The sequence below is a fragment of the Pseudomonas brassicacearum subsp. neoaurantiaca genome (assembly GCF_013608025.1).
In the GTDB taxonomy this organism is placed as follows: Bacteria; Pseudomonadota; Gammaproteobacteria; order Pseudomonadales; family Pseudomonadaceae; genus Aquipseudomonas.
In genome coordinates this window covers 241-176,678 of record NZ_VDLV01000011.1, presented here as the reverse complement: position 1 = coordinate 176,678, position 176,438 = coordinate 241, and the positions used below count along the sequence as shown (strand labels likewise).

At 61.4% G+C, this 176,438-nt stretch carries 169 protein-coding genes, 1 tRNA gene and 1 pseudogene; 84 read left to right on the top strand and 87 right to left on the bottom strand.

Going from position 1 to position 176,438, the window contains the following annotated elements; all coding sequences use genetic code 11:
* Positions 1 to 605: 605 nt before the first annotated feature.
* The 3 genes from FHK92_RS09635 to xthA all read right to left on the bottom strand — a co-directional run bounded on the left by FHK92_RS09635 (position 606) and on the right by xthA (position 3,822).
* Positions 606 to 944: a DUF6124 family protein gene (locus FHK92_RS09635; RefSeq protein ID WP_181287841.1), complete on the bottom strand. Its 339-nt coding sequence runs from the start codon at positions 942 to 944 to the stop codon at positions 606 to 608.
* 507 nt (positions 945 to 1,451) lie between these two features.
* On the bottom strand, positions 1,452 to 2,786 hold the full coding sequence (locus FHK92_RS09630; RefSeq protein ID WP_181287840.1) for a substrate-binding domain-containing protein: 1,335 nt from the start codon (positions 2,784 to 2,786) through the stop codon (positions 1,452 to 1,454).
* A 223-nt stretch (positions 2,787 to 3,009) separates the two neighbouring features.
* Positions 3,010 to 3,822 (bottom strand): exodeoxyribonuclease III, encoded by an 813-nt coding sequence (xthA, locus tag FHK92_RS09625; RefSeq protein ID WP_181287839.1) that lies wholly within the window; start codon positions 3,820 to 3,822, stop codon positions 3,010 to 3,012.
* Between the two features lie 174 nt (positions 3,823 to 3,996).
* Between xthA and FHK92_RS09620 the strand changes: the two genes are divergently transcribed.
* The 7 genes from FHK92_RS09620 (at position 3,997) to FHK92_RS09590 (ending at position 15,289) form a co-directional block, all read left to right on the top strand.
* Positions 3,997 to 4,641, top strand: a complete 645-nt coding sequence (locus FHK92_RS09620) for a GNAT family N-acetyltransferase (RefSeq protein ID WP_181287838.1) — start codon at positions 3,997 to 3,999, stop codon at positions 4,639 to 4,641.
* 65 nt (positions 4,642 to 4,706) lie between these two features.
* Positions 4,707 to 6,434 carry an autotransporter assembly complex protein TamA gene (locus FHK92_RS09615; RefSeq protein ID WP_181287837.1) on the top strand — a complete coding sequence of 576 codons (1,728 nt, stop codon included), beginning with the start codon at positions 4,707 to 4,709 and terminating at the stop codon, positions 6,432 to 6,434.
* Positions 6,431 to 10,117 (top strand): translocation/assembly module TamB domain-containing protein, encoded by a 3,687-nt coding sequence (locus tag FHK92_RS09610; RefSeq protein WP_181287836.1) that lies wholly within the window; start codon positions 6,431 to 6,433, stop codon positions 10,115 to 10,117. Before FHK92_RS09615 ends, FHK92_RS09610 begins: the two co-directional genes overlap by 4 nt.
* Before the next feature lie 256 nt (positions 10,118 to 10,373).
* Positions 10,374 to 10,847 (top strand): MarR family winged helix-turn-helix transcriptional regulator, encoded by a 474-nt coding sequence (locus FHK92_RS09605; RefSeq protein ID WP_181287835.1) that lies wholly within the window; start codon positions 10,374 to 10,376, stop codon positions 10,845 to 10,847.
* Positions 10,844 to 12,313 (top strand): efflux transporter outer membrane subunit, encoded by a 1,470-nt coding sequence (locus FHK92_RS09600; protein ID WP_181287834.1) that lies wholly within the window; start codon positions 10,844 to 10,846, stop codon positions 12,311 to 12,313. The genes FHK92_RS09605 and FHK92_RS09600 overlap by 4 nt, the downstream gene beginning before the upstream one ends.
* Before the next feature lie 15 nt (positions 12,314 to 12,328).
* Positions 12,329 to 13,525, top strand: coding sequence for an efflux RND transporter periplasmic adaptor subunit (locus FHK92_RS09595; RefSeq protein WP_181287833.1), 1,197 nt, complete (start codon positions 12,329 to 12,331; stop codon positions 13,523 to 13,525).
* 234 nt (positions 13,526 to 13,759) lie between these two features.
* Positions 13,760 to 15,289: a DHA2 family efflux MFS transporter permease subunit gene (locus FHK92_RS09590; protein WP_181287832.1), complete on the top strand. Its 1,530-nt coding sequence runs from the start codon at positions 13,760 to 13,762 to the stop codon at positions 15,287 to 15,289.
* 114 nt (positions 15,290 to 15,403) lie between these two features.
* Here the strand turns inward: FHK92_RS09590 and FHK92_RS09585 are convergent, their stop codons facing one another.
* A complete protein-coding gene (locus FHK92_RS09585; protein ID WP_181287831.1) occupies positions 15,404 to 16,171 on the bottom strand; it encodes a UDP-2,3-diacylglucosamine diphosphatase in 768 nt (255 codons plus the stop codon).
* On the bottom strand, positions 16,168 to 16,671 hold the full coding sequence (locus FHK92_RS09580; RefSeq protein WP_181287830.1) for a peptidylprolyl isomerase: 504 nt from the start codon (positions 16,669 to 16,671) through the stop codon (positions 16,168 to 16,170). The genes FHK92_RS09585 and FHK92_RS09580 overlap by 4 nt, the downstream gene beginning before the upstream one ends.
* A gap of 248 nt (positions 16,672 to 16,919) precedes the next feature.
* Here FHK92_RS09580 and FHK92_RS09575 point away from each other — a divergent pair, with 248 nt between their 5' ends.
* From FHK92_RS09575 to FHK92_RS09565, 3 genes are all read left to right on the top strand, one after another.
* Positions 16,920 to 18,617, top strand: coding sequence for a glutamine--tRNA ligase/YqeY domain fusion protein (locus tag FHK92_RS09575; protein WP_181287829.1), 1,698 nt, complete (start codon positions 16,920 to 16,922; stop codon positions 18,615 to 18,617).
* Between the two features lie 21 nt (positions 18,618 to 18,638).
* On the top strand, positions 18,639 to 20,021 hold the full coding sequence (cysS, locus tag FHK92_RS09570) for a cysteine--tRNA ligase (RefSeq protein ID WP_181287828.1): 1,383 nt from the start codon (positions 18,639 to 18,641) through the stop codon (positions 20,019 to 20,021).
* 196 nt (positions 20,022 to 20,217) lie between these two features.
* Positions 20,218 to 20,673 carry a DUF2214 family protein gene (locus FHK92_RS09565; RefSeq protein ID WP_181287827.1) on the top strand — a complete coding sequence of 152 codons (456 nt, stop codon included), beginning with the start codon at positions 20,218 to 20,220 and terminating at the stop codon, positions 20,671 to 20,673.
* A 192-nt stretch (positions 20,674 to 20,865) separates the two neighbouring features.
* Here FHK92_RS09565 and csrA read toward each other — a convergent pair whose 3' ends face one another.
* Positions 20,866 to 21,060: a carbon storage regulator CsrA gene (gene csrA, locus FHK92_RS09560; RefSeq protein ID WP_003179932.1), complete on the bottom strand. Its 195-nt coding sequence runs from the start codon at positions 21,058 to 21,060 to the stop codon at positions 20,866 to 20,868.
* A gap of 247 nt (positions 21,061 to 21,307) precedes the next feature.
* Between csrA and FHK92_RS09555 the strand changes: the two genes are divergently transcribed.
* Positions 21,308 to 21,673 (top strand): SPOR domain-containing protein, encoded by a 366-nt coding sequence (locus tag FHK92_RS09555; RefSeq protein ID WP_181287826.1) that lies wholly within the window; start codon positions 21,308 to 21,310, stop codon positions 21,671 to 21,673.
* A 136-nt stretch (positions 21,674 to 21,809) separates the two neighbouring features.
* Here FHK92_RS09555 and FHK92_RS09550 read toward each other — a convergent pair whose 3' ends face one another.
* Together FHK92_RS09550 and FHK92_RS09545 are read right to left on the bottom strand one after the other, a co-directional pair.
* On the bottom strand, positions 21,810 to 22,499 hold the full coding sequence (locus FHK92_RS09550; protein WP_181287825.1) for an endonuclease: 690 nt from the start codon (positions 22,497 to 22,499) through the stop codon (positions 21,810 to 21,812).
* Positions 22,500 to 22,504: 5 nt separating this feature from the next.
* Positions 22,505 to 22,804, bottom strand: a complete 300-nt coding sequence (locus FHK92_RS09545) for a DUF1654 domain-containing protein (RefSeq protein WP_176689649.1) — start codon at positions 22,802 to 22,804, stop codon at positions 22,505 to 22,507.
* Positions 22,805 to 22,983: 179 nt separating this feature from the next.
* Between FHK92_RS09545 and FHK92_RS09540 the strand changes: the two genes are divergently transcribed.
* The 8 genes from FHK92_RS09540 to FHK92_RS09505 all read left to right on the top strand — a co-directional run bounded on the left by FHK92_RS09540 (position 22,984) and on the right by FHK92_RS09505 (position 30,527).
* Positions 22,984 to 23,430 carry a hypothetical protein gene (locus FHK92_RS09540; RefSeq protein WP_181287824.1) on the top strand — a complete coding sequence of 149 codons (447 nt, stop codon included), beginning with the start codon at positions 22,984 to 22,986 and terminating at the stop codon, positions 23,428 to 23,430.
* A 133-nt stretch (positions 23,431 to 23,563) separates the two neighbouring features.
* Positions 23,564 to 24,520, top strand: coding sequence for a sugar ABC transporter substrate-binding protein (locus FHK92_RS09535; protein ID WP_181287823.1), 957 nt, complete (start codon positions 23,564 to 23,566; stop codon positions 24,518 to 24,520).
* A gap of 58 nt (positions 24,521 to 24,578) precedes the next feature.
* Positions 24,579 to 26,132 (top strand): sugar ABC transporter ATP-binding protein, encoded by a 1,554-nt coding sequence (locus tag FHK92_RS09530; RefSeq protein WP_181287822.1) that lies wholly within the window; start codon positions 24,579 to 24,581, stop codon positions 26,130 to 26,132.
* On the top strand, positions 26,129 to 27,106 hold the full coding sequence (locus tag FHK92_RS09525) for an ABC transporter permease (protein WP_030142123.1): 978 nt from the start codon (positions 26,129 to 26,131) through the stop codon (positions 27,104 to 27,106). Before FHK92_RS09530 ends, FHK92_RS09525 begins: the two co-directional genes overlap by 4 nt.
* A 3-nt stretch (positions 27,107 to 27,109) precedes the next feature.
* Positions 27,110 to 28,129, top strand: a complete 1,020-nt coding sequence (locus FHK92_RS09520) for a LacI family DNA-binding transcriptional regulator (RefSeq protein ID WP_030142124.1) — start codon at positions 27,110 to 27,112, stop codon at positions 28,127 to 28,129.
* Between the two features lie 24 nt (positions 28,130 to 28,153).
* Positions 28,154 to 29,068 (top strand): ribokinase, encoded by a 915-nt coding sequence (gene rbsK, locus FHK92_RS09515; RefSeq protein ID WP_181287821.1) that lies wholly within the window; start codon positions 28,154 to 28,156, stop codon positions 29,066 to 29,068.
* The gene (gene rbsD / locus FHK92_RS09510) at positions 29,065 to 29,469 is read left to right on the top strand and encodes a D-ribose pyranase (protein ID WP_181287820.1); all 405 of its coding nucleotides are present in this window, start codon (positions 29,065 to 29,067) and stop codon (positions 29,467 to 29,469) included. The genes rbsK and rbsD overlap by 4 nt, the downstream gene beginning before the upstream one ends.
* Before the next feature lie 29 nt (positions 29,470 to 29,498).
* Positions 29,499 to 30,527, top strand: coding sequence for a nucleoside hydrolase (locus FHK92_RS09505; protein ID WP_181287819.1), 1,029 nt, complete (start codon positions 29,499 to 29,501; stop codon positions 30,525 to 30,527).
* Between the two features lie 47 nt (positions 30,528 to 30,574).
* Here the strand turns inward: FHK92_RS09505 and FHK92_RS09500 are convergent, their stop codons facing one another.
* Positions 30,575 to 30,772 carry a hypothetical protein gene (locus FHK92_RS09500; protein ID WP_181287818.1) on the bottom strand — a complete coding sequence of 66 codons (198 nt, stop codon included), beginning with the start codon at positions 30,770 to 30,772 and terminating at the stop codon, positions 30,575 to 30,577.
* 129 nt (positions 30,773 to 30,901) lie between these two features.
* Between FHK92_RS09500 and FHK92_RS09495 the strand changes: the two genes are divergently transcribed.
* Together FHK92_RS09495 and FHK92_RS09490 are read left to right on the top strand one after the other, a co-directional pair.
* The gene (locus FHK92_RS09495) at positions 30,902 to 31,207 is read left to right on the top strand and encodes a hypothetical protein (protein WP_181287817.1); all 306 of its coding nucleotides are present in this window, start codon (positions 30,902 to 30,904) and stop codon (positions 31,205 to 31,207) included.
* A gap of 154 nt (positions 31,208 to 31,361) precedes the next feature.
* Positions 31,362 to 31,676, top strand: a complete 315-nt coding sequence (locus FHK92_RS09490; protein ID WP_181287816.1) for an I78 family peptidase inhibitor — start codon at positions 31,362 to 31,364, stop codon at positions 31,674 to 31,676.
* 66 nt (positions 31,677 to 31,742) lie between these two features.
* Here FHK92_RS09490 and FHK92_RS09485 read toward each other — a convergent pair whose 3' ends face one another.
* Entirely contained in the window at positions 31,743 to 31,955 is a 213-nt protein-coding gene (locus FHK92_RS09485; protein WP_047229330.1) for a cold-shock protein, read from the bottom strand.
* Between the two features lie 289 nt (positions 31,956 to 32,244).
* A complete protein-coding gene (locus FHK92_RS09480; RefSeq protein ID WP_030142131.1) occupies positions 32,245 to 32,547 on the bottom strand; it encodes a hypothetical protein in 303 nt (100 codons plus the stop codon).
* A gap of 375 nt (positions 32,548 to 32,922) precedes the next feature.
* Here FHK92_RS09480 and thrS point away from each other — a divergent pair, with 375 nt between their 5' ends.
* From thrS to FHK92_RS09430, 10 genes are all read left to right on the top strand, one after another.
* A complete protein-coding gene (gene thrS, locus FHK92_RS09475; protein ID WP_181287815.1) occupies positions 32,923 to 34,845 on the top strand; it encodes a threonine--tRNA ligase in 1,923 nt (640 codons plus the stop codon).
* Entirely contained in the window at positions 34,845 to 35,396 is a 552-nt protein-coding gene (gene infC / locus FHK92_RS09470; protein WP_169432615.1) for a translation initiation factor IF-3, read from the top strand. The genes thrS and infC overlap by 1 nt, the downstream gene beginning before the upstream one ends.
* Before the next feature lie 60 nt (positions 35,397 to 35,456).
* The gene (gene rpmI / locus FHK92_RS09465) at positions 35,457 to 35,651 is read left to right on the top strand and encodes a 50S ribosomal protein L35 (protein ID WP_002553160.1); all 195 of its coding nucleotides are present in this window, start codon (positions 35,457 to 35,459) and stop codon (positions 35,649 to 35,651) included.
* A gap of 30 nt (positions 35,652 to 35,681) precedes the next feature.
* Positions 35,682 to 36,038, top strand: coding sequence for a 50S ribosomal protein L20 (gene rplT / locus FHK92_RS09460; RefSeq protein WP_002553161.1), 357 nt, complete (start codon positions 35,682 to 35,684; stop codon positions 36,036 to 36,038).
* Positions 36,039 to 36,147: 109 nt separating this feature from the next.
* A complete protein-coding gene (gene pheS, locus FHK92_RS09455) occupies positions 36,148 to 37,164 on the top strand; it encodes a phenylalanine--tRNA ligase subunit alpha (protein WP_030142134.1) in 1,017 nt (338 codons plus the stop codon).
* A 26-nt stretch (positions 37,165 to 37,190) separates the two neighbouring features.
* On the top strand, positions 37,191 to 39,569 hold the full coding sequence (pheT, locus tag FHK92_RS09450) for a phenylalanine--tRNA ligase subunit beta (RefSeq protein ID WP_181287814.1): 2,379 nt from the start codon (positions 37,191 to 37,193) through the stop codon (positions 39,567 to 39,569).
* A gap of 3 nt (positions 39,570 to 39,572) precedes the next feature.
* A complete protein-coding gene (ihfA, locus tag FHK92_RS09445; protein ID WP_002553164.1) occupies positions 39,573 to 39,875 on the top strand; it encodes an integration host factor subunit alpha in 303 nt (100 codons plus the stop codon).
* Positions 39,856 to 40,212 carry a MerR family transcriptional regulator gene (locus FHK92_RS09440; protein WP_003179985.1) on the top strand — a complete coding sequence of 119 codons (357 nt, stop codon included), beginning with the start codon at positions 39,856 to 39,858 and terminating at the stop codon, positions 40,210 to 40,212. Before ihfA ends, FHK92_RS09440 begins: the two co-directional genes overlap by 20 nt.
* Before the next feature lie 90 nt (positions 40,213 to 40,302).
* A tRNA-Pro gene (locus FHK92_RS09435) sits at positions 40,303 to 40,379 on the top strand.
* 157 nt (positions 40,380 to 40,536) lie between these two features.
* Positions 40,537 to 40,776 carry a YceK/YidQ family lipoprotein gene (locus FHK92_RS09430; protein WP_030142156.1) on the top strand — a complete coding sequence of 80 codons (240 nt, stop codon included), beginning with the start codon at positions 40,537 to 40,539 and terminating at the stop codon, positions 40,774 to 40,776.
* Here the strand turns inward: FHK92_RS09430 and FHK92_RS09425 are convergent.
* Positions 40,773 to 42,794, bottom strand: coding sequence for a DKNYY domain-containing protein (locus FHK92_RS09425; protein ID WP_181287813.1), 2,022 nt, complete (start codon positions 42,792 to 42,794; stop codon positions 40,773 to 40,775). The genes FHK92_RS09430 and FHK92_RS09425 overlap by 4 nt on opposite strands.
* A 122-nt stretch (positions 42,795 to 42,916) precedes the next feature.
* On the opposite strand from FHK92_RS09425, the gene FHK92_RS09420 reads away from it, so the two are divergent.
* Positions 42,917 to 43,315, top strand: coding sequence for a hypothetical protein (locus FHK92_RS09420; RefSeq protein ID WP_181287812.1), 399 nt, complete (start codon positions 42,917 to 42,919; stop codon positions 43,313 to 43,315).
* A 58-nt stretch (positions 43,316 to 43,373) separates the two neighbouring features.
* Here FHK92_RS09420 and FHK92_RS09415 read toward each other — a convergent pair whose 3' ends face one another.
* Both FHK92_RS09415 and FHK92_RS09410 read right to left on the bottom strand, forming a co-directional pair.
* Complete coding sequence (locus tag FHK92_RS09415) at positions 43,374 to 44,162, bottom strand: SDR family NAD(P)-dependent oxidoreductase (RefSeq protein ID WP_181287811.1); 789 nt, start codon at positions 44,160 to 44,162, stop codon at positions 43,374 to 43,376.
* Positions 44,163 to 44,215: 53 nt separating this feature from the next.
* The gene (locus FHK92_RS09410; protein WP_181287810.1) at positions 44,216 to 45,310 is read right to left on the bottom strand and encodes an alkene reductase; all 1,095 of its coding nucleotides are present in this window, start codon (positions 45,308 to 45,310) and stop codon (positions 44,216 to 44,218) included.
* A 145-nt stretch (positions 45,311 to 45,455) separates the two neighbouring features.
* Between FHK92_RS09410 and FHK92_RS09405 the strand changes: the two genes are divergently transcribed.
* Positions 45,456 to 46,022, top strand: coding sequence for a TetR/AcrR family transcriptional regulator (locus tag FHK92_RS09405; RefSeq protein ID WP_181287809.1), 567 nt, complete (start codon positions 45,456 to 45,458; stop codon positions 46,020 to 46,022).
* Between the two features lie 39 nt (positions 46,023 to 46,061).
* On the opposite strand, the gene FHK92_RS28255 is transcribed toward FHK92_RS09405, so the two are convergent.
* The 7 genes from FHK92_RS28255 to choW all read right to left on the bottom strand — a co-directional run bounded on the left by FHK92_RS28255 (position 46,062) and on the right by choW (position 52,145).
* Positions 46,062 to 46,148 carry a hypothetical protein gene (locus FHK92_RS28255; protein ID WP_442087941.1) on the bottom strand — a complete coding sequence of 29 codons (87 nt, stop codon included), beginning with the start codon at positions 46,146 to 46,148 and terminating at the stop codon, positions 46,062 to 46,064.
* Positions 46,149 to 46,244: 96 nt separating this feature from the next.
* Positions 46,245 to 46,508 carry a hypothetical protein gene (locus tag FHK92_RS09400; RefSeq protein WP_181287808.1) on the bottom strand — a complete coding sequence of 88 codons (264 nt, stop codon included), beginning with the start codon at positions 46,506 to 46,508 and terminating at the stop codon, positions 46,245 to 46,247.
* Positions 46,509 to 46,620: 112 nt separating this feature from the next.
* Positions 46,621 to 47,535 carry a LysR substrate-binding domain-containing protein gene (locus tag FHK92_RS09395; RefSeq protein ID WP_181287807.1) on the bottom strand — a complete coding sequence of 305 codons (915 nt, stop codon included), beginning with the start codon at positions 47,533 to 47,535 and terminating at the stop codon, positions 46,621 to 46,623.
* Positions 47,536 to 47,622: 87 nt separating this feature from the next.
* Positions 47,623 to 48,741, bottom strand: coding sequence for a hybrid-cluster NAD(P)-dependent oxidoreductase (locus FHK92_RS09390; RefSeq protein ID WP_181287806.1), 1,119 nt, complete (start codon positions 48,739 to 48,741; stop codon positions 47,623 to 47,625).
* 9 nt (positions 48,742 to 48,750) lie between these two features.
* Positions 48,751 to 50,004, bottom strand: coding sequence for an aromatic ring-hydroxylating oxygenase subunit alpha (locus FHK92_RS09385; RefSeq protein WP_181287805.1), 1,254 nt, complete (start codon positions 50,002 to 50,004; stop codon positions 48,751 to 48,753).
* A 72-nt stretch (positions 50,005 to 50,076) separates the two neighbouring features.
* Positions 50,077 to 51,300, bottom strand: a complete 1,224-nt coding sequence (gene choV, locus FHK92_RS09380; protein WP_181287804.1) for a choline ABC transporter ATP-binding protein — start codon at positions 51,298 to 51,300, stop codon at positions 50,077 to 50,079.
* On the bottom strand, positions 51,297 to 52,145 hold the full coding sequence (gene choW / locus FHK92_RS09375) for a choline ABC transporter permease subunit (protein ID WP_181287803.1): 849 nt from the start codon (positions 52,143 to 52,145) through the stop codon (positions 51,297 to 51,299). Before choW ends, choV begins: the two co-directional genes overlap by 4 nt.
* 224 nt (positions 52,146 to 52,369) lie before the next feature.
* Between choW and FHK92_RS09370 the strand changes: the two genes are divergently transcribed.
* Positions 52,370 to 53,071, top strand: coding sequence for a TetR/AcrR family transcriptional regulator (locus FHK92_RS09370; RefSeq protein ID WP_181287802.1), 702 nt, complete (start codon positions 52,370 to 52,372; stop codon positions 53,069 to 53,071).
* A complete protein-coding gene (locus FHK92_RS09365) occupies positions 53,068 to 53,853 on the top strand; it encodes a pyrroline-5-carboxylate reductase family protein (RefSeq protein ID WP_181287801.1) in 786 nt (261 codons plus the stop codon). The genes FHK92_RS09370 and FHK92_RS09365 overlap by 4 nt, the downstream gene beginning before the upstream one ends.
* 380 nt (positions 53,854 to 54,233) lie before the next feature.
* Here the strand turns inward: FHK92_RS09365 and FHK92_RS09360 are convergent, their stop codons facing one another.
* Positions 54,234 to 54,617, bottom strand: a complete 384-nt coding sequence (locus tag FHK92_RS09360; RefSeq protein ID WP_181287800.1) for a VOC family protein — start codon at positions 54,615 to 54,617, stop codon at positions 54,234 to 54,236.
* A 193-nt stretch (positions 54,618 to 54,810) separates the two neighbouring features.
* A complete protein-coding gene (locus FHK92_RS09355; protein WP_181287799.1) occupies positions 54,811 to 56,847 on the bottom strand; it encodes an NADH:flavin oxidoreductase in 2,037 nt (678 codons plus the stop codon).
* A 207-nt stretch (positions 56,848 to 57,054) separates the two neighbouring features.
* Here FHK92_RS09355 and FHK92_RS09350 point away from each other — a divergent pair, with 207 nt between their 5' ends.
* The 5 genes from FHK92_RS09350 to FHK92_RS09330 all read left to right on the top strand — a co-directional run bounded on the left by FHK92_RS09350 (position 57,055) and on the right by FHK92_RS09330 (position 61,056).
* Entirely contained in the window at positions 57,055 to 57,804 is a 750-nt protein-coding gene (locus FHK92_RS09350; protein WP_181287798.1) for an electron transfer flavoprotein subunit beta/FixA family protein, read from the top strand.
* Positions 57,804 to 58,739 (top strand): electron transfer flavoprotein subunit alpha/FixB family protein, encoded by a 936-nt coding sequence (locus FHK92_RS09345; RefSeq protein WP_181287797.1) that lies wholly within the window; start codon positions 57,804 to 57,806, stop codon positions 58,737 to 58,739. The genes FHK92_RS09350 and FHK92_RS09345 overlap by 1 nt, the downstream gene beginning before the upstream one ends.
* Positions 58,740 to 58,912: 173 nt before the next feature.
* Positions 58,913 to 59,812 carry a glycine betaine ABC transporter substrate-binding protein gene (locus FHK92_RS09340; protein WP_181287796.1) on the top strand — a complete coding sequence of 300 codons (900 nt, stop codon included), beginning with the start codon at positions 58,913 to 58,915 and terminating at the stop codon, positions 59,810 to 59,812.
* Positions 59,813 to 59,933: 121 nt separating this feature from the next.
* A complete protein-coding gene (locus tag FHK92_RS09335) occupies positions 59,934 to 60,200 on the top strand; it encodes a ribbon-helix-helix protein, CopG family (protein WP_181287795.1) in 267 nt (88 codons plus the stop codon).
* Positions 60,184 to 61,056, top strand: coding sequence for a DMT family transporter (locus FHK92_RS09330; protein WP_309109601.1), 873 nt, complete (start codon positions 60,184 to 60,186; stop codon positions 61,054 to 61,056). Before FHK92_RS09335 ends, FHK92_RS09330 begins: the two co-directional genes overlap by 17 nt.
* Before the next feature lie 360 nt (positions 61,057 to 61,416).
* Here FHK92_RS09330 and FHK92_RS28135 read toward each other — a convergent pair whose 3' ends face one another.
* Together FHK92_RS28135 and FHK92_RS28130 are read right to left on the bottom strand one after the other, a co-directional pair.
* Positions 61,417 to 62,184, bottom strand: a complete 768-nt coding sequence (locus FHK92_RS28135; protein WP_375154606.1) for a methyl-accepting chemotaxis protein — start codon at positions 62,182 to 62,184, stop codon at positions 61,417 to 61,419.
* Positions 62,185 to 62,277: 93 nt separating this feature from the next.
* Positions 62,278 to 63,360, bottom strand: a pseudogene (locus tag FHK92_RS28130) (cache domain-containing protein); the annotation flags it as partial.
* 268 nt (positions 63,361 to 63,628) lie between these two features.
* Between FHK92_RS28130 and FHK92_RS09320 the strand changes: the two are divergent.
* Entirely contained in the window at positions 63,629 to 64,672 is a 1,044-nt protein-coding gene (locus FHK92_RS09320) for a GlxA family transcriptional regulator (protein WP_181287793.1), read from the top strand.
* 6 nt (positions 64,673 to 64,678) lie between these two features.
* Here FHK92_RS09320 and FHK92_RS09315 read toward each other — a convergent pair whose 3' ends face one another.
* From FHK92_RS09315 to FHK92_RS09305, 3 genes are all read right to left on the bottom strand, one after another.
* Complete coding sequence (locus tag FHK92_RS09315; protein WP_181287792.1) at positions 64,679 to 64,885, bottom strand: hypothetical protein; 207 nt, start codon at positions 64,883 to 64,885, stop codon at positions 64,679 to 64,681.
* A gap of 221 nt (positions 64,886 to 65,106) precedes the next feature.
* On the bottom strand, positions 65,107 to 65,508 hold the full coding sequence (locus FHK92_RS09310) for a hypothetical protein (RefSeq protein WP_181287791.1): 402 nt from the start codon (positions 65,506 to 65,508) through the stop codon (positions 65,107 to 65,109).
* Between the two features lie 139 nt (positions 65,509 to 65,647).
* Positions 65,648 to 66,850, bottom strand: a complete 1,203-nt coding sequence (locus FHK92_RS09305; protein WP_181287790.1) for a YbfB/YjiJ family MFS transporter — start codon at positions 66,848 to 66,850, stop codon at positions 65,648 to 65,650.
* 110 nt (positions 66,851 to 66,960) lie between these two features.
* Between FHK92_RS09305 and FHK92_RS09300 the strand changes: the two genes are divergently transcribed.
* On the top strand, positions 66,961 to 67,836 hold the full coding sequence (locus FHK92_RS09300) for a LysR family transcriptional regulator (protein WP_181287789.1): 876 nt from the start codon (positions 66,961 to 66,963) through the stop codon (positions 67,834 to 67,836).
* 192 nt (positions 67,837 to 68,028) lie between these two features.
* On the opposite strand, the gene FHK92_RS09295 is transcribed toward FHK92_RS09300, so the two are convergent.
* On the bottom strand, positions 68,029 to 68,751 hold the full coding sequence (locus FHK92_RS09295) for a pirin family protein (RefSeq protein ID WP_181287788.1): 723 nt from the start codon (positions 68,749 to 68,751) through the stop codon (positions 68,029 to 68,031).
* Between the two features lie 298 nt (positions 68,752 to 69,049).
* On the opposite strand from FHK92_RS09295, the gene FHK92_RS09290 reads away from it, so the two are divergent.
* Positions 69,050 to 70,000, top strand: a complete 951-nt coding sequence (locus tag FHK92_RS09290) for a GlxA family transcriptional regulator (RefSeq protein WP_181287787.1) — start codon at positions 69,050 to 69,052, stop codon at positions 69,998 to 70,000.
* A gap of 184 nt (positions 70,001 to 70,184) precedes the next feature.
* A complete protein-coding gene (locus FHK92_RS09285) occupies positions 70,185 to 71,675 on the top strand; it encodes an ATP-binding protein (RefSeq protein WP_181287786.1) in 1,491 nt (496 codons plus the stop codon).
* Here the strand turns inward: FHK92_RS09285 and FHK92_RS09280 are convergent.
* Positions 71,622 to 74,432 carry an ATP-binding protein gene (locus tag FHK92_RS09280; protein ID WP_181287785.1) on the bottom strand — a complete coding sequence of 937 codons (2,811 nt, stop codon included), beginning with the start codon at positions 74,430 to 74,432 and terminating at the stop codon, positions 71,622 to 71,624. The genes FHK92_RS09285 and FHK92_RS09280 overlap by 54 nt on opposite strands.
* A gap of 345 nt (positions 74,433 to 74,777) precedes the next feature.
* Here FHK92_RS09280 and FHK92_RS09275 point away from each other — a divergent pair, with 345 nt between their 5' ends.
* The 7 genes from FHK92_RS09275 (at position 74,778) to FHK92_RS09245 (ending at position 81,571) form a co-directional block, all read left to right on the top strand.
* On the top strand, positions 74,778 to 75,599 hold the full coding sequence (locus FHK92_RS09275) for an alpha/beta fold hydrolase (RefSeq protein WP_181287784.1): 822 nt from the start codon (positions 74,778 to 74,780) through the stop codon (positions 75,597 to 75,599).
* Positions 75,600 to 75,731: 132 nt separating this feature from the next.
* Positions 75,732 to 76,685 carry a LysR family transcriptional regulator gene (locus FHK92_RS09270; RefSeq protein ID WP_181287783.1) on the top strand — a complete coding sequence of 318 codons (954 nt, stop codon included), beginning with the start codon at positions 75,732 to 75,734 and terminating at the stop codon, positions 76,683 to 76,685.
* Positions 76,682 to 77,095, top strand: coding sequence for a DoxX family protein (locus FHK92_RS09265; protein ID WP_181287782.1), 414 nt, complete (start codon positions 76,682 to 76,684; stop codon positions 77,093 to 77,095). Before FHK92_RS09270 ends, FHK92_RS09265 begins: the two co-directional genes overlap by 4 nt.
* Entirely contained in the window at positions 77,088 to 77,726 is a 639-nt protein-coding gene (locus tag FHK92_RS09260) for an antibiotic biosynthesis monooxygenase (protein WP_181287781.1), read from the top strand. The genes FHK92_RS09265 and FHK92_RS09260 overlap by 8 nt, the downstream gene beginning before the upstream one ends.
* Positions 77,727 to 77,844: 118 nt before the next feature.
* Positions 77,845 to 79,683, top strand: a complete 1,839-nt coding sequence (locus FHK92_RS09255; RefSeq protein WP_181287848.1) for an amidohydrolase — start codon at positions 77,845 to 77,847, stop codon at positions 79,681 to 79,683.
* Between the two features lie 144 nt (positions 79,684 to 79,827).
* Positions 79,828 to 80,457 carry an isochorismate family cysteine hydrolase YcaC gene (ycaC, locus tag FHK92_RS09250; RefSeq protein WP_181287780.1) on the top strand — a complete coding sequence of 210 codons (630 nt, stop codon included), beginning with the start codon at positions 79,828 to 79,830 and terminating at the stop codon, positions 80,455 to 80,457.
* A 235-nt stretch (positions 80,458 to 80,692) separates the two neighbouring features.
* On the top strand, positions 80,693 to 81,571 hold the full coding sequence (locus FHK92_RS09245; protein WP_181287779.1) for a LysR family transcriptional regulator: 879 nt from the start codon (positions 80,693 to 80,695) through the stop codon (positions 81,569 to 81,571).
* A gap of 52 nt (positions 81,572 to 81,623) precedes the next feature.
* On the opposite strand, the gene FHK92_RS09240 is transcribed toward FHK92_RS09245, so the two are convergent.
* The 26 genes from FHK92_RS09240 to FHK92_RS09115 all read right to left on the bottom strand — a co-directional run bounded on the left by FHK92_RS09240 (position 81,624) and on the right by FHK92_RS09115 (position 111,069).
* A complete protein-coding gene (locus tag FHK92_RS09240; RefSeq protein WP_181287778.1) occupies positions 81,624 to 82,100 on the bottom strand; it encodes a hemerythrin domain-containing protein in 477 nt (158 codons plus the stop codon).
* Positions 82,101 to 82,302: 202 nt separating this feature from the next.
* Positions 82,303 to 83,412: an NAD(P)/FAD-dependent oxidoreductase gene (locus FHK92_RS09235; RefSeq protein ID WP_181287777.1), complete on the bottom strand. Its 1,110-nt coding sequence runs from the start codon at positions 83,410 to 83,412 to the stop codon at positions 82,303 to 82,305.
* A gap of 63 nt (positions 83,413 to 83,475) precedes the next feature.
* On the bottom strand, positions 83,476 to 83,751 hold the full coding sequence (locus FHK92_RS09230; protein ID WP_181287776.1) for a type II toxin-antitoxin system RelE/ParE family toxin: 276 nt from the start codon (positions 83,749 to 83,751) through the stop codon (positions 83,476 to 83,478).
* A complete protein-coding gene (locus FHK92_RS09225) occupies positions 83,751 to 84,023 on the bottom strand; it encodes a CopG family ribbon-helix-helix protein (RefSeq protein WP_030141313.1) in 273 nt (90 codons plus the stop codon). Before FHK92_RS09225 ends, FHK92_RS09230 begins: the two co-directional genes overlap by 1 nt.
* A gap of 254 nt (positions 84,024 to 84,277) precedes the next feature.
* Positions 84,278 to 85,741, bottom strand: a complete 1,464-nt coding sequence (nuoN, locus tag FHK92_RS09220) for an NADH-quinone oxidoreductase subunit NuoN (protein ID WP_181287775.1) — start codon at positions 85,739 to 85,741, stop codon at positions 84,278 to 84,280.
* A 7-nt stretch (positions 85,742 to 85,748) separates the two neighbouring features.
* Positions 85,749 to 87,281, bottom strand: a complete 1,533-nt coding sequence (gene nuoM, locus FHK92_RS09215) for an NADH-quinone oxidoreductase subunit M (RefSeq protein ID WP_181287774.1) — start codon at positions 87,279 to 87,281, stop codon at positions 85,749 to 85,751.
* Between the two features lie 39 nt (positions 87,282 to 87,320).
* The gene (gene nuoL, locus FHK92_RS09210) at positions 87,321 to 89,174 is read right to left on the bottom strand and encodes an NADH-quinone oxidoreductase subunit L (RefSeq protein ID WP_181287773.1); all 1,854 of its coding nucleotides are present in this window, start codon (positions 89,172 to 89,174) and stop codon (positions 87,321 to 87,323) included.
* A complete protein-coding gene (nuoK, locus tag FHK92_RS09205) occupies positions 89,171 to 89,479 on the bottom strand; it encodes an NADH-quinone oxidoreductase subunit NuoK (protein ID WP_003180046.1) in 309 nt (102 codons plus the stop codon). Before nuoK ends, nuoL begins: the two co-directional genes overlap by 4 nt.
* Before the next feature lie 4 nt (positions 89,480 to 89,483).
* Positions 89,484 to 89,984 carry an NADH-quinone oxidoreductase subunit J gene (gene nuoJ / locus FHK92_RS09200; RefSeq protein ID WP_030141317.1) on the bottom strand — a complete coding sequence of 167 codons (501 nt, stop codon included), beginning with the start codon at positions 89,982 to 89,984 and terminating at the stop codon, positions 89,484 to 89,486.
* A 9-nt stretch (positions 89,985 to 89,993) separates the two neighbouring features.
* Entirely contained in the window at positions 89,994 to 90,542 is a 549-nt protein-coding gene (gene nuoI, locus FHK92_RS09195; RefSeq protein WP_003180051.1) for an NADH-quinone oxidoreductase subunit NuoI, read from the bottom strand.
* An 11-nt stretch (positions 90,543 to 90,553) separates the two neighbouring features.
* Positions 90,554 to 91,561 (bottom strand): NADH-quinone oxidoreductase subunit NuoH, encoded by a 1,008-nt coding sequence (nuoH, locus tag FHK92_RS09190; RefSeq protein ID WP_030141318.1) that lies wholly within the window; start codon positions 91,559 to 91,561, stop codon positions 90,554 to 90,556.
* Positions 91,558 to 94,272, bottom strand: a complete 2,715-nt coding sequence (gene nuoG / locus FHK92_RS09185) for an NADH-quinone oxidoreductase subunit NuoG (protein ID WP_181287772.1) — start codon at positions 94,270 to 94,272, stop codon at positions 91,558 to 91,560. The genes nuoH and nuoG overlap by 4 nt, the downstream gene beginning before the upstream one ends.
* 142 nt (positions 94,273 to 94,414) lie before the next feature.
* Positions 94,415 to 95,773, bottom strand: coding sequence for an NADH-quinone oxidoreductase subunit NuoF (nuoF, locus tag FHK92_RS09180; RefSeq protein ID WP_181287771.1), 1,359 nt, complete (start codon positions 95,771 to 95,773; stop codon positions 94,415 to 94,417).
* Entirely contained in the window at positions 95,770 to 96,267 is a 498-nt protein-coding gene (nuoE, locus tag FHK92_RS09175) for an NADH-quinone oxidoreductase subunit NuoE (RefSeq protein ID WP_092196990.1), read from the bottom strand. The genes nuoF and nuoE overlap by 4 nt, the downstream gene beginning before the upstream one ends.
* A gap of 2 nt (positions 96,268 to 96,269) precedes the next feature.
* A complete protein-coding gene (gene nuoC, locus FHK92_RS09170; RefSeq protein WP_030141321.1) occupies positions 96,270 to 98,054 on the bottom strand; it encodes an NADH-quinone oxidoreductase subunit C/D in 1,785 nt (594 codons plus the stop codon).
* 73 nt (positions 98,055 to 98,127) lie between these two features.
* Complete coding sequence (locus tag FHK92_RS09165; RefSeq protein ID WP_030141322.1) at positions 98,128 to 98,802, bottom strand: NuoB/complex I 20 kDa subunit family protein; 675 nt, start codon at positions 98,800 to 98,802, stop codon at positions 98,128 to 98,130.
* Between the two features lie 10 nt (positions 98,803 to 98,812).
* Positions 98,813 to 99,226, bottom strand: coding sequence for an NADH-quinone oxidoreductase subunit A (locus FHK92_RS09160; RefSeq protein WP_030141323.1), 414 nt, complete (start codon positions 99,224 to 99,226; stop codon positions 98,813 to 98,815).
* Between the two features lie 590 nt (positions 99,227 to 99,816).
* Positions 99,817 to 101,142 (bottom strand): isocitrate lyase, encoded by a 1,326-nt coding sequence (gene aceA / locus FHK92_RS09155; RefSeq protein ID WP_030141325.1) that lies wholly within the window; start codon positions 101,140 to 101,142, stop codon positions 99,817 to 99,819.
* A 505-nt stretch (positions 101,143 to 101,647) separates the two neighbouring features.
* Positions 101,648 to 102,409 carry a secretin N-terminal domain-containing protein gene (locus tag FHK92_RS09150; protein WP_181287770.1) on the bottom strand — a complete coding sequence of 254 codons (762 nt, stop codon included), beginning with the start codon at positions 102,407 to 102,409 and terminating at the stop codon, positions 101,648 to 101,650.
* Positions 102,410 to 102,659: 250 nt separating this feature from the next.
* Positions 102,660 to 103,085: a GNAT family N-acetyltransferase gene (locus FHK92_RS09145; RefSeq protein ID WP_181287769.1), complete on the bottom strand. Its 426-nt coding sequence runs from the start codon at positions 103,083 to 103,085 to the stop codon at positions 102,660 to 102,662.
* Complete coding sequence (locus tag FHK92_RS09140; RefSeq protein ID WP_181287768.1) at positions 103,078 to 104,244, bottom strand: ribosomal protein uL16 3-hydroxylase; 1,167 nt, start codon at positions 104,242 to 104,244, stop codon at positions 103,078 to 103,080. The genes FHK92_RS09145 and FHK92_RS09140 overlap by 8 nt, the downstream gene beginning before the upstream one ends.
* A gap of 82 nt (positions 104,245 to 104,326) precedes the next feature.
* Complete coding sequence (gene purB / locus FHK92_RS09135; RefSeq protein ID WP_030141329.1) at positions 104,327 to 105,697, bottom strand: adenylosuccinate lyase; 1,371 nt, start codon at positions 105,695 to 105,697, stop codon at positions 104,327 to 104,329.
* 273 nt (positions 105,698 to 105,970) lie between these two features.
* The gene (hflD, locus tag FHK92_RS09130) at positions 105,971 to 106,594 is read right to left on the bottom strand and encodes a high frequency lysogenization protein HflD (RefSeq protein WP_030141330.1); all 624 of its coding nucleotides are present in this window, start codon (positions 106,592 to 106,594) and stop codon (positions 105,971 to 105,973) included.
* Complete coding sequence (gene mnmA, locus FHK92_RS09125) at positions 106,591 to 107,715, bottom strand: tRNA 2-thiouridine(34) synthase MnmA (protein WP_181287767.1); 1,125 nt, start codon at positions 107,713 to 107,715, stop codon at positions 106,591 to 106,593. Before mnmA ends, hflD begins: the two co-directional genes overlap by 4 nt.
* A 59-nt stretch (positions 107,716 to 107,774) precedes the next feature.
* Positions 107,775 to 108,221, bottom strand: a complete 447-nt coding sequence (locus FHK92_RS09120) for an NUDIX hydrolase (protein WP_181287766.1) — start codon at positions 108,219 to 108,221, stop codon at positions 107,775 to 107,777.
* A 622-nt stretch (positions 108,222 to 108,843) separates the two neighbouring features.
* Positions 108,844 to 111,069: an NADP-dependent isocitrate dehydrogenase gene (locus tag FHK92_RS09115; RefSeq protein ID WP_181287765.1), complete on the bottom strand. Its 2,226-nt coding sequence runs from the start codon at positions 111,067 to 111,069 to the stop codon at positions 108,844 to 108,846.
* Between the two features lie 484 nt (positions 111,070 to 111,553).
* Between FHK92_RS09115 and icd the strand changes: the two genes are divergently transcribed.
* A complete protein-coding gene (gene icd, locus FHK92_RS09110; protein ID WP_181287764.1) occupies positions 111,554 to 112,810 on the top strand; it encodes an NADP-dependent isocitrate dehydrogenase in 1,257 nt (418 codons plus the stop codon).
* Between the two features lie 69 nt (positions 112,811 to 112,879).
* Here the strand turns inward: icd and cspD are convergent, their stop codons facing one another.
* Positions 112,880 to 113,170, bottom strand: coding sequence for a cold shock domain-containing protein CspD (cspD, locus tag FHK92_RS09105; protein ID WP_181287847.1), 291 nt, complete (start codon positions 113,168 to 113,170; stop codon positions 112,880 to 112,882).
* A 243-nt stretch (positions 113,171 to 113,413) separates the two neighbouring features.
* Between cspD and clpS the strand changes: the two genes are divergently transcribed.
* Both clpS and clpA read left to right on the top strand, forming a co-directional pair.
* A complete protein-coding gene (gene clpS / locus FHK92_RS09100) occupies positions 113,414 to 113,776 on the top strand; it encodes an ATP-dependent Clp protease adapter ClpS (RefSeq protein ID WP_030141336.1) in 363 nt (120 codons plus the stop codon).
* Positions 113,777 to 113,804: 28 nt separating this feature from the next.
* Entirely contained in the window at positions 113,805 to 116,075 is a 2,271-nt protein-coding gene (gene clpA, locus FHK92_RS09095; protein ID WP_030141337.1) for an ATP-dependent Clp protease ATP-binding subunit ClpA, read from the top strand.
* 242 nt (positions 116,076 to 116,317) lie between these two features.
* Here clpA and infA read toward each other — a convergent pair whose 3' ends face one another.
* From infA to trxB, 4 genes are all read right to left on the bottom strand, one after another.
* Positions 116,318 to 116,536 (bottom strand): translation initiation factor IF-1, encoded by a 219-nt coding sequence (gene infA, locus FHK92_RS09090; RefSeq protein WP_002553999.1) that lies wholly within the window; start codon positions 116,534 to 116,536, stop codon positions 116,318 to 116,320.
* Between the two features lie 301 nt (positions 116,537 to 116,837).
* Positions 116,838 to 117,545: an arginyltransferase gene (locus tag FHK92_RS09085; protein ID WP_181287763.1), complete on the bottom strand. Its 708-nt coding sequence runs from the start codon at positions 117,543 to 117,545 to the stop codon at positions 116,838 to 116,840.
* Positions 117,546 to 117,602: 57 nt separating this feature from the next.
* Entirely contained in the window at positions 117,603 to 118,283 is a 681-nt protein-coding gene (gene aat / locus FHK92_RS09080) for a leucyl/phenylalanyl-tRNA--protein transferase (RefSeq protein ID WP_181287762.1), read from the bottom strand.
* Between the two features lie 69 nt (positions 118,284 to 118,352).
* A complete protein-coding gene (gene trxB, locus FHK92_RS09075) occupies positions 118,353 to 119,312 on the bottom strand; it encodes a thioredoxin-disulfide reductase (RefSeq protein WP_181287761.1) in 960 nt (319 codons plus the stop codon).
* A 318-nt stretch (positions 119,313 to 119,630) separates the two neighbouring features.
* On the opposite strand from trxB, the gene FHK92_RS09070 reads away from it, so the two are divergent.
* From FHK92_RS09070 to cysG, 6 genes are all read left to right on the top strand, one after another.
* Positions 119,631 to 122,039 carry a DNA translocase FtsK gene (locus FHK92_RS09070; protein WP_030141341.1) on the top strand — a complete coding sequence of 803 codons (2,409 nt, stop codon included), beginning with the start codon at positions 119,631 to 119,633 and terminating at the stop codon, positions 122,037 to 122,039.
* 58 nt (positions 122,040 to 122,097) lie between these two features.
* Positions 122,098 to 122,721 carry an outer membrane lipoprotein chaperone LolA gene (gene lolA, locus FHK92_RS09065; protein ID WP_030141342.1) on the top strand — a complete coding sequence of 208 codons (624 nt, stop codon included), beginning with the start codon at positions 122,098 to 122,100 and terminating at the stop codon, positions 122,719 to 122,721.
* Positions 122,722 to 122,888: 167 nt separating this feature from the next.
* A complete protein-coding gene (locus FHK92_RS09060) occupies positions 122,889 to 124,214 on the top strand; it encodes a replication-associated recombination protein A (protein WP_181287760.1) in 1,326 nt (441 codons plus the stop codon).
* On the top strand, positions 124,211 to 124,585 hold the full coding sequence (gene crcB / locus FHK92_RS09055; protein ID WP_030141344.1) for a fluoride efflux transporter CrcB: 375 nt from the start codon (positions 124,211 to 124,213) through the stop codon (positions 124,583 to 124,585). The genes FHK92_RS09060 and crcB overlap by 4 nt, the downstream gene beginning before the upstream one ends.
* Positions 124,586 to 124,600: 15 nt before the next feature.
* Positions 124,601 to 125,881 (top strand): serine--tRNA ligase, encoded by a 1,281-nt coding sequence (gene serS, locus FHK92_RS09050; RefSeq protein ID WP_181287759.1) that lies wholly within the window; start codon positions 124,601 to 124,603, stop codon positions 125,879 to 125,881.
* The gene (gene cysG / locus FHK92_RS09045; RefSeq protein WP_181287758.1) at positions 125,882 to 127,276 is read left to right on the top strand and encodes a siroheme synthase CysG; all 1,395 of its coding nucleotides are present in this window, start codon (positions 125,882 to 125,884) and stop codon (positions 127,274 to 127,276) included.
* A 138-nt stretch (positions 127,277 to 127,414) separates the two neighbouring features.
* Here cysG and FHK92_RS09040 read toward each other — a convergent pair whose 3' ends face one another.
* The 7 genes from FHK92_RS09040 to FHK92_RS09010 all read right to left on the bottom strand — a co-directional run bounded on the left by FHK92_RS09040 (position 127,415) and on the right by FHK92_RS09010 (position 131,417).
* Complete coding sequence (locus FHK92_RS09040) at positions 127,415 to 128,401, bottom strand: glutathione S-transferase family protein (RefSeq protein ID WP_181287757.1); 987 nt, start codon at positions 128,399 to 128,401, stop codon at positions 127,415 to 127,417.
* Between the two features lie 88 nt (positions 128,402 to 128,489).
* Positions 128,490 to 129,491, bottom strand: a complete 1,002-nt coding sequence (locus FHK92_RS09035) for a glycosyl transferase family protein (RefSeq protein WP_181287756.1) — start codon at positions 129,489 to 129,491, stop codon at positions 128,490 to 128,492.
* The gene (locus tag FHK92_RS09030) at positions 129,488 to 129,823 is read right to left on the bottom strand and encodes a TusE/DsrC/DsvC family sulfur relay protein (protein WP_181287755.1); all 336 of its coding nucleotides are present in this window, start codon (positions 129,821 to 129,823) and stop codon (positions 129,488 to 129,490) included. Before FHK92_RS09030 ends, FHK92_RS09035 begins: the two co-directional genes overlap by 4 nt.
* Positions 129,820 to 130,113 (bottom strand): sulfurtransferase complex subunit TusB, encoded by a 294-nt coding sequence (gene tusB / locus FHK92_RS09025; protein WP_181287754.1) that lies wholly within the window; start codon positions 130,111 to 130,113, stop codon positions 129,820 to 129,822. Before tusB ends, FHK92_RS09030 begins: the two co-directional genes overlap by 4 nt.
* A complete protein-coding gene (gene tusC / locus FHK92_RS09020) occupies positions 130,113 to 130,475 on the bottom strand; it encodes a sulfurtransferase complex subunit TusC (protein WP_181287753.1) in 363 nt (120 codons plus the stop codon). The genes tusB and tusC overlap by 1 nt, the downstream gene beginning before the upstream one ends.
* Positions 130,475 to 130,867: a sulfurtransferase complex subunit TusD gene (gene tusD, locus FHK92_RS09015; protein ID WP_181287846.1), complete on the bottom strand. Its 393-nt coding sequence runs from the start codon at positions 130,865 to 130,867 to the stop codon at positions 130,475 to 130,477. Before tusD ends, tusC begins: the two co-directional genes overlap by 1 nt.
* A gap of 220 nt (positions 130,868 to 131,087) precedes the next feature.
* Positions 131,088 to 131,417 (bottom strand): DUF6388 family protein, encoded by a 330-nt coding sequence (locus FHK92_RS09010; protein ID WP_181287752.1) that lies wholly within the window; start codon positions 131,415 to 131,417, stop codon positions 131,088 to 131,090.
* Positions 131,418 to 131,549: 132 nt separating this feature from the next.
* Here FHK92_RS09010 and FHK92_RS09005 point away from each other — a divergent pair, with 132 nt between their 5' ends.
* A complete protein-coding gene (locus tag FHK92_RS09005; RefSeq protein WP_181287751.1) occupies positions 131,550 to 131,900 on the top strand; it encodes a hypothetical protein in 351 nt (116 codons plus the stop codon).
* 110 nt (positions 131,901 to 132,010) lie between these two features.
* On the opposite strand, the gene FHK92_RS09000 is transcribed toward FHK92_RS09005, so the two are convergent.
* The gene (locus FHK92_RS09000; RefSeq protein ID WP_181287750.1) at positions 132,011 to 132,442 is read right to left on the bottom strand and encodes a GNAT family N-acetyltransferase; all 432 of its coding nucleotides are present in this window, start codon (positions 132,440 to 132,442) and stop codon (positions 132,011 to 132,013) included.
* A gap of 165 nt (positions 132,443 to 132,607) precedes the next feature.
* Here FHK92_RS09000 and ggt point away from each other — a divergent pair, with 165 nt between their 5' ends.
* From ggt to FHK92_RS08980, 4 genes are all read left to right on the top strand, one after another.
* Complete coding sequence (gene ggt / locus FHK92_RS08995; protein WP_181287749.1) at positions 132,608 to 134,335, top strand: gamma-glutamyltransferase; 1,728 nt, start codon at positions 132,608 to 132,610, stop codon at positions 134,333 to 134,335.
* 18 nt (positions 134,336 to 134,353) lie between these two features.
* Entirely contained in the window at positions 134,354 to 134,887 is a 534-nt protein-coding gene (locus FHK92_RS08990) for a cysteine hydrolase family protein (protein WP_181287748.1), read from the top strand.
* Positions 134,888 to 135,082: 195 nt separating this feature from the next.
* Positions 135,083 to 136,303 (top strand): helix-turn-helix domain-containing protein, encoded by a 1,221-nt coding sequence (locus FHK92_RS08985; protein ID WP_181287747.1) that lies wholly within the window; start codon positions 135,083 to 135,085, stop codon positions 136,301 to 136,303.
* Positions 136,304 to 136,337: 34 nt separating this feature from the next.
* A complete protein-coding gene (locus FHK92_RS08980) occupies positions 136,338 to 136,970 on the top strand; it encodes a Vgb family protein (protein ID WP_181287746.1) in 633 nt (210 codons plus the stop codon).
* A gap of 192 nt (positions 136,971 to 137,162) precedes the next feature.
* Here the strand turns inward: FHK92_RS08980 and FHK92_RS08975 are convergent, their stop codons facing one another.
* Together FHK92_RS08975 and FHK92_RS08970 are read right to left on the bottom strand one after the other, a co-directional pair.
* A complete protein-coding gene (locus FHK92_RS08975) occupies positions 137,163 to 138,026 on the bottom strand; it encodes a CAP domain-containing protein (protein WP_181287745.1) in 864 nt (287 codons plus the stop codon).
* A 250-nt stretch (positions 138,027 to 138,276) separates the two neighbouring features.
* Positions 138,277 to 139,239, bottom strand: a complete 963-nt coding sequence (locus FHK92_RS08970; protein WP_181287744.1) for an EamA family transporter — start codon at positions 139,237 to 139,239, stop codon at positions 138,277 to 138,279.
* Between the two features lie 394 nt (positions 139,240 to 139,633).
* Here FHK92_RS08970 and FHK92_RS08965 point away from each other — a divergent pair, with 394 nt between their 5' ends.
* Entirely contained in the window at positions 139,634 to 140,722 is a 1,089-nt protein-coding gene (locus FHK92_RS08965) for an SMP-30/gluconolactonase/LRE family protein (protein WP_181287743.1), read from the top strand.
* A gap of 222 nt (positions 140,723 to 140,944) precedes the next feature.
* Here FHK92_RS08965 and FHK92_RS08960 read toward each other — a convergent pair whose 3' ends face one another.
* Positions 140,945 to 141,385 carry a hotdog fold domain-containing protein gene (locus FHK92_RS08960; protein ID WP_181287742.1) on the bottom strand — a complete coding sequence of 147 codons (441 nt, stop codon included), beginning with the start codon at positions 141,383 to 141,385 and terminating at the stop codon, positions 140,945 to 140,947.
* Between the two features lie 163 nt (positions 141,386 to 141,548).
* Between FHK92_RS08960 and FHK92_RS08955 the strand changes: the two genes are divergently transcribed.
* Positions 141,549 to 142,166 carry a TetR/AcrR family transcriptional regulator gene (locus tag FHK92_RS08955; RefSeq protein WP_181287741.1) on the top strand — a complete coding sequence of 206 codons (618 nt, stop codon included), beginning with the start codon at positions 141,549 to 141,551 and terminating at the stop codon, positions 142,164 to 142,166.
* 3 nt (positions 142,167 to 142,169) lie between these two features.
* Here the strand turns inward: FHK92_RS08955 and FHK92_RS08950 are convergent, their stop codons facing one another.
* The 4 genes from FHK92_RS08950 to FHK92_RS08935 all read right to left on the bottom strand — a co-directional run bounded on the left by FHK92_RS08950 (position 142,170) and on the right by FHK92_RS08935 (position 146,884).
* Positions 142,170 to 142,553, bottom strand: a complete 384-nt coding sequence (locus tag FHK92_RS08950) for a DUF1850 domain-containing protein (RefSeq protein ID WP_181287740.1) — start codon at positions 142,551 to 142,553, stop codon at positions 142,170 to 142,172.
* Positions 142,550 to 144,577: a TRAP transporter permease gene (locus FHK92_RS08945; protein WP_181287739.1), complete on the bottom strand. Its 2,028-nt coding sequence runs from the start codon at positions 144,575 to 144,577 to the stop codon at positions 142,550 to 142,552. Before FHK92_RS08945 ends, FHK92_RS08950 begins: the two co-directional genes overlap by 4 nt.
* Positions 144,578 to 144,655: 78 nt before the next feature.
* Complete coding sequence (locus FHK92_RS08940) at positions 144,656 to 145,606, bottom strand: TAXI family TRAP transporter solute-binding subunit (RefSeq protein WP_181287738.1); 951 nt, start codon at positions 145,604 to 145,606, stop codon at positions 144,656 to 144,658.
* A gap of 255 nt (positions 145,607 to 145,861) precedes the next feature.
* Positions 145,862 to 146,884, bottom strand: coding sequence for a LacI family DNA-binding transcriptional regulator (locus tag FHK92_RS08935; RefSeq protein WP_181287737.1), 1,023 nt, complete (start codon positions 146,882 to 146,884; stop codon positions 145,862 to 145,864).
* 174 nt (positions 146,885 to 147,058) lie between these two features.
* Between FHK92_RS08935 and FHK92_RS08930 the strand changes: the two genes are divergently transcribed.
* The 3 genes from FHK92_RS08930 (at position 147,059) to FHK92_RS08920 (ending at position 150,775) form a co-directional block, all read left to right on the top strand.
* Positions 147,059 to 148,234: a Gfo/Idh/MocA family protein gene (locus FHK92_RS08930; RefSeq protein WP_181287736.1), complete on the top strand. Its 1,176-nt coding sequence runs from the start codon at positions 147,059 to 147,061 to the stop codon at positions 148,232 to 148,234.
* A 59-nt stretch (positions 148,235 to 148,293) separates the two neighbouring features.
* Positions 148,294 to 149,310 carry a sugar phosphate isomerase/epimerase family protein gene (locus FHK92_RS08925; protein WP_258232626.1) on the top strand — a complete coding sequence of 339 codons (1,017 nt, stop codon included), beginning with the start codon at positions 148,294 to 148,296 and terminating at the stop codon, positions 149,308 to 149,310.
* A gap of 232 nt (positions 149,311 to 149,542) precedes the next feature.
* On the top strand, positions 149,543 to 150,775 hold the full coding sequence (locus FHK92_RS08920; protein ID WP_181287735.1) for a nucleoside permease: 1,233 nt from the start codon (positions 149,543 to 149,545) through the stop codon (positions 150,773 to 150,775).
* An 18-nt stretch (positions 150,776 to 150,793) separates the two neighbouring features.
* Here the strand turns inward: FHK92_RS08920 and FHK92_RS08915 are convergent, their stop codons facing one another.
* Positions 150,794 to 151,450 (bottom strand): polysaccharide lyase family 7 protein, encoded by a 657-nt coding sequence (locus FHK92_RS08915; RefSeq protein ID WP_181287734.1) that lies wholly within the window; start codon positions 151,448 to 151,450, stop codon positions 150,794 to 150,796.
* A 247-nt stretch (positions 151,451 to 151,697) separates the two neighbouring features.
* On the opposite strand from FHK92_RS08915, the gene FHK92_RS08910 reads away from it, so the two are divergent.
* Positions 151,698 to 152,033: a hypothetical protein gene (locus FHK92_RS08910; protein ID WP_181287733.1), complete on the top strand. Its 336-nt coding sequence runs from the start codon at positions 151,698 to 151,700 to the stop codon at positions 152,031 to 152,033.
* A 152-nt stretch (positions 152,034 to 152,185) separates the two neighbouring features.
* Here the strand turns inward: FHK92_RS08910 and FHK92_RS08905 are convergent, their stop codons facing one another.
* From FHK92_RS08905 to FHK92_RS08890, 4 genes are all read right to left on the bottom strand, one after another.
* Positions 152,186 to 153,949, bottom strand: coding sequence for an L-lactate permease (locus tag FHK92_RS08905; RefSeq protein ID WP_181287732.1), 1,764 nt, complete (start codon positions 153,947 to 153,949; stop codon positions 152,186 to 152,188).
* Between the two features lie 230 nt (positions 153,950 to 154,179).
* Positions 154,180 to 154,515, bottom strand: coding sequence for a DUF6124 family protein (locus tag FHK92_RS08900; protein WP_181287731.1), 336 nt, complete (start codon positions 154,513 to 154,515; stop codon positions 154,180 to 154,182).
* 518 nt (positions 154,516 to 155,033) lie between these two features.
* A complete protein-coding gene (locus FHK92_RS08895) occupies positions 155,034 to 155,414 on the bottom strand; it encodes a RidA family protein (RefSeq protein ID WP_181287730.1) in 381 nt (126 codons plus the stop codon).
* Between the two features lie 110 nt (positions 155,415 to 155,524).
* Positions 155,525 to 156,211: an SOS response-associated peptidase family protein gene (locus FHK92_RS08890; protein WP_181287729.1), complete on the bottom strand. Its 687-nt coding sequence runs from the start codon at positions 156,209 to 156,211 to the stop codon at positions 155,525 to 155,527.
* 295 nt (positions 156,212 to 156,506) lie between these two features.
* Between FHK92_RS08890 and FHK92_RS08885 the strand changes: the two genes are divergently transcribed.
* From FHK92_RS08885 to FHK92_RS08875, 3 genes are all read left to right on the top strand, one after another.
* Entirely contained in the window at positions 156,507 to 157,682 is a 1,176-nt protein-coding gene (locus FHK92_RS08885) for a hypothetical protein (protein WP_181287728.1), read from the top strand.
* Complete coding sequence (locus tag FHK92_RS08880; RefSeq protein WP_181287727.1) at positions 157,679 to 158,404, top strand: ferritin-like domain-containing protein; 726 nt, start codon at positions 157,679 to 157,681, stop codon at positions 158,402 to 158,404. The genes FHK92_RS08885 and FHK92_RS08880 overlap by 4 nt, the downstream gene beginning before the upstream one ends.
* Positions 158,405 to 158,481: 77 nt before the next feature.
* Entirely contained in the window at positions 158,482 to 158,748 is a 267-nt protein-coding gene (locus FHK92_RS08875; RefSeq protein ID WP_181287726.1) for a hypothetical protein, read from the top strand.
* A gap of 179 nt (positions 158,749 to 158,927) precedes the next feature.
* Here the strand turns inward: FHK92_RS08875 and galE are convergent, their stop codons facing one another.
* Positions 158,928 to 159,974 (bottom strand): UDP-glucose 4-epimerase GalE, encoded by a 1,047-nt coding sequence (gene galE, locus FHK92_RS08870; RefSeq protein ID WP_181287725.1) that lies wholly within the window; start codon positions 159,972 to 159,974, stop codon positions 158,928 to 158,930.
* 330 nt (positions 159,975 to 160,304) lie between these two features.
* Here galE and FHK92_RS08865 point away from each other — a divergent pair, with 330 nt between their 5' ends.
* From FHK92_RS08865 to FHK92_RS08845, 5 genes are all read left to right on the top strand, one after another.
* Positions 160,305 to 161,459 carry a glycosyltransferase family 1 protein gene (locus FHK92_RS08865; RefSeq protein WP_181287724.1) on the top strand — a complete coding sequence of 385 codons (1,155 nt, stop codon included), beginning with the start codon at positions 160,305 to 160,307 and terminating at the stop codon, positions 161,457 to 161,459.
* A complete protein-coding gene (glf, locus tag FHK92_RS08860; protein ID WP_181287723.1) occupies positions 161,447 to 162,622 on the top strand; it encodes a UDP-galactopyranose mutase in 1,176 nt (391 codons plus the stop codon). The genes FHK92_RS08865 and glf overlap by 13 nt, the downstream gene beginning before the upstream one ends.
* Positions 162,623 to 162,689: 67 nt before the next feature.
* Positions 162,690 to 163,796: a beta-glucosidase gene (locus FHK92_RS08855; protein WP_181287844.1), complete on the top strand. Its 1,107-nt coding sequence runs from the start codon at positions 162,690 to 162,692 to the stop codon at positions 163,794 to 163,796.
* Positions 163,793 to 165,559 (top strand): ABC transporter ATP-binding protein, encoded by a 1,767-nt coding sequence (locus FHK92_RS08850; protein WP_181287722.1) that lies wholly within the window; start codon positions 163,793 to 163,795, stop codon positions 165,557 to 165,559. The genes FHK92_RS08855 and FHK92_RS08850 overlap by 4 nt, the downstream gene beginning before the upstream one ends.
* A 229-nt stretch (positions 165,560 to 165,788) precedes the next feature.
* The gene (locus tag FHK92_RS08845) at positions 165,789 to 166,607 is read left to right on the top strand and encodes an aminoglycoside adenylyltransferase family protein (protein ID WP_181287843.1); all 819 of its coding nucleotides are present in this window, start codon (positions 165,789 to 165,791) and stop codon (positions 166,605 to 166,607) included.
* On the opposite strand, the gene FHK92_RS08840 is transcribed toward FHK92_RS08845, so the two are convergent.
* Positions 166,589 to 167,494 (bottom strand): LysR family transcriptional regulator, encoded by a 906-nt coding sequence (locus FHK92_RS08840; protein WP_181287721.1) that lies wholly within the window; start codon positions 167,492 to 167,494, stop codon positions 166,589 to 166,591. The genes FHK92_RS08845 and FHK92_RS08840 overlap by 19 nt on opposite strands.
* 101 nt (positions 167,495 to 167,595) lie before the next feature.
* On the opposite strand from FHK92_RS08840, the gene FHK92_RS08835 reads away from it, so the two are divergent.
* Positions 167,596 to 168,465: an aldo/keto reductase family oxidoreductase gene (locus FHK92_RS08835; RefSeq protein ID WP_181287720.1), complete on the top strand. Its 870-nt coding sequence runs from the start codon at positions 167,596 to 167,598 to the stop codon at positions 168,463 to 168,465.
* Positions 168,466 to 168,598: 133 nt separating this feature from the next.
* Here the strand turns inward: FHK92_RS08835 and kefC are convergent, their stop codons facing one another.
* The 4 genes from kefC to FHK92_RS08815 form a co-directional block, all read right to left on the bottom strand.
* A complete protein-coding gene (kefC, locus tag FHK92_RS08830) occupies positions 168,599 to 170,425 on the bottom strand; it encodes a glutathione-regulated potassium-efflux system protein KefC (protein ID WP_181287719.1) in 1,827 nt (608 codons plus the stop codon).
* Between the two features lies 1 nt (position 170,426).
* Positions 170,427 to 170,948: a glutathione-regulated potassium-efflux system oxidoreductase KefF gene (kefF, locus tag FHK92_RS08825; RefSeq protein ID WP_181287718.1), complete on the bottom strand. Its 522-nt coding sequence runs from the start codon at positions 170,946 to 170,948 to the stop codon at positions 170,427 to 170,429.
* Positions 170,949 to 171,048: 100 nt separating this feature from the next.
* On the bottom strand, positions 171,049 to 172,398 hold the full coding sequence (locus FHK92_RS08820) for a sensor histidine kinase (RefSeq protein WP_181287717.1): 1,350 nt from the start codon (positions 172,396 to 172,398) through the stop codon (positions 171,049 to 171,051).
* The gene (locus FHK92_RS08815) at positions 172,395 to 173,105 is read right to left on the bottom strand and encodes a response regulator (protein WP_181287716.1); all 711 of its coding nucleotides are present in this window, start codon (positions 173,103 to 173,105) and stop codon (positions 172,395 to 172,397) included. The genes FHK92_RS08820 and FHK92_RS08815 overlap by 4 nt, the downstream gene beginning before the upstream one ends.
* A gap of 341 nt (positions 173,106 to 173,446) precedes the next feature.
* On the opposite strand from FHK92_RS08815, the gene FHK92_RS08810 reads away from it, so the two are divergent.
* From FHK92_RS08810 to FHK92_RS08795, 4 genes are all read left to right on the top strand, one after another.
* Positions 173,447 to 174,232: an MlaA family lipoprotein gene (locus FHK92_RS08810; protein ID WP_181287715.1), complete on the top strand. Its 786-nt coding sequence runs from the start codon at positions 173,447 to 173,449 to the stop codon at positions 174,230 to 174,232.
* The gene (locus FHK92_RS08805; RefSeq protein ID WP_181287714.1) at positions 174,225 to 174,464 is read left to right on the top strand and encodes a hypothetical protein; all 240 of its coding nucleotides are present in this window, start codon (positions 174,225 to 174,227) and stop codon (positions 174,462 to 174,464) included. The genes FHK92_RS08810 and FHK92_RS08805 overlap by 8 nt, the downstream gene beginning before the upstream one ends.
* Before the next feature lie 147 nt (positions 174,465 to 174,611).
* The gene (locus FHK92_RS08800) at positions 174,612 to 175,913 is read left to right on the top strand and encodes an Nramp family divalent metal transporter (RefSeq protein WP_181287713.1); all 1,302 of its coding nucleotides are present in this window, start codon (positions 174,612 to 174,614) and stop codon (positions 175,911 to 175,913) included.
* Between the two features lie 67 nt (positions 175,914 to 175,980).
* Positions 175,981 to 176,438 (top strand): VOC family protein (locus FHK92_RS08795; protein WP_181287842.1); only part of this gene is annotated, 458 nt, incomplete at its 3' end.

Genomic DNA, 176,438 nt, shown 5'->3' with positions numbered 1-176,438 from the left:
AGCGTGAAGAGCTGGCCTGGGTCGGTTTTCGGTTTGCTGGATTTGGGTTTGAGGTAGTAATCGAGGGCGCGGTCTGCCGCTGCTTTGTCGAGCGCTTGCGAGTCGGCTGGATCGTTTTCCGGCGGGTTTGGGGTTGCTTTGAACATGATGAAACTCCTTGGTAATGGGAGTCACAACCCTTTGCTACCAAACATTGGGTGGCGACTATACGCAGGTTGGTAGACCGGGTACCAAGGCAAACCCAGCGCGCCAAGAGGCGCCCCACGCACAGCCGCCATAATAAATATGCCGGAGCTGTGCGCCTTAGTTTTACCCGGGCTACCAAACCCGATCGCTGATTTTCAACGACCGAGCAACAGTAAAGCCCGCCCTCAAGGCGCACAAGTCGGCGGATTCTGGCGTAGTTGTAGGCAATGGCGCAAGGCGCGAGCGCCCGTTCCTACGCCAAGGTTATCCAGATAAACATCAGGGCTTCTGTGGCGAGGGAGCTTGCTCCCGCTGGACTGCATAGCAGGCCCAAGTTTTTGGATTCATTCAGAATCTTGGGAGCCGCTTCGCCACCCAGCGGGAGCAAGCTCCCTCGCCACAGGGATGTGTTGCTTCGGCTAGCGCGGGTCGACGTTATTCAGCGCGCGATTGGCCAGCAGTCCGCTCAGTTCGATCAGTTGCAGGATGCCCAGGGCGACGTGCCGGCGTGAGCCGTCCAGGTCGAAGGCAAGGTCATTGATCATGGCGTTGGCCGAGGCCAGGGTTTCGCTGAGGTTGGCGAGGAGGGCTTCGGTGTCGATGCCGTTGATGAGCGTGAAGAGCTGGCCTGGGTCGGTTTTCGGTTTGCTGGATTTGGGTTTGAGGTAGTAATCAAGGGCGCGGTCTGCCGCTGCTTTGTCGAGCGCTTGCGAGTCGGCTGGATCGTTTTCCGGCGGATTTGGGGTTGCTTTGAACATGATGAAACTCCGATGCATTTGAAAGGAGCCATTACCCTCACGCTACCAAACGAAGGGTGGTGGCCATACGAAGGTTGGTAGACCGGGCATCGGAGCCGGCGTCTCCGAAGAGACCCTGCGCAGGGCCACCATAAAGCGAAGCGCATTTCTGCACTTGCGAGAGGTGACGCTATGCACCGAAAGCCCGGGCTACCAAACCCGATCGCTGATTTTCAACGACCGAGCAACAGTAAAGCCCGCCCTCAAGGCGCACAAGTCGGCGGATTCTGGCGTAGTTGCAGGCAATGGCGCAAGGCGCGAGCGCCCGTTCCTACGCCAAGGTTATCCAGATAAACATCAAGGCTTTTGTGGCGAGGGAGCTTGCTCCCGCTGGGTGGCGCAGCCGCCCCAAAAGTGGCTGGAGTGGTCATCCAGGACCCCCGCGTCGGCCGTTCTACGACCGCTGCGCAGCCGAACGGGAGCAAGCTCCCTCGCCACAAAAGCGAGTTCGTCTTTTGATTGTGGCGTTTAGTAAACCCAAACCTCCACCCGCCGATTGCGAACCCGTCCTTCATCCTCACTGTTGGCCGCCACCGGCATCAAAGCGCCGAACCCGCGTATTTCGCGCAACGCCACGCCGAATTTGACCAATTCACGCCGCACCGCCATCGCCCGCAGTTTGGACAGCAGGTCGGCGCGCGCCGGATCGTCCTTGGCGTCACCAAAACCCACCAGGGTCACGCGCCGGTCGGCCTTGCCATGCTGCTTGATGTAGTCGAGCACGCGACCGAGGTCCTGATGGGCCTTGTTATCGAGGCTGGCACTGCCTTCTTCGAAACGAAAATTCACCGTCAAGCGCTGGGCATGGCGGCTGAGGGCCTGATAACCCTCGGGCATCAAGGCGTTGGGCGTGACGGACATGGCCTGGACGGTCTGGGCGATGAAACCGTTGGCCGCGACGATGGCCTGGCCCTGTTCGCTTTGGGCGAAGTCCACGAGCGCTTCAGCCCACGGATTGGTCTGCAAGGGCGGTAGATAAAAGAACAAACGCCGGGACAGGGGATAGTCCTCGGTGGCAATCAGGTTGCTCAGTGGCAACATGGGTTGGGAATCGCCGTCGACGATCGCCAGAGGTTTCGCCTGGCGCACGTAGGGCAGACCGATGAAACCGATGCCTTGCGGGTCCTGGCTGACAGCATCCGACAGTTGATCACTGGATTCGAAGCGTCTGGCCGTAGGATCCAGCTTTTTCCCCTGTCGGTTGAGTACCAATTCCTTGAAAGTGTCATAAGTGCCGGACTGCTCGTCCCGGGCATACACATGAATCGGCCCGCCGGCGCCACCCACCGCTTCCCAGGTTTTTGCCTCGCCGCTGAAAATGCGCGCCAATTGCACGGTATCGAGCTGCCGCAATGGGTTTTGTGGGTGAAGAATAATCGCCAGGCCGTCGATGGCAATGATCTGTTCGGATGTAGGGCTTTTCAGATCGCCAAGGGCTGCCAGGTCCTTCAGTTCGCTTTCCTTGATCGGCCGGGAAGACGCGGCGAGGTCGGCGTTGGCTTGCTTGAGGGCAGTGAATCCGGTGCTGGAGCCGTGGGCGGCGATGTCGACTGTGACTCGCTGGCCTTCGGCGGTCTGCCCGACGATGCGTTGCTCGTTGTCGCGGCCGGTGATTTCGGTGCTGACCTTGAGCAACCCCTGTTCTTCCATAAGCCCGCGGACCAGCGCCGGCGCCAACGCCGCGCCGATGGTGTTGGAGCCCTGGAGACGCAGGGCAGGGCCGTGTTCGGGAATGGGCAAACGGCCGGCCCATGCCACGCATGGCAGCCAGAGGCCGAGGAAAAACACAACGCACAGCCGCATGCCGGCACCTTGGAAACCAGGGAAGTGCCGGAAGATTAAGTCAGTCGGGTTACTGAAAGATGACAGGGTTGCGACGCCGGCGAATGGCCGGCGCAGCAACTGTGGGAGCGAGCTTGCTCGCGATGACGGCAGCACAGTCAGTATTGATGTGGCAGATAAACCGCTATCGCGAGCAAGCTCGCTCCCACAGGGGATCTCTTACAGAGAACCTGAAGGTTTGGATTCAGCTCAATTCCAACCAGATCGGCGCATGATCCGACGGCTTTTCCATGCCCCGCAGTTCGTAGTCCACGCCAGCATCCTTGACCCGTGGCAGTAGGCCGTGGGACGCCAGGATCACGTCGATGCGCAGGCCGCGCTTGGGTTCGTCTTCAAAACCGCGGCTGCGGTAATCGAACCAGCTGAAGCGGTCGGTCACGTCCGGGTTCAAATGGCGGAAGCTGTCCACCAGGCCCCAATTCTTCAGGCGGGCCATCCACTCGCGCTCTTCCGGCAGGAAGCTGCATTTACCGGTTTTCAGCCAGCGCTTCATGTTGTCCGGGCCGATGCCGATGTCACAGTCCTCCGGGGAAATATTGACGTCGCCCATCACCACGACCGGTTGGTCGTTGCTGAAGCGGGTTTCCAATAGTTGCTGCAGATCGCTGTAGAAGCGCTCTTTGGCCGGGAATTTGGTGGGGTGATCGCGGCTTTCACCTTGTGGGAAATAACCGTTCATGATGGTCACCGGCACACCGTTGGCATCGGCAAACGTACCCCAGATGAAACGCCGCTGGGCATCTTCGTCGTCAGTCTCGAAGCCTTTGTGCAAGGTCAACGGCGCTTGGCGTGAGAGGAGGGCAACGCCGTAGTGGCCTTTCTGCCCGTGGTAATGCACGTGATAACCCAGGGCTTGCACTTCGGCCAGCGGGAACTGTTCGTCGTGGACCTTGGTTTCCTGCAACCCGATCACGTCCGGCTGGTGCTTGTCGATCAGTGCCGCCAACTGATGGGGACGGGCTCGCAGGCCGTTGATGTTGAAGGAGACGATCTTCATGGTCGGCTGTCCTGGCAAAACTGCGATGCTAGCTGACATGTGGGAACGGGGCTAGCGTGGCAGTAGGACAAATGCACTGCTAATGTCCTTGGCATGTAGGAACGATCGCAGCCCTATCGGGTTCGTAGTCAATAAGAGGAGGCCTCACCGAGCCTGCCCAGGAGACGCAACGCCATGCCTGAAACCGCCACTGCTGATATCCATATGCTCGACAGCGGCTATTCCCGCGAAGCCCGTTCGTTGCTCTACCAGGCCTATCGCCACGAGCCGACTTTCAGCTACCTGTTCGAGTCCGAGCGTCCCGGCTATGAACAGCGGGTACGGGCGACCGTGCGTGAACTGGTCAAACAGCATTTCCTCCAGGACCTGCCGGCGATCGGCCTGCTGGTCAACGACCGCCTGATCGGCATCGCCCTGATCGCCCCGCCGCAGCGGCGCCTGGGCATCACGGAGAGTTGGGCCTGGCGCCTGCGCATGGTCTTGAGCACCGGATTCCGCTGTACCCGACGGTACCTGGAATACCACGCCGCCGTGCTGGCCTGCCTGCCTTCGGACGCGGTGCATGTATTGCCGTTGCTGGGCGTTCATCCGCAATTCCAGGGCAAACACTACGGCGAACAGTTGCTCGAGGCGGTGCACAACTGGTGTGCCGTGGACGAGCATTCCCAAGGCGTGGTGCTGGACACCGGAAATCCCCGTTATCTGGAATTTTATAAACGCCAGGGTTATGAGGAAATTGGCGAAATTGCGGTAGGACCGATCCGCGAGCATGTTTTCTTTCATGCGAACCCGCAGGTTCTGCAGAGCGCGACGGCTTAGTCAGACGAACTTTTGGGAAGCGTCTGGCTCTATCAGGCTCCCAACCTCGTGATAGCATCCGCGCCATGAATTTCCCAGGACGAATGACCGGTGGCGCGCTTTTGCTGTCCCTCAGCTGCGTGGCGCTGGCACAAAGTGAATTGGATGTGCGGGTCAAACCCTCCAATGACGAACTCAAGGCCAACGTAGAAGGCTACATCGGTGGTGTGGGCGATCGTGACGAAGAGGCGTTGCTGCGCTTCAGTCGCGGCGCCGAGGAGCAGGCGCGCAAAGCGGCCCAGGCGTTGGGCTATTACCAGCCGCAGATCGACAGCGAGGTCACGACGGGCAAGGCGCCGCGCCTGATCTTGACCATCGACCCCGGCGAGCCGGTGCACTTGCGCAATGTCACGATCCGCATCGAAGGCCCAGCGGCGTCGCTCAAGGGTTTCCGCGTGCCAGACAATGCGGGCCTCAAGTCAGGCGCGGTGCTCAACCATGGTCGCTATGAAGATGCCAAGCGAACGATCCTGAACCAGGCCTCGCGCTATGGTTTTTTCAGTGGGCGATTCGTTAGCCAAGCGTTGCGCGTGGACCCGCAGGCCGGCGTTGCCGACATCGAGTTGATCTACGACAGCGGTCCGCGCTACGCCCTGGGCCCGGTCAGTTTCGAAGGCGACACGCCCTTCGACGAGGACTTGCTGCGCCGCATGGTGCCATTCAAGGCCGGCGCGCCCTACGACTCCGAGCTCATGGCCGAACTCAACCAGGCCTTGCAATCGAGCGGCTATTTCGAGGGCGTTCGGGTCGATGCGGCGCCCACGGCAGCCACCGACAATGTCATTCCGGTCGCGGTCAAGCTCGACACCCGCAAGCCACGCACCATGGGCCTGGGGCTGGGTTTCTCCACCGACGTCGGGCCACGGGCAAAGGCCAACTGGACGCGTCACTGGGTCAATCCGCAAGGGCACAGCTACGGTTGGGAAACGGAAGTTTCGGCGCCCCGGCAAAACGTCGGCCTCTGGTACGACGTGCCGCTGGACCCGCCGTTGACCGACAAGCTGCGCTACGCCGGTGGTTATCAATATGAAGAGCTGGCCGGTACCGACACCCTCAGCAAGCTGTTGACCGTGGGGCCGGAATGGCACAGCAAGTTGCCCAGTGGCTGGCAGCGGGTGGTGTCGCTCAAATGGCAGCGCGAGGAATACCGTCTCGGCGACGACTCCGGCCTGAGCACGTTGCTGATGCCGGGCGTCAGCTATTCGTACCTGCGCAGCGACAACCGTATCGACCCACACAATGGCTATCGCCTGCAGTTCGACACCAAGGTCGCCAAGGAAGGGCTGGGCTCGGACAACAACCTTTTATACGGCACCGCCATGGTCAAGGGCCTGACCACGGTATTCGACAAGCATCGTTTCCTGGCGCGGGCCCAGGTCGGCGGCAGTGCCACTAACGGCTACAAATCGGTTCCGCCATCCCTGCGGTTTTTTGCTGGCGGCGACCAGAGCGTGCGCGGCTACGACTACCAGAGCCTGTCGCCGGAGAACTCGGAAGGTGATCGCATCGGCGGACGCTACATGGTGGCCGGCAGCCTCGAATATCAATATTCGGTCGCGGAAAAGTGGCGGGTGGCGACCTTCGTTGACCAGGGCAACTCTTTCAACAGTCTCGACCTGCCGAGCCTCAAGACCGGCGTGGGCATCGGTGTGCGCTGGGTGTCGCCGGTCGGCCCGATCCGCCTCGACCTGGCCCATGCGCTGGATGACGAGGGCGGCATTCGATTGCACTTTTCCATGGGGCCTGAGTTGTGAATCGCGGTTTGAAAGTAATTTTGCTGGCGCTCGGCGGACTGCTGGTGACCGTCGCGTTGGTCTTGAGCATCGTGTTGGGCACGGCGTTTGGCAGCCGCTGGACCCTCGGGTTGGTGCCGGGACTGACCGTGGAGAATTTCCAGGGTCGGTTGGGTGGCCAATGGAGCGCCGACCGGGTGCTGTGGCAGCAGGACGCTAGCCGGGTAGAACTCGATCAGCCAATCTTCGCCTGGTCGCCGTCGTGCCTGTTGCGAATGACCCTGTGCATCGATCAGCTCAAGGCCGACAACATCGCCTTGCAACTGCCGGCCTCTTCCGATGAGCCGAGCAGCGGTCCGATCAGCCTGCCGGACCTGGACTTGCCATTGGCGATCGAGCTGGGCGACGTCCAGGTCGGCAGTCTGTCGTTCAACGGCACGGAACAGCTCAAGGGTTTGCAATTGGCGGCGCACTGGACCGCCGAGGGGTTGCAGATCGACTCGGTGCAGCTGCAGCGCGACGAACTGAGCCTGAAGCTGTCCGGCCTATTACAGCCACGCGGCGACTGGCCGCTGAGTGCTGCGGGCCAGCTGACGCTGCCGGCACCGGGTGCGACGCCATGGGCGCTGGATCTGAAAGTCGACGGCGAGTTGCTCAAGACTCTCAACCTGACCGCCGACAGCAGCGGGTATCTGCCAGGCCGCCTGACCGGCGAGCTGCAACCCCTGGCGGACAACCTGCCGGCCAAGGTGCGCATCACTGCCGACGGCTTCAAGGCCAGCGCCGATTTGCCAGACACACTGCAGCTTAATCAGTTGGAGCTGACCGGCGAAGGTGACCTGAAAAACGGCTATCAACTGCTCGGCAAGGCGACCCTTCCCGCCGAAAAAGGGCCGGTGGCGTTGCTGCTGCAAGGCAAGGTGGACGCCAACGGTGCGCAGATCGCTGGCCTCGATCTGGATGCGGGTAACCAGCAAAGCCTCAAGCTCACCGGGCAGCTGGATTGGCGCGAGGGCCTGAGCGCCGAAGCGAAAATCGCCTGGCTGGATTTCCCCTGGCATCGCCTCTACCCGCTGATCGACGAACCGCAAGTCACGCTGCGCAGCTTCAATGGCGAAGTCTCCTATACCGATGGCAAATACCTCGGCAACTTCCAGGCGGCGTTGGACGGTCCGGCCGGGGCGTTCAGCCTGGACAGCCCGTTCAGCGGCGACCTGACGCAGATCCATTTGCCACAGCTCAAGCTCGCCGCGGGGCAGGGCAAGGCCGAAGGGCACTTGAGCCTGCAATTTGCCGACGGCATTGCCTGGGATACGGCGCTGCAATTGTCAGCCATCAACCCGGCGTATTGGCTCGGCGAGCTGCCCGGCACCCTGGCCGGGCCGTTGCGCAGCAAGGGGTCGATGAAAAACGAACGCATGGAGCTCGACGCGGACTTGGATCTCAAGGGCAAGCTGCGCGGCCAACCGGCGCTGTTCCAGGCCAAGGCCAGCGGCGCCGGCGAACAATGGAACCTCGGCGCGCTGGATATTCGTCTGGGCGACAATCGCATCAACGGCACGGGCAGCCTGCAGCAGAAACTGGGCGGCCAGATCGACATCAAGCTGTCACGGCTGGCCCAACTCTGGCCGCAATTGCGCGGCCAAGTCACCGGTCGCGTCGACCTGGCGGGCACGCTCAAGGCGCCCCAAGGCAAGCTCGCTTTGCAAGGCACGCAACTGGCCTTCCAGGACAACCGCCTGCAAAGCCTGAACCTGGACGCGACGCTCGACAGTGCGCAGCGCGGCAAGGTCGACCTGAAGGCGAGCAGCATCCGGGCCGGCGAAACATCGCTGGGCGTGTTGACGGTCAGCGGTCAGGGCGACATCAAGCAACAGAAACTCAATCTCGGCCTGCAAGGGCCCCAGTTGGAAACCACCTTGGCCTTCGACGGTTCGCTCGATCAAGGCAACTGGCGCGGACGCCTCGCCAGCGGCGATGTGCAGGTCGGCGGGCAGACCTGGCGCTTGCAGGCGCCGGCGAAGCTGGAACGCTTGGCCAACGGGACGCTGAACTTTGGCGCGCACTGTTGGCGATCCGGCCAGGCCAGCCTCTGCGGGGAAGATCAGCGCCTGATGCCGGAGCCGAAGCTGCGCTATCACCTCAAGCAGTTTCCCATCGAAAGCCTGGCCCAGTGGATGCCCAAGGATTTTGGCTGGCGAGGCGAGCTCAATGCCGACCTGCAACTGGACCTGCCGGCCAGCGGCCCGAACGGTCGGGTGTCGGTGGATGCCAGCGGCGGTACGCTACGGATTCGCGATAAAGAGCAGGGCAAGGGGCAATGGCTGGATTTCCCTTACCAGACCCTGACGCTCAGCAGCCGCCTGACGCCCACGCGCATCGATACGGACGTCAACTTCGTCGGCGCGAGGCTGGGTGAGCTGACGCTCCAGGCGCGGATCAACCCGCTGCCGGCCAGCAAGCCTTTGAGCGGATCCTTCCGACTGAATGGTCTGGACCTGTCGGTGGCCCGGCCGTTCGTGCCGATGGTGGAAACCCTGACCGGTCATTTGAATGGCAGCGGCACGCTGTCCGGTGGCTTGCTTGCGCCCCAGGTCAACGGCAACCTGATGCTCAGCGACGGCGAGGTTTCCGGTCCGGAGCTGCCGATCAGCCTCGAAGCCCTGCAACTGCGGGCCATGATCGCCGGTGATACGGTCAAGCTCGATGGCGCGTGGAAAAGTGGCAAGAGCGGGCAGGGTAGCCTGACCGGAAGCATCGGCTGGGGCGAGGCCCTGACGATGGACCTGGCGCTCAAGGGCTCGCAACTGCCGGTCACTGTCGAACCTTACGCAGTGCTGGACGTGGCGCCGGACCTGAACATCACGATGCAGGGCGAGCGGCTTTCGATTGCCGGCAAGGTCCTCGTGCCCAAGGGCGAGATCACCATCCGCGAGCTGCCGCCGTCCACGGTCAAGGTGTCGGATGACACCGTGATCGTCGGCCACCAGACCGAAGAGGGCAAGGCACCGATTGCGATGGCGATGGACATCGATGTCATCGTCGGCCAGGAAAAACTCGCCTTCTCGGGTTTCGGCCTGACCGCCAACGTGCAAGGCCAGGTACACATCGGCGACAACATGGACACGCGCGGCGAGCTCTGGCTCAACGACGGAAAATACCGGGCCTACGGACAACGGCTGACGGTACGCCGGGCGCGATTGTTGTTCGCTGGGCCGATCGACCAGCCGTACCTGGACATCGAGGCGATCCGCCAGACCGACGATGTGATTGCCGGTATTCGTTTGAGCGGCAGCGCCGAGCAACCGACCACGCAGATCTTCTCGGAGCCGGCGATGAGCCAGGAGCAGGCGTTGTCCTACTTGGTGCTGGGGCGCCCGTTGAGCACCACCGGCGAGGACAACAACATGCTCGCCCAGGCCGCGCTTGGCCTGGGCTTGATGGGCAGCGCCGGCGTGACCACCAGCCTCGCCAATAACCTGGGGATCAAAGATTTCCAGCTCGACACCCAAGGCAGTGGCAACGACACCAGCGTGGTCGCCAGTGGCAACCTGTCGGAAAAACTCAGCCTGCGCTATGGCGTGGGCGTGTTCGAGCCGGCCAATACCATCGCGTTGCGCTACAAGCTCAGCAAGAAGGTCTACCTCGAAGCCGCCAGCGGCGTCGCCAGCTCGCTGGATATCTTCTACAAGCGCGATTTCTGATCCCTTCCCAAAAAACAAAATCCCCTTGTGGGAGCGAGCTTGCTCGCGATAGCGCCGTCAGATTCAGCATCTTCGTTGACTGATACACCGCTATCGCGAGCAAGCTCGCTCCCACATGGGGTCGCCGACTTCTTCCAGCTTGTGTGTTCATACGTAGCTAACTATCTATTTGTTTGACATTTGCTGCCTAAGCAGTAATATCTCGACATACATTCACTGCCTAGGCAGCAAACCGTCTTCCGACAACGGTATTCAGATGAAGCATTTCACTCCAGGCGACTTTCACAATTGCCATCTCGGCATGCTGCTCGGCCGTGCCGCGCTGCTCAAGGATCGGATCATCGACACCCACATGGAGCCCGTCGGCATCACCGCGGCGCAGTTCAAGGTGTTGATTATCATGGCCCAGCACGGTATCGACACCCCGGTCGAGCTGTGCCGGTACCTGTCCCTGGACAGCGGCTCGATGACACGAATGCTCGATCGCCTGGAGCAGAAAGGCTTCCTCGCTCGCCAACGCTCGGCGGAGGACCGGCGCCAGGTGCAATTGGTGCTGACCGAAGCCGGCCAGGCCCTCGCCGATCGCCTGCCGTTCATCGGTGCCGACGCGATGAATCAACTGGCCAATGCCATCAGCCGCGAGGAGCTGCAAACCCTCGAAGACATCCTCAAGAAAATACTGCTCGCCGCCGGTGACCCCATCACCGTCTTGCGATTGGGGGACAAATGAAGCGTCAAACCTTGCGTACCCGCTTGAGCCTGGTGCTGCTGGCCATGAGCCTCGCCGGTTGTGCCAGCTACAGCGGCCTGAAGACCGAAGGGGTCAGCCTCGAAGCCAAGAGCCTCCAGGCGGGACAGTCCCTGACCGGCGTCAAGCTGTCACCGGCCTCGTGGCCGAAAAGCGACTGGTGGAAAAGCCTCGGCGACCCACAACTCGATAGCCTGATCCGCGAAGCGCTGCGCGACAGCCCGGACATGCAGATCGCCAGCGCCCGGGTTCACCAGGCCAGTGCCGCCGCCTATGCCGCCAACGCCGCACGCCTGCCGACCCTGGATGCCAGCGGCAGCGTCAGCCGTTCGCGCCTGGCCCGTGACCAGGACCCGCAAGGGCAGGGCGGTGCCTACAGCACGTTGCGGTCGCTGAGCGTGGATTTCAATTACAACTTCGACCTCTGGGGTGGCCAGCGCGCCGCCTGGGAAGCCGCCCTCGGCCAGGCCCGCGCCGCCGAGATCGACCGCCAGGCCGCGCAACTGACCTTGGCTGCCGACGTGGCCCGGGCCTACAGCGACCTGGGCCAGGCCCACATCATTTATGACTTGGCCAACGAAGACCTCAAGCGCACGCGGCAAATGCTCGACCTGGGCAAGCGTCGCCTCAGTGCCGGGATCGACAGCCAATATCAGTTCCAGCAGACCGAAAGCCTGGAAGCGAGCGCCGATGCAACGCTGATCGATGCGGAAAAACGTTTGCAAAGCGCCAAGATCGCCTTGGCGGTGCTGCTGGGCAAAGGGCCGGATCGTGGCAACGAAATCGCCCGGCCCAACGTGCTGCAGGCCAGCGCCGTCGCCTTGCCGTCGAACCTGCCGGCCGAATTGCTGGGCCGCCGTCCGGACCTGGTCGCGGCGCGGTGGCGGGTCGAGGCGGCAAGCAAGAACATCGAAGCCGGCAAGACCAATTTCTACCCCAACCTCAACTTGAGCGCGGCGGCGGGAGTCCAATCGCTGTTGGGCGACGCGATGTTCGGCTCGGCCAGCCGTTTCTTCAACGTGGCGCCGACGGTGTCGCTGCCGATTTTCGACGGCGGACGCCTGCGGGCGGACCTCGATGCCCGGGACGCCGACTACGACCTGGCGGTGGCGCAATACAACAAGAGCCTGGTTGCGGCCCTTGGCGATGTCAGCGACACCATTAACCAGTTGCGCGACATCGGTCGGCAGATCGGCGCCCAGCAACATGCCGTGGATATTGCACAAAGCTCTTATGACACCGTGGTCCAGCGCTATGGCTCCGGCATCGGCAACTACCTGGACGTGCTGAGCATCGAGCAGCAATTGCTCCAGGCCCAACGCCAACTGGCGACCCTCAATGCCGAGCAGATCGACCTTTCGATCCAACTGATGCAGGCCCTGGGCGGTGGTTTCGAGACTCAAACCGTGGCTTCGGCCACACCGGCCGCCACCGCGCCGACTCACTGATTCGAGGTATTTGTCATGGCAACTGCCGAAACAACTCAACAAGCTCCACAGGACGGCAGCAATCCGCGCAAGCGCAAGGTGATGCTGCTGGCCCTGGCACTGATCGTCATTCTCGCCGGCGTGGGTGTCTGGGCCTGGCACGAACTGTATGGTCGCTGGAACGAAAGCACCGACGACGCCTACGTCAACGGCAACGTGGTGGAAATCACCCCGCAAGTCACCGGCACGGTGGTGAGCATTGGTGCCGATGACGGTGACCTGGTGCGCGAAGGCCAGGTGCTGGTGCAATTCGACCCGAACGATGCCGAAGTCGGGCTGCAAAGTGCCCAGGCCAACCTGGCCCGCACGGTGCGCCAGGTGCGCGGCTTGTACAGCAATGTCGATGGCATGAAGGCGCAGGTGCATGCGCAAGAAGCCGAAGTGCAGAAGGCCCAGGAAAACTACACCCGACGCAAGAACCTGGCCGCCGGCGGGGCGATCTCCCAAGAGGAACTGTCCCACGCCCGGGACGACCTGACCTCGGCGCAGAACGCCTTGGCCAATGCCCGCCAACAGCTCAAGACCACCAGCGCGTTGGTGGATGACACGGTGGTGTCGTCCCATCCCGACGTGCAAGCGGCGGCCGCGCAACTGCGCCAGGCCTATCTGACCAACGCCCGCAGCACCTTGATCGCGCCGGTGACCGGTTATGTCGCCAAGCGCACCGTACAACTGGGGCAGCGAGTGCAGCCGGGCACTGCGCTGATGGCGGTCATTCCGCTGGATCAGTTGTGGATCGACGCCAATTTCAAGGAAACCCAGCTGCGCGACATGCGCATCGGCCAGCCGGTGGACATCGAGACTGACCTGTATGGCAGCGACGTGAAATACAGCGGTACGGTCGACAGCCTGGGCGCCGGGACCGGCAGCGCATTTGCCTTGCTGCCCGCGCAGAACGCCACCGGCAACTGGATCAAGATCGTCCAGCGGGTGCCAGTGCGCATCCATATCAATGCCGAGGAGTTGAACAAACATCCGCTGCGGGTCGGCCTGTCGACTCAGGTCAACGTCAACCTGCACGACCAGAGCGGCCCAGTACTGGCCCAGCAGCCACCGCAAAAAGCCTCGTTCAGCACCCAGGTCTATGACCGCCAACTGGCCGATGCCGACGCGATGATCAGCCGTTTGATCCATGAGAACAGCGCGGCGACGAGCAATACCGCGCAGCGCTAAGCAGCGGTGCCGAACCTGTGGCGAGGGAGCTTGCTCCCGCTCGGCTGCGAAGCAGTCGTGAACCGGCGGGTGCGGTGTGTCTGATGCTGCGCGTTCGACAGGTTTTGGGGCCGCTTCGCGGCCCAGCGGGAGCAAGCTCCCTCGCCACGTGTTTGTCGGAGACCTTAAGAACGCCATCACGGTCCTGGCGGGCTTGCTTCGACTTCACCAACTCCGCTTCATAGGATTCTCGCAATGAGCAATAACGCGTCCTTCACGCCGCCCAGCCTGTTGCTCAGCACCATTGGCTTGTCGCTGGCGACGTTCATGCAGGTGCTCGACACCACCATCGCCAACGTTGCCTTGCCGACCATTTCCGGCAACCTCGGCGTCAGTTCGGAGCAGGGCACCTGGGTCATTACTTCGTTTGCCGTGAGCAACGCCATTGCGTTGCCGCTGACGGGGTGGCTGAGTCGTCGCTTTGGCGAAGTGAAGCTGTTTTTGTGGGCGACGATGCTGTTCGTCCTGGCTTCGTTCCTGTGCGGGATATCCACTTCCATGCCGGAGCTGATCGGCTTCCGCGTACTCCAGGGGCTGGTCGCCGGGCCGTTGTACCCGATGACCCAGACCCTGCTGATTGCCGTGTACCCCCCGGCCAGGCGCGGCATGGCCCTGGCGTTGCTGGCGATGGTCACGGTGGTGGCGCCGATTGCCGGGCCGATCCTCGGCGGCTGGATCACCGACAGCTATAGCTGGCCGTGGATTTTCTTCATCAACGTGCCCATCGGTATTTTTGCGGTGATGGTCGTGCGCCAGCAGCTCAAGGCGCGGCCCGTGGTCACCAGTCGCCAACCGATGGACTATGTCGGCTTGATCACGCTGATCATCGGTGTCGGTGCGTTGCAGGTGATCCTCGACAAGGGCAACGACCTGGACTGGTTCGAATCGAACTTCATCATTATTGGCGCGCTGATTTCAGTCGTTGCCTTGGCGGTATTCGTGATCTGGGAATTGACCGACGGACATCCGGTGGTCAACCTGCGGCTGTTTGCCTATCGCAACTTTCGCATCGGGACCATCGTGCTGGTAGGCGGTTACGCCGGATTCTTCGGCATCAACCTGATCCTGCCGCAATGGTTGCAGACCCAGATGGGCTACACGGCCACTTGGGCCGGCCTGGCGGTGGCGCCGATCGGTATCCTGCCGGTGTTGATGTCGCCCTTCGTCGGCAAATACGCCCACAAATTCGACCTGCGCCTGTTGGCCGGGCTGGCGTTCCTGGCGATTGGCCTGAGTTGTTTCATGCGCGCCGGCTTCACCAATGAGGTGGATTTCCAGCACATCGCCCTGGTGCAGTTATTCATGGGGATCGGCGTGGCGCTGTTCTTCATGCCGACCCTGAGCATCCTGATGTCGGATTTGCCGCCGCACCAGATCGCCGATGGCGCGGGGCTGGCGACGTTCCTGCGGACCCTGGGCGGCAGTTTCGCCGCCTCCTTGACCACTTGGATCTGGATCCGCCGCGCCGACCAGCACCATGCGTACCTGAGCGAAAGCATCAGCACCTTCGAGCCGGCCACCCGCGAGACGATCAATCAGCTCGGCGGCGCGAGCACACCGGTCTATGCCCAGCTCGACCAGATCCTCACCAGCCAGGCGTACATGCTCTCCACCGTGGATTACTTCACGTTGCTGGGCTGGGCGTTCATGGGGTTGATCCTGCTGGTATGGCTGGCGAAACCGCCGTTCGCGGCGAAGGCGGGGCCTGCTGCCGGCGGTCATTGAAGCAACCATGAACTCCTGTGGGAGCGAGCTTGCTCGCGATGGCGGATTCACGTTCAACATCACTGTTGACTGATCCACCGCTATCGCGAGCAAGCTCGCTCCCACAAGGGAAAGCTATGTGTGACTGGGGGGTGTATCGGGTGCCGGCAGTTGTGGCGGCGGGGCAAACCCGAACGGCGCCAACGCAAACCCCTGTTCATCCACCTGCAACGCCCAGCCTTGCTTGTCCCAATCCCCCAGCACGATACGTCTCGCTGCGTGCTCGCCCAGTTGCAGCTTGTGGATGGCGGGACGGTGGGTGTGGCCGTGGACCAGGGTCTTCACACCGTATTGCTGCATGATCCGCGGGATCTCTTCGGGCGTGACATCGACGATGTCGTTGGCTTTCATCCGCGTCTGGCTGCGGCTTTCGCTGCGCAGCTTGCGCGCCAGTTTCTGGCGACTGCCCAGCGGCAGGTGACGCAGGATGAACAGCGTGACCGGGTTGCGCAGCCAGCGGCGTAACTTCATGTAGCCGACATCCCGCGTGCAAAGGCTGTCGCCGTGCATCAGCAGTACCGGTTCGCCGTTGAACTGCACGACACTCGGATCCTTGAGCAAGGTGCAGCCAGCCGCTTTGCAGAAAGCCTGCCCGAGCATGAAGTCGCGATTGCCGTGCATGAGGAAAATGGCCGTGCCGCTGTCGCTCAATTCGCGCAGGGCCTGGCAGATGGAACGCTGGAACGGCGTCATGGCATCGTCGCCGATCCAGGCTTCGAAAAAGTCGCCCAGGATGTACAACGCTTGCGCCGAGCGGGCGCGTGTGGCGAGTAAATCCAGAAACGCCCGGGTGATGTCCGGGCGCTCCTCTTCCAGATGCAAATCTGAAATCAGCAGTATCACTCAATGATCTCGGCGTTCTCGATGATCACGTCTTCTGCCGGGACGTCCTGGTGGCCAGCCTTGGAGGTGGTGGACACGCCTTTGATCTTGTCGACCACGTCGGTGCCGGCGGTGACTTTACCGAATACTGCGTAGCCCCAGCCCTGGACGTTCTTGCCGCTGTGGTTCAGGAAGGTGTTGTCGGCAACGTTGATGAAGAACTGCGCGGAGGCCGAATGCGGCTCCATGGTACGGGCCATGGCGACGGTGTACTTGTCGTTGGAGAGACCGTTGTCGGCTTCGTTCTGGATGCTTGGACGCTTGTCTTTCTTTTCCTTCATGCCTGGCTCGAAACCACCGCCCTGGATCATGAAGTTGCCGATGACACGGTGGAACACGGTGTTGGTGTAATGCCCGGCCTTGACGTATTCAACGAAGTTGGCAACGGTAATCGGTGCCTTTTCGGCATTCAGTTCCAGGACGATGTCGCCATGGTTGGTGGTCAGTTTGACTTGGGTCATGATCACTACTCTTTCAAGGAATTCGTGGGTTTCGGGGCGCGAACGCCCGCAACCGTCTGGCTGTAATGGGCCAGGCTGGGCAGTTTAGCGTGCCGGGCACGAATTTCGAGGCTGTTTTTTATCAGGCTGTCGATTAAATTCAATCGTTTGCCGGCTCGGCCTGTCAGGTGCTTGACAGCATCGGCTATGATACGGGCTTTGATTTATCAGGCCGCACCCGGCCGCGCACTTGTATGTTCAAGGATCCTATGAGCAAGCCCACTGTCGACCCTACCTCGAATTCCAAGACCGGCCCGGCCGTGCCGGTCAATTTCCTGCGCCCGATCGTCCAGGCGGACCTGGATTCGGGTAAGCACACGCAGATCGTCACCCGCTTCCCGCCGGAGCCCAACGGTTACCTGCACATCGGTCACGCCAAATCCATCTGCGTGAACTTCGGCCTGGCCGAGGAGTTCGGTGGCGTCACGCACTTGCGTTTCGATGACACCAACCCGGCCAAGGAAGACCAGGAATACATCGACGCGATCAAGAGCGACGTCAAGTGGCTGGGTTTCGAATGGGCCGGCGAAGTGCGCTACGCCTCGCAGTATTTCGACCAGTTGCATGATTGGGCGGTCGAGCTGATCAAGTCCGGCAACGCCTACGTGTGCGACCTGACGCCGGAGCAGGCCAAGGAATACCGTGGCAGCCTCACCGAGCCGGGCCGCAACAGCCCGTTCCGCGATCGCAGCGTGGAAGAGAACCTGGACCTGTTCGCCCGCATGCGCGCCGGTGAGTTCCCGGACGGCGCCCGTGTGCTGCGCGCCAAGATCGACATGGCCTCGCCGAACATGAACCTGCGCGACCCGATCATGTACCGCATCCGTCATGCCCATCACCACCAGACGGGCGACAAGTGGTGCATCTACCCGAACTATGACTTCACCCACGGCCAGTCGGACGCCATCGAAGGCATCACGCATTCGATCTGCACCCTGGAATTCGAAAGCCACCGTCCGCTGTACGAATGGTTCCTGGAACACCTGCCGGTGCCGGCCAATCCGCGCCAGTATGAATTCAGCCGCCTGAACCTGAACTACACCATCACCAGCAAGCGCAAGCTCAAGCAACTGGTGGACGAGAAGCACGTCAGCGGCTGGGACGACCCACGCATGTCGACGCTGTCGGGTTTCCGCCGTCGTGGCTACACGCCGAAGTCGATCCGTAATTTCTGCGAGATGATCGGCACCAACCGTTCCGACGGCGTGGTGGATTTCGGCATGCTGGAATTCAGCATCCGCGACGACCTCGACCACAGTGCGCCGCGCGCCATGTGCGTGTTGCGTCCGCTGAAAGTCATCATCACCAATTACCCGGAAGGCAAGGTCGAGAACCTCGAACTGCCGTGCCACCCGAAGGAAGACATGGGCGTGCGCGTCCTGCCGTTCGCCCGGGAAATCTACATCGACCGTGAAGACTTCATGGAAGAGCCGCCGAAAGGCTACAAGCGCTTGGAGCCTGCCGGCGAAGTGCGCCTGCGCGGCAGCTACGTGATCCGCGCCGACGAGGCCATCAAGGATGCCGACGGCAACATCGTCGAGCTGCGTTGCTCCTATGACCCCGACACACTGGGCAAGAACCCGGAAGGTCGCAAGGTCAAGGGCGTGATCCACTGGGTGCCGGCCGCCGCCAGCGTCGAGTGCGAAGTGCGCCTGTACGATCGCCTGTTCCGTTCGCCGAACCCGGAGAAGGCCGAAGACAGCGCCAGCTTCCTGGACAACATCAACCCTGATTCCCTGCAAGTACTCACTGGTTGTCGTGCCGAGCCATCGCTGGGCAACGCACAGCCGGAAGACCGTTTCCAGTTCGAGCGCGAAGGCTACTTCTGCGCGGATATCAAGGACTCGAAACCTGGTGCTCCGGTGTTCAACCGTACCGTGACCTTGCGCGATTCCTGGGGTCAGTGATCAAGTCTTAAGGGAAACCCTGTGCTTACGATCTACAACACGCTCACCAAGAGCAAAGAAGTCTTCAAGCCGCTGGATGGCAACAAGGTCCGCATGTACGTCTGCGGCATGACCGTGTACGACTATTGCCACCTGGGCCACGGCCGCAGCATGGTCGCCTTCGACCTGGTGACTCGCTGGTTGCGTTTCAGTGGCTACGACCTGACCTACGTGCGCAACATCACCGACATCGACGACAAGATCATCAATCGCGCCAATGAGAATGGTGAAGCGTTCGATGCGCTGACCGAGCGCATGATCAAGGCCATGCACGAGGACGAGGCGCGCCTCAATATCCTCAAGCCGGACCTGGAGCCCCGTGCCACGGACCACATCCCAGGCATGCTGGCGATGATCCAGACCTTGATCGACAAAGGTTATGCCTACGCACCGGGCAATGGCGACGTGTACTACCGTGTCGCCAAGTTCATGGGCTACGGCAAGCTGTCGCGCAAGAAGATCGAAGACCTGCGCATCGGCGCGCGCATCGAAGTCGACGAGTCGAAGGAAGACCCGCTGGACTTCGTGCTGTGGAAAGGCGCCAAGCCGGGTGAGCCGAGCTGGGATTCGCCGTGGGGCGCCGGGCGTCCGGGCTGGCATATCGAGTGCTCGGTGATGTCCACCTGCTGCCTGGGCGAGACCTTCGACATTCATGGCGGTGGCAGCGACCTGGAATTCCCGCACCACGAAAACGAAATCGCCCAGAGTGAAGCGGCCACCGGCAAGACCTACGCCAACGCGTGGATGCATTGCGGCATGATTCGCATCAATGGCGAGAAGATGTCCAAGTCCTTGAATAACTTCTTCACCATCCGCGACGTGCTCGACAAGTATCACCCGGAAGTCGTGCGTTACCTTTTGGTGTCGAGCCACTACCGCAGCGCCATCAACTACTCGGAAGACAACCTCAAGGACGCCAAGGGTGCCCTGGAGCGTTTCTACCACGCGTTGAAGGGCCTGCCGAGCGTGCCGCCTGCCGGTGGCGAAGCGTTTGTGGCGCGCTTCACCGAAGTGATGAACGACGACTTCGGCACGCCCGAAGCGTGCGCGGTGCTGTTCGAGATGGTGCGTGAGATCAACCGCCTGCGCGAGAGCGATCTTGATGCGGCGGCGGGCCTGGCGGCACGCTTGAAGGAGCTGGCCAGTGTGCTGGGTGTGTTGCAGCTTGAGGCCGATGACTTCCTCCAGGCCGGCGCCGAAGGTCGCGTGGACGCCGCCGAGGTCGAGGCGTTGATCCAGGCGCGCCTGGCTGCGCGAGCCAACAAGGACTGGGCCGAATCCGACCGCATCCGCGACCAGCTCACCGCCATGGGCGTGGTGCTGGAAGACGGGAAGGGCGGGACGACCTGGCGATTGGCGGACTAAGCCCTTACGCACTACCAATGTGGGAGCGAGCTTGCTCGCGATAGCGGCGTGTCAGGCAACATGTTTGTCGACTGATACACCGCCATCGCGAGCAAGCTCGCTCCCACAGTTTTTTGCATGCCTACCCTGGCAATTGCCCCTTTCTGAGCTAGTACTGTCAGGTCGCTTCGACATTCCCTCTGACCGGAGTCCTCCCATGCTTGCTCACTGGTCTCTCGCGGCCATCCATCTCGTGGCGTTCGCCCTTGGGTTCTGGGCGGTGCTGACCCGCGGCACGGCGCTGCGACGCCTCGCGGGTGGCGCGGACGCAGTTCGCAATGTCCTGGTTGCGGACAATGTATGGGGACTTTCAGCGCTGGTGTTGCTGGTAACGGGTGGGATGCGCGCTTTCGCCGGGTACGAAAAAGGCGCTGACTATTACCTGCATCAGCCGCTGTTTCACCTGAAGATGACGCTGTTCGTGGCGATTCTGTTGCTTGAAATCGCACCGATGATCGCCCTGATCAAATGGCGGATAGCCCTCGGCAAAGGGGGCGCGATCGATCCATCGAGGGCGGGGCGCTTTGCACGGATCAGCCATTTGGAAGCGTTGCTGTTGATCCTGATGGTGATCGCCGCCACGGGGATGGCTCGCGGCGTAAGCTTGGGTTGACCGGCCACGAACGCCTGCTTCATCGCCATTAAAACGAAACGTCTGACAGCCATGCTACGAAGCAAGCCATTAATATCGGTTTCACGGCTGGACGAGGTCAAGGCGGATGGGGCAGGGCGAGGCGCGGTCGATATGCATCTTTAGCCAGCCTTGCGGTAATGCAAACGGGCTGGCTGCGGATTGCGGCAGGGCTCAGGGCGTTTGAGGCTTGTCCGGGGCGGTAAGGCCGGCCTGGATACGCTGATAAATCTCTTCACGGTGCACCGCAACATTTTTCGGGGCGTTGATGCCGATCCGGACTTGTTGGCCGCTTACGCCCAGAATGGTGATCGTGATGTCGTCACCAATATTTATGCTTTCACCGACTTTGCGGGTGAGTATCAGCATGGTGTTCTCCTTGATTGCTTTATAGGGCACCTGATTCAGACAGTGCAGATGTCGGTACTGCTTATAGATTAGTGCTAAGTGTCACAATGTGGGTGCCTCTTTCTGACGTGCAGATGCTGCATTAATTCCCAGGGTGCGACTATACAGAGACGCCGGGCAGGATTCTCGTGTTTTGCGCACTGTTTGGGGCGTTCTTGGCGAGAGTGGATGCTAAAATCCCCGCTTCATGTCTTGCGAGGGAATCGTTGTGCGTAAATTGGCTTGGGTTATCGCGGTATTGGCGCTGGCGGGATGCGGAGAGGGGCGCGACGTCGAGGCACCCAAGCCGAAAGCAGCGGCGAGCGCCACGCCGGCGGCCGCTACCGCACCGCAATGGGCGGTCGAGGTTCGCGGTGAGACACCCCAGGCCGTCAGCGATCTCACCGGATGGCTGATCGAGCACAGCTTCATGTCCACTGTCGTCCGGGAGGGTGGCAAGGATCGGGTTCTGGTCGGGCCGTTGAGCTCCGAGGCCGAGGCTCAAGCAAAGCAGGAGCAGATCACCGCTGCCCTGGTCCGCGCCAAGAAGCGCAACATCGAGACTCAGGTCGTGGATTACCCTACGGCCAAGTAATCGGGCCGAACAAAACCTGTGGGAGCGAGCTTGCTCGCGATAGGGGAATGCCAGTCAACATCACTGTTGGTGGATCCGCCGCTATCGCGAGCAAGCTCGCTCCCACAGTTGGTTTGTGCCGCTCACAAATGCCAGTTCAGCCGCAGGCCTTCAGGTCCACCGGGCCGACGAATTCGTTTCCACGGCCCATCACACACGCAACGCTCTGGTTGCGCTGGCGCTCCCAGGCCTGCACGGGATAGGTCTTGTCCCAGGCTTCGTACAGGCTCCGGTCCTGTTTCGAAAGGCGCAGGCCGTACTGTTTGCTCATGTAGAAATACGTCCTGGCGATCATTCCTCGGATGGAAGGGCGGGGCATGACTTTCTTGGCCTTGAAGTCCACCTGGGTCAGGCATGAGCCGTACTGGCCCTTCTGCACCGGCAGCCAACCAAAGCTGAAATTGCTGCGATCGCCATTGACCTCGCCAATGCTGGGCACCAGGTTGTGAAGGTCAGCCTCGGCCCGTTGATAGACCGGGTCATAGCGCGTGCAATTCTTTCGACCGCCTTGTTGCCAACATTGGCGCTGATGACCAATCTGCCAGGCTGGCACGATGTGCTCCCACTCGATGCGCGCGGCGCGGCTGGCATTCTTGCGCGGCACGTAACCGCAGGCCGCCAGGTTCACCCGATTGCCGGTGTACTTGCAGCCACAGTAGAACTCAGTGGATTGCGGGGCGTAGAGTTTCCAGGCGACTTTCTTGGCTTCGTTGAAGGTGCGGGGAGCAGCGGCTTGCGCGCCCAGGGCGACGAAAACGAGCGATAAAGCTAAACAGCGAACAATCATCAGGCTCAATCTTCCTTCGGCACAACCCAGAAAACCTGCACGCCGCCATCGTCGCGATAAGCGAGGGTGACGTTGTCGTTCTCGTCGATTTCTTCCAGCAGCCGTTCCCATTCATCCACCGGTTCATCAGGAAGACGGAAGATCAGCGCGGCCTTGGCTTTTTGTGCGGTGGGGGAGTTGATGATTTTCGAGACCCGAAGACCGAGTCGTGTATAGGAATCTAAGGGGGTAGTTGCAGCGGAGGGCGTGGCCACAGGATTATCCTTATTAAGCTGTACGTGCATACAGTATTTAACTGTAGGCATTTACGCAACTGCTTAAAAATCAAGAAAATCGTCTGACAGCGCTTTTTGCGTTTTGATGTAGGAAGGAGGATTTTTTTATTGAGAAGATTTTCCGTTTGCCAGAAGAACTCGGCAAACAGCTAAAGAAAATGCGCCAACGGGCGATCTTGCTTGTAGGAAATTCTTTCACGGAGCGAGACATGTCCATTTCAATCGGCTCTCCAAATGCCGCCGCCGTCACCATTGGCGGAAAATCCGCGGCCACGCTGAACGCCTTGAGCGAGGCGAGCGCCGACGCTGCCGATGAGGCCCTTGGCGAAACGCAAGAGCCCGGCAAGGTCCGTGCGAACCTGGCGACCGAAGCCGAGAGCAAGACCGAAAAAAGCGACAGCAGCCAAAGCATCGCCACAAAAATATTGCTCAAGCGCATGCAGGAGCTTCAACAGCAACTGCGTGAGCAGCAACAGCAACTCGCTGCTGCACAGGCCCGTCCTTATCCGACGCCGGATGCCAAGACGACTGCTATCCTGTCGATCCAGGGTCAGATCGCCGACACCACCGGCGCGCTGCAACAGGTAACGGGCAGTCTGATCAAGGAGCTGGCGAAAGATTCCAGCTCGGGTTCGCTGGTCAACACCACGGCTTGATCGGTAACGTTCCTGATGAAATCGGGACGTTGACAAAACGCCGATGCTTTACCATAGTTCATTCCACGCAAACGTTTGCGCGGTTGCCGCGGGACGATTTTGCTCACAATAATCATAAAATCGGAGTGAACCCATGAAGCTGCCATTCGCTGGACGCCTTCTCGCCGTCGCCATGCTCGCGGCCGCATCCGCAGCGCTGCCTTTCTCCTCGGCGCTCGCCCAGACCACGGAAAAACCCAAGGTCGCGCTGGTCATGAAGTCCCTCGCCAATGAATTCTTCCTGACCATGGAAGATGGCGCCAAGGCGTATCAAAAGGAACACTCCGCCGATTTCGACCTGATCTCCAACGGGATCAAGGATGAAACCGACACCGCCAATCAGATTCGCATCGTCGAGCAAATGATCGTATCCAAAGTCGATGCGCTGATTATCGCGCCGGCCGACTCCAAGGCCATGGTCCCGGTGATCAAGAAAGCCGTCGACGCCGGCATCACCGTGATCAACATCGACAACCAGCTCGACCCGGCCGTGGTCAAGAGCAAGAACATCAACGTGCCGTTCGTAGGCCCGGACAACCGCAAGGGCGCTCGCCTGGTGGGTGAGTACCTGGCCAAGCAGCTCAAGGCTGGTGATGAAGTCGGCATTATCGAAGGTGTGTCGACCACCACCAACGCCCAGGCGCGCACCGCAGGCTTCAAGGATGCGATGGAAGCTGCGCAGGTCAAGGTCGTTTCCCTGCAATCGGGTGACTGGGAAATCAACAAGGGCAACCAGGTTGCCTCGTCGATGCTCAGCGAATACCCGAACATCAAGGCGCTGCTGGCCGGCAACGACAGCATGGCGGTAGGCGCGGTCTCGGCCGTGCGCGCTGCGGGCAAGGCGGGCAAGGTGCAAGTGGTCGGCTACGACAACATCAATGCCATCAAGCCGATGCTCAAGGACGGTCGTGTCCTGGCGACGGCGGACCAGTTCGCTGCCAAGCAGGCTGTGTTCGGCATCGAGACCGCGCTGAAGATCCTCAAGGGCGAAAAAGTCGACAGCGGCGCCAACGGCGTCATCGAAACTCCGGTCGAGCTGGTGACCAAGTAGTTATCCTGGCGACACAACGGCGCTCGCCCGTCCGGGCGGGCGCATTGGAGAGTTTGTTATGTCCCTTCGCGACCCGAACGCTGTCCTGTGCGTCAGCGGTATCGGCAAGACCTATGCCCAGCCGGTACTGAGCGATATCAACCTGACGTTGATGCGCGGTGAAGTGCTGGCGCTGACCGGCGAAAATGGCGCCGGCAAAAGTACCCTGTCCAAGATTATCGGTGGCCTGGTCACGCCAACGACCGGGCAGATGCAATTCCAAGGGCAGGATTACCGCCCCGGCAGCCGCACCCAGGCGGAATCGCTGGGTGTGCGCATGGTCATGCAGGAACTCAACCTGCTGCCGACCCTTTCCGTGGCTGAGAACCTGTTCCTAGACAACTTGCCCAGCCATGGCGGCTGGATCAGCCGCAAGCAACTGCGCAAGGCGGCGGTCGAAGCCATGGCCCAGGTGGGGCTCGATGCAATCGATCCCGACACGCTGGTCGGAGAGTTGGGGATCGGCCATCAGCAGATGGTCGAGATCGCCCGCAACCTGATCGGCGATTGCCACGTACTGATTCTCGATGAGCCGACCGCGATGCTGACGGCCCGGGAAGTCGAAATGCTCTTTGAGCAGATCACCCGCTTGCAGGCACGCGGCGTGTCGATCATCTACATTTCCCATCGCCTCGAAGAGTTGGCGCGGGTCGCCCAGCGCATTGCGGTGCTGCGCGACGGCAATCTGGTCTGTGTCGAGCCGATGGCCAACTACAACAGCGAGCAATTGGTCACGCTGATGGTCGGCCGCGAGTTGGGCGAGCACATCGACCTGGGCCCGCGGCAGATCGGCGCTCCGGCGCTGACGGTCAAAGGCCTGACCCGGTCCGACAAGGTCCGCGACGTGTCCTTTGAAGTGCGCAGCGGTGAAATCTTCGGCATCTCCGGCCTGATCGGGGCAGGGCGCACCGAGTTGTTGCGGTTGATCTTCGGCGCCGATGCGGCCGACAGCGGCACCGTGGCGTTGGGATCGCCGGCCAGCGTCGTCAGCATCCGGTCGCCGGCCGATGCGGTGGCCCATGGCATCGCCTTGATCACCGAGGATCGCAAGGGCGAAGGCTTGCTGTTGACCCAATCCATCGCGGCGAATATCGCCTTGGGGAACATGCCGGAGATTTCCAGCGGCGGCCTGGTCAATGGCAGCGCTGAGGTGGCGTTGGCGCAGCGGCAGATCGATGCGATGCGCATCCGCAGCTCGAGTCCGACGCAGTTGGTGTCCGAACTGTCCGGCGGCAATCAGCAGAAAGTCGTGATCGGTCGCTGGCTCGAACGCGACTGCTCGGTGCTGCTGTTCGACGAGCCGACCCGTGGCATCGACGTCGGTGCCAAATTCGACATTTATGCACTGCTCGGTGAGTTGACTCGCCAGGGCAAGGCGCTGGTCGTGGTCTCTAGTGACCTGCGGGAATTGATGCTGATTTGTGATCGCATCGGCGTATTGTCCGCCGGGCGCCTGATCGATACCTTCGAGCGCGACAGCTGGACCCAGGATGACTTGCTTGCCGCCGCGTTCGCCGGCTACCAGAAACGTGATGCGCTGCTCAACGAAGCAGCGCCTAGGGAACTCTCATGAAAACCGCACCTGCCGCTGGCAAATCCACTGGCAATTTCTATGGCCTCGGCACCTACCTGGGCCTGGCCGGCGCCTTGCTGGCCATGGTCGCGCTGTTCTCGGTCCTGAGCAGCCACTTTCTGTCCTATGACACCTTCAGCACCCTGGCCAACCAGATTCCGGACCTGATGGTTTTGGCAGTCGGCATGACCTTTATCCTGATCATCGGCGGCATCGACCTGTCGGTGGGATCGGTGTTGGCGCTCGCCGCTTCGACAGTCAGCGTCGCGGTGCTCGGTTGGGGCTGGAGCGTCTGGCCGTCGGCCTTGCTCGGCATGGCGGTGGCGGCGTTGGCGGGGACGGTCACCGGTTCGATTACCGTCGCCTGGCGTATCCCATCGTTCATTGTCTCGCTGGGCGTGCTGGAAATGGCCCGGGGCCTGGCGTACCAGATGACCGGTTCGCGGACCGCCTACATCGGCGACTCGTTCGCCTGGCTGTCCAACCCGATCGCCTTTGGCATCTCGCCTTCATTCATTATCGCCTTGCTGGTGATCTTCATTGCCCAGGCGGTGCTGACCCGCACCGTGTTCGGCCGCTACCTGATCGGCATCGGCACCAACGAAGAAGCCGTGCGCCTGGCCGGTATCAACCCGAAACCCTACAAGATTCTGGTGTTCAGCCTGATGGGCTTGCTGGCCGGCGTTGCGGCGCTGTTCCAGATTTCGCGCCTGGAAGCGGCGGATCCGAACGCCGGTTCTGGGCTAGAACTGCAAGTCATCGCCGCCGTGGTGATCGGCGGCACCAGCCTGATGGGCGGGCGTGGCTCGGTGATCAGCACCTTCTTCGGCGTGCTGATCATTTCGGTGCTGGCGGCGGGCCTGGCCCAAATCGGCGCCACCGAACCGACCAAGCGCATCATTACCGGCGCAGTGATCGTGGTGGCGGTGGTGCTCGATACGTACCGCAGCCAGCGCGCCAGTCGGCGGGCTTGAACCATGGCGACGATCAAGGATGTGGCGGCGCTTGCAGGCATTTCCTACACGACCGTGTCCCACGTCGTGAACAAGACGCGGCCGGTCAGTGACGAGGTGCGACGCAAGGTCGAGGCCGCCATCGAGCGATTGGACTACGTGCCCAGCGCAGTGGCGCGCTCGCTCAAGGCCAAGACCACGGCAACCATCGGCCTGCTGGTGCCCAATAGCCTCAACCCGTACTTCGCCGAGTTGGCCCGGGGAATCGAGGATTACTGTGAGCGCAATGGTTACTGCGTGATCCTGTGCAACTCCGATGACAACCCGGACAAGCAGCGCAGCTATCTGCGAGTGTTGCTGGAAAAACGTATCGATGGATTGATCGTGGCATCGGCCGGGGGCGATGTCGGCTTGGCCGAAGGGCTGGCCAATGTGCGCACGCCCATGGTCATCGTCGACCGCGGCCTCGACGGCGTGGACGCGGACCTGGTGCGCATCGACCACGAGTACGGCGCTTACCTGGCGACTCGGCACTTGCTGGAACTGGGTCATCGTGACATTGCCTTTATTGGTGGCCCCGCGGACACCAGCGTGGCGCAAATGCGCCTGGCGGGCTATTGCCGTGCGCTGAAAGAGGCGGGGATCGAGCTGCCTGTGGAGCGCATGCTCGAAAGTGATTTCACCAGTACCGGCGGCTATCGGGCCGCAGCGCAACTGCTCGAGCAGCAACCGCCCAGTGCGATTTTCGCCGCCAACGACATGATCGGTATCGGTGCGCTGCGCGCCGCCGCCGAACGCAATGTGCGCGTGCCCAGCGAGCTGTCGATCATCGGCTTCGATGACATCCAGATGAGCCGTTATGTCTACCCGGCGCTGACCACGGTGGGGCAGTCGATCCTGCAGCTTGGCGAAATGGCGGCGGAAGTCCTGCTGCGACGCATCGCTACGCCGGGGCTTGTCACTGACCAGCGGATCGTGACGCCGAGCATTGTCCTGCGAGAATCGACTGCACCGCTGTCCGGCACATTCGCCCAATACCGCTGAACCGAATAAATGAGTAATGAAGCAATGCCAGCAAACGTAGTGGTAATAGGCAGCCTGAACATGGACCTGGTGACCCGTGCGCCGCGTCTGCCTCGCGGTGGCGAAACGCTGATTGGAGAGTCGTTTTCAACTATTCCAGGTGGCAAGGGCGCCAACCAGGCGGTGGCGGCCGCGCGTCTTGGGGCGCAAGTGTCGATGGTCGGCTGCGTTGGCAGTGACGCCTATGGCCAGCAATTGCGCGGTGCGCTGTTGGCCGAGGGCATCGATTGCCAGGCCGTCAGCGTCGTGGACGGCTCCAGCGGCGTGGCGCTGATCGTGGTGGATGACAACAGCCAGAATGCGATCGTTATCGTCGCCGGGGCCAATGGCGAGCTGACGCCAACGGTTCTCGACCGTTTCGACGCCGTGCTGCAAAGCGCTGATGTCATCATCTGCCAGCTCGAAGTGCCGGACGTCACTGTTGGTCACGCACTCAGGCGCGGGCGCGAACTCGGCAAGACCGTCATCCTGAATCCGGCGCCGGCCTCCCGCGCGTTGCCGGCCGAATGGTACGCCTACGTCGACTACCTGATCCCCAATGAAAGCGAAGCGATGGTCCTGAGTGGGCTGGCGGTGGACTCCCTGGAAACCGCCGAAGGCGCCGCGACGCAGTTGATCGCCGCCGGTGCCGGCAAAGTTATTGTGACGCTGGGTGCCCAAGGGCTCATGTTCGCCAACGGTTCGAGCTTCGAGCACTTCCCCGCGCCACGGGTCAAGGCCGTCGACACCACGGCGGCAGGCGATACGTTTGTCGGTGGCTTCGCGGCCGCGCTGGCGAGCGGCAAGGGTGAAGTCGAGGCGATTCGTTTCGGTCAGGTCGCCGCTGCGCTGTCGGTCACTCGCGCGGGCGCTCAACCCTCCATCCCCACCTTGCTGGAAGTACAGGCGTTCAAATCATGAAAAAGACTCCATTGCTGAATGTGGCCATGTCACGGTTGATTGCGTCCCTCGGCCATGGCGACAAAGTGGTCATTGGCGACGCCGGCCTGCCGGTCCCGCCACACGTCGAGCTGATTGACCTGGCGCTGACCCATGGTATTCCTGATTTCGTCAGTACCTTGAAGGTGGTGCTCAGCGAAATGCAGGTTGAAAGCCACGTGTTGGCCAAGGAGATCCACAATAAGCAACCGTCGGCCCTGGCCACGCTGGAGGCGTTGCATGCCGAAGGCGCGTTGGGCTCGCGGGAGCTGGTCAGTCACGAACAGTTCAAGCTGCTCAGCCGCGAGGCGCGGGCGATTATTCGCACGGGAGAATGCTCTCCCTATTGCAACGTGGTGCTGGTCGCGGGCGTCACGTTCTGAGTTTTACCCACCTGCACAAGGAGTGCGCCATGCACCGCTATGCTCAGAAAGCCCATCAACTGCTGCGGAGTCTGCTGCTTTTGTCCCTGATCTCGACCGCAAGCGCCCAGGCGGCAGAAAAGATCGACCTGATCATCGACACCGACCCGGGCGCCGATGACGTGGTTGCATTGTTGTTCGCCCTGGCGTCGCCCGAAGAACTCCATATCCGCGCATTGACCACCGTCGCTGGCAACGTGCGCCTGGACAAGACGTCTCGCAATGCGCGCCTGGCCCGGGAGTGGGCGGGGCGCGAAGAGGTGCCGGTCTATGCCGGTGCGCCAAAGCCGATGATGCGTACGCCGATCTACGCGGAAAACATCCATGGCAAGGAAGGCCTTTCGGGTGTGACCGTGCATGAGCCGAAGAAAGGCTTGGCCCAGGGCAATGCCGTCAACTACCTGATCGACACGCTCAAGGCCGCCAAGCCGCACAGCATCACTATCGCCATGCTTGGGCCACAGACCAACCTCGCGCTCGCGCTGATCCAGGAACCGGAGATCGTCCAGGGCATCAAGGAAGTGGTGATCATGGGCGGCGCGCATTTCAACGGCGGCAATATCACGCCCGTGGCCGAGTTCAACCTGTACGCAGATCCCCAGGCGGCCGAAGTGGTTGCCAAAAGCGGCGTCAAGCTGACCTATCTACCGTTGGACGTGACCCACAAGATCCTCACCAGCGAGGCGCGCCTGAAACAGATTGCGGCGCTCAACAACAACGCCAGCAAGCTGGTCGGCGATATTCTCAATGAATACGTCAAGGGCGACATGGAACACTACGGCATGACGGGTGGGCCGGTGCATGATGCAACCGTGATCGCCTACCTGCTGAAGCCGCAGTTGTTTAGCGGTCGTTCGGTCAACCTGGTGGTGGACAGTCGTGAGGGGCCGACTTTCGGGCAAACCATTGTTGATTGGTATGACGGTCTGGGGGCACCGAAAAATGCCTTCTGGGTGAAGGATGGCGATGCCCAGGGTTTCTTTGATCTGTTGACCGAGCGACTGGCACGCCTGAAGTAACTTGGCTGGCTATGTGTCCGCAGGCTGGGCCTGCGGACACCTGAGTTTCAATCCGCCGCGTCGATGATGCTCGGGTAGCGTTCGAACGCCTGCTGGATGAAGTCGCGGGCGACCTCCGTGCCCAACTCCCTCACTAACAATTCTATGCAGATAACTGCCAGTTCCTCCGGGCTGCCTGGGCTATAGGAACTATGGCCCTCCGACCATTTGGCATTGATGGTGGCTTCGATGCTGACGGTGCTCATGGTAGGGCTCGCGAGTTGGAGGTCGGTAGACTGAGTTAAACATTTTTGCCCGGGATTTGGCACTGCGACTTAGGCATCGGGGGAGGGCTGTGCGACACTCGTGTTTTTATTTTTCAAAGGAGCCCCGCCGTGCAGATCGATTTGAATGCTCCTGAAGGCCTCACCGTCGAGGCGGTTCGTCAATTGCTGGCATCGGCCAGTGACGACGAGCATACGCAACTGCGCGTGACCAAGGACGGTATCGCCTATTTGTCTTCGGGTGTGGTCGGTGGCACTGACATCGGCGGCTTGCGATTTCGGCTCGAGACCTGGGCGAAGGGCTCGGGGTACGTCGGTCGGGTCGCTGCCAGCGACGAGGTCTGGGTCATGCAGATCTACAACGCGCTGAAGGACAACTGGCCGAATCCGCCTTTCGATTACATCGACGTTTATTGAGCCGCGTTCATATCCAGTCACGATTCTGGGCTGAACAGGGTCGCGGGCTCAGGCAAACTGCCAGCTTTGCCCAGACGGATGGCAACGGTGCTGAAACCAAGCCCCGTTTGGGTTGTCGCACGCTCTCTGTTTATCAATCAAAAAAGGAGGCTTCATGCCTTGGAAGCTCGCGTCACTGAGTACTTTGCTGGCCGTCGCGCTGTTGAGCGGCTGCAGCAGCACCTCTGAATCGACCCCCCAACCTGCGGCGGCCGAGACCGGCCATGACCGCTGCGAAGCGAAGTCTGCCGAGTTTGCGATAGGCAAGAAGGCCTCGCCGGAGTTGTTGGAGCAGGCACGGACCCGTGCTGGTGCGCAGATCGCTCGTATTCTCAAGCCCAATGACATGGTGACCCTTGAGTACCGCTCCGATCGCCTGAACCTCAATACCGATGCCAATCTGGTGATCGACCGGGTGAACTGCGGCTGATTCGGATTTCGACCGGCCATAAAAAACCCCGTCACATGGACGGGGTTTTTTTAGCGCGCCGAGAAATTACTCTGGGCGAACTTGTGCAGCTTGCATACCCTTTTGGCCTTTCTCAGCCACGAAGGAAACGGTCTGGCCTTCTTTCAGGCTTTTGAAACCGTCGCTTTCGATAGCTTTGAAGTGTACGAACAGGTCGTCACCGCCACCTGTAGGAGTGATGAAGCCGAAGCCTTTTTCATCGTTGAACCATTTAACGGTGCCGGTTTGGCGATTAGACATGGTGTATCTCCAAGAAACATATATTTTCAGTGTACTGTGCTGCTCAGGCCAACTGGGCACACCGGGGTATCATAGTCGAAATGTTCGATTTGGGAGCCCCCCGGACGAGCTGTTTGCCAATCAGTCGTGTTTTCTCTATCGTCAGGATTGGCTAAAAGCCCCGGTTTAAAAGGCTTTCAGCCGAAAGTAAAGACGATAAAAAAAGCTGAAAAACCTGAAAAAATCGTACGAAAAATCGTTTATTCGGACCTTTTTATCGGCTCCGAGGGCCTTGCGCGGTACCGATTATTCATTTTTTCGCAGGTGGATTGGCCTTGCATTTGGCGATCTGACCGAGCGCTTTCTGCTGCAGTTCAGGGGTGGCCTTGTTGTCCATCAACGCCTGGATGTCACTCGCCGGATAGGATTTGATCGCGTCGGCGCCACAGGCGCAGTGGGATTTGGCGGCGGCTGCGCCGATCTGGGGAGTAGCCGCTTCAGTGCACTGGGCCATGTATTTTTCACGCTCGCCCTTGGGCCATTCGGCATGGGCGGCCAGCGGAAGCAGCAGGGCGAGGGGGGCGACTACTGCCAGTAGTGTATTCAGACGCATGCGAGGATGCTCCTTTTGGGGTCGATGTCTTGTTATCTGAGGCGTTGCAGGCGCTTCGGTTCAGCACTTTGGCATAAAAAACGTGAGTTTACGCGCGCTTCCATCCGGAGGCGGCGATGACCGTTCATCTGTGCTAGGATGCCGGGCTCGGGTATTTCTCAGGCGCCGGATGACGACAGGTCCCGGTGGTGGCAAATGTTCGATTAACCCTGATTTGAATCCCAGTCACTCTGGTTCGGTTTTCCCGGTTGGCCGCAAGGCTCCTGCCGCTGTAAGGCAGGCGTTCGTCATTGAATGGCCTGGACTGGATCTTGTACTGGCTCATCCCAACCCACGTGACCTTTGGTAGGGGTCACCACTAGGAGAGGAGGCGCCATGCCAACTATTACTCTTCCCGACGGCAGTCAACGTTCATTCGATCACCCGGTTTCCGTAGCCGAGGTCGCCGCATCCATTGGCGCAGGCCTGGCCAAGGCCACCCTGGCCGGCAAGGTCAACGGCAAGCTGGTCGACGCCAGCGATGTCATCGACAGCGATGCCACGCTGCAAATCATCACGCCCAAGGATGAAGAGGGGCTGGAGATCATTCGTCACTCCTGCGCTCACCTGGTTGGCCATGCGGTCAAGCAGCTGTATCCGAGTGCGAAAATGGTCATCGGACCGGTCATCGACGAAGGTTTCTATTACGACATCGCCTTCGAGCGTCCTTTCACCCCGGACGACATGGCCGCCATCGAGCAGCGCATGCAGCAGCTGATCGAGAAAGATTACGACGTCATCAAGAAAGTCACCCCGCGCGCCGAAGTCATCGAAGTCTTCAAGGCCCGTGGCGAGGATTACAAGCTGCGTCTGGTGGAAGACATGCCGGACGAGCAGGCCATGGGCCTGTACTACCACGAAGAATACGTCGACATGTGCCGCGGCCCGCACGTGCCGAACACGCGTTTCCTCAAGTCCTTCAAGCTGACCAAGCTGTCCGGCGCCTACTGGCGTGGCGACGCCAAGAACGAGCAGTTGCAGCGCGTCTACGGCACTGCCTGGGCGGACAAGAAGCAACTGGCGGCTTACATCCAGCGTATCGAAGAAGCCGAGAAGCGCGATCACCGCAAGATCGGCAAGCGCCTGGGCCTGTTCCATACCCAGGAAGAATCCCCGGGCATGGTGTTCTGGCATCCGAACGGCTGGACGATGTACCAGGTGCTTGAACAGTACATGCGCCAGGTCCAGCGTGAAAACGGCTACTTGGAAATCAAGACGCCGCAAGTGGTCGACCGCAGCCTGTGGGAGAAATCCGGGCACTGGGCCAACTACGCTGACAACATGTTCACCACCCAGTCGGAAAACCGCGACTACGCCATTAAGCCGATGAACTGCCCGTGCCACGTGCAGGTGTTCAACCAGGGCTTGAAGAGCTACCGCGAATTGCCGATGCGCCTGGCCGAGTTCGGTGCCTGCCACCGTAACGAGCCATCGGGTGCGCTGCACGGCATCATGCGCGTGCGGGCATTTACCCAGGACGACGCGCACATCTTCTGCACCGAAGAGCAGATGCAGGCCGAATCCGCTGCCTTCATCAAGCTGACCATGGATGTCTATCGCGACTTCGGCTTCACCGAAGTTGAAATGAAGCTGTCCACTCGTCCGGAAAAACGCGTCGGTTCCGACGAGCTGTGGGATCGCGCCGAAGCAGCCCTGGCCGCCGCCCTCGACAGCGCGGGCCTTGCGTACGACCTGCAGCCGGGCGAAGGCGCTTTCTACGGTCCGAAGATTGAATTCTCGTTGAAAGATTGCCTCGGTCGCGTCTGGCAATGTGGTACCTTGCAGCTCGATTTCAACCTGCCGATCCGTCTGGGCGCTGAATATGTGTCCGAAGACAACAGCCGCAAGTACCCGGTCATGCTTCACCGCGCGATCCTCGGTTCGTTCGAGCGTTTCGTCGGGATTCTGATCGAGCATTACGAGGGCGCGTTCCCCGCGTGGCTGGCGCCGACCCAGGCAGTGATCATGAATATCACTGATAAACAGGCAGATTTTGCCGCCGAAGTCGAAAAAACTCTCAACCAAAGCGGATTTCGTGCCAAGTCCGACTTGAGAAATGAAAAGATCGGCTTTAAAATCCGCGAGCATACTTTGCTCAAGGTTCCCTTTCTCTTGGTTATTGGAGATCGGGAGGTCGAGATGCAGACTGTCGCTGTGCGTACTCGTGAAGGTGCTGACCTGGGCTCGATGCCCGTCGCCGAATTCGCTGAGTTTCTCGCGCAAGCGGTTTCCCGGCGTGGTCGCCCAGATTCGGAGTAATTATTATTAAGCGTGAAATGAGACAAGATAAACGAGCTGCACCGAAAGCCCCGATCAACGAGAATATCTCGGCACGCGAGGTTCGGTTAATTGGCGCTGATGGCGAGCAGATTGGCATCGTCTCGATTGATGAAGCGCTTCGTATTGCTGAAGAAGCCAAGCTTGATCTGGTGGAAATCTCCGCGGACGCAGTCCCACCCGTTTGCCGGGTGATGGACTACGGCAAGTCGATCTTCGAAAAGAAGAAGCAGATTGCCGCGGCGAAGAAAAACCAGAAGCAGATTCAGGTAAAAGAAATCAAGTTTCGTCCAGGGACGGAGGAAGGGGATTACCAGGTAAAACTGCGCAACCTGGTACGTTTCCTGAGTGACGGGGACAGGGCCAAGGTATCCTTGCGATTCCGCGGCCGTGAGATGGCCCACCAGGAGCTGGGGATGGAACTCCTCAAGCGGGTTGAACAAGACCTGCTCGAGTACGGTTCGGTCGAACAGCATCCTAAGATGGAAGGACGCCAGCTGATCATGGTCATCGCCCCGAAAAAGAAGAAGTAATCAACAGGGCACGGCAGGCCTTGCGATTATGTTTATCAACTGAATGCGGAGTATCCGAACATGCCAAAGATGAAAACCAAAAGTGGTGCTGCTAAGCGGTTTCTGAAAACTGCTAACGGTATCAAGCACAAGCACGCTTTCAAGAGCCACATCCTGACCAAAATGTCGACCAAGCGTAAGCGTCAACTGCGCGGTAGCAGCTTGCTGCATCCGTCTGACGTGGCAAAAGTCGAGCGCATGCTGCGCCTTCGTTAATTTTTGGATCAAGAATAGAGGAAGTAACTCATGGCTCGTGTAAAGCGTGGCGTCATTGCCCGTAAGCGTCACAAAAAAATTCTGAAACTTGCTAAAGGCTACTACGGCGCGCGTTCCCGCGTATTCCGTGTTGCCAAGCAAGCGGTAATCAAGGCAGGCCAATACGCCTACCGTGACCGTCGTCAGAAAAAACGTCAGTTCCGCGCTCTGTGGATCGCTCGTATCAACGCTGGTGCTCGTGTTAACGGTCTGTCCTACAGCCGTTTCATCGCTGGCCTGAAAAAAGCGTCCATCGAGATCGACCGTAAGGTTCTGGCTGATCTGGCAGTGAACGAAAAAGCGGCGTTTGCTGCGATTGTCGAGAAAGCTAAAGCCACCTTGGCTTAAGTACCCCCGGCAGTCACCGGGGTCCGCATCTGTGGGCCCAGGTGTCAAACGTCATAAATAGGGGAAGAGCCTTAAAGCTCTTCCCCTATTTTGTATCTGGAGTCTGTACATGGAAAACCTGGACGCGCTGGTCGCTCAAGCACTAGAGGCTGTGCAAAGCGCTGAAGATATCAATGCCCTGGAGCAAATCCGGGTTCACTACCTTGGCAAAAAAGGCGAGTTGACTCAGGTGATGAAGACCCTGGGGAACCTGCCGGCTGAAGAGCGTCCGCAGGTCGGTGCGCTGATCAACGTCGCCAAGGAACGTGTCACAGAGGTCCTCAATGCGCGCAAGGCGTTGTTCGAGGAGGCAGGTCTGGCTGCCAAGCTCGCCGCCGAGTCCATCGACGTGACCCTGCCTGGCCGTGGCCAGACTTCCGGTGGTCTGCATCCGGTGACCCGGACCCTGGAACGCATCGAGCAGTTCTTCACCCACATCGGCTACGGCATTGCCGAAGGCCCTGAGGTCGAAGACGACTATCACAACTTCGAAGCGCTCAACATCCCTGGCCATCACCCGGCCCGGTCGATGCATGACACTTTCTATTTCAATGCGAACATGCTGTTGCGCACCCATACCTCGCCGGTACAGGTCCGCACCATGGAATCGCAGCAGCCGCCGATCCGCATCGTCTGCCCAGGCCGTGTGTATCGCAGCGACTCCGATATCACCCACTCGCCGATGTTCCACCAGGTCGAAGGCCTGCTGGTTGATCGCGACATCAATTTCGCCGACCTGAAAGGCACTATCGAAGAGTTCCTGCGGGTGTTCTTCGAAAAAGAACTGGCCGTGCGTTTCCGCCCTTCGTACTTCCCGTTCACCGAGCCATCGGCTGAAGTCGACATGGAATGCGTGATGTGCAGCGGCAAAGGTTGCCGTGTCTGCAAGCAGACCGGTTGGCTGGAAGTCATGGGCTGCGGCATGGTTCACCCGAACGTGCTGCGCATGTCCGGGATCGATCCGGAAGAATTCTCCGGTTTTGCCTTTGGCATGGGCGTCGAGCGCCTGGCCATGCTGCGTTACGGCGTGAATGACTTGCGTCTGTTCTTCGACAACGACTTGCGGTTCCTCGCGCAATTTCGCTAGTCGTAACGAACTTTTAGGAGAGCAGGATGAAATTCAGTGAACAATGGCTGCGTGGCTGGGTAAGCCCGCAGGTGAGCCAGGACGAGCTGGTTGCTCGCCTGTCGATGGCCGGCCTCGAGGTCGATAGCGTGACGCCGGCCGCCGGTGCCTTCAGCGGCGTGGTCGTGGGCGAGGTGCTGAGCACCGAGCAGCACCCGGACGCCGACAAACTGCGGGTGTGCCAGGTCAGCAATGGCGCGGAAACGTTCCAGGTCGTGTGCGGTGCGCCCAACGTGCGTCCGGGCCTGAAGATTCCGTTTGCCATGATCGGCGCCGAACTGCCGGGCGACTTCAAGATCAAGAAAGCCAAGCTGCGTGGTGTCGAGTCCAACGGCATGCTGTGCTCCCAGGCGGAGCTGCAAATTGGCGAAGGCAACGATGGCCTGATGGAACTGCCGGCCGATGCACCGGTGGGCCAGGACATTCGTGAATACCTGGGCCTGGACGATGCGAGCATCGAGGTCGACCTGACCCCGAACCGTGGCGACTGCCTGTCGGTGGCCGGCCTGGCCCGCGAAGTGGGCGCGCTGTATGACGCCCCTGTAACGCGTCCGGCAATCATCGCCGTACCCGCCGTGCACGATGAAGTGCGCTCTATCGAGGTTCTGGCGCCGGCAGCGTGCCCGCGTTACCTGGGTCGCGTGATCCGTAATGTCGACCTGTCGAAGCCGACGCCACTGTGGATGGTCGAGCGCCTGCGTCGCTCCGAAGTGCGCAGCATCGACGCGGCTGTCGACATCACCAACTACGTGATGCTTGAACTGGGTCAACCGCTGCACGCGTTCGATCTCGCCGAAATCAATGGCGGCATTCGCGTGCGCATGGCCGAAGAAGGCGAAAAACTGGTACTGCTCGACGGTCAGGAAGTGGCCTTGCGCAGCGATACGCTGGTGATCGCCGACCATTCCCGAGCCCTGGCGATTGCTGGCGTGATGGGTGGCGAGCACAGCGGCGTGTCTTCGACCACCCGCGATGTATTCCTTGAAAGTGCCTTCTTCGGCCAGATCGCGGTGGCCGGCAAGGCGCGTTCCTATGGCCTGCATACTGACGCCTCGCACCGCTATGAGCGTGGCGTGGACTGGCAACTGGCCCGTGAAGCCATGGAGCGCGCCACTGGCCTGCTGCTGGAAATCACTGGTGGCGAAGCGGGTCCGATCATCGAGACCGTCAGCGAACAGCATCTGCCGAAAGTTGCACCAGTTACCCTGCGTGCCCAACGCATCACCCAGATGCTGGGCATGGAAATGGAACCGACCGAAGTCGAGCGTCTGCTCAGCGCGCTGGGCCTGGCCATCCGTACCGATGGGGAAGGGCAGTGGCAGGTTGAAGTGCCAAGCCATCGCTTCGATATCAGCCTGGAAGTCGACCTGATCGAAGAGCTGGCTCGCTTGTACGGCTACAACCGCCTGCCGGTTCGCTACCCGCAAGCACGCCTGGCCCCGCAAGCCAAGGCTGAAGCCCGCAGCGAGCTGCCGGAACTGCGCCGCCTGCTGGTGGCTCGAGGCTATCAGGAAGCGATCACCTACAGCTTCATCGATCCGCGTCAGTTCGAACTGTTCAACCCAGGTGTCGAGCCGCTGTTGCTGGCGAACCCGATCTCCAACGACATGGCGGCCATGCGCTCGTCACTGTGGCCAGGGCTGGTCAAGTCGTTGCAGCACAACCTGAACCGCCAGCAGGATCGCGTACGTCTGTTCGAGAGTGGCCTGCGCTTCGTGGGTCAGTTGGATGGCTTGAAACAAGAGCCGATGCTGGCCGGTGTGGTGTGTGGCAGTCGTTTGCCGGAAGGCTGGGCGCAAGGGCGCGATGTCGTCGACTTCTTCGACGTCAAGGCTGACGTCGAAGCGGTGCTGGGCTTTGCCGGCGCGCTTGACGCGTTCACTTTCGTACCGGGCAAGCATCCGGCGCTGCACCCGGGTCAGACCGCGCGCATCGAGCGAGACGGGCATGAAGTCGGTTATGTCGGCGCGATCCACCCTGAATTGTCCAAGACCCTGGGTCTGGACCGTCCAGTCTTCGTTTTCGAGCTGGTCCTGGCCGAAGTCGCCCAAGGAAAAATGCCGAAATTCCAGGAGTTGTCGCGCTTTCCTGAAGTGCGTCGCGACCTTGCCCTAGTGGCCGATGTCGGCGTCGCATCCAGTGCGGTTCTGGCAGTAATTCGTGAAAATGCAGGCGAATGGCTGACGGACCTCAGGCTATTTGACGTGTATCAGGGTAAAGGCATTGATCCTCATAGAAAAAGCCTTGCCGTCGGCTTGACCTGGCAGCATCCATCGCGCACTCTTAATGACGATGAGGTGAATACCGCAACGCAGAATATCCTCACCTCGCTCGAACACAGGTTGAACGCCACGTTAAGGAAGTGACGTATGGGGGCTCTGACGAAAGCTGAGATGGCGGAACGTCTGTATGAGGAGTTGGGCCTGAATAAACGGGAGGCCAAAGAATTGGTCGAACTGTTTTTTGAAGAAATCAGGCACGCTCTCGAAGACAACGAACAGGTCAAATTGTCCGGTTTCGGCAATTTTGACCTTCGGGACAAACGCCAGCGGCCTGGCCGCAATCCGAAAACGGGAGAAGAAATCCCGATCACGGCGCGCCGTGTGGTCACCTTTCGTCCAGGGCAGAAGTTGAAGGCCCGAGTTGAGGCTTATGCTGGAACCAAGTCATAACGACGAACTACCCGTCATCCCGGGCAAACGCTACTTCACCATCGGTGAAGTCAGCGAGCTATGTGCGGTAAAACCGCACGTGCTGCGCTATTGGGAGCAGGAGTTTCCTCAACTCAACCCGGTCAAGCGCCGCGGAAACCGCCGGTATTATCAGCGCCAGGACGTGCTGATGATCCGGCAGATCCGCGCGTTGCTGTACGACCAGGGGTTCACCATCGGCGGCGCGCGCCTGCGCCTCTCCGGTGATGAGGCCAAGGACGACACAACCCAGTACAAACAAATGATCCGCCAGATGATCGCCGAGCTTGAAGATGTGCTGGTGGTGCTCAAGAAATAAATTTCTGCTTTTAAATACTTCCAGTTTTCAAAAGCTTGCGATATATTCCTGAGCGTTCCGTTGAGAAGCGGAACAAGATTCACGCCTAGTCGGGGCGTAGCGCAGTCCGGTAGCGCACTAGCATGGGGTGCTAGGGGTCGAGTGTTCGAATCACTCCGTCCCGACCATATTTACTGAGTAAAATCAGACACTTAAGCCGATCAGATAGATCGGCTTTTTTGTGCCTGCGCAAAACTTGCGTCCATGCGCCTTCCTATCGGTTGCTGGCGTCTCCCACCAAAGTGGCCTACGCAGCCCTTGCCAAAGAAGTAACAAGGAAATTACGTGCTACGGAAAGCAATTCTACTGATCTTGATCACCAGCTTAAGCGGCTGCATGGCCACCGCAATGCGGATGGATTACGACAAACACCGATGCCCCTACATCGGCCTGCGCTTCGACTGGTGGTTGGTGGGCACGTCCAAAGGAAAGCTGATCCCTTTCCTGCTTATCGACGCACCGTTCTCCTTGGTGGTCGATACCGTATTTTTCCCTTTCGAATATCAGTACGAGTGCAATCTCTAAGCGCCCGCCACCGGGTGTCCAAGGGATGCCCAATAATCCGCTTCATCAACCTCTGTCAGCGTTGCATAGCCATCGTAGTGATAGAACCGATGCCTGTCCCGGGCATAGCGTTCAGTCAGAAATTCGAGGGTGGCAAGATCAAAACGCTTGGCGCTCAGCGGCCGTCGGTGGCAGAACAATTTGCGTGTTCCCAGTTGCAGGAAGTCCGGATGAGGCACCCGGACTTCATCGGGGTCGAACGCAACATCCAACCACTTACCCTCCGAGAAGATCAGGGTAGGGCTGATGGCATAGGTACCGAGCACACGGGTCTCAGCGGGATGGAGCCGTTTTTTCGCCTCGCCGTAGTAATACACCGCGTCCCGGTCCTTGGCCCAGCCATGTCCACAGGACTCGAAAGTTGCCGCGTGAGCCTTACGAATCGGTTCGGGCGCATGATAAAAAACCCGGTGGCAGAACACGGTTTTTCCGTCCGTGAGGTAGAGCGATCCCAGTGAGCGGAAATGCTCGGCTGGCTCCGTAGAGAACCGTTCGGGCACTTGTGTTTCGGCGTTATGGAACGGGATCAGATAGAGGCCATGGGCATCGCCGCACAGGTGGGTGTCTAGCAGTTTGAAACTCGCCGCGTCCAGCCCGTTGATCACGCGTCCATGAAAATGCACTTGGCGGCCCACTTCGAAGCCGAGGCCGATGGCTAGTAACGGCGCCGTTTCTGGAGGTGTTTGTGGCGCGTCAGGCTGTGCCTGCAAGCGATGCCACCAATAATCCTTCAATTGCGGATGGGCCTCGAAATAGGGTGCCCAGGCTTGTTGCATGGCTGCATCGATTATTCCGCCAGAACCCAGCGGGCCGTTTTTGTCACCTGCCAGCACGGGCGAGTAATCCTGGTCGTTGCGATAGAGCTGGGCCACTACGAAACTTTCCGCGTCGACATCGAGGCGTTTCTGGCGCTGATAGACGTACTGACGGTCACGGTAGTAATAGAACCCCAAGTGACGAAAACTCGGGCCATGGGCATCACGCAAACGGGTCCCGGCGGCGTAGACGAACTGGTCGTCCACAGCAAAATAGTCATCTTCGAATTCGCTGGCGCTGACCACGCGGCCGCACTCATCGAACATCGGCTGCCAACACTTGAGCAGGCGGAAATCGCCGACGTAGCGGATGGTTTTTCCCGTCAGGTAATAGGCCCGTCGACTGTCCTTGGTGTAGCGTTCGTTGAGCACGGTGAAGGTTGTCAGGTCGGCATTGTCGATGCGGTAGAAGTATTCATACGAAATGCTTGAGCCTTGCTGCGCTTGCACGATGATCGACTGCCCATCGGTTCCCCAGCGTTGGGCGAGCATTCGGAAGTCGTCGGGGTTTGCGATCGGCAGCGGTGTGCCGTCCTTTTGGTGCAGGGGCTTGAAGCCTTTGTAGACTTGCCCGTCGATCACCCGGTAAGCCGGATGATTGCAGTACCGCACCCGTGCGGTGGCCTTGGCGATGAATTTTCCGTGCAGGAAAATATTCACCCCGTCGCTGAACAGCGCGGAAGTTGAAGCCATCGAGACGGATGACGATGGCAACAGGGCCAGGCTTTCGGGCCGTGCCTGCCGGATTTCGGTGATTGCGTATTGGCCGAACCAATAGGCGCCGGTTTCGTCACGCCAGTATTCGTGGCCAAGACTTTCCAGGCCTCTGTCGAATCGAAAAGGCAGGGCCTGAAGCGCGTGGTAACCATGTCGCTCCCGGTATCCGGGAAGAAGGTAATAATCGTGCAACGCGTCACGCAAGATCCAAGGGTTGCGTCGATGCCGCCAAACCGGCTGGCCGGCCACCATCGGCGAGGGCGGATAACCTCCGTCCCCGGCGCATTGGGCTATCGCGCCGGGTCGTGCGCCTTCAGGTCTGAGCATGATGTAGACGTCTGGCACGCGTCCATCACCCAGAAGCACGCCATCCATGAACGCGAAGCCTTGATGCCACTCAAGATCAAGCGGTTCCCAGTCAGCGAAGACCGTTCCTATGTCTGTCATGTCATTGCGGCCTGGAGGTCTGATTGTTGGCCCCGCTCAGCAACTTATAAATTCCGATACGTCTCTTCCCCGAGCGTTTCTGACTTTATATCCTACGGCTCCAGTCCAAACGGAATCCGCGAATGTATCTGCGTGCAAGCTTGTTGTGCCTATGGCTGTTCAGCGGTGTGAGCCAGGCCGCCGTGAGTGTTAACTGTTCGGCCCTGGCGGAAAAACTCTCGGGAACAGTGCCTGAGTTTCATCCTTCGGTGCAAGGCAAGGTCATCGGAACCGGGCGCCTGCATTTCCACGAGGCGCCGGATGAAGCTTGTGCCAACAAGAAGATTTTTGTCATACCGGGCGACTCCCTCACCGTCTACTCCAGCTTGGAAGACGAGTCATGGCTAGAGGTGAATTTCATCGCCAAGGATGGCGAGGACTATACCGGCTGGGTAAAGGCTGACCGAGTCGAGATTGGCAAACCTTATGGCGCGCCACCGGAGGATGCCGACGACGAAGCGCCTGTCGAAGACGCTCAATAAGCATTACAAGCGATGGCAACGTTAAGACCTTCGCCATCGCTTGCCCAGCTCAAGCCGTTCAGGCCTGGTTTTTATAGCGCTCGGCAACCGTCGATTGCTTGATTTCGGATAGCAAACCCTGCCGCGCGCCCTGCAACGTATCCCAGCGAGCACCATCCTGCAGCGGCGGGATGGTCACCGGTTCGCGACGGTCGAAGCCGACCAGCGCGGCATCGACCAGGTCGCCCACTTCCATGATCTCGTTCAAGGTATTGATGTCGATGCCGGCGCGTTCCCAGATTTCGGTCCGGGTGGCGGCGGGAAGGACGGCTTGGACGTAGACCCCTTTTGGGGTCAGTTCAAGGCTGAGCCCTTGGGACAGGAACAGGACGAATGCCTTGGTTGCGCCGTAGACCGACATGCCGAATTCTGGCGCAAGGCCAACCACCGAGCCGATGTTGATGATCGCGCCATCGCCAGCGTTTGCCAGGCGTGGGGCGATGGCGCTGGCGAGTCGGACCAGCGCAGTGGTGTTGAGTGAAACCAGGTGCGCGACGCTGTCGGTGGTCTGTTCGATGAAGCTGCCAGACTGGGCGGCGCCTGCGTTGTTGACCAGGATGCCGATGCGGTCGTCATCGCGCAGGCGTGCTTCGACTGTGTGCAGGTCGCCGATTTGGGTCAGGTCGGCCTGGAGCACGTCGATGCTCACGTTGTGTTCGTTACGCAGTTCAGTTGCCAGGGCTTCGAGCCGCGCGCTGTCACGGGCGACCAGCACCAGATCGTGGCCGCGCTGGGCGAAGCGCTTGGCGTAGACGGCGCCGATACCGGTGGAAGCGCCGGTGATGAGAACGGTTTTGCGAGTGGTCATGGTGTCAGTCTCTTCAGGATTAGGGGCGGTCAACTGCATGGTTTGTTTCGGAGCTACCGGACGTTCGAATCGGTGAATGTGGGATAGTCGATGTAGCCCTCGGCGCCGCCGCCGTAGAGGGTCGCAGGGTTGAGGGAAGCCAAAGGGGCGCGGCTTTTCAGGCGCTCCACCAGGTCTGGATTGGCAATGAATGGGCGGCCAAAAGCGATTAAGTCGGCCTTGTCTTCCAGGAGCTGCGAAGTGGCCAGTTCCAGGTCGTAGCCGTTGTTGGCGATGTAAGTGTTGTTGAAGCGCTGGCGCAAGCCGGCGAAATCGAACGGCGCCACGTCGCGCGGCCCGGCGGTCGCGCCTTCGACGACGTGCAGGTAGGCGATGTCCAGGGTGTTGAGCTGATCGACGATGTAGTCGAACTGCGCCTGCGGTGCGCTGCTGGACACGCCGTTGGCGGGCGAGACCGGCGAGATGCGCAGGCCGGTGCGTCCGGCACCGATCTCGCTCACGACGGCGGCGGTCACTTCCAGCAGCAGGCGGGCGCGGTTTTCAATCGAGCCGCCGTAGGCATCGGTACGTATGTTGGCGCCGTCCTTGATGAACTGATCGAGCAGATAGCCGTTCGCACCGTGGATCTCCACGCCGTCGAACCCGGCAGCGATGGCGTTGGCGGCCGCTTGGCGAAAATCATTGACGATTCCTGGCAGTTCGTTGAGGTCGAGCGCTCGCGGTTCGGACACGTCCTCGAAGCTGTTATTGACGAACACCTTGGCGGCGGGGCGCAGGGCGGAAGGCGCTACCGGGGCGCCGCCGTTTTCCTGTAGGGCCACGTGGGACACGCGCCCGACGTGCCACAGTTGCAAGAAAATCCGGCTGCCCTTGGCATGGACCGCATCGGTCACTTCGCGCCAGCCGTCGATCTGTGCCTGGGTGTAGATGCCGGGCGTGTCCTGATAACCCTGTCCCTGCTGCGAGATCTGCGTGGCCTCGGCAATCAGCAAGCCTGCCGATGCTCTCTGGCTGTAATAGGTCGCCGCCATTTCACTGGGAACGAAGCCTTTACCTGCGCGGTTACGGGTCAACGGCGCCAGCACGACTCGGTTGGCGAGGGTGAGTGAGCCGAGGACATAGGGGGTAAACAGAATCTGATCGGTCATGGTGTGTTTCCGTGCCTGTAGGTGAGAAGGGCTGTGCGGCTTGTTCTTAGGATGATGATCGAAATCTAAGCTGTCAACGAATTTGATTATGGTTGGCATCTATGTATGATGAAGGCCTGATTCGAGTGGTACGAGGTAAACGAACATGAGAGTGACCAAGGCTCAGGCACAGGCAAACCGGGAACACATCGTCGAGACGGCGTCCGTGTTGTTTCGTGAGCGAGGTTTTGATGGGATAGGCGTGGCGGATCTGATGGCCGCTGCCGGCTTCACCCACGGCGGTTTCTACAAGCATTTCGGTTCGAAGGCCGACCTGATGGCGGAAGCCGCCGCGAACAGTCTTTCCCAGTCGCTGGCCAGCACCGGCGAACTCGATGTGCCTGGATTCTTCGCGATGTATTTATCCAGGGAACATCGCGATGCGCGGGGCCACGGTTGCACGATGGCGGCGTTGTGCGGGGATGCGGCGCGTCAGTCCGACGAATTGAAAGCGACTTTCGCCAGCGGCGTCGAAAGCACCCTGGCGTCGCTTGAAGAAAAGCTGGAACCGCAAGAGGAGGGAGGAAGAGAGAAAATGCTAGGCCTGCTCGCCCATGCTATCGGCGCGATCATGCTGTCGCGCGCTTGCCCGGATGATTCTCCATTGGCGGGCGAAATCCTTGAGGTTTGCCGTGGGCAGATCCTGGCGTCCCTGCCAGCATCGGAGTCCTGAAAATCCAGCGGTAGGCCCATGGCACTACCGCTGTCCGGTTCAGAAAATGAACTTGAACAAGGCTATGACCACGATCAGGCCGATCAGGAAAATGATCCCAACGGTACCACCAAGAAATTTCAACATAGGAACGCTCTCATCGGATGGGCTTAATTTTCTAGACCGTTGGCGAGAGCGCACAGTTCGTTAAATTTGCGCGATGGGTAAAAAACCTGAGGCCGCTCAGTGAACCGCCAGGGACCTCGGCACAGAGACATGTTCGAACTTCGAAACAGTCTTGATCCAGTAGCGCCGATACTCGGTCTTGTCCGGCGCCAAGGGTTTTTGGCTTGACCAAGGGTGCTCCGCCTTCAGGCTGGCCCGATAAGCCTCCCACTCCTTCTGCTCGGCCACTTCCCGAGCCTTGTTCCGGTCATCGAACCAACCCAGGACATACGCATCGCTCTGGTCCGTGCCGCTCGCAATCAGCAGATATATCTCTGTCATCACCGGTTCCCGCCGCCATCCTGCTACCCAGTTGCTGGGCTCTTGTCATGGTTATCGGCCACGGCTCCCGGTTTTTGAAGCTGATTGATAAACGGGTTCGACGCGTCACTGCTCAGGCGTCCTCCGTCTGCGCCAGATGCGCCATCAGCCATTCGCGGAAGCGATTGACACCTTGCCGATCCGACGCACGGCCCAAGGGCTCCAGGAGAAAGAACTGTGCATCGGTGCGCAATATGGTTTGAGTCGGTCGGACCAGGCTCCCGGTCTGCAAATGATCACTGAGCAACCGCGACCAGGCCAGGGCGACGCCTTGTCCGGCCAGCGCCGATTGGATCAGCATCGAATAACTGTTGATATTGATCCGCCGGCGCGGTTCCGGGGCCTGGTGTCCCAGGCGTCGGAACCACTCCTTCCAGCCGATCCAGTCTCGATGCTGGTCCTCCAGCCATAACCAGGTGCATGAACCCAGTTGCTCAAGCTCGCCTGCCTCGGGATGCTGCGCCAGGTAGGTGGGGCTGCAAACGGGGAAGATCTCTTCGTTGAACAGGGCGGTGACCTTCATGTTTTTCGGCGGCGTGCTGCAGTAGTACAGCGCCAGATCGCAGTCGAGCCGGGAGAAGTCCTCGACTTGATCGGTCGCGAGGATGCGCAGGTCTATCTCTTCGTGCTGGCGCTGAAACTCGGAAACCAGCGGCAGCAACCACAGCGATGCCATCGCTGTGCTGGTGACCACCGTGACTTGCTGCGCGCCTTGCCAATGACGCACGCCAGCCGTGGCGCGGGCGATTTGTTGCAGCGTATCGCGAACACTTTCGTAGTACTGGCTGCCCGTCGCGGTGAGATTGATTTCACGGGTCGTGCGGACGAAAAGCGCCGTGCCCAGATAATCCTCGAGCAGGCGTATCTGGCGGCTGACAGCGCCTTGGGTAACGTTCAGTTCGCGGGCCGCCACGGTGAAACTCAAGTGGCGAGCGGCGGCTTCGAACGCCACCAGGCTGTTGAGTGGCGGCAACGGTTGCAGTTTCATCGGGCTGGGTCACTGTCTTATTGGTTTCAAGCGCAAGGCGATTGTGCAGAAGCCTGCGCGCAGTGACCAGCTCGTCAGTCATGACGGCTAAAGATCGATCACCAGGTTGGACGTCGGCTTGCTGCAGCACAGCAAGCGCAGGCCCTTGTCGATCTCCCGTTGCCGAATGCCGCCGTTGTGGTTCATGTCCACCGTGCCTTCCAGCAGGGCGGTCTTGCAGGTGCCGCAAACGCCTTGGCTGCAGGACGATGGCACGATAGCGCCGGCTTTTTTGGCGGCGCTCAGCACGGTCTGGTGGCCGGGCATGTTGAAGGTCTTGCCCGAACGTGCCAGCGTGACCGTGAAAACGCTTTGCTGATCCAGCGGAACGGCTTGCTCGATCAACGGTTCTTCATTCAGCACCGCAATGTCGAAGCTTTCCTGATGATAGTGGGCGAAATCGAACGCCGCTTCCCTGAGCAGCGCCTTGACTGCTTCCATGTAACCCTGAGGGCCACAGGTGAAGATTTCCCGTGCCTTGAAGTCCGGCACCTGTTGGCTCAACAAAGACAAATCCAGTCGGCCAATGGGCTGCTGCCATTGGCTGGCGTCGCCGAGCCCTTCACAAACATCGATGACCCGCAGCCCCGGCATATCGGCCTGCATTCGCGTCAATTCGTCGAGGAAAATGATATCCGCCGGCGTGCGAGCGCTGTGCACGAAAACAATATCCAGGTTGGCAGCCATGTCGCAGGCGGCGTGGGTCATGGACATCAACGGGGTCACACCGGAACCGGCGGAGAGGTACAACAGTTTTGTCGCCGGATGACCAACCGGCGTGAAGCTGCCCGCCGGTCCGGACGCCTTGAGGTTGTCTCCAGGCTTGAGATGGTCATGCAGCCAGTTCGACACCACGCCCCCGGGCACGCGCTTGACGGTGATCGAAAAGGCGAACGGACGAGTAGGGGAAGACGACAGGGTGTAGCACCGCGCAACGGTCTGCCCACCGATGATGGGCGACACCGTGATGAATTGACCCGGCTCGAAACTCAGCGCGCTGAAATCCGCGCACTGGAACGTGAACGTCTTTACGTCATGGGTTTCTTGTCGCACGGCGCAACACTGCAAGGTCTTCTGCTCGCCGCTGTGCCATTGCGCGCCAAACGCGCTCCAGGTCGCGGGATCAGTAAAACGGCTAGGGCGCATCAGCTTTTCGTAAGTCGTCATGTTCATCCCTCACACGCCGTGGGCGGCCAGACGCGCCGCGTACCAGCGCGAGAACTGGTCGACATAGGTTTCGGTAAACGCCGAGAACGGTCCGGGCGTGTAGGCCGGGTCCTGGGTGCCGCTGTGGGTGATGCCGACGAGGCTGGCGTCCTGGAGGTTGGTCGCCGCCCAGACTTCGGTCAGCTTGTCCAACGCGTAGTCCACGCCTTCGATGGCGTCGGCATGCACCAGCCATTTGGTGCGCACCAGGGTTCTGTCGGGCGCCAGCGGGATGATGTACGAGACGATCGCATGATCGCTCATGATGTGAGTCCATGAGTTATGGGTCCATAAATGCATGTCACCCAGGTCGCGGCGCGTGAGGTCGCCGAACAAACGGGTACAAGCCACGCGCGTGTCGAGGGTCTGGGATTCGCCGTTGCCCGCGATGACCAGGCGCTGGGAGCGGAACTGAGTCACCGCGTCCTCGCCTAGATGCTCGACGGCGTCACACAGGTAGCCTTCGCGCTCCCAGTCCAGCTTGGTATTGGCGTTGCGCTGGTGGTACTCCTGCAGCGCCTGGAGCGAGTCCTCGCCCAGCCCATCGGTGCAAAAGCCGAAATCCTCCGGCAGGAACGACGCCGTCAGTTCGGGGTGGGTGGCGGCGCAGTGATAACACTCGCGGTTGTTCTCGATCACCAGTTTCCAATTGCCGTTCTCGATGATCTCCGACTCGTAGGCGATCTTGGAGTGGGCAAGGTCATATTGGGCGAAACGCGGCGTCATGACCTGGTCCAGGTACAGAATGTCTTCTGGCGGCTCGTCACTCAGGCAGACGAAAACATGGGTGCCGACCACGCGCGTATGGACAGGGATCAAGCTCTTGCACCCCGGGTCGAAGTCCTTGCCCATGTGCGCGGCATGTTTCAGGCTGCCATCGAGGTCGTACGTCCATTGGTGGTAGGGGCAGACCAGCATGCCCACCGTCGATTTGCCGGCCTGTTTCAGGCGCGCCCCACGGTGGCGGCAGACGTTGCGGAAGGCCTGCACATGCTCGTCGTCATCGCGCACCAGGAGGATGGAGGATTTGCCGATGTCGATCGTGGAGACATCGCCGGGTTCGGCAACGTCGCTGGTGACCCCCACCAGGATCCAGTGTTTGGTAAAAAAGACATCGACGTCGGTTTCAAAAATATCCTGACGGCCGAACAGACCGCCGGGCATTCCGTGGCCGGGGGCGCGATCGGCCAGCAGTTCACGATGGGTTTTCAAGGTAGGGTTCATCGTCGATCTCACTCAAGCAAATGATCGGTGGTTGGCGGACAATCAGTGCTGCAGAAAAATGGGGTCGTTCGTTCAAGCCACCGAAGGCTCCGGCAATGGCTCGGATAAAACCGGGCGCGACAGGTCATGGCCGAGCAACGCCCGGTACAGTTCCACGTCGCCCAATACACCCAGGACGGTTTGGGCATCGTCGACTACGAGCAGTGGATGACCTGTTTCATAGCGAATCCCCAAGGCGACTCGCATGCTGGTATCCGGCGCTACCAGTGTGACTTGGCGGCGCAAGGTCCCGAGGGCCTTGCCATCCTCCCAGCGTTGCGTCGGCAGGGCGGTTGCGCCTCGTCTGATGCTGGTGAGTTCTCGGGATTGATTCACTGTCATCCAGAGGTTCTGCACCATATCCAGGCAGTATTCATCTTGGGCGAAGACGCATCGGTCCAGCGGAGTCATCAAGCTTTTCGCGCACAGCACATTCAGCGGGTTGGTGTGGGCGACGAAGTTGCGCACGTAGTCGTCGGCCGGGTTGAGCACGATTTCTTCGGGCTTGCTGTACTGAATGATCTTGCCGTCCTTCATGATCGCGATCCGCGTCCCCAGCTTGAGGGCTTCGTCCAGGTCATGGCTGACGAACACAATGGTCTTGTGCAACTTGCGCTGCAGATCGAGCAATTCGTCCTGCAAACCTTGGCGAATCAGCGGATCGAGGGCCGAGAACGGCTCGTCCATCAGCAGGATATCGGCGTCCATCGCCAAGGCGCGGGCCAGCCCTACGCGCTGCTGCATGCCGCCGGACAGCTCGCCCGGCTTCTTGTTGCGCCACTGAGTCAAACCCACCAGTTCGAGCTTTTCGTCCACCAGTTTGCGCCGCTCCTTCTCCGGACGACCCTGCATCTCCAAACCGAAACCGATGTTCTCGCGCACCGTTAGCCAGGGCATCAGGGCGAACTTCTGGAAGACCATGGCGATGCGCTGGGTGCGCATCATTTTCAACTCGGCTGGGGTGCAGGCGGCAATGTCGATCTGCCGACCTTCGTGTTCGACGAAGAGCTTGCCGCGGCTCACCGTGTTCAAGCCGTTGATGCAGCGCAGCAGGCTGGACTTGCCGGAACCCGACAAGCCCATCAATACGCAGATTTCGCCTTTGTTGATCTCCAGATTGGCCTTTTCCACGCCGACGATCAGGCCGGTCTTCTGCAGAATGTCCGGCCGGGAAAAGCCTTGATCCAGCAGGTCCAGCGCGGCCTTGGGACGATGGGAAAAAATGACGTCGACGTCTTCGAAACGGATGATGCTCATACGTCACCTCGTTTTACGGTCTCGCGCTGTTTGCAGATGCGGTCGAGGATGATCGCCAGCAGCACGATCGCCAGGCCAGCTTCGAAGCCCATGGCGATATCAGCCGTGTTCAACGCATTGACGACAGGTTTGCCCAAGCCATCCGCGCCAACCAGGGCGGCAATGACCACCATGGACAGCGACAACATGATGCATTGGGTGATGCCGGCGGCGATGCTCGGCATCGCATGGGGCAGTTCGATGCGGGCCAACAGCTGGCGACGCGAGCAACCGAAAGCCTTGCCGGCGTCCATCAATTCTTGCGGGACGTCACGAACGCCCAGGTACGTGAGGCGAATGGGCGCGGCAATGGCGAACACCACTGTGGAGATCAACCCCGGAACGACGCCGAGGCCGAACAGCGTCAAGGTCGGGATCAGGTAGACGAAGGTGGGCACGGTCTGCATCAGGTCGAGCACCGGTCGCAAGGCTGCGTAGAACCAGGGGCGATGCGCCGCGACGATCCCCAGCGGCACGCCGACGATCACGCACACCAGCGTGGCGAATGTCACCTGGGCCAGGGTCTCCATGGTTTCCTGCCAGTAGCCCAGGTTGAGGATCAGCAGGAACGACAGCGCGACGAACAGCGTCAGGCTTACCTTGCGTTGAATGTAGAAGGCGAGCAGCGCCAGCAGCCCTATCAAGGCCAACGGATTGAACCAGAGCAGGGCGCTGGTGAAGAGGCTGATGATTTCGGAGAGCGACGACGATATGGCGTCGAATACATCAGCGCCGTGCTGGGTCAGCCATTCGACGTATCGGGCGATATGCTCACCCAACGGAAGTTTTTCTTGTGTCGTCCACATAGAGGCGGGCTCGTTGTTGTTTTGGTTTGCCTGGAGCCGATACTCATCCGGGCGTGCCACGCTGACAAACCATTTAAAATCAGATACTCATGACTTTTTCTCATTAATGTTTTCGCGCACTAGCGGGAGGAGGGCGCGGTCAGTCGATCAAATGTACTTAGGTGTACATTTAGCGGGCATCCGAGTACATTCGCGTCACGTATGTTCAACAAGGTGGATGCGAGATGCCCCAGGTAGGGAAGGCACGTGGCAAGGCCCAGGATGCGGGTTGGCGGGGGTCGCCCGAAGGGTGGCTGGAGGCGGCCTACGAGGCCTTGAAGGAGTCCGGCATCGATGCGGTCCGGGTCATGCCGTTGGCCAAGCGCCTGGGGCTGTCACGCACCAGCTTCTATTGGTTCTTCGAGGATCGCGAACAGTTGCTGGCGGCCTTGCTGTCGCGTTGGCGCGAGACCAACACCGGGGGCTTGATCCGGCAAAGCGAAAGCTACGCCGAGAGCATCTCCGAGGCGATCCTGAACGTCTTCGAATGCTGGCTCAACCCACAACTGTTCGACTCGCAATTTGAATTCGCGGTGCGCAGTTGGGCGCTCCAGTCCGCAGAGGTCGCGCAAGAAGTTGCCGTTGTCGACGAGCAGCGAATGGGCGCACTGGCGAGCATGTTCAAGCGCTTCGGCTACGACAGCCAGGGGGCAGACGCACGGGCCCGGACGATCTACCTGACGCAGATCGGCTACATCACCATGAACACCAGCGAGCTGATCACCGTGCGTTTCCAGCGCATCCCACATTACGTGAGCATTTTCACCGGCAAGGTGCCCAAGCAGCGTGAGCTGGACCGTTTCTATGGCAAATTCGGCTATGCCGAAAAAGAGCCCGGGGTCTTCGTGCCGCTGGTGGAAACCTTCGAAGAGACGGCTGAAAAATGAATGAGCCGACGCTGGGCATCATTGGTGGTACGGGTTGGCTGGGCGGGGCGATTGCCAATGCCGTGCTGGCGAAGAACTTGCTGCCGGCGAGTAGCCTGGTCGTTTCCAATCGCTCAGGGACTCATCCACTGGCGCAGCAAGGCGTTTGCCTGGTCACCGATAACCAGGCACTGGTGGACCGCAGCGACGTCGTCATCATCGCGGTACGCCCCGAGCAATTCGCCAGCCTGACCCTCGACGCGAAGGGTAAGACGGTCATTTCACTGATGGCCGGGATCACGGCGCAGGCGATCGCCGCGCAGACCTCGGCTGCAATGGTCGTGCGGGCGATGCCCAACGCGGCGGTGGAGATTGGGCAGTCTTTTACACCGTGGTATTGCGCTGGCGTGGTAGAACCGACGACGAAAAGCCTGGTTCAGCGCTTGTTCGAATGCGTGGGCACGGCTGCCGAGGTCCAGCAGGAAGATTTCATTGATTACCTGTCGGCGCTGTCGGGCACCGGCCCGGCTTTTCCTGCCTTGTTGATGACGGCGTTGGCGAATCAGGCGATGGCGGCCGGCATTCCAGCCGAGATTGCCCAGCTTGCCGCGAAGAATGTCGTGGTCGACAGCAGCCAGTTGCTGGCCAATCATGACGCGCAACACATGATCGATGCCCTGGTCGCCTATCGCGGCGTGACGGCCGCCGCGTTGCAGTCAATGACTCAGGGGCATTTCGAGGCGCAGGTGGGAAGGGCGTTGCAAGCCGGCGCCGCAGTGGCGCGTAAAGGGCTCCAAGCCTGATGGTTGTTGATGCATGTGCATTACTTGTGGGAGCGAGCCTGCTCGCGAAGGCGCCAGCCAATCCAATATCCCCGTCACTGACCCACCGCTTTCGCGAGTAAGCTCGCTCCCACATTTGGGCTCTTTATCCATACCCAAATGATGGGCAACCCAATCCCCTTGTGGGAGCGAGCTTGCTCGCGAAGGCGTCAGCCAATCCAACATCGCTGTGACTGAACCACCGCATTCGCGAGCAAGCTCGCTCCCACATTTGGTTCTTTATCCATACCCAAATGATGGGCAACCCAATCCCCTTGTGGGAGCGAGCTTGCTCGCGATGACGTCGGCCGATCCAACATTCCTGTCACTGACCCACCACGTTTGCGAGCAAGCCCATTTCATTACTCAGCCTTGAAGCAATACACCGCCAGTTTGTTCCCATCCAGGTCCCGGGCATAAGCCGCATAGGCGTTTTCCGCCCAGCCGCGTGAGCCCGGCAGCCCCTCGCAAACGCCGCCGTTTGCCAGCGCGGCGCTATGGAAGGCATGGACCGCCGCCCGGTCCGGCGCTTCGAAACTCACGGTGACACCGTTGCCGATGGACGCCGGGTTGCCGTTGGCCGGGTTCAGTACGAAGAATGAAGGCTTGTCGACGCCCCAGATGGAACCGGCATCATCGAGGTCGGCAACGCGCTTCAGGCCGATCTCTTTCAAGGTGGCGTCATAAAACGCACGGGCCTTTGCCAGGTTGTTGGTGCCGACGGTGACATGGGTAAAAACGGACATTTCATTTCCTTTCTGTTGGTTGTAGAGGTTTACGGACGGGATAACCCGTGGCGAGGGAGCTTGCTCCCGCTTGAGTGCGAAGCGCTCATAACAGGTCTGCTGCGCAGCCCCGCGGGAGCAAGCTCCCTCGCCACGGATTGAGCGCATTTCTTATTCAGGGCGAACGTTGCCCGATCCTTATCGGGCTGCGTCTTCAGATGTCCTTGACCAGCCGCAGCGCATCGTAGATCGCGGCATGGGTATTACGCGCCGACACCGCGTCACCGATGCGGAACAGTTGGAAGCGGCCCTCGGGGTTGGTCACGATGTTCTGGGTTTTCCCGGCGATCAGATCGTGCTGTTCGACCGCGCCGTTGTTGCTCGAATGCGGGCGCAGCTCGAAATACAAATCATCCAGGGGCAGGGTGCCGTGGTTGACCACCACCTGATCGACCACGCGCTGCTTGTGCACCTGGCCGTAATCGCTGCCGAAGCTGGCGACCAACTGGCCGTCGCGCTTCTCCACGGAATCGACCCGATAGGTGACGGTGAAGGTGACGTTCAGGTCCTGCAGGCTGCGCATGTATGGCACGAGGTTCATGGCCATCACCTCCGGCGCGAACGATCGGTCGGGCGTGACGATCTCCAGTTTCGCACCGCTGTTGGCGATGACCTCGGCCGCCTGTAGCGCCGCATGGTCGCCGGCGTCGTCGAAGATCAGCACGTTCTGGCCGGGTTTGACGTCGCCGGAAATGATGTCCCAGGTCGAAACCACCAGTTCGTTGCCTTGCTTGAGCACCTCGGTGTGGGGCAGGCCGCCCGTGGCGACGATCACCACGTCCGGTTCCTGGGCCAGGACAGTCTCGGCTTCGGCCCAGGTGTTGAATTGGAACTTCACGCCCAGTCGTTCGCACTGCGCCATGCGCCAATCGATGATGCTGATCATCTCGCGGCGACGCTCGCTCTGCGCGGTCAAGCGGATCTGCCCGCCTGGCTGGTCGGCCACTTCGAACACCGTAACCTCATGGCCGCGTTCCCCGGCTACCCGTGCCGCTTCCAGCCCTGCGGGGCCGGTGCCGATCACCACGACCTTGCGCTTGACCGGCGCCTTCGCAATCTCGTGGGGCATGGTGGTTTCGCGCCCGGTGGCGGCGTTGTGAATGCAGTACGCGGCGCCGCCCTGATAGATGCGGTCCAGGCAATAGTTGGCGCCAACGCAGGGGCGGATCTCTTCTTCGCGCTTTTCGATGATCTTGCGCACGATATGCGGGTCGGTCATGTGGGCGCGGGTCATGCCGATCATGTCCACCTTGCCCGAGGCAATGGCGTGCCGCGCGGTGGCGACGTCCGGGATCTTCGCCGCATGGAACGTCGGGAAACCGGTGGCCGAGCGGATCTCGCCGGCAAAATCCAGGTGTGGCGAGTTGCGCATGCCCTGGATCGGGATCACGTCGGTGAGGCCGGCGTCGGTGTCGATATGGCCGCGCACAACGTTGAGGAAATCCACCAGGCCGCTGTCCTTGAGCAGGTGGGAAATCTGCAGGCCGTCGCTGGCACCGAAACCACCGGGCAGGTCTTCATCACCGGTGTAGCGCACCCCGAGCAGGAAGTCCTCGCCGCAACGCTGGCGGATGCCACGCAACACATCGAAGGTGAAGCGCATGCGGTTTTCCAGCGAGCCACCGTAGGGCCCGTCGAGATCGTTGGTCAGTGGCGACCAGAATTGATCCATGAGATGCCCATAGGCCTGCAATTCCAGGCCATCAAGGCCGGCGGCCTTCATGCGTTCGGCGGCGTCCACGTAGTCCTTGACGATGCGGTCGATGTCCCAGTCTTCCATCTTTTTCGGGAAGGCCCGGTGGGATGCTTCGCGGCGATGGGACGGCGAGACGACCGGCAGCCAGTCAGCCTTGTCCCAGCGCGTGCGCCGGCCCAGGTGGGTCAGTTGGATCATCACCGCCGCGCCGTGCTCGTGGCACTCGTCGGTCAGGTCCTTCATCCATTTGACCACTTCGTCCTTGTACGCCAGCACGTTGTTGAACACCGGCGGGCTGTCCCGGGAAACAGCGGCGGAGCCGGCGGTCATGGTCAGCGCCACGCCGGCCTTGGCCCGCTCGACGTGATAGGCACGGTACAAGTCCTTCGGCATGCCATCGACGGGATACGCCGGTTCATGAGAGGTGGTCATGATCCGATTCTTGAGCGTCAGATGCTTGATTTTGTAGGGCTGCAGCAGAGGATCACTGGACATGGTGTTGCTCCGGGAACAGGACATCAGGCTTGGTTTTGACATAACGGTATGTTCAATGTTCACGTGTGTCAACGATTGAGACACAGGTGTACATTTTTCTTGCGTCGTGGAAAAACCAGGATTACCATCCAGTCGAAACAGGGGTGATCCGGCACGTGTAGCCGGTCGCCCGCGTCGATCCAGAGTGCGAGGGGGATGCGAGGAATCATGAAAGTGCTCGTTGCGGTAAAGCGCGCCATCGACCCGAATGTGAAGGTCCGGGTAAAGGCTGACGGTTCGGACGTCGAGCTTAACGGCGTGAAAATGGCCTTGAACCCGTTCTGCGAGATCGCGGTGGAGGAGGCAATCCGCCTCAAGGAGAAGGGGCTGGCGTCCGAGGTCGTGGTGGTCTCGGTGGGCACTCCTGCGGCGCAGGAACAATTGCGCACCGCATTGGCGCTGGGCGCGGATCGAGCACTTCTGGTGGAGACGAGCGCGGTCCTTGAGCCGCTCAACGTCGCCAAGTACTTGAGCAAGGTGATCGATCAGGAAAAGCCGCAACTGATCCTGTTCGGCAAGCAGGCGATTGACCAGGAGAACAATCAGGTCGGGCAAATGGTGGCGCAGTTGATCGGCTGCGGTCAGGCCACTTACGCCTCGGCGGTCAATCATGTCGACGGGCAATGGGTCGTCGAGCGTGAAGTCGACGGCGGCAGCCAGGTCGTCGCCCTCACGGTGCCCGCCGTGGTGACCTGTGATTTGCGCCTGAACCAACCGCGCTACGCCTCGTTGCCGAACATCATGAAAGCCAAGAAAAAACCGTTGGAAATCATTGCCGCCGACACCTTGGGCGCGAGCGTGAAGGAACACGCTCGATTGTTGAGCGTGGTCCCACCGCCGGTGCGCAAGGCAGGCATCACGGTCGCTTCGGTGACTGAGCTGGTGGATAAACTGAAAAACGTGGCGGGGGTGATTTGATGCGCAGTTTAGTGATCGCCGAGCACAGTGCCGGTCAACTGACGGCAGGTACACGCAGCGCCGTGACCGCCGCTCTGGCGCTGGGGGGCGAGACGGATTTGCTGGTCTTGGGTGGAGCGGATGCGCCGGAAGTGGCGCGTCAAGCTGCGCTCGTCCAAGGCCTGGACCGAGTTCTGCTCGCACAGGATGCGCGGTTCGAAAAAACACTGGCCGAAAATACCCAGCCGCTGATCACGTCGTTGGTCTGCGAGGGTTATACGCACGTTTTCGCCGACGCCAGCAGCATGGGCCGCAACCTGTTGCCACGGGTCGCGGCCAGCCTGGATGTCGGCATGCTTTCAGACGTTACCGCTATCGTTTCGGCGGACACTTTCCAGCGTCCCATCTATGCCGGCAACGCGATCGCCACGGTTCAGTCTCTCGATCCAATCAAGTTGCTCACGGTCCGCGCCTCGGCGTTTGCCCAGGCGTCATCCCATGACAAACCCTGCGAAGTCATGGAAGTGGAGGGCGGCCAAAGCTCAACCTATGCCCGCTTCGTCAGTGAACAACTTACAGCCAGCGCAAGGCCCGATCTGTCGAGCGCCCGCGTCGTGGTGTCCGGCGGCCGGGGAATGCAGGCCAAAGATAATTTTGCCTTGGTCGAACGCGTGGCGGACAAGCTCGGTGGCGCGGTGGGTGCCTCCCGCGCAGCGGTGGATTCAGGGTTTGCCCCCAACGATTTGCAGGTTGGGCAAACAGGAAAAATCGTCGCGCCAGAGCTTTATATCGCCGCCGGCATCAGCGGGGCCATCCAGCACCTGGCGGGCATGAGCGGCTCCAAAGTCATCGTCGCGATCAACCAGGACGCCGACGCACCGATCGCCCAGGTGGCGGATTATCTGTTGGTGGCGGATCTGTTCGAGGCTTTGCCGGCACTCGAGAAGGCGTTGTGAATGAGCCGGTCATTGCGGTTGGAAACGCCAGAGGGCGGAGGAGGGCCGAAAAAACTTTAGTCCCCGTGATTTTCATAACTAGAACCCACCGGATGGCCGCGTGCGGTCGTGATGGAAAATGAATGCTTCTGCTGCCCTGCCAATAACTATTAATACAGTCTGCGGAGATGCACATGATGACGTTACCCAGTAAAACTTTAATCGGCTGGTTTGCAGGCCTTGCATTGGCCTGCAGCAGTCTGATCGTCCAAGCCGAGGAACCCGCGCCCATCCGTATCGGCTGGGTGAACTGGTCGGACACGGAAATCGCGGTGAAACTGGCAAATACCGCGTTGCAGGATCACCTCAAGCAGCCGGTCAAGTTGGTGCTGGCCGATATCGGCATCCAGTTCCAGGCGCTGGCTAACGGCAATATCGACTTGATCCCGATGGTCTGGCTGCCCAGCACCCACAAGTCCTTCTATGACAAGTACAAGGACAGGCTTGAAGACCTCGGCGTGCTGTACGAAGGCCGGATCGGCATGGCGGTGCCCACCTCCATTCCAACCAGCGAGATCGCCAGTGTCGAAGACCTCAACAAGCCTGAAGTGCGGGAAAAACTGGGTGGCAAGATCCTCACGTCTGAGGTGGGCAACGGTCAGTACAAGCTGACGGAAAAGGCCATCAAGGAATACAAGCTCGACGGCTACAAGATGGTGGCTTCGTCGGAGTCCGGAATGCTGAGCGAGCTGGATCGCAACATCAAGCGCGACAAATGGTCGTTGGTTAACGCCTGGAGTCCGCACTGGATGTTCGCCAAATGGCCGCTGCGCTACCTCGATGATCCGAAGCAGATCTTCGGTGGTGCCGAGCAGATCCACGCCGTCGCGCGCAAGGGATTCAGCGCGGAGCACCCTGACGTGGCGCGCTTCTTCGCCAACTTCAAGATCCCCAAGGCTGACCTCGAGAAGCTGATGGCGGACGCCCGTGACAGCTCGGCGGACAAGGTGGTCGCAGAATATTACGCAACCAATAAGCCGCGTTTCGAAGCGATGTTTGGCAGCCAGACGGCTTCTGCGACGCCAGCCCAATAATGGTCGTTGCTATCCGATAGTTGTTGCAGTCCGGTGCCTTGGGTCGAGAGCCGAGGGCACCGTCTGCTGTGTCCTGTCGCAGGTGTAACAGGGCAGGGTTGTTCCATTCAGAGGCTGAGCGATGACCGTGACAACCCTGGGTATCAAGTTGGATGAGGAGACACGCGCCAGATTGAAGTCGGCATCGGCCAGGTTGGACCGGACCTCGCACTGGTTCATGAAAAAAGCGATTTTGAATTTTATTGAACAAGTCGAAGCCGGGGCCGGCGTTGAAGCACTCGTAGCCGCTGAAGCGCTGGAGCGGGATCGGTTGCGCCATAGCATTGCGAGGCGCCGGACAGAGAACAGCCTGCTTGAAGATACCGTCCTCGGTGCGCGCGGTGCATGATCATGACACCACCCGCCCTCGGTTAGGGATCGCCCTGTGCCTTCTGTCCATGCTGATTTTCGCAGCCCAGGATGGAGTCACCAAAGTACTGGTCAAGGACCTCCCGATCGCACAACTGGTCATGGTGCGCTATTGGGTATTCCTGGCTTTTGCTGTCGGCTACAGCGTTCATCAGGGCAGCCTGCGGATCGCGTGTCGAAGCCACCATCCTTACCAACAGATCATTCGTGCGCTTATCGGGGTCGGTGAAAGCGCACTGTTTGGACTGGGGCTGCGCTATCTGGGGCTGGCTGAAATGCATGCCCTGTATGCGGTATTCCCCTTGATGACATTGGCGCTGGCGGGGGCGTTTCTAGGGGAGTTCATTGGCGTGCGTCGATGGGTTGCCGCCGCCATTGGCTTCACGGGAACGCTGGTTATCCTTCGCCCCGGTTCCAATATCTTCGAACTGGCCGCGCTGATTCCGCTGTTGTCGGCCCTGGGTTTTGCGATTTTCAGTGTGCTGACCCGTCGAATCAGCCGGCAGGACTCGTTCGCCACGAACATGCTTTACATGGGTTTCTTCGGCGCGATCACCATTACGTTGTTGGGCCTTCCCGGATGGGTGGCGCCGAGCCTGATGCAATGGGGACTGATTGCGGTGCTGTCCACGACAGGCGTGGTGGCCCAGCTGTTATTTCTCCAGGCCCTGAAGTATGCAACGGCGGCCACACTTCAGCCGTTCAACTACACGCTGCTGGTGTTCGCCTCGCTGATTGGCCTGTTGGTCTTCGGCGAGCTACCCGATACCTGGACGGTCGTTGGAGCCTGTCTGGTGATTGCCGGTGGGATGTACGCGATCAAGGCAAAAGGGTAGCGACCGGGCAAATACCCGGCGGCTGTGACACCGCCTTCGCGAGCAGGCTCGCTCCCACATTTTTAATCTTCAGCGGACACAAAACCCAGGTAACCGCAGACCCTTTGTGGGAGCGAGCCTGCTCGCGAAGAGGCCGGCAAAGTCAGCATCTTATTCGGCTGTGACACCGCCTTCGCGAGCAAGCTCGCTCCCACATTTTTAATCTTCAGCGGACACAAAACTCAGGTAACCGCAGAGCCTTTGTAGGAGCGAGCCTGCTCGCGAAGAGGCCGGCACAATCAACATGCTTCGTCGACTGTGACACCTTCTTCGCGAGCAGGCTCGCTCCCACATTGGATCTTCAGCGGGACATAAACCCAGTTAGAACTTGAAGCGCCCCACCAAGCCCTTGAGCTGTCCGGAAATATCTGTCAAACGCCCCGAACCGGTTTGCGCCGTGTGGGCAAACTCTTCAACCAGCTGCGCATCGGAGTGAATCTGCGCGATGTGCCGGTTGATGTCTTCGGCCACTTGGTGCTGTTGCTCTGCGGCGGTGGCGATCTGCGTGTTCTGGTCGCGGATCGAGTCCACCGAGGTGCGGATCTTGTCGAAGCTGTCGCGGGCCTGCTGGATGCGCTCGACGCTGGTGTGCGACACCTGCAGGCTGTTCTGCATCTGGTGCGTCACTTCCTGGGTGCGCCGCGCGAGGTTGCCGAGCAGGCTGTCGATCTCGCCGGTGGAGTCGGCGGTACGCCGCGCCAAGGCGCGTACCTCATCGGCCACCACGGCGAAGCCGCGGCCCTGGTCACCGGCACGGGCGGCTTCGATGGCCGCGTTGAGGGCGAGCAGGTTGGTCTGTTCGGCAATCGAGCGAATGGTGTCCAGGATCGTGTTGATGTTCTTGCTGTCCTGCTCCAGCGCCTGCATGGTCTGGGTCGATTGCTGCAATTCTTCACTCAACTTCAGCACGCTGCCGGTGGCTTCGCCGATGTGGTGCTGGCCGTCGTGAACATCGCGGTACCCGGTGTCCGCACTGACGGCGGCCTGGCTGCAGGAGCGGGCGACTTCGTTGGCGGTGGCAACCATTTCGTTGAACGCGGTGCTTACCAGTTCCACGGCTTGGCGCTGGCGCCCGGCGGCGTCGTTCATGTTCTGCGCGACTTCGCTGGTATCCGCCGCGGCGCTTTGCAGGTCGGAAGAGGCGCTGCCGATGCGTTGCACCAACTGCGCAATCATGCCCAGAAACTGGTTGAACCAGCTCGCCAGGGTGGCGGTTTCGTCCTTGCCTTGCACGGCGAGCTGGCGAGTAAGGTCGCCTTCACCTTCGGCGATCTCCTGCAAGCCGTTGGCAACACCGCGAATCGGCCGGACGATGACGCTGGCGAAGCTGGCGCCGACAATGGCGAAGACCACGGCCAGGACGGCGGCGATGATGGCGATCAGCCAAGTCAGGCTTGAGGCTTCTGCCATCACTTCGTCGCGCTTGATCAGGCCGATGAAGCGCCAGCCCAGGCCTTTCGACGTGACGATGTTGGCCATGTAAGGCACGCCATCGATCTCGATCTGGGTGGCGCCATCGCTGCTCTTGGCCAGCGCGGCGTAGTTCGGGCCGAGGTCGGCCAGTGGTTTGAAGTTGTGCTTGGCATCGGCCGGGTCCACCAGCACGTTGCCGCTGCCTTCCACCAGCATCAGGTAGCCGCTGTCACCGAGCTTGATGTTCTTGACCAGCTCAGTCAGTTGCTTGAGCGACACGTCCAGCCCGACCACGCCTACCTGCTTGCCGGCGGCATCGGTGACGGTGTGCACGATGCCGATCAACGACACGTCGTCCGGCGCCCAGTAGTAGGCATCGGTCTTCACGGTGGTGCCTGGCGCGGCGATGGCGGCCTTGTACCAAGGGCGCACACGTGGATCGTAATTGGAAATCTTCGGATCATCCGGCCAACTGGCGTAGCCGCCGTCCGCCAGGCCCAGGGAAAGATAAGCGGTGGTCGGGTGGCTCTTGGCGAACTGATCGAAAATCGCCAGGAGTTGTTTGTTGTTCTCGGTAAGCGGGATTTGCGCAGCGTCAGCGCTAGAGTAGTTCTTGAGGTCCTTGGCCGCGACGATCCGCGGGTCCTTGGCGAAGAACTCGACGTTTTGCATGATTCCGTCGAAGAACTGCTTCATGCCGTTGTCGATCTGGCGAATCTCGCGACCGCTGCTGTCCAGGAAGTTGGCTTGTGCCGCATCGCGCAGGTTCAATACTACGAGCACCGCCACCAGGATCACCGGCACGCAGGCAATGGCCGCGAACGCCCATGTCAGCTTCTGTTTGATATTCATGACTTCTCCCGCAGGTATTTATCGGTGTTGGAACGGCGGAAACATTAGCGGTGAGCGTTGCAAACTCTGGAAGGGAAGCGCCCATGCCTACTCACAGGCTATCGACCAAGGTCGTATTCCCTTGAGAGTGCCATTTGTCGGAGGTCGTTATCGCTGACAGTGATGTCGCGCAGACGATGGTCGCTTGGGTGGTTAATCGGGAAGATGGCATGGTTCGGGCCGTGTGCCCGGCTCCGGTCCAGATCGCCTTCCTGTCCCACGAGGCCCCATGCCAAGCGCATTCGAAAGCGTACTCAAGAATAAGAACATGGCCTATCGGCCCCAGGGCTCTGCGTCGCCCGGCCAGGCGCCGGTCCGTGTCGCGTTTGTATTGATGGACAATTTCTCGATGATGTCCTTCACCGGCGCGGTGGATGCGCTGGTCACCGCGAACCTGATGAGCGACAAGCCGCTTTATGAAGTGCTGACCGTCGGTGCGTCGGGCGGGCAGGTGACAAGTGACTTGGGCATCGTCATTTCGGCCGACGTCGAACTGGCGCAACTGCCGGACAACCTGGACGTGCTGATTGTCGCCGGCGGCTTTCGCGTCAAGTTGCAAGGCACGCCGTTGCTACGACGCAAGCTGCGCGCCAACGCATCCGCTGGTGCTTTGTTGGGTGGGCTGTGGAACGGCGTGTTTTTTGTCGCTGATGCGAACCTGCTGGACGGCTTCGAGTGCGCGGTCCATCCGGAAAGTCGCGCGACCATGGCCGAGATGTTCCCCCTCGTGAAGGTCTCCAGCCGCGCCTATGTCGTTGACCGCGAACGCGTCAGTTGCGCGGGGGCCAACAGTTCGTTGCGCATGATGCTGCAGTTGATTCGCCGCACGGGTGGGGAAACACTGGTGGGGGCAATCGAGGAGATCCTGCGCTGCGACGAGTCGGGCGACGACGCCAGCGACCTGCCGCCGATCTTCGTCGAGACCGATCCGACGCTGCCGCAAAGCCTCAAGCTGGCGCTGGAACTGATGTGGCAGAACGTCGAGGAGCCATTGACGATCGATGAGCTGGCGGCATGCGTCAAGGTCTCCAAACGTCAACTGGAGCGGCGGTTCTGTCGATTTCTCGGCGCGACCCCGACGCGGTATTACCTGGAGCTGCGCCTGACCCGTGCACGCCAGCTCATCCAGCAGACCAACCGGTCGGTCACCGAAATCGCCGTTGCCACGGGCTTTGTCAGCTCACCGCATTTCCAGCGGCGGTTCCGGGATTTTTTCGGTGTTCCGCCCGGTAGCTATCGCTCGGCGTTCGGGCGAAAACAAGTATCGCAATGAGTCGTTTCAGGCCGTGCGCATCTTCTGGACGACGTACAAGACGATACAGCCCGTGGCACACAGCCAGATGACTGAGCCAAAAGCGGCGGCTATGAGGGAAAAATCGGAATCCAGTTCGATCATCGCCGGGACGGCGTAGACGAACCAAAGCAGTGAGATCAAAACGTAGCCGAGCGATGACATCAGCAGTTCGAATATCTTTCTAGCGTGCATCAAGATTCCCCGCCCGCCGATCAAGGCGGGTGTTCAAGCGATTGGTCAGGTTGGCTTTTTTTCTGTCTGGGCAGAAATAAAAGAAGTCGTCAAACAGTGAGTGGCGAGCCGCAAGGCCTTGCCAATCACTGCGGGACATCCAATGTCCAAGAGCTTCAGGAAATCGTTCTGCAATCACCTTTGCGTCTACGAATGTAGCGCTGAGGCTTGCGAGGTGAGATTTAGCTCTGGTCGTCCAACAAATCTTCGGTCGGCAATTCTTCTGTCTGCGAAGCGGTCAGGGTCGTGCCCTTGCACAGTACCTTTCCCACTTCGTCGGCGATCGAACCGTCTATGATCCGGCCTTGCATCTGGTCGAACTCGGCTTTTTCAACACCTTCGACGCTGTTGTACATGCCCATGTGACGGACATTGCGGTTGGCGCAATCCAGTTCAAGCTTGGTGTAATTCGTGAAATAGGCACCGGTTCTTCTTACCGTTGCCTGGACAGCCGAACCCGCTTCGACGAATGAGACGATGGCGTATTCGGCCTTCGAATCATCGTAGCTGTACTGGATTTGCTGTACGTCTGCTGTCGCTGGGCAAGCCGCGAGGACAGCGACCAGAGGAATAACCCTTTTCATTCTTTTCTTCCGTGAGATGATCTGCGACAGAGGATAATGGCCAAGTGAAATCATTTTGCTTGGCTTGTCCGAGCGAGTCAACATTGCAATATGATGGCAATGTTGACCGCTGGTCGGACACCGACGAATTTGCGGAACTTTAAGCTTTTGCGTGAGACGACGCAACGCGAGGAATGTAGTCGAACAAAAGGGCAATGACAATCGCGCCAGTGGAAATCAGGAAAAGCAACGCATGGTGCCCTCCACTGGCGTTGAACAGCGCGGAATAGGCGAAACCGGCCGCCGCTTGAAACGTGGCGAATGACACCGTTGCACGGCTCCAGGCCACCTGCTGGCGGTGATGGTTTGGCACCAGTTCATGTACCCGCGCCAGGGCCAGCGGCACGATACCCGGCGGAAACGAACCGATCAGGACCGCGAGCACCGCCAGCGCCAGGAACGTTTGCGAGATTGCCAGCAAACCCAAGGCAACGGCCTGCACGGCGAGCACCAGTCGAATGCTTCGGCGCGCGCCCAGGTGATCCGCGAGAAAGCCATAGCTCATGGGCCCGATAATCGCGCCGACGCCGTACATCACCCATACCAGCGCACCGACATGAGCTCCGGCCTTGAGTCCACGGGTCACGTAGTCCACCAGGAATACCATCGCCGGCACCAACCCGGCCGCCATGAAAGCGTATTGGGCGAATAACAAATAGACGGCTCGGGGCGTGGCGTCTTCCGGGGGACTGTGTTTCGCCACGGCCACGTGTGGCAATTCCTGCGGCCAACCGAACCAGCTCAGCCCGGTCAGCACCAGCGACAGCACGCCGAGCCCCAGCCAAGTGGCCTCAAGACCCAGGCTCAACAAGGGCGGCACGATCGTTCCGGAGCCCGCGATGCCCAATCCGATCCCAAGGAAAATCGCACCACTGGCCAGGCCTCTGCGCGCCGCGGGTACATGGGGCAGCACGGTCGCCGCCACCAGTACCATGATCGCGCCACCGGCAATTCCCGACAGCAATCGCCAAGCGAAGTACCACGTCACCGACAGCGGGAAAGCGCAGGCGAAAAACGCGGCAGTCACCGCCAGCATCATCAACCGCAGCGCATTTTTATGGGTCAGCCGCCGAGCCATGGGCCGGCCGAGCAGGGCGCCGATCAGGTATCCCACGAGGTTGGCCGCGCCGAGGTAAACCACGTCGCTTGCGCTGAACCAATGCGCCTCGATCAGCGCCGGAATCAAGGGGGTATAGGCGAATCGCGCCAAGCCGATGCTGACAAGGCTGGCGCAGAGGCCGGCGAATATCGGCAACCAGATGCCGGTCGGAGGTGAATCGAGCGCTGCGGATGATGTACGCATGATAGCGATCCTGTGAAAGGTGTATGGCGCCCAGCATATCGGCTATCGTTGAAGCGTTTATGCAGCGATTGCGCGGCACTGCGATGCAGTTATGCATCACCGGAGGACGGATGAATTGGGATGATGCACGGGTGTTCCTGGCGGTCTGTCGAGAGTCGACCTTGCGTGGCGCCGCACGGGTATTGGGGGTGGATCAGGCCACTGTCGGACGGCGTATCGTGGCGCTGGAGAAATCCCTGAGCGCGGCGTTGTTCCTGCGTACCCCCGACGGTTATGCCTTGACGGCAATGGGCGAAGCCGCGCTTAAGTCCGTGGAAAAAATGGAACAGTCGGCGCTGGAGCTGGAACGACGGATCCAGGGTTTGGATGATCGCTTGATCGGCAACGTGCGCGTGGCCACCACCGATTCGCTGGCGATCGATTTCCTGATCCCGGCCATTGCCCGCCTGCATGAACGGCACCCCGATGTGCGCGTGCAACTGGACGCCTCCACGCAGATCATCAGCCTGGTCAAGCGCGAAGCGGACATTGCCGTGCGCAACACCCGGCCAGACAATCCTGACCTGATCGCCCGGCGGATCGCCCGTTGGCCGGTGGGCTTGTTCGCGTCGCGCGAGTATGTCGACGCCCACGGGGAGCCGACGCCCGGCAGCGCATTTGAAGGTCATGATCTGGTGGTCTATCAGCCGTACTTGCAGGGCCAGAAGGAGTTCACCCTGGTCGCCGAGCCGGTCAGCCGGGGGCGGATCGTGGCCAGCCTGAGTTCAAGCCTGCTGGTGCGTCGGTCGATTGCGGCGGGTATCGGTGTCGGGGAAATCCCGGTGTACATGGGCGAGCGTGATGGCTTGGTGCGCCTGTGGCCGGAACGCACGCGACCGCTGCCGTACGAGGTCTGGTTGGTGACGCACGCGGACCTGCGCCATACGGCGCGGGTGCGGGCGGTGATCGATGAAATTGTCGGGGCGTTTGCCCAGGAAAACGAATAACGCGCCGGAGCGGCCACCCAATGCCAAAGCTCCACTATAGAAGACCTATTACGAAGGACTCATTGTGGGAGCGAGCTTGCTCGCGATGGCGTCAGGTCAGCCAATACTCATGTGGCTGACAATCCGCTATCGCGAGCAAGCTCGCTCCCACAGGGGTTACAGATTGCTTCATAGCTGGGGTTAAAGGGTGTTTCATGGCATCCGCGGCAGTTCCTGTGGCCGCAGGTCAAACACCAGCACCTCGGCATCCTGGCCATTGCCCAGCGTCAGCGCCTGTTCCTGGCGCACCCGCACGCCATCGCCTTCCTGCAACCGTACGCCATTGAGTTCGACGCTGCCCCGGGCCACGTGGACATAGGCGTAGCGATCAGCGGCCAGCGTCAGCGTGGCACTTTCCCGACCGTCGAACAGCCCGGCATAGACCCGTGCGTCCTGGCGAACGTGAAGCGATCCCTCGGCGCCGTCCGGAGAAATGATCAGTTGCAGGCGGCCGCGTTTCTGTTCTGGGCTGAAGTGCTCCTGCTGATAGCGTGGCGTGGCGCCGACCACGTTGGGCACGATCCAGATTTGCAGGAAGTGCACCGACTCGTCTGCGCTGTGGTTGAACTCACTGTGGGCCACGCCACTGCCAGCGCTCATCAATTGCACGTCGCCCGGGCGAATGACCGATCCGGTGCCCAAGGTGTCCTTGTGTTCCAGCGCGCCTTCGAGCACATAGGAAAAGATCTCCATGTCCCGGTGCGGGTGCTGGCCAAAACCCTTGGCGGCGGCGACCCGGTCATCGTTGATGACCAGCAGGTCGGAAAAACCTTGTTGGTTGAGGTCGCGGTAGCTGGCAAAGGAAAAGGTGTGGAACGAGGTCAGCCAGCCATGACGAGCGATGCCGCGATCTGACGCTTTGCGAAGAGTGAGCATGAAGATTCTCCTGGTTCTGTGGGCGTTGGCTGTGGCCGTTCGCCGGGTTCAGAAGAAGATTAATGGTAATCGGCTTATTCAATAAGCGGCTCAATGGCGAAATACTGTCCGTTCTGAGTGGACAATCTCGCCGCGGGCGCTTGGCTTCGTCATAATGCCAGCCGATGATCCTTGTGGGAGCGAGCTTGCTCGCGATAGCGGCGTGTCAGGTGCATGGATGCCACTGGAAGGACGCTATCGCGAGCAAGCTCGCTCCCACAGGGTCCGGCATGTTCTTCTCGATCTTGGCGTCTTCCCCATGAAAACCGTTGCAATGGTGCTGTTCCCTGATTTCCTGCTGCTCGACATGGCCGGGCCGCTCGAAGTGTTTTCCATCGCCAATCGTTTTCTTGCTCCCGAACAGCACTATCAACTGCTGACCCTGGGCACCGAGCGAGGCCCATTGCGGGCGTCCAACGGGGTGACGGTCCAGGCCGATTTCCACATCGACCAGGCGTGGGCCGCCTATGACGTCTTGCTCGTGCCGGGCGGTCCTGGCGCCTATAACGATCGCCACCCTGGCCTGCATGCCTGGCTGCGGGCGTCGGCGCAACGGGCCACGCGCTACGGCTCCATCTGCACCGGTGCCTTCGTGTTGGGTGAGGCGGGGTTGCTCGACGAACACCGCGTCACCACCCATTGGCATTACACCGAACGCTTGATCCAGCGTTTCCCCAAGGCGCTGGTCGAGACCGACAAGATTTATTTGCAGGATCGGCGCCTGATCACCTCCGGCGGTGTCACGGCCGGTATCGACATGGCCTTGTCCATCGTCGCCCAGGACCATGGACGGAAGGTCGCGCTGGATATCGCCAAGGTGTTGCTGGTGGTGATGAAACGCCAGGGCGGGCAGGCGCAGTTCAGTCCGCTGGTGGCGGCGGTGGCGACCCAGGAATCGGCGGTTACCCGGGTGCAGCACTACGTGATGGAGCACCTGGACGAGCCGTTCACCATCGAACGCATGGCAGCGCTGGCGGCCATGAGTTCCAGGCACTTCGCCCGGCTCTTCGTCCGGGAAGTGAAGATGACCCCCATGGAATTCCTCCAGGGCGCGCGCATCGATCGGGCGCGACAGTTGCTGGAATCCACCGACTTGCCACTCAAGACCGTGGCCTTTCGCAGCGGGTTCGGCAGTGTTCGCCATATGCGCTTGCTGTTCAGCGAAAAGCTCGGCCTGACCCCGGTCCAGTACCGTCAACAGTTCAGTTGAGCCGTCGGTGTCCGTCCAGGGCACCGTGATGTCCGTGATGCGTCCTGTGCCAGCATTGTTCTCTGGCGGGTGGCTGCCAAGATAAGGGCGAACCCTCTGGAAAGGATGCGCAAAGAGCCAGGGCAGACGCCTGCGATGATTCGCAACGCCACGCCCGGACCGGTTATCTGGCGCAGGATCGCTCATGAACAGCTTCGTCAAACCTGGCACCGAACAGACGGTGGGCTTCGGTCCGTTTGTCTTTCACCGACAGCAGCGACTGGTCACCCGCGACGGCCAACCCCTGGCGTTGGGCGGTCGCGCCCTGGATATTCTGCAACTGCTGGTGGCACACGCCGGCACCTTCGTCAGCAAACAAACGCTCATCGCTCACGTCTGGCCCGACAGCGTGGTGGAAGAGATCAACTTGCGGGTGCACATCGCGGCGCTGCGGCGCACGTTCGGCGACGGACGGGACGGCAAACGCTACATCCTCAATCACCCACACCAGGGTTACTGCTTTGCCGCGCCGCTGGTTGCCGAGTCGAGTATCGGCGGGCCCGACGCCGAACAGGGCGAGCGGCACAATTTACCCGCGCGCCTGAGCCCGGTGATCGGTCGCGACAAAGTGCTCGGGCGGTTGCTTGTCGAAGTCCCGCGCCAGTCTGTGACCACGGTCACCGGCTCGGGCGGCGTCGGCAAGACCACCGTAGTGCTGCGGGCGGCGGAGTTGCTGCTGGAGCATTTCGAGCAAGGCGCCTGGTTCATTGATTTGTCCGACATCCACGACCCGAGCCTGATCGCGCTGCGGATCTGTCATGCCCTCGGTTTTGAAGACGGACCGTTGGAGCAGCGACTGCAGTCCTGCCGGGTTTTGCTGGTGCTCGACGGTGTTGAACACTTGCTCGGTGCCTGCCGGGAGTTGGCCCTGATGCTGCGTGCGTCAGCCCCCGGTGTATCACTGTTGTTGAGCAGCCGTGAAATCCTCGATCTGGCGCAGGAAAATGTGCTGCAACTGCCCGGCCTGATGGTGGCGTCTCCCCGTGACCCGGATCATCAGGTGCTGGCGTGCCCGGCGGTGCAGTTACTGATGGATCGCGTTGGCGCCCGGCAGCAAGGCTTCACGCCGGGGGAGCGGGACCTGGCACTTCTCGCACAGATTTGCCGGCGCCTGGATGGCGTGCCGCTGGCGCTGGAATTGGCGGCGGCCCAAGTCGACGTCCTGGGGGTTGCTGGCGTCCTGGAACAATTGGACGGCGGCCTGTCGGTGCTCAGCCACGGGCGTCGCACGGCCGTGGCGCGTCACGGTAGCCTGGAGGCTGCGCTGGACTGGAGCTTCGAACGCTTGAGTCGCGATGAACAAACGGTGTTCCAGCGACTGGCGGTGTTTGAACAGGCGTTTTCCCTGAAAGCGGCAATGGCCGTCATCAGTTGCACTGACTTGGGCATGGAGCGGTTGCCCTGGCTGCTGTCACGGCTGGTCAGGCAATCGTTGGTGATGGTCGAACAACGGGCCGAAGGCACTCGGTTCTTTCTCCTGAACACCACCCGCGCCTATGCCCTGGGAAAATTGCGGCGCAATGGCCAGTGGCATCTGCTGCGGCGCCGCTACGTGCTCCAGAACGCGTGGCAGCTGCGCCATTCACGACCCGAGCCGGCGAGCCAACGCCTGGAGCAGCACGCCGGCTTCCGTTAGATCGGGGGTGTCGAACCCTTCCGTAAAGCCTCGATAGACCGGTCCGAGCAGGTCGTGCGCGGCCGCGTCGCGGCCTTGCCGTTGCCACAGGCGAGCCAGGAAGATGGCACCGCGCAGCTCCCAGGCGCGTGCGCCTTGGCGTCGGGCCACAGCCAGCGCGGCCTGCAAATGGGCTTCGGCAGGCGCTTCGGCATCGGCATCGTCCTGCGCCAGCAAGGCCTCGGCGGCGGCGCGCAGGATCTCCGCCGAGCACCAGCCCGCCGCGCCACTGTGGGCGCGTTCAATCTGTGCCGGGCTGACGGTATCCGGCCGGACAGTCACCACCATGTCCTGGATGAGACTGGTCGGGGCCGGGCCCGTCTCCAAGGCTGCGCCATCGAATGCGCGCTCGAAGTGGCAGGCCCAGTCATGGAACAGCCTCACCGAATGTTTTCGGGCCTCGTGTTTCAACCTGTCGAGCCGTTCCCGGGCGGTTGCGTGATCGCCGGTGTACTGGGCGACGATGCAACCGCTGATCGCCAGGGTGTAGCAGATCGACAGGCCGTGGTTGATTTGCAGGGCAATCTGCAACGCGAGGTTGGCGGTACGCCGGGCTTTCTCGGGAAACCCCTGGAGCCAGAGTATCCGCGCCAGGATCGTCAGTGCGGCCACGCTTTGTTCGTACTGCACGCCGAAACCGTGGGTGAAACGGCTTAAATGACCGCTTTGGGCCAGGCGCTGGATGACCTGCTCGGCATCGTGCCGCGCCGCGTCCTGGTCGCCGATGAAATGCAACGCCAGCACCCGCAGGCGTTGGGTGCTCAAGGACAGGACCGGGTCGCCCGGCGGTCCCAGCCGGTCGAAGTCCTGGCATTGTTCCAACGCCTGTTGATAGTGCCCGCAACTGAGGTTGACCGCCATGTGCCCGGACAAGGCCCGCAGCTCACCGGCCAAGTCCCCATGCTGTTTGGCGAGGCGCCGAGCCGTGGCAAACGCGGCGACAGTGGCGGGCGTGCCGCCCTCGGTGTGGTAGTTGAGACTGGCGTGGGCCAGCTCCAGGGCGAGGGTCAGTCTCGGGCATGGCGAGGCGGTGCCTTGCAGCAGATCCCGGGCCTTGTTGACGTAAAGGCCATGTTCCTTGAGGAGCGACAGTTCTTGCCAGAGGGGCAGCGTTCGCGCCGTCAATCGGATCGCCACGCTGTGCGAACCGTGCGGGCCCAGCCCTTGGTCCAGCGCCGCACGAATGTCGTCGCGGTAAGTGGCGTAGCGCGCAATCCACTGCCGCGTCGGGATGTGCTCCCAGTCTTTTTCCGCCTGTTCCATGAGGGTCAGGCAGCGCTCGGCGTGGCGCTCCTGGCTGGCCGCGAGTTCGCCTGCCGCGATCAATTTTTCCAGGGCGTAGCTGCGGGTGGTATCCAGCAGGCGATAACGGACCTCTTCGTCACCGATCTCGACGTTGAGCAGCGATTTGGCGACCAATTGGCTGACCGATACCAATACCTGTTCGGGCGCGACATGCTGGCCGACGATAACCGCTGCGGCGGACGCCAGGTTGAAGCTGCCCACGAACACCGCCAGCCGTCGCAGGCAAGTCTGTTCGCACGCGGTGAGCAGCGCGAAGCTCCAGTCCAGCGTGGCGCGCAGCGTTTGCTGGCGCGGGGCGCTGGCGTGGTTGTCATGGGCGAGCAGGGCGACGCTACCCTGCAATTGCCGGCGCAGCTCTTCGAGCCCGAAGCGTCCGATTTGCGCGGCTGCCAATTCGATGGCCAGGGGAATGCCATCCAGCCGTTGGCAGATGTCGACGACCAGCGGGACTTCATGATCGGTCAGCTCGAAGTCGTCCTGGCTGGCCATCGCCCGCTCGGCAAACAGTTGCAGTGCCGGGTACTCCAGGGCCGGATAGCCTTCGATGGTCATCCCCCGTGGCGGCAGCGCCAGGGAATCGAGGCGCTGCACATGTTCGCCCTCGGCGCGCAGGCCCTCGCGACTGGTGGCCAGGATGTGCAAGTGTGGTGCGCCACGGAGCAAGGTCTCGCAGAGCAGGGCGACGGCGTCGATCAAATGCTCGCAGGTATCGATCACCAGTAGGAAATGGCGGTCCTTGAGCGGTTTGAGGATTGTTTCAAGCGGTGCGCCGTCTTGCGGCGAAAGCTCCAGCAGTGCGCAAAGGTTCGGCGCGATCATGGCCGGGTCGTTGAGCGAACCCAGGTCCAGCAGGTAAATACCATCGCGATATTGTCCGATCAGCCGCTCGGCGACGCGCAAGGCAACGGTGGTCTTGCCGATACCGCCACTGCCAACCAGCGTGATAAAACGCTTTCGCGGTAACTGGGCGACCAGGCTTTCCACCAGGCCCTGGCGTCCGATCACGCGGGTGCGGCGCGGCGGCAGGTTGCCCGCCAGGGAAGGGTGGGGGATACGGGCCAGTTGCTCGGGCGGTTCGCTGGTGACCGGCGCGACAAAGCTGTAGCCACGCTGCGCCACGGTGACGATGTAGCGCTGGCCAGCCTGTCCGTCGCCCAGGGCCTTGCGCAGGGCCGCCACGTGAACCCGCAGGTTGGTGTCTTCCACCACGCTTTTTGGCCAGACCCGGGCGATCAACTGCTGCTTGCTCACCACCTGGCCGGCGTGTTCAAGCAATACCAACAGAATCTCCACCGCCCGCCGACCCAGGCGCAACGGCTGCCCGCCCTCCAGCACCAGGCGCTGGCGCGGATGGACCCGATAGGGGCCGAAATGCACCGTCTTCTCGACGGGCAGGCTGAGGTATTGGCTCATGGCGTGCTCATGGTTCTGTCCCTGGAGATGGACTGTACCTGAGTATATTCGTCAGGTTTTGTGACAAGCGCAACGGCGGGTGGTGTTTCCATCCCCCCGATCAACGCCTAACCCGTGGCGAGGGAGCTTGCTCCCGCTGGGTCGCGAAGCGGCCCCAAAACCCTCATTTCCACTCAATCTGGCACACCAAGGTGACAATCCAGGGGCCGCTGCGTAGCCCAGCGGGAGCAAGCTCCATCGTCACAAAAGCACGTCAGTCCCGAAAAAATTAACAACGTTTAACTCACGCAAATATCTCTCCTGGCCGGACCATTGAGCGATCCACCCATCTCAAGGAGTCAAGTCATGAGCACGTTCATCACCCGCGACGGCACAGAGATCTACTACAAGGACTGGGGCACTGGCCAACCGGTGGTCTTCAGCCACGGCTGGCCGTTGAACTCCGACAGTTGGGAGGCGCAGATGATGTTCCTCGCGTCCAACGGCTACCGGGTGATTGCCCACGACCGCCGTGGACACGGGCGTTCCAGCCAGCCATGGGACGGCAACGACATGGACACCTATGCCGATGACCTGGCGGAACTGATCGAGCGCCTGGACCTCAAGGACGCGGTGTTGCTCGGTTTCTCCACCGGCGGTGGCGAAGTGGCGCGCTACATCGGTCGTCATGGCGCCGCCCGCGTCGCCAAGCTCGGCCTGATCTCGGCCGTCACGCCGCTGATGCTCAGGACCCCGGCCAACCCCGGCGGCTTGCCCATCGAAGTTTTCGACGGCTTCCGCCAGGCCTCCCTGGCCGACCGTTCTCAGCTATACAAGGATGTGGCCAGCGCGTTTTTCGGTGCCAACCGCCCAGGCGCCAAAGTCTCCCAAGGCATGATCGACTGGTTCTGGATGCAAGGCATGCTTGCCGGCCACAAGAACACTTACGACTGCATCAAGGCGTTCTCGGAGACCGACCTTTCCGAAGACCTGCGCAACATCGACGTGCCAACCCTGGTGGTTCATGGCGATGACGACCAGATGGTGCCGATCGAAACCGCCGGCATCGCGGCAGCCAAGTTGCTCAAGAACTCGCAGCTGCTGGTTTACCCAGGCGCGCCCCACGGCCTGACCGACACCCACAAGGATCAACTCAACGCGGATCTGCTGGCGTTCATCCGAGGCTGATCAGAGCGCAAACCTGTGGGAGCGAGCTTGCTCGCGAAGGCGTCATCACATTCAACATCGATGCAAGCTGACCCACCGCTATCGCGAGCAAGCTCGCTCCCACAGGATCGGTATTGAACAGGAATCACACCCATGAACCGCAACGACCTACGCCGTCTCGACATGAACCTCCTGGTGATCTTCGAGGCATTGATGTTCGAGAAAAACCTGACCCGCGTCGCCGAAAAGCTGTTCATGGGCCAGCCGGCGGTGAGTGCGGCGCTGGGGCGGCTGCGGGATCTGTTCGATGACCCGCTGCTGATCCGCCACGGCCGAGGCATGGAGCCCACGCCACGGGCCCTGGCGATCCTGCAGGAATTGCAGCCGGCGATGGACACGATTTCCAGTGCCGTCAGCCGAGCCAAGGCGTTCGACCCGTCCACCAGTTGCGACGTGTTTCGCGTCGGTCTGTCGGACGATGCCGAATTCGGCCTGTTCCCGCCGCTGCTGAGTCAACTGCGTGAAGAAGCGCCGGGCATCATCGTCGTGGTGCGCCGGGCCAATTTCCTGCTGATGTCGTCACTGCTGGCCAGCGGCGAGATCAGTGTCGGCGTCAGCTACACCACCGACCTGCCGGCCAATGCCAAGCGTAAGAAACTGCGGGACATTCCCTGCAAGGTCTTGCGCGGCGACAAGCGCCCGGGGCCGCTGACTCTGGACGAGTACTGCTCGCGGCCTCACGCCATGGTTTCGTTCTCCGGTGACCTGAGCGGCAACATCGACCTGGACCTGGCCCGCATCGGCCGGGCGCGCAAGGTCGTGCTGGCGGTGCCGCAATTCAGTGGCCTGCGCGCCTTGCTGGCCGGCACCGAGCTGATCGCCACCGTGCCCGACTACGCCGCCTGTGCGCTGGTGGAAGGTTGCGCGTTGCGCGCCGAAGACCCGCCGTTCGAGATCAATGCCGCCGAGTTGTCGATGGTCTGGAGCGGCGTGCACGACAACGACCCCGCCGAGCGCTGGCTGCGCTCGCGCATCGCCACCCACATGTCCCAACCGTTGCCTGCGGCCGCAGCCGCCTCGACGGACCCGGCCGGAGCTCATCGATGAATACCACTGACGAACGCCGCATGCAGGACCTGGGCCTGCTGGTCCTGCGCCTGAGCGGCGCATTGTTCCTGTTGTGGGTGCATGGCTTGCCCAAGTTGTTGAACTACAGCACCGAACTGACCCGCATCGAAGACCCGTTCCACCTCGGCGCGGCACCCACGCTCATCCTGGCGATTTTCGCCGAAGTTCTGTGCCCGCTGTTGATCATGGCCGGTGTGCTGGTTCGGCTGGCGTGCCTGCCGATCCTGTTCCTGCTGGCCGTGGCGCTGCTGATGGTGCATCCGCAGTGGAGCCTGGAAGAAGGGCAGTTCGGCTGGTTACTGCTGATCATATTTACCAGCGTATTCATTGCCGGCCCCGGCCGCCTGGCGATGAACACGCGTTTTGATGGAGTGCTTCGCCATGTCTGAATCCCCAACCCTCGAATCCACCGCGACGCCGGCCATGCCCGGTTCCGACGAAATCGTCACGCTGGTGGTCAAGCACCGGATCAAGGCCGGCCAGGACGGCGCCTATGAAGCCTGGTTGCGGCGCATCGTCAGCGTTGCCGGCCAGTGGCCGGGGCACCTGGGCGTGGATGTGGTCCGGGGCAAGCAGGGCGGATTATCGCTGTTTACCTGCGTGCTGCGGTTCTGCTCCACCGAGGCCATGCAGCGCTGGCTGGACTCGGCCGAGCGTCGCGAGTTGGTGGAAGAGGCCGCGCCGCTGCTGGCCGATGGCGACCAGACCGAAGTCGCCTCCCACAAGGAATTCTGGTTCGCCCCGCTGGCCGATGCCGCTACGCCGCCGCCGCGCTGGAAACAATCGGTGGTGACGCTGTTCGTCATCCTGCCGCACACGCTGCTGGTGCCCTTGCTCTGGGGCCCGCTGCTGCAACTCAACGCGTTCCTGTCCAACTACGTGGTCGCCACGTTCCTGATCACCGTGACCATCGTGCTTTCGGTGGTGTACGTGTGCATGCCGCTGGCGACCCGCCTGTTCGCGCCATGGTTGGAAGCGTCCAAGGCCCACGAACACTTGGAGCCCGGCCATGGCCAATAAAGATGACCCGACCGATCCGCTGCGCCGCCAACTGCTCGCCGCCGGGTCCTTGCTCAGCGCGGCGGCGGCTTTCTGGCCACGCCTGTCCCTTGCTTCTTCCCATTCACAAGGAAACCCTATGAACGCCGATCTGATTCTGTTCAATGGCCAATTCCACACCGTTGACCGCGAGAAGCCTCGCGCCAGCGCGGTTGCCATCAGCCAGGGGCGCTTCGTCGCCGTGGGCACCGACGCCGAAGCCATGGCCTTGCGTGGCAGTGGCACCCAGGTCATCGACCTCAAGGGCCGCACCGTCATTCCCGGGCTCAACGACTCGCACTTGCACCTGATCCGTGGCGGCTTGAACTACAACCTGGAGCTGCGTTGGGAAGGCGTGCCGTCCCTGGCCGATGCCCTGCGCATGCTCAAGGACCAGGCCGATCGCACGCCGACGCCACAGTGGGTTCGCGTAGTGGGCGGTTGGAACGAATTCCAGTTCGCCGAAAAACGCATGCCGACCCTGGAAGAACTCAACCAGGCTGCGCCCGACACCCCGGTGTTTGTGTTGCACCTGTACGACCGCGCCTTGCTCAACCGCGCCGCCCTGCGCGTGGCCGGTTACACCCGCGACACGCCGAACCCGCCCGGTGGCGAGATCGTTCGCGATGCCAACGGGAACCCGACCGGCATGCTGGTGGCGCGGCCCAACGCGATGATCCTTTACTCGACGCTGGCGAAGGGACCGAAGCTGCCGCTGGAATACCAGGTCAACTCCACCCGTCAGTTCATGCGCGAGCTCAACCGACTGGGCCTGACCAGCGCCATCGACGCGGGCGGCGGCTATCAGAACTACCCGGATGACTATGCGGTGATCGAGCAGTTGGCCCGCGAGCAACAGATGACGGTGCGCATCGCCTACAACCTGTTCACCCAGAAACCCAAGGAAGAACTCACCGATTTCAAGAACTGGACCGGCAGCGTCAAGCTGCACCAGGGCGATGACTTCCTGCGGCACAACGGCGCCGGCGAAATGCTGGTGTTCTCGGCGGCGGACTTCGAAGACTTCCTCGAACCGCGCCCGGACCTGCCGGCGGGCATGGAGCAGGACCTGGAGCCGGTGGTTCGTCACCTGGTCGAGCAACGCTGGCCATTCCGCCTGCACGCGACCTATGACGAATCCATCAGCCGCATGCTCGACGTGTTCGAGAAGGTCAACCGCGACATTCCGTTCAACGGTTTGCCATGGTTCTTTGACCACGCCGAGACCATCACGCCGAAGAACATCGAACGCGTGCGAGCCCTGGGCGGCGGTATTGCGATCCAGGACCGCATGGCTTTCCAGGGCGAATACTTCGTCGACCGCTACGGCGCCAAGGCCGCCGAAGCCACGCCGCCGATCAAGCGCATGCTCGCCGAAGGCGTGCCGGTGGGCGCCGGCACCGATGCCACTCGCGTCTCCAGCTATAACCCGTGGACCTCGCTGTACTGGATGGTCAGCGGTCGCACCGTTGGCGGCCTGTCGTTGCACGAAGAAGGCCTGCCGCGCCTGACCGCCCTGGAACTGTTCACCCATGGCAGTGCCTGGTTCTCGTCCGAGCAGGGCAAGAAAGGCCAGATCAAGGTCGGCCAACTGGCGGACCTGGCGGCCCTGAGCGCGGATTTCTTCAGCGTGGAGGAAGAAGCGATCAAGTGGATCGAGTCGGTGCTGACCGTGGTCGACGGCAAAGTGGTCTACGCCGCTGGCGACTTCGAGAAACTCGGCCCGGCCAGCGTCCCGGTGCTGCCGGACTGGTCGCCCGTGGTCAAGGTCCCGGGGCACTGGCGTCCGACCTCACCGTTGCAAGCCCAGGTCCACCAGTGCAGCGGCCCTTGCACGGTGCACTCCCACAGCCACGAACGGGCGCGCTTGTCGAACGTCCCGGTCAGCGACTTCCAGGGTTTCTGGGGCGCGTTTGGCTGTTCGTGCTTTGCCTTCTGACTGACACCCCGATTCTCCCCTTGTGGGAGCGAGCCTGCTCGCGAAGACGTCGGCACTCCGACATTGTCGCCAACTGACACTCCGCTTTCGCGAGCAGGCTCGCTCCCACAGGTTTCGTAACATCCATCCCAAAGGAGTCATCCCATGAGCAACGTTCCCGCCTACAACCGCCTGAACAAAGACGACGCGGTGGTCCTGCTGGTCGATCACCAGACTGGCCTGATCTCCCTGGTCCAGGATTTCTCGCCCAACGAGTTCAAGAACAACGTATTGGCGCTGGCTGACCTGGCGAAGTTCTTCGGCCTGCCAACCATCCTGACCACCAGCTTCGAACAAGGCCCTAACGGCCCGATCGTGCCGGAGCTCAAGGAAATGTTCCCGGACGCGCCGTACATCCCACGTCCAGGCCAGATCAACGCCTGGGACAACGAAGACTTCGTCAAGGCGATCAAGGCCACTGGCCGCAAGCAATTGATCATCGCTGGCGTGGTGACCGATGTCTGCGTGGCATTCCCGACCCTGTCGGCACTGGCCGAAGGTTTCGACGTGTTCGTCGTGACCGACGCCTCGGGCACGTTCAACGAAACCGTGCAGCAAGCTGCCTGGGTGCGCATGACCGCCGCTGACGCGCAAATGATGAACTGGTTCTCGGTGGCCTGTGAGCTGCACCGCGACTGGCGCAACGACATCGAAGGCCTGGGCAACCTGCTGTCCCAGCGCATTCCGAACTACCGCAACCTGATGAACAGCTACTCGGCGCTGACGGCCAAGTAAGTCGCTTCCTGGCTGAACAGGTGCCCGCCAATGTGCGGGCATCTTTTTGTCTGGCCAATGACCCTGTGGCGAGGGGATTTATCCCCGCTGGGCTGCGCAGCAGCCCCAAAATAAGCCTACTAGGTGTGTCAGAATGTTCGCCATTTAATTATTAGGTCTGCTGCGCAGCCCAGCGGGGATAAATCCCCTCGCCACGGTTGTGTTCGGCTGAAATCTTCCTACTACCTGGAAAGAAATGAACCCCTTCGAAGAAATGCGCATCTTTGCCCAGGTCATGGAGTCGGGCAGTTTCACGGCGGCGGCAGACAAGCTTGGGCTCTCCAAGCAATTCGTCAGCCGCAAGCTCATGGAGCTGGAGCAACGGCTGGGCGTGCGCCTGCTCAACCGCTCGACGCGCCGGCTGGACGTGACGCCGCTCGGCCAGCGCTACTACGAGGCAGCGTTGCGCCTGCTCAGTGAAGTCGAACAAGTGGAACAGGGCATCAGCGGCCAGACCAGCGAGCCGCGCGGGACCATCCGCCTCAGCGCGCCGTTGTCGTTCGCCGTGGCGCACTTGGGCTGCCTGCTGCCGCTGTTCTTGCAGCGCTACCGGGACGTCAGCGTCGAAGTGGACCTGAGCGATCGCTCAGTGGACCTGCTGGGCGAAGGCTACGACCTGGCGCTGAGGATCGGCGTGCTGGAGGATTCAACCCTGATCGCCCGGCGCATTGCGAGTATCGAACGGGTGTACTGCGCCAGCCCGGCGTATCTCGCAGAGAAAGGCACGCCCGCACGACCGGAAGACCTGCGCGATCACGACTGCCTGCCCTATGGACACAGCCGTCAGGTGCAGTGGCGTTTCGAGGGAAATGGCAAACCGCTGATCCTGGAAGTGGCGGGGCGGATGCGGGCCAATAACGGCGATCTGCTCAGGGACGCGGCGATTGCCGGGATGGGGATTACCTACCTGCCGACCTTCATCGTCGGCGATGCGTTGAAGGATGGCCGGCTGGTCAAGCTGCTGGAGGGCTTTGAAACCGAGCCGTTGGCACTGTCGGCGGTCTACCCGCAACATCGCCAGGCTTCGCGCCCGGTGCAGGCACTGGTGGAGTTCCTGCGCGAGCGGATGCAATAAAGGCCGGAACGCTTCAACCCCGATGAGTGGCTGAAGCGTTCGCGGCCTTCGATCAAGCGGCGAGGTTAGCGCTGCTCAGTTCTTTCTTGTACTGCGCCTTCATGGTTTCCATCTGCTCGCCCAGGGCGTCCAGCTTGGCCTTGCCCAGCACCTTCTTGGCTTTCGGGAACATTTCCTTTTCTTCTTCCTCGATGTGGTGCTCCAGCAACTCCTTGACCACTTTGACCCGGCCCGCGAATTCCGGCTGGGAAGGATCGGTTGTTTTCAGGTCGGGCAGCACCAGCGAATCGACGGTGCGATGCTCTTCCTTGGCTTCGTAGTACATCTCGGCTTCTTCCTTGCCGCCTTCCTGCTTGAAGGCCGGGTAGAGGATTTCTTCTTCGAGGCGGGTATGGATGGTCACTTCCATTTCCAGCTTCGCCAAGAGCTCGGTGCGTTTCTTGATGGCGCGATCGGTCGATTCACTCAGCTGAGTGAGAATGGCTTTGACGCGTTCATGGTCGGCTTTCAACAGGTCGATGGCGTTCATGTGCTGCTCCTCGGTCATTCACGGATGCGGGCCGGCTTCGAGCGCCGACGCCACGTAACATGAGAGGTGCATCCGTCGTGCCAGCCGAGTCGCTTTTTAATTTCCTTTAAAAACAGTTAGTTAGGCCGCCGTCGAGTTTCGTCATCGTGCAGGCTGCATGAGCCGCGGTTAAAACGCCTTGCACTTTGCGCTGCCGAGGACCTCAGGTGTTGTCGAGCAGTTGCCTGACCCGTCCCGCCAGCGCCAGGCACGACGTCAGCCCAGGGGATTCGATGCCGAACAGGTTGATCAGCCCCGGCACCTGGTGTTCGGTTTCACTGCTGATGAGAAAGTCCCGGGCCGGTTCGCCCGGCGCCGAGATTTTCGGACGGATGCCGCTGTAGGCAGGTTGCAGGCTCTGGTCCGGCAGGCCTGGCCAGTAATTTCGGATGGCCTGGTAAAACGCTTCGGCCCGAGCCGGATCCACTCGGTAATTTTCTACATCGACCCATTCGGTGTCAGGACCAAAACGCGCCTGGCCTGCCAGGTCGAGGGTCATGTGAATGCCCAGGCCGGCGGCTTCCGGCGCGGGATAGACCAGATGCCGGAACGGCGCCCGCCCGGTCAGTTGGAAGTAGTTGCCCTTGCACAGGTAATCATCGGGAATCCATTGCCGGCCCAGGCCTTCGATCCGGCGGGCGAGGGCAGGGGCCTGGAGACCCGCTGCGTTGATCAGCCGCCGGCAGGACAATTCCATCTGCGCCGTGCCGCCCAACGCCAGGCTGAAGCCCCCATCGACAACACGGGCCTCCAGCAAGGGCGTGCGAAACACCACGTTGGCACCGGCCGCCTCGGCGTCCCCCTGCAGCGCCAACATCAAGGCATGGGCATCGACGATACCGGTGGAGGGCGAGTACAGCGCGCCGACACAGGACAGCTCCGGCTCCAGCGCCTGTGCTTGTTTCTGACCGAGCAGACGCAGATCGTCCACGCCGTTGAGCAGGCCGCGGGCCAAGAGCGTCTCAAGTCCGGCCAACTGTGCCTGGTCCTTGGCAACGATCAGCTTGCCCAGCCGACGCGTCTCGACGCCGTGGCTGTCACAGTATTCATACAGCCGTCGCCGACCTTCGACGCACAACTGCGCCTTGAGGCTGCCCGGCGGGTAATAAAGCCCGGCATGGATCACTTCGGAATTGCGCGAACTGATGCCCATGCCGATGGCGTCGCCTGCTTCGATCAGCAGCACTTCATGCCCGGCCTGCGCCATCTCCCGCGCCACAGCGAGGCCGACGACGCCTGCGCCGACGACTACGCAATCAATATCCACGCTCAACGCAGCGGCTTCCAAAATGAAAACAGCTTCTGCGCGACGGCAATCTGGTTGGTCAAACCCAAGTCATCGATCCTCACGGGTGTGCCAAAGGCGTAGCAGGTAAAGGGTAGAACCGACTATTTCATAGCGCATTTCGTAAGGGCCAACCTGGATTCTGCGTACGTCTCGAGGCTCGAACTCTTCCAGGCGTTCACCAATTCGCGGGTTAACCAGCAGAGAGCTGGGCGCTGCCGTGAGTTGTTGCACGGTCCGCGCGGCGGCGGGTTGATTTACCGAAGCCAGAAACTCATAAAGCCGGGCGATATCGGAAAGCGCCTTGTTGGTCCACTTCAACTCCATCAGCGCGGTACCGGTAATGGGGCGTCGGTGCTGAGACTATCGGCCCAAGCCTGGACAGCCTGATGGTCAATCACTCGGCCAGCGTCCACGTCCGCCAACGCCTCATGGGTCAGTCGGCTTCGCTCCTCTTCCTGGTCGATCCAGGCAGATAACGCCTGTTTGACGATCCAGTTCCTGGAGCGCTCGAGTCGCTCGGCCATCAGGTCGACTTTCTCGGCCAGGTGGACCGGGACATGAGCCGTGACCGATCGGGTCTTCGCAGTGGTAGTCATGGTGGATTACTCCTTGGCAATCGACAGTAGGAGCCAGTCTTCTGAAGCAGTCACTCTCGAAGGCTGAGTATAGGTGATTAGTTTTGAGGCTATGAGCAGCAAAATAAATCATATTGAATAAAGTGTCAGTATCAATCGCCTGAGTCTGGCCGAGCCAAGGCCGGACGGCTATCACGCCTTGTGATAGATCAGCCAAAAAAAAATGCCCGCATCTCACGATACGGGCATTTTCATTACCGTTGACGCTCCAGCTATCAGCCGGTCAACCCAGCCTGCTGAACCAAAGTCAGCAACGGCTGCGGGTACACACCGAGGAAGAACGCCAGGATGGCGATGGCCAGCAGCATCACGCCGCCTGCCTTCTGCTCCCAGTGCAACTCGGCATCGTGGCGACGCAGGTTCGGTTCCATCAGGTACAGGGTGACCATGACGCGCAGGTAGTAGAACACGCCGATGGCACTGCCCAGCACCAGGGAGCCGACCAGCCACCATTGGTGAGCCTCGACGCCGGTGGCGATGATGTAGAACTTGCCGATGAAACCGGCGGTCAGCGGGATGCCGGCCAGGGACAGCATCATCACGGTCAGCACGGCGGTCAGGTACGGACGGCGCCAGAACAGGCCGCGGTATTCGTACAGGGCGTCGGCGTCGCGGCCGTTGTACGGCGAGGACATCAGGGTGATCACACCGAACGCGCCGAGGCTGGTGATCACGTAGGTGACCAGGTACACGCCGATGGCTTCCACGGCCAGGCCCTTGCTGGCGATCAGGGCAATCAGCAGGTAGCCGAAGTGGGCGATGGACGAGTAACCCAGCAGGCGCTTGAGGTTGCTCTGGGTCAGTGCCAGCAGGTTACCGAACAGGATCGACGCAATGGCGATGACGGTCAGCACGTTGCTCAGCACGCCGCTGCTGGCCACTGGCGAGATCTGGAACAGCCGCACCATGACCGCGAACACCGCCACTTTCGACGCGGTGGCGAGGAACGCCGCCACGGGCGCCGGGGCGCCTTCGTAGACGTCCGGGGTCCAGAGATGGAACGGTACCAGCGACAGCTTGAACGCCAGGCCGATCAGCATCATGCCCAGGCCCAATTGTGCGATCGGGCTAGGCAGGCCGGTGGCCGCCAGGGCCTGGCCGATGCCGACGAAGCTCAGGGTGCCGGCTTCAGCGTAGAGCAGGGCCATGCCGAACAACAGGAACGCGGAACCGGCTGCCGACAGCACCATGTACTTGATGCCGGCTTCCAGGGAGCGCTTGTTGAAGAAGGCGTAGGCCACCAGCCCGTAGACGGGCACCGACAGCAGTTCCAGGCCGATGAACAGGCTGGCCAGGTGCTGCGCGCTGACCAGGACCAGGCCACCGGCGGCGGCCATCAGGATCAGCAGGTACAGTTCTTCGCGGTTGCCCGGGTAACCCGAACCGCCATCGCCCAGATAGGCGTGGGCGAGGGTGACGCAGGCCAGGGTAGCGACCAGGATCAGCGCCATGTACAGGCACGCGAAGCTGTCGATCTGGATCAGTGGCGTAACCGCCAATGGCGCGACTTTCAGGGCCGGCAGAATCGACAGCAAGGCCAGGTTCAGCCCCGCCACCGACAGCAGGAAGGTTTGTGCGTGATTGCGGCGCCAGGCGATCGCCAGCATCACCACGATGATCGTGGCGCTGGTGATCAACAGCGGCGCAAGCGCGATAAAGTGTTGAATCGTGAATTCCATAGCGCTCTTACCGGGCCGAAGCGAGTTGAGAGAAGGCGGTGCCGAGCCACTGCTGCACGCCATGCATCGTGGCGGCAGAAGTGTCGAGGAACGGCTGCGGGGAGACGCCGAGGTAAACCAGCAGCACCGCAAGGCCAAGCACCATGATCAGTTCGCGACCGTCCATGCCACGCAATACTTCATCGGACTTGGACGGACCGAAGTAGGCGCGGTGGATCATGATCAGCGAGTAGACCGAACCGAACACCAGGCCGGACGTGGCAATCGCCGTGATCCATGGGGCGCTGACGAACGAGCCGATCAGGATCAGGAATTCGCCGACGAAGTTGCCTGTACCCGGCAGGCCCAGGGAAGCGGCTGCGAAGAACAGGCTGATGGCCGGCAGGTAGGCGATGCGCGACCAGAGGCCGCCCATTTCACGCATGTCCCGGGTGTGCAGGCGCTCGTACAACTGGCCGCTGAGGATAAACAGCGCCGCTGCCGACAGGCCGTGGGCCAGCATCTGAATCACCGCGCCTTGCAGGGCCAACTGGCTGCCGGAGTAGATCCCGATCAGCACGAAGCCCATATGCGAAACGCTGGAGAACGCGATCAGGCGCTTGATGTCGGTCTGGGCGAAGGCCAGGAACGCACCGTAGAAAATCCCGATCAGGCCCAGGGTCATGGCAATCGGCGCGAACTCGGCCGAGGCATTCGGGAACAGCGGCAGGGCGAAACGCAGCAGGCCATAGGCCGCTGTCTTCAACAGGATACCGGCCAGGTCCACGGAACCTGCGGTCGGTGCCTGGGCGTGGGCGTCCGGCAGCCAGGAGTGGAACGGCACCACTGGCAGCTTCACCGCGAAAGCGATGAAGAAGCCGAGCATCAGCACGTACTCGGTGGTCTTGGACATCTGCACTTTCAACAGGTCGGCGTAGTTGAAGGTAATCACGCCGGTATTGTTGAAGTTCACCAGGACCAGGCCAAGGATCGCCACCAACATGATCAGGCCGGAAGCCTGGGTGAAGATGAAGAACTTGGTCGCCGCGTAGATCCGGGTTTTCTTGCCGTCCGAAGAACTGTGACCCCAGAGCGCGATGAGGAAGTACATCGGCACCAGCATCATTTCCCAGAAGAAGAAGAACATGAACAGGTCCAGCGCCAGGAACACGCCGACGACACCGCCCAGGATCCACATCAGGTTCAGGTGGAAGAAACCGACGTGGCGCTGGATCTCTTTCCAGGAGCAGAGCACCGAGAGGATACCCAGCAGGCCGGTCAGCAGGATCATCAACAGCGACAGGCCGTCGAGGGCCAGATGCACACTGATGCCGAAGCGCGCGATCCAGGCGTGCTTGAACTCAAGCGCCCAGGTCGGATCGGCGCCAGGGGCCGGTGCAAATGAATAGTCGCCGGTCGCCCACAGCCAGAGGCCGAGCGCGAGTTCCAGGGACATGGTCAGCAGCGCAATCCAGCGCGGGAGGGTAGAGCTGGAACGCTCCGCCATCCAGCACAGCAGGCCGCCGATGAAGGGGATCAGGATTAGCCAGGGCAGAATCATGACGGGCTCGTTTCCTTTCGCAAGTTCGCAAGGTTCATATCAGACCGCTACCAGCACGATGGCGCCGATAACCAGCACGGCGCCAGCCGCCATGGAAGCCGCATACCAACGCAGTTGACCGGTCTCGGTACGGCTCAGGGCAGTGTGGCCGCCCTTGGCCATGCGCGGGATCAGGCCAATGGTCTGGTCGAGCGGGTCTTTGCGCAGAATGTGGCTGATCGCAAGGTATGGCTTGACGAACAGTTTGTCGTAGATCCAATCGAAGCCCCAGGCGGCGAACCACCAGGCCGAGAGGAAACGCCCGATGCCGCTGTTGGTGATGGCTGTGACGAAGCGACGCTTGCCCAGGAAGAGCAGGGCGGCCAGCAGGATACCCGCCAGGGCGATGGCACCCGAGGCGATTTCCAGGCTGTGCTTGGCTTCGCCGCCGGCATGGCCGACGCTTTGCGGCAGCACATCGGCCAGCGGTGGGGTGATCATGGCGCCGACGAAGGTCGACAGCACGATCAGCACCGACAGCGGCAGCCAGTGGGCAATGCCGTGGCCCGCGTGGGCTTCGGTCTTGGCTTCACCGTGGAACGCGATGAAGATCAGGCGGAAGGTGTACAGCGAGGTCATGAACGCACCCACCAGGCCGGCATAAAGCAGACCCTGGTTACCGCTGGCGAACGCTTCCCAGAGGATCTCGTCCTTGGAGTAGAAGCCGGCGGTGACCAATGGCAGCGCCGCCAGGGCCGCGCCACCGACGATGAAGCTGGCGTAGGCCAACGGCAGTTTCTTCCACAGGCCGCCCATCTTGAAGATGTTCTGCTCGTGGTGGCAGGCAACGATCACCGCACCGGAGGCGAGGAACAGCAGGGCCTTGAAGAAGGCGTGGGTCATCAGGTGGAAGATCGCGCCTTCCCAGGCGCCGACGCCCAGGGCCAGGAACATATAGCCGATCTGGCTCATGGTCGAGTAGGCGAGGATGCGCTTGATGTCGGTCTGCACCAGTGCGGCAAAACCAGCCAGCACCAGGGTCACGCCGCCCACGATACCGACCAGGTGCAGGATGTCCGGCGCCAGGGCGAACAGGCCGTGGGTACGGGCGATCAGGTAGACACCGGCGGTGACCATGGTCGCGGCGTGGATCAGTGCCGAAACCGGCGTCGGGCCGGCCATCGCGTCCGCCAACCAGGTTTGCAGCGGAAGTTGCGCGGATTTACCGACGGCGCCGCCCAGCAGCATCAGGGTCGCCAGGACGATCCAGAAGTCACCGGCCTTGAAGTGCTCGGGTGCCTTGACCAGCAGTTCCTGGATGTTCAGCGTGCCCAACTGCTGGAACAGAATGAACAGGCCGATGGCCATGAACACGTCGCCGATGCGGGTGACGATGAAGGCCTTGAGTGCGGCGTTACCGTTGTTGCGGTTGCTGTAGTAGAAACCGATCAACAGGTACGAGCACAGGCCCACGCCTTCCCAGCCGAAGTACAGGAACAACAGGTTATCGCCGAGCACCAGGAACAGCATGCTGGCGATGAACAGGTTGGTGTAGGCGAAGAAACGCGAGTAACCGGCTTCACCGCGCATGTACCAGGAGGCGAACAGGTGGATCAGGAAACCCACGCCGACCACCACGCCGAGCATGGTCACCGACAGGCCGTCCAGGTAGAGGGCGAAGTTCGGCGTGAAGCCTTCTACCGCCATCCAGCGCCACAGCACCTGCACGTACGCGCCACCTTCCGGCGGGGCGACGTTGAACTGCCAGATCACGTAGGCCGTGACGATGGCGGACAGGCCGATGGAACCCACGCCAACCAGCGCCGAAAGGTTTTCCGACCAGCGTCCACGGGAGAACGACAGCAGCAGGAAACCGATGAGGGGGAATATGAAAGTCAGGAAAAGAAGGTTCATCCGCGCATCTCGCTGGCAGCGTCAATATCGAGAGTGTGGAAGCGGCGATACAGCTGCAACAGGATCGCCAGGCCAATACTGGCCTCGGCGGCTGCCAGGCTGATCACCAGGATGAACATGATCTGTCCATCCGGTTGCGCCCAGCGAGCGCCCGCGACGATGAAGGCCAGGGCGGAGGCATTCATCATGACCTCCAGGCTCATCAGCACGAACAGAATGTTGCGGCGGACCATCAGGCCGACCAGACCGAGACAGAACAGGATGCCGGCAACTGCCAGGCCATGTTCGAGAGGGATAGCAGGCATGTGATTACTCCTTCGCCTCGTTACGGCCCAAATGGAACGCCGTGACGACTGCGGCAAGCAGCAGCATCGAGGCGAGTTCGACCACCAGCAGGTACGGGCCGAACAGGCTGATGCCCACGGCTTTCGCGCCCACGGTGGTGTGGCCGATGGCCTGGCCGCTCTGATGGGCGAACAGCACATACAGCAATTCACCCAGCAGCAGGGCGGACAGGATCACCGGTCCCGCCCAGATGCCAGGCTTGAGCCACGAGCGTTCCTGCTGGACCGCCGCCGGACCGAGGTTGAGCATCATCACCACGAAGACGAACAGCACCATGATGGCGCCGGCGTAGGCGATCACTTCCAGGGCACCGGCGAACGGCGCACCGAGGGCAAAGAAGGTCATGGCCACGGCGATCAGCGAAATGATCAGGTAGAGCAGGGCGTGCACGGGGTTGGTGTTGGTGACCACACGAAGCGTGGACACCACCGCGATACCCGATGCGAAATAGAAAGCGAATTCCATCTTTCTTCCTTAAGGCAGCAAGCTCTTCACGTTGATCGGTTCGGCTTCGTTCTGCGCGGCGCCTTTCGGCTTACCGGCAATGGCCATACCTGCAACACGATAGAAGTTGTAATCAGGGTTTTTACCGGGACCGGAAATCAGCAGGTCTTCTTTCTCGTACACCAGGTCCTGACGCTTGAACTCGGCCATCTCGAAATCCGGCGTGAGCTGGATCGCGGTGGTCGGGCACGCTTCCTCGCAGAGGCCGCAGAAAATGCAGCGCGAGAAGTTAATGCGGAAGAAGTCCGGGTACCAGCGACCGTCTTCGGTCTCGGCTTTCTGCAGCGAGATGCAACCCACCGGGCAGGCCACGGCGCACAGGTTGCAGGCCACGCAGCGCTCTTCGCCGTCGGGGTCGCGGGTCAGGACGATACGACCGCGATAACGCGGTGCCAGGTAGACCGGTTCTTCCGGGTATTGCAGAGTGTCGCGCTTGCGAAAGCCATGGCCGAAGATCATGACCAGGCTTCGCAGTTGGGTACCGGTACCCTTAACGATGTCGCCAATATATTTGAACATGGGTCAAATCCTCACTGAACCGCGGCCGCGGGCGCGTTCATCAAAACGATCGCAGCGGTCACCAGCATGTTGATCAGGGTCAGCGGCAGGCAGAATTTCCAGCTGAAATCCATCACCTGGTCGTAGCGTGGGCGCGGGATCGAGGCGCGCAGCAGGACGAACAGCATGATGAAGAACGCGGTCTTCAGGGCGAACCAGACGAAGGACAGTTGCGGCAGGATGCCGAACGGACCGTGCCAGCCACCGAAGAACAGCGTTACCAGCAGCGCCGAGATCAGGATGATGCCGATGTATTCACCGACGAAGAACATGCCCCATTTCATGCCGGCATATTCAATGTGGTAACCGTCGGCCAGTTCCTGTTCCGCTTCCGGCTGGTCGAAGGGGTGACGGTGCGTCACGGCCACGCCAGCGATGAAGAAAGTACAGAAGCCGAAGAACTGCGGAATGATGAACCACAGGTTCTGCGCCTGGTACTCGACGATGTCGCGCATGTTGAACGAGCCGGCCTGGATCACGATGCCCATCAGCGACAGGCCCATGAACACTTCGTAGGACACGGTCTGGGCCGAGGCCCGCAGGCTGCCGAGGAGGGCGAACTTGTTGTTGCTCGACCAACCGGCGAACAACACCGCGTACACCGACAGGCCAGCCATCGCGAAGAAGAACAGCAGGCCGATGTTCAGGTCCGCCACGCCCCAGGTCGGGGTGATCGGGATGATCGCGAAGGCGATCAGCAAGGCACTCATGGCCACGACCGGTGCCAGGGTGAAGATCACCTTGTCGGCAAACGGTGGCGTCCAGTCTTCCTTGAAGAACATCTTGATCATGTCGGCGGCGATCTGGAACATGCCGAACGGGCCGACGCGGTTCGGACCGTAGCGGTCCTGCCACCAGCCCAGCAGGCGACGTTCGACGAAGCTCAGCAGTGCGCCGCAGACCACCACGGCCAGCAGGATCACGATGGCCTTGAGGACCGTCAGGATCACGGCGATCACTTCAGGGGTAAACCAGCTCATTGCGCTGCCTCCTGCAGACCGTCGACCGTCTTGCCGAAAATCGCCGGTGGAATACCCGCCAGGCCAGCCGGCAGGGCCACCAGGCCGGCGCCCAGTTCTTCATTGATGCGCAGCGGCAGACGCAAGGTCTGGCCCGCAACGTTCAGGCTCAGCAGGGCCCCATCGTTCACGCCCAGGCGATCGGCTTCGGACTTGGCCAGCGACACGTAGGCGGCCGGGATGCGTTCCTGCACCGGTTCGGCCTTGGAAGAGTTCTCTTCGCTGCCGAACAGATGATGGAACGGCACGACCTGCCAGGTGCCCGGTGCCGGGTTGAACGCGCGTGGGACGCTGGCGAACCAGCCGAGGCCATCGCCCTGGCTTTCGATCAGGCGAGTGCCCGGATCACCGGCACGCAGGTGACCGCCGACTTCGTCCTGGAACTTGTTCCAGGCTTGTGGCGAGTTCCAGCCCGGCGACCAGGCGAACGGCACTTGCGAGCGCGGTTCGGCGGAGCCCGAGTAACCTTCCATGGAGAACGAGAACGCGGTGTCGTTGTCCTGGGAGGTGCGTGGTTCGTGCACGCTGATATTGGCGCGCATCGCGGTGCGACCGGAGTAGCGCAGCGGTTCGCGCGCCAGTTTCAGGCCCTTGATGCGGAACGCGGCGGACGGCGCGGCGTCGACGATGCGGGCCAGTTGCGGGCTGCTCGAAGCGACGGCGGCGGTGACGTGGTCCAGTTGCGTCCAGTCGATCGGCTGGTTCAGCAGGGTGGCGCGCAGGGCATGCAGCCAGCGCCAGCCTTCATGGACCAGGATGCCGGCGTCCAGGTATTGCGGGTCGAAAACCTGGAAGAAGCGCTGAGCGCGGCCTTCCTGGCTGACCAGCGTACCGTCGCCTTCGGCGAAGCTCGCCGCCGGCAGCACCAGGTGGGCGCGGTCGGTGGTGGCGGTTTTCTGATGGTCGGCGACGATCACGACTTTGGCAGCGTTCAGCGCGGCATCGACCTTGGCCTTGTCAGTGCGGGTGAACAGATCGTTCTCCAGCACCACGATGGCGTCGGCGTTGCCGTCGATCACGGCTTGCAGGGCTGCATCGACCGATTCGCCACCGAGCATGGCCAGGCCGAGGCTGTTGGCTTCTGGCACGACCAGGCTGATGGAACCGTTCTTCTCGCGCAGCTTCAGAGCCTTGGCAATGTTGGCGGCGGCTTCGATCAGCGCCTTGGAACCCAGGGAGGTGCCGGCAATGATCAAAGGACGCTTGGCGGCCAGCAGGGCATCGGCGATGCGCTGGGCGAGGGCGGCGGCTTCACTGTCCAGGCCGTCGACGGCCGGCGCGCTGGCGTCCAGGGCGTGGGCCACGGCAAAACCGATGCGCGCCAGGTCGTCCGGGGCGGCGTGGACGCATTCTTCGGCCACGTCGTCGAGCTTGGTTTCAGCGAGGCTGGCGATGAACAGCGGGTTCAGCGCGTGCTGGCCGATGTTCTTCACGGCGGCGTCGAGCCACGGCTGGACGCGCATGGCGTCGGCCATGTCCTCGGCCTTGCCCTTGACCGATTGGCGCAGGGACAGGGCCATGCGCGCGGCGGTCTGGGTCAGGTCTTCACCAAGGACGAATACCGCGTCGTGGTCTTCGATGTCGCGCATCGTCGGCACGGGCAGCGGGCTGTCCTTGAGCACTTGCAGCACCAGGCGGATGCGTTCCAGCTCGCCGGCCTCGATTCCACTGTAGAAGTGCTCGGCGCCGACCAGCTCACGCAGGGCGTAGTTGCTTTCCAGGCTGGCGCGAGGCGAGCCGATGCCGACGATGTTGCGACCGCGCAGCAGTTCGGCGGCCTTGTCCAGGGCTTCGTCCAGGCTCAGCTTGGCGCCATCGGCCAGCAGCGGCTGGCGCGGACGATCCTTGCGGTTGACGTAGCCATAGCCGAAACGGCCACGGTCGCACAGGAAGTACTGGTTCACCGAACCGTTGTAGCGGTTTTCGATGCGACGCAGTTCGCCGTAGCGCTCGCCCGGGCTGATGTTGCAACCGCTGGAGCAGCCGTGGCAAATGCTCGGTGCGAACTGCATGTCCCACTTGCGGTTGTAACGCTCGGAGTGGGTCTTGTCGGTGAACACACCGGTCGGGCAGACCTCGGTGAGGTTGCCGGAGAACTCGCTTTCCAGGGTGCCGTCTTCAACGCGACCGAAGTACACGTTGTCGTGGGCACCGAACACGCCCAGGTCGGTGCCGCCGGCGTAGTCCTTGTAGAAACGCACGCAACGGTAGCAGGCGATGCAGCGGTTCATCTCGTGGGAAATGAACGGGCCGAGGTCCTGGTTCTGGTGGGTACGCTTGGTGAAGCGATAACGGCGCTCGTTGTGGCCGGTCATCACGGTCATGTCTTGCAGGTGGCAATGGCCGCCTTCCTCACAGACCGGGCAGTCGTGAGGGTGGTTGGTCATCAGCCATTCGACGACGCTGGCGCGAAACACTTTCGCTTCTTCGTCGTCGATGGAGATCCAGCTGCCGTCGGTGGCGGGGGTCATGCAGGACATGACGATCCGACCACGCTTGTCGTTCTCGTCGGTGTACTGCTTGACTGCGCATTGGCGACAGGCGCCAACGCTGCCAAGGGCGGGGTGCCAGCAGAAATAAGGAATGTCGAGGCCCAGCGACAGACATGCCTGTAACAGGTTGTCTGCGCCATCGACTTCGAGCTCTTTGCCGTCTACGTGGATAGTGGCCATGGTTCAAAGTTCTTCGTTGGCCCGGTGTCAGCGGGCGTGGCTAATGGAATCTTGTCATTCGTCCGAATCCAAACAGCCTCGGTGAAAAGGCGTCATCGAACGAAAGGCGAAGGGCACGGACCCTTCGCCTTGTTAAGCGTCGTTACGCGCCGACCATGGTCGGCGTGACCACCTGATTGAGATCGCCCGCGCGGGTTGGCGCGATGCCGGCCTCGAATTCAGGGCGGAAGTATTTGATCGCGCTGCCCAACGGCTCCACGGCACCCGGTGCGTGAGCACAGAAGGTCTTGCCTGGGCCGAGGAAACCCACCAGGCCCAACAGGGTCTCGATGTCGCCGGGTTGGCCTTGGCCTTTCTCGATGGCCATCAGGAGCTTGACGCTCCAGGGCAGGCCATCGCGGCAAGGGGTGCAGAAACCGCAGGATTCGCGCGAGAAAAACTGTTCCATGTTGCGCAACAGCGAGACCATGTTGACGCTGTCGTCCACCGCCATTGCCAGGCCGGTACCCATCCGGGTGCCCACCTTGGCGATGCCGCCGGCGTACATTTGTGCGTCCAGGTGTTCCGGCAACAGGAAACCGGTACCGGCGCCGCCAGGCTGCCAGCACTTGAGCTTGTAGCCGTCGCGCATGCCGCCGGCGTAGTCCTCGAACAGCTCGCGCGCGGTGACGCCGAACGGCAGTTCCCACAGTCCAGGGTTCTTGACCTTGCCGGAGAAGCCCATGAGCTTGGTGCCCATGTCTTCGCTGCCGTCACGGGCCAGGGATTTGTACCAGTCCACGCCGTCGGCGATGATCGCCGGCACGTTGCACAGGGTCTCGACGTTGTTCACGCACGTCGGCTTGCCCCACACGCCCACGGCGGCAGGGAAGGGCGGCTTGGAGCGTGGGTTGGCGCGGCGGCCTTCCAGGGAGTTGATCAGCGCGGTTTCTTCACCGCAGATATAACGCCCGGCGCCGGTGTGGACGAACAGCTCGAAATCGAAACCGCTGCCCAGGATGTTCTTGCCCAACAGGCCCGCGGCCTTGGCTTCTTCCACGGCACGGTTCAGGTGCTTGGCGGCGGTGGTGTATTCGCCGCGCAGGAAGATGTAGCCACGGTAGGTCTTCAGCGCACGGGCGCTGATCAGCATGCCTTCGATCAGCAGATGGGGCAGTTGCTCCATCAGCATGCGGTCCTTCCAGGTGTTGGGTTCCATCTCGTCCGCGTTGCACAGCAGGTAGCGGATGTCGATGGACTCGTCCTTGGGCATCAGGCCCCACTTCACGCCGGTGGGGAAGCCCGCACCGCCACGGCCCTTGAGGCCGGCGTCCTTCACGGTCTGGACGATATCGTCGGCGGCCATGTCGGCGAATGCCTTGCGCGCGGCGGCATAGCCGTTCTTGGCCTGGTATTCGTCCAGCCAGACTGCCTCGCCGTCGTCACGCAGGCGCCAGGTCAGGGGATGGGTTTCGGCCGAACGCTGGATGCGGTTGGCGGGCCCAAAGGAAGTCAGGGTCATACGTAGCCCTCCAGCAGTTTGGCGACGCCATCCGGCTTGACGTCACCAAAGGTGTCGTCGTCGATCATCAGCGCCGGTGCCTTGTCGCAGTTGCCCAGGCAGCACACCGGCAGCAGCGTGAAGCGGCCGTCGGCGGTGGTCTGGCCCAGGCCGATGCCCAGCTTGCTCTGGAGCTCGCCGACCACCGATTCGTGGCCGCCGATATAGCACACCATGCTGTCGCAAACGCGAATGATGTGGCGACCGACTGGCTGGCGGAAAATCTGGCTGTAGAAGGTAGCGACGCCTTCGACGTCGCTGGCCGGGATGCCGAGGATCTCGCCGATGGCGTAGAGCGCGCCGTCTGGCACCCAGCCACGTTCCTTCTGGACGATCTTCAGGGCTTCGATCGACGCCGCGCGCGGGTCTTCGTAGTGATGCAGCTCGTGCTCGATGGCCGAGCGCTCGGTTTCGCTCAGGGCGAAACGGTCTGTCTGGATAAGCGTGCTGTTCATGCTTAGCGGTCCACGTCGGCCATAACGAAATCGATACTACCCAGGTACGCGATCAAGTCCGCGACCATGCTGCCTTTGATCACCGAAGGGATCTGCTGCAGGTGCGGGTAGCTTGGGGTGCGAATCCGGGTGCGGTAGCTCATGGTGCCGCCGTCGCTCGTCAGGTAATAACTATTGATACCCTTGGTCGCTTCGATCATCTGGAAGGATTCGTTGGCCGGCATGACCGGGCCCCACGAAACCTGCAGGAAGTGCGTGATCAGGGTCTCGATGTGTTGCAGCGTGCGCTCTTTGGGTGGCGGCGTGGTCAGCGGGTGATCCGCCTTGTACGGGCCTTCCGGCATGTTGCGCATGCATTGCTCGATGATCTTGACGCTCTGGCGCATCTCCTCGACGCGAACCATGCAGCGGTCGTAGGCGTCACCGTTGGCCGCCAGCGGGACTTCGAACTCGAAGTTCTCGTAACCGGAGTACGGGCGCGCCTTGCGCAGGTCGAAGTCGCAACCGGTGGAACGCAGGCCGGCACCGGTGACGCCCCACTCCAGGGCTTCCTTGGTGTTGTAGGCGGCGACGCCGATGGTACGACCCTTGAGGATGCTGTTCTGCAGGGCGGCCTTGGTGTACTCGTCCAGGCGCTTGGGCATCCACTCGACGAAATCCTTGACCAGTTTTTCCCAGCCGCGCGGCAGGTCGTGGGCCACGCCACCGATGCGGTACCAGGCCGGGTGCAGGCGGAAGCCAGTGATGGCCTCGATCACGGTGTAGGCTTTCTGGCGGTCGGTGAACGTGAAGAACACCGGCGTCATCGCGCCCACGTCCTGGATGTAGGTACCCAGGAACAGCAGGTGGCTGGTGATGCGGAAGAACTCGGCCATCATGATGCGGATGACATCGACCCGGTCCGGCACCTTGATCCCGGCGAGTTTCTCGACCGAGAGCACGTACGGCAGGTTGTTCATCACGCCGCCGAGGTAGTCGATGCGGTCGGTGTACGGAATGTAGCTGTGCCAGGACTGGCGCTCGGCCATTTTCTCGGCACCACGGTGGTGGTAGCCGATGTCCGGGACGCAGTCGACGATCTCTTCGCCGTCCAGCTGCAGGATGATGCGGAAGGCACCGTGGGCCGAAGGGTGGTTGGGGCCCAGGTTGAGGAACATGTAGTCCTCGTTGGCGCCCGAACGCTTCATGCCCCAGTCTTCCGGCTTGAAGCGCGCGGCTTCTTCCTCGAGCTGTTGCTTGGCCAGCGACAGGCTGAACGGGTCGAACTCGGTGGCACGAGCCGGGAAGTCCTTGCGCAGCGGGTGACCTTCCCAGGTCGGCGGCATCATGATGCGCGACAGGTGCGGGTGGCCGGGGAAGTCGATTCCGTACATGTCCCAGACTTCGCGTTCGTACCAGTTGGCGTTCGGCCAGATGCCGGTCACGGTCGGCACGCTGAGGTCGCTCTCGGACAAGGCGACCTTGATCATTACGTCACTATTACGCTCGATCGACATCAAGTGATAGAACACGGTGAAATCGACGCCGTCGGGCAGCCCTTGACGCTTGGTGCGCAGGCGCTCGTCCACGCCGTGCAGGTCATAGAGCATGACGTACGGCTTGGGCAGGTTGCGCAGGAAGGTCAGGACTTCGACGAGTTTGGCTCGGGCAACCCAAAGCACCGGCATGCCGGTGCGGGTCGGCTGGGCGGTGAACGCCTCGGGGCCAAAACGGTTGTTCAGTTCGACGACCACATCCTGGTCGTCTGCCTTGTAAGGCGGGATGTACAGAGCACTGCCTGTAGTCATGGTTATTTATCGCTTTCGGTCAACGTAAAGAATGAAGCCAGGTTCTCGTTTCTTGTTCAGAACAGAGCTTGGATCAGACTTCGTCGGGGCTGCGCAGGTTGGTGACTGCGATACGCTGTTCGCGGCGCTGTTCCTTTTGCGACGGCATCTCGGCGCGATAGACGCCTTGATCACCAACGACCCAGGACAGAGGGCGACGCTCCTGGCCAATCGATTCCTGCAGCAACATCAAGCCTTGCAGGAACGCTTCCGGGCGAGGAGGGCAGCCAGGCACGTAGACATCCACGGGCAGGAACTTGTCCACCCCTTGAACAACGGAATAGATGTCGTACATGCCACCGGAGTTGGCGCACGAACCCATGGAGATAACCCACTTGGGTTCGAGCATCTGCTCATAGAGACGCTGGATGATCGGCGCCATCTTGATGAAGCAGGTACCGGCGATAACCATGAAATCCGCCTGGCGCGGCGATGCCCGGATAACCTCGGCGCCAAAGCGCGCGATGTCGTGGGGCGCCGTGAAGGCGGTGGTCATTTCCACGTAGCAGCACGAAAGGCCGAAGTTGTACGGCCACAGGGAGTTCTTGCGACCCCAGTTGACCGTGCTGTTCAGCACGTCTTCGAGCTTGCCCATGAAGATATTTTTGTGGACTTGATCTTCTAACGGATCGGCGACGGTTTCCCGCTTGCCGATCGGATACTGCTCGTTAGGAGCATCGGGGTCGATCCGGGTGAGATTGTATTGCATTGCCAAAGCCTCATTGTTTCAGCTTCGCTTGCCGCTTGCGCCGAGCTTCCGGAGCCCAATCAAGAGCCCCCACCCGGTAAAGGTAGACAAGACCTGCCAACAGAATTGCTATGAAAACGAGAGCTTCGACAAATCCGGTCCAGCCGCTTTCGCGGACGGACACAGACCAGGCAAAGAGAAAGAGGGCTTCGATATCGAAGATCACGAAGAGCATCGCGACCAGATAGAATTTGGCTGAGAGCCGCAAGCGGGCGCCACCGGTAGGCAGCATGCCGGACTCGAACGGTTCATTCTTGCTGCGGCCCCAGGCTTTTGACCCGAGCAGGCTCGATACACCGAGCATGAAGGCACACAGGCCGACGACACCCAGAAGGAAAATGGCAAAGCCCCAGTTGTGGGCCATGAGTCCTGTCGCTTCGGGCATGCTGGAAATCCTTAACAGAGAGCAATGGTCTCTGAGCTTGAAAAGAAATAACGCAGTGACGATATGTCGCAGCAATCAATCGCGGTGATTTTATGGCTAAACACCGGGCAAGTAAAATTCCTATAGCGAAATTATTTATTGGAATAAGGACATAGCGTGCCTCCATGACCTTCCGGCCCCGGCCGGGCGGGGATTGGCTGTTGATTCCTCAAAAGAATTTCGTTTCGAATGTAACAATGAAAGCGCCTTTCAAATGATAATTATTATTGTTTGGCCGTGGGTCGCCGTGTGTGCTCGATGTGACAACTGAGAACTTGTCTTATATGGCGGAGACTGCAATTGTCAGCGCCGGCCGTTTTACTCTTTTTCAGACTGCCTGATATTGCGTTCGATCAATTTTTTATCGGTTCACGGATTCCTGTGGGAGCGCTTCCTTAAGGCTTGCCTGAATCTCTGTGACAGAATCATTTCATGTGACGGCATTGCTGCTAAAGCATAGGCAAAAAAAAGCCCCGAACCAGTCGGGGCTTCAGATCGTCGGCTTTGCGGTTAGTTTTTATTCGGTCCGCAAGGGCCGTTTGCTTTGTGGATCAGTGAAACTGCTCTTCTTCGGTCGAACCGGTCAGCGCGGTCACGGACGACGCGCCGCCCTGGATCACGGTGGTCATGTCGTCGAAGTAGCCGGTGCCCACTTCCTGCTGGTGAGCCACGAAGGTGTAACCCTTGGCGGCGTCAGCGAACTCCTGCTCTTGCAGTTTCACGTAGGCAGTCATGTCGTTGCGGGCGTAGTCGTGCGCCAGGTTGAACATGCTGTGCCACATGTTGTGGATGCCGGCCAGGGTGATGAACTGGTGCTTGTAGCCCATGGCGGACAGCTCACGCTGGAACTTGGCGATGGTCGCGTCGTCCAGGTTCTTCTTCCAGTTGAAGGAAGGCGAGCAGTTGTACGACAGCAGTTGGTCCGGGTATTCCTTCTTGATCGCTTCAGCGAAACGACGGGCTTCGTCCAGGTCCGGCTTGGCGGTTTCGCACCAGATCAGGTCGGCGTACGGGGCGTAGGCCAGGCCACGGGCGATGGCCTGGTCGAGGCCGGCGCGCACCTTGTAGAAGCCTTCCGGGGTACGAGTGCCAGTCACGAACGGCTGGTCGTACGGATCGCAGTCGGAGGTCAGCAGATCAGCGGCGTTGGCGTCGGTACGGGCCAGGATGATGGTCGGTACGCCGGCAACGTCGGCGGCCAGGCGGGCAGCGGTCAGCTTCTGCACGGCTTCTTGGGTCGGAACCAGTACCTTGCCGCCCATGTGGCCGCATTTCTTGACCGAGGCCAGTTGGTCTTCGAAGTGAACACCAGCGGCGCCTGCCTCGATCATGCTCTTCATCAGCTCGTAGGCGTTCAGCACGCCGCCGAAACCGGCTTCGGCGTCAGCCACGATTGGCGCGAAGTAGTCAATGTAGCCTTCGTCGCCCGGGTTCTTGCCGGCTTTCCACTGGATCTGGTCGGCACGGCGGAACGAGTTGTTGATGCGCTTGACCACGGTTGGAACCGAATCCACCGGGTACAGCGACTGGTCAGGGTACATGGACTCGGCGGAGTTGTTGTCCGCAGCCACTTGCCAGCCCGACAGGTAAATGGCCTGGATGCCGGCCTTGACCTGCTGCACAGCCTGGCCGCCGGTCAAGGCGCCCATGCAGTTGACGAAATCTTTCTCGGGACGGAAGGCTGGCTTGGCGCCCTGGGTTACCAGGTTCCACAGCTTCTCGGCGCCCATCTTCGCGAAGGTGTGCTCAGGTTGAACCGAGCCACGCAGACGGACGACGTCAGCAGCGGAATAATTGCGCTTCACGCCTTTCCAGCGCGGGTTCTCAGCCCAGTCTTTTTCAAGGGCTGCAATTTGCTGTTCGCGTGTCAGTGCCATGGAAATAAACCTCGTCGCGTCTTGTATGGATGGTCGTTCTGGGCTGGAAGATTCCAGCTTGCCAATCGCACCCGTCATGGGTGTGAAGGGCTGCTCGCTGACCAGGGGGCTGGCATACAAGTCGGTCAAGGCGGGGTGGCGACGGGATGAACGATGGGCTCGAGGGGAAAGTGAGCAGGTAGGGGCGAACTGCGGGCGCATTCGGGCGTCGTGGGCCTTTATACGAACTCAGAGTGATGCCGGGTTACCTAGTTACGCTTCCGTCCCTCGGGACAACTTCGTTCCAGTCGCAACCTCGTCAAACACACCTTGTGGGCGGTACAGACACGAATCGGCTCGCAGGATGTTTGCAAGCATCGACCCGAAGGCCCTTGCCAGGGCCCCTGATTAGCGGGAGCGAGGCCATCATGCCTTCGGTTTTTTGGCTCGTCAAACGTTTTGTAGTGCTTTTTTTATGGCACTACATCTTTGGTCTAATACGACTCGTCAGTCAGTTTCTGGTGCTTCAGTTCAGGGTGTCGACCTTGACCCGCAGAATCATGTCATCCCGGCCTTGGGTCGAGTAGCTGCGGGTCAGGCCCTGTTTGTCGGCCTGATTTTGCCGATTCACTCCGGCCAGGGTAATCCATTCCCCCAGGCGTCCGCTGACGGTTGTGTCGGTGCTTTGCACATTCACTACATCGGGACGTTCCTGGCTCATGCGGTCACGGTTGGTGCTGATGCTCAGGTGAACGGTCTCGCCGGTGACGCTGGCCGTGACGTAAAAACCCTGGGTGACGTTGCGGTATTCGGTCTGGCTTTGCATGCGCCCGTAGGAGTCGGTCTGGTTGCTGGTGAAAGGCACGCTCTGGCCGACCTGGATCAGCGCCGGTTGGCCTTCGCTGGCCTGGATCTGCTGTACGCCGCCCTCACGGCTGGCCGTGCTGCGGTTGATGATGCGGGTCTGGCTGGGGGCGGCGCCGTTGATCGAGTAGCCCTGGTCGCCTTGCAGGTTGTTTTCGTTGGTGTCGACAGTGATCAGCAAGCGCTTGGGAGCCACGTCCAATTGGGCCAGGAACTGCCGGAGTTCTTCGATCTTGCCGGGCTCGGCGTTGACGATCAGTTGGTTGCCATAGGCGCTGACCTGGCCGTCCTTGCCGATGAAGTTCTGCGCCACCGGCAGCAGGTCGGCGCTGGTGCGGTAGTTCAGTGGCACGATTTGCGTGTCGGCCATGACTGACAGGCTGCAACCGAGCAGCAGGGTGGTCAGCAGGGTGCGTAGGGACATGTCCATTTCTCCGCGAGACAAAGGCTTGATATTGCCAGTTTGTCGGCCCCGGGTGGGGCAAGTTGAATGGTAGACGGCAAAACGCCCCGGCATCGGAGGATGGCGGGGCGTTTCACGGCGCTTACGATGCCTTTGTGGCGAGGGAGCTTGCTCCCGCTGGTTTGCGAAGCGAACCCCAAAAGCGAGGGCCGCTTCGCAGCCCAGCGGGAGCAAGCTCCCTCGCCACGGGGTATTGCTGCTTCCAGTGGTATCAGGCCGAGCGCCGCACCATGTCCACGTGCGGAATCCCGGCTTCGAGGAACTCTTCGCTGACCACTGCAAACCCCAGTCGCTCATAGAACGGCGTGGCATGCACCTGGGCGCTGAGCATCTGTTGCTGCAGCCCGCGCTTCTCGGCCTCGGCGATCACCGCCTGCATCAGCGCGTCGCCGACCTTCAGCCCGCGCCAATCCTTGAGGACTGACACCCGGCCAATATGGCCATCGGTCAAGAGGCGCGCGGTGCCGATCGGGAAGTCGCCTTCGAGAGCGAGGAAATGCACGGCGTCCTGGTCATCCGAATCCCACTCCAGCTCCGGGGGAACGGATTGCTCGGCAATGAACACCGCTTCACGAATGCGCCGGATCTCGGCGTTATCCTTTTGCCAGTCTGCGACACGAACGTGAATTTTATTCATCGGCGAACCCCAGGCTGCCTTGCTTGACCAGTTCATGGATAAGACCGCGACCGTCTTCATCGGCGAGCCATGGGCCGAGGTTTTCGATGTGCAGCGCGTCAGCGGCGCAGATCATTTTCAACAGGTCACGCAGCTTGCCTGGCAGGTAACGGCTCTGGCCGCTGGCGAACAGCAGCAGGTCGTCATCGACTTCCGACCAGGCCAGGCGCGCGCTCGGGTTGCGGATGATCACTGCGCCCTGTTCCAGGCCGGCCAGCAAGTCGTCTTCTTCCAGTTCCGGGCCCACCACGAGTTCCGGGTAGCGTGGCTCGGTCATGAATTGGCCGAACCAGGTCAGCAGCAAACGCTCGTCGCTCATGTGTTCGGCCAGCAGGCCCTTGAGGCGGTCCAAGGCGTCGTGCTGGATCTGGTGCGGGTCGGCCACCGGGCGCGCATCGGCGTCGGTGTAACGCTCTTCATCCGGCAAGAACTGGCTGAGGAAGTCAGTGAAGTGAGTCAGGACTTCGGCGGCGCTCGGTGCGCGGAAGCCAACCGAGTAGGTCATGCAATCGTCCACGGCGACGCCGCAGTGAGCCAGGCGTGGCGGCAGGTAGAGCATGTCACCGGGTTCCAGGACCCACTCGTCGGTGGCCTCGAAATCGGCAAGGATGCGCAGGTCCGCGTGTGGCAGCAGTGGGCTTTCGGAGTCGCACATCTGGCCGATCTTCCAGTTGCGCTTGCCATGGCCTTGCAGCAGGAACACGTCATAGTTGTCGAAGTGCGGGCCGACACCGCCACCGGGGGCGGCGAAGCTGATCATCACGTCGTCGATGCGCCAGCTCGGCAGGAAGCGGAAATGCTCCAGCAGCTCGCTGACTTCCGGGACGAACTGGTCGACGGCCTGCACCAGCAAGGTCCACTCGCGCTCGGGCAGTTTGCTGAATTCATCTTCGGCGAACGGGCCGCGACGCAACTCCCACGGGCGCTCGCCGTGCTCGATCACAAGGCGCGATTCAACCTCTTCTTCCAGCGCAAGGCCGGCCAGTTCGTCGGCATCAATCGGGCTTTCGAAATCAGGAATCGCCTGGCGGATCAGCAGGGGTTTTTTCTGCCAGTAGTCGCGCAGGAACTCCCGTGCCGTAATGCCGCCCAGGAGTTGCAGTGGAATATCAGGATTCATTTGTAACCTATTGAAAAAATATACTTTTCAGACGCGAATAAAAACGCCCGGCGCGGCCGGGCGTCTCAAAGGTACAGCGGTATCAGATGCGCTTGGCTTGTGCCGCCGCGTTGCCGATGTAGCTGGCCGGAGTCAGCTTCTTCAGCTCGGCCTTGGCGTCGGCTGGCATGTCCAGGCCATCGATGAAAGTCTGCAGCGCTTCAGGGCTGATGCCCTTGCCACGGGTCAGTTCTTTCAGCTTTTCATACGGGTTTTCGATGTTGTAGCGACGCATCACGGTCTGGATCGGCTCGGCCAGGACTTCCCAGCAGGCGTCCAGGTCAGCGGCGATCTTCTGCTCGTTGAGCTCCAGCTTGCTGATGCCCTTGAGGCTGGCTTCGTAGGCGATGACGCTGTGGGCGAAACCCACGCCCAGGTTGCGCAGCACGGTGGAGTCGGTCAGGTCGCGCTGCCAGCGGGAGATCGGCAGCTTGCTCGCCAGGTGCTGGAACAGCGCGTTGGCGATGCCCAGGTTGCCTTCGGAGTTTTCGAAGTCGATCGGGTTGACCTTGTGCGGCATGGTCGAGGAACCGATTTCGCCGGCAATGGTGCGCTGCTTGAAGTAACCCAGGGAGATGTAGCCCCAGATGTCACGGTCGAAGTCGATCAGGATGGTATTGAAACGCGCGATCGCATCGAACAGCTCGGCGATGTAGTCGTGCGGTTCGATCTGAGTGGTGTACGGGTTGAAGCTCAGGCCCAGCTCGTCTTCGATGAAGGCGCGGGCGTTGGCTTCCCAGTCGATGTCCGGATAGGCCGAGAGGTGGGCGTTGTAGTTGCCCACGGCGCCGTTGATCTTGCCCAGCAGCGGCACGGCTGCAACCTGGGCGATCTGACGCTCCAGGCGGTAGACCACGTTCGCCAGTTCCTTGCCCAAGGTAGTCGGCGAAGCCGGCTGACCGTGGGTGCGCGACAGCATCGGCACGTCGGCGAAGCGGATCGCCAGCTCGCGGATAGCCTGGGCGGTCTGGCGCATCAGCGGCAGCAGCACGTCGTCACGGCCTTCGCGCAGCATCAGGGCGTGGGACAGGTTGTTGATGTCCTCGCTGGTGCAGGCGAAGTGAATGAACTCACTGACATTGGCCAGTTCCGGCAGCTTGGCCGCCTGCTCCTTGAGCAGGTATTCGATAGCCTTGACGTCGTGGTTGGTGGTGCGTTCGATCTCTTTGACGCGCTCGGCGTGCTCCAGGGCGAAATTGTCGGCCAGGGCGTTCAGTACCGCGTTGGCTTCGGCGGAAAAAGCCGGGACTTCGCCAATGCCAGGGTGGGCGGCCAGGCGCTGGAGCCAGCGCACTTCAACCAGGACGCGGGCACGGATCAGGCCGTACTCGCTGAAAATCGGGCGCAGGGCCTGGGTTTTGCCGGCGTAGCGGCCGTCTACAGGGGAAACCGCAGTGAGCGAAGAGAGCTGCATGGGGTGTTCTCGGACAGTCGGGCAACGAAATGGGGCGCGTATCATACATGAAAACAGACGCCGGTCCGTCGCCAACTGACCGGCGTGTTACGCGTAACGAGATAAAACTGTTTATTACCTGTGGCGAGGGGATTTATCCCCGCTGGGCTGCGCAGCAGCCCTAAAAGCAGCGAATTTAATCTTCTGGCGCACCGAGTTGCCTAGTTTGAGGGCCGCTTCGCAGCCCAGCGGGGATAAATCCCCTCGCCACAAAAAAAAGCAGGTCGAGGCGAGTTATTCGTTGCGCATCAACGGGTAAAGCTCTTTCAACAATTTGCGTCGGCTGATCACCAGCTGCCAGCGATGGCCGCCCAACTGCCGCCACAGCCGTGCCGAGCGAATACCGGCCAGCAGCAGGGCGCGGATCTTCGAGGCGTTGCTCGGTTGTTGCAGGTTGCGCATGTCGCCATGCACCTGGATGCGCTGGCGCAGGGTGCTCAAGGTGTCCTGGTACAGCGCGCCACAAGCGGCGATCACGTTTTCGTGGGACGGGCCAAAATGTTCGACCTGGGATTGGATCTGCGGCAGGCGCTTGCCGATGGTTTCCAGCAGATCATCGCGCTTGGCCAACTGACGCTCCAGGCCCAGCATCGACAAGGCGTAGCGCAGCGGTTCGCGTTGCAGGGCGCTGGGGTCGCGTTCCAGTGCGCCGATCAAGGCGCGATAGCCTTCGCGCAGGTTCAGGTCATCGCCGCCGTAGACTTCCAAGGTGTCCTTGGGATCGCGCACCAGCAGGCTGCCGAGCATGCAGCCCAGCCCGGCTTCGTTGGTCTGGCCGGTCTTGGCGATGCGATCCACCAGCACGGCGGCGAGAAACACGCCGCCCAGGGCCGTCAGTTGTTCCTGGATCGGCGTCATGCCTTGCTGCTCCATGGCTCGGCGACTTCGATCACGCCGCCGCCCAGGCAGATTTCGCCGTCGTAGAACACCACGGATTGACCGGGCGTGACCGCTCGCTGCGGGTCATCGAACGTGGCGCGATAACCGCTGGCGGTTTTCTCCAGGGTGCAAGCCTGGTCGCTCTGGCGGTAGCGAACCTTGGCCGTCAGGCGGCGCGGTTCGCTGAGGTCGATCGGGTTGACCCAATAGATGTCGGAAGCGAGCAGGGCGCCGGAGAACAGCCATGGATGGTCATTGCCTTGGCCGACGATCAGCTCGTTGCGCTCCAGGTCCTTGACCAGCACATACCACGGCTCTTCGCCGGCGTCTTTCAACCCGCCGATGCCCAGGCCCTGGCGCTGGCCAATGGTGTGGTACATCAGGCCATGGTGGCGGCCGATGACGTCGCCTTCGGTTGTCTTGATCTCGCCCGGCTGGGCCGGCAGGTACTGCTTGAGGAAGTCGCTGAAACGACGCTCGCCGATAAAGCAGATGCCGGTGGAATCCTTCTTCTTGGCGGTGGCGAGCTGGTGTTTCTCGGCAATCGCGCGCACTTCGGGCTTTTCCAGCTCGCCGACCGGGAACAGGGTCTTGGCGATCTGTTCGCCGCCGACGGCATGGAGGAAGTAGCTCTGGTCCTTGTTCGGGTCCAGGCCCTTGAGCAGTTCGGTGCGGCCATCGATGTCGCGGCGGCGCACGTAGTGGCCGGTGGCGATCAGGTCGGCGCCGAGCATCATGGCGTAGTCGAGGAACGCCTTGAACTTGATCTCGCGGTTGCAGAGGATGTCCGGGTTCGGCGTACGACCGGCCTTGTATTCGGCCAGGAAGTGCTCGAACACGTTGTCCCAGTACTCGGCGGCGAAGTTGGCGGTGTGCAGCTTGATGCCGATCTTGTCACACACGGCCTGGGCGTCCGCCAGGTCATCCATGGCGGTGCAGTACTCGGTTCCGTCGTCTTCTTCCCAGTTCTTCATGAACAGGCCTTCCACCTCATAACCCTGCTCGATCAGCAGAAGGGCGGAAACGGAAGAGTCCACGCCACCGGACATGCCGACGATGACGCGCTGCTTTGGGGTGTTTGAAGAGGCTGGATCACGCATAGGAATTCAATGAGTGTCTTGAAAAAGGACGCGATTCTATCAGGCCCGGGCGCGCAAGGCTAAAGAGAAGGGCGGATAAGCGCCAGGCTATGGCGATGGCCGGCCAGGTAATCGTCGATGCAGCGGATGATCAGCTCGCTGCGCCAATGGTCGCGCTGCTCGAGCAGTTCCTCGCGGGTCAGCCATTTGGCGCCGAGAATGCCGTCGTCCAGTTGGTATTCGGGATGGTGTTTCAGGGCTTTGGCGGCGAAGCAGACCCGTTGGTAGGTCACGCCGTTGCTCGGGGCGGTGTAGAGGTAGATGCCGGTGACGCTGGTGGGCTCGACGTCCCAGCCGGTTTCTTCGAGGGTTTCACGTATGGCGGCTTGGATCAATGTTTCGTTCGGGTCCAGGTGGCCGGCGGGCTGGTTGAGCACTGCTCGTCCGCCCTTGGATTCTTCGACCATCAGGAAGCGGCCGTGGTCTTCGACGATGGTGGCGACGGTGATGTGGGGTTGCCAGTTCATGAGACTCCTCTATTTCTCGGATTTTGTTGGCTGGGTACATATCCATTGCTGCGGTAACGGCTGCTTAGGGTTTCGCCCCTACGGCGAGTCACTTTCAAAAAGCGTGAAAGTAACCAAAGCGCTCTTGCCCCACCACTCGGTGCCTCGCCTGGGCTCGGCATGCCCTCACTCCGGCATTGCTCCGTGGGCCGCCGCGAAGGGCCATCCATGGCCCAGCGCGGCTAACCCGGCATCCATGCCGGGTTGCCCACTGCGCAATGCCTGCGTTCGGCCATCGTGGTTAACGGGGCGCCCCAGATCAAGATCAGGATCAAGATCAAAAGCGAGGCGGCTTGGCGGCTGGCCTGTCTCTTTGGCTATACCCCAATCTAATTGTGGGAGCGAGCCTGCTCGCGAAGGCGGCCTGGCAGCCGACCTGTCTCTGCCGGCTGTACTCCAATCCAACTGTGGGAGCGAGCTTGCTCGCGATAGCGGTGGGTCAGTCAATATTTGAATTGAATGATGAATTGCAATCGCGAGCAAGCTCGCTCCCACAGGGTCGGGTGCTGTCTGACGGATAGTGTAAATGCCAGAAACACAAACCCCGGCACAGGGCCGGGGTTTGTGGTGTTTCCTTGCAACCTTATACCAGCGCAGCAATCGCCGCGTTGAAGGTGTTGCTCGGGCGCATGGCCTTGCTGGTCAGCTCTGGGTTGGCGAAGTAGTAGCCGCCGATGTCCACGGGCTTGCCTTGCACGGCATTGAGCTCGGCAACGATTTTTTCTTCGTTGTCGGTCAAGGTCTTGGCCAGGGTGGTGAACTGCGCCTTGAGGGCTGCGTCGTCATCCTGGGCGGCCAATGCCTGGGCCCAGAACAGGGTCAGGTAGAAGTGGCTGCCGCGGTTGTCGATGCCGCCGACCTTGCGCGAAGGCGACTTGTTGCGATCCAGGAACTCGCCAGTCGCCTGGTCGAGGGTCTTGGCCAGCACCAGCGCCTTGGGGTTGTTGTAGGTCACGCCCAGGTGTTCCAGGGAAGCGGCCAGGGCCAGGAACTCGCCCAGGGAATCCCAACGCAGGAAGTTTTCTTCCAGCAGTTGCTGCACGTGCTTGGGTGCCGAACCGCCGGCGCCGGTTTCGAACAGGCCGCCACCGTTCATCAGCGGCACGATCGACAGCATCTTGGCGCTGGTGCCCAGTTCCATGATCGGGAACAAGTCGGTCAGGTAGTCGCGCAGTACGTTGCCGGTCACCGAAATGGTGTCCTTGCCTTCGCGGGTGCGAGCCAGGGTGAATTTCATCGCGTCGACCGGCGACATGATGCGGATGTCCAGGCCGCTGGTGTCGTGGTCCTTCAGGTAAGCCTGGACCTTCTCGATCATCACGCCGTCGTGGGCGCGCATCGGGTCGAGCCAGAAGATCGCCGGGGTGGCGCTGGCGCGGGCACGGTTGACGGCCAGCTTGACCCAATCCTGGATCGGCGCGTCCTTGGTCTGGCACATGCGGAAGATATCGCCAGCCTCGACGTTCTGCTCCAGCAGGGTGCGACCGTTGTTGTCCGAGACACGGACCACGCCGTCGGCCTTGATCTGGAAGGTCTTGTCGTGGGAACCATATTCTTCGGCTTTCTTGGCCATCAGGCCTACGTTCGGCACGCTGCCCATGGTGGTTGGATCGAAGGCGCCGTGTTGCTTGCAGTCTTCGATCACCGCCTGGTAGATGGTGGCGTAGCAGCGATCCGGGATCACGGCCTTGGTGTCGTGCAGCTGGCCGTCGGTGCCCCACATCTTGCCGGAGTCACGGATCATGGCTGGCATCGAGGCGTCGACGATGACGTCGCTCGGCACGTGCAGGTTGGTGATGCCTTTGTCGGAGTTGACCATCGCCAGCGCTGGGCGGATGGCGTAGACCGCCTGGATGTCGGCTTCGATCTGCGCCTGCTGCTCGGCCGGCAGGGCCTTGATGCGGGCGTACAGGTCGCCGATGCCGTTGTTCAGGTTGAAACCGATCTGCTCCAGCACTTCGGCGTGCTTGACCAGCGCGTCTTTGTAGTATTCGGCGACTATCTGGCCGAACATGATCGGGTCGGAGACCTTCATCATGGTGGCTTTCAGGTGGACCGACAGCAGGACGCCTTTTTGCTTGGCGTCTTCGATTTCAGCGGCGATGAAGTTGCGCAGGGCGTTCTTGCTCAGCACGGCGCAATCGAGGATCTCACCGACTTGAACGGTGGTTTTTTCCTTCAGGACGGTGGCGGTGCCGTCCTTGGCGATCAGCTCGATCTTCACGCTGCCCGCGGCGTCGATCAGGGCGGCTTTTTCGCTGCCGTAGAAATCGCCAGTGCTCATGTGAGCGACGTGGGACTTGGAGTCGGCAGCCCAGGCGCCCATTTTATGCGGGTGCTTGCGGGCATAGTTCTTGACCGACAGCGGCGCGCGACGGTCCGAGTTGCCTTCGCGCAGGACCGGGTTCACGGCGCTGCCCTTGACCTTGTCATAGCGAGCGCGGGTTTCTTTCTCGGCGTCGGTGGTCACGGTTTCCGGGTAGTCCGGCAGTGCGTAGCCCTGGGCCTGCAATTCCTTGATCGCGGCCTGCAGTTGCGGCACCGAGGCGCTGATGTTCGGCAGCTTGATGATGTTGGCTTCAGGCGTGACGGCCAGGTCGCCCAGTTCGGCGAGGTGGTCGGCTACGGCTTTGTCACCCAGTTGCTCGGGGAAGCTGGCCAGGATGCGCCCTGCGAGGGAGATGTCGCGGGTCTCCACGGCGATGTCGGCCGAAGCGGTGAAGGCTTCGACGATCGGCAGCAGCGAATAGGTGGCGAGGGCAGGCGCTTCGTCGGTGAAGGTATAGATGATCTTCGAGCGGGTGGGCATATTCGGATTAACTCTCTTCTTTGCTAAAGCATGCGCAGAAACTCGAGGGGCGCCGGGTAAGCGCGTTCGTTCAAAGTCATCCGTGAGCCGAATGTCGAGGTTTCTTCGCGGTGATGTTGGGTGCATCAGTCGAGCGTCAAGCGGTCGGGCCGCGGTAACGGTCCGGCTTTCAAAATGGCGGAAAGTCTCGTTATAGAGCCGTCAGCCGTCGTGACCCTGTGGTCAGCGGCGGCATTATACATAGGTAGCTGGCGATCTGCCGACGGTTCATAGACTTCCGTACACGTCCATTGGTCTAAACGTCGCATGCCGAGGGCGGTGGACTATGCTCATGTTTGGCGCTTTTCCCTTGGTTTTCAGGCTTGTACATCACGAACTGCGGCATTTTCGTCGTTGATGAGCCTAACGTAGGGTTTGCGTGCCGATTCAACTGGGTTACGCTCGAACGCAAGCCAGATGTTCAATCCAAGCAATGGAGTTCAGCATGGGGTATCAAAAGATTCAGGTTCCGGCCGTCGGTGACAAAATCACCGTCAACGCAGACCATTCTCTTAATGTTCCCGACAATCCGATCATCCCCTTCATTGAAGGCGACGGCATTGGCGTTGATATCAGTCCGGTCATGATCAAGGTGGTCGACGCCGCGGTCGAGAAGGCTTACGGCGGCAAGCGCAAGATTTCCTGGATGGAAGTCTATGCGGGTGAAAAAGCGACCCAGGTCTACGACCAGGACACCTGGCTACCCCAGGAAACCCTGGACGCGGTCAAGGACTACGTGGTTTCCATCAAGGGGCCGCTGACCACGCCGGTCGGTGGTGGTATCCGCTCGCTGAACGTGGCGCTGCGCCAGCAGCTCGACTTGTATGTCTGCCTGCGTCCGGTGCGTTGGTTCGAAGGCGTGCCTAGCCCGGTCAAGAAGCCGGGTGATGTGGACATGACGATCTTCCGTGAGAACTCCGAAGACATCTACGCTGGCATCGAGTGGAAGGCCGGTTCGGCCGAGGCCACCAAAGTCATCAAGTTCCTTAAAGAAGAAATGGGCGTCACCAAGATCCGCTTCGACGAAGATTGCGGTATCGGTGTCAAGCCGGTTTCCAAGCAGGGCACCAAACGCCTGGCGCGCAAGGCCTTGCAATATGTCGTCGACAACGACCGCGACTCGCTGACCATCGTGCACAAAGGCAACATCATGAAGTTCACCGAAGGTGCCTTCAAGGAGTGGGCCTACGAAGTGGCGGCTGAAGAGTTCGGCGCAACCTTGCTCGACGGCGGGCCATGGATGCAGTTCAAGAACCCGAAGACCGGCAAGAATGTCGTGGTCAAGGACGCCATCGCCGACGCCATGCTCCAGCAGATCCTGCTGCGTCCGGCAGAGTATGACGTGATCGCTACCTTGAACCTGAACGGCGATTACCTCTCCGATGCCCTGGCGGCGGAAGTGGGCGGTATCGGCATCGCGCCGGGCGCCAACCTGTCCGACACCGTGGCAATGTTCGAAGCCACCCACGGTACCGCGCCTAAATATGCAGGCAAGGACCAGGTCAACCCGGGGTCGCTGATCCTGTCGGCGGAAATGATGCTGCGCCACATGGGCTGGACCGAAGCGGCCGACCTGATCATCAAGGGCACTAACGGCGCGATTTCGGCCAAGACCGTGACCTATGACTTCGAGCGCCTGATGGACGGTGCCAGGCTGGTGTCGTCTTCCGGCTTCGGCGATGCGCTGATTTCCCATATGTAAGCGAAGCCTGGACAAAAAAATGCCCGGTTCGAGTGATCGAAACCGGGCATTTTCATGGGGGGCAGTTTTTTAGTGGTCCTCGGTGACCCGCGGTTTGAGGCGGACCTTGGTCGGCTCTGGTTTTTCGCTCAGCTGATTGCCCTCGGCATCGACGGCGACCGGGCAAATTTCAACGGCGTGTGTGCCCTTTGGCCCTTGTATCATGCAGAACGTTACTGGCTGGCCTGCCTTGAGGGTTTTATAACCGTCTATCTGGATTGTCGAAAAATGTGCGAAGAGATCTTCGTCCTTCCCGTCTTGGATAATGAAACCGTAGCCCTTGGCATTGTTGAACCATTTGACCTTTCCCTTGACTCGCATGCTAGTGGTACCTGACATACCATTTTCCCTCTGCAACACACCCCGGCAACGGAGTATCATCCTGATCATCCGCCGTCGATCAATGGAAATCGAATTGACTTCGCGGACCTTTTTAACCCACGGTGGGCTCTATTGGTTGTAACACCGATTTGCCGTTAGTCAAGGTGATCGGGCGGTAGCGGTTGAAATCGCCCGCAAGCGGCCCCATCACTGTATTTGCCAACTAAACGAACCTTTCTTTCCATGCATGCAATCAGCCAGATTCGACTAACATTCAATCAGGATCGCCCGGATCAACATGACGACGATTCAGCGGGCATTGCTGTTCAGGAATCAAAGCCCGCTTTACAGGCTCCACCGATGTACAAGGTGGTTTTGTTCAATGATGACTACACACCGATGGATTTCGTCGTCGAAGTGCTCGAGGTGTTTTTCAACCTGAATCGTGAGCTGGCGACCAAGGTCATGCTGGCCGTTCATACAGAGGGACGGGCAGTATGTGGTGTGTTTACCCGCGACATTGCGGAGACCAAGGCCATGCAGGTCAACCAGTACGCCAGGGAAAGCCAGCATCCGCTACTCTGTGAAATCGAGAAGGACGGTTAACGCCGACCACTTGGGTATGAGGTGAACCATGTTAAACCGCGAGCTCGAAGTCACCCTCAATCTTGCCTTCAAGGAGGCTCGTTCGAAGCGTCATGAATTCATGACCGTCGAACACCTGCTGTTGGCCCTACTGGATAACGAGGCTGCCGCCACCGTTTTGCGTGCCTGCGGCGCGAACCTCGACAAACTCAAGCACGATTTGCAGGAGTTCATCGACTCCACCACGCCATTGATCCCCGTCCACGACGAGGACCGCGAAACCCAGCCAACCCTGGGCTTCCAGCGGGTGCTGCAACGTGCTGTCTTTCATGTGCAGAGCTCGGGCAAGCGTGAAGTGACTGGTGCCAACGTGCTGGTCGCCATCTTCAGTGAGCAGGAAAGCCAGGCGGTGTTCCTGCTCAAGCAGCAGAGCGTCGCGCGTATCGATGTCGTCAACTACATTGCCCATGGCATTTCCAAAGTGCCGGGGCATGGCGATCATTCCGAGGGTGAACAGGATATGCAGGACGACGAGGGCGGTGAGTCTTCTTCTTCAGGCAATCCGCTGGACGCGTATGCCAGCAACCTGAACGAGCTGGCCCGCCAGGGCCGCATCGATCCGCTGGTTGGGCGCGAGGCGGAAGTCGAGCGCGTTGCGCAGATTCTCGCCCGACGCCGCAAGAACAACCCGTTGCTGGTGGGCGAGGCCGGCGTGGGCAAGACCGCCATCGCCGAAGGCCTGGCCAAGCGCATCGTCGACAACCAGGTGCCGGACCTGCTGGCCAACAGCGTGGTGTATTCGCTCGATCTGGGCGCCTTGCTGGCCGGTACGAAATACCGTGGCGACTTCGAGAAGCGCTTCAAGGCGCTGCTCGGCGAGCTGAAGAAACGCCCGCAAGCGATCCTGTTCATCGACGAGATCCACACCATCATCGGCGCGGGCGCTGCCTCGGGCGGCGTCATGGATGCGTCGAACCTGCTCAAGCCGCTGCTGTCCTCGGGTGATATCCGTTGCATCGGCTCTACCACGTTCCAGGAATTCCGCGGGATCTTCGAGAAGGACCGTGCCCTGGCCCGGCGTTTCCAGAAGGTCGATGTGTCGGAGCCTTCGGTGGAGGACACCATTGGCATCCTGCGCGGCCTGAAGGGGCGTTTCGAGCTGCACCACAACATCGAATACAGCGATGAAGCCCTTCGTGCGGCGGCCGAACTGGCCTCGCGCTACATCAACGACCGGCACATGCCGGACAAGGCCATCGATGTCATCGACGAGGCCGGTGCCTACCAGCGCCTGCAACCGGTGGAAAATCGCGTCAAGCGCATCGAAGTGCCTCAGGTCGAGGACATCGTCGCGAAAATCGCGCGTATTCCGCCCAAGCACGTCACCAGTTCCGACAAGGAACTGCTGCGTAACCTGGAGCGTGACCTGAAGCTGACGGTGTTCGGCCAGGATGCGGCCATCGACTCGCTGTCGACTGCGATCAAGCTGTCCCGCGCCGGTCTCAAGTCGCCGGACAAGCCTGTCGGTTCGTTCCTGTTCGCCGGTCCAACCGGTGTCGGCAAGACCGAAGCGGCGCGGCAACTGGCCAAGGCGATGGGCATCGAACTGGTGCGCTTCGACATGTCCGAATACATGGAGCGCCACACCGTATCGCGTCTGATCGGTGCACCTCCGGGCTATGTCGGTTTCGACCAGGGCGGTTTGCTGACCGAGGCCATCACCAAGCAACCGCACTGCGTATTGCTGCTCGACGAGATCGAGAAGGCGCATCCGGAAGTCTTCAACCTGCTCCTGCAGGTCATGGACCACGGTACGCTGACCGACAACAACGGGCGCAAGGCGGACTTCCGCAACGTGATCATCATCATGACCACGAACGCCGGTGCCGAGACTGCGGCGCGCGCTTCGATCGGTTTCACCCATCAGGACCACTCGTCCGATGCGATGGAAGTGATCAAGAAGAGCTTCACGCCTGAATTCCGCAACCGCCTGGACACCATTATCCAGTTTGGTCGCCTCAGCCATGAGGTCATCAAGAGTGTGGTGGACAAGTTCCTTACCGAACTTCAGGCGCAGCTCGAAGACAAGCGTGTATTGCTGGAAGTCACCGATGCGGCGCGCAGCTGGCTGGCGGAAGGTGGTTACGATGTGACGATGGGTGCGCGGCCGATGGCTCGCCTGATCCAAGACAAGATCAAGCGTCCGCTGGCCGAGGAGATCCTGTTTGGCGAACTGGCCGAGCATGGCGGTGTGGTTCACATCGACATCAAGGACGGCGAGCTGACCTTCGACTTCGAAACCACGGCCGAAATGGCCTGATCGTTACCTGCAACAAACTAAAAAGGCGCCGAAAGGCGCCTTTTTGCTGTCCGGCTTCATCAAATCACCTGTGGGAGCGAGCCTGCTCGCGAATGCGATGGCACATTCAATATATGCGCAAGCTGACACGCCGCCTTCGCGAGCAAGCTTGCTCCCACAGGGAAGCTGTGTTCTGAAAGATCGGGACAAATCGCGGGCAAACAAAAACGCCCGACATGAGCCGGGCGTTTTGTATTGACTTGTTAGCGAGCGCGGTAAGTGATGCGCCCTTTGCTCAAGTCATAGGGCGTCAGCTCGACGCGCACTTTGTCACCGGTAAGAATACGAATGTAGTTCTTGCGCATCTTGCCGGAGATATGCGCGGTTACGACGTGCCCATTTTCCAACTCCACACGAAACATGGTGTTGGGCAGGGTGTCGACGACAGTGCCTTCCATTTCGAAGCTGTCTTCTTTCGACATGCAGTAAAGCCCTCGGTATCCAGTGAATGGCCCGGTGCAACTGCGCCAGGCAAAAGCGGCGTGCATTGTGCCCGAAAAAGGGGGGCCAAGCCAAGGGGTTCTTCGGAGTTACTCAATGAATGCGGCGCGTGGATAAGGCGCAGACTACGAGCGGCCCCTAGGCTTTGTCCGAAAAGTGCCTGCGCGACGATCATGCTGCGTTGAAAACAGGCTCGGAATGCTCATTGACAACCAGTCAACTCCGCTTCCTCGCCTGTTTTCGCCTTGCCTGATCGCCGCTCGGCAACTTTTCGTACAAACCCTAGTTCAGGACAACCCACCGCTGGTTGATCAGTAATTCAATGGGCCGATATTGGGTCTTGTAGTTCATTTTTTTGCAGTTCTTGATCCAGTAGCCCAAGTACACCGCTTCCAGGCCCAGGCGTCGGCATTCATTGATCTGCCAAAGGATCGCAAAACGTCCCAGGCTGCGCTTTTCTTCGCCGGGCTCATAGAAGGTGTAGACCGCCGAGAGTCCGTTGGGCAGCAGGTCGGTGACGGCGATGGCCACCAGCCGACCCTCGAGGCGGAACTCGTAAAAGCGTGAGAACGGCAGGTCGCGTACCAGGAAGGTCGAAAACTGATCCCGGCTGGGCGGGTACATGTCGCCATCGGCGTGACGCTGTTCGATGTAGCGCTGGTACAGGTCGAAATATTCTTCGGTGAACTGCGGCTTTGCGGGGCGGACCTGCACGTCGGCGTTGCGCTTGAAAATACGCTTCTGCTGTCGGTTGGGGGTAAATCGGGCCACGGGGATGCGCGCCGGAACGCACGCATTGCAATGCTGGCAATGGGGCCGGTAGAGGTGATCGCCGCTGCGACGAAAGCCCATCTCCGACAGATCTGCGTAGACATGCACATCCATGGGCTGGCTAGGGTCGAGGAACAGGGTCGTGGCCTGCTCCTCGGGCAGGTAACTGCAGGAGTGGGGTTGAGTGGCATAGAACTTCAAGCGCGCCAACTCGGTCATGATCAACCCTCGGTATAAGCTTCAAATTCAAGTGTAAGCCAGGAGCGCGAATATCGCTCAGCAAACCCAGGTGGCATGGTTGGGTTGGTCCAGATGGGCCTTCAGGTAGCCGGCAAACGTCGTGCGGGGAATCGACCGTGCGCCCAGGCTGTGCAGGTGCTCCGTAGGCATCTGGCAGTCGATCAGCACGAAACCCGCCTCCTTGAGGTGTTGGACCAGGGTTGCGAAGCCGAATTTCGACGCATTGTCCGCTCGACTGAACATGGATTCGCCAAAGAACAACTGCCCCATTGCCAGGCCATAAAGGCCGCCCACCAGTTCGCCTTGATCCCAGACCTCTACCGAGTGGGCGAAGCCGCGTCGGTGCAGTTCCAGATAAGCGGTCTGCATGGCGTCGGTGATCCAGGTACCGTCGGCATAATCGCGGGGCGCGGCGCAGGCCTTGATGACCGCGGCGAAATCCCGGTCGAACGTCACTTCATAGCGGCCCTTGCGCAGCAGTTTGCCCAGGCTGCGCGAGACATGCAGCTCGTCGGGAAACAGCACTGTACGCGGATCCGGCGACCACCACAGGATCGGCTGGCCTTCCGAAAACCACGGAAAACAGCCGTGGCGATAGGCCTGGATCAAGCGGTCGGCGGACAGATCCCCACCGGCGGCGAGCAAGCCGTTGGGGTCGCGCATGGCTTTTTCCAGTGGCGGAAAATCGAAGGTGTTGCGTTGTAACCAAGTCAGCATGGGTGTCCGTGCTTGCAGAAGGGGAGGGCGGCGCTCCAGATGAACCAGAGCCCGCCTAGAGGTTAACCGTCAAACGGCCGGGATGTCATCGAGATACTTTTCCGCATCCAGGGCGGCCATGCATCCGGCGCCGGCGGAAGTAATGGCCTGGCGGTAGACATGATCGGCCACATCGCCGGCGGCAAACACACCTTCGATGTCGGTGGCCGTGGCGTTGCCTTCGCTGCCGCCGCGCACGATCAAATAGCCGTCGCGCATCTTCAGTTGCCCCTGGAACAGGTCGGTGTTGGGCTTATGACCGATGGCGATGAAGACCCCGGCCAGGGACAGCGTGCTGGTTTCACCGGTCTCGCTGTGCCGCAGGCGCGCGCCGGTCACGCCGGAGGCATCGCCGAGAACTTCGTCCAGGTTCTGGTTCCAGTGCAGGCGGATATTGCCGTTGGCGGCTTTCTCGAAAAGCTTGTCTTGCAATATCTTTTCCGAGCGCAGCTTGTCCCGGCGGTGGATCAAGTGCACCTCCTTGGCGATATTCGACAGGTACAGCGCTTCTTCTACGGCGGTGTTGCCGCCACCGACTACCGCCACCACCTGGTTTCGGTAGAAAAAACCGTCGCAGGTCGCGCAGGCTGATACACCTCTGCCGGCGAAGGTTTCCTCCGACGGCAGGCCGAGGTACTGGGCCGAGGCGCCAGTGGCGATAATCAGCGCGTCGCACGTATAAGTGCCGCTGTCACCGATGAGTTCGAACGGACGCTGTTGCAACTTGGCGGTGTGGATATGGTCGTAGACGATCTGCGTGTCGAAGCGCTCGGCGTGCCGCTGCATGCGTTCCATCAGCACGGGACCGGTCAGACCTTCGACGTCGCCGGGCCAGTTATCGACTTCGACCGTGGTCGTGAGCTGGCCACCGGCCTGCAGGCCGGTAATGACAACGGGTTTGAGGTTGGCACGGGCGGCATAGACCGCTGCGCTGTACCCCGCGGGGCCGGAACCGAGAATAATCAGGCGTGAATGCTTCGCTTCGCTCATAAAAACACCTCATAAGCCTTTGTCACAAAAGAGAATGCATGCTCAAATTGGTGCCCGAGAACCCTGATCATGGCTATGCTGTCGCCGAGCGTGCGGGCAATGCCTTGGGCATGACAAACCCGTACAATGCTTGAGTTTTGAACGCAGGGAAGGCAAAAGATCAAAATCTTCGGCAACACCTGCGGTTTTCCGGACGCATGCCACAGTGGTAAAAGTAGTACCGGATGTGCACATTCACTTTTTTACCTGCTCGTCATGGGCAGTTTTTCATAGTCATTCAACAGATGGACGCGCCATTGGCGCAGGAAAAGAAGCGTTTTGAAGAAATCCACCGCAGCACCCAAGACAGTCGTTCCGCTCTGGCGCCAACAATTGCACTACCGGCTCAAGGAAGGTGCGTTGATCGCCATTGGTGCCCTTTGCCTGTTCCTGATGATGGCCTTGCTGACCTACGGCAAGGACGATCCGGGCTGGAGCCATAACAGCAAGATCGACGACGTGCAGAATTTCGGCGGCCCCGCCGGTTCCTATAGCGCAGACATCCTGTTCATGGTGCTGGGTTATTTCGCCTATATCTTCCCGCTGCTGCTGGCGATCAAGACCTATCAGATCTTCCGCCAGCGCCATGAGCCGTGGCAGTGGAGCGGCTGGCTGTTCTCATGGCGCCTGATCGGCCTGGTGTTCCTGGTGTTGTCGGGGGCCGCGCTGGCCCACATTCATTTCCACGCACCCACTGGCCTGCCGGCCGGGGCGGGCGGTGCGCTGGGTGAAAGCCTCGGCGACCTGGCCCGCAATGCCCTGAACATCCAGGGCAGCACGTTGCTGTTCATCGCCCTGTTCCTGTTCGGCCTGACGGTGTTCACCGACCTGTCGTGGTTCAAGGTCATGGACGTCACCGGCAAGATCACCCTCGACCTCATCGAGCTGATCCAAGGCGCGCTGAACCGCTGGTGGGCGGCGCGCAACGAGCGCAAGCAACTGGTGGCGCAGCTGCGTGAAGTCGACGACCGCGTCCATGACGTGGTGGCCCCGACTACGCCGGACAAACGCGAGCAGGCCAAGGTCAAGGAACGCTTGATCGAGCGTGAGCAAGCGTTGAGCAAGCACATGTCCGAGCGCGAAAAGCAGGTGCCGCCGGTCATCACCATGGCCCCGGCCAAGCCGCCCGAGCAAAGCAAGCGTGTGCAGAAGGAAAAACAGGCACCGTTGTTCGTCGACAGCGCGGTCGAAGGTACCTTGCCGCCGATATCGATCCTCGACCCGGCCGAGAAGAAACAACTCAATTATTCCCCCGAATCCCTGGCAGCCGTCGGGCATTTGCTTGAGATCAAGCTCAAGGAATTCGGTGTCGAGGTCTCGGTGGATTCGATCCACCCGGGCCCGGTGATTACCCGCTACGAGATCCAGCCGGCCGCCGGCGTGAAGGTCAGCCGTATCGCCAACCTCGCGAAGGACCTTGCGCGATCCCTGGCCGTGACCAGCGTGCGGGTGGTGGAGGTCATTCCCGGCAAGACCACCGTGGGCATCGAGATTCCCAACGAAGACCGCCAGATCGTGCGTTTCTCCGAAGTACTGTCGACGCCGGAATACGACAACCATAAATCGCCTGTCACCCTGGCCCTGGGCCACGACATCGGTGGCAAGCCGGTCATTACCGACCTGGCGAAGATGCCCCACTTGCTGGTGGCCGGTACCACTGGTTCCGGTAAGTCGGTGGGCGTGAACGCGATGATCCTGTCGATCCTGTTCAAGTCCGGCCCGGAAGACGCCAAGCTGATCATGATCGACCCGAAAATGCTCGAATTGTCGATCTACGAAGGCATTCCGCACCTGCTGTGCCCGGTGGTCACCGACATGAAGGATGCGGCCAACGCCTTGCGCTGGAGCGTTGCCGAGATGGAGCGCCGCTACAAGTTGATGGCGAAGATGGGGGTGCGCAACCTGTCGGGCTTCAACGCCAAGGTCAAGGAAGCGGAAGAGGCCGGGACGCCATTGAGCGACCCGCTGTATCACCGCGAAAGCATCCACGACGAAGCGCCGCTGCTGCACAAGCTGCCGACCATCGTGGTAGTGGTGGACGAATTCGCCGACATGATGATGATCGTCGGCAAGAAGGTCGAAGAACTCATCGCCCGTATCGCCCAGAAGGCCCGTGCCGCGGGTATCCACTTGATCCTCGCGACCCAGCGGCCTTCGGTGGACGTGATCACCGGCCTGATCAAGGCCAACATCCCGACCCGCATGGCGTTCCAGGTGTCGAGCAAGATCGACTCGCGGACCATCATCGACCAGGGCGGCGCCGAGCAATTGCTGGGCCACGGTGACATGCTCTACATGCCGCCGGGTACCAGCCTGCCGATTCGTGTCCACGGCGCGTTCGTTTCCGATGACGAAGTGCACCGCGTGGTGGAGGCCTGGAAGCTGCGCGGCGCGCCCGAATACAACGATGACATCCTCAACGGTGTCGAAGAGGCCGGCAGCGGCTTTGAAGGCGGCAGTGGCGGTGGCGGCGACGACGATGCCGAGACCGACGCGCTCTATGACGAAGCGGTGCAGTTCGTCCTGGAAAGCCGCCGGGCCTCGATTTCCGCGGTACAGCGCAAGCTGAAGATCGGCTACAACCGCGCCGCCCGCATGATCGAAGCCATGGAAATGGCCGGGGTCGTGACGGCCATGAATACCAATGGTTCGCGCGAAGTGCTCGCGCCGGGCCCGATGCGCGACTGACTACCCGGGCGGCGTGATGACGCGCCGCTCGACCCCCCACGAATTCATGAGGATTCCCATGCGCCTGATTCGCATGCTGCTGTTGCCCGTATTGGCCTTGAGCACGTTGTCGGCCCACGCCGGCGAAAAAGACGTGGCCCGCCTGACTCAGTTGCTGGGTGGCTCCCAGACCCTGACGGCACGTTTCTCCCAGTTGACCCTCGACGGCAGTGGCACCCAATTGCAGGAGACCGCCGGCGACATGGCCCTGCAGCGCCCCGGCCTGTTCTACTGGCACACCGATGCACCCGCCGAACAGCTGATGGTCTCCGACGGCAAGAAGGTTTCGCTGTGGGACCCGGACCTGGAGCAAGTCACCATCAAGACCCTCGACCACCGCCTGACCCAGACGCCGGCGTTGCTGCTGTCCGGTGACATCTCCGAGATCAGCCAGAGTTTCGACATCACCTCCAAGGAGGCGGGCGGCGTGATTGACTTCACCCTCAAGCCCAAGACCAAGGACAGCCTGTTCGATAGCCTGCGCCTGTCGTTCCGTAATGGCCTGGTCAATGACATGCAACTGATCGACAGCGTTGGCCAGCGGACCAATATCCTGTTCACCGGGGTCAAGGCCAACGAGCCGATCGCCGCGTCCAAGTTCAAGTTCGACATCCCCAAGGGTGCGGATGTGATCCAGGAATAAACCAAGGATCCCTGTGGGAGCGAGCCTGCTTGCGATGACGTCGGATCAGTTGGAATTGATGTGACTGACCCACCGCTATCGCGAGCAAGCTCGCTCCCACAGGGGAACTGCATTGTTCGTTGTTTAACTGATCGGCAACAGGATCTAGCGGAGGTTTTGTAGTAATCATGGACCTGTTTCGAAGCGCCCCGATTGCCCAGCCATTGGCCGCCCGCCTGCGCGCGACCAACCTGGATGAGTACGTCGGCCAGGAACATGTGCTCGCCCGCGGCAAGCCCCTGCGCGAGGCCCTGGAGCAGGGCGCCTTGCATTCGATGATCTTCTGGGGCCCGCCGGGCGTGGGCAAGACCACCCTGGCGCGGCTGCTGGCGGAAGTCTCCGACGCGCATTTCGAAACGGTCTCGGCGGTGCTGGCCGGGGTCAAGGAGATTCGCCAGGCGGTGGAAGTCGCCAAGCAGCAGGCCGGCCAGTACGGCAAGCGCACGATCCTGTTTGTCGACGAAGTCCACCGGTTCAACAAATCCCAGCAGGATGCGTTCCTGCCCTATGTCGAAGACGGCACGCTGATTTTCATCGGTGCGACCACCGAAAACCCTTCGTTCGAACTCAACAACGCCTTGCTGTCCCGTGCCCGGGTCTATGTGCTCAAGAGCCTCGACGAAGCGGCCATGCGCAAGCTGGTGCATCGCGCGCTGACTGAGGAACGCGGCCTGGGCAAGCGTCACCTGAGCCTCAGCGATGAAGGCTTCCAGATACTGTTCAGCGCCGCCGACGGCGATGGCCGGCGCTTGCTCAACTTGTTGGAAAACGCCTCGGACCTGGCCGAAGACGACAGCGAGATTGGCGTCGAGTTGTTGCAAAGCCTGCTGGGCGATACCCGGCGGCGTTTCGACAAGGGCGGCGAGGCGTTCTACGACCAGATATCGGCCCTGCACAAGTCGGTACGCGGCTCAAATCCTGACGGTGCCCTGTACTGGTTTGCCCGGATGATCGACGGCGGTTGCGATCCGCTGTACCTGGCCCGGCGGGTGGTGCGCATGGCCAGCGAGGACATCGGCAATGCCGACCCGCGCGCCTTGAGCCTGTGCCTGGCGGCCTGGGACGTGCAGGAGCGCCTTGGCAGCCCGGAAGGCGAGCTCGCCGTGGCCCAGGCCATCACCTACCTGGCCTGCGCACCGAAGAGCAACGCCGTATACATGGGCTTCAAGGCCGCGATGCGCAGCGCTGCCGAACACGGCTCCCTGGAAGTGCCGCTGCACCTGCGCAACGCGCCAACCAAGCTCATGAAACAGTTGGGCTATGGCGATGAATACCGCTATGCCCACGACGAGCCCGACGCTTATGCCGCCGGCGAAGACTATTTTCCCGATGAGCTCGAACCCCAGCACTTCTACCAGCCTGTCCCCCGAGGCCTTGAGTTGAAGATCGGCGAGAAGCTCAACCACTTGGCGCAGTTGGATCGCCTGAGTCCACGGCAGCGGAGAAAACCTTGATTCCCCTGATACTCGCCGTTTCCGCTGGCGGCGTTGCCGGCACGTTGTTGCGTTTCGCCACGGGTAACTGGATCAATGCAAATTGGCCCAGGCACTTCTATACCGCGACGCTGGCCGTTAATATCGTGGGCTGTCTACTGATCGGCGTTCTTTACGGCCTGTTTTTGATTCGCCCCGAGGTGCCCATCGAGGTGCGCGCGGGGTTGATGGTCGGCTTTCTTGGCGGCCTGACGACCTTTTCATCCTTTTCACTGGATACGGTGCGCCTGCTGGAAAGCGGCCAAGTGCTGCTGGCCCTGGGCTACGCGGCCATCACTGTATTCGGCGGGCTGCTCGCCACGTGGGCCGGCCTGTCCCTGACCAAACTTTGATAACGAGAGACCGACATGCTCGATTCCAAACTGTTACGTAGCAACCTTCAGGACGTAGCGGACCGCCTGGCTTCCCGTGGCTTTGCCCTGGACGTCGCGCGCATCGAAGCGCTGGAAGAACAGCGCAAGACCGTCCAGACCCGCACCGAAGCCCTGCAGGCTGAACGTAACGCGCGCTCCAAATCCATCGGCCAGGCCAAGCAGCGCGGCGAAGACATCGCGCCGCTGATGGCTGATGTCGAGCGCATGGCGAACGAGTTGAGCGCAGGCAAGACCGAACTGGACGCGATCCAGACGGAGCTGGATTCGATCCTGCTGGGTATTCCGAACCTGCCTCACGAGTCGGTGCCGGTCGGTGAAGACGAGGACGGCAACGTCGAAGTACGCCGCTGGGGCACGCCGACCACCTTTGATTTCCCGGTACAGGACCACGTGGCCCTGGGCGAGAAATTCGGCTGGCTCGACTTCGAGACCGCCGCCAAGCTGTCGGGCGCGCGTTTCGCCTTGCTGCGCGGACCGATTGCTCGCCTGCATCGCGCCTTGGCGCAGTTCATGATCAACCTGCATGTCACCGAGCACGGCTACGAAGAAGCCTACACGCCGTACCTGGTCCAGGCTCCGGCGCTGCAAGGCACCGGCCAGTTGCCGAAGTTCGAGGAAGACCTGTTCAAGATCAGCCGCGATGGCGAAGCAGACCTGTACCTGATCCCGACCGCCGAGGTGTCGCTGACCAACATCGTCGCCGGCGAAATCGTCGATGCCAAGCAACTGCCGATCAAGTTCGTCGCCCACACGCCATGCTTCCGCAGCGAAGCCGGTGCGTCGGGCCGTGATACCCGCGGCATGATCCGCCAGCACCAGTTCGACAAGGTCGAGATGGTCCAGATCGTCGAGCCGTCGAAATCCATGGAAGCGCTGGAAAGCCTGACCGCCAACGCCGAGAAGGTCCTGCAATTGCTGGAGCTGCCGTATCGTACCCTGGCCTTGTGCACCGGCGACATGGGCTTCAGTGCGGTGAAGACCTATGACCTGGAAGTCTGGATTCCAAGCCAGGACAAGTACCGCGAGATTTCCTCTTGCTCCAACTGCGGCGACTTCCAGGCCCGCCGCATGCAGGCGCGTTTCCGCAACCCGGAAACCGGCAAGCCGGAACTGGTCCACACCCTCAATGGCTCCGGCCTGGCGGTGGGCCGCACGCTGGTGGCGGTGCTGGAAAACTACCAGCAGGCCGACGGTTCGATTCGTGTGCCCGAGGTATTGAAACCGTACATGGGCGGCCTCGAGGTCATCGGTTAAATGGACTATTTGCCACTGTTCCACAACCTGCGCGGCAGCCGCGTGCTGGTGGTCGGCGGCGGCGAGATTGCCCTGCGGAAGTCTCGCCTGCTGGTCGATGCCGGCGCGTTGCTGCGGGTGGTCGCACCCGATATCGAACCGCAACTGCGGGAACTGGTCAGTGGCAGCGGCGGCGAATGCGTCCAGCGTGGTTACGTGGAAACAGACTTGGACGGTTGCGGGCTGATCATTGCTGCCACCGACGACGAGCCGCTCAATGCCCAGGTCTCGGCCGACGCCCACAAGCGTTGCGTGCCGGTCAACGTGGTGGACGCGCCGGCCCTGTGCAGCGTGATCTTCCCGGCGATTGTCGATCGCTCGCCCTTGGTGATCGCGGTGTCCAGTGGCGGCGATGCGCCGGTGCTGGCGCGGCTGATCCGGGCCAAGATGGAAACCTGGATCCCCTCGACCTACGGGCAGCTTGCCGGTTTGGCGGCGCGTTTCCGCAATCAGGTCAAAGGCTTGTTCCCCGATGTCCAGCAGCGCCGGGCATTCTGGGAAGAGGTGTTCCAAGGCCCGATTGCCGACCGTCAATTGGCCGGGCAGGGTGCTGAAGCCGAGCGGCTGCTGCGGGAGAAGATCGACGGCGAGGCGCCGAACGCGCCGGGTGAGGTCTACCTGGTGGGCGCGGGACCGGGCGATCCCGACCTGCTGACGTTCCGAGCGCTGCGCCTGATGCAACAGGCGGACGTGGTGCTCTACGACCGCCTGGTGGCGCCGGCGATCCTCGAACTGTGCCGGCGCGACGCCGAACGGGTCTATGTCGGCAAGCGTCGTTCCGAGCACGCGGTGCCTCAGGATCAGATCAACCAGCAACTGGTTGACCTGGCTCGCCAGGGCAAACGTGTGGTGCGGTTGAAGGGCGGCGATCCGTTTATCTTTGGCCGTGGCGGGGAAGAGATCGAAGAACTGGCGGCCCATGGCATCCCGTTCCAGGTCGTCCCGGGCATCACCGCCGCCAGCGGCTGCGCGGCCTACGCCGGGATTCCGCTGACTCATCGCGACTATGCCCAGTCGGTGCGTTTCATCACCGGTCACCTCAAGGATGGCACCAGTGACTTGCCGTGGGCGGACCTGGTTTCCCCGGCGCAGACGCTGGTTTTCTACATGGGCCTGGTCGGCTTGCCAGTGATTTGCACCGAGCTGATCAAGCATGGTCGCGCGGCGGATACGCCGGCGGCGTTGATCCAGCAAGGCACGACTTCGAACCAGCGGGTATTCACCGGCACTTTGGCGGACTTGCCACGGCTGGTGGCCGAGCATGAAGTGCATGCGCCGACCCTGGTAATCGTTGGGGAAGTGGTGCAGTTGCGCGAGAAACTGGCTTGGTTTGAAGGGGCTCAGGGGCAGGTCTGAGGACCGCGTCGCCGCCATCGCGAGCAAGCTCGCTCCCACAGTAGGCTGTGTGCAACCTAAAATTGTGGTTCTACACAAGTCAAATGTGGGAGCGAGCTTGCTCGCGATTAGGCCTTCAAATACCGCGAGAATCCAGGATCAGTTCCCGGCACCCCGCCAAATCCCTTTCCCACTCAACCGTCCCCGATCATGGGCCACGGTGAAATCCTGTTTCGGCCCCTTGGGCACGATCCCATTCGGGTTGATGGTCTTGTGGCTGCCGTAGTAATGACCTTGGATATGGACGAAATCCACGGTCTCGGCAACCCCCGGCCATTGGTACAACTCCCGCAGCCAGTTCGATAGATTCGGATAATCGGCGATGCGCCGCAGGTTGCATTTGAAGTGACCGAAGTACACCGCGTCGAAGCGAATCATCGTGGTGAACAGCCGGATATCGGCTTCGGTCAGGTATTCGCCGGCCAGGTAGCGACGGGTTTCCAGTAGGGCTTCCAATCGATCCAGTTCGGCAAACAATTGGTCGAAGGCTTCTTCATAAGCGGCCTGGGTCGTCGCGAATCCGGCGCGATATACACCGTTGTTCACCGCCGGATAAATCCGCTCGTTCAACCCATCGATCTCGTGGCGCAGGTGCTCGGGATACAGGTCCAGGTCGTTGCCGGTCAAGCCATCGAAAGCGCTGTTGAACATGCGGATGATCTCCGCCGATTCGTTATTGACGATGCGTCGTTGCTGTTTGTCCCACAGCGCCGGGACGGTCACGCGGCCCGTATAGTCGGGCGTGTCGGCCGTGTAGCGCTGGTGCAGGAAGCTGAGGTCGTCCAGTTTGTCGCCGGTCGAGCCGTGGGCCTTGTCGAAGGTCCAGCCGTTTTCCAGCATCAGATAGCTGACCACCGAGACGTCGATCAGGTTTTCCAAACCCTTGAGCTTGCGAAAGATCAGCGTTCGGTGCGCCCAGGGACAGGCCAGCGAGACGTACAAATGGTAGCGCCCGGCTTCGGCGGCGAAACCGCTCTCGCCGTCGGCGGTGATCCACTGTCGGCGTTGCGCCTGTTCACGCTGGAAACTGCCGTCCTTGCTTTCGTACCACCGGTCCTGCCAGCGGCCCTCGACCAACAAACCCATCTGGATGTCCTCGCTCAATAATCATTGGAGACGAGTCTATTCCGATAGGTTCGAACTAATAGCGCAAAGGTTGGGCGTTAATGATCGGTTATATCGAACGATCCCGGGCATCCCAATACTGCCGCGCCTTGTCGAACGCTTCTTCGCGAGCGTCGCCCAAGCCGCGCAAGGCCAGAGCCATGGTGGCGATCAGCGCCAGTTGCGGGTAACTGTCCTCGACATCGCCGCGCCAGATCGCTTTCAAATGCTCGGGGTCGAGGCTCTCCGGCTTGACGTGGCGTTGCTCGGACAGTCGCGGCCATTCCTCGTCCCAATTGGCGCCGCCGGTGGTGCCGTACAAATGGCTGTCGGCATCCGGGTTGATTTCGATCTCGCCGCCGTCGCCCTTGATCACGATGGCGGTGTCGCCGAGCAGACCGCTGGCCTCGCGATGCACGGCCTGGTAGCCCGGATGGAAGATGCTTTGCAGGCCGCAGCGCGCGCCCAGCGGGTTGAGGATCCGCGCCAGGGAATGGATTGGCGAGCGCAGGCCCAAGGTGTTGCGCAGGTCGATCATGCGCTGCATTTGCGGCGCCCAGTCCACCAGCGGCATGAAGGCCAGGCCGCCGTTGTTCAGCGCGGTGCCGACTTGCTGCCAGTCGCGGCACAATGGGATATTCAGGAAGCCCAGCAGTTGCTCCGTGTAGAGACGGCCCGCCGTGTGGGCGCCGCCGCCGTGCATGAAGATTCGCACGCCGTTTTGCCCGAGGCATTTCGCGGCCAACAGATACCAGGGCAAGTGACGCTTCTTTCCTGCGTAGGTTGGCCAGTCAAGGTCCACCGTCAACGTCGGGACCTCCAGGCGCTGACGCAGGGCGTCGGTGAAGCCGGCCATTTCCTCGGCGCTTTCTTCCTTGTGCCGCAACAGCATCAGGAACGCGCCGAGTTGGGTTTCTTCGACCTGCTCGTCGAGCACCATGCCCATGGCTTTCCGCGCTTCTTCACGGGTCAGGTTGCGGGCGCCGCGCTTGCCTTTGCCAAGGATGCGCACGAACTGGGCGAACGGGTGTTCAGCGGGCGTTTCGAGGGTCAGCGCTGGAAAGTCGGTCATAAGCAATTCGTCGGTTTGGGCAGGCCCGCCAGCTTGGCGGCGAGTTTGGCGGGAGTGCCTTTGAACAATCGGTTCAGGTGCAGGCTGTTGCCTTTGTCCGCGCCGAGCTTCAGCGCGGTGTACTTGATCAGCGGCCGGGTGGCGGGGGACAGCTGGAATTCATCGTAGAAGGCACGCAGCAGTTCGAGGATTTCCCAATGTTCGGGGCTCAGCTCGATGTCTTCGGCGGTGGCCAAGGCGCTGGCCACGTCGGCGGACCAATCGTTGAGGTCGGCCAGGTAGCCATCCTTGTCCAGCGCAATGCGGCGCTCGCCCACGGTCAGGGTGTTCATAGCCAACTGTTGACCTTGTCATGCTGGATCGACAGTTCGACGAAGCCCGGATAATCGAGGGCCTCGGCCCAGTCCGGAATGGGCAAGGCGCGGGCCTGTGCGTCTTCGGCCAGGACAAACACTTTGCAGCCATTGGCTTGCAGCGTGTCGAACGGCACGGTGCCAGGTTGCAGCGAGTAGGTCGCGTCGCCGCACAGCAGCAGCGCATCCTGGCTTCCCAGGATCCGCAGGCAACTGGCGAGACGGTTGTCGCCGAAGGGGGAATGAGACAACACATGCAAGGTCGACATCAGAGGGTAATCACTTGGTCATAGCGGTCAATGAGCGCGGCGATGTCCGCTGCGCCCAGTACTTTCAGATCGTCCAGTACCAGTGCATCGACGGCGAGACCGCGTTCGGCGGCGCTGTCGGCGCAGACAAACAGATCGTCGACGCCAAACATCGGCAATGCCTGCAAATTGGCGCTCAGGTCCTTTTGCTGGACAACCTTGGCGTGCTGTCCGGCGGCGAGCTGGAACACGCCGTCATCGAGAAACAACAGGCCGATGGGCAGGTCGAACGCGCCGCCGGCCAACACGATATCCAGTGCTTCCCGGGCGCCGGGGCCGGACCAAGGGGCTTGGCGGCTGATGAGCAATAAAGACTTGGCCATCACGCGCCTCCAAAACAGATCAAGCGGTCGGCGTCCTGGATTGCATCGTGCAACTGGCCCAGCCCGGACAACGCCCAAGGCGCTTCGACACTGGCGGCCGAGCGCTGGTAGCGCTGGGCTTCTTCCGCGTTCAACACGCCACGGCGCAACGCCGCCGCGATGCAGACCACGCCGTCAAGTTGATGCTCGCTGACGAAGGCGCGCCACTGCTGGGGCAGGTCTTGCTCGTCCTGGGGCGTGACGACGCTGTTGGCGGCGTTGTAGACGCCGTCCTGGTAGAAAAACAGCCGCACGATTTCATGCCCTGCGGCCAGCGCTGCCTGGGCAAACAGCAAGGCGCGGCGCGAGGAGGGCGCGTGAGCGGCGGAAAACAGCGCGATGGCGAACTTCATGACAGACCCGATCAGCAAAACTGCGGCCATGATAATGCTTTATGGGCGGTGGGGCGATTCTCAGAAACGGCGTGAGATTTCGTGGCGAGGGAGCTTGCTCCCGCTGGGCTGCGAAGCGGACCCTGGATCGTGCAACTCGGTGTGTCAGGTGAGTTGAGTCGCCTTTTCGGGCCTGCTGCGCAGGCCAGCGGGAGCAAGCTCCCTCGCCACGGGGCCCACTTCAGGGCTTGAGGCCATACAGCTTGCAATACTCCGCCCATTCCATCCCCGCCATTTCCGCCACTTCCTTGTGCACTTCCATGCGTTGGGCCTGGTAGTCCTCGGCTGAATCGGTCGTCAGCAGCAGCGTCAGTTCCCAGGCGAACAACCCGACGCTTTCGGCCTCGGCTTCGAACGCTTCATGCAACCGCTCGGCGCGATATTGCGCGGCGGTTTCGCCCTTGGCCTGGGCCAGCAGCGGATTGAGATTGTCCAGTTCGTGGCGCAGCTCGGGGCGTTGGTCGAGGAAGGTCTGCAGGGCTCGTTCGTGCTGCTGTTCGGTTGTCGCCATGGTCGCTCCTTGGTCAATAAGCCAACAGGTTGCGCGAATCGATAGCCATTGTCGCGTGCAAATTTCGGTAAAGCCGTACGGCAACCCGGGGCGCAATGCTACAGTCCGTTTTTTTCTCGATGAGTGAATGCGATGCGAATGCTGATGGTGGCCGTGGCGGCGACCCTGCTGGCCGGCTGCGCGGGTTCGGCGATGGAACAAGCCCGGACCCAAGCCCCCTACAAGACCCTGGCCTCCGACAAGCCGCAGCAGAATGTCGCCGAGTGCGTGAAATTCGCCTGGGAAGATGAAGCGGTGTTCGGCGTCGATGCCGGCGCCTACCTGCAACCGGGCAAGAACGGCGGTTCGACGGTGTACACCCGCTCGGCCGAATCGTTTGTCGATCTGCAAGCCAGTGCCACGGGTACGGCGTTGAACTACTACGCCAAGCATGATGATTTTGTCGCCAAGCGTCGGTTGGCGGCGTTGGCGACTTGTCTCTAGCACCTAAACCACTGTGGGAGCGAGCTTGCTCGCGAAAGCGGTGAGTCAGTCAACAGAACCATCGACTGTAGGATAGCTATCGCGAGCAAGCTCGCTCCCACAGGTTGAGCTTAATTTTCGAAATCCAGGCGCTTCTGGAAAAAGAAGCGTTGATGCCCCGGCGGGTAGTCATTGATCTGCCCGCATTCGGTGTAGCCATGCCTGCGGTAAAAGTCCGGGGCCTGGAAGTCGAAGGTGTCGAGCCAGATCCCCACGCAATCCTTTTCCCTGGCCAGTTGCTCGGCCATCTGCATCAATTCCGAGCCTGTGCCTTGACCACGGGCTTGTTCGGGCACGACCAGCAATTCGATATAGAGCCAACGAAAAAATACTCGGCCGTATAGCCCACCGACGATTTCGTCGTGCTCGTCGCGCACCAGCCAAGCGATCAGCTCAGGTGGACTTCCGCCTGTCTGGGCGACGTTATAGGCGCGCAGTGGCGCGAGGATGGCCTGGCGTTGTTCATCGGTTGGGGCGTCCGTGCGTTCGATTCGCAGCGTCATCATTGATGTCCTTGTGCATTGGGATGATCAAGCGCAGTGAGCCTATCCCAAGGACGACGATGACGTAAGCCGCTCGACGGGAAACGGGCACATTGCGCAAACCGAGCCATACTCGTCTGTGCTTTTGAAGCGATCCCGACCCTTAAAACAAGAAGAGACCGACTCATGAAGTTCGAATCCCTGGCCCGGACCCTCATCGCCACCTCGCTGTCCCTTTACTGTCTGACTGCCCACGCCGCGTCACAAGCCCCGGTTGCTGCCGAGAACGGCATGGTGGTGACCGCCCAGCACCTGGCGACCCACGTTGGCGTCGATGTGCTCAAGAACGGTGGCAATGCGGTGGATGCGGCGGTCGCGGTGGGCTATGCCCTGGCGGTGGTTTACCCGGCGGCGGGCAACCTCGGCGGTGGCGGTTTCATGACCCTGCAAATGGCCGATGGCCGCAAGACCTTCCTGGACTTCCGTGAAAAAGCGCCCCTCGCCGCCACGGCGGACATGTACCTGGACAAGGAAGGCAATGTCATTCCCGAACTCAGCACGCGCGGCCACCTGGCGGTAGGCGTGCCCGGCACTGTGTCCGGCATGGAACTGGCGCTGAAGAAATACGGCAGCAAACCTCGGGAAGAACTGATCGCCCCGGCCATCAAGTTCGCCGAGGAGGGCTTCACGCTGGAGCAGGGTGATGTCGACCTGCTGGAAACCGCCACCGATGTGTTCAAGAAAGATGCGCGTGATTCCGGCGCGATCTTCCTGCACAACGGCGAGCCGATGCAGGCCGGGCAGAAACTGGTGCAGAAGGACCTCGCCAAGACGCTGCGGGAAATCTCTGCCAAGGGCGCCGATGGCTTCTACAAAGGTTGGGTCGCCGACGCTATCGTCACGTCCAGCCAGGCGAACAAAGGCATCATCACCCAGGCGGACCTGGACAAGTACAAGACCCGTGAACTGGCGCCGGTGGAGTGCGATTATCGCGGCTACCACATCATCTCCGCGCCGCCACCCAGCTCCGGCGGCGTGGTGCTGTGCCAGATCATGAACATCCTCGACGGTTACCCGATGAAAGACCTGGGCTTCCACTCTGCCCAGGGCATGCACTACCAGATCGAAGCCATGCGTCACGCCTACGTCGATCGCAACAGCTACCTGGGCGACCCGGATTTCGTGCAGAACCCCATCGACCATTTGCTGGACAAGAACTACGCGGCGAAGCTGCGCGCCGCGATCGAGCCGCAGAAAGCCGGCGATTCGAAAAAGATCAAACCCGGCGTGGCGCCCCATGAGGGCAGCAACACCACCCATTATTCGATCGTCGATAAGTGGGGCAACGCCGTCTCCGTCACCTACACCCTCAACGACTGGTTCGGCGCCGGCGTGATGGCGAGCAAGACAGGGGTGATCCTCAACGACGAAATGGACGATTTCACCGCCAAGGTCGGCGTGCCCAACATGTACGGCCTGGTGCAGGGCGAAACCAACGCCATCGCGCCGGGCAAGGCGCCGCTGTCATCCATGAGCCCGACCATCGTCACCAAAGACGGCAAGACCGTCATGGTGGTCGGTACCCCGGGCGGCAGCCGGATTATCACCGCGACCTTGCTGACCATTCTCAACGTCATCGACTACGGCATGAACCTGCAGGAAGCGGTGGATGCGCCGCGCTTCCATCAGCAGTGGATGCCGGAGGAAACCAACCTGGAAACCTTCGCCGCCAGCCCCGATACGCTCAAGTTGCTGGAAAGCTGGGGCCATAAGTTTGCCGGGCCGCAGGATCCCAACCACATCGCCGCGATCCTGGTGGGCGCGCCGTCATTGGGGGGCAAGCCGGTGGGCAAGAACCGTTTCTACGGCGCTAACGATCCACGCCGCAACACCGGATTATCGTTGGGCTATTGACCATTCGAAGAGGAAAACATGAGTACCGCATTGCTGATCATCGACGTCCAGCAGGGGCTGTGTGCTGGTGAGGAAGAATGCTTCGACAGCCATCGCCTGGTCCAGACAATCAACGACCTCAGCGCCAGGGCCCGGGCTGTTGGCTTGCCGGTGATCCTGGTCCAGCACGAAGAGCCGGACGGCTCGCTGGCGTATGGCAGTGCCGCCTGGCAATTGGCCGGTGGCCTGCTCACCGGCGCTGACGATCTGCGTGTGCGCAAGACCACGCCGGACGCGTTCTACCAGACCGACCTGCTGGCGCTGCTGCAAGCCCGGAGCATCGATCGCGTGGTGATCTGCGGGCTGCAAACCGACTACTGCATCAACGCGACCGTGCGCCAGGCCCATGCCTTGGGGTACGAAGTGGTCCTGGCTGCCGACGCCCATTCGACGGTGGACAACGGCAGCATGACGGCGGAGCAGATCATCGCCAATCACAACCATCGACTGGGGCGGTTGAGCAGTGCGGTGTCGCGGATTGATGTGGTGCCAGCTGCCAAAATCCGCCTGTAGCCGATGTGCAAGGACAAACCAGTGGCGAGGGAGCTTGCTCCCGCAGGCCTCTGTAGGCGCTGGCGAAGCCTGCGATCTTTTGATCTTTCACCTGAGATTCAAGTGCCCTTGGAAAGATCGCAGCCTCGCTTCGCTCGGCAGCTCCACAGTGCAGCCCAGCGGGAGCAAGCTCCCTCGCCACAAAAGGTCATCCTCATGGATCGTGACATCACCACGGCAGCGCGCGCGTTGGCGGCGGGGGACCCAGTGGCCGCGCTGAATCGTGTCGCCTTGCGCAATGACGCGCCGGCCCTCGCGCTTCGTGGCATTGCCATGGCGCAGTTGGGGGATCTGGAAAAAGCCCGGGCCTTGATGCGTCGGGCCGCTTCGGCCTTCGGGCCCAGGGCGGCCGTGGCGCGGGCGCGGTGCGTCGTGTCCGAGGCTGAAATTGCCCTGGCTTCCCGTGACCTGGCTTGGCCGATGAAGCGCCTCGACGCCGCCCGGGTGGTGCTCGAAACCCAAGGTGATCGGGCGAACGCTGGCCATGCGCGGACCATTGAAATTCGCAGGTTGTTGTTGATTGGCCGGCTCGACGAGGCCGAGCTCAAACTCATCGAACTGGACCCTGACGGTCTGCCTTTGGCGTCCCGGGCAGCCTGCGAGTTGGCGGCCGCCGGCATTGCCATGCGCCGGCTGCAAACGCAAACCGCCCGCGCTGCCCTTGAAAGGGCCGGGCACGCTGCACGGCAAACGGGCATTGGCGCGTTGAACGCAGAAATCGAAAGCGCCTGGCAAATGCTGCGCACGCCAGCAGCGCGCCTGATGGCCCGAGGCGAAGAGCGTTTGTTGCGACTCGAAGAGGTGCAAGCCCTGTTGGGCGGCGCGGCGCTGGTGGTGGATGCCTGCCGATACGGGGTCAGTCGTGCAGGCATCCAGATTTCCCTTGCCCGGCGCCCGGTGCTGTTTGCCCTGGCCCGCGAACTGGCTCAAGCCTGGCCCGGCGATGCCTCGAGGGAATTGCTCATGACCCGGGCCTTTGGCTTGAAACTGACGGACGACTCCCACCGCGCCCGGCTGCGGGTCGAGATGGGGCGGTTGCGCAAGGCCCTGCGTCCATTGGCCGACGTGGTCGCGACCCGGCGCGGCTTCATCATGACGCCGCGCGACGCCGACGAAATCCAGGTACTTGCACATGTCGTCGAGCAACCCTACGGGGCGGTGCTGGCATTATTGGCGGACGGAGAAGCCTGGTCCAGCTCGGCTCTTGCGCTGGCCTTGGACACCAGCCAGCGCAGCGTGCAACGAGCCTTGGAAACCCTGGCCGCCAGCGGCAAGGCGCAGTCGTTCGGCCGCGCAAGGGCTCGTCGCTGGACGGCGCCACCGATGCCCGGATTCGCGACGGTATTGTTACTCACCGCGCTGCCGCTCGATGGTTAGGATGCGATCACACCCACCGATGAGGCGATGTGAGATGAAACGTTCAGAAGCACAAATCCTGCGTGAATACGGGCCCTTCCCGGGCGTCGATTGCGTGCATGGTGTAAGCCATGACGGCGAGCGCGTCTGGTTCGCCTCGGGCGAAAGGTTGCACGCCCTCGATCCCGCCAGTGGCCAGACCGTGCAGTCCCTTGATGTTCCAGCGAACGCGGGCACGGCATTCGACGGTCAGCATCTGTTCCAGATTGCCGGTGACAGCATCCGCAAGATCGATCCACGCACCGGCCAGGTATTGGCGACGATCCCGGCGCCCGACAGTGGCGATGATTCCGGCCTGGCATGGGCCGAAGGATCGCTTTGGGTCGGTCAGTACAAGGCGCGCAAGATCCTGCAGATCGATCCGGCCGACGGCAGGATTCTGCGCACGATCGAATCCAACCGCTTCGTCACGGGCGTGACCTGGGTTGACGGCGAGCTGTGGCACGGCACCTGGGAAAATGATGAAAGCGACCTGCGGCGTATCGATCCGCAGACAGCGCAAGTGCTGGAAAGCGTGACGATGCCGCCGGGGATCGGGGTGTCGGGGCTGGAGTCCGATGGCGCGGACCGGTTTTTCTGCGGCGGGGGCGGCAGCGGGAAGGTGAGGGCGGTGCGTCGGCCGATGTGAGATCGAAAGACTGGCAGGGACCTCCGTGGCGAGGGAGCTTGCTCCCGCTGGTCTTTGTAGGAGCTGGCGAAGCCTGCGATCTTTTGATCTTTGATCATTCGGGAAAGATCGCAGCCTCGCTTCGCTCGGCAGCTCCTACATGCAATCGAGCGGGAGCAAGCTCCCTCGCCACAGAGGTGTGCGTCTGTAATATCAAGGCGCGCCAAGCACCATCGTCCAGTACACCCCGGCATCACTGCGCGAGTCGCTGGCGGACGCGGCGCCCATCTGGGTGAACATCGGGTTCATCAGGTTGGCGCAATGCCCCGGGCTGGCGAGCCAGTCGCCCATGGCCTGGCTTGGCGAGCGTTGTCCGGCGGCGATGTTCTCGCCCAGCTTATGTCCGCGAAAGCCAGCGCTCTTGGCTCGATCGGACGTGGACCGACCGTCCGGGTCGCGATGGGCGAAATAATTGCCGCGGGCCATCGCCCGGCTATGCCCGAGAGCGGCAGATCCCAGCGCGGCGTTCCAGCTCAATGGTCGAGCCGCGGCAAAGCGCTGGCGCCCACACATCCGCGGCTTGGCCCTGGCGGCGTTGACCTGGGCCAGCAGCGTCTTGTCCGACGCGCCCGCATCGCTCACCCGTGTGCCGCCCCCCATGGGTTGTGCCAACACCACGCGCCACTCATCACCGACCCGATTGACGCCAATGTCGGCGTATTGATTGTCCAGCAGCGTCGCGCAATGTTCGTCCGCCAGCATTTCGAAGGCTTCGTCGGCGTCCCGTGCATCGGTCAGGCGAATGCTGCGCACCTCGCGGGCTTGATAGCCAACATCCTTCAGGGCATCGCGCAGTCCGCCACGAAAACCGATCGGCAACGCCAGGTTCGAACGCAGTACCAAGGGTGGCGCGGCGCGCGACCTTTGCCAGTCACACCGTTGAGACTGGCTGCGGTAATCGTTGATAGCGCTCACCAGTTGTCCTTCGCCCCGGGCATGGGCCGGGCTGGCGAGGAGAGAAGAAAGGATCGTGAGGCACAGCGAAGCGAAACGGCGAGAGCGAACAGGATGGCGCATGGGACGAACGGCTCGGGAGGGAATTGCCTTGACGCCAGAACGGCGCCGGTCAGCCCTGGATGTGTCGTTCAGGGCTGGGGTAGGACTGCGGGTTTTGAAACTAGTTTCAGGCTGGACGAACACATAATGTCTGGACCGCACGAGGTCCTTGTGGCGAGGGAGCTTGCTCCCGCTGGGCTGCGTAGCGGCCCCATTGTTTTGCGACCGCTTCGCGTTCGAGCGGGAGCAAGCTCCCTCGCCACAAGAGCATTTAGTTGTGAGCTTCCACCGGCGCCTTGACCCGCTCGACCTTGCGCCAGGTCAGCAACACGATGCCGGCCACCACGATCGCGCCACCAAGGATCTGGCCCGGGTTGAGCATCTGGTCCAGCACCAGCCAGCCAATCAGCAGGGTCGCCAGTGGTTCGATGTTCATCACCGGGGCGTTGCGCGGCATGTCCAGGCGTGGCACGCACATGAACAGGACGATGAAGCCAGTGCCATAAAGCACCATCAGGGTGGCGAGCGCGAACCAGCCGGTGCTGCTCGCGGGGAAGTCGAGGCCACCGGGCAGGGCGCCGGTCAGGCCGGCGAGGTTGACGCTGCTGAACACGATGAAAATCGTCAGCAGGCTGCGCACCGAACCGCGCACCTGGGACAACTTGTGATCGGTGATCCACAACGCGCACGCGAAGACGCACGCGGCGCAAAAGGCCAGGCCAACCCCCAGCAGCCATTGCGGGCCGACATCCGCCTGGGACGCCAGCCGCGTCGGCACTTCCAACACGAACACCAGGCCCACCAGGATCATGCCCATCAGTGTTGCGGTACGCGCAGTGGGGCGCGGGCCGCCGAGGGCCCAGGTCAACAGGGCCAAGAGGATCGGGAATACGTTGCCCACCAGCAGGGCCAGCGCCACCGGCACCCGGGCCACGGCGGAATACAAGCACAGGCTCTGGGCGCCGATCAGCAGGCCCAACGTCAATTGCCAGCGCCAGGCACCGGGGGGCAGGCGCAAGCTCTGGCGTTGCCATAACACCATCGCCGCCAATACCAGCAACGTCCCGCCCGAGCGCAGCAGGATCGCCAGCAACACCCCGGCACCGTCATCGAACGCCGCCCGCGCGGCCACATGGTTGCCGGCGAAGGCGCAGCCCATGCACAGCAGGATGAGCACGGCGATAGGGCGGGGGAAAGGAATGGGCACATTGGATGCGGCGATGGAGCGGGTCATGGCAGGACGTCTCAAAAGGAGGGCGCGAAATAAGCCCTGTTAACGTAATGCTGTTCACTTAGGACAAACGATGGCCCGTGGCGAGGGAGCAAGCTCCCTCGCCACAGGTTGCTAGACGATCTTGAGTGAGCAGCGTTAGCCCTTGGTGGGCTTTTGATTTTGTTGTCGTACAACTGAGTCGAATTTTTACCGTATATGGCGAGCGCTAACAAGCCTGTCAGAAAACGCTTCTTGGTTTCAGTGTCAGGTTTAATGCCGCATTCAAGCCGTTTTCAGCGTTTTCTACGCCGTCAAGGCCGCTGCCAAGCAACAGCTGTATTTTTGATCTTGTACGATGTCCTATCAGAGAGTAAAACAAACGTCCCCGTCCAATAATAATTAACGGAGAAGTACGATGGATGCTTCGCAACCTGCAACCGCCGATCAGGGGCGCCGGATCTTCCTGAAGAAATCCCTGGTGGTCTCGGCCGCCGCCGCGACACTTGGAAACCTGCCCGGCCTCGCCCAGGCCGAGCCGTTGAGCCAGCGCTATCCAGACCCCCTGGTCAATATCCTCGACCCCAGCTTCATGGATTTGCGCATCTTCAACGCCAGCGTCGAGAAGCTCGCCAGCGGTCTGCGCTGGGCGGAAGGGCCGGTATGGATCGGCGACGGTCGCTATCTGTTGGTCAGCGACATTCCCAACAACCGCATCGTGCGTTGGGACGAAGTCACCGGTGGTTTGTCGGTGTACCGCGAGAACTCGAACTTCTCCAATGGCATGTGCCGCGATCGCCAGGGGCGGTTGCTGGTCTGCGAAGGCTCGACCACGACGAGCGAAGGTCGGCGCATCACCCGCACCGAACCCAACGGCACCATCACCGTGCTGGCTGACAGTTTCGACGGCAAGCCGTTGAACTCGCCCAACGACATCGTCTGCAAACGCGACGGCTCGATCTGGTTCACCGATCCACCGTTCCAGACCGGCAACAATTATGAAGGGCACAAAGTCACCCCGGCGCAGCCCCACGCCGTGTACCGCATCGACGGTCAGACCGGCAAGCTTAGTCGCGCAATCGACGATTTGGCGGGGCCGAACGGTCTGTGCTTTTCCCCGGACGAAAAAATTCTCTACGTGGTCGAAGGTCGGGCCAAGCCCAACCGTTTGATCTGGGCGATTACGGTCAAGGACGACGGCACTTTGGGCGAACGGCGCAAGCACATCGAAGGGTTGGACTATGCGGCCATCGATGGGATCAAGTGCGACGAGAGCGGCAATCTCTGGTGCGGTTGGGGCGGGAATGGCGACCCCAAGGCCGACCTGGAAAAACTCGATGGCGTGCGCGTGTTCAACCCCGAAGGCAAGGCCATCGGGCACATTTCGTTGCCGGAACGCTGCCCGAACATCTGCTTCGGCGGGCGAGAAGGCAACCGGCTGTTCATGGCCGGCAGCCACTCGCTGTACTCGCTGTTCGTGAACACCCGGGGCGCGACGTTCGCCTGACCAAAAAATAGGCTCAGCAACGTCTCTCTGTCAGTCGAGCACCTCTTTTGTGGCGAGGGGATTTATCCCCGTTGGGCTGCGCAGCAGCCCTGAAGCTATGAGCTCATTTTTCCTGGCACACCGAGTTGCTTGGTTTGGGGCTGCTGCGCAGCCCAGCGGGGATAAATCCCCTCGCCACGTTTCACAATCATTGGATTGAGGGCGTCCCGGACGCCCTCGACTTCAACTCAGCTTCACGTTCATGGTGATCTGCGCCGTGAACACCTTCTTGCCTTCCGCGTCATGAATGTCCACCGGCACGATCTTGTCGCCTTCGGTCTGCCAATCCACCTCGTCGCCGTTCGCAACCGCCGTCACGTCGCTCTTGGCCTTGGCCAGGTATTGCACGCTCATGCCCTTGGGAATCCAACGAGCGCCGTCGGGGATGGAAACGTTGGTCATCATGCCTGCGGCCAACTCGGCGGCGTTGCACATGGCGATGGCGTGGACGGTGCCCAGGTGGTTGGTGATTTCCTTGCGAAACGGCACCTGCACGGTCGCCGCGCCCTGGCGTAATTCTGTGACGAGCGGGTTGATGGTGGAGAAGTACGGCGCCATCTGACAGGCCATTTTGCTGAACGCGTCCGGACCTGCGCTGTTGAACATACCGAGAACCTGATTCATGTGAAGCCTCGCTGACAAGTGATTTTGCGGAACAGTGTTCCGTTATAGAATAATATTCTGTGACGGAACGGTATTCTGTTAGCGGCGAATCTGTCAAGCTGCGCTCACTTCGTCACGGGCAGCCCAGTGCCCGGTCCCACCCACGAACCGGTTTATGCCTAGCATGGAAACAACAGACCTACTCGAACGCGCCTTCCCCGGCAGAAGGGCTGAACTCAAGCGCGACATCTTTCGCAAGGCCCTGGCCCTGTTCAACGAGCAGGGCATCGAGGCGACGACCATTGAAATGATCCGCACCGAATGCCAGACCAGCGTCGGCGCCATCTACCATCATTTCGGCAACAAGGAAGGCTTGGTGGCGGCGCTGTTCTTCACTGCCCTGGAAGATCAGGCGCGTTTGCGCGAGCAATACCTGTGCGAAGCGACAACCGCCGAGCAGGGCGTCCAAGCGTTGATCTACAGCTACGTTGATTGGGTAGACAGCCAGCCCGAGTGGGCGCGCTTCCAGTATCACGCACGCTTTGCGGTGACCAAGGGACCGTTCAAGGACGAGCTCGCCAGCCGCAACACCTCACGTAACGGTCAGCTTTGGCAGTGGTTGAGCGCCGCAGAGCAGGGCGAGGCGCTCAAGCGCTATCCCGCCGAGTTGATGTTTTCGCTGATCATCGGCGCGTCTGAAAGTTATTGCCGGGCATGGCTGTCGGGGCGGGTGCCTTCCAGCCCGAAGGCTCACCGAGAGTTGTTGGCGCAAGCGGCGTGGCGTTCCATCAGCGCTGAGTGACGATCACAGCGGGCAGCTCCACAATTCCACGGCCGGTTGTTGTGCATTGGGCGGCCCGAGCCAATGGGCCATTGGCTGGCAATGGCCAGCATGACACAGCTGATAGTCGCCGGCCTGGGGTGTGCGACCGAGCTTCAACGGTTGCAGCGGTGGCAGTTCGCGGTGATATCGCCAACTGCCATTTTCCAGCCGTGCGCCCTCGGGAATCTCCATGCCGGCGCCGTTGCCCTTGACCCTGGCTTCGCCCAGGATCAGGCCCTGTTCGCTGACCCGGTAATCCTCTTCCCAACGGATCTTCTCGATGGTGTGGTTCCAGGCCAACGTGAACTCGCTGAGTTCAAGCTGTGCCCAGACCACGCCGGACAAGCCCAGGCACAAGCCAATCACGCCAAGGCTCGCCCGACACGTCGTGAGCGCCAGACGTGTTGGAAAATCAGCAGCGCACCCAGCACGAAGCCGATTTCATCGGTCAGGGGCAGGGCAACCACCAGCATCGCGCCAGCGGCGAAACACATCAGGCGTTCCCAAACCGGCATTTTCTGTTGCAGGTATCCAGTGGAAGCCATCCCCCAGAGTCCGACGGCCAACAACGTCTTGACCAGCATGTACGCCGTCATCCACAGGTTGTCGCCCTGCAGCATCAACGCCGGGTTGTACACCGTCATGAACGGAATGACGAAGCCGGCCAGGGCGATGCGCACTGCCCAGAAGCTGATCTTCAGGCCGCTCTCCCGGGCGATGGGCGCGGCGGCGAAGCAGGCCAGGGCCACCGGCGGGGTCAGGTCGGCGAGGATGCCGAAATAGAACACGAACATGTGCGACACGATCAGCGGCACGCCAAGTTCCAGCAGCGCGGGCGCGGCAATCGAGCTGGTGATGATGTAGTTCGGAATGGTCGGGATGCCCATGCCCAGCACCAGGCAGGTGAGCATGGTCAGCAGCAGGGACAGGAACAGGTTGTCCTTGCCGATCGCCAGGATGTAACCGGCGAAGGTCGATGCCACGCCGGTCAGCGAAACCACTGCGATGATGGTGCCGACCAAGGCGCAGGCGATCCCCACCGGGACGGCGTGTCGGGCGCCGTCCACCAAGGCGTGCAGGCAGACGACCAGGGTTTCCCGGGTGCCTTTCATGAACCAGCAGGCCACCACCAGCACGCCGATCACCGCGAACACGATGCCGATACCGAGCCGGAAGAACCCGACGCAAAGGATGCCCAGCGCGACCCAGAAGGCGCAGCGCAAGGCGTAGTTGGAGACTTTGAGAATGATCGCCGAGCCGAGTATCACGATGGCCGTCAGCGCAAGCCCGACCATGCCGGAGAACAGCGGCGTGCGTCCGGAAAACAGCAGGTAGACCAGAACGCCCAATGGGATCAGCAGGAACCAGCTCTCCTTGACCGCGCCCCAGGCGCTCGGGCATTGGTCCTTGGGCAGGCCCTTGAGGTCGGAGCGCTTGGCTTCCAGGTGAACCATCCAGAACACCGAGCCGAAATACAGGCACGCCGGAATCAGCGCGGCCTTGGCGATCTCCACGAACGGCACGTTGATGGTCTCGGCCATGATGAACGCCACCGCGCCCATCACCGGCGGCATGATCTGGCTGCCCATGCTCGATGTCGCTTCCACGCCGCCGGCGAACGCGGCCTTGTAGCCAAAGCGTTTCATCAGCGGAATGGTGAACTGGCCGGTGGTCACGACGTTGGCGATGCCCGAGCCGGTGATGGTGCCCATCAGCGCAGATGACACCACGGACACCTTCGCCGGACCGCCCAGCTTGTGGCCGAACAGGCCCATGGCGAAGTCGGTGAAGAGCTTGATCATGCCGGCCTTTTCCAGGAAGGCGCCGAACAGGATGAACAGGAAAATGTAGGTGGCCGATACATAGGTCGGCGTGCCGTACAGCCCTTCGGTGCCGAAGGCCAATTGGTTGATGATCTGATCGACGCCGTAGCCGCGGTGGGCCAGGTCGCCGGGCAAGTATTCACCGAACAGACCATAGGCCAGGAACAGGCCGCAGATGATCGGCAAGGCGATGCCCATCACTCGCCGCGCCGCCTCGAACACCAGCACGATCAGGATGACGCCGATGACCGTGTCGGCGGTGGTCAGGTCGCCGGAACGCTGGATCAGGTCGGCCTCGAAGACCCATTGATAGAGCGCGGTCGCCACGCTCGCCAGGCTCAAGGCCCAGGCCAGGGGTTGCCAGGGCCGTTGCTTGCCATGGGCCGGGTAGCTCAAAAACACCACCCACAGCAAAAAGCCCACATGCACCGCCCGCAGCACGATGCTGGACACCGGTGAAAAGGCCGCCGTGATGATCTGGAATACGGAAAACAGCAACGCCACGTAGAACAGCGTCTTGGGCCAGTCCCGCGGGTCCGTGGCGATGCCGTGCTGGTCTTCACTCATGAGATGCCTGCCTGTTGTCGACGTGCGGATGCGAAACGCGATGCGGCAACGGCGACCCGCGCCGTTGCCGTCCAGCGGCTACAGCGCGCCCACTTCCTTGTAGTAGCGCTCGGCACCGGGATGCAGGGCGATCGGCAGGTTTTTCGCGGCGTTTTTCAGCGAGATGTCCTTGGCCGCCGAGTGGGAGGTGCCCAGGCGGGGGAGGTTGTCGAACAGCAGCTTGGTCATCTGATAGGCCACGTCGTCCGGAACGTCCTCGCGGGTCACCAGGATATTGGTGATGGCCACGGTGGGCACGGCATCAGCCTGGCCGTCGTAGGTGTTGGCGGGGATCATGGCGCTCTGGTAGGCCGGGTTGCCGATCTTCTGTACCACGTCAGTGGGAATCGACACGTAGTTCAACTTCATCGTCGACGCCAGGTCACGAATCGCCGCCATGCCCAGGCCGGAGGATTGCAAGGTAGCGTCCAGTTGGCGGTTCTTGATCAAATCCACCGATTCGGCAAAGGGCAGGTATTGGACCTTCATGTCGCTGTAGGTCAGGCCGGCGGCCTTGAAGATTGCTCGGGCGTTGAGTTCGGTGCCGGATTTCGCCGCACCGACGGAAACGGTCTTGCCCTTGAGGTCCGCCAAGGTCTTGATCCCCGATTCCTCGCTGGCGACGATCTGGATGTAATTGGGGTACGCGCCGGCAATCGCCCGCAGCTTGGTCAGTGGCGCCTTGAAGCCGGCATCCTCCACACCGTTCTTCGCATCGGCCACCGAATCGCCCAAGGCCAGCGCCAACTCCCCGCGCCCGGCTTGCAACAAGTTGAGGTTTTCCACCGACGCCTTGGTGGCCTGCACCGACGTCTTGGAACCTTCGATGCCGCTGCTGTAGATCTGCGAAAGCCCGACCCCGATCGGGTAATACACGCCGCTGGTGCCCCCGGTCAGGATATTGATGTACACCGGGGCCGCGTGGGCGGTGGCGGCGACCGCCAAGGTTGCGGCGGCGGCCAGGAGGGTGAAGCGCTTGTTGACTCGCATTGAGGACTCTCCGTCTTGTTATGGCTTTATGCAGAGTCTTTCCACTGTAGTCGAAACAAGGGTATTGGGTGGTGGCGAGTAAGCACGAGCAAAGAGCTTTCGTAATCAGTTTGATTCGGGGCCGCTTCGCGCCCCAGCGGGAGCAAGCTCCCTCGCCACAAAAGCAATCTCGCCTAGCCGGAGGTATGCGCTCAGTAGCAGATATCCCCGTGGCGAGGGAGCTTGCTCCCGCTGGGGCGCGCAGCGGCCCTGGTCTTAGCGGTCTGGCTCGGAACGGAAACCTACCAGGGGAGCCGAACTACCCCGCACGGTCAACTCGAACGGCAGCAGCACATGCCGCTGCGCGATGGGCCGCTTCTCGATCAAGGCAATCAGCATCTCCACGGCTTTGTTGCCAAAGGTTTCAGCCGGTTGGGAAATGGTCGTCAACGGTGGATCGCAATACGCGGCGAACGGGATGTCGTCAAAACCCACCAGGGAAATATCCTCGGGCACCCGCAGGCCCATCTGCTTGATGCGCTTGAGCGCGCCGATGGCCATTTCGTCGTTCTCGCAGAACAGCGCGCTGGGGCGTTCGGCCAAAGCGAGCAACGTCCCGGCGCCGTCGTAGCCGGCCTTGAGGGTGAAGTCGCCGTGACAGACCAGTTCAGGATCGAGGGCGATATCGGCGTTGCGCAAGGCGTCCTGGTAACCGGCCACGCGGTCGAGGGTCAGCGGGCTGCTGCGCGGGCCCTTGATGATGCCGATGCGACGGTGGCCGAGTCCGATCAAGTGCTCGGTCATGGCGTGCGCGGCACCGCGGTTGTCCAGGCTGATGGTCGGGTAGGGCGCGTCCTTGACCACCTCGCAGGCGTTGACCAGCGGCAGCGCGTCGATGCCGGGAGGCAGTGAGACAAAGGGATCGCTGGCGCGTAACTGGATCACGCCGTCGGCCTGGTGGGCGTAGACCAGCGCGGCGAATTCCTGCTCGATGGTTTCGCGGCCCTGGGTGTCGCACAGCAGCAGTCGATAGCCGGCCGCTTGCGCCGCTTGTTGGGCGCCGGTGATGACCCGGGCGAAAAACGTGTTGGCGATTTTCGGTACGAGGATCACCAGGTTACCGGTGCGCTGGGAGCGAAACTGCACCGCCATCAGATTCGGTCGATAACCGGCCTGGAGTACCGCTGCGTTGACCTTGTCCCGGGTCTCGGGCAGCACGCGTTCGGGAGATCTCAGTGTTCTGGATACCGTGGCCACCGACACACCGGCCAGCCGGGCCACTTCACGGATGTTGGACAAGGGCACCTCGATTCGGCGCCTGGCGACCCAGGCATGGCGGTGAGCTTACCGCAGGTTTGTCGCCCGACACATCTCAAGCCTGTTCCACAGCGTTTGACAGGCGCCAAAACCAAGCCTAGATTCTCGGCATGATGTAACCGGTTACATCATCGATCCGGACAGAAGAGAATCGTGATGAATCCTGTAACACCGAAAATAAGAATGGGCTTCGTCGGCGGTGGGCAGGGCGCGTTCATTGGCCAGGCTCATCGCCAGGCCGCGGGCCTGGACGGCGGTTTCGAGCTGGTCTGTGGCGCGTTCAGTCGCGACCCTGATAACAACCGGCAGACCGGCGCCGCGTTGGGGCTGGCGACATCGCGTTGTTACGACGACTGGCAACAGATGCTCGACGACGAAGCGCTGCTGCCGCTGGATCAACGCATGGAATTGTTGGTGATCGTCACGCCCAATCACCTCCACGCACCGATTGCCAGCCAGGCGCTGAAGGCCGGTTTCCACGTGTTCAGCGAGAAGCCCGCCGCGCTGAACCTCAAGGAACTGCTGGCCTTGAAGGAGGTGTTGCAAGGCAGTCGCTGCCTCTACGGCCTGGCCCACACCTATCTCGGCTATTCCATGGTCTGGCAGGCCCGGGAAATGGTGCGCTCGGGCGTGATCGGGCAGCTTCGCAAAGTGTTCGTCGAGTACCCCCAGGGCTGGCTCAGCCAGGACGTTGCGGCGCTGGGCAACAAGCAGGCCGAATGGCGCGATGATCCGGCCCAGTCAGGTTTGGGCGGTTGCATCGGCGACATCGGCACCCACGCGTTTTCCCTGGCGGAGTTCGTCGCGGATCGACCGATCCAGCAGTTATGCGCCGTGTTGGGCAGCCATGTTCCGGGGCGTCAGTTGGACGACGACGCCGCGATGCTGTTCAAGATGGAGGGCGGCGCCAGCGGCGTGTTGCTCGCCAGCCAAATCTGCACCGGTGAAGAGAACCCGCTGAAGATCCGCGTCTATGGCGCCAAAGGCGCGCTGGAGTGGCGCCAGGAAGAACCGTCGAGCCTGATCCATCGCGCCTTCGACCAACCACTGCGAGTCCTGCGTTCCGGCCTGGGCCAGCCTTGGCTCTGTGAAGCGGCGACTCGGCGGATGCGGCTGCCGGCGGGGCATCCGGAAGGTTATCTGGAAGCGATGGCCAACCTCTACGGCGACTTCGCCCAGGCCATTCGCGCCCGGGTCGAAGGCCCCGATGTGCCGGGCGTACCCGGCATCGAAACCGGCGTGCGCGGCATGGCGTTTATCGAGGCCGCGATCATCAATCACCGTCGCGAGGCAGAGTGGACCACGCTGGAAACCGGAGAATCGCAGCTGTGAAGACCCACGACCGGACACCGAACGGCCTGCGCGGGCCGGCGATTTTCCTGGCGCAGTTCATGTCCGATGAAGCGCCGTTCGACAGCTTGGCGAACATCGCCCGATGGGCCGCTTCGCAAGGCTACAAAGCCATTCAGGTGCCAACCCTGGGCACGCGTTACATTGACCTGGCCCAGGCCGCCGAGAGCCAGGATTATTGCGACGAACTCAAGGCCACTTGCGCAGCGGCGGGCGTCGAGATCAGCGAATTGTCGACGCACCTGCAAGGCCAATTGGTGGCGGTGCATCCGGCGTTCGATGCGCTGTTTGACGACTTCGCCCCGGCCCACCTGCGCGGCCAGCCCCAGGCACGTACCGAGTGGGCCATCGAGCAACTGAAACTGGCCGCCCGCGCCAGCCAGCGTCTGGGTCTCAAGGCCCACGCGACGTTCTCCGGTGCGTTGCTGTGGCCGTACATGTACCCATGGCCACAGCGGCCCTCAGGCCTGGTCGAGCAAGGTTTTGCCGAACTGGCCCGGCGCTGGCTGCCGATCCTCGAGTGCTTCGACGCGGCCGGTGTGGACCTGTGCTACGAAATCCACCCCGGCGAAGACCTGCACGACGGCGCCTCGTTCGAGCGCTTCCTGGAGGCGGTCGACCATCATCCCCGGGCCGCGATTCTCTACGATCCCAGCCACTTGTTGCTGCAACAGATGGACTACCTGGGCTTCATCGACCGCTACCACGCGCGCATCCGCATGTTCCACGTCAAGGACGCCGAGTTTCGGTCCGACGCCCGCTCCGGTGTCTATGGCGGCTACCAGGGCTGGGTGGATCGCCCTGGCCGGTTCCGCTCACTGGGCGATGGGCAGATCGATTTCAAGGCGATCTTCAGCAAACTGACCCAATACGGCTTCGACGGCTGGGCGGTGCTGGAATGGGAATGCTGCCTGAAGGACTCGCAACAGGGTGCGGCCGAAGGCGCGGCGTTCATCCAGCGGCACATGATCAACAAGACCGCCAAGGCGTTCGATGACTTTGCCGGGGTCACGGCGGATGAGGCATCCAACCGGCGGTTGTTGGGGTTGCCTGGGTAACGGCTGATCGCAGAACCCTTGTGGCGAGGGAGCTTGCTCCCGCTGGGTGGCGAAGCCGCCCCAAATACGATGTTCCAGGCAGACCGCGTCGCCTGGTTTTACGACTGCTGCGCAGCCGAGCGGGAGCAAGCTCCCTCGCCACAAAAGCAGTCTACAAAAGCAGTCCACAAAAGCAGGCGGCAATAACAGCGCACGACTTTGTTTCAACAAGAACAACAAGACGGTGACGGTCATGACCACGATGCATGCACGCCTGAGCGTGATGATGTTCCTGCAGTTTTTTATCTGGGGTGGCTGGTTCGTCACCCTCGGCACATTCCTGTCCAGCACGCTGCAAGCCAGTGGCGGGCAGGTCGGCATGGCCTTCGCCACCCAGTCCTGGGGGGCGATCATCGCGCCGTTCGTGATCGGCCTGATCGCGGACCGCTACTTCAACGCCGAGCGCATCCTGGCGGTGTTGCACCTGGTGGGCGCGGTGTTGCTGTATCAACTTTATTCGGCGGTGGATTTCAGCGCGTTCTACCCCTTCGTGCTGGCGTACATGGTGATCTACATGCCGACGCTGGCCTTGGTCAACTCCGTGGCCTTCCGGCAAATGCGCGACCCTGCGTTGGAGTTCTCGCGCATCCGCGTGTGGGGCACCGTCGGCTGGATCGCCGCTGGCGTGGTGATCAGCTTCGTGTTCGGCTGGGACTCGCGCGAGGCGATTGCAGCGGGTGGCTTGCGTAATACCTTCCTGATGGCGGCCGTCGCCTCGCTGGTTCTCGGGCTCTACAGCTTCACGCTGCCCGGCACGGCACCGCTGAGGGAGCAGGCGAATGCCGGCGGCATCAAGCAGTCCCTGGGGCTCGATGCGTTGGGCCTGCTCAAGGATCGCAGCTACCTGGTGTTCTTCATCGCCTCGATCCTGATCTGCATCCCGCTGGCGTTTTATTACCAGAACGCCAACCCCTTCCTGGCCGAAACCGGCATGACCAACCCGACGGCGAAAATGGCCATCGGGCAGGTCTCCGAGGTGCTGTTCATGTTGCTGTTGCCGCTGTTCATCCAACGCTTCGGCATCAAGCTGGCGCTGCTGGTAGGCATGCTGGCCTGGGCGTTGCGCTATGTGTTGTTTGCCTACGGCGACAACGCTGACCTGGCGTTCATGTTGTTCATCGGCATCGCCCTGCACGGCATCTGCTACGACTTCTTTTTTGTCTCAGGGCAAATCTACACCGACGCCAAGGCGCCAAAACACCTGCGCAGCTCGGCCCAGGGCTTGATCACTCTGGCGACTTATGGGGTGGGGATGTTGATCGGTTTCTGGGTGGCGGGGCAGGTGACCGATCACTTCGTGGTGGAAGGCGGCCATGATTGGAAAAGTATCTGGCTGTTCCCGGCCGGTTTTGCGCTGGTGGTGTTCGTGGGTTTCCTGTTGACCTTCAGTGGTCGGCAGGGGGTCGTGACACCGTCCGAGGCGTGAGGAGAGGAAGAACGCCAGTCACTTGTGACTGACGTTCAGTTTGGTGTAGGTCACTTTGCCGCCTTCGTTGGAATAACCCTTGTTGTCCAGCGTGTAGACGCCGGCCTTGAAATAGAAGTCGTAGCCGTACCAGGACTTGTCCAGCTTCACCTGTTTGCCGCTGCTGCCGATCAGCATCGTGAGCTGGCCTTGCTTGTCCATCTGCAAGGTGTACGAGAAGGACTTGTTCAACGGCACCTTGGGCACGGTGTAGATCACCGGGCTCTTTTTGTCGTTGGGCTTGACCCGGTATTCCACGTCAATGTTGCCGGTGCCCTTTTCGTAGCGGTAAACCAGTTTTAATAACGGCGTCGGGGCATTCTTGGCGTGAATCTGCGCGACCACCACACGGCCTTCCGACGGCACCTGATTGACCGACAGTTCGCCCTTGAGGGTGTTGGTGCCGCTGTTGTAGCGCCAGTTGCGGTGTTTGCCGTCCTTGCTGGTTTCCCGCAGTTCGGAACGCGGGAATTTGCTGTTACCGGTATGGGAGCCGGTGACGGGCGCCCAGAAGACGATCCGCTGGCCGTTATTGTCGAAATAGATATTTTTCAAACTCGGCATGGCTTTGGTTGCCACGACCTGCGCGGGCGTTTGCACCGGCAGGGTAACGCTCCAGACTGTCACGTCAATCATGATGAAACCCTCCAACGGGACCGCCCGTTACCTGGCGGTCGTCAAGACAAGAAACTGCCTTCCGTGGCGCAGTTTTCATGCTATCGACGCGAGTCTGTTTCGCTGGAGGCGCACCTGACGAATGGCTCTGTCATGGGCCTTTCGAGCCCTGAAACGGGCAGAGGATGTTGTGTCATTTTATTGCTGATCGGTTAGAGTACGCGCCGCCCGAGAGATGGATCCCGGGCGTTTTCCCATGGAGCCTCAAATGAACCACATCACCAAAGTTGTCGCCTGCGCACTGTTCGGCCTGGTCCTGGCGGGTTGCACCGGCACCCCGATGAAGACCCAGCAATACGACAGCAGCCAATACACCGTCGTGGGCCACAGCGAAGCCAAGGCCACCGGCCTGCTGCTGTTCGGCGTGATCCCGATTCGCCAGAACAACCGTTTCGTCCGTGCCCAGACCGCGGCGATCCAGGCCAAGGGCGGCGACGCCATGATCAACACCCAAGTCCAGGAAAACTGGTTCTGGGCCTGGGTCCTGACCGGCTACACCACCTCGGTGTCCGGTGATGTGGTCAAGCTGAAGAACGTTCAGTAACACCGACCAGGTCAGTACGCATACCCGTGGCGAGGGAGCTTGCTCCCGCTGGACTGCGCAGCAGGCCCAAGTTTTTTGCTGATGCAGAAATTTTGGGGCGGCTTCGCCACCCAGCGGGAGCAAGCTCCCTCGCCACATAAGCCTTTCTCCATTCAGTGTCCGCCCACCACCATGTGACTGAACGGCGCCACATACGCCTGCAACGTCACCAGCCCGCCTACCAGGATCGCCAGCACCACCGAGTGGAAAAACACGTAGCGCAGGATTTCCCCTTCGTGGCCGTACCAACGCGTCGCGGTGGAGGCGACCACGATCGACTGCGCATCGACCATCTTGCCCATCACCCCACCTGAACTGTTCGCGGCGGCCATCAGCACAGGGCTGATCCCCAACTGCTCTGCCGTCACCCGTTGCAGACCGCCAAACAGCACGTTTGAAGCCGTGTCCGAACCGGTCAGTGCCACGCCGAGCCAGCCCAGCAGCGTGCCGAACATCGGGTAGAAGATGCCCGTCGCGGCGAACGCCAGGCCCATGGTCGCGTCCAGGCCCGAATAACGCGTCAGAAAGCCCAACGCCAACATCGCCACGATGGTGATCAATGAATAGCGCACCACCCATAACGTTCGCAGGTATTGGCGCACCAGTTGCGGGATCGAATAGCCCATCAGCAAGCCGCCGAGAACGGCTGCCAGGAAGATGCCGCTGCCGGTGGCGGTGAACCAGTTGAATTTGTAGACCGCTTCCTCGGTTTTAGGCTGTGGCACCACGGGCGGGACCTTTTCGATCTGCTGGTGGATGGTGCCGAAGGTCAGCAGCGGCGAGAAGATCGGATTCGCCTCGCGCATAGGCTTGCCTTGGGGATCAAGCTTGGCCGATTGCGTCTGCGGGTCGATGGCCGGGCGGGTGTCGAAGATGTTCTTGAAACCCTGCGTGCCCCAGGCAAACACGAACACCGTGAGGATGATCCACGGCATCCAGGCGCGCAGCACGGCGGGACGGGCGTCATTGGAAAACGCGGCGCTGGCGACCGGCGCCTGTGCTTCGCTGGCGTCGATCTTCGAATCATCGTGCCGACCGGACAGCGCCGCGGACGTGTGAATGGTGGCCGGTTTCCAGACCTTGATGAATCCGGTGAGGCAGGCCATGGAAATCAGCGCGGCGATCACGTCCACCAGCATCGGGCCGTGGAAGTTCGACACCAGGAACTGCGGGATGGCGAAGCTGACACCAGCCACCAGGATCGCCGGCCAGATCTCCAGCATCTTGCGCCAGCCGGCGAACGCCCAGATCAGCCAGAACGGCACGATCACCGAGAAAAACGGCAACTGCCGACCGACCATCATCGACAGCTCCATTTCGTCGAGCCCGGTGACTTTGGCGAGGGTGATGATCGGCGTGCCCAGGGCGCCGAATGCCACCGGGGCGGTGTTGGCGATCAACGCCAGGCCCGAGGCGGCCAGCGGCGAAAAGCCCAGGCCGATGAGGATCGCGCCGGTCACGGCCACTGGCGTGCCGAAACCCGCCGCGCCTTCGAAAAACGCGCCGAAACAGAAGGCAATCAGCAGCAGTTGCAAGCGGCGGTCATCGGTGATGCGCGCCAGGGAATCCTGTAGGACCTTGAACGAACCGTTCTCGGTGGTCAGCCGGTGCAGGAAGATGATGTTGAGCACGATCCAACCGATGGGCAGCAGCCCGTTGGCCGCACCATAAAGCGCCGCTGAACCGGCCATGTTGGCCGGCATGCCAAAGGCGAAAATCGCGATGAGCAAGGCCGAGGCCAGGGCATACAGCGCCGCGAGGTGCGCCTTGACATGAAAGAATGCCAGGGACGCCAGCATCACCACCACCGGAACCGCCGCCAGGGCCGTCGACAGCACCGCATTACCGAAGGGATCGTAGACTTGTTGCCAGACCATGTTCCACCTCTGCTTTTTATTGTTGGAAGTGCAGGCCCCGGGGGGATTGGCAGAGAAGTATAGGCGGGGATTTGCCAGGCGATTGTCAGCCAACCCCCCCGTGGCGAGGGAGCTTGCTCCCGCTGGACTGGCAGCAGGCCCAAATTCTTTGCCAATGCAGAAATTTTGGGGCGGCTTCGCCACCCAGCGGGAGCAAGCTCCCTCGCCACAGGGGTGATGTGCAACGGCGGTTAGCGCGCTTCGACGTTGTCCAGCGCGCGGTTCGCCAGTAGCGCGCCCATTTCGATCAGTTGCAGGATGCCCAGGGCAACGTGTCGTCGCGAACCGTCCAGGTCGAACGCCAGGTCATTGATCATCGCGTTGGCCGAGGCGAGGGTTTCGCTGAGGTTGGCGAGCAGGGCTTCGTTGCCCACGCCGTTGATCACGGTGAAGAGTTGGCTTGGGTCAGGTGTTGGTTTGCTGGGTTTGGGCTTGAGGTAGTAATCAAGGGCGCGCTCGGCGGCTTCGTCGAATGCCTTTGCGTCGGCTGGATCGGTGTCGGGAGGATTCGGGGTTACTTTGAACATAGATGGAACTCCAAGTCGAAAAAAGGAGCCATCCACTCTCGCTACCAAACGAAGGGTGGCGGCCATACGCGGGTTGGTAGACCGGTGACCTGGCAACCGGCGCGTCCGAAGACGCCCTGCGCATGACCGCCATAACAAATGCCAAAAATGGCCTGTAGGGCTGTGCTATGCGCCAAGTCAAAAGCCGGGCTACCAAACCCGATCGCTGATTTTCAGCGACCGAGCAACAGTAAAGCCCGATCCCAAGGCGCACAAGTCGGCGGATTCTGGCGTAGTTGTAGGTAACGGCGCAAGACGACGTAGCCCGAACGCGAAGGATCCTACAACCGAATAAACACAGCCCGCTGCTGGACCGGGAATCTGGGTTAACCCAAAACCCGTGGCGAGGGAGCTTGCTCCCGCTGGACTGCGTAGCAGGCCCAAGTTCTTTGCTGATGCAGAGATTTTGGGGCGGCTTCGCCACCCAGCGGGAGCAAGCTCCCTCGCCACAAAAGCTCCTCGCTTGTCTGAGGTGCTGCTCAGCCCTTCGCCGCCATCGCCGTCACTTCCACCCGCATTCCTTCAACCGCCAACGCCGCCACGCCGACGGCGGCACGCACCGGCCAGGGCTTGGCGAAGTAGCGTTTGTAGACTTCGTTGAAGGCGGCGCGGTCGGCCATGTCGGTGAGGTAGATGGTCAGGTGCAACACGCGGTCCATGGAACTGCCGGCACGTTCCAGTGTGGTCTTGAGCGCCTGCAACGTGCACTCGCTCTGCGCTGTGATGTCGCCCAGCTCCAGGCTGCCGTCGGCGCGGGTCGGGATTTGCGTGGAAACCAACAGGCCGCCGAAGCCGGCGACGTCGGAGGAGATGGAGTCCGTGTCCGGGTCGGGAGTGAACGTGATGTCTGGGTTCGCCATGGAAGTCTCTTGCTCGTCAAAGAAAAAGGCCAGTCACCTCAAGGCGACTGGCCTGCCAGTTTAGCGCCGATCTTCAAGCTGTCAGCGATTTCCTCCGGCTTGTGCCGCGATCACCGCCGCCCCTGGACCATCCGCTTGGAGGTCAGTACATGTTCCAGTTGCGGTTCGTCGACAGCCACATGCGCGGCCATGTCTCGGGCTTGTTCCCAATCCAGATCAGGGCGTAACCATTCGAGCGCGTTTTCCCCGGTGAAGGCCAGCAGCCGCTGCTGTTGATTGACGATGTCGCCATAAGTCACCAAGGCCAGCCCGTCACAACCGTTGGGTGTTTCACTGGCCTGGGCCAGGGCGGCGAGGAAGATAGGCGATGACTGCCGCGACGTCGTATAGCTCAGGCGCTTGGCCTGGGCTGAGGCGCCAGCCTCCGTAGCGGCTTCGTACCAGCCGTCTACCGCAACCAGCACGCGGCCGTCGCGCTTGATCCGGTCAAACACTTTGGAGCGCATCACCAGGTGCAAGGGCAGGTGGGTCAGCGGCGGCATCGTGCCCATCGACCAGACAGGCGACCAGCCCCAGCGAACCTTGATGCACTCCAGCCGCCCGCCACGGTTGCGAATGGCGCTGACCTGCATGTTCGGCTTGATCACGCTTTGTCGCTCATGCAGCGCGGGAGCCGCCGCGGCGTGAAGACTGTCGGCCGACAGGCTTGTGTGGTGCTGGGCGCCGAACACATCCCGTTGGGCAAAGAACGCCAGGGAATCCTTGGAAGAAACAGGCTGAACGAAACATTCACACATCGCGAAAACTCCAGGCAGGTTTGGGCTTCACCCCGCCGTGAAAGCCGCAAGAAACCGATTCGTCTTCGGTGGGCTGCGGCGGTGTTATGTAGCTCCGAGCCGGCGCGCCAACGCTTGGTTCGAAAATCCTTGTCGCGACCGGATGAGCGGAAAATCAAGCGGCATTTCATCCACTTATGCGACCGCTCATCGTCTGCTCGGAGCGCTGCGCATTTCTCCAGGGTCGTTCGTTTTGTGCCCCGGCGCGGTCGCATCGACGGTGTATCGCGTGGCCTCTGATGAAGGAGATTGACCCATGACCAAAATCGACAATCTGCTGGATAACAAGGGGACGCCCCTCGACAAGCAGACCTTTACCTGGCGTGAACTGGCCGGCAAGCCGATCAGTAAATTGGACGACGACGCGTTCACGCGGGTGCGGGTGATATTGATGAACGGCGTCGAATCCGACGCCCTGCGCCTCAAGCATTTCGGCGCGCGTTTCCATAAGGAGTTGCAACTGCCCCTGGCCCAGGTGAGGCGTGCCGAGCAGCATCAGATGACCGCCATCAACTGGTTGCTGTCGGCGGATCATTCGCCACTGGAAACCACCGTGGCCTATGAACAGGTCGCCATCGAAGTGACCGCCGCCGTCGCCCAGAACGAGCCCGACCCTTATCAGGCACAGACCTATCGCTTTGGCCTGCTGGAGGATTTCGACCACCTCTACCGTTACTCGGCGATGCTCGATCGGTTGGAAGGCAAGGACGCCAACAACATCCTGCAAGGCTATACGGACATCGTGCCCGGCCGACCCACCAGCGAGCACCACCGTGCGCCCGGCGATGACCTGCGCGATAACTACAAGAAGGAAAACGCCGCGCTGATCACCAAGATCCACGCCGCGCTGATCACCGGCGCGGAATACCAGACCCACGATTACTACATGAACATCGGCCCGCTGTTCGCCGACCCGGTGGCGCGTGCGTTATATGCCGAAATTGCCTCGGTAGAAGAACAACACGTCACCCAGTACGGCTCGCTGCAGGATCCCAGCGAAACCTTCATGGAGAAGTGGCTGGTGCACGAAGCGATGGAGGTCTACACCTACGCCAGTTGCGCCGAGCAGGAAGAAAACCCGCGTATCAAGGCGCTGTGGGAACGTTTCCTCGATTACGAACTGGGCCACTTGAACCTGGCCTGCGAGCTGTTCAAGAAGTACGAACGACGCGACCCCGCCGAAGTGCTCAGCGGTCAATTACCCCGCATGATCGAATTCAAGAGCCAGCGCGAATTCGTCCGCGAGACGCTGTCCCGGGAAGTGGATCTGCGCGCCCACGGCATCGACTACGTGCCCAAGGAGCGCGAAGGCCACGCCTCCCTCGACTACCGCGCCCAGCTCAACAGCGAAGGCGTGCCCGCCAACATCGCCTCCGCCGGCTACACCTTCAAGCCCGGCACCGAACTCAACCCCGTGGGAGAACAGCAATGAGCGAACGCCAAGTCACCATCGGCCTGAATCGTACCGGCGCCCAGATGTCTCCCGAAGACACTGCTCGCCAATTGGAAGCCACCCGACTGTTCCCGGCGGACGTGCCGGGCGATATGAGCGACTACACCGCAGAACGTGAACGCGCCATCCGCGAGGCCGACCTGATCGGTTCGGTGCCCGCGCCGGGCTCGGTCAAAGGCATGGTCAAGACTGCGTTGGACAAGACCATCGGCAAGGCGCCGGAAGTGTTGCTCGACAAGCTGGGCGAGCGGCTGGCCTTCGAGCGCACCGGCGTGCGTCTGTATGAAGCGATGGTCGCCAAGGCCACGTCTGCGCCCGGCGCCGATCCTGCGTTGGTCGAGACCTTGCGGCAGATCCAGGCCGAGGAACTCGAGCACATGAACATCGTGCGCGAAGCCATCGAAACCCTCGGCGGCGACCCGACGGCCATGACGCCTTGCGCCGACGTGGCGGGCGTGAAGGCCATGGGCGTGTTGCAAGTATTGACGGACCCACGCACGACCGTGTCCCAATCGATGAGCGCGATTCTGACCATCGAGTTGGAAGACAACGCTGCTTGGGAGTTGCTGATCGAGCTGGCGCAGAAGGGCGGTCATCCGCTGATTGCCAAGCGCTTCGGCCATGCCCTGGAACAGGAGGAAACGCACTTGGCCGCGGTGCGCAACTTCATCAAGCAAGACCTGCTTGCGCAAGTGAGCTGAGCGTTGCTTCACACCTGGCTCCACCCTGGTTTTTCCGGGGTGGTCCATTGGCTCGAACTGTTGAAGGACAACCGCCCGTGAGTGAAACCGACCTTGAGATGGAATTGAAAGCCTGGCGGCTGTTGCTCGAAGACGATGCGTATCGCCTGGACTTTCCCGAGGACTATTACGACACGTTGATTCGGCGCGCTGACGAATTGGTATTGCACGAATTGATCAGCCTGGAGGATTGGCAACTGCTCAAGGACGCGGCGGACCAGGCTTATCAGCTGACCGTGGAGATGCTGTCGAGGAACCAGCGCGACTGTTTGAACGTGGCGCGGATGCGCTTGCCCCGGGGCTGAACGCACGGGCCTCTTCGCGAGCAGGCTCGCTCCCACACAGGACCTTAGCAGCCAAGCAATCCAGGTCAAACACAGTCCCCTGTAGGAGCGAGCCTGCTCGCGAAGAGGCCGGTACCTTCAGCATCTTTCTGCTGACTGAAACACCACAATCGCGTTCAAGCTCGCTCCCATAGTGGGATTCATCCCTGCTCGATACTCTGCCAAACCACCTCCTGCCGCTCGACCCGGGGGAAGTTCAGGCACTGCCAGCGCCAGGCATCTTCCAGCATGCGCTCAAGACCATGACGTGCCGTCCAACCGAGTTGCTCGGCGGCTTTGCCTGGGTCGGCCCAGCACCGGGCGATATCTCCCGGACGACGCGCTTCAAAGGCCAGCGGCACCGTCTCCCCGGTCACTCGCTCGAATGCACTCACCACCTCCAGCACCGAATAACCGCGCCCGGTGCCCAGGTTCCAGACGTGCACACCGGTCTGCCCACGCAAGCGTTCCAACGCCCGCAAATGGCCCTCGGCCAAATCCACCACATGGACGTAATCCCTGATGCCGGTGCCGTCCGGCGTCGGGTAGTCGGAGCCGAAAATCCGCAGCACCTCGCGCTCACCGTTGGCCACCTGCAACAGGTACGGCAGGAGATTGTTGGGCGTCTGCGTCGGCGTCTCTCCCAACTGGCCGGAGCAATGCGCGCCGATGGGATTGAAGTAGCGCAGCAGCCCGATCGACCAACACGCATCGGAAGTCGCAGTGCAACGCATGACATGCTCGGCCATCAGCTTCGACTGACCGTAGGGGTTGGTCGGTTGTCCCGTCGGACAGGTCTCGGCGATGGGCATCTGGGCGCAATCGCCATAGACCGTCGCCGATGAGCTGAACACCAGGTTGAACACGCCGGCCTCGGCCATGGCTTGGCACAGCGTCACGCTGCCGCTGACGTTGGTATCGAAATACCTCAGCGGCTCGCGCACGCTTTCACCGACGGCCTTGAGTCCGGCGCAGTGGACGACGGCCTCGATGGGGTACTCCTTGAACACGTTATCCAGCGCCCGACGGTTGCGCACGTCGGCATAGACAAAACCGGGCTCACGCCCTGTCACATTCGCAATGCGCTGCAGTGTCGTCCGGGAGCTGTTGCAGAGATTGTCCAGGATCAATACCGCGTCGCCCCGGTTCATCAGTTCGACCGCCACGTGGGCACCGATGTAGCCCGCACCACCTGTTACCAGAATCATTATTCAGTCCCTCTCGGTTATCCCTGTCCTGATGTCTTTTGCACAAGACACTCGGCGTTGTTCGGCGGTCTCGCTTCGGCAGTGGTGCGCGTGGGAGACATCAGCCTGTTCAGTTGAGTGTGGTGGCGTGTGTCAGGAGTTCAGAGCAGTTGACTGATCGGTGCGTGCACTTTGTCGGCTGGCTTCAACAAGTTTTGGAACGGCCTCGGAACCGGTTTTCTCCAACGTCCACAAGGCCAAGCGCGAGGGGAGTCGGCAGGTCTTGTTTGCCAGGCGGCCAGCGCCAGATTCCGGTGGGCCCAGCATCGATCTCTAGAAAAGGAACGTCTCATGAATCAACAAGAACAGCTTCACCTCAAGCCCAGCGCCGCGTCCGCCACCAGCCTGCGACCCACGCTGTTGTGCCTGTCACATCTGCGCTGGGGCTTCGTCTTTCAACGGCCCCAACACGTGATGTCGCGATTGGCCAGGGACTACGACGTGCTGTTCTTCGAGGAGCCGATTTTCGAAGGGCGGCAGATCGCGCATCTCGAACACTATGCGGTGGCCGACGGCGTCACGGTGCTGGTGCCCAGGCTTCCCGAAGGATTGAGTGAAACCCAAGTGGTCGATGCCCAGCGGGAGTTGCTGGATGCTTGGCTGGCAGAGCACTGGCCGAGTGAATTGATGCTCTGGTACCTCACGCCGATGAGCCAGGCCTTCACCGATCACCTGGAGGCCAACGTGGTGATTTTCGATTGCATGGACGAGCTCTCGGCCTTCAGGTTTGCCCCGCCCGCCTTGGTGGAAATGGAGCGCAAGTTGCTGGCGAAGGCCGACGTGGTGTTCACCGGCGGCTTCAGCTTGTGGGAGGCCAAGCGGCAGCATCACGACAATGTCCACGCCATGCCCAGCAGCGTCGATGTCGCACATTTCGGCGCGGCCCGGCAACCGATTCCCGATCCGGCGGACCAGGCCGATATCGCGCATCCGCGATTGGGTTTCTTCGGTGTGATCGACGAGCGTTTCGACGTCCAGCTGGTACGCGAACTGGCAGCGCAACGGCCCGACTGGAACATTGTATTGATCGGGCCGGTGGTGAAGATCGATCCGGCGACATTGCCGCGCCTGGCGAACATTCACTACCTGGGTGCCAAGCAATATGAAGAATTGCCTGCGTATCTGGCCGGCTGGGACGTGGCGTTGATGCCGTTCGCCCTGAACGAATCCACGCGCTTCATCAGCCCGACCAAGACCCCCGAATACTTGGCGGGCGGTTGCCCGGTGGTATCCACGCCGATCCGTGATGTGATCAGCGGCTACGGTGACAGCGGGGTGGTCGCCATTGCCGATTCACCCCAAGCCTTCATCGACGCAATCCAGGCTGCGCTCGACTTGCGCACGCAGCCAGGCGTCATTGCAGAGCACGCCGACAAGGCCCTGGACGGCATGTCCTGGGACAAGACCTGCGCCCAGATGAAGGAGCAGATCGAATGCCAACGATAACCCTCGATGCCCTTGATCAATCTTCTGCCCCGTATGACTACCTGATCGTCGGCGCCGGTTTCGCCGGCAGCGTGTTGGCCGAGCGATTGGCCGAAGGGTTGGGCAAGCGCGTCCTGCTGATCGATCGCCGCGATCACGTCGGCGGCAATGCGTACGACCATCTGGACGAGGCGGGCGTGCTGGTTCATCGCTACGGGCCGCACATCTTCCACACCAACGCCCAACGCATCGTCGATTACCTGTCGCGGTTCACCGAATGGCGGCCCTACGAGCACCGGGTACTGGCCCAGGTCGATGGACACCAGGTGCCGATTCCGATCAACCTGACCACGCTGAACACGCTGTTCGGCTTGTCCATGGACGAGGCGCAGGCCGAAGCATTCCTGGCACAGCGGGCGGAGCCGGTCGAGTCGATCCGCACCTCCGAAGACGTGGTCGTCAGCCAGATCGGTCGTGAGTTGTACGAGAAGTTCTTCCGTGGCTACACCCGCAAGCAATGGGGACTGGACCCTTCGCAGTTGGACAAATCGGTGACGTCCCGCGTGCCGACACGCACTAACACGGACGATCGTTATTTCACCGATCAATTCCAGATGATGCCCTTGCACGGCTACACCCGGATGTTCGAGCGCATGCTCGATCATCCGAACATCGACGTGCTGTTGGCCACCGATTTCAAGACAGTGCGCCAGCGCATCTCCTACGAAGAACTGATCTATTGCGGACCCATCGACGAGTACTTCGATCATTGCTTCGGTCGGCTGCCTTACCGCTCGTTGCGTTTCCAACACGAAACCATGGATCAAGCGCAGTTCCAGCCAGTGGCGGTGGTCAATTACCCGGACGAGGCCGTGCCCTACACCCGGATCACCGAGTACAAGCACCTCACCGGCCAGCAGCATCCGCGCACCAGCGTGACCTACGAGTTTCCCTGTGCCGAGGGCGACCCGTACTACCCGGTGCCGCGTCCGGAAAACGCCGAGCTGTACAAACGCTACAAGGCGTTGGCCGACGAAACGCCGGGGGTGACGTTTCTCGGTCGGCTGGGCACGTACAAGTACTACAACATGGACCAGGTGGTGGGCCAGGCGCTTGCGCTGTATCAGCGTATCGCCGAGCAGGAGGGGGTCGAGGTGAAGGCCCACGAGGTCGAGCCAGGTTGACGCCTGGCTTGCGCCCCGCACACAGGGAGACAGCAACGTGCAGCACAAGATTTTCAGCAGTTTCGTGATGGCCGGCTACGAGTGTTCCACTCAACGCCGCGCCGATGGGCGCCGACTGGACATGCTTGCGGCGACTCGTCACGACCAATGGGCAGGGGAGGATTACCGCCAGCTCGCCACGCTGGGCATTCGCTGCGCCAGGGATGGCCTGCGCTGGCATCTGATCGAGCGGCAACCGGGCCGTTACGACTGGCGCAGCTTCCTGCCGATGTTGCGCGCCGCCCAGCGCCACGATGTGCAAGTCGTCTGGGATCTGTGCCATTACGGCTACCCCGACGATCTGGACATCTGGCGCCCAGGCTTCGTCGAGCGGTTTGCCCGGTTTGCCGGCGCCGTGGCGCGGCTGATGCGCGATGAAGGGATCGACGTCCCGTTCTATTCGCCGATCAATGAAATCTCTTTCTGGAGTTGGGCCGGTGGTGACGTCGCCTATTTCAACCCAGGTGCGCAACGGCGGGGCACGGAGCTCAAGCATCAATTGGTGCGCGCGAGTATCGCGGCCATCGAGGCGATTCGCGAGTCGGCTCCGAATGCGCGGTTTGTCCAGTGCGATCCGCTGATCAACGTGCTGTCCGCGACTCGGCGAGCCGAGGACATCGAGGCCGCCGAGGCCTATCGACAATCCCAGTTCGAGGCCTTGGATTTGCTGACCGGAAGAAGTTGGCCGGGACTGGGCGGGCGGGAAGAATACCTGGACATCCTCGGGGTGAATTTCTATCCCCATAACCAATGGTTCCTCCACGGCAACCGGATCGAGCCGGGAAACCCCGAATACCGCCCGCTGGTGGGCATGCTCAGTGAGGTCCACCAGCGTTACCGCAGGGCGATGCTGCTGTCGGAAACCGGTGCCGAAGACACCGCTCGCGTACCCTGGTTGCAGTACATCGGCGAGCAACTGGCCTTGGCCATCGAGCGCGGCATTCCGATGGCGGGAATGTGTTGGTATCCGTTTCTCGACTATCCGGGGTGGGACGACGACCGCTACTGTCCCACCGGCGTGTTCGGCTATGCCGACAGCAGAGGCAGCCGTGCGTCTTTCCATCCGCTGTCGAGCGCGGTCACAGCGTTGCAGGCGCGCTTCGCCGCACCCCTGGCGACGGCGCAACTGCCATGAACAGTCAGCAACCCCATGGACTGCCGTTACCCAACACTGCGATCGCGTTCCTATGGCGCTACGTCACCCTCAGGCCGTGGCATTTCGCGACCTTGTTCCTGCTGATCGTTGGCGCCGCGAGTTGCGCCGTGGCGGTGCAGTTCGGCATGAAACTGTTGGTGGATGCGATGGCCCAGGGCCGGGAGGCCGCGGGCCATGTATGGCTGCCGTTCACGGTGTTCATCGCCCTGATCGTGGTCGAAAACGTGTTCTGGCGTTCGGGGGGCTACCTGGGTTGCCGGACGGTGGTTGCCAGTTGCGCGGACCTGCGGATCGACCTGTTCAATCACCTGACCGGCCATCCGATGCGCTACTTCTCCGAGCATTTCGCTGGCGCCCTGGCCAATCGGATTTCCTCCGCGGGCGCGGCGGCGGGGTCCATCTACGGTGGTCTGGCGTGGAAAATCATCCCGCCCTGCGTCGACTTCATTGGCGCTGTCGTGGTGCTGTTCACCGTGCGACTGTCCATGGGCATCGCGTTGATCGGCGCCGTGGTCGTGGTGGCGACGTTGATCACGGTGATGGGTCTGCGAGGCCGCAGCCGGCACATCGACTTCGCGTCCCAGGCTGCGCGTGTCGGTGGCGAGCTGGTGGATCAGGTCTCCAATGTCTGGACAATCAAGGCATTTTCCGCCCGGCATCGGGAACGGCGTCGGCTCGAACAGGCGATTGGCGTCGAGGCCAAGGCCCAACGCCGTAGTTGGATCTACTTGGAAAAAGCCAGGGTCTTGCACGATATCTGCCTGTCGATCATGGCGGGTGGCATGCTTGGCTGGTCGATCCTGTTGTGGCAGGACGGGCAGATCACCCCGGGTGATGTGGTGATGGTCAGCGCGTTGTCGTTTCGCATCCTGCACGGCTCAAGGGACTTGGCGCTGGCGCTGGTAGACACCTCGCAGCAGATGGGCGTGATCGCCGAGACCCTGCGCATCATCGTCCAGCCGCACGCCCTCAGTGACAGCGCGGCGGAGCTGGTGCCCGGGCGCGGCAATATTCGCTTTATCGATGTGAGCTACAGCTACGCCGACGGGCGCGGCGCGATCAAGCACTTGTTCCTCGATATTCCCGCTGGGCAGAAGGTCGGCATCGTTGGCCCTTCGGGGGCGGGCAAGTCGACGCTGGTCAGCCTTGTCCAGCGGCTCGATGATGTGCGCAGCGGGGTGATCCTGATTGATGACCGGGACGTGCGCTCAGTCAGCCAGGACAGCCTGCGCCGTCAGATCGCCGTGGTGCCCCAGGAACCGGCGCTGTTCAATCGGACCATTTTCGAAAACATCGCCTATGGCCAGCCCGATGCCACCGAGCAACAGGTCCTCGACGCGGCCCGCCATGCCTATTGCGAAGAGTTTATCCGCGATCTGCCAGAGGGCTTCAATACGCTGGTCGGGGAGCGCGGCGTGATGCTTTCGGGCGGCCAGCGCCAGCGCCTCGGGTTGGCGCGGGCGTTCCTGAAAAACGCGCCAATCCTGATTCTCGACGAAGCCACCTCGGCCCTGGACACCGCGTCCGAAACCAAGGTGCAGATGGCGCTGGACGACCTGATGCGCGGCCGCACTGTCCTGGCGGTGGCGCATCGTCTGTCGACGGTCGCCCGATTCGATCGAATCCTCGTACTGCAGGCCGGAACAATCGTCCAGGACGGTTCGCCCGATGAACTGCGCCACCGCAAAGGACCGTTCCAGACGCTGTGGCAGGCTCAGGGGATGGAATTGGGCAAGCGTTAGCGGCCGGGATGATGCTGGATGGGCTGCCGCCTTCGCGAGCAAGCTCGCTCCCACAGGGGACGGTGATGTGGGGTGGTTGCGGGCATGGCGCAGAACTTATGTGGGAGCGAGCCTGCTCGCGAAAGCGGTGGTTCGGCTTGAACACAGCTGGGGAGGTGGGGCAAAGGTGCTTGCCTTTGCAGGTTCAGTTGGAAAAAACTGACACTTTTCCAGGCTGTGTCGAATGCTTATGACGCCTCAATTACCTACTGAAATCAATTCGCAGGTTTCCCGAGTGCTCGAGGTGCTGAAGCGTCATCTTGATCAGCACCTGCGCGCCGTCCTCTTGTTTGGCTCAGCGGTGGACGGTGGCCTCAAGCCCAACAGCGACATCGACCTGTTGGTGTTCGTCGGCCTGCAATTGCCTGACCCCGTGAGGCATGGGCTGATGAAGGGTCTGCTGACCGTCTCGGCCTGGCCGCCGACCGATTCGCTCCGGCCGTTGGAAGTGACGGTGGTCGCCCTGGAGGCGATCGTCCCGTGGCGATATCCACCGGTGCGCGAGTTGCAGTTCGGGGAGTGGTTGCGCGAGGACTTGCAGGCTGGGCATTTCGAGCCGGCCATGGAGGACCACGACCTGGCCATCCTGTTGACCAAGGCCAGGCAGCACAGCGTTTGCCTGTTTGGCACACCTATCGACGAAACGCTCAGCCCAGTGCCGGAGGCTGACCTGACCCGGGCGTTGTACGACACCACCACGCAATGGAATGAAGACGCCGATTGGCAAGATGAACAGTGCAACGTGGTGCTGGCATTGGCGCGCATCTGGCTCACCCTCGAGACAGGCGACATCGCGCCCAAGGACGAGGCGGCGGCATGGCTGCTGGACCGTTTGCCCCAGGCCCATCGATCCGTGCTGGATACGGCCCGTGGCGTCTATCTTGGGCGGTCGACTGATGATCTCGCTGACAAACCTGGACAGGTCAGGGCGTTCGTGGCGCATGCGCGACAGGAGATCGACCGGCTCTATGCTCGGCTTCGTGCCGACGTTCAGCCGCCCCGATTCTGATTGATAAAGTCCACGAACGCCCGCAATGGCGAGGGCAGGTAGCGGCGCCCGGGATAATAAAGAAACGGTCCGGTAAAGCGCTGCCACCAGGGTTCGAGTACGGGTTCGAGTACGCCACTGTCCAGGTACGGCCGCAGCCAATCCTCGAACAAATGGACAACACCCAGGCCGTCGATGGCCGCTTGTACCGCCAGGTCCATCGCCCCGCCAATGCGCACGATCAATGGGCCGTTCGGCTCGACGCTGATGGTTTCCCCGTCACGTTCATACTCCCAGAGTGGCATGGCGCCGCTGGGGAACTTGCCGGCCAGGCAAGCGTGTTGAAGCAGATCCCGCGGGTGTTCGGGGCGGCCCCGGGCGTCGAGGTATGCCGGCGAGGCGGCGGTGGCGAAGCGCTGCAAGCGCGGGCCGATGGGAATGGCGATCATGTCCTGCTCAAGACGTTCGTCGTAGCGAATGCCGGCGTCACACCCGGCCGCGAGCATGTCGACGAAGCTTTCTTCAGTCACCACTTCCAGGCGGATGTCAGGGTAGTTTTTCAGAAACGGCGCGATGACCGCGGGCAACACCAGCCGGGCGGCGCTGACCGGCACGTTCAACCGGAGGGTGCCCGAGGGGCGGTCGCGAAAATCGTTGACCACGTCCAGGGCCGACTCGACTTCGCCCAAGGCCGGCACGATGCGTTCCATCAACCGTGCCCCGGCCTCGGTTGGCACCACGCTGCGGGTGGTGCGGTTGAGCAGGCGCACGCCGAGGCGGCTTTCGATCCGTCGTACCGCGTCGCTGAGGCTGGACGCCGATTTGCCGCTGATCCGCGCGCCTTCACGAAACCCGCCCGCATTCACTACCGCCACGAAGGACAGCAAGTCCTGGATATCCGCCGCCATTGTTCTCTCCGCCGTACAACCCGTTCGGATTGCACCTGATTATCAGTGGAGTGGTCAACGCCTATAGTCGGCCCAGGCACATTTAATCCAAGGGGCACGAGATGAGCAGGGCAGACACCGCAGGGACTTTTCAACTGGGCGACCGTACCGTCAATCGCATGGGCTACGGCGCGATGCAGCTGGCGGGGCCCCAGGTTTTCGGGCCGCCCAAGGATCCGGAAGCGGCTATCGCCGTGCTGCGCGAAGCGGTGGCGGCGGGCGTCAACCATATCGACACCGCCGACTTCTACGGGCCGCATGTCACCAATCGGTTGATCCGTGAGGCGCTGCACCCTTACGCCGAGGATCTGGTCATCGTGACCAAGGTTGGCGCCGTTCGAGGCGCCGATGCGTCCTGGAACCCGGCCCACAGCCCGGCCGAGCTGATCCGCGCTGTCCATGACAATCTGCGCAACCTTGGTGTGGATGTCCTGGAAGTGGTCAACTTGCGTGCCTGGGGCAATCTGCATGCACCCGCCGATGACGACATCGAGGAACAGTTCTCGACGCTGGCCGAGTTGCAGCGCCAAGGCCTGATCCGGCATCTGGGCCTGAGCAACGTCACGGCGTCCCAAGTCAAGCAGGCCCAAGGCATTGCGAACGTGGTGTGCGTGCAGAATCACTACAACCTGACCCACCGTGATGATGAACAGTTGATTGTCGAGCTGGGCAAGCAAGGCATCGCCTACGTGCCGTTCTTCCCATTGGGTGGGTTTACGCCGCTTCAATCGCAAACCCTTTCCAGCGTAGCGGCGCGCCTGGAGGCGTCACCGCTGTGCGTCGCGTTGGCGTGGCTGCTGCAACGCGCACCGAATATCCTGCTGATTCCCGGTACGTCATCGGTGACGCACCTGCGGGAAAACCTCTCGGCGAGTGGGCTGCGGATTCCGGCGCAGATGTTGGCCGAGTTGGATGGGTTGGTTGACTGGTAAATGGCTGACACCCGTGGCGAGGGAGCTTGCTCCCGCTGGGCTGCGCAGCAGACCCAAGATCGTGCGATTGCTGCGCAATCGAGCGGGAGCAAGCTCCCTCGCCACGGATACTTCAGACGGGCTGTATCAAGATCTAGCCGTCGCTTTTTTCCGTCTCGTTTCGGTGATGTTCAGGCCAGCTGTCAATCGGTCGCTGGCGGTCCTCGTTGAACATTTCCGTGAGCAGCGCATTGGCGCGTCGGTAGGCGTCGTGCCGGAACTTGAGGTCGTCTTCCGGCTGGGCGACGATTTCCTCGAGCATGCGCAGGTTGAGGCGACGGAACTGATCGGCGCGTTCGCGCGCCTCGTACGCGCCGACGCCCATCTGCACCAAGGCGCTGCGACCCAATGCCAGCGCGCTTTCAAAGGTCTCCCGCTCGGCGCTTTCCACGCCCAGTTGCCGCAGGGTGATCAGGTGCGCCATGTCCCGCGCCCGCACGATCAGTTTCAGCGCGGGGAAATGTTCCTGGGCCATGCGGGTCAGCGTCAGGTTGTCCTGCTGGTCGTCTATCGCATTGATCAGCACCACCGCCTGGGCCGCGCCGGCCGCGTGGAGTAGATCCAGGCGCGTGGCGTCGCCGTAGAACACTTTCACGCCGAACTTGCGCAGCGTCTCGATGTTGTCGGGGTCATGATCCAGAACGACCACTTCGACGCCGCAGGACATCAGCAAACGCCCGGCTATCTGCCCGAAACGGCCGAAGCCGGCGATGATCACGCGAGGGTTCTGCTGATCGACGAGGTCGGATTCTTGACTGTCCTTCTTGGTGGCCGACTCTATTCGGTCCAGCAATAGGATCAGCAGTGGCGTCAGGCACATGGACAGGGCCACCGCCAGCGTCAGGCTCTTGCCCCACTGGTCGGTGAGGATGCCCGCCAGCGTCGCGGCGCCGAACACCACGAAGGCGAATTCGCTGCCCTGGCCGAGCAGCACCGCTTGCCAGGAGCGCTGACCGGCGGGGACGTTCAGGAAGCGGCTGACGGTTTTGATCACCAGCAGTTTGATCAGGATGAAGCCCAGGGTCAGGGTCATAACTTTCAGCGGTGCGTTGATCAGCGTGCCGAAATCGATCGACATGCCGACACCAATGAAGAACAGGCCCAGCAACAAGCCTTTGAACGGCTCGATGTCGCTTTCCAGCGCATGACGGTATTCGGAACTCGCCAACAAGACCCCGGCGAGGAACGCGCCCATGGCCATCGACAGGCCGGCTTCTTCCAGAAGAAAACCAAAACCGAACACCAGGAACAGTGCCACGGCACTGAAGATCTCCCGCAGGCCTGAGCGCGCGGCGAAGCGCAGCAGCGGCCGCGTCACGTAGCGCCCGAGCAGCACGACGACGCTGATGGCGGCGACGATCTTCACGATCGACAGCGCCAGGGCCAGGCCTGACGGGGTTTCGCCGTGGGCCGACAACAAGGGGATCATGGCGACCAGGGGAATGGCCGCGATGTCCTGGAATAACAGCACGGCAAAACTGCTGCGTCCGACGGCGGTGGCGGTCAGGTTGCGTTCGCTCATCGCTTGCATGGCGATGGCCGTGGAGGACAGGCTCAAGGTCAGGCCGACCAGCAGCGCCGCCGTCCAGTTCAGGCCCAGGACCGCACAGAACGCCGCGATCGCACCGCCGCAGGCCAGCATCTGCAAGGCGCCGCCGCCGAACACCATTCGGCGCAGCGCCCACAGGCGTTTGGGATCAAGCTCAAGGCCGATGATGAACAGCATCAGCACGACGCCGATTTCGGCGAATTCCAGGATCGCCTTCACGTCGGTGATGAGCTTGAGCCCCCACGGGCCGATCACGCAGCCGGCCAGCAGGTAACCCAGCACCGGGCCGAGGCCGAAGCGCACGGCAATCGGCACGATCAGCGTCGCCGAGGCCAGGTAGATGAGCATTTCTATCAGGCTGTGCGTCTCCATCTCAATCTTCCTTCCAGGCGGCCAGGCGTGCGCCGTAGTGTTCGATTTGTGCGCGTTGGGTGCCGGACTCGGCGGCATACGCGCCGTGCACGGCGACCGGTTCCAGCCAGCGCATGTGGCAATAAAGCGCCGTGGCGTGGAGCGGCTGGGCCAACGCTGAAAAGTCCGGGTACGCGCCGATCTGGAAATGTTCCGGCTCGCCACCCGTGGTCACGACCCACAGCAGGCCCTTGCCGTTGAGCGCGGTGGTGCCTTTGCCGTAGGCCCAGCCATGGGTGAACACCTTGTCGATCCACAATTTCAGAAGCGGCGGCATGCTGTACCAGTACATTGGGTGCTGGAGCACGACCAGTTGTGCCTGTTCGACGGCGCGCTGTTCCGCCTCGACGTCGATGGCGAAGTCCGGATAGAGATCGTAGAGCGACCGTATGACCACGTCCGGATTGGCGGACGCGCGCTTGAGCATCTGCTGGTTGACCCGCGACTGGTCGGGGTAGGGATGGGCGTAAACGATCAGGATCATCGGGGCAATTCCACGAGACAGGGTCCGGGTCAAAAGGCCGGACATCCTACCGAAATCGCGTGTGGTTTAGGGCATCGTTGTTCAGCGCGCCTCGCTGGGGTCAATTGAGCGGCAGCGAGACTTTGGCTTCCAGGCCTCCCTCGCGTCGATTCCTGAGGACCAGTGTGCCGCCATGCTCCAGCACCGTCGCCCGTGCCGCCGACAGGCCCAGACCGACGCCGCCGGTGTTCTTGTTGCGCGAGCCCTCGACGCGAAAGAACGGCGCGAATACCTGCTCTTGATATTGAGGCGCGATGCCCGGCCCGCGGTCGACGATGCGGATCTCGACGCAATCGGCGAAGGCTTTCAAACGAACGCCCGGTTCGCTGCCATATTTGACTGCGTTGTCGATCAGGTTGGTCAACGCACGCTTGATCCCGATGGGCCGACCGACATAGACAAAGCGCTGGGCGCCTTCGAACGATACTTCGGTGCCGGCGTCCCTGAAGTCGTCGACGACGGTGTGCAACAGCTCAGCCAGGTCGAATGCCGTGGCGTGTTCCAGGCGCGCTTCGTCGCGGAAGAATTCCAGTGCGGCGTTGACCATCGCCTGCATCTCGTCGACGTCCCTGAACAGCTTCGATTGCTGGTCGGTGTCCTCGATGAATTCCCCGCGCAGGCGCATGCGGGTCAACGGTGCCCGCAGGTCGTGGGAGATGGCCGCGAGCATCTGCGTGCGGTCCTGGACGAAGTGCTTGAGCTGGGCCTGCATGGCGTTGAACGCCAGGATCGCCTGGCGGATTTCATAAGGGCCCACGACCGGGATCGGCGGCGCCCGGAAATCCACGCCGAAGCGCCGCGCGCCCTCGGCAAAGTGCTCCAGGGGTGTCGCCAGGTGTCGGGTGGCGATCAGCGCGACGATCAAGGTTGAGAGCAGGATCAGCGCGATGATGATCAGGTTGCGCTGCCATTCGCTGAGGCCCCAACTGCGGGACGTCACGGAGAATATGGCCCAGGTGTGGTCGGTCAGCTCGATGATCACCGCGTAGCGCCTGTCCGGGTCATCCTTGGTCGGCCAATCGTCCGGCTCATAGGCCTCGATCCGGGCGTCTGGCCTGTTCAATTGTCGGCGCAGAAAAACCGAGCCTTCGCTGAACTCCGGGTCCCCAATGACTGGCAACCGGGCCTCCTCATGACGCTGCAGCCATTGCACGTCGAGCCCGAGATCGCTGGCGGCCCTGGCAACGTCGGGCCGTTGCTCGGGGGCCGCCGAGTCGATGATGCGGGTAATCGCCGCGGCCTTGTCCATCAGGCCGGTTTCCATCAGGGGAGGGCGCGCCCAGGCACCGGCCAATGCGCCGAACAATTCGTTGAGGGCCAGCAACGTCAGCATCGCCACCATCGTGGTCAAGGCGATCCAGCGCGCCACGGTGTCCCGTGGTCGAGACACTTTCGTGGGGCCCGGTGTCATCGCTTCACCACGTGGGGGCTGAACAGGTAGCCGCTGTTGCGGACGGTGCGGATCATCGACGGACCGGTGACGTCGCTCTCCAGTTTTCGGCGCAGTCGGCTGACCTGCACGTCGATGCTTCGGTCGAACGCATCGAAGGTCTCGCCACGGGCCAGGTCCAGTAGTTGCTGGCGGGTGAGCACCCGGCGTGGATGTTCGGCGAAGACCAGCAACAGTTCGAACTCGCCGCTGGACAGCGGAATCATGACCTTGTCGGGGGACCGCAACTCGCGGCGGGTGACGTCCAGTTGCCAGCCGTCGAATTCCAGGACCGGGCGGGTCAAATCGCCCAAGGTGCCCCTGGCTTCACCGGTACGCCGAAGGACGGCGCGCACCCGGGCCAGCAGTTCGCGGGCGTCGAAGGGTTTGGTCAGGTAGTCGTCGGCGCCCATTTCCAGACCGACGACGCGGTCGCTCAATTCGCCCATGGCGGTGAGCATGATGATCCCGACCCGATGTTCGGTGCGCAGGCGTTGGCAGAGCACCAGACCGTTGTCGCCCGGCAGCATCACGTCGAGGATAATCAGGTCCGGCTGCCGGCGCTCCACCGCTTGCCACAGGGCGTTTCCGTCGGCGGCGACTTCGACGCTATAGCCATGTTGTTCGAGGAATTTGCGCAGGAGGGCGAGGACTTCGAGGTCATCGTCCACCAGGAGTAAATGGCTCACGGTGGTCACGTCGGGCAATGAATACGGGATGGAATACTAGGGGCAATCCGGGGCTTGCGTCATATATTTCAATCCGGAAACAAAGCTGCCGGCGGGCAATATTCTGGAAATCTGCGGGCAAGAAAACGGCGGCAGGATGGGGTCGATGTCGGTCTATCCAAAGAGTCAGTTCTACCCATAACCCGTGGCGAGGGAGCTTGCTCCCGCTTGAGTGCGAAGCGCTCACCGCTTTTAGGGGGCCGCTACGCGACCCAGCGGGAGCAAGCTCCCTCGCCACGGGTTTGGTGTTCGGCTTTTAACCGGCATTGGCACCATCCCATTCCTCCCCGAGATAGCCCCGCATGCCGATCCTCAAACCTGCGCCGTTGTTTGTCCGATCCACCGTCATCGTCGCGCTGGCGGCATTCGCCAGCGGTTGCACCAGTACGCCCGCTACCACGCCGGGCAGTTGTGAGAGCGTTCCCTTCGCCGTCCATGACCCGGCCGAACCGGTGAACCGTGGCATCTTCGCCTTCAACCGCGCCGTCGACGATTACGCCCTGGCGCCCATTGCCCGTGGGTATCGCAAATTGCCGGACATGTTCCAGGCTGGCGTGCACAACTTCGTCGCCAACTTCGGCGAGCCCAAGGTATTCATCAATGATCTGCTGCAAGGCAACGGGCAGCGTTCGGTCAACACGCTGGGCCGTTTTGCCATTAACACCACGGTGGGCATCGTCGGGTTGATCGATGTGTCGGGCAAGCTGGGCATCGAGCGCCACGAGTCGGATTTCGGCCAGACGTTCGGCGTCTGGGACATCGCTCCCGGACCGATCGTCGAACTGCCGCTGCTGGGCACCGCCAACCTGAGGGATGCGACCGGCAAGGTGGTGAGCTTTGCGGTCGATCCGTTCGGCGACAACAGCGATACCGTTAAAACCCTGGGCACGATCAAGACCGTGGGTGGCGTCGTCGATGGCCGCGCGCAGGCGTTGCCGCTCACCGACACGCTCCAGGCCCAGCCTGATTACTATGTGGCGCTTCGCGACGCCATCGCCCAGCGCCGTGCCGATTTTGTCGCGCAAGGAAAGTTGGGTTCCGTCCAGGACGCGCCGCACTGTGGGGATGAGGGCGCCGCGAATGAATAGCCAGGCGCTGGTCCTGCATCGACGGGTGAAAACCCTCGACCAGGGTGCGTTGCATTGCCGCGAAATGGAGTTGCGGCTGGCCGAGGATGGTCGTCACGTGCTGTTCAGCCGCTACGTCGAACGGTACGACCCGCAGCAGGTCGGTCAATCGGCAACCCAGCACTATCGCGTGCCCTTGGCGAGCATGATTCGCTGGATGGTCAATAACGGCGAGCGGGGGAGTGCGCCGTGACGAACGGTACCCGCCCCGGTGTCTTTGCGCCGCCGGGGCGCATGAAACATTTCCACATAATTCCAGCCTGATTCTTGTTGTACGATGTCGTACGTAATGTGGTCGACTGTTTCCGTTTCTCACAAAAACAACAACGGAGACTCATCCATGTCGAGCATTCCTTCCGCCGAAGGCCAGGCCGTGGCCCCTGCGCAAAGCCGTTTCGTGCGACTGCTGAAGCTTCTAGGCCCCGGCATCATCGCAGTGCTGTCCTGGCTGGGCGCCGGCGACCTCATCACGTCGTCCGTGGCCGGCGCGAACTATGGCTACGCCATGATGTGGGTGCTGGCGGTGTCCCTGCTGTTGCGATATTTGATCGTCAACATCATCGCGCGCTTCCAGCTCTGCAATAACCAGGGCATGACCATCCTCCAGGGCTACGCCCAGCTCAATCCGTTCTTCGCCTGGTTCCTGCTGGTGTACGCGCTGCTCATGGGCCACTTGATGAACGCCTACATGATCAAGGGCGCCGGCGAGGCCCTGGCGATGTTGCTCAAGGTCGACTATCCGCTGCTGTGTTCAGTGGCGGTGGTGCTGGCGGTGTGGATGCTCGTCGGGCGCAATATCTATTCGATGATCGAAGGCGTGATGAAGGCGCTGCTGGCGATCATGACCCTGGCGTTCCTGGCCCTGGCGGTCATGTCCGGCCCGGATGTCGCCGGGATCGTCAAAGGCACCATCGGCTTCAGCATTCCACCCGATGAAGGCGTGCACGGCGCGCTGCTGGTGGCGGTCTCGGTGATCGGTGCGGTGGCGGGTTCCATCGCCAATTTTGTCCACCCTTATGTCATGCGCCAGAAAGGCTGGATCGGGCCCGAGCACAAGCGCGTCCAGCGCAACGACCTGCTGTTTGCGGTGTTCGTCGGGATCGTCATCAACCTGGCGATCTGGATCGTCGGCGCGGAGATCCTTCGGCCAAACGGTATCGAAGTGAAAACCCTGGGCGACCTGGGCAAGGCCCTGGAAATGTTCTTCGGCTCGATCGGTTGGTACGTGTTCTTCGTCGGCGTCTTCGCCACGCTGTTCGCCAGCATTTCCGGCAAGACCACGGCATTCCCGATGTTGATCACCGACGCCTTCCAGCACGTGCGGCCCGAGCGTCGCCAGCGCTATGGCAAGGAGTTCCACCGCGACCCGATGCACAAGTGGTTCATGTTGTTCATCCTCGTCACGCCATTGATCTGGTCGCTGCCGGGCATGCCGGACTTCGTGACGCTGACCATCGGTGTCAATGCGCTGAACATCGTCGGCCTGCCGGTGATCTCCCTGGGCCTGCTGATCATGTCCAACCAGAAATCGCTGCTGGGCAAGGAATACCGCAACAACCTGTTCGAGAACATTGCGCTGATGTTTGCAACCGGCCTGGCGTTGTGGGTCGCGTTCCAGTTGGGCGTCGATCTGTTCACCTGAGTCCTGGCCATTCACCTTCCGGAGGGGCTGCTAGACTTCACGGTCCAGTCCCTTTCGGAGAATCCGCATGAACAACAAGAACAGGATCTGCCTCTGGTACGACGGCACCGCGCAAGAGGCGGCGGAGTTTTACGCACGCACCTTTCCCGACAGCGCCGTGAACGCCATCCACCATGCGCCGGGCGATTATCCTTCGGGCAATCAGGGCGATGTGATCACGGTGGATTTCACGGTGATCGGCATTCCTTGCATCGGCTTGAACGGCGGGGCGATGTTCAAGCACAGCGAGGCGTTTTCGTTCCAGATTGCAACCGACGACCAGGCCGAGACCGACCGCTTGTGGAATGCGATCATCGACAACGGCGGCCAGGCGAGCGCCTGCGGCTGGTGCAAGGACAAGTGGGGCGTGTCGTGGCAGATCAGCCCTCGGGTGCTGGTGGATGCGGTCACCAGTTCCGACAAAGCCGCCGCCAAGCGCGCCTTCGAGGCCATGATGACGATGACCAGGATCGACATCGCGGCGAT

Coding starts and splice junctions, on each gene's coding strand:
- FHK92_RS09635 (WP_181287841.1), bottom strand. CDS start 944: ATGTTCAAAGCAACCCCAAATCCGCCGGAAAACGATCCAGCCGACTCG.
- FHK92_RS09630 (WP_181287840.1), bottom strand. CDS start 2,786: ATGCGGCTGTGCGTTGTGTTTTTCCTCGGCCTCTGGCTGCCATGCGTG.
- xthA (WP_181287839.1), bottom strand. CDS start 3,822: ATGAAGATCGTCTCCTTCAACATCAACGGCCTGCGAGCCCGTCCCCAT.
- FHK92_RS09620 (WP_181287838.1), top strand. CDS start 3,997: ATGCCTGAAACCGCCACTGCTGATATCCATATGCTCGACAGCGGCTAT.
- FHK92_RS09615 (WP_181287837.1), top strand. CDS start 4,707: ATGAATTTCCCAGGACGAATGACCGGTGGCGCGCTTTTGCTGTCCCTC.
- FHK92_RS09605 (WP_181287835.1), top strand. CDS start 10,374: ATGAAGCATTTCACTCCAGGCGACTTTCACAATTGCCATCTCGGCATG.
- FHK92_RS09600 (WP_181287834.1), top strand. CDS start 10,844: ATGAAGCGTCAAACCTTGCGTACCCGCTTGAGCCTGGTGCTGCTGGCC.
- FHK92_RS09595 (WP_181287833.1), top strand. CDS start 12,329: ATGGCAACTGCCGAAACAACTCAACAAGCTCCACAGGACGGCAGCAAT.
- FHK92_RS09590 (WP_181287832.1), top strand. CDS start 13,760: ATGAGCAATAACGCGTCCTTCACGCCGCCCAGCCTGTTGCTCAGCACC.
- FHK92_RS09580 (WP_181287830.1), bottom strand. CDS start 16,671: ATGACCCAAGTCAAACTGACCACCAACCATGGCGACATCGTCCTGGAA.
- FHK92_RS09575 (WP_181287829.1), top strand. CDS start 16,920: ATGAGCAAGCCCACTGTCGACCCTACCTCGAATTCCAAGACCGGCCCG.
- FHK92_RS09565 (WP_181287827.1), top strand. CDS start 20,218: ATGCTTGCTCACTGGTCTCTCGCGGCCATCCATCTCGTGGCGTTCGCC.
- csrA (WP_003179932.1), bottom strand. CDS start 21,060: ATGCTGATACTCACCCGCAAAGTCGGTGAAAGCATAAATATTGGTGAC.
- FHK92_RS09550 (WP_181287825.1), bottom strand. CDS start 22,499: ATGATTGTTCGCTGTTTAGCTTTATCGCTCGTTTTCGTCGCCCTGGGC.
- FHK92_RS09545 (WP_176689649.1), bottom strand. CDS start 22,804: ATGCCTACAGTTAAATACTGTATGCACGTACAGCTTAATAAGGATAAT.
- FHK92_RS09540 (WP_181287824.1), top strand. CDS start 22,984: ATGTCCATTTCAATCGGCTCTCCAAATGCCGCCGCCGTCACCATTGGC.
- FHK92_RS09535 (WP_181287823.1), top strand. CDS start 23,564: ATGAAGCTGCCATTCGCTGGACGCCTTCTCGCCGTCGCCATGCTCGCG.
- FHK92_RS09530 (WP_181287822.1), top strand. CDS start 24,579: ATGTCCCTTCGCGACCCGAACGCTGTCCTGTGCGTCAGCGGTATCGGC.
- FHK92_RS09525 (WP_030142123.1), top strand. CDS start 26,129: ATGAAAACCGCACCTGCCGCTGGCAAATCCACTGGCAATTTCTATGGC.
- FHK92_RS09520 (WP_030142124.1), top strand. CDS start 27,110: ATGGCGACGATCAAGGATGTGGCGGCGCTTGCAGGCATTTCCTACACG.
- rbsK (WP_181287821.1), top strand. CDS start 28,154: ATGCCAGCAAACGTAGTGGTAATAGGCAGCCTGAACATGGACCTGGTG.
- rbsD (WP_181287820.1), top strand. CDS start 29,065: ATGAAAAAGACTCCATTGCTGAATGTGGCCATGTCACGGTTGATTGCG.
- FHK92_RS09505 (WP_181287819.1), top strand. CDS start 29,499: ATGCACCGCTATGCTCAGAAAGCCCATCAACTGCTGCGGAGTCTGCTG.
- FHK92_RS09500 (WP_181287818.1), bottom strand. CDS start 30,772: ATGAGCACCGTCAGCATCGAAGCCACCATCAATGCCAAATGGTCGGAG.
- FHK92_RS09490 (WP_181287816.1), top strand. CDS start 31,362: ATGCCTTGGAAGCTCGCGTCACTGAGTACTTTGCTGGCCGTCGCGCTG.
- FHK92_RS09485 (WP_047229330.1), bottom strand. CDS start 31,955: ATGTCTAATCGCCAAACCGGCACCGTTAAATGGTTCAACGATGAAAAA.
- FHK92_RS09480 (WP_030142131.1), bottom strand. CDS start 32,547: ATGCGTCTGAATACACTACTGGCAGTAGTCGCCCCCCTCGCCCTGCTG.
- thrS (WP_181287815.1), top strand. CDS start 32,923: ATGCCAACTATTACTCTTCCCGACGGCAGTCAACGTTCATTCGATCAC.
- rpmI (WP_002553160.1), top strand. CDS start 35,457: ATGCCAAAGATGAAAACCAAAAGTGGTGCTGCTAAGCGGTTTCTGAAA.
- rplT (WP_002553161.1), top strand. CDS start 35,682: ATGGCTCGTGTAAAGCGTGGCGTCATTGCCCGTAAGCGTCACAAAAAA.
- pheS (WP_030142134.1), top strand. CDS start 36,148: ATGGAAAACCTGGACGCGCTGGTCGCTCAAGCACTAGAGGCTGTGCAA.
- pheT (WP_181287814.1), top strand. CDS start 37,191: ATGAAATTCAGTGAACAATGGCTGCGTGGCTGGGTAAGCCCGCAGGTG.
- ihfA (WP_002553164.1), top strand. CDS start 39,573: ATGGGGGCTCTGACGAAAGCTGAGATGGCGGAACGTCTGTATGAGGAG.
- FHK92_RS09440 (WP_003179985.1), top strand. CDS start 39,856: ATGCTGGAACCAAGTCATAACGACGAACTACCCGTCATCCCGGGCAAA.
- FHK92_RS09425 (WP_181287813.1), bottom strand. CDS start 42,794: ATGACAGACATAGGAACGGTCTTCGCTGACTGGGAACCGCTTGATCTT.
- FHK92_RS09420 (WP_181287812.1), top strand. CDS start 42,917: ATGTATCTGCGTGCAAGCTTGTTGTGCCTATGGCTGTTCAGCGGTGTG.
- FHK92_RS09415 (WP_181287811.1), bottom strand. CDS start 44,162: ATGACCACTCGCAAAACCGTTCTCATCACCGGCGCTTCCACCGGTATC.
- FHK92_RS09410 (WP_181287810.1), bottom strand. CDS start 45,310: ATGACCGATCAGATTCTGTTTACCCCCTATGTCCTCGGCTCACTCACC.
- FHK92_RS09405 (WP_181287809.1), top strand. CDS start 45,456: ATGAGAGTGACCAAGGCTCAGGCACAGGCAAACCGGGAACACATCGTC.
- FHK92_RS28255 (WP_442087941.1), bottom strand. CDS start 46,148: ATGTTGAAATTTCTTGGTGGTACCGTTGGGATCATTTTCCTGATCGGC.
- FHK92_RS09400 (WP_181287808.1), bottom strand. CDS start 46,508: ATGACAGAGATATATCTGCTGATTGCGAGCGGCACGGACCAGAGCGAT.
- FHK92_RS09395 (WP_181287807.1), bottom strand. CDS start 47,535: ATGAAACTGCAACCGTTGCCGCCACTCAACAGCCTGGTGGCGTTCGAA.
- FHK92_RS09390 (WP_181287806.1), bottom strand. CDS start 48,741: ATGACGACTTACGAAAAGCTGATGCGCCCTAGCCGTTTTACTGATCCC.
- FHK92_RS09385 (WP_181287805.1), bottom strand. CDS start 50,004: ATGAACCCTACCTTGAAAACCCATCGTGAACTGCTGGCCGATCGCGCC.
- choV (WP_181287804.1), bottom strand. CDS start 51,300: ATGAGCATCATCCGTTTCGAAGACGTCGACGTCATTTTTTCCCATCGT.
- choW (WP_181287803.1), bottom strand. CDS start 52,145: ATGTGGACGACACAAGAAAAACTTCCGTTGGGTGAGCATATCGCCCGA.
- FHK92_RS09370 (WP_181287802.1), top strand. CDS start 52,370: ATGCCCCAGGTAGGGAAGGCACGTGGCAAGGCCCAGGATGCGGGTTGG.
- FHK92_RS09365 (WP_181287801.1), top strand. CDS start 53,068: ATGAATGAGCCGACGCTGGGCATCATTGGTGGTACGGGTTGGCTGGGC.
- FHK92_RS09360 (WP_181287800.1), bottom strand. CDS start 54,617: ATGTCCGTTTTTACCCATGTCACCGTCGGCACCAACAACCTGGCAAAG.
- FHK92_RS09355 (WP_181287799.1), bottom strand. CDS start 56,847: ATGTCCAGTGATCCTCTGCTGCAGCCCTACAAAATCAAGCATCTGACG.
- FHK92_RS09350 (WP_181287798.1), top strand. CDS start 57,055: ATGAAAGTGCTCGTTGCGGTAAAGCGCGCCATCGACCCGAATGTGAAG.
- FHK92_RS09345 (WP_181287797.1), top strand. CDS start 57,804: ATGCGCAGTTTAGTGATCGCCGAGCACAGTGCCGGTCAACTGACGGCA.
- FHK92_RS09340 (WP_181287796.1), top strand. CDS start 58,913: ATGATGACGTTACCCAGTAAAACTTTAATCGGCTGGTTTGCAGGCCTT.
- FHK92_RS09335 (WP_181287795.1), top strand. CDS start 59,934: ATGACCGTGACAACCCTGGGTATCAAGTTGGATGAGGAGACACGCGCC.
- FHK92_RS28135 (WP_375154606.1), bottom strand. CDS start 62,184: ATGAACGACGCCGCCGGGCGCCAGCGCCAAGCCGTGGAACTGGTAAGC.
- FHK92_RS09320 (WP_181287793.1), top strand. CDS start 63,629: ATGCCAAGCGCATTCGAAAGCGTACTCAAGAATAAGAACATGGCCTAT.
- FHK92_RS09315 (WP_181287792.1), bottom strand. CDS start 64,885: ATGCACGCTAGAAAGATATTCGAACTGCTGATGTCATCGCTCGGCTAC.
- FHK92_RS09310 (WP_181287791.1), bottom strand. CDS start 65,508: ATGAAAAGGGTTATTCCTCTGGTCGCTGTCCTCGCGGCTTGCCCAGCG.
- FHK92_RS09305 (WP_181287790.1), bottom strand. CDS start 66,850: ATGCGTACATCATCCGCAGCGCTCGATTCACCTCCGACCGGCATCTGG.
- FHK92_RS09300 (WP_181287789.1), top strand. CDS start 66,961: ATGAATTGGGATGATGCACGGGTGTTCCTGGCGGTCTGTCGAGAGTCG.
- FHK92_RS09295 (WP_181287788.1), bottom strand. CDS start 68,751: ATGCTCACTCTTCGCAAAGCGTCAGATCGCGGCATCGCTCGTCATGGC.
- FHK92_RS09290 (WP_181287787.1), top strand. CDS start 69,050: ATGAAAACCGTTGCAATGGTGCTGTTCCCTGATTTCCTGCTGCTCGAC.
- FHK92_RS09285 (WP_181287786.1), top strand. CDS start 70,185: ATGAACAGCTTCGTCAAACCTGGCACCGAACAGACGGTGGGCTTCGGT.
- FHK92_RS09280 (WP_181287785.1), bottom strand. CDS start 74,432: ATGAGCCAATACCTCAGCCTGCCCGTCGAGAAGACGGTGCATTTCGGC.
- FHK92_RS09275 (WP_181287784.1), top strand. CDS start 74,778: ATGAGCACGTTCATCACCCGCGACGGCACAGAGATCTACTACAAGGAC.
- FHK92_RS09270 (WP_181287783.1), top strand. CDS start 75,732: ATGAACCGCAACGACCTACGCCGTCTCGACATGAACCTCCTGGTGATC.
- FHK92_RS09265 (WP_181287782.1), top strand. CDS start 76,682: ATGAATACCACTGACGAACGCCGCATGCAGGACCTGGGCCTGCTGGTC.
- FHK92_RS09260 (WP_181287781.1), top strand. CDS start 77,088: ATGTCTGAATCCCCAACCCTCGAATCCACCGCGACGCCGGCCATGCCC.
- FHK92_RS09255 (WP_181287848.1), top strand. CDS start 77,845: ATGAACGCCGATCTGATTCTGTTCAATGGCCAATTCCACACCGTTGAC.
- ycaC (WP_181287780.1), top strand. CDS start 79,828: ATGAGCAACGTTCCCGCCTACAACCGCCTGAACAAAGACGACGCGGTG.
- FHK92_RS09245 (WP_181287779.1), top strand. CDS start 80,693: ATGAACCCCTTCGAAGAAATGCGCATCTTTGCCCAGGTCATGGAGTCG.
- FHK92_RS09240 (WP_181287778.1), bottom strand. CDS start 82,100: ATGAACGCCATCGACCTGTTGAAAGCCGACCATGAACGCGTCAAAGCC.
- FHK92_RS09230 (WP_181287776.1), bottom strand. CDS start 83,751: ATGGAGTTGAAGTGGACCAACAAGGCGCTTTCCGATATCGCCCGGCTT.
- FHK92_RS09225 (WP_030141313.1), bottom strand. CDS start 84,023: ATGACTACCACTGCGAAGACCCGATCGGTCACGGCTCATGTCCCGGTC.
- nuoN (WP_181287775.1), bottom strand. CDS start 85,741: ATGGAATTCACGATTCAACACTTTATCGCGCTTGCGCCGCTGTTGATC.
- nuoM (WP_181287774.1), bottom strand. CDS start 87,281: ATGATTCTGCCCTGGCTAATCCTGATCCCCTTCATCGGCGGCCTGCTG.
- nuoL (WP_181287773.1), bottom strand. CDS start 89,174: ATGAACCTTCTTTTCCTGACTTTCATATTCCCCCTCATCGGTTTCCTG.
- nuoK (WP_003180046.1), bottom strand. CDS start 89,479: ATGCCTGCTATCCCTCTCGAACATGGCCTGGCAGTTGCCGGCATCCTG.
- nuoJ (WP_030141317.1), bottom strand. CDS start 89,984: ATGGAATTCGCTTTCTATTTCGCATCGGGTATCGCGGTGGTGTCCACG.
- nuoI (WP_003180051.1), bottom strand. CDS start 90,542: ATGTTCAAATATATTGGCGACATCGTTAAGGGTACCGGTACCCAACTG.
- nuoH (WP_030141318.1), bottom strand. CDS start 91,561: ATGAGCTGGTTTACCCCTGAAGTGATCGCCGTGATCCTGACGGTCCTC.
- nuoG (WP_181287772.1), bottom strand. CDS start 94,272: ATGGCCACTATCCACGTAGACGGCAAAGAGCTCGAAGTCGATGGCGCA.
- nuoF (WP_181287771.1), bottom strand. CDS start 95,773: ATGACCCTGACTTCCTTTGGGCCCGCCAACCGCATCCAGCGTTCGGCC.
- nuoE (WP_092196990.1), bottom strand. CDS start 96,267: ATGAACAGCACGCTTATCCAGACAGACCGTTTCGCCCTGAGCGAAACC.
- nuoC (WP_030141321.1), bottom strand. CDS start 98,054: ATGACTACAGGCAGTGCTCTGTACATCCCGCCTTACAAGGCAGACGAC.
- FHK92_RS09165 (WP_030141322.1), bottom strand. CDS start 98,802: ATGCAATACAATCTCACCCGGATCGACCCCGATGCTCCTAACGAGCAG.
- FHK92_RS09160 (WP_030141323.1), bottom strand. CDS start 99,226: ATGCCCGAAGCGACAGGACTCATGGCCCACAACTGGGGCTTTGCCATT.
- aceA (WP_030141325.1), bottom strand. CDS start 101,142: ATGGCACTGACACGCGAACAGCAAATTGCAGCCCTTGAAAAAGACTGG.
- FHK92_RS09150 (WP_181287770.1), bottom strand. CDS start 102,409: ATGTCCCTACGCACCCTGCTGACCACCCTGCTGCTCGGTTGCAGCCTG.
- FHK92_RS09145 (WP_181287769.1), bottom strand. CDS start 103,085: ATGAATAAAATTCACGTTCGTGTCGCAGACTGGCAAAAGGATAACGCC.
- FHK92_RS09140 (WP_181287768.1), bottom strand. CDS start 104,244: ATGAATCCTGATATTCCACTGCAACTCCTGGGCGGCATTACGGCACGG.
- purB (WP_030141329.1), bottom strand. CDS start 105,697: ATGCAGCTCTCTTCGCTCACTGCGGTTTCCCCTGTAGACGGCCGCTAC.
- hflD (WP_030141330.1), bottom strand. CDS start 106,594: ATGACGCCGATCCAGGAACAACTGACGGCCCTGGGCGGCGTGTTTCTC.
- mnmA (WP_181287767.1), bottom strand. CDS start 107,715: ATGCGTGATCCAGCCTCTTCAAACACCCCAAAGCAGCGCGTCATCGTC.
- FHK92_RS09120 (WP_181287766.1), bottom strand. CDS start 108,221: ATGAACTGGCAACCCCACATCACCGTCGCCACCATCGTCGAAGACCAC.
- FHK92_RS09115 (WP_181287765.1), bottom strand. CDS start 111,069: ATGCCCACCCGCTCGAAGATCATCTATACCTTCACCGACGAAGCGCCT.
- icd (WP_181287764.1), top strand. CDS start 111,554: ATGGGGTATCAAAAGATTCAGGTTCCGGCCGTCGGTGACAAAATCACC.
- cspD (WP_181287847.1), bottom strand. CDS start 113,170: ATGCGAGTCAAGGGAAAGGTCAAATGGTTCAACAATGCCAAGGGCTAC.
- clpS (WP_030141336.1), top strand. CDS start 113,414: ATGCATGCAATCAGCCAGATTCGACTAACATTCAATCAGGATCGCCCG.
- clpA (WP_030141337.1), top strand. CDS start 113,805: ATGTTAAACCGCGAGCTCGAAGTCACCCTCAATCTTGCCTTCAAGGAG.
- infA (WP_002553999.1), bottom strand. CDS start 116,536: ATGTCGAAAGAAGACAGCTTCGAAATGGAAGGCACTGTCGTCGACACC.
- FHK92_RS09085 (WP_181287763.1), bottom strand. CDS start 117,545: ATGACCGAGTTGGCGCGCTTGAAGTTCTATGCCACTCAACCCCACTCC.
- aat (WP_181287762.1), bottom strand. CDS start 118,283: ATGCTGACTTGGTTACAACGCAACACCTTCGATTTTCCGCCACTGGAA.
- trxB (WP_181287761.1), bottom strand. CDS start 119,312: ATGAGCGAAGCGAAGCATTCACGCCTGATTATTCTCGGTTCCGGCCCC.
- lolA (WP_030141342.1), top strand. CDS start 122,098: ATGCGCCTGATTCGCATGCTGCTGTTGCCCGTATTGGCCTTGAGCACG.
- FHK92_RS09060 (WP_181287760.1), top strand. CDS start 122,889: ATGGACCTGTTTCGAAGCGCCCCGATTGCCCAGCCATTGGCCGCCCGC.
- serS (WP_181287759.1), top strand. CDS start 124,601: ATGCTCGATTCCAAACTGTTACGTAGCAACCTTCAGGACGTAGCGGAC.
- cysG (WP_181287758.1), top strand. CDS start 125,882: ATGGACTATTTGCCACTGTTCCACAACCTGCGCGGCAGCCGCGTGCTG.
- FHK92_RS09040 (WP_181287757.1), bottom strand. CDS start 128,401: ATGGGTTTGTTGGTCGAGGGCCGCTGGCAGGACCGGTGGTACGAAAGC.
- FHK92_RS09035 (WP_181287756.1), bottom strand. CDS start 129,491: ATGACCGACTTTCCAGCGCTGACCCTCGAAACGCCCGCTGAACACCCG.
- FHK92_RS09030 (WP_181287755.1), bottom strand. CDS start 129,823: ATGAACACCCTGACCGTGGGCGAGCGCCGCATTGCGCTGGACAAGGAT.
- tusB (WP_181287754.1), bottom strand. CDS start 130,113: ATGTCGACCTTGCATGTGTTGTCTCATTCCCCCTTCGGCGACAACCGT.
- tusC (WP_181287753.1), bottom strand. CDS start 130,475: ATGGCCAAGTCTTTATTGCTCATCAGCCGCCAAGCCCCTTGGTCCGGC.
- tusD (WP_181287846.1), bottom strand. CDS start 130,867: ATGAAGTTCGCCATCGCGCTGTTTTCCGCCGCTCACGCGCCCTCCTCG.
- FHK92_RS09010 (WP_181287752.1), bottom strand. CDS start 131,417: ATGGCGACAACCGAACAGCAGCACGAACGAGCCCTGCAGACCTTCCTC.
- FHK92_RS09005 (WP_181287751.1), top strand. CDS start 131,550: ATGCGAATGCTGATGGTGGCCGTGGCGGCGACCCTGCTGGCCGGCTGC.
- FHK92_RS09000 (WP_181287750.1), bottom strand. CDS start 132,442: ATGACGCTGCGAATCGAACGCACGGACGCCCCAACCGATGAACAACGC.
- ggt (WP_181287749.1), top strand. CDS start 132,608: ATGAAGTTCGAATCCCTGGCCCGGACCCTCATCGCCACCTCGCTGTCC.
- FHK92_RS08990 (WP_181287748.1), top strand. CDS start 134,354: ATGAGTACCGCATTGCTGATCATCGACGTCCAGCAGGGGCTGTGTGCT.
- FHK92_RS08985 (WP_181287747.1), top strand. CDS start 135,083: ATGGATCGTGACATCACCACGGCAGCGCGCGCGTTGGCGGCGGGGGAC.
- FHK92_RS08980 (WP_181287746.1), top strand. CDS start 136,338: ATGAAACGTTCAGAAGCACAAATCCTGCGTGAATACGGGCCCTTCCCG.
- FHK92_RS08975 (WP_181287745.1), bottom strand. CDS start 138,026: ATGCGCCATCCTGTTCGCTCTCGCCGTTTCGCTTCGCTGTGCCTCACG.
- FHK92_RS08970 (WP_181287744.1), bottom strand. CDS start 139,239: ATGACCCGCTCCATCGCCGCATCCAATGTGCCCATTCCTTTCCCCCGC.
- FHK92_RS08965 (WP_181287743.1), top strand. CDS start 139,634: ATGGATGCTTCGCAACCTGCAACCGCCGATCAGGGGCGCCGGATCTTC.
- FHK92_RS08960 (WP_181287742.1), bottom strand. CDS start 141,385: ATGAATCAGGTTCTCGGTATGTTCAACAGCGCAGGTCCGGACGCGTTC.
- FHK92_RS08955 (WP_181287741.1), top strand. CDS start 141,549: ATGGAAACAACAGACCTACTCGAACGCGCCTTCCCCGGCAGAAGGGCT.
- FHK92_RS08945 (WP_181287739.1), bottom strand. CDS start 144,577: ATGAGTGAAGACCAGCACGGCATCGCCACGGACCCGCGGGACTGGCCC.
- FHK92_RS08940 (WP_181287738.1), bottom strand. CDS start 145,606: ATGCGAGTCAACAAGCGCTTCACCCTCCTGGCCGCCGCCGCAACCTTG.
- FHK92_RS08930 (WP_181287736.1), top strand. CDS start 147,059: ATGAATCCTGTAACACCGAAAATAAGAATGGGCTTCGTCGGCGGTGGG.
- FHK92_RS08925 (WP_258232626.1), top strand. CDS start 148,294: ATGTCCGATGAAGCGCCGTTCGACAGCTTGGCGAACATCGCCCGATGG.
- FHK92_RS08920 (WP_181287735.1), top strand. CDS start 149,543: ATGACCACGATGCATGCACGCCTGAGCGTGATGATGTTCCTGCAGTTT.
- FHK92_RS08915 (WP_181287734.1), bottom strand. CDS start 151,450: ATGATTGACGTGACAGTCTGGAGCGTTACCCTGCCGGTGCAAACGCCC.
- FHK92_RS08910 (WP_181287733.1), top strand. CDS start 151,698: ATGAACCACATCACCAAAGTTGTCGCCTGCGCACTGTTCGGCCTGGTC.
- FHK92_RS08905 (WP_181287732.1), bottom strand. CDS start 153,949: ATGGTCTGGCAACAAGTCTACGATCCCTTCGGTAATGCGGTGCTGTCG.
- FHK92_RS08900 (WP_181287731.1), bottom strand. CDS start 154,515: ATGTTCAAAGTAACCCCGAATCCTCCCGACACCGATCCAGCCGACGCA.
- FHK92_RS08895 (WP_181287730.1), bottom strand. CDS start 155,414: ATGGCGAACCCAGACATCACGTTCACTCCCGACCCGGACACGGACTCC.
- FHK92_RS08890 (WP_181287729.1), bottom strand. CDS start 156,211: ATGTGTGAATGTTTCGTTCAGCCTGTTTCTTCCAAGGATTCCCTGGCG.
- FHK92_RS08885 (WP_181287728.1), top strand. CDS start 156,507: ATGACCAAAATCGACAATCTGCTGGATAACAAGGGGACGCCCCTCGAC.
- FHK92_RS08880 (WP_181287727.1), top strand. CDS start 157,679: ATGAGCGAACGCCAAGTCACCATCGGCCTGAATCGTACCGGCGCCCAG.
- galE (WP_181287725.1), bottom strand. CDS start 159,974: ATGATTCTGGTAACAGGTGGTGCGGGCTACATCGGTGCCCACGTGGCG.
- FHK92_RS08865 (WP_181287724.1), top strand. CDS start 160,305: ATGAATCAACAAGAACAGCTTCACCTCAAGCCCAGCGCCGCGTCCGCC.
- glf (WP_181287723.1), top strand. CDS start 161,447: ATGCCAACGATAACCCTCGATGCCCTTGATCAATCTTCTGCCCCGTAT.
- FHK92_RS08855 (WP_181287844.1), top strand. CDS start 162,690: ATGGCCGGCTACGAGTGTTCCACTCAACGCCGCGCCGATGGGCGCCGA.
- FHK92_RS08850 (WP_181287722.1), top strand. CDS start 163,793: ATGAACAGTCAGCAACCCCATGGACTGCCGTTACCCAACACTGCGATC.
- FHK92_RS08845 (WP_181287843.1), top strand. CDS start 165,789: ATGACGCCTCAATTACCTACTGAAATCAATTCGCAGGTTTCCCGAGTG.
- FHK92_RS08840 (WP_181287721.1), bottom strand. CDS start 167,494: ATGGCGGCGGATATCCAGGACTTGCTGTCCTTCGTGGCGGTAGTGAAT.
- FHK92_RS08835 (WP_181287720.1), top strand. CDS start 167,596: ATGAGCAGGGCAGACACCGCAGGGACTTTTCAACTGGGCGACCGTACC.
- kefC (WP_181287719.1), bottom strand. CDS start 170,425: ATGGAGACGCACAGCCTGATAGAAATGCTCATCTACCTGGCCTCGGCG.
- kefF (WP_181287718.1), bottom strand. CDS start 170,948: ATGATCCTGATCGTTTACGCCCATCCCTACCCCGACCAGTCGCGGGTC.
- FHK92_RS08820 (WP_181287717.1), bottom strand. CDS start 172,398: ATGACACCGGGCCCCACGAAAGTGTCTCGACCACGGGACACCGTGGCG.
- FHK92_RS08810 (WP_181287715.1), top strand. CDS start 173,447: ATGCCGATCCTCAAACCTGCGCCGTTGTTTGTCCGATCCACCGTCATC.
- FHK92_RS08805 (WP_181287714.1), top strand. CDS start 174,225: ATGAATAGCCAGGCGCTGGTCCTGCATCGACGGGTGAAAACCCTCGAC.
- FHK92_RS08800 (WP_181287713.1), top strand. CDS start 174,612: ATGTCGAGCATTCCTTCCGCCGAAGGCCAGGCCGTGGCCCCTGCGCAA.